The sequence below is a fragment of the Actinoplanes sp. CA-030573 genome (assembly GCF_050951115.1).
Classification (GTDB): domain Bacteria; phylum Actinomycetota; class Actinomycetes; order Mycobacteriales; family Micromonosporaceae; genus Actinoplanes.
In genome coordinates this window covers 714,602-937,546 of sequence record NZ_CP192038.1, presented here as the reverse complement: position 1 = coordinate 937,546, position 222,945 = coordinate 714,602, and the positions used below count along the sequence as shown (strand labels likewise).

224 protein-coding genes, 4 tRNA genes, 4 pseudogenes and 1 riboswitch (2 of these 233 only partly in view) are annotated in these 222,945 nt (G+C 70.9%); of the genes and pseudogenes, 60 read left to right on the top strand and 172 right to left on the bottom strand.

The genetic code is table 11. The features are described 5' to 3' along the window. The 4 genes in view from ACQP2F_RS04450 to ACQP2F_RS04435 are tightly spaced (each overlapping or abutting the next) and all read left to right on the top strand, a layout consistent with a single transcriptional unit that may run on beyond the window. Positions 1-789: the 3' portion of an ABC transporter ATP-binding protein gene (locus tag ACQP2F_RS04450; RefSeq protein WP_433300859.1), read on the top strand. It extends 126 nt beyond the left edge of the window; 789 of the gene's 915 nt are visible here — the last part of the coding sequence; the start codon falls outside the window, past its left edge; the stop codon is at positions 787-789. Beyond that, positions 782-1,645: an ABC transporter permease gene (locus ACQP2F_RS04445; protein WP_433300857.1), complete on the top strand. Its 864-nt coding sequence runs from the start codon at positions 782-784 to the stop codon at positions 1,643-1,645. Before ACQP2F_RS04450 ends, ACQP2F_RS04445 begins: the two co-directional genes overlap by 8 nt. Further along, on the top strand, positions 1,642-2,553 hold the full coding sequence (locus ACQP2F_RS04440; protein WP_433300856.1) for an ABC transporter ATP-binding protein: 912 nt from the start codon (positions 1,642-1,644) through the stop codon (positions 2,551-2,553). Before ACQP2F_RS04445 ends, ACQP2F_RS04440 begins: the two co-directional genes overlap by 4 nt. Then, positions 2,553-3,263 carry an ABC transporter permease gene (locus ACQP2F_RS04435; RefSeq protein WP_433300853.1) on the top strand — a complete coding sequence of 237 codons (711 nt, stop codon included), beginning with the start codon at positions 2,553-2,555 and terminating at the stop codon, positions 3,261-3,263. Before ACQP2F_RS04440 ends, ACQP2F_RS04435 begins: the two co-directional genes overlap by 1 nt. Positions 3,264-3,869: 606 nt before the next feature. On the opposite strand, the gene ACQP2F_RS04430 is transcribed toward ACQP2F_RS04435, so the two are convergent. Further along, positions 3,870-4,295, bottom strand: a complete 426-nt coding sequence (locus ACQP2F_RS04430; protein ID WP_433300851.1) for an NUDIX domain-containing protein — start codon at positions 4,293-4,295, stop codon at positions 3,870-3,872. A gap of 14 nt (positions 4,296-4,309) precedes the next feature. Further along, on the bottom strand, positions 4,310-5,626 hold the full coding sequence (locus ACQP2F_RS04425; protein WP_433300849.1) for a glycosyl hydrolase: 1,317 nt from the start codon (positions 5,624-5,626) through the stop codon (positions 4,310-4,312). Positions 5,627-5,771: 145 nt separating this feature from the next. On the opposite strand from ACQP2F_RS04425, the gene cysC reads away from it, so the two are divergent. The 8 genes from cysC (at position 5,772) to ACQP2F_RS04385 (ending at position 15,890) form a co-directional block, all read left to right on the top strand. Beyond that, positions 5,772-7,292, top strand: a complete 1,521-nt coding sequence (gene cysC / locus ACQP2F_RS04420; protein WP_433300847.1) for an adenylyl-sulfate kinase — start codon at positions 5,772-5,774, stop codon at positions 7,290-7,292. Positions 7,293-7,380: 88 nt separating this feature from the next. Next, entirely contained in the window at positions 7,381-9,180 is a 1,800-nt protein-coding gene (locus ACQP2F_RS04415) for a Wzz/FepE/Etk N-terminal domain-containing protein (protein WP_433300845.1), read from the top strand. Further along, on the top strand, positions 9,177-10,556 hold the full coding sequence (locus ACQP2F_RS04410) for a hypothetical protein (protein WP_433300843.1): 1,380 nt from the start codon (positions 9,177-9,179) through the stop codon (positions 10,554-10,556). Before ACQP2F_RS04415 ends, ACQP2F_RS04410 begins: the two co-directional genes overlap by 4 nt. Then, positions 10,553-11,782: a hypothetical protein gene (locus ACQP2F_RS04405; protein ID WP_433300841.1), complete on the top strand. Its 1,230-nt coding sequence runs from the start codon at positions 10,553-10,555 to the stop codon at positions 11,780-11,782. Before ACQP2F_RS04410 ends, ACQP2F_RS04405 begins: the two co-directional genes overlap by 4 nt. A gap of 5 nt (positions 11,783-11,787) precedes the next feature. Continuing rightward, a complete protein-coding gene (locus ACQP2F_RS04400; protein WP_433307344.1) occupies positions 11,788-12,666 on the top strand; it encodes a sulfotransferase in 879 nt (292 codons plus the stop codon). Next, complete coding sequence (locus ACQP2F_RS04395) at positions 12,663-14,174, top strand: lipopolysaccharide biosynthesis protein (protein WP_433300840.1); 1,512 nt, start codon at positions 12,663-12,665, stop codon at positions 14,172-14,174. The genes ACQP2F_RS04400 and ACQP2F_RS04395 overlap by 4 nt, the downstream gene beginning before the upstream one ends. Then, positions 14,171-14,905, top strand: coding sequence for a methyltransferase domain-containing protein (locus ACQP2F_RS04390; RefSeq protein ID WP_433300838.1), 735 nt, complete (start codon positions 14,171-14,173; stop codon positions 14,903-14,905). Before ACQP2F_RS04395 ends, ACQP2F_RS04390 begins: the two co-directional genes overlap by 4 nt. Then, positions 14,898-15,890 carry a glycoside hydrolase family 26 protein gene (locus ACQP2F_RS04385; RefSeq protein ID WP_433300836.1) on the top strand — a complete coding sequence of 331 codons (993 nt, stop codon included), beginning with the start codon at positions 14,898-14,900 and terminating at the stop codon, positions 15,888-15,890. Before ACQP2F_RS04390 ends, ACQP2F_RS04385 begins: the two co-directional genes overlap by 8 nt. Here ACQP2F_RS04385 and ACQP2F_RS04380 read toward each other — a convergent pair. Both ACQP2F_RS04380 and ACQP2F_RS04375 read right to left on the bottom strand, forming a co-directional pair. Beyond that, a complete protein-coding gene (locus tag ACQP2F_RS04380; RefSeq protein WP_433300834.1) occupies positions 15,880-16,248 on the bottom strand; it encodes a VOC family protein in 369 nt (122 codons plus the stop codon). The two genes, ACQP2F_RS04385 and ACQP2F_RS04380, sit on opposite strands and share 11 nt — an antisense overlap. A 23-nt stretch (positions 16,249-16,271) precedes the next feature. After that, on the bottom strand, positions 16,272-17,054 hold the full coding sequence (locus ACQP2F_RS04375) for a WecB/TagA/CpsF family glycosyltransferase (RefSeq protein WP_433300832.1): 783 nt from the start codon (positions 17,052-17,054) through the stop codon (positions 16,272-16,274). 59 nt (positions 17,055-17,113) lie between these two features. Between ACQP2F_RS04375 and ACQP2F_RS04370 the strand changes: the two genes are divergently transcribed. From ACQP2F_RS04370 to ACQP2F_RS04350, 5 genes are all read left to right on the top strand, one after another. Then, on the top strand, positions 17,114-18,046 hold the full coding sequence (locus tag ACQP2F_RS04370; protein ID WP_433300830.1) for a sulfotransferase family protein: 933 nt from the start codon (positions 17,114-17,116) through the stop codon (positions 18,044-18,046). Next, on the top strand, positions 18,043-18,957 hold the full coding sequence (locus tag ACQP2F_RS04365) for a glycosyltransferase family 2 protein (RefSeq protein WP_433300828.1): 915 nt from the start codon (positions 18,043-18,045) through the stop codon (positions 18,955-18,957). The genes ACQP2F_RS04370 and ACQP2F_RS04365 overlap by 4 nt, the downstream gene beginning before the upstream one ends. 81 nt (positions 18,958-19,038) lie before the next feature. Then, a complete protein-coding gene (locus ACQP2F_RS04360; RefSeq protein ID WP_433300826.1) occupies positions 19,039-19,815 on the top strand; it encodes a DeoR/GlpR family DNA-binding transcription regulator in 777 nt (258 codons plus the stop codon). Beyond that, positions 19,812-20,900: a galactose-1-phosphate uridylyltransferase gene (galT, locus tag ACQP2F_RS04355; RefSeq protein ID WP_433300824.1), complete on the top strand. Its 1,089-nt coding sequence runs from the start codon at positions 19,812-19,814 to the stop codon at positions 20,898-20,900. Before ACQP2F_RS04360 ends, galT begins: the two co-directional genes overlap by 4 nt. Positions 20,901-20,943: 43 nt before the next feature. Beyond that, complete coding sequence (locus tag ACQP2F_RS04350) at positions 20,944-21,477, top strand: DinB family protein (protein ID WP_433300822.1); 534 nt, start codon at positions 20,944-20,946, stop codon at positions 21,475-21,477. Between the two features lie 203 nt (positions 21,478-21,680). On the opposite strand, the gene ACQP2F_RS04345 is transcribed toward ACQP2F_RS04350, so the two are convergent. Genes ACQP2F_RS04345 through ACQP2F_RS04335 form a run of 3 tightly spaced genes read right to left on the bottom strand, consistent with a single transcriptional unit; the run spans position 21,681 to position 24,523 of the window. Next, positions 21,681-22,325 (bottom strand): DJ-1/PfpI family protein, encoded by a 645-nt coding sequence (locus ACQP2F_RS04345; RefSeq protein ID WP_433300820.1) that lies wholly within the window; start codon positions 22,323-22,325, stop codon positions 21,681-21,683. Between the two features lie 11 nt (positions 22,326-22,336). Next, on the bottom strand, positions 22,337-23,254 hold the full coding sequence (locus tag ACQP2F_RS04340; protein ID WP_433300818.1) for a GlxA family transcriptional regulator: 918 nt from the start codon (positions 23,252-23,254) through the stop codon (positions 22,337-22,339). A gap of 54 nt (positions 23,255-23,308) precedes the next feature. Continuing rightward, positions 23,309-24,523 (bottom strand): NADP-dependent isocitrate dehydrogenase, encoded by a 1,215-nt coding sequence (locus tag ACQP2F_RS04335; RefSeq protein ID WP_433300817.1) that lies wholly within the window; start codon positions 24,521-24,523, stop codon positions 23,309-23,311. Positions 24,524-24,663: 140 nt separating this feature from the next. On the opposite strand from ACQP2F_RS04335, the gene ACQP2F_RS04330 reads away from it, so the two are divergent. Beyond that, the gene (locus ACQP2F_RS04330) at positions 24,664-25,470 is read left to right on the top strand and encodes an MBL fold metallo-hydrolase (RefSeq protein ID WP_433300815.1); all 807 of its coding nucleotides are present in this window, start codon (positions 24,664-24,666) and stop codon (positions 25,468-25,470) included. Positions 25,471-25,510: 40 nt separating this feature from the next. Here ACQP2F_RS04330 and ACQP2F_RS04325 read toward each other — a convergent pair whose 3' ends face one another. The 10 genes from ACQP2F_RS04325 to ACQP2F_RS04280 all read right to left on the bottom strand — a co-directional run bounded on the left by ACQP2F_RS04325 (position 25,511) and on the right by ACQP2F_RS04280 (position 36,806). After that, positions 25,511-26,539 carry a hypothetical protein gene (locus ACQP2F_RS04325; RefSeq protein WP_433300812.1) on the bottom strand — a complete coding sequence of 343 codons (1,029 nt, stop codon included), beginning with the start codon at positions 26,537-26,539 and terminating at the stop codon, positions 25,511-25,513. Positions 26,540-26,597: 58 nt separating this feature from the next. Then, positions 26,598-27,548 carry a malate dehydrogenase gene (gene mdh, locus ACQP2F_RS04320; protein ID WP_433300810.1) on the bottom strand — a complete coding sequence of 317 codons (951 nt, stop codon included), beginning with the start codon at positions 27,546-27,548 and terminating at the stop codon, positions 26,598-26,600. A 76-nt stretch (positions 27,549-27,624) separates the two neighbouring features. Then, positions 27,625-28,494 carry a bifunctional methylenetetrahydrofolate dehydrogenase/methenyltetrahydrofolate cyclohydrolase gene (locus tag ACQP2F_RS04315; RefSeq protein WP_433300808.1) on the bottom strand — a complete coding sequence of 290 codons (870 nt, stop codon included), beginning with the start codon at positions 28,492-28,494 and terminating at the stop codon, positions 27,625-27,627. Positions 28,495-28,498: 4 nt separating this feature from the next. Further along, positions 28,499-29,083: a pentapeptide repeat-containing protein gene (locus tag ACQP2F_RS04310; protein ID WP_433300807.1), complete on the bottom strand. Its 585-nt coding sequence runs from the start codon at positions 29,081-29,083 to the stop codon at positions 28,499-28,501. 11 nt (positions 29,084-29,094) lie between these two features. Then, on the bottom strand, positions 29,095-30,654 hold the full coding sequence (purH, locus tag ACQP2F_RS04305) for a bifunctional phosphoribosylaminoimidazolecarboxamide formyltransferase/IMP cyclohydrolase (RefSeq protein WP_433300805.1): 1,560 nt from the start codon (positions 30,652-30,654) through the stop codon (positions 29,095-29,097). Beyond that, a complete protein-coding gene (gene purN, locus ACQP2F_RS04300) occupies positions 30,651-31,268 on the bottom strand; it encodes a phosphoribosylglycinamide formyltransferase (RefSeq protein WP_433300803.1) in 618 nt (205 codons plus the stop codon). Before purN ends, purH begins: the two co-directional genes overlap by 4 nt. A gap of 501 nt (positions 31,269-31,769) precedes the next feature. Continuing rightward, a complete protein-coding gene (locus ACQP2F_RS04295; RefSeq protein WP_433300802.1) occupies positions 31,770-33,221 on the bottom strand; it encodes a cell division protein PerM in 1,452 nt (483 codons plus the stop codon). Positions 33,222-33,334: 113 nt separating this feature from the next. Next, a complete protein-coding gene (sucD, locus tag ACQP2F_RS04290; protein WP_433300800.1) occupies positions 33,335-34,216 on the bottom strand; it encodes a succinate--CoA ligase subunit alpha in 882 nt (293 codons plus the stop codon). A gap of 4 nt (positions 34,217-34,220) precedes the next feature. Then, positions 34,221-35,399, bottom strand: a complete 1,179-nt coding sequence (sucC, locus tag ACQP2F_RS04285) for an ADP-forming succinate--CoA ligase subunit beta (protein WP_433300798.1) — start codon at positions 35,397-35,399, stop codon at positions 34,221-34,223. 1,002 nt (positions 35,400-36,401) lie between these two features. Further along, on the bottom strand, positions 36,402-36,806 hold the full coding sequence (locus tag ACQP2F_RS04280; RefSeq protein ID WP_433300796.1) for a cobalamin B12-binding domain-containing protein: 405 nt from the start codon (positions 36,804-36,806) through the stop codon (positions 36,402-36,404). Positions 36,807-37,200: 394 nt separating this feature from the next. Between ACQP2F_RS04280 and ACQP2F_RS04275 the strand changes: the two genes are divergently transcribed. Then, entirely contained in the window at positions 37,201-37,941 is a 741-nt protein-coding gene (locus ACQP2F_RS04275; protein ID WP_433300794.1) for a M23 family metallopeptidase, read from the top strand. Positions 37,942-38,036: 95 nt separating this feature from the next. Here the strand turns inward: ACQP2F_RS04275 and ACQP2F_RS04270 are convergent, their stop codons facing one another. After that, a complete protein-coding gene (locus ACQP2F_RS04270; protein WP_433300792.1) occupies positions 38,037-38,180 on the bottom strand; it encodes a hypothetical protein in 144 nt (47 codons plus the stop codon). 18 nt (positions 38,181-38,198) lie between these two features. On the opposite strand from ACQP2F_RS04270, the gene ACQP2F_RS04265 reads away from it, so the two are divergent. Further along, the gene (locus ACQP2F_RS04265; RefSeq protein WP_433300790.1) at positions 38,199-38,933 is read left to right on the top strand and encodes a M23 family metallopeptidase; all 735 of its coding nucleotides are present in this window, start codon (positions 38,199-38,201) and stop codon (positions 38,931-38,933) included. On the opposite strand, the gene pcrA is transcribed toward ACQP2F_RS04265, so the two are convergent. Next, the gene (gene pcrA / locus ACQP2F_RS04260; RefSeq protein ID WP_433307342.1) at positions 38,930-41,320 is read right to left on the bottom strand and encodes a DNA helicase PcrA; all 2,391 of its coding nucleotides are present in this window, start codon (positions 41,318-41,320) and stop codon (positions 38,930-38,932) included. The two genes, ACQP2F_RS04265 and pcrA, sit on opposite strands and share 4 nt — an antisense overlap. 163 nt (positions 41,321-41,483) lie before the next feature. On the opposite strand from pcrA, the gene ACQP2F_RS04255 reads away from it, so the two are divergent. After that, positions 41,484-42,665: a hypothetical protein gene (locus tag ACQP2F_RS04255; protein WP_433300788.1), complete on the top strand. Its 1,182-nt coding sequence runs from the start codon at positions 41,484-41,486 to the stop codon at positions 42,663-42,665. Positions 42,666-42,738: 73 nt separating this feature from the next. After that, positions 42,739-44,580 (top strand): bifunctional metallophosphatase/5'-nucleotidase, encoded by a 1,842-nt coding sequence (locus tag ACQP2F_RS04250; protein ID WP_433300786.1) that lies wholly within the window; start codon positions 42,739-42,741, stop codon positions 44,578-44,580. 9 nt (positions 44,581-44,589) lie between these two features. On the opposite strand, the gene ACQP2F_RS04245 is transcribed toward ACQP2F_RS04250, so the two are convergent. Beyond that, the gene (locus tag ACQP2F_RS04245) at positions 44,590-45,492 is read right to left on the bottom strand and encodes a TetR/AcrR family transcriptional regulator C-terminal domain-containing protein (protein WP_433300784.1); all 903 of its coding nucleotides are present in this window, start codon (positions 45,490-45,492) and stop codon (positions 44,590-44,592) included. A gap of 102 nt (positions 45,493-45,594) precedes the next feature. On the opposite strand from ACQP2F_RS04245, the gene ACQP2F_RS04240 reads away from it, so the two are divergent. From ACQP2F_RS04240 to ACQP2F_RS04230, 3 genes are all read left to right on the top strand, one after another. After that, positions 45,595-46,377, top strand: a complete 783-nt coding sequence (locus ACQP2F_RS04240) for an ABC transporter ATP-binding protein (protein ID WP_433300782.1) — start codon at positions 45,595-45,597, stop codon at positions 46,375-46,377. Further along, on the top strand, positions 46,374-47,807 hold the full coding sequence (locus ACQP2F_RS04235; RefSeq protein ID WP_433300780.1) for an FtsX-like permease family protein: 1,434 nt from the start codon (positions 46,374-46,376) through the stop codon (positions 47,805-47,807). Before ACQP2F_RS04240 ends, ACQP2F_RS04235 begins: the two co-directional genes overlap by 4 nt. Before the next feature lie 399 nt (positions 47,808-48,206). Continuing rightward, positions 48,207-48,497: a chorismate mutase gene (locus ACQP2F_RS04230; protein ID WP_433300778.1), complete on the top strand. Its 291-nt coding sequence runs from the start codon at positions 48,207-48,209 to the stop codon at positions 48,495-48,497. A 256-nt stretch (positions 48,498-48,753) separates the two neighbouring features. Here ACQP2F_RS04230 and ACQP2F_RS04225 read toward each other — a convergent pair whose 3' ends face one another. The 7 genes from ACQP2F_RS04225 to ACQP2F_RS04195 form a co-directional block, all read right to left on the bottom strand. After that, a complete protein-coding gene (locus ACQP2F_RS04225; RefSeq protein ID WP_433307340.1) occupies positions 48,754-49,761 on the bottom strand; it encodes an ABC transporter ATP-binding protein in 1,008 nt (335 codons plus the stop codon). Position 49,762: 1 nt separating this feature from the next. After that, on the bottom strand, positions 49,763-50,770 hold the full coding sequence (locus ACQP2F_RS04220; protein WP_433307338.1) for an ABC transporter ATP-binding protein: 1,008 nt from the start codon (positions 50,768-50,770) through the stop codon (positions 49,763-49,765). A 67-nt stretch (positions 50,771-50,837) separates the two neighbouring features. Continuing rightward, positions 50,838-51,764, bottom strand: coding sequence for an ABC transporter permease (locus tag ACQP2F_RS04215; protein ID WP_433300776.1), 927 nt, complete (start codon positions 51,762-51,764; stop codon positions 50,838-50,840). Continuing rightward, positions 51,757-52,683, bottom strand: a complete 927-nt coding sequence (locus tag ACQP2F_RS04210; protein WP_433300774.1) for an ABC transporter permease — start codon at positions 52,681-52,683, stop codon at positions 51,757-51,759. The genes ACQP2F_RS04215 and ACQP2F_RS04210 overlap by 8 nt, the downstream gene beginning before the upstream one ends. A gap of 83 nt (positions 52,684-52,766) precedes the next feature. Continuing rightward, a complete protein-coding gene (locus tag ACQP2F_RS04205) occupies positions 52,767-54,401 on the bottom strand; it encodes a peptide ABC transporter substrate-binding protein (protein WP_433300772.1) in 1,635 nt (544 codons plus the stop codon). A 182-nt stretch (positions 54,402-54,583) separates the two neighbouring features. Beyond that, entirely contained in the window at positions 54,584-55,240 is a 657-nt protein-coding gene (locus ACQP2F_RS04200) for a response regulator (RefSeq protein WP_433300771.1), read from the bottom strand. Further along, positions 55,237-56,523, bottom strand: a complete 1,287-nt coding sequence (locus ACQP2F_RS04195; protein WP_433307336.1) for a PspC domain-containing protein — start codon at positions 56,521-56,523, stop codon at positions 55,237-55,239. The genes ACQP2F_RS04200 and ACQP2F_RS04195 overlap by 4 nt, the downstream gene beginning before the upstream one ends. A gap of 126 nt (positions 56,524-56,649) precedes the next feature. Between ACQP2F_RS04195 and ACQP2F_RS04190 the strand changes: the two genes are divergently transcribed. Genes ACQP2F_RS04190 through ACQP2F_RS04180 form a run of 3 tightly spaced genes read left to right on the top strand, consistent with a single transcriptional unit; the run spans position 56,650 to position 59,710 of the window. Continuing rightward, on the top strand, positions 56,650-58,056 hold the full coding sequence (locus tag ACQP2F_RS04190; protein ID WP_433300769.1) for a PspC domain-containing protein: 1,407 nt from the start codon (positions 56,650-56,652) through the stop codon (positions 58,054-58,056). Beyond that, positions 58,053-58,415, top strand: a complete 363-nt coding sequence (locus ACQP2F_RS04185) for a hypothetical protein (protein WP_433300767.1) — start codon at positions 58,053-58,055, stop codon at positions 58,413-58,415. Before ACQP2F_RS04190 ends, ACQP2F_RS04185 begins: the two co-directional genes overlap by 4 nt. A 50-nt stretch (positions 58,416-58,465) precedes the next feature. Continuing rightward, entirely contained in the window at positions 58,466-59,710 is a 1,245-nt protein-coding gene (locus ACQP2F_RS04180) for a phosphatidylserine decarboxylase (RefSeq protein ID WP_433300765.1), read from the top strand. Positions 59,711-59,767: 57 nt separating this feature from the next. Here ACQP2F_RS04180 and ACQP2F_RS04175 read toward each other — a convergent pair whose 3' ends face one another. From ACQP2F_RS04175 to ACQP2F_RS04165, 3 genes are all read right to left on the bottom strand, one after another. Continuing rightward, entirely contained in the window at positions 59,768-60,679 is a 912-nt protein-coding gene (locus tag ACQP2F_RS04175) for a CDP-alcohol phosphatidyltransferase family protein (RefSeq protein WP_433300763.1), read from the bottom strand. A 266-nt stretch (positions 60,680-60,945) separates the two neighbouring features. Then, positions 60,946-61,794 carry an NUDIX domain-containing protein gene (locus ACQP2F_RS04170; RefSeq protein WP_433300762.1) on the bottom strand — a complete coding sequence of 283 codons (849 nt, stop codon included), beginning with the start codon at positions 61,792-61,794 and terminating at the stop codon, positions 60,946-60,948. 58 nt (positions 61,795-61,852) lie between these two features. Further along, positions 61,853-62,803 carry an NUDIX hydrolase gene (locus ACQP2F_RS04165; protein WP_433300760.1) on the bottom strand — a complete coding sequence of 317 codons (951 nt, stop codon included), beginning with the start codon at positions 62,801-62,803 and terminating at the stop codon, positions 61,853-61,855. Between the two features lie 228 nt (positions 62,804-63,031). Here ACQP2F_RS04165 and ACQP2F_RS04160 point away from each other — a divergent pair, with 228 nt between their 5' ends. Beyond that, positions 63,032-63,274, top strand: coding sequence for a PspC domain-containing protein (locus ACQP2F_RS04160; protein WP_433300759.1), 243 nt, complete (start codon positions 63,032-63,034; stop codon positions 63,272-63,274). 9 nt (positions 63,275-63,283) lie between these two features. Here the strand turns inward: ACQP2F_RS04160 and guaA are convergent, their stop codons facing one another. From guaA to ACQP2F_RS04145, 3 genes are all read right to left on the bottom strand, one after another. Continuing rightward, positions 63,284-64,831: a glutamine-hydrolyzing GMP synthase gene (gene guaA, locus ACQP2F_RS04155; RefSeq protein WP_433300758.1), complete on the bottom strand. Its 1,548-nt coding sequence runs from the start codon at positions 64,829-64,831 to the stop codon at positions 63,284-63,286. Between the two features lie 41 nt (positions 64,832-64,872). Next, positions 64,873-65,991 (bottom strand): S8 family serine peptidase, encoded by a 1,119-nt coding sequence (locus ACQP2F_RS04150; protein WP_433300756.1) that lies wholly within the window; start codon positions 65,989-65,991, stop codon positions 64,873-64,875. Positions 65,992-66,095: 104 nt separating this feature from the next. Then, on the bottom strand, positions 66,096-67,661 hold the full coding sequence (locus tag ACQP2F_RS04145; RefSeq protein WP_433300754.1) for a S8 family serine peptidase: 1,566 nt from the start codon (positions 67,659-67,661) through the stop codon (positions 66,096-66,098). A gap of 65 nt (positions 67,662-67,726) precedes the next feature. On the opposite strand from ACQP2F_RS04145, the gene ACQP2F_RS04140 reads away from it, so the two are divergent. Further along, positions 67,727-68,839 carry an LCP family protein gene (locus ACQP2F_RS04140; protein ID WP_433300752.1) on the top strand — a complete coding sequence of 371 codons (1,113 nt, stop codon included), beginning with the start codon at positions 67,727-67,729 and terminating at the stop codon, positions 68,837-68,839. On the opposite strand, the gene ACQP2F_RS04135 is transcribed toward ACQP2F_RS04140, so the two are convergent. From ACQP2F_RS04135 to guaB, 3 genes are read right to left on the bottom strand one after another with little or no spacing between them, the layout of a single operon-like run. Further along, complete coding sequence (locus tag ACQP2F_RS04135) at positions 68,840-70,246, bottom strand: M1 family metallopeptidase (RefSeq protein WP_433300750.1); 1,407 nt, start codon at positions 70,244-70,246, stop codon at positions 68,840-68,842. A gap of 12 nt (positions 70,247-70,258) precedes the next feature. Then, on the bottom strand, positions 70,259-71,377 hold the full coding sequence (locus tag ACQP2F_RS04130; protein ID WP_433300748.1) for a GuaB3 family IMP dehydrogenase-related protein: 1,119 nt from the start codon (positions 71,375-71,377) through the stop codon (positions 70,259-70,261). A gap of 20 nt (positions 71,378-71,397) precedes the next feature. After that, positions 71,398-72,930, bottom strand: a complete 1,533-nt coding sequence (gene guaB / locus ACQP2F_RS04125; RefSeq protein WP_433300746.1) for an IMP dehydrogenase — start codon at positions 72,928-72,930, stop codon at positions 71,398-71,400. A gap of 78 nt (positions 72,931-73,008) precedes the next feature. Between guaB and ACQP2F_RS04120 the strand changes: the two genes are divergently transcribed. After that, positions 73,009-73,404, top strand: coding sequence for a DUF5319 domain-containing protein (locus ACQP2F_RS04120; RefSeq protein ID WP_433300744.1), 396 nt, complete (start codon positions 73,009-73,011; stop codon positions 73,402-73,404). Between the two features lie 27 nt (positions 73,405-73,431). On the opposite strand, the gene ACQP2F_RS04115 is transcribed toward ACQP2F_RS04120, so the two are convergent. Further along, positions 73,432-74,280: a response regulator transcription factor gene (locus tag ACQP2F_RS04115; RefSeq protein WP_433300742.1), complete on the bottom strand. Its 849-nt coding sequence runs from the start codon at positions 74,278-74,280 to the stop codon at positions 73,432-73,434. 210 nt (positions 74,281-74,490) lie between these two features. Here ACQP2F_RS04115 and ACQP2F_RS04110 point away from each other — a divergent pair, with 210 nt between their 5' ends. Then, the gene (locus tag ACQP2F_RS04110) at positions 74,491-74,880 is read left to right on the top strand and encodes a WhiB family transcriptional regulator (RefSeq protein ID WP_433300740.1); all 390 of its coding nucleotides are present in this window, start codon (positions 74,491-74,493) and stop codon (positions 74,878-74,880) included. A 166-nt stretch (positions 74,881-75,046) separates the two neighbouring features. On the opposite strand, the gene ACQP2F_RS04105 is transcribed toward ACQP2F_RS04110, so the two are convergent. The 7 genes from ACQP2F_RS04105 to ACQP2F_RS04075 form a co-directional block, all read right to left on the bottom strand. Continuing rightward, positions 75,047-76,756: a molybdopterin-dependent oxidoreductase gene (locus tag ACQP2F_RS04105; protein WP_433300738.1), complete on the bottom strand. Its 1,710-nt coding sequence runs from the start codon at positions 76,754-76,756 to the stop codon at positions 75,047-75,049. Between the two features lie 94 nt (positions 76,757-76,850). Next, positions 76,851-78,026 (bottom strand): ROK family protein, encoded by a 1,176-nt coding sequence (locus tag ACQP2F_RS04100; RefSeq protein WP_433300736.1) that lies wholly within the window; start codon positions 78,024-78,026, stop codon positions 76,851-76,853. A gap of 31 nt (positions 78,027-78,057) precedes the next feature. Beyond that, positions 78,058-79,314 carry a sugar ABC transporter permease gene (locus tag ACQP2F_RS04095; protein WP_433300735.1) on the bottom strand — a complete coding sequence of 419 codons (1,257 nt, stop codon included), beginning with the start codon at positions 79,312-79,314 and terminating at the stop codon, positions 78,058-78,060. Next, positions 79,311-80,126, bottom strand: coding sequence for an ATP-binding cassette domain-containing protein (locus ACQP2F_RS04090; protein ID WP_433300733.1), 816 nt, complete (start codon positions 80,124-80,126; stop codon positions 79,311-79,313). Before ACQP2F_RS04090 ends, ACQP2F_RS04095 begins: the two co-directional genes overlap by 4 nt. Before the next feature lie 152 nt (positions 80,127-80,278). After that, positions 80,279-81,385 carry a sugar ABC transporter substrate-binding protein gene (locus tag ACQP2F_RS04085; RefSeq protein WP_433300731.1) on the bottom strand — a complete coding sequence of 369 codons (1,107 nt, stop codon included), beginning with the start codon at positions 81,383-81,385 and terminating at the stop codon, positions 80,279-80,281. 377 nt (positions 81,386-81,762) lie between these two features. Beyond that, positions 81,763-82,248, bottom strand: coding sequence for a Cys-tRNA(Pro) deacylase (gene ybaK / locus ACQP2F_RS04080; RefSeq protein WP_433300729.1), 486 nt, complete (start codon positions 82,246-82,248; stop codon positions 81,763-81,765). Between the two features lie 75 nt (positions 82,249-82,323). After that, positions 82,324-83,514, bottom strand: a complete 1,191-nt coding sequence (locus ACQP2F_RS04075) for a class I SAM-dependent methyltransferase (protein ID WP_433300727.1) — start codon at positions 83,512-83,514, stop codon at positions 82,324-82,326. 231 nt (positions 83,515-83,745) lie between these two features. Here ACQP2F_RS04075 and groES point away from each other — a divergent pair, with 231 nt between their 5' ends. The 3 genes from groES (at position 83,746) to ACQP2F_RS04060 (ending at position 86,254) form a co-directional block, all read left to right on the top strand. Continuing rightward, on the top strand, positions 83,746-84,060 hold the full coding sequence (gene groES / locus ACQP2F_RS04070) for a co-chaperone GroES (protein ID WP_018222648.1): 315 nt from the start codon (positions 83,746-83,748) through the stop codon (positions 84,058-84,060). A 71-nt stretch (positions 84,061-84,131) separates the two neighbouring features. Further along, entirely contained in the window at positions 84,132-85,787 is a 1,656-nt protein-coding gene (gene groL, locus ACQP2F_RS04065) for a chaperonin GroEL (protein WP_433300726.1), read from the top strand. 197 nt (positions 85,788-85,984) lie between these two features. Then, a complete protein-coding gene (locus ACQP2F_RS04060) occupies positions 85,985-86,254 on the top strand; it encodes a DUF1707 SHOCT-like domain-containing protein (protein ID WP_433300725.1) in 270 nt (89 codons plus the stop codon). Positions 86,255-86,291: 37 nt separating this feature from the next. Here ACQP2F_RS04060 and ACQP2F_RS04055 read toward each other — a convergent pair whose 3' ends face one another. The 12 genes from ACQP2F_RS04055 to ACQP2F_RS04000 all read right to left on the bottom strand — a co-directional run bounded on the left by ACQP2F_RS04055 (position 86,292) and on the right by ACQP2F_RS04000 (position 97,711). After that, positions 86,292-88,100, bottom strand: coding sequence for an ABC transporter ATP-binding protein (locus tag ACQP2F_RS04055; protein ID WP_433300724.1), 1,809 nt, complete (start codon positions 88,098-88,100; stop codon positions 86,292-86,294). Further along, positions 88,097-89,887 carry an ABC transporter ATP-binding protein gene (locus ACQP2F_RS04050; protein WP_433300722.1) on the bottom strand — a complete coding sequence of 597 codons (1,791 nt, stop codon included), beginning with the start codon at positions 89,885-89,887 and terminating at the stop codon, positions 88,097-88,099. Before ACQP2F_RS04050 ends, ACQP2F_RS04055 begins: the two co-directional genes overlap by 4 nt. 60 nt (positions 89,888-89,947) lie before the next feature. After that, positions 89,948-90,202 carry a hypothetical protein gene (locus ACQP2F_RS04045; protein ID WP_433300721.1) on the bottom strand — a complete coding sequence of 85 codons (255 nt, stop codon included), beginning with the start codon at positions 90,200-90,202 and terminating at the stop codon, positions 89,948-89,950. Between the two features lie 9 nt (positions 90,203-90,211). After that, a complete protein-coding gene (tsaD, locus tag ACQP2F_RS04040; RefSeq protein WP_433300719.1) occupies positions 90,212-91,264 on the bottom strand; it encodes a tRNA (adenosine(37)-N6)-threonylcarbamoyltransferase complex transferase subunit TsaD in 1,053 nt (350 codons plus the stop codon). Further along, entirely contained in the window at positions 91,257-91,691 is a 435-nt protein-coding gene (gene rimI, locus ACQP2F_RS04035; protein WP_433300717.1) for a ribosomal protein S18-alanine N-acetyltransferase, read from the bottom strand. The genes tsaD and rimI overlap by 8 nt, the downstream gene beginning before the upstream one ends. Further along, on the bottom strand, positions 91,691-92,347 hold the full coding sequence (gene tsaB / locus ACQP2F_RS04030; protein ID WP_433300715.1) for a tRNA (adenosine(37)-N6)-threonylcarbamoyltransferase complex dimerization subunit type 1 TsaB: 657 nt from the start codon (positions 92,345-92,347) through the stop codon (positions 91,691-91,693). The genes rimI and tsaB overlap by 1 nt, the downstream gene beginning before the upstream one ends. Before the next feature lie 9 nt (positions 92,348-92,356). Beyond that, the gene (locus ACQP2F_RS04025) at positions 92,357-93,067 is read right to left on the bottom strand and encodes a uracil-DNA glycosylase (RefSeq protein WP_433300713.1); all 711 of its coding nucleotides are present in this window, start codon (positions 93,065-93,067) and stop codon (positions 92,357-92,359) included. Continuing rightward, the gene (gene tsaE, locus ACQP2F_RS04020) at positions 93,064-93,522 is read right to left on the bottom strand and encodes a tRNA (adenosine(37)-N6)-threonylcarbamoyltransferase complex ATPase subunit type 1 TsaE (protein ID WP_433300712.1); all 459 of its coding nucleotides are present in this window, start codon (positions 93,520-93,522) and stop codon (positions 93,064-93,066) included. The genes ACQP2F_RS04025 and tsaE overlap by 4 nt, the downstream gene beginning before the upstream one ends. After that, positions 93,519-94,595, bottom strand: a complete 1,077-nt coding sequence (locus tag ACQP2F_RS04015; protein WP_433300710.1) for an alpha/beta fold hydrolase — start codon at positions 94,593-94,595, stop codon at positions 93,519-93,521. The genes tsaE and ACQP2F_RS04015 overlap by 4 nt, the downstream gene beginning before the upstream one ends. Continuing rightward, complete coding sequence (gene alr, locus ACQP2F_RS04010; protein WP_433300708.1) at positions 94,592-95,734, bottom strand: alanine racemase; 1,143 nt, start codon at positions 95,732-95,734, stop codon at positions 94,592-94,594. Before alr ends, ACQP2F_RS04015 begins: the two co-directional genes overlap by 4 nt. Before the next feature lie 34 nt (positions 95,735-95,768). Further along, positions 95,769-97,247, bottom strand: a complete 1,479-nt coding sequence (locus tag ACQP2F_RS04005) for an NAD(P)H-hydrate dehydratase (RefSeq protein WP_433300706.1) — start codon at positions 97,245-97,247, stop codon at positions 95,769-95,771. 95 nt (positions 97,248-97,342) lie between these two features. After that, positions 97,343-97,711 (bottom strand): holo-ACP synthase, encoded by a 369-nt coding sequence (locus ACQP2F_RS04000; RefSeq protein WP_433300704.1) that lies wholly within the window; start codon positions 97,709-97,711, stop codon positions 97,343-97,345. A gap of 176 nt (positions 97,712-97,887) precedes the next feature. On the opposite strand from ACQP2F_RS04000, the gene ACQP2F_RS03995 reads away from it, so the two are divergent. Next, positions 97,888-98,175: a hypothetical protein gene (locus tag ACQP2F_RS03995; RefSeq protein WP_433300702.1), complete on the top strand. Its 288-nt coding sequence runs from the start codon at positions 97,888-97,890 to the stop codon at positions 98,173-98,175. Positions 98,176-98,247: 72 nt separating this feature from the next. After that, positions 98,248-99,822, top strand: coding sequence for an alpha/beta hydrolase (locus ACQP2F_RS03990; protein ID WP_433300701.1), 1,575 nt, complete (start codon positions 98,248-98,250; stop codon positions 99,820-99,822). 886 nt (positions 99,823-100,708) lie between these two features. On the opposite strand, the gene glmS is transcribed toward ACQP2F_RS03990, so the two are convergent. Continuing rightward, positions 100,709-102,589 (bottom strand): glutamine--fructose-6-phosphate transaminase (isomerizing), encoded by a 1,881-nt coding sequence (glmS, locus tag ACQP2F_RS03985; protein WP_433300699.1) that lies wholly within the window; start codon positions 102,587-102,589, stop codon positions 100,709-100,711. A 187-nt stretch (positions 102,590-102,776) separates the two neighbouring features. On the opposite strand from glmS, the gene ACQP2F_RS03980 reads away from it, so the two are divergent. Next, positions 102,777-103,718 (top strand): MmpS family transport accessory protein, encoded by a 942-nt coding sequence (locus tag ACQP2F_RS03980; RefSeq protein WP_433300697.1) that lies wholly within the window; start codon positions 102,777-102,779, stop codon positions 103,716-103,718. Positions 103,719-103,767: 49 nt separating this feature from the next. Beyond that, entirely contained in the window at positions 103,768-104,928 is a 1,161-nt protein-coding gene (locus tag ACQP2F_RS03975) for a pyridoxal phosphate-dependent aminotransferase (RefSeq protein WP_433307334.1), read from the top strand. Between the two features lie 3 nt (positions 104,929-104,931). On the opposite strand, the gene glmM is transcribed toward ACQP2F_RS03975, so the two are convergent. The 3 genes from glmM to rplM all read right to left on the bottom strand — a co-directional run bounded on the left by glmM (position 104,932) and on the right by rplM (position 107,343). Continuing rightward, the gene (gene glmM / locus ACQP2F_RS03970) at positions 104,932-106,284 is read right to left on the bottom strand and encodes a phosphoglucosamine mutase (RefSeq protein ID WP_433300695.1); all 1,353 of its coding nucleotides are present in this window, start codon (positions 106,282-106,284) and stop codon (positions 104,932-104,934) included. Positions 106,285-106,381: 97 nt separating this feature from the next. Continuing rightward, positions 106,382-106,879: a 30S ribosomal protein S9 gene (gene rpsI, locus ACQP2F_RS03965; RefSeq protein ID WP_433300693.1), complete on the bottom strand. Its 498-nt coding sequence runs from the start codon at positions 106,877-106,879 to the stop codon at positions 106,382-106,384. 20 nt (positions 106,880-106,899) lie between these two features. Next, on the bottom strand, positions 106,900-107,343 hold the full coding sequence (rplM, locus tag ACQP2F_RS03960) for a 50S ribosomal protein L13 (RefSeq protein ID WP_433300691.1): 444 nt from the start codon (positions 107,341-107,343) through the stop codon (positions 106,900-106,902). A 618-nt stretch (positions 107,344-107,961) separates the two neighbouring features. Here rplM and ACQP2F_RS03955 point away from each other — a divergent pair. Then, entirely contained in the window at positions 107,962-109,107 is a 1,146-nt protein-coding gene (locus ACQP2F_RS03955; RefSeq protein WP_433300689.1) for a uroporphyrinogen-III synthase, read from the top strand. A 21-nt stretch (positions 109,108-109,128) separates the two neighbouring features. Here the strand turns inward: ACQP2F_RS03955 and ACQP2F_RS03950 are convergent, their stop codons facing one another. Genes ACQP2F_RS03950 through ACQP2F_RS03935 form a run of 4 tightly spaced genes read right to left on the bottom strand, consistent with a single transcriptional unit; the run spans position 109,129 to position 113,591 of the window. After that, the gene (locus ACQP2F_RS03950) at positions 109,129-109,749 is read right to left on the bottom strand and encodes a GTP-binding protein (RefSeq protein WP_433300688.1); all 621 of its coding nucleotides are present in this window, start codon (positions 109,747-109,749) and stop codon (positions 109,129-109,131) included. Beyond that, positions 109,730-110,092: a DUF742 domain-containing protein gene (locus ACQP2F_RS03945; RefSeq protein WP_433300686.1), complete on the bottom strand. Its 363-nt coding sequence runs from the start codon at positions 110,090-110,092 to the stop codon at positions 109,730-109,732. The genes ACQP2F_RS03950 and ACQP2F_RS03945 overlap by 20 nt, the downstream gene beginning before the upstream one ends. Positions 110,093-110,124: 32 nt before the next feature. Beyond that, complete coding sequence (locus ACQP2F_RS03940; protein ID WP_433300684.1) at positions 110,125-110,532, bottom strand: roadblock/LC7 domain-containing protein; 408 nt, start codon at positions 110,530-110,532, stop codon at positions 110,125-110,127. Then, a complete protein-coding gene (locus ACQP2F_RS03935) occupies positions 110,529-113,591 on the bottom strand; it encodes a sensor histidine kinase (protein ID WP_433300682.1) in 3,063 nt (1,020 codons plus the stop codon). Before ACQP2F_RS03935 ends, ACQP2F_RS03940 begins: the two co-directional genes overlap by 4 nt. A gap of 413 nt (positions 113,592-114,004) precedes the next feature. Here ACQP2F_RS03935 and ACQP2F_RS03930 point away from each other — a divergent pair, with 413 nt between their 5' ends. From ACQP2F_RS03930 to ACQP2F_RS03920, 3 genes are all read left to right on the top strand, one after another. Continuing rightward, complete coding sequence (locus tag ACQP2F_RS03930; RefSeq protein ID WP_433300681.1) at positions 114,005-115,171, top strand: ABC transporter substrate-binding protein; 1,167 nt, start codon at positions 114,005-114,007, stop codon at positions 115,169-115,171. Between the two features lie 98 nt (positions 115,172-115,269). Next, positions 115,270-116,475 (top strand): hypothetical protein, encoded by a 1,206-nt coding sequence (locus ACQP2F_RS03925; protein WP_433300680.1) that lies wholly within the window; start codon positions 115,270-115,272, stop codon positions 116,473-116,475. 67 nt (positions 116,476-116,542) lie between these two features. Beyond that, the gene (locus ACQP2F_RS03920; RefSeq protein WP_433300679.1) at positions 116,543-116,983 is read left to right on the top strand and encodes a ribonuclease domain-containing protein; all 441 of its coding nucleotides are present in this window, start codon (positions 116,543-116,545) and stop codon (positions 116,981-116,983) included. Here ACQP2F_RS03920 and thiC read toward each other — a convergent pair. From thiC to ACQP2F_RS03875, 9 genes and pseudogenes are all read right to left on the bottom strand, one after another. Then, positions 116,971-118,500 carry a phosphomethylpyrimidine synthase ThiC gene (thiC, locus tag ACQP2F_RS03915; RefSeq protein ID WP_433300678.1) on the bottom strand — a complete coding sequence of 510 codons (1,530 nt, stop codon included), beginning with the start codon at positions 118,498-118,500 and terminating at the stop codon, positions 116,971-116,973. The genes ACQP2F_RS03920 and thiC overlap by 13 nt on opposite strands. A gap of 75 nt (positions 118,501-118,575) precedes the next feature. Continuing rightward, positions 118,576-119,334, bottom strand: coding sequence for a bifunctional hydroxymethylpyrimidine kinase/phosphomethylpyrimidine kinase (thiD, locus tag ACQP2F_RS03910; RefSeq protein ID WP_433300676.1), 759 nt, complete (start codon positions 119,332-119,334; stop codon positions 118,576-118,578). After that, positions 119,331-120,074 (bottom strand): thiamine phosphate synthase, encoded by a 744-nt coding sequence (locus ACQP2F_RS03905; protein ID WP_433300674.1) that lies wholly within the window; start codon positions 120,072-120,074, stop codon positions 119,331-119,333. The genes thiD and ACQP2F_RS03905 overlap by 4 nt, the downstream gene beginning before the upstream one ends. After that, the gene (locus tag ACQP2F_RS03900; protein ID WP_433300672.1) at positions 120,068-120,811 is read right to left on the bottom strand and encodes a thiazole synthase; all 744 of its coding nucleotides are present in this window, start codon (positions 120,809-120,811) and stop codon (positions 120,068-120,070) included. The genes ACQP2F_RS03905 and ACQP2F_RS03900 overlap by 7 nt, the downstream gene beginning before the upstream one ends. A gap of 1 nt (position 120,812) precedes the next feature. Beyond that, positions 120,813-121,016, bottom strand: a complete 204-nt coding sequence (gene thiS / locus ACQP2F_RS03895; RefSeq protein WP_433300670.1) for a sulfur carrier protein ThiS — start codon at positions 121,014-121,016, stop codon at positions 120,813-120,815. Beyond that, positions 121,016-122,023 carry a glycine oxidase ThiO gene (gene thiO, locus ACQP2F_RS03890; RefSeq protein WP_433300668.1) on the bottom strand — a complete coding sequence of 336 codons (1,008 nt, stop codon included), beginning with the start codon at positions 122,021-122,023 and terminating at the stop codon, positions 121,016-121,018. The genes thiS and thiO overlap by 1 nt, the downstream gene beginning before the upstream one ends. 158 nt (positions 122,024-122,181) lie before the next feature. Beyond that, positions 122,182-122,751 (bottom strand): annotated as a pseudogene (locus ACQP2F_RS03885) (thiamine phosphate synthase); the annotation flags it as partial. Next, a riboswitch (TPP riboswitch) is annotated at positions 122,745-122,856 on the bottom strand. Its footprint overlaps the pseudogene before it by 7 nt. A 36-nt stretch (positions 122,857-122,892) precedes the next feature. Further along, positions 122,893-124,539, bottom strand: a complete 1,647-nt coding sequence (locus ACQP2F_RS03880; RefSeq protein WP_433300667.1) for an ABC-F family ATP-binding cassette domain-containing protein — start codon at positions 124,537-124,539, stop codon at positions 122,893-122,895. Between the two features lie 33 nt (positions 124,540-124,572). Then, positions 124,573-125,178 (bottom strand): class I SAM-dependent methyltransferase, encoded by a 606-nt coding sequence (locus ACQP2F_RS03875; protein WP_433300665.1) that lies wholly within the window; start codon positions 125,176-125,178, stop codon positions 124,573-124,575. A 97-nt stretch (positions 125,179-125,275) separates the two neighbouring features. Between ACQP2F_RS03875 and ACQP2F_RS03870 the strand changes: the two genes are divergently transcribed. Next, positions 125,276-126,088 (top strand): hypothetical protein, encoded by an 813-nt coding sequence (locus ACQP2F_RS03870; RefSeq protein WP_433300663.1) that lies wholly within the window; start codon positions 125,276-125,278, stop codon positions 126,086-126,088. Here ACQP2F_RS03870 and truA read toward each other — a convergent pair. The 57 genes from truA to ACQP2F_RS03585 all read right to left on the bottom strand — a co-directional run bounded on the left by truA (position 126,085) and on the right by ACQP2F_RS03585 (position 168,619). Next, positions 126,085-126,897, bottom strand: a complete 813-nt coding sequence (gene truA / locus ACQP2F_RS03865) for a tRNA pseudouridine(38-40) synthase TruA (RefSeq protein WP_433300662.1) — start codon at positions 126,895-126,897, stop codon at positions 126,085-126,087. The two genes, ACQP2F_RS03870 and truA, sit on opposite strands and share 4 nt — an antisense overlap. A gap of 65 nt (positions 126,898-126,962) precedes the next feature. After that, positions 126,963-127,544 (bottom strand): 50S ribosomal protein L17, encoded by a 582-nt coding sequence (gene rplQ / locus ACQP2F_RS03860; protein WP_433300660.1) that lies wholly within the window; start codon positions 127,542-127,544, stop codon positions 126,963-126,965. Positions 127,545-127,577: 33 nt separating this feature from the next. Next, on the bottom strand, positions 127,578-128,600 hold the full coding sequence (locus ACQP2F_RS03855; RefSeq protein WP_433300658.1) for a DNA-directed RNA polymerase subunit alpha: 1,023 nt from the start codon (positions 128,598-128,600) through the stop codon (positions 127,578-127,580). Between the two features lie 92 nt (positions 128,601-128,692). Further along, complete coding sequence (rpsD, locus tag ACQP2F_RS03850; protein ID WP_433300657.1) at positions 128,693-129,319, bottom strand: 30S ribosomal protein S4; 627 nt, start codon at positions 129,317-129,319, stop codon at positions 128,693-128,695. A 16-nt stretch (positions 129,320-129,335) separates the two neighbouring features. After that, positions 129,336-129,743, bottom strand: a complete 408-nt coding sequence (rpsK, locus tag ACQP2F_RS03845; protein ID WP_020513613.1) for a 30S ribosomal protein S11 — start codon at positions 129,741-129,743, stop codon at positions 129,336-129,338. Between the two features lie 17 nt (positions 129,744-129,760). After that, the gene (gene rpsM / locus ACQP2F_RS03840; RefSeq protein ID WP_433300655.1) at positions 129,761-130,141 is read right to left on the bottom strand and encodes a 30S ribosomal protein S13; all 381 of its coding nucleotides are present in this window, start codon (positions 130,139-130,141) and stop codon (positions 129,761-129,763) included. A 155-nt stretch (positions 130,142-130,296) separates the two neighbouring features. Next, positions 130,297-130,413 (bottom strand): 50S ribosomal protein L36, encoded by a 117-nt coding sequence (gene rpmJ, locus ACQP2F_RS03835; protein WP_015619018.1) that lies wholly within the window; start codon positions 130,411-130,413, stop codon positions 130,297-130,299. 44 nt (positions 130,414-130,457) lie between these two features. Then, on the bottom strand, positions 130,458-130,679 hold the full coding sequence (gene infA, locus ACQP2F_RS03830; protein WP_007073013.1) for a translation initiation factor IF-1: 222 nt from the start codon (positions 130,677-130,679) through the stop codon (positions 130,458-130,460). A gap of 226 nt (positions 130,680-130,905) precedes the next feature. Beyond that, positions 130,906-131,523 (bottom strand): DUF1707 SHOCT-like domain-containing protein, encoded by a 618-nt coding sequence (locus ACQP2F_RS03825; RefSeq protein WP_433307332.1) that lies wholly within the window; start codon positions 131,521-131,523, stop codon positions 130,906-130,908. A 51-nt stretch (positions 131,524-131,574) separates the two neighbouring features. Further along, complete coding sequence (locus ACQP2F_RS03820) at positions 131,575-132,030, bottom strand: DUF1707 SHOCT-like domain-containing protein (RefSeq protein ID WP_433300653.1); 456 nt, start codon at positions 132,028-132,030, stop codon at positions 131,575-131,577. 38 nt (positions 132,031-132,068) lie between these two features. Next, positions 132,069-132,902 carry a type I methionyl aminopeptidase gene (gene map, locus ACQP2F_RS03815; RefSeq protein WP_433300651.1) on the bottom strand — a complete coding sequence of 278 codons (834 nt, stop codon included), beginning with the start codon at positions 132,900-132,902 and terminating at the stop codon, positions 132,069-132,071. Between the two features lies 1 nt (position 132,903). Next, complete coding sequence (locus ACQP2F_RS03810; RefSeq protein WP_030436520.1) at positions 132,904-133,557, bottom strand: adenylate kinase; 654 nt, start codon at positions 133,555-133,557, stop codon at positions 132,904-132,906. 74 nt (positions 133,558-133,631) lie between these two features. Next, on the bottom strand, positions 133,632-134,978 hold the full coding sequence (gene secY, locus ACQP2F_RS03805) for a preprotein translocase subunit SecY (RefSeq protein ID WP_433300649.1): 1,347 nt from the start codon (positions 134,976-134,978) through the stop codon (positions 133,632-133,634). A gap of 242 nt (positions 134,979-135,220) precedes the next feature. Then, positions 135,221-135,670 (bottom strand): 50S ribosomal protein L15, encoded by a 450-nt coding sequence (gene rplO / locus ACQP2F_RS03800; RefSeq protein WP_433300647.1) that lies wholly within the window; start codon positions 135,668-135,670, stop codon positions 135,221-135,223. After that, entirely contained in the window at positions 135,670-135,852 is a 183-nt protein-coding gene (gene rpmD / locus ACQP2F_RS03795) for a 50S ribosomal protein L30 (RefSeq protein WP_026206137.1), read from the bottom strand. The genes rplO and rpmD overlap by 1 nt, the downstream gene beginning before the upstream one ends. Beyond that, positions 135,852-136,475, bottom strand: a complete 624-nt coding sequence (rpsE, locus tag ACQP2F_RS03790) for a 30S ribosomal protein S5 (protein ID WP_020513602.1) — start codon at positions 136,473-136,475, stop codon at positions 135,852-135,854. The genes rpmD and rpsE overlap by 1 nt, the downstream gene beginning before the upstream one ends. Positions 136,476-136,488: 13 nt before the next feature. Further along, positions 136,489-136,884, bottom strand: a complete 396-nt coding sequence (gene rplR, locus ACQP2F_RS03785) for a 50S ribosomal protein L18 (protein WP_433300645.1) — start codon at positions 136,882-136,884, stop codon at positions 136,489-136,491. Further along, a complete protein-coding gene (gene rplF / locus ACQP2F_RS03780; RefSeq protein ID WP_433300643.1) occupies positions 136,881-137,420 on the bottom strand; it encodes a 50S ribosomal protein L6 in 540 nt (179 codons plus the stop codon). The genes rplR and rplF overlap by 4 nt, the downstream gene beginning before the upstream one ends. Positions 137,421-137,434: 14 nt before the next feature. Continuing rightward, a complete protein-coding gene (gene rpsH, locus ACQP2F_RS03775) occupies positions 137,435-137,842 on the bottom strand; it encodes a 30S ribosomal protein S8 (RefSeq protein ID WP_433300642.1) in 408 nt (135 codons plus the stop codon). Between the two features lie 74 nt (positions 137,843-137,916). After that, positions 137,917-138,102 (bottom strand): type Z 30S ribosomal protein S14, encoded by a 186-nt coding sequence (locus tag ACQP2F_RS03770; RefSeq protein ID WP_106130632.1) that lies wholly within the window; start codon positions 138,100-138,102, stop codon positions 137,917-137,919. Positions 138,103-138,104: 2 nt separating this feature from the next. Further along, the gene (rplE, locus tag ACQP2F_RS03765; protein WP_433300640.1) at positions 138,105-138,689 is read right to left on the bottom strand and encodes a 50S ribosomal protein L5; all 585 of its coding nucleotides are present in this window, start codon (positions 138,687-138,689) and stop codon (positions 138,105-138,107) included. Continuing rightward, entirely contained in the window at positions 138,689-139,009 is a 321-nt protein-coding gene (gene rplX, locus ACQP2F_RS03760) for a 50S ribosomal protein L24 (protein WP_433307331.1), read from the bottom strand. The genes rplE and rplX overlap by 1 nt, the downstream gene beginning before the upstream one ends. Next, the gene (gene rplN / locus ACQP2F_RS03755) at positions 139,006-139,374 is read right to left on the bottom strand and encodes a 50S ribosomal protein L14 (protein ID WP_433300638.1); all 369 of its coding nucleotides are present in this window, start codon (positions 139,372-139,374) and stop codon (positions 139,006-139,008) included. Before rplN ends, rplX begins: the two co-directional genes overlap by 4 nt. A gap of 92 nt (positions 139,375-139,466) precedes the next feature. Next, positions 139,467-139,742, bottom strand: a complete 276-nt coding sequence (rpsQ, locus tag ACQP2F_RS03750; protein WP_433300635.1) for a 30S ribosomal protein S17 — start codon at positions 139,740-139,742, stop codon at positions 139,467-139,469. Next, a complete protein-coding gene (gene rpmC, locus ACQP2F_RS03745; protein WP_433300634.1) occupies positions 139,739-139,972 on the bottom strand; it encodes a 50S ribosomal protein L29 in 234 nt (77 codons plus the stop codon). The genes rpsQ and rpmC overlap by 4 nt, the downstream gene beginning before the upstream one ends. Further along, on the bottom strand, positions 139,972-140,397 hold the full coding sequence (rplP, locus tag ACQP2F_RS03740) for a 50S ribosomal protein L16 (RefSeq protein ID WP_020513593.1): 426 nt from the start codon (positions 140,395-140,397) through the stop codon (positions 139,972-139,974). Before rplP ends, rpmC begins: the two co-directional genes overlap by 1 nt. A 3-nt stretch (positions 140,398-140,400) precedes the next feature. After that, positions 140,401-141,258, bottom strand: a complete 858-nt coding sequence (gene rpsC, locus ACQP2F_RS03735; protein ID WP_433300631.1) for a 30S ribosomal protein S3 — start codon at positions 141,256-141,258, stop codon at positions 140,401-140,403. Beyond that, positions 141,258-141,722, bottom strand: a complete 465-nt coding sequence (gene rplV / locus ACQP2F_RS03730) for a 50S ribosomal protein L22 (protein WP_433300629.1) — start codon at positions 141,720-141,722, stop codon at positions 141,258-141,260. The genes rpsC and rplV overlap by 1 nt, the downstream gene beginning before the upstream one ends. 37 nt (positions 141,723-141,759) lie before the next feature. Beyond that, a complete protein-coding gene (rpsS, locus tag ACQP2F_RS03725) occupies positions 141,760-142,041 on the bottom strand; it encodes a 30S ribosomal protein S19 (RefSeq protein WP_020513590.1) in 282 nt (93 codons plus the stop codon). Between the two features lie 15 nt (positions 142,042-142,056). Beyond that, positions 142,057-142,896 (bottom strand): 50S ribosomal protein L2, encoded by an 840-nt coding sequence (rplB, locus tag ACQP2F_RS03720; RefSeq protein ID WP_433300627.1) that lies wholly within the window; start codon positions 142,894-142,896, stop codon positions 142,057-142,059. A gap of 14 nt (positions 142,897-142,910) precedes the next feature. Next, positions 142,911-143,213 carry a 50S ribosomal protein L23 gene (gene rplW, locus ACQP2F_RS03715; protein WP_433300626.1) on the bottom strand — a complete coding sequence of 101 codons (303 nt, stop codon included), beginning with the start codon at positions 143,211-143,213 and terminating at the stop codon, positions 142,911-142,913. Further along, positions 143,210-143,857 (bottom strand): 50S ribosomal protein L4, encoded by a 648-nt coding sequence (rplD, locus tag ACQP2F_RS03710; RefSeq protein ID WP_433300624.1) that lies wholly within the window; start codon positions 143,855-143,857, stop codon positions 143,210-143,212. The genes rplW and rplD overlap by 4 nt, the downstream gene beginning before the upstream one ends. After that, positions 143,854-144,504, bottom strand: coding sequence for a 50S ribosomal protein L3 (rplC, locus tag ACQP2F_RS03705; RefSeq protein ID WP_433300622.1), 651 nt, complete (start codon positions 144,502-144,504; stop codon positions 143,854-143,856). Before rplC ends, rplD begins: the two co-directional genes overlap by 4 nt. 13 nt (positions 144,505-144,517) lie before the next feature. Next, positions 144,518-144,826: a 30S ribosomal protein S10 gene (rpsJ, locus tag ACQP2F_RS03700; RefSeq protein ID WP_007073037.1), complete on the bottom strand. Its 309-nt coding sequence runs from the start codon at positions 144,824-144,826 to the stop codon at positions 144,518-144,520. 311 nt (positions 144,827-145,137) lie between these two features. After that, positions 145,138-146,331 carry an elongation factor Tu gene (gene tuf, locus ACQP2F_RS03695; RefSeq protein ID WP_433300621.1) on the bottom strand — a complete coding sequence of 398 codons (1,194 nt, stop codon included), beginning with the start codon at positions 146,329-146,331 and terminating at the stop codon, positions 145,138-145,140. Between the two features lie 129 nt (positions 146,332-146,460). Beyond that, the gene (gene fusA, locus ACQP2F_RS03690; protein WP_433300619.1) at positions 146,461-148,557 is read right to left on the bottom strand and encodes an elongation factor G; all 2,097 of its coding nucleotides are present in this window, start codon (positions 148,555-148,557) and stop codon (positions 146,461-146,463) included. A gap of 87 nt (positions 148,558-148,644) precedes the next feature. Continuing rightward, complete coding sequence (rpsG, locus tag ACQP2F_RS03685) at positions 148,645-149,115, bottom strand: 30S ribosomal protein S7 (protein ID WP_020513583.1); 471 nt, start codon at positions 149,113-149,115, stop codon at positions 148,645-148,647. A gap of 1 nt (position 149,116) precedes the next feature. Next, complete coding sequence (rpsL, locus tag ACQP2F_RS03680) at positions 149,117-149,491, bottom strand: 30S ribosomal protein S12 (RefSeq protein ID WP_014440718.1); 375 nt, start codon at positions 149,489-149,491, stop codon at positions 149,117-149,119. Positions 149,492-149,941: 450 nt separating this feature from the next. Further along, positions 149,942-150,397, bottom strand: a complete 456-nt coding sequence (locus ACQP2F_RS03675) for a hypothetical protein (protein WP_433300616.1) — start codon at positions 150,395-150,397, stop codon at positions 149,942-149,944. Positions 150,398-150,452: 55 nt separating this feature from the next. After that, positions 150,453-150,809: a hypothetical protein gene (locus ACQP2F_RS03670; RefSeq protein WP_433300615.1), complete on the bottom strand. Its 357-nt coding sequence runs from the start codon at positions 150,807-150,809 to the stop codon at positions 150,453-150,455. A gap of 62 nt (positions 150,810-150,871) precedes the next feature. Continuing rightward, the gene (locus ACQP2F_RS03665; RefSeq protein WP_433300613.1) at positions 150,872-154,762 is read right to left on the bottom strand and encodes a DNA-directed RNA polymerase subunit beta'; all 3,891 of its coding nucleotides are present in this window, start codon (positions 154,760-154,762) and stop codon (positions 150,872-150,874) included. A gap of 92 nt (positions 154,763-154,854) precedes the next feature. After that, positions 154,855-158,295, bottom strand: coding sequence for a DNA-directed RNA polymerase subunit beta (locus ACQP2F_RS03660; protein ID WP_433300611.1), 3,441 nt, complete (start codon positions 158,293-158,295; stop codon positions 154,855-154,857). A gap of 629 nt (positions 158,296-158,924) precedes the next feature. Then, entirely contained in the window at positions 158,925-159,314 is a 390-nt protein-coding gene (gene rplL, locus ACQP2F_RS03655; protein WP_433300609.1) for a 50S ribosomal protein L7/L12, read from the bottom strand. 55 nt (positions 159,315-159,369) lie between these two features. Further along, entirely contained in the window at positions 159,370-159,915 is a 546-nt protein-coding gene (gene rplJ, locus ACQP2F_RS03650) for a 50S ribosomal protein L10 (RefSeq protein WP_433300608.1), read from the bottom strand. A gap of 887 nt (positions 159,916-160,802) precedes the next feature. Next, positions 160,803-161,483, bottom strand: a complete 681-nt coding sequence (locus tag ACQP2F_RS03645) for a hypothetical protein (RefSeq protein WP_433300606.1) — start codon at positions 161,481-161,483, stop codon at positions 160,803-160,805. Beyond that, positions 161,480-162,196 (bottom strand): ATP-binding cassette domain-containing protein, encoded by a 717-nt coding sequence (locus tag ACQP2F_RS03640; protein ID WP_433300604.1) that lies wholly within the window; start codon positions 162,194-162,196, stop codon positions 161,480-161,482. Before ACQP2F_RS03640 ends, ACQP2F_RS03645 begins: the two co-directional genes overlap by 4 nt. A 66-nt stretch (positions 162,197-162,262) precedes the next feature. Continuing rightward, positions 162,263-162,970: a 50S ribosomal protein L1 gene (gene rplA / locus ACQP2F_RS03635; protein WP_433300602.1), complete on the bottom strand. Its 708-nt coding sequence runs from the start codon at positions 162,968-162,970 to the stop codon at positions 162,263-162,265. Positions 162,971-163,030: 60 nt separating this feature from the next. Further along, complete coding sequence (gene nusG, locus ACQP2F_RS03630; RefSeq protein ID WP_433300600.1) at positions 163,031-163,744, bottom strand: transcription termination/antitermination protein NusG; 714 nt, start codon at positions 163,742-163,744, stop codon at positions 163,031-163,033. 48 nt (positions 163,745-163,792) lie between these two features. Continuing rightward, entirely contained in the window at positions 163,793-164,173 is a 381-nt protein-coding gene (gene secE, locus ACQP2F_RS03625; protein WP_433300598.1) for a preprotein translocase subunit SecE, read from the bottom strand. Positions 164,174-164,281: 108 nt separating this feature from the next. Then, positions 164,282-164,354 (bottom strand) — tRNA-Trp (locus ACQP2F_RS03620). Between the two features lie 103 nt (positions 164,355-164,457). Further along, positions 164,458-164,853 (bottom strand): MaoC family dehydratase, encoded by a 396-nt coding sequence (locus ACQP2F_RS03615; protein WP_433300597.1) that lies wholly within the window; start codon positions 164,851-164,853, stop codon positions 164,458-164,460. A 2-nt stretch (positions 164,854-164,855) separates the two neighbouring features. After that, positions 164,856-165,305, bottom strand: a complete 450-nt coding sequence (locus ACQP2F_RS03610; RefSeq protein WP_433300595.1) for a MaoC family dehydratase N-terminal domain-containing protein — start codon at positions 165,303-165,305, stop codon at positions 164,856-164,858. A 64-nt stretch (positions 165,306-165,369) separates the two neighbouring features. Next, positions 165,370-165,537: a 50S ribosomal protein L33 gene (rpmG, locus tag ACQP2F_RS03605; protein WP_433300593.1), complete on the bottom strand. Its 168-nt coding sequence runs from the start codon at positions 165,535-165,537 to the stop codon at positions 165,370-165,372. Positions 165,538-165,619: 82 nt separating this feature from the next. Further along, positions 165,620-165,692 (bottom strand) — tRNA-Met (locus tag ACQP2F_RS03600). 46 nt (positions 165,693-165,738) lie between these two features. Then, positions 165,739-165,811: transfer RNA gene (locus ACQP2F_RS03595), tRNA-Thr, on the bottom strand. 70 nt (positions 165,812-165,881) lie between these two features. Beyond that, positions 165,882-168,416 carry a putative bifunctional diguanylate cyclase/phosphodiesterase gene (locus ACQP2F_RS03590; protein WP_433300591.1) on the bottom strand — a complete coding sequence of 845 codons (2,535 nt, stop codon included), beginning with the start codon at positions 168,414-168,416 and terminating at the stop codon, positions 165,882-165,884. A gap of 41 nt (positions 168,417-168,457) precedes the next feature. Next, on the bottom strand, positions 168,458-168,619 hold the full coding sequence (locus tag ACQP2F_RS03585) for a hypothetical protein (protein WP_433300589.1): 162 nt from the start codon (positions 168,617-168,619) through the stop codon (positions 168,458-168,460). A gap of 259 nt (positions 168,620-168,878) precedes the next feature. On the opposite strand from ACQP2F_RS03585, the gene ACQP2F_RS03580 reads away from it, so the two are divergent. Continuing rightward, positions 168,879-169,205 carry a hypothetical protein gene (locus tag ACQP2F_RS03580; RefSeq protein WP_433300588.1) on the top strand — a complete coding sequence of 109 codons (327 nt, stop codon included), beginning with the start codon at positions 168,879-168,881 and terminating at the stop codon, positions 169,203-169,205. Between the two features lie 3 nt (positions 169,206-169,208). Here the strand turns inward: ACQP2F_RS03580 and ACQP2F_RS03575 are convergent, their stop codons facing one another. From ACQP2F_RS03575 to ACQP2F_RS03560, 4 genes are all read right to left on the bottom strand, one after another. Further along, on the bottom strand, positions 169,209-170,006 hold the full coding sequence (locus ACQP2F_RS03575; protein ID WP_433300586.1) for a sulfurtransferase: 798 nt from the start codon (positions 170,004-170,006) through the stop codon (positions 169,209-169,211). 13 nt (positions 170,007-170,019) lie between these two features. Then, complete coding sequence (locus ACQP2F_RS03570) at positions 170,020-170,658, bottom strand: LysE family translocator (protein ID WP_433300584.1); 639 nt, start codon at positions 170,656-170,658, stop codon at positions 170,020-170,022. Between the two features lie 61 nt (positions 170,659-170,719). After that, positions 170,720-171,028 carry a hypothetical protein gene (locus ACQP2F_RS03565; RefSeq protein ID WP_433300582.1) on the bottom strand — a complete coding sequence of 103 codons (309 nt, stop codon included), beginning with the start codon at positions 171,026-171,028 and terminating at the stop codon, positions 170,720-170,722. Between the two features lie 31 nt (positions 171,029-171,059). Then, a complete protein-coding gene (locus tag ACQP2F_RS03560) occupies positions 171,060-171,554 on the bottom strand; it encodes a YajQ family cyclic di-GMP-binding protein (RefSeq protein ID WP_433300580.1) in 495 nt (164 codons plus the stop codon). Between the two features lie 149 nt (positions 171,555-171,703). Here ACQP2F_RS03560 and ACQP2F_RS03555 point away from each other — a divergent pair. Next, a tRNA-Tyr gene (locus ACQP2F_RS03555) sits at positions 171,704-171,784 on the top strand. Between the two features lie 81 nt (positions 171,785-171,865). Here ACQP2F_RS03555 and ACQP2F_RS03550 read toward each other — a convergent pair. The 4 genes from ACQP2F_RS03550 to ACQP2F_RS03535 are packed head-to-tail and all read right to left on the bottom strand — an operon-like array spanning position 171,866 to position 174,894. Then, the gene (locus ACQP2F_RS03550; protein ID WP_433300579.1) at positions 171,866-172,543 is read right to left on the bottom strand and encodes an MOSC domain-containing protein; all 678 of its coding nucleotides are present in this window, start codon (positions 172,541-172,543) and stop codon (positions 171,866-171,868) included. After that, positions 172,540-173,382, bottom strand: a complete 843-nt coding sequence (locus ACQP2F_RS03545; protein WP_433300578.1) for a GNAT family N-acetyltransferase — start codon at positions 173,380-173,382, stop codon at positions 172,540-172,542. Before ACQP2F_RS03545 ends, ACQP2F_RS03550 begins: the two co-directional genes overlap by 4 nt. Before the next feature lie 35 nt (positions 173,383-173,417). Further along, positions 173,418-174,428, bottom strand: a complete 1,011-nt coding sequence (locus ACQP2F_RS03540; protein ID WP_433300576.1) for an LLM class flavin-dependent oxidoreductase — start codon at positions 174,426-174,428, stop codon at positions 173,418-173,420. Between the two features lie 10 nt (positions 174,429-174,438). Beyond that, positions 174,439-174,894 carry a DUF1707 SHOCT-like domain-containing protein gene (locus tag ACQP2F_RS03535; RefSeq protein WP_433300575.1) on the bottom strand — a complete coding sequence of 152 codons (456 nt, stop codon included), beginning with the start codon at positions 174,892-174,894 and terminating at the stop codon, positions 174,439-174,441. 76 nt (positions 174,895-174,970) lie between these two features. Between ACQP2F_RS03535 and ACQP2F_RS03530 the strand changes: the two are divergent. Both ACQP2F_RS03530 and ACQP2F_RS03525 read left to right on the top strand, forming a co-directional pair. Further along, positions 174,971-175,216: pseudogene (locus ACQP2F_RS03530) on the top strand (hypothetical protein); the annotation flags it as partial. Between the two features lie 70 nt (positions 175,217-175,286). Continuing rightward, complete coding sequence (locus ACQP2F_RS03525; protein WP_433300573.1) at positions 175,287-175,511, top strand: hypothetical protein; 225 nt, start codon at positions 175,287-175,289, stop codon at positions 175,509-175,511. Here ACQP2F_RS03525 and ACQP2F_RS03520 read toward each other — a convergent pair. The 3 genes from ACQP2F_RS03520 to htpX form a co-directional block, all read right to left on the bottom strand. Beyond that, a complete protein-coding gene (locus ACQP2F_RS03520) occupies positions 175,508-175,963 on the bottom strand; it encodes a DUF4396 domain-containing protein (RefSeq protein ID WP_433300571.1) in 456 nt (151 codons plus the stop codon). The genes ACQP2F_RS03525 and ACQP2F_RS03520 overlap by 4 nt on opposite strands. Before the next feature lie 67 nt (positions 175,964-176,030). Continuing rightward, complete coding sequence (locus ACQP2F_RS03515) at positions 176,031-177,296, bottom strand: MFS transporter (RefSeq protein WP_433300570.1); 1,266 nt, start codon at positions 177,294-177,296, stop codon at positions 176,031-176,033. Positions 177,297-177,432: 136 nt separating this feature from the next. Further along, positions 177,433-178,302 (bottom strand): zinc metalloprotease HtpX, encoded by an 870-nt coding sequence (gene htpX / locus ACQP2F_RS03510; protein ID WP_433300568.1) that lies wholly within the window; start codon positions 178,300-178,302, stop codon positions 177,433-177,435. Positions 178,303-178,438: 136 nt separating this feature from the next. Between htpX and ACQP2F_RS03505 the strand changes: the two genes are divergently transcribed. Beyond that, complete coding sequence (locus ACQP2F_RS03505; RefSeq protein WP_433300566.1) at positions 178,439-178,915, top strand: GNAT family N-acetyltransferase; 477 nt, start codon at positions 178,439-178,441, stop codon at positions 178,913-178,915. Between the two features lie 115 nt (positions 178,916-179,030). On the opposite strand, the gene ACQP2F_RS03500 is transcribed toward ACQP2F_RS03505, so the two are convergent. The 13 genes and pseudogenes from ACQP2F_RS03500 to ACQP2F_RS03440 form a co-directional block, all read right to left on the bottom strand. Continuing rightward, complete coding sequence (locus ACQP2F_RS03500; RefSeq protein WP_433300564.1) at positions 179,031-179,828, bottom strand: HAD family hydrolase; 798 nt, start codon at positions 179,826-179,828, stop codon at positions 179,031-179,033. A gap of 121 nt (positions 179,829-179,949) precedes the next feature. Beyond that, positions 179,950-181,401 (bottom strand): NADH-quinone oxidoreductase subunit N, encoded by a 1,452-nt coding sequence (locus ACQP2F_RS03495; RefSeq protein WP_433300562.1) that lies wholly within the window; start codon positions 181,399-181,401, stop codon positions 179,950-179,952. Next, positions 181,398-182,990: a complex I subunit 4 family protein gene (locus ACQP2F_RS03490; protein WP_433300560.1), complete on the bottom strand. Its 1,593-nt coding sequence runs from the start codon at positions 182,988-182,990 to the stop codon at positions 181,398-181,400. The genes ACQP2F_RS03495 and ACQP2F_RS03490 overlap by 4 nt, the downstream gene beginning before the upstream one ends. Beyond that, positions 182,987-184,906: an NADH-quinone oxidoreductase subunit 5 family protein gene (locus ACQP2F_RS03485; RefSeq protein ID WP_433300559.1), complete on the bottom strand. Its 1,920-nt coding sequence runs from the start codon at positions 184,904-184,906 to the stop codon at positions 182,987-182,989. Before ACQP2F_RS03485 ends, ACQP2F_RS03490 begins: the two co-directional genes overlap by 4 nt. Next, positions 184,903-185,274 (bottom strand): NADH-quinone oxidoreductase subunit NuoK, encoded by a 372-nt coding sequence (nuoK, locus tag ACQP2F_RS03480; RefSeq protein ID WP_433300557.1) that lies wholly within the window; start codon positions 185,272-185,274, stop codon positions 184,903-184,905. The genes ACQP2F_RS03485 and nuoK overlap by 4 nt, the downstream gene beginning before the upstream one ends. Before the next feature lie 332 nt (positions 185,275-185,606). Continuing rightward, positions 185,607-186,170 (bottom strand): annotated as a pseudogene (locus tag ACQP2F_RS03475) (NADH-quinone oxidoreductase subunit J family protein); the annotation flags it as partial. Beyond that, on the bottom strand, positions 186,167-186,751 hold the full coding sequence (locus ACQP2F_RS03470) for a NuoI/complex I 23 kDa subunit family protein (protein ID WP_433300555.1): 585 nt from the start codon (positions 186,749-186,751) through the stop codon (positions 186,167-186,169). The pseudogene ACQP2F_RS03475 and the gene ACQP2F_RS03470, both read right to left, overlap by 4 nt. Positions 186,752-186,813: 62 nt before the next feature. Next, positions 186,814-187,773: a complex I subunit 1/NuoH family protein gene (locus tag ACQP2F_RS03465; protein ID WP_433300553.1), complete on the bottom strand. Its 960-nt coding sequence runs from the start codon at positions 187,771-187,773 to the stop codon at positions 186,814-186,816. After that, on the bottom strand, positions 187,773-188,390 hold the full coding sequence (locus ACQP2F_RS03460) for an NADH-quinone oxidoreductase subunit C (protein WP_433300551.1): 618 nt from the start codon (positions 188,388-188,390) through the stop codon (positions 187,773-187,775). Before ACQP2F_RS03460 ends, ACQP2F_RS03465 begins: the two co-directional genes overlap by 1 nt. Before the next feature lie 27 nt (positions 188,391-188,417). Further along, on the bottom strand, positions 188,418-189,719 hold the full coding sequence (locus ACQP2F_RS03455; RefSeq protein WP_433300550.1) for a DUF2252 domain-containing protein: 1,302 nt from the start codon (positions 189,717-189,719) through the stop codon (positions 188,418-188,420). Between the two features lie 270 nt (positions 189,720-189,989). Further along, positions 189,990-190,469: pseudogene (locus ACQP2F_RS03450) on the bottom strand (NADH-quinone oxidoreductase subunit B); the annotation flags it as partial. A gap of 18 nt (positions 190,470-190,487) precedes the next feature. After that, positions 190,488-192,050 carry a pyridoxal phosphate-dependent decarboxylase family protein gene (locus tag ACQP2F_RS03445; RefSeq protein WP_433300548.1) on the bottom strand — a complete coding sequence of 521 codons (1,563 nt, stop codon included), beginning with the start codon at positions 192,048-192,050 and terminating at the stop codon, positions 190,488-190,490. 71 nt (positions 192,051-192,121) lie between these two features. Continuing rightward, entirely contained in the window at positions 192,122-193,498 is a 1,377-nt protein-coding gene (locus ACQP2F_RS03440; RefSeq protein ID WP_433300546.1) for an MFS transporter, read from the bottom strand. A 49-nt stretch (positions 193,499-193,547) separates the two neighbouring features. On the opposite strand from ACQP2F_RS03440, the gene ACQP2F_RS03435 reads away from it, so the two are divergent. Then, positions 193,548-194,939 (top strand): gamma-glutamyltransferase, encoded by a 1,392-nt coding sequence (locus tag ACQP2F_RS03435; protein WP_433300544.1) that lies wholly within the window; start codon positions 193,548-193,550, stop codon positions 194,937-194,939. Between the two features lie 128 nt (positions 194,940-195,067). Here the strand turns inward: ACQP2F_RS03435 and ACQP2F_RS03430 are convergent, their stop codons facing one another. After that, positions 195,068-196,000: an NAD-dependent epimerase/dehydratase family protein gene (locus ACQP2F_RS03430; RefSeq protein ID WP_433300542.1), complete on the bottom strand. Its 933-nt coding sequence runs from the start codon at positions 195,998-196,000 to the stop codon at positions 195,068-195,070. 101 nt (positions 196,001-196,101) lie between these two features. On the opposite strand from ACQP2F_RS03430, the gene ACQP2F_RS03425 reads away from it, so the two are divergent. Beyond that, on the top strand, positions 196,102-196,788 hold the full coding sequence (locus ACQP2F_RS03425; protein ID WP_433300541.1) for a TetR/AcrR family transcriptional regulator: 687 nt from the start codon (positions 196,102-196,104) through the stop codon (positions 196,786-196,788). A gap of 9 nt (positions 196,789-196,797) precedes the next feature. Here ACQP2F_RS03425 and ACQP2F_RS03420 read toward each other — a convergent pair whose 3' ends face one another. Together ACQP2F_RS03420 and ACQP2F_RS03415 are read right to left on the bottom strand one after the other, a co-directional pair. Further along, positions 196,798-197,604 (bottom strand): class I SAM-dependent methyltransferase, encoded by an 807-nt coding sequence (locus ACQP2F_RS03420; RefSeq protein WP_433300539.1) that lies wholly within the window; start codon positions 197,602-197,604, stop codon positions 196,798-196,800. Between the two features lie 16 nt (positions 197,605-197,620). Continuing rightward, positions 197,621-197,923 (bottom strand): MGMT family protein, encoded by a 303-nt coding sequence (locus tag ACQP2F_RS03415; RefSeq protein WP_433300537.1) that lies wholly within the window; start codon positions 197,921-197,923, stop codon positions 197,621-197,623. A gap of 61 nt (positions 197,924-197,984) precedes the next feature. Between ACQP2F_RS03415 and proB the strand changes: the two genes are divergently transcribed. From proB to ACQP2F_RS03395, 4 genes are read left to right on the top strand one after another with little or no spacing between them, the layout of a single operon-like run. Then, positions 197,985-199,094, top strand: a complete 1,110-nt coding sequence (gene proB, locus ACQP2F_RS03410; protein ID WP_433300536.1) for a glutamate 5-kinase — start codon at positions 197,985-197,987, stop codon at positions 199,092-199,094. Between the two features lie 12 nt (positions 199,095-199,106). Continuing rightward, complete coding sequence (locus tag ACQP2F_RS03405) at positions 199,107-200,351, top strand: glutamate-5-semialdehyde dehydrogenase (protein ID WP_433300534.1); 1,245 nt, start codon at positions 199,107-199,109, stop codon at positions 200,349-200,351. Between the two features lie 43 nt (positions 200,352-200,394). Next, positions 200,395-200,883, top strand: coding sequence for a sigma-70 family RNA polymerase sigma factor (locus tag ACQP2F_RS03400; protein ID WP_433300532.1), 489 nt, complete (start codon positions 200,395-200,397; stop codon positions 200,881-200,883). After that, the gene (locus ACQP2F_RS03395; protein WP_433300530.1) at positions 200,876-201,580 is read left to right on the top strand and encodes a hypothetical protein; all 705 of its coding nucleotides are present in this window, start codon (positions 200,876-200,878) and stop codon (positions 201,578-201,580) included. Before ACQP2F_RS03400 ends, ACQP2F_RS03395 begins: the two co-directional genes overlap by 8 nt. Here the strand turns inward: ACQP2F_RS03395 and ACQP2F_RS03390 are convergent. From ACQP2F_RS03390 to ACQP2F_RS03365, 6 genes are all read right to left on the bottom strand, one after another. Beyond that, complete coding sequence (locus ACQP2F_RS03390) at positions 201,577-202,383, bottom strand: prenyltransferase/squalene oxidase repeat-containing protein (protein ID WP_433300528.1); 807 nt, start codon at positions 202,381-202,383, stop codon at positions 201,577-201,579. The genes ACQP2F_RS03395 and ACQP2F_RS03390 overlap by 4 nt on opposite strands. Before the next feature lie 61 nt (positions 202,384-202,444). Beyond that, entirely contained in the window at positions 202,445-203,626 is a 1,182-nt protein-coding gene (gene moeZ, locus ACQP2F_RS03385) for an adenylyltransferase/sulfurtransferase MoeZ (RefSeq protein WP_433300526.1), read from the bottom strand. A 120-nt stretch (positions 203,627-203,746) separates the two neighbouring features. Next, the gene (locus ACQP2F_RS03380) at positions 203,747-204,646 is read right to left on the bottom strand and encodes a DUF3152 domain-containing protein (RefSeq protein WP_433300524.1); all 900 of its coding nucleotides are present in this window, start codon (positions 204,644-204,646) and stop codon (positions 203,747-203,749) included. 49 nt (positions 204,647-204,695) lie between these two features. After that, a complete protein-coding gene (locus ACQP2F_RS03375; RefSeq protein WP_433300523.1) occupies positions 204,696-205,595 on the bottom strand; it encodes a DUF3152 domain-containing protein in 900 nt (299 codons plus the stop codon). 68 nt (positions 205,596-205,663) lie between these two features. Next, positions 205,664-206,626: an alpha/beta fold hydrolase gene (locus ACQP2F_RS03370; protein ID WP_433300521.1), complete on the bottom strand. Its 963-nt coding sequence runs from the start codon at positions 206,624-206,626 to the stop codon at positions 205,664-205,666. Beyond that, positions 206,623-209,430, bottom strand: coding sequence for a hypothetical protein (locus ACQP2F_RS03365; RefSeq protein WP_433300519.1), 2,808 nt, complete (start codon positions 209,428-209,430; stop codon positions 206,623-206,625). Before ACQP2F_RS03365 ends, ACQP2F_RS03370 begins: the two co-directional genes overlap by 4 nt. Before the next feature lie 217 nt (positions 209,431-209,647). Between ACQP2F_RS03365 and ACQP2F_RS03360 the strand changes: the two genes are divergently transcribed. The 3 genes from ACQP2F_RS03360 (at position 209,648) to ACQP2F_RS03350 (ending at position 212,695) form a co-directional block, all read left to right on the top strand. After that, positions 209,648-210,307, top strand: a complete 660-nt coding sequence (locus ACQP2F_RS03360; RefSeq protein ID WP_433300517.1) for a TetR/AcrR family transcriptional regulator — start codon at positions 209,648-209,650, stop codon at positions 210,305-210,307. Positions 210,308-210,345: 38 nt separating this feature from the next. Further along, positions 210,346-210,570: a DUF3107 domain-containing protein gene (locus ACQP2F_RS03355; protein WP_433300515.1), complete on the top strand. Its 225-nt coding sequence runs from the start codon at positions 210,346-210,348 to the stop codon at positions 210,568-210,570. 256 nt (positions 210,571-210,826) lie between these two features. Continuing rightward, complete coding sequence (locus tag ACQP2F_RS03350) at positions 210,827-212,695, top strand: DEAD/DEAH box helicase (RefSeq protein ID WP_433300513.1); 1,869 nt, start codon at positions 210,827-210,829, stop codon at positions 212,693-212,695. 110 nt (positions 212,696-212,805) lie between these two features. Here ACQP2F_RS03350 and ACQP2F_RS03345 read toward each other — a convergent pair whose 3' ends face one another. After that, positions 212,806-213,105, bottom strand: a complete 300-nt coding sequence (locus ACQP2F_RS03345; RefSeq protein WP_433300511.1) for a DUF2470 domain-containing protein — start codon at positions 213,103-213,105, stop codon at positions 212,806-212,808. A 7-nt stretch (positions 213,106-213,112) separates the two neighbouring features. After that, positions 213,113-213,769, bottom strand: a complete 657-nt coding sequence (locus ACQP2F_RS03340; RefSeq protein WP_433300509.1) for a heme oxygenase (biliverdin-producing) — start codon at positions 213,767-213,769, stop codon at positions 213,113-213,115. Between the two features lie 130 nt (positions 213,770-213,899). On the opposite strand from ACQP2F_RS03340, the gene ACQP2F_RS03335 reads away from it, so the two are divergent. Next, positions 213,900-215,036 (top strand): class I SAM-dependent methyltransferase, encoded by a 1,137-nt coding sequence (locus tag ACQP2F_RS03335; protein WP_433300507.1) that lies wholly within the window; start codon positions 213,900-213,902, stop codon positions 215,034-215,036. 6 nt (positions 215,037-215,042) lie between these two features. Here ACQP2F_RS03335 and ACQP2F_RS03330 read toward each other — a convergent pair whose 3' ends face one another. The 4 genes from ACQP2F_RS03330 to ACQP2F_RS03315 form a co-directional block, all read right to left on the bottom strand. Then, the gene (locus tag ACQP2F_RS03330) at positions 215,043-216,278 is read right to left on the bottom strand and encodes a hypothetical protein (protein ID WP_433300505.1); all 1,236 of its coding nucleotides are present in this window, start codon (positions 216,276-216,278) and stop codon (positions 215,043-215,045) included. Further along, positions 216,271-216,483, bottom strand: coding sequence for a heavy-metal-associated domain-containing protein (locus tag ACQP2F_RS03325; RefSeq protein WP_433300503.1), 213 nt, complete (start codon positions 216,481-216,483; stop codon positions 216,271-216,273). Before ACQP2F_RS03325 ends, ACQP2F_RS03330 begins: the two co-directional genes overlap by 8 nt. Before the next feature lie 24 nt (positions 216,484-216,507). Further along, positions 216,508-216,825 (bottom strand): metal-sensitive transcriptional regulator, encoded by a 318-nt coding sequence (locus ACQP2F_RS03320; protein ID WP_433300501.1) that lies wholly within the window; start codon positions 216,823-216,825, stop codon positions 216,508-216,510. Positions 216,826-216,914: 89 nt separating this feature from the next. Further along, the gene (locus ACQP2F_RS03315; protein WP_433307329.1) at positions 216,915-219,071 is read right to left on the bottom strand and encodes a DEAD/DEAH box helicase; all 2,157 of its coding nucleotides are present in this window, start codon (positions 219,069-219,071) and stop codon (positions 216,915-216,917) included. Positions 219,072-219,283: 212 nt separating this feature from the next. Between ACQP2F_RS03315 and ACQP2F_RS03310 the strand changes: the two genes are divergently transcribed. Next, the gene (locus tag ACQP2F_RS03310) at positions 219,284-219,685 is read left to right on the top strand and encodes a hypothetical protein (RefSeq protein ID WP_433300500.1); all 402 of its coding nucleotides are present in this window, start codon (positions 219,284-219,286) and stop codon (positions 219,683-219,685) included. A gap of 15 nt (positions 219,686-219,700) precedes the next feature. Here the strand turns inward: ACQP2F_RS03310 and ACQP2F_RS03305 are convergent, their stop codons facing one another. The 3 genes from ACQP2F_RS03305 to ACQP2F_RS03295 form a co-directional block, all read right to left on the bottom strand. After that, the gene (locus tag ACQP2F_RS03305) at positions 219,701-220,426 is read right to left on the bottom strand and encodes an SDR family NAD(P)-dependent oxidoreductase (protein WP_433300498.1); all 726 of its coding nucleotides are present in this window, start codon (positions 220,424-220,426) and stop codon (positions 219,701-219,703) included. A gap of 94 nt (positions 220,427-220,520) precedes the next feature. Beyond that, positions 220,521-222,338, bottom strand: coding sequence for a serine/threonine-protein kinase (locus ACQP2F_RS03300; RefSeq protein ID WP_433300496.1), 1,818 nt, complete (start codon positions 222,336-222,338; stop codon positions 220,521-220,523). A 97-nt stretch (positions 222,339-222,435) separates the two neighbouring features. Next, positions 222,436-222,945, bottom strand: the end of a protein-coding gene (locus tag ACQP2F_RS03295; protein WP_433307327.1) for a fused MFS/spermidine synthase. 996 nt of this gene lie beyond the right edge of the window; the window shows 510 of its 1,506 coding nt (coding positions 997-1,506); the start codon falls outside the window, past its right edge; its stop codon occupies positions 222,436-222,438.

Sequence of the window (222,945 nt, the reverse complement as noted above, 5' to 3'; positions counted from 1 at the left end):
AGCACCTTTATCAAGATCATGCTGGGGCTTCTGGCGCCCTCCTCCGGCTCGGTACGCGTCTTCGGGCTCGACCCGGTGACCGAGACCGACCAGGTGCGGTCGCGGGTCGGCTACATGCCGGAGAACGACAGCCTTCCGCCCGACGTGTCCGCGTCCGAGTTCGTGACCCATATGGGCCGGCTCAGCGGGCTGCCCAAGACCGCCGCCCGCGAGCGCGCCTCCGAGGCGTTGCGGCACGTCGGCCTCTACGAGGAGCGCTACCGGCAGATCGGCGGCTACTCGACCGGCATGAAGCAGCGGGTCAAGCTGGCCCAGGCCCTCGTGCACGACCCCGACCTGCTGCTGCTGGACGAGCCGACCAACGGCCTCGACCCGGCCGGCCGCGACGCGATGCTGACCCTGGTCCACCGGATCGGCAACGAGTTCGGCATCTCGGTGGTGGTCTGCTCGCACCTGCTCGGCGAGGTCGAGCGCATCTGCGACTCGCTCATCGCCATCGACGGTGGACGGCTGCTGCGCGCGGACCGCATCTCCGCCATGACCGCGGCCTCCGACGTGCTCGCGGTCGAGGTCAGCGAGGGCACCGACGAGCTCGCGGCGATGCTGCGCGACCTCGGGTTCGAGGTGACCCCGGAGGGCCGGCTGCTGCTGGTGCCGCTCGGGTCGGACAGCGCGTACGACCAGATCCTGCGGGCCGTGGCCGAGCTCGACCTTCCGCTGCACCGCCTCGACCAGCGACGTCACCGGGTGGCGGAGCTCTTCACCGCGAAGGAGACGGCCGATGTCTGAGGCCGGCGTCATCCATGACATCGGATACCAGCGGTACGAGGGGCCGCGGCTGGGCCGGGGCGCCGTGCTCGGCGCGCTCTACGTGCACGGGCTGCGGGCCGCGTTCGGCTTCGGCCGCTCGGCCAAATCCAAGATCTTCCCGTGGGGCGTGGCCGGCATCATCCTGCTCGTCGCGGTGATCAACGCGGGCGTCCGCTCGCAGACCGGCACCTGGTTGTTCGACTACTTCCAGATCGACAACAACATGAGCCTGCTGGTCATCTTCTTCGCCGCGATCGTGGCGCCCGAGCTGGTCTCCCGCGACCTGCGGGCCGGCGTGCTGCCGCTCTACTTCAGCCGTCCGCTGCGGGCGGCCGATTATGTGACGGCCAAGGTGGCGGCGCTGGTCACGGCGTTGTGGCTGCTTCTCGGCGTACCTCAATTCATCATGTTCTTGACCGGGGCTTTCACCTCCAAGACCGGGATGAAGGGCGTCTGGCACGAGCTCGGCCTGCTGATCCCCGGGTGGGGCTACTCGCTGCTGTGGGCGCTGGTCTTCGCGAGCATCAGCCTGCTGATCGCCTCGTTCACCGGAAAGCGCGCGTTCGCGGCCGGTGGCATCGTGGCCTTCGTCCTGATGACGGTGCCGGTGGTCGGCGTGCTCAGCCTGCTGCCGTCCCAGACCGCCCACCACCTGGCCGGCCTGGCCAGCCCGATCTCGCTGATCAACGGCATCGAGTTCTGGCTGCGCGACGTGCAGGACCCGGGGCTGGACATCGGCGACCTCGGCCCGATCTACGGCATCGAGGCGGTCTGTCTGATCGCCGTCTGCCTGCTGCTGTTGCTGGCCCGCTACCGGAAGGTGGCCTCGCTGTGAGCGACGTCGAACTGCAGAACGTCTCCCGCTGGTACGGCAACGTCGTCGCCGTCAACGACATCAGCATGACCCTGAAGCCCGGGGTGACCGGCCTGCTCGGTCCGAACGGCGCCGGCAAGACCACGGTGCTGCACATGATGGCCGGCTTCCTGTCGCCCTCGCGCGGCACGGTGACCATCGACGGCAAGCCGACCTGGCGCAACCCGTCGATCTACCGCGAGCTCGGCCTGGTCGCCGAGCGCGAGGCGGTGCACGGCTTCCTCACCGCCCGCCAGTTCGTCGAGGCCTGCGCCAAGATGCAGAAGCTGCCCGACCCGGCGGCGGCCGCGGCCCGGGCGCTCACGCTGGTCGAGATGACCGACGCCCAGGACCGCCGGATCGAGACCTTCTCCAAGGGCATGCGCCAGCGCACCCGGGTGGCGGCCGCGCTGGTGCACGAGCCGCGGGTGCTGCTGCTGGACGAGCCGTTCAACGGCATGGACCCGCGGCAGCGCATGCACATGATGGACCTGCTGCACTCGCTCGGCGACCGTGGGCACACCATCCTGTTCAGCTCGCACATCCTGGAAGAGGTCGAGCAGCTTTCCGGCCTGGTCCAGGTGATCGTGGCCGGGCGGCTCGCGGCCTCCGGCGACTACCGGCGCATCCGCCGGCTGATGACCAACCGGCCGCACGTCTTCGCCGTGCAGAGCTCCGACGACCGCAAGCTCGCGGTCGCCCTGATCGGCGAGAAGTCGGTGAGCGGCGTCGAGATCGAGGCGGGCGGCCTGACCGTGCGCGCCTCCGACTACGGCAGCTTCACCCGCGCGCTGCCGCGCATCGCCCTCGGCGAGGGCATCCGGCTGCGGCGCCTGCTGCCGTCCGACGAGTCGCTGGAGAGCGTCTTCTCCTACCTGCTGGAGGCATGATGTCCACGGTCGCCTACATCACCGCCCGCGGCCTCTTCGGCCGCCGCCGGGTGCTCCTGCTGCTGCCGCTGCCGGTGCTGCTGATCGGGCTCGCACTGCTGTGCCGGGCCAGCGACGTCGACCCCACCCAGTGGGGCCAGGCCGTCGTGGTCGGCCTCGGCCTGGCCGTGGTCCTGCCCGTGACCAGCCTGATCGTCGGCACCGGCGTGCTCGGCTCCGAGGTCGACGACGGCACGATCGTGCACATCCTGACCAAGCCGCTGGCCCGCCGCGACATCATCCTGGCCAAGTTCCTGGTGGCCGCCGGCGTCTCGGCGGTCGGCGCGGCCGTCCCGCTGTTCGTCGTCGGCGTCCTGGCCGCCGACGCGCGGTTCGGCCTGGCCCTGGCCGTGGCCGCGGTGATCGGTGCCCTCGCCTACACCGCGCTGTTCCTGCTGCTGAGCCTGGTGACCCGCCGCCCGGTGCTGCTGGGCCTGGTCTACATCCTGGTGTGGGAGGGCTTGCTGGGCCGCTTCGTGAGCGGCACGCGCGTGCTGTCCATCGAGCAGTACGTCATCACGATCGCCGACAAGATCACCCCGACGGACATGCTGCCGGGCAAGGTCTCCCTGCCGGTGGCCATCGTGATGAGCGCGATCTTCGCCGTCGGCGGCCTGGTCTACGCGATAAACCGCCTGGGTTCGTTCAGCGTGGCCGGCGAGACCAGCTGATTGCTCGCGCGGAGCTGGCCGGGGTGGGCGCTGATGGGGGTCGCGCCCGCCCCGGCTTTTTCTCGCCTCACGACCGCCCGGCCGTCAGACTCGCGGCCGGGCGACCATCGCACTGGCGACCGCCCGGCCATCACACTCGCGGCCGGGCGACCATCGCAATCCCGGCCAGGCAAACAGCCGTCGCGCTGCACAGCTCACCCACCGCCGCGACAGCACCCAACGCCGCGCGATTCATCCGGCGGCCGTGAGTGCTCGCCGCCGCCGGCTTGTTCAGCGCCGCTCCCCCGATCTTGTAGAGAATGTGCGCGCTGGGCGCCCGAAGTCTTCATTGCTGGAGCAGGGCGCTCGACATCGGCGGCCATACTGCCGGATTAAACGGATTTGTCCGGCGCGGGTTGCCGAATGCTGGACAGGGGGTCCGCCCACTGGAAGGTCAGCCACCCACTGAGATGGGCGACCACATGGCGGAAGGCGCGACCGCGGAGTGGGACGCACAGACGGCGCCGGCGCAAACGGCGGCGCTGGGCCAAACGGCGGCGCTGGGCCAAACGGCGACGGGAGCTTGCGGGCCGGCGGGCGCTGATTCGACGCGGTCTCGACCGAGGGCTACGGGTTACCGTTCTCCAGGTAGCGCGTCTCACCCGGGACCGCGGCCCGCAAGCGCTTGGAAAGGCGGGAGCTGGTGTAGTCCTCGAGGCGGTCGGGCTCGACGTACGCCCACTCCAGGATCTCCCCGTCGGCGAACCGGATCGCGGCCAGCTGGGCGGCGGTCAGGGCGCCGCCGTCGAAGACGAACAGGAGCTTGTCGCCCTGGGTCGGGTGCGGCGCCCAGTCGACGACCAGGGCCGGGCCCGGCGTGATGGTCAGGCCCAGCTCCTCGGCCACCTCGCGGGCGCACGCCTCGGACGGGGTCTCGCCCTCTTCTACCATCCCGCCGGGGATGTCCCACTCCGGCTTGTAGTGCGGGCGCACCAGCATGATGCGGTTGCCCTCGTCGCGGAAGAGGGCACCGGCGGCCACCAGCAACGGCATGCGCCCAGCCTAGGTCAGGGCGTCACGGCCACCTGGAAGATCGGCAACCGGCCGAGCTTTCGATAAGCCTGCAGCGCCGCGGGCGTACTGTCCACCGAGGAGTCCTGGCCCTTCTGGTTGTGCGGCGTCTCGAACTGCACCATGGCCCGGATCTTCGGGAACCGCCGGATCTCGGCGCCCAGGTCGCGGTAGAAGTCCACTTTGTACGCGGTGTTGCGCTTAGAGGTCCAGACGCCCCACTCGGCGATCATCAGCGGCTTGCCGGGGTGGCGGGTGCACGCCCAGGTGTAGAAGCCGGGCCAGCTGCGCTTGCCCTCGATGCGGCGGTTGAAGACCTCGGCGAAGTCGCCGTGGCCGTAGCCGGGGTCGCTGTACGCGTACGTGTCGAAGCCGATCCAGTCGACCACGTCGTCGCCCGGATACATGTCGTTGAACCAGCTCTGCGTGGCGTGCGGCACGTACGCCATGTGCACCAGCACCGTGACCATGTTGCCGACGCCGCGGGCCCGCAGCCGCTTGACCACGTGCCGGTACATCGCCGCGTAGTCGCGGGCCGTGTAGCCGGACCCGGCTTTCGGCCGCACGTCGTTCTCGCCCTCGTGGTGCACCGCGAAGAAGAACTGCTCCGGGAACGTCTTCTTGATGTGCACGGCCAGCCGGTCGAGGAACGCGTCGGTGCGCTTGTCGCCCTTGGCGATCGCGGCCCAGGACGCCGACTCCGGCTTCCAGTTGAGGAACAGGATGCGGTGCCGCCCGGGCTGGTGGGCGATCGCGATCTCCTGCTCGGTGGGGAACAGCTGCCGGATGCCCCCGTGGTACGCGTGGTAGATCGCCTGCGTACGCCCGGTCTTGCGCTCGAACTCGGCGAGCGCCGACGCGCCGCGGCTCTCGGTGTGCGCGCCCGGCGCCACGCCCCAGAGCACGTTGCAGGTCGGGATGAGCTTGCGCCCGGTGCGGCACGCGCCCCGGCGTGGCGCGGCGGCGGCAGCGGGAAGCGCGATAGCCGGGGAGATGTCGGTATAAGCGGCCGGGGCCGGGGCGAGAGCAGAGGAGGCGGGCCCGGCCGAGGAAGGAGCGGCGGAGGAGGAAGCGGCAGAGGAGGAGGAGGAGGGAGCGGCGGCGGGCGGCGGCTCGACCCAGCGCGGCCCGCCGAGGGCCGGATGGGAGGGCGAGCCGATCAGCGGCAGCGACACGGTCGGGTCACCGGGAAGACCGATCTCCTCGACCCCGCCGGTCCACGCCCAGGCGAGCGTGGTGACGACGGAGAGCACGAAGGCCGTGGGTACGGCCGCGAGGTGTACAAGCCGCAAGCGGCGCGGGCGTCGACTCACGAGGAGCCAGTATTGTGACGAAGATCCGTTTTGTCCATTACCTGACGCGGAAAAAGCCGACAAATCGGCGTTGCGGATACCCGTCTTCACCCGGATCGCCGGGGCTGACAAACTGTCCCCTAATCGGCCGCAGGGGGATGCAGAGGTGAATGGTTCGGTGCTTCCCGAGGACGTCTTGCGCGACGCGCCGTCGTACACGCCGCATCCGCACGAGCTCGCGGATCTCGAACTTCTGCTGTCCGGCGCCTATGCCCCGCTGACCGGGTTCCTCGGCCGCACCGATCTGAACGCGTTGCGCCGCCGGGGTCAGCTCGCCGACGGCACCCCGTGGCCGGTGCCGGTCACCCTCGAGGTGCCGGCCGAGCTGGCCAGTGACCTGATCCTCGAGGACCCGCTGCACCGCACGGTCATCCTCACCGACCCCGAGGGCGCGCCGGTCGCGGCGCTCGAGGTCACCGACACCTGGCCGACCGGCGAGCGCACGTACGGCGTGGGCGGCACCGTGCGGCGGATGGGCGACGGCGGGCACGGGCCGTTCCAGCGTCTGCGGCGCACCCCGGCCGAGGTCAAGGCCCTGCTTCCGCCCGGCCGCGTGCTCGGTGTGATCGCCGACCGCCCGCTGCACCGGCCGCAGCTCGCGCAGATCGCGCACGCGGCCCGCACGCTCGCCGCGCACCTGCTGATCCTCATCCCGGTCAGCGGGCCCGGCCCCGACGGCCTGCCGCCCGAGGCGCTGGTCCGGGCGGTCTTCTCGGCCCGCGACCGGATGCCCCCGGCCACCATCGTCGCCGTCCCGCTGCTCAACCGCGGCGACGAGATGCGGGATGCCATGCTGCGGGCGCGGGTGGCCACGGCGTACGGCGTCACGCATGTGCTCTCCACCGGCGAGATGCTCTCCGGCGGCGGCCTGCGGGTGCTGGTGCCGCGCGAGCTCGCCTACGACAACCGCGACGGCCAATGGCGCTGGCGCGACGACATCCCGCCGCGCAACCGCCGGCTCGCGATGACGTCGGCCGAGATCAACGACGTCCTCGACCGGGGTTTCCCGCTGCCCGAGTGGCACACCCCACCCGCGGTGGCGAAGGAGCTGGTCCGGGCCCGTCCGCCGCGCCGGCACCGGGGTCTGGTCGTGTTCTTCACCGGCTTCTCCGGCTCGGGCAAGTCGACGATCGCCCGCGGCCTGGCCGACTCCCTGCGCGAGTCCGGCGAGCGCACGATCACCCTGCTCGACGGCGATGTGGTGCGGCGCGAGCTCTCCGCGGGGCTGGGCTTCTCCAAGGCCGACCGCGACCGCAACGTACGCCGGATCGGCTGGGTGGCGGCCGAGGTGGGCCGGCATCGGGGCATGGCCGTGGCGTGCCCGATCGCGCCCTACGAGTCGGCCCGGGCCGCCGTGCGCGCGATGGCGCAGGACGCCGGGGCGGGCTTCGTGCTGGTCCACGTCAACACCCCGCTCGAGGTCTGTGAGCAGCGCGACCGCAAGGGCCTCTACGCCCGGGCGCGGGCCGGTCAGCTGCGCGGCATGACCGGCATCGACGACCCGTACGAGGAGCCGGCCGACGCCGAGCTGACGATCGACACCACCACCATCACGGTGCCGGAGGCGGTCGAGCTCGTGCTGGCGTACCTGGTGGAGAACGGCTGGGTGGAGCCGAAACTGACCTGACCCCATCACGTCGGCGGGAGTGAGACGTTTACCCCCTGGGGACAAAACGCCCGATCTCACTCCACCCCCGGAAGGGCCGCCGAAACCGATGGAAGCCTCTCGCCCCGCGGATGTCTCGCACTATCTCGGCATCTTCCGCCGCCACTGGTGGATCGCGCTGATCGCGACGGGCGCGGGTCTGGGTGCGGGCGCGGCGCTGACCAGCACGATGCCCAAGGTGTACGAGTCGTCGACCGCGGTCCTGGTGCAGGCTCTCGACCAGGACACGAACGCGCAGGGCGGCCGCACCAAGGGCACGGTGAACCTCGACACCGAGGCGCAGCTGGTCGGCTCCGGCGCGGTCGCGGCCAAGGCGGCCACCCTGCTGCGGACCCCGCGCTCCCCGATCGACCTCGCCAAGGACGTCTCGGTCGAGGTGCCGGCGAACACGACCGTCCTGGTCATCACGTTCCAGGGCGGCTCGCCGCAGGAGGCGCAGTCCGGTTCGCACGCGTTCGCCGAGGCGTACCTGCGCAATCGCGAGGAGACCGCGCAGAGCGGCCTGGACCAGCAGATCAAGACGCTGACCACCAAGATCAAGCAGCTCACCACGACGCTGACCGGGATCAACGCCCGGCTGGCCCGCGCGGTCAAGGGCAGCCCGGACGAGAGCAACCTGCAGAGCCTGCGCAACAACTCGCAGAACCAGCTCAACGGGCTCACCGGCCGGCTCAACGAGCTGACCACGACCACGGTCGGTGCCGGCAGCATCATCAGCGACGCGCGCCTGCCCGACACCCCGACCAGCCCCAACGCCATGATCAATGTGGCCACCGGCGGCATGATCGGCCTGCTCCTGGGTGTGGCGCTGGCCTTCGCCCGGGAACGGTTCGACCGGCGCCTGCGCTCGGCCGCCGACGTGCGCGACCGCGGGCGGATCAACGTGCTGGCGGCCCTCGACGAGCGCACCACGCCGCATTTCGATGACGTGCTTCAGCCGTACGGCGCGGGCGGTCGCGTCTTCAACCGGCTGCGCAACGAGATCCTCGCGACGCTCCGCCCCAGCGACCAGGTGATCGTGGTGACCGGCGCGAGCCGCGGTTCGGCCGCGACCCTGGTGGCCGCCAACCTGGCCGCCGCGCTCGCCCGCACCGGCAGCGACGTGGTGCTGATCGGCGCCCACCTGCCGGACAGCGTCATCGACGCCGCGCCGCTGGCCCGCATGCTCGGCGTGTCGGCCGTACCCGGCCTCTCCGACCTGCTGGCCGGGCGGGTCGGCCTGGCCCGCGCGCTGCAGCGCACCCCGCGCATCCCGTCGCTGCGGGTGATCACCACCGGCGGCGCCGCGACCGCGGCCGGCCTCATGCAGTCGCAGCGGCTCAAGGACACCCTCGAGGCGCTGCGCCGCCAGGGCGGCTACATCGTCATCGAGGCCCCGTCGACCAGCAGCAGCGCCGACGCGCAGAGCCTGGCCAGCCTGGCCGACGCCGCCCTGCTCGCGGTCGAGCTGCGCAAGTCGCGCCGCCCGGCCCTGCTCGACGCGGCCGAGCAGCTCCAGCGCGTCGGCACCCCGCTGCTCGGCGCCGTGGTGCTGCCGCGGCTCTCGCACCTGCGCGCGGCCGAGGCGGCCGGGCCCGCGGTCACGCTGTCGCCGGCCAAGGACCGGGCGCCGATCGCGGCGCTCGACGGGCCGGTCGTGGACAACGACATGACCCAGCCGATGCGCTTCCCGACCAACACCATGTCGGCGAGCGAGAAGGCGGCCAAGGCGAAGGCAGCCGCCACCGCCGCCGCGTCCGAGAAGACCTCCGAGAAGCCGCAGGTGCGACCCCGCAGCGCGGGCTCGGCCGACGAGATCACCGCCGTGATCGACATGTCCGGGCTGGCCAAGGACGGCGACGGGAAGTGACGCCGGCGGCTCCGGCCATCGCGGAGACCGGACGGACGGGCGGCCCGGCACACGGAGAGCGCAAGACCACGACCCTGCCGGCCTGGCCGGTGGCGAGCATCCTCGCGCTCTATCCGCTGTGGTGGGCGCTCGGTCTCGGCGTGCTGATCTTCGCGGTGATGGCCGTACCCATGCTGTTCCTGCTGCTGCGCCGGCGCGCGGCCGGCCGCGTGCTGCGGCTGCCGCCCGGCTTCGGCTGGTGGGCCCTCTTCCTGGTGGCGGTGGTGGTCAGCATCGGCGCGCTCGGCGCCGACCCGGCCGGCACGATCGCCGAGCACGGCACCGGCCGGCTTCCGGCGGTCACCTACAAGCTGGTCATGTACCTGGCGCTGACCGTGCTGATGCTCTACGCCGGCAACCTGACCGAGGCCGAGCTGCCGAAGAGGCGGCTGGTGAAGTACCTCGGCTGGCTGTTCGTGGTGACCGTGGCCGGCGGCGTGCTCGGCATGGTGGCCGGGAACTTCCAGTTCACCTCGCCGGTCGAGATGCTGCTGCCGCACTCGGTCCGGAACAAGGGCTTCGTGCAGTCGCTGGTGCACCCGTACGCCGCCCAGATCATGGACATCGTCGGCGGCGACAAGCCGCGCCCGGCCGCGCCCTGGGGCTACACGAACACCTGGGGCAACAACTTCTGCCTGCTGGCCGGCTGGCTCGTCGTGGCGGCCTGGCAGAGTCCGAAGCGATCGGTCCGGTTCTGGGCGGTCGTCTGCCTGCTGGTCTCGATCGCCCCGGCGGTGTTCTCGCTCAACCGCGGCCTGTGGATCGGCGCCGGCCTGCTCGTCGTCTACGTGGCCGCCCGGTACGTGCTGGCCGGCAAACTGTGGATCATCGGCGCGGTGACCGTGGTGGCGGCGCTGGTCGGCATCGCGCTGATCGCCACCCCGCTCGGCGGCGTGGTCAGCGCCCGGCTCGACAACGGCAAGTCCAACGGCGTGCGCTCGTTCCTGGTCGACCGCGCGCTCGAGGGGTTCGCCGGCTCGCCGGTCATCGGGTACGGCGGCACCCGCAACACCGCCGGCGGCCGCAATTCGATCACCGTGGGCGAGAGCGCCGGCTGCGAGCGCTGCGGCAACTTCACCGTCGGCGGCAACGGTCAGCTGTGGCAACTGCTCTACGCGCACGGCGCGGTGGGCACCGCGGGCTACCTCGGCTTCTTCGGGTACGCGCTGTGGCGGTTCCGCCGCGACCGAAGCGCGATCGGGGTGGCCGCCAGCGCGGCGATCGTCACCTCGTTCTCGGCGATGCTCTGGTACAACTCGCTGGTCACCCCTCTGGCCTTCATGGTTCTGGCCGTTGCGCTGCTCTGGCGCAACTCGTACGAGGGGAAAGAAACGTGAGTCCCGTGAAGACCGCGCCGGCCGAGCTGACCGCCGGCGACGCGGCGCTGCGCACGAAGTACCTGACCGAGGTGCTCGACCTCCTCTACCCGTGGCCGTGCCGCACCGACGGCTCGCCCGGCACCCCGATCGCCGAGTACCTGGTCGTCCCCGACGCCCGCCGGCCCCGCCTGCTGGTCCCGGCCGAGTCGCGCAAGGTGGCCGCGGCCGCCGTCCGCCGGTACGCCGAGCCGCAGTCCCGGGCGGCCAAGCTCAAACGGGGCGCCGTGGTGGCCGCCGTCCGCACCGGGGCGTCGGCCGTGCTGCTGCGCGACCGGGTGCGCGTCACCGGGCCGTACTCGTCGAGCATCGACGGCTACCTGAGCGAACGGCTCGGCCGGGAGCTGTCGGTGAGCGTGCACATCGGACCGGCCCGGGCCAACCGCAAGCCGGTGCTCCAGCTGATCGGGCCCGAGGGCGACACGTTCGGCTTCGGCAAGCTCGCCACCGGCCCGCTGACCCAGACCCTGGTGCGGGCCGAGACGGCGGCGCTGACCGCGCTGGCCAGCAGCGGGCTGACCAAGCTGACCGTGCCGCGGGTGCTGCACGCCGGCGAATGGCGCGGGCTGCCGGTGCTGATCCAGTCGGCGCTGCCGGTCTGGCTGCCCCGGGCCCCGTTGACCCCGCGCCGGCTGGTCGCGGCCATGCTCGACATCGCCGGCTGTTGCGGCTTCACGACCGCGGCGCTGGCGAGCAGCCCGTACTGGCACGAGCTGCGGGCCCGGATCGCCGCGGTGAGCGACCGGCCCGAGTGCGCCGGGCTCGGCCCGGCGGCCGAGCTGCTGGTCAAGCACGTCGGCGACGCCACCTTCCGGTTCGGGGCGTGGCACGGCGACTGGGCGCCCTGGAACATGGCGAACCTCGCCGACGCGCTGCTGGTCTGGGACTGGGAGCGATTCGCCACCGGCGTGCCGATCGGCTTCGACGCCGTGCACCACGAGCTGCAGCGCCGCATCCAGACGACCGGGGACGCCCGGGACGCGGTCGAGCAGACCGTGCGGCGCTCGGGCGAGCTGCTGGCGCCGTTCGGGGTGCCGCCGGCCGAGCGCGAGGCGACCGCGCTGCTCTACCTGGTGGACCTTGCCGTCCGCTACCTGACCGACCGTCAGGCCGAGGCCGGCGCCCGCCTCGGCGTGCTCGGCACCTGGCTGCTGCCGGTGCTCATCCGCCGCGTCGAGGAGCTGTGACGATGATGGACGTACGCAACCTGCCCCCGTCGATGAAGCGGGTGGTGCATCTGGGCTCCCGCTCGTACGGCCGCCTGACCGCGCCGGCCCGGATGACACCGGCCTTCCTGATCTGCGGCGGCCAGCGCTGCGGCACGACCTCGATGTACCGGGCCCTGGCCGCCCATCCGGTCGTGCTCAAGGCCGTGCTGCACAAGGGCGTGCACTACTTCGACACCCAGTACGACCGGGGACTCGCCTGGTACAAGGCGCACTTCCCGCTGACCCGCACCGCCGACAAGGTGACCGACCGCTACGGGGTGCCGGCGCAGACCTTCGAGTCGAGCCCGTACTACATGTACCACCCGCAGGCGGCGGCCCGGATCGCCCAGGACCTGCCCGGCACCCGCCTGCTGGTCCTCGTCCGCGACCCGGTCGAGCGGGCGTACTCGCAGCACCACCACGAGGTGGCCCGCGGCTTCGAGACCGAGCGGGACTTCGGGGCGGCGCTCGCGCTGGAGGCGGCCCGGCTGCACCGGCAGGAGGAGCGGCTGGCCGAGGACCCGTCGTTCTACAGCTTCGCCCATCAGCACCATGCCTACCGGGCCCGCGGCGAGTACGCGCGCTACCTGAGCGTGATGGCGCAGCACGTGGGCCGGGAGCGGATCCACGTGGTGGAGAGCGAGCGCTTCTTCACCGAGCCCGAGGACGTCTACGACGAGGTCTGCGAGTTCCTGGGCCTGCCGACCTATCTCGAGCGGCCGCCGTTCGAGCGGCACAACGCCCGCCCGCGTCAGTCCGACATGGACCCGGGCCTGCGCCAGGAGCTCACCAATTACTACCTGCCGCACGACGACGCGCTGGCCCGCTGGCTGGGCCGGATGCCGATCTGGCGCCGCACATGACCGATGTCCTGGAGAAGTCGGCCAACCAGGCGGTGGCCCGGGGCGGCCTCGCCAACATGGCCGGGTCGGCGCTGGCCGGCGGGGCCGGGGTGGCGGTCACCTGGATCGTCGCCCGCTCGCTCGGCACCGAGCAGGCCGGCGCGTTCTTCGCGGCCACCGCGGCGTTCGTGCTCGGCGGCGGCCTGGCCAAGCTCGGCACCCAGACCGGGCTGGTCTACTGGCCGGCCCGGCTGCGTGCCACCGGCCGGGCCGACCTGCTCGGCGCGTGCCTGCGGACCGGGCTGACCCCGGTGATCGTGGTGTCGCTGACCCTGGCCGCCGGCATGTGGCTGGCCGCGCCGGCGATCGCCCGGACCACCGCGCACGAGGCGTCCGGGGTCGTCGGCGCGCACACCGCCGGCCTGCGGGTGCTGGCCGTCTTCCTGCCGCTGCAGGCGCTCACCGACGCGCTGCTCACGGCGACCCGCGGTTACCGGGCGATGCGGCCGACCGTGCTCCTCGACCGGGTTCTCCGCAGCGCGCTGCAGTTGCTGCTGGTGGCCGCGGCCGGGGTCGCGACACTGTGGACGGCCGGGTCGTTGCCCCTGCTGGCCCTCGCGTGGGCCGCGCCTTATCTGCCGGTGACGGTGCTCGCGGCGTACGCGCTCCGGAAGGTCTATCGCGCGGCCAAACCGCCCGGGGTGACCACCCGCCGGGTCGAACGGCGCGGGATGCGCCGCGACTTCTGGCGGTTCACCGGGCCGCGCGCGCTGGCCAGCGTCGCCCAGCTCGCGCTGCAGCGGGTCGACGTGCTGCTGGTGGCCGCGCTCGGAGGTCTCGCGCCGGCCGCCATCTACGCGGTGGCCGGGCGATTCGTGGTGCTCATCCAGTTCGCCAACCAGGGGATCTCGCAGTCGGTGCAGCCGCGGCTGGCCGAGGCCCTCGCGACCGGCGACCGCGACCGCGCCAACGACCTCTACCAGACGGCTACCGGATGGCTGGTGCTGGTCACCTGGCCGATGACCCTGCTCGTGATGCAGCTGGCGCCGGTCTACCTGCGCCTCTTCGGCGACGGCTACGCCACCGGCGCGACCGTCGTCCGGGTGCTGGCCGCGGCGATGCTGGTGGCGACCGGCTGCGGCATGGTCGACATGGTGCTGGCGATGGCCGGCCGCACCTCGTGGAACCTGGTGAACGTGCTGATCGCGCTGGCCGTCACGATCGGCCTCGACGTGCTGCTGATCCCGCGGTTCGGCGCGCTCGGCGCCGCGATCGGGCTGGCCTGCGCGATGGTCGCCAACAACCTGCTTCCCCTGGTCCAGGTCGGCCGCGCGGTCGGCCTGCACCCGTTCGGCCGCGGCACCCGGGCCGCCGCGCTGCTGTCGCTCGCCTGCTTCGGCCTGCTCCCGGCCGTCATCCCCGGTCCCGCCGGGCTCGCCCTCGCCGTACCGGCCTTCCTGGCCGGGATCCGGCTGCTGCGGGCGCCGCTCGCGCTGAACGCGTTCACAAGCATGAGGAGGACCCCATGAGCACGGACTACACCAAGGTGTTCCAGGACGCCGCGGCGGTCGAGAAGTACGAGAACATCACGTACGCGCCGGACAGCTACGCGTCGCAGATCAACCAGCGGCAGCGCGACTATCTGCGCACGCTGGTCCGCCGCGAGTTCGGCCCCCGGGCGCCGGTGCAGCACGACTTCGCCTGCGGCACCGGCCGGGCCATCCGTACGCTGCACGGGCTGGTCCGCGAGGCGCACGGCTACGACACGTCGGCCGAGATGATGGCCAAGGCGGCCGAGGTCGGCTCGCACGCGACCTGGCACCAGGTGGCGCCGGACGGCCCGGTGCCGGAGCCGGTCGAGGCCGGCTTCCCGGCGATCGTGACGATGTTCCGGCTGCTGCTCAATGTCGACGAGGAGATCCGCGACCGGGCGCTGGCGTTCGCGGCCAAGGCGCTGCCCACGCCGGTCTCCGGCGTGCTGGTGGTGGAGAACCACGGCAACGCCGGCTCGCTGCGCCACCTGCGGGCGCGCCGGCACCGCGACGACCGCTGGTTCGCCGAGCTCTCTCACGAGCAGATCGAACGGATGCTGGCCAAGCACGGCTTCGAGGTGGTCGAGCGGCGCGGCTTCTCGATGATCACACCGTCGCTGCACGGGAGCGCGCTGGCCCGGGCGGCCGACGCGGCGATGCGGCGGCTGCCGGGAACGGATGGTTACGCCGTGAACGTCCTCTACACCGCGCGGCGGATCCATGCGTAGGGCGGCGCTCGCGGTTCTGGCCGCGGTTCTCCTGGTAGGCGCGTGTTCTTCGCCCGACGAAAAACCCGCGCCGCCGCCGAAGCCCGATCTGTCGGGTAAGCCGGCCGCGGTGGCGGTGAACGCCGGACCGTTCGCCAGCGGGCCGGTGCGGGCGCCGGAGAAGGGCGCGCTCGTCGGGGCGTGGATCAAGCCGGACGAGCTGACTCACGTGGGCCGGCTCGCGGCGGTCGACAGCCTGGAGAACGACCTCGGCCGGCGGCTCAGCATCATCAACACGTACCGCCGCTTCGAGCAGATGGTCGGCACCCAGTCGGACAAGGAGTTCCTGGCCCAGGGCGCGACCCTGATGGTCAGCTGGGCGACCGGCGACAACCGGTCCATCCTCGACGGCGAGCACGACGAGCTGATCCGCAAGCAGGCCGACGCGATCCGGAAGATCCACCAGCCGGTGCTGCTGCGGATGCGCTGGGAGATGGACCGGCCCAACCTGCGGGCCACCATGTGGTCGGGCGCCGACTACGTGGCGGCCTGGAAGTACGTGCGGGCGATCTTCCGGCAGGAGGGCGCCGACAATGTCTCCTGGGTGTGGTGCCCGACCGCCGAGGGGTTCGCGCGCGGCGACGCGCCCGCCTTCTACCCCGGTGACGACCAGGTCGACTGGACCTGCGTCGACGTCTACGCGGGCGAGACGTTCCGGCCGATCGGGCAGCTCATGGGCCCGTTCCTGCAGTGGGCCGCGGCGCATCCCAAGCCCATCGTGATCGGCGAGTTCGGGGTGGCCAAGGCGTGGGGCTCGGCCGGGCGCGCGGCGTGGCTCAAGGACGCTTCCCGCACGTTCAAGGCCAATCCGCAGATCAAGGCGGTGGCCTACTTCGAGAGCGATCCCGAGGGCAACGGGCCGACCAAGCAGTTCCAGCTCACCGGGGACAAGAAGGCCTTCGGCGCCTTCCACGCGATGGCGCGCGACCCGTACTTCAATCCTTGATCTTCTCGAGGAACTCGAGCCGGTTGCCGTGCGCGTCCGGCGCGTAGATCCGCCGGTGACCCGGGAAATGGGGATCCCACTCGACCGGGTGACCGGCGGACTCGAGCCGTTCCACCAACCGATCAAGATCATCCACGAGTACGCCGGGGTGCGCCTTCTTCTCGGCGGCGAAGTCCGGGACGGGGCTGATGTGGATCTCCCAGCCCCCGCCCCGGAACCAGCACCCGCCCCGGGCCGCCAGCACCGGCGGCTTCTCGAGCTCGGTCATGCCCAGCACGCCGGCGTAGAAGGCGCGGGCCGCCTCCTCCCCGCCGGGCGGGCACAGCAGTTGCACGTGATGTAGGTCCACGAAGGTCATGGGCTTACAGTACGCCCGTACTGTTAGCGCGCTCGCACCCGCTGGACCGGCGCCTGGGCGAGCAGCCGCAGCGCGTACGGCGCATCGTGCCGCAGATAGCGCCCGGCCAGCCGGCGCGGCTCGACGCCGAGCCGGTGCGCCCACTCCAGGCCGGTGCGCTGCATCCACCGCGGCGCCCGGGCCACGTCGCCGGCCACGAAGTTGACCGCCGCCCCGCACCCGATGAACCAGCTCCGGGCCAGCCCGGCCCGCAGCCGGGCGATCATCCGCTCCTGCTTGGGGAAGCCGAGACCGACGAACACGAGGTCGGGCGCGGCGTCGATCACCTTCGCGCAGACCTCCTCGTAGGTCGTGGGGTTCCGATCGAAGCCGAAGTCCGGGCACAGCGTGCCGGCGATCCGCAGCCCCGGGCACTCCCGCTCCAGCCGGTCCGCCGCCCGGGCCGCACCGTCGGTCGCGGGCGCGCCGCCGACGACGAAGATCGACCGGTGGTCTCGCGCCAGCCCGGCCGAGAGCGACCAGATCAGGCTGCTGCCGGCCACCCGCTCGGGCAGCGGCGTGCCGCCCAGCCGGCTCGCCCAGATCAGCGGCATGCCGTCGGCCACGATCAGGTCGGCGTCGGCGAGATGCGCGCGAGCCTCGGGGTCGGTCTGCGCGCGCCGCAGGATGTCGATGTTCGGGGTGATGATGCGCCCGCCCCGGCCGTGGTCGAGCGCGTCCCGGACCACGGCCACGACCTCGGCCTCGGTGATCCGGTCGATGCCGGTCCCGTCCAGGTCGACCCGGTCGAAAGCCTCGATGGACACCTCACGCCTCCTTGGTGGTTCGCTCGTTATAAGAGCGAAACGAGCGAAGGTGGGCCAAAGTGGCACGGGTGTTATTTCTGGGTGGATTAGGACGTAGCGGAACAACGCTCGTCGAACGTCTGCTCGGCGAGCTTCCCGGCGTGTGCGCGCTCGGCGAGGTCGTCCACCTCTGGCAGCGCGATCTGCGCGACGACGAGCGCTGCGGATGCGGCGCGCGGTTCTCGGCCTGCGGCTTCTGGCGGCGGGTCGGCGCGCTGGCCTTCGGCGGCTGGCACAACGTCGACGTCGACCGGGTGCACTACCTGCGCGACGCGGTCGAGCGCACCCGGCACATCCCGCGGCTGGCCACGGCGGTCGAGGCGCCCGAGGAGGTGCACGAGTACGCCGAGTTCTACTCCCGGGTCTACGCGGCGGCGGCCGAGGTGTCCGGCGCCCGGATCGTGGTCGACTCGTCCAAGCACTCGGCGCTGGCCCACGTGCTGCGCTGGTCGGGCGACCTGGACCTGCGGGTGGTGCACGTGGTGCGGGACGCGCGCGGGGTCGCGTACTCGTGGACGAAGTCGGTGGCCCGGCCCGAGACCGACGGCACCGAGCAGATGACCCGCTACTCCCCCGGCCGCTCGGCGATGCTGTGGAACGCGCACAACGCCGCGTTCTCGCTCCTGGCCCGGCGCGGGGTGGCGGTGCGCCGGATCCGGTACGAGGAGCTGGTCGCCGACCCCCGGGCGGCGCTGACCGACCTGGCCGCGTTCGCCGGCGTCGACCTCGAGCCGTCCGCACTGGACTTCCTGCAGCCCGGGCACGCCGATCTGAAGGTCGGGCACAGCGCGGCCGGCAACCCGATGCGCTTCACCGTCGGCCGGATCGCCCTGCGCCGGGACGACGCCTGGATCTCCGCCCTGCCGCCGCGGCAGCGCCGCCTGGTCGGGGCGGTGTGTGCGCCCATGTTGCGGGCCTACGGATATCCGCTTTCGCAGGAGGTTCCCTCATGAACTGGCCGTCGGTGGGCGTCGTCATCCCCACCCGCAACCGCCCGGAGCTCGTCCGCAAGGCGATCGCCTCGGTACGCGACCAGGCCTACCCGGGCGATCTGAAGATCCTGGTGGTGTACGACCAGACCGAGCCCGACTACCTGCTGGCGTCCACCGAGGGCGTGCCGGTACTGGTGCTGACCAACTGGCGCACATCGGGACTGGCCGGCGCCCGGAACACCGGCATCCTGGCCCTGGACACCGAGCTGGTGGCGTTCTGCGACGACGACGACCAGTGGCGGCCGGACAAGCTGCGCCGGCAGGTGGCCGCGCTGCTGGCCGAGCCCGACGCCGAGTTCGCGACGTGTGCGATCGAGGTCGAGTACGAGGGCAAATGCACGCCCCGGCTGGCCGGCCGGGCCCGGGTGACGGTCGACGAGCTGGCCCGCTCCCGGATGGCGATGCTGCACTCGTCGTCGTTCCTGATCCGCCGCCAGGCGCTGGCCGTCGACGCCATCGGCCTGGTCGCCGAGGACGCGCCGGGCAGCCAGAACGAGGACTGGGACCTGCTGCTGCGGGCGGCCCGCCGGGCGCCGATCGTGCACCTCGACGAGCCCCTGGTGCGGGTGCTCTGGGGGCGGAGCTCGCATTACGCGTACGAGTACGCCACGAAGATCTCATCGCTGCGCTGGATGATGCAACGCCATCCCGAGATCAGCGGCTGCCGGCCGGGCGCCGCCCGCGTCTACGGCCAGCTCGCCTGCTGGTCGGCGGCGACCGGGAACCGCAGCCAGGCCTGGCAGTTCAGCAAGGAGGCGGTGCGGGCCAACTGGAAGGAGCCGCGCACCGCGATCGCGCTGGCCGCCATGACCGGTGCGGTCAAGGTCGAGAATGTGCTCTCCGCTCTGCACAAGAGAGGGCGGGGTATCTAGCGTCACTGGTTATCCACTCTTTCGCGCATGCCCGATCGCACGGTAGTGTTCGGGCGTGTTCGAAATAGTGCGGATGCAGTCGTGCTAGCCCAGCAGCGCCAGGCCGCGATCCTCGACCGGGTCCGGGCCGCCGGCGGCGTCCGGGTCAGCGAGCTGGCTTCCGAATACGGCGTCTCCGACATGACGATCCGTCGCGACCTCGAGTCGCTGGCCGACCGCGGCCTCCTGGCGAAGGTACACGGGGGCGCGACCACCGTATCCCCGGGATCGGCCCACGAGCCAGGCTTCGCGGCCAAGTCCGTGCGCCAGCGCGACGAGAAGGCGGCCATCGCCATGCGGGCCGCCACGCTGGTCTCGCCCGGCGACGCGATCGCGCTCTCGGCCGGCACCACCACGGCCGGCCTCGCCCAGCGACTGGTGGACGTGCCCGACCTGACCGTGGTCACCAACTCGATCCCGGTGGCGGACGTGTTCTACCGGGCCGGACGCCCCGACCAGACGGTGATCTTGACGGGCGGCACGCGTACGCCCTCGGATGCCCTGGTCGGCTCCGTGGCGATCGCCGCGATCGGCTCGCTCCACCTCGACATGCTGTTCCTGGGCGTGCACGGGATGAGCGAGCGCGCCGGCTACACGACGCCCAACCTGGCCGAGGCCGACGTCAACCGGGCCCTGGTCGCCTCGGCCGAGAAGCTCGTGGTGCTCGCCGACCACACCAAGTGGGGCACGGTCGGCATCTCGTCGATCGTCAAGCTCGAGCGCGCCGACGTGCTGATCACCGACGAGGGGCTGGAGCCGCAAGCTCGCATCCTGCTGGAGGAGACCGTGCCCGAGCTCGTGGTGGTGAGCGGTCTGTGACGTTCCGGAGCCGCACGGCGATCCGCCTGTCCGACGGCCGCGAGCTGATCTACTTCAACGAGGAGGAGCACACCGACCGCGGCGGCTACCCGGACACCCGGCACCTGCCGACCCCGCCACCGGCCTCGCAGCTGCGATACGACCCGCTGGTCGACGAGTGGGTGGCGGTGGCCGCGCACCGGCAGACCCGCACGTTCCTGCCGCCCAGCGACGCGTGCCCGCTGTGCCCGTCGACGCCGTCGTTCGCCAGCGAGATCCCGGCGCCCGGCTACGACGTGGTGGTCTTCGAGAACCAGTTCCCGTCGTTCAGCGACCGCATCAAGCCGGACGAGGTCACCTCGCTGACCGACATGGTCCCGGTCCGCCCCGGCATCGGCCGCTGCGAGGTGGTGTGCTTCACCAGCGACCACAACAGCTCGTTCGGGTCGCTGTCGCCGTGCCGGGTGCGCACGGTGGTCGACGCGCTGGCCGACCGTACCGCCGAGATGTCCCGGATCACCGGCGTCGCCCAGGTCTTCCCGTTCGAGAACCGGGGCGTCGAGATCGGCGTGACCCTGCACCACCCGCACGGGCAGATCTACGCGTACCCGACCGTGCCGCCGCGCACCCAGCAGATGCTCCGGGCGTCGGCCGCGTACCTCGCGCGGACGGGCCGCGATCTCTATACGGACACGCTGGCGGCCGAGCGGGCGGCGGCGGTCCGGGTGGTCGCTTCCAACGAGCATTGGACGGCGTACGTGCCGGCGGCCGCCCGCTGGCCGTACGAGGTGCAGCTCGCCCCGCACCGCAAGGTGCCCGACATCCCCGCCCTGTCCGACCAGGAGCGCGACGCGTTCGGGCCGCTCTACCTCGACGTGCTGCGCCGTTTCGACGCCCTCTTCGGCAAGCCGATGCCCTACATCTCAGCCTGGCACCAGGCGGTCGTCGGCGAGGGGCGCGAGCTGGGCTACCTGCACCTGCAGCTGTTCAGCATCCGGCGGGCCGCCGACAAGCTGAAGTACCTGGCCGGCTCGGAGTCCGCGATGGGCGCCTTCGTCAACGACGTGGTCCCCGAGAACGCAGCCGAGACGTTGCGCGCTCTTTAAGATCACGTTGCGCTTCCCGGGTTCGGTAGTTGAAGGTCTCCCTATGGGATTCGCCTGGGAAAACATGTTCGTCGCGCCGCACGAGGACCCGCGCGCCGACGGCGGCTTCGTCGGTGAGCGCGAGACGCTGGTCGGGTACCTCCGCGACCAGCGGCTCACGCTCGAGCTCAAGTGCGACGGCCTGACGCCTTCGCAGTTGGCGCAGCGCTCGGTCGAGCCGTCGAAGCTGTCGCTGCTCGGCCTCGTGCGGCACATGGCCGGCGTCGAGCAGGGCTGGTTCCGGATGAACATGGCCGGCTTCCCCGGCCCGCGCCGCTACCGCGAGAACGGCAACCGCGACGAGGACTTCGACGGCGCGGTGGCCGACCCGGCGGTGGTCGAGGAGGCGTTCACCGCCTGGAAGACCGAGATCGCCTTCGCCGAGGACTACGTCGACTCGATCGAGGACCTCGGCTACGTCGGCGAGGGCGGCAACCCGCTGCGTGAGGTCCTGATCCACATGATCGAGGAGTACGCCCGGCACAACGGCCACGCCGACTTCCTGCGCGAGCGCATCGACGGCCGGATCGGTCAGTAACCCCAAATTAGGGGCGGGGGGCCCGGGACAAGGCCCCCCGCAGGGGAAGGGACTGGTCGCGGCGATCCCCGAGAGAACCGTGCAGGCGCCCGGGACAAGGCAGCCATACAGCGGCGGGCGAACCCTCGGCGTCCGCGACCGTCATCCGTTTCGCAGTGGAAAACGACGCCTGTAACCCCTGGTTACGGAAATAAACATGCGTTTTACGACATACCTGGGAGCTTCACGATCGTGTCCCGGTTCGCGCGCAGGTAGGCCACGATCTCGGCCGGGGCCGTGGCCGGCGAGCCGGCCTCGAACGGGGGCCGTGGGTCGTACTCGATGCCGAGCTGAACCGCCATCGCGGCCTCCGGCGCGGTCATCCGGGCCAGGAGCGTAAGGGCCATGTCGATGCCCGCGGAGACACCGGCCGCGGTCACGTACTTGCCGTCGAAGACGACGCGTTCCTCCGTCGCGAGGGCGCCGTAGTCCGCCAGCCGGTCGAGGGCGATCCAGTGCGAGGTGGCCCGGCGGCCCTCGAGGAGGCCGGCCGCGCCCAGGATCAGCGAGCCCACGCAGACCGACGTGGTCCAGGTCGAAGCGGCGTCGGCGGCGCGCAGCCACTCGTGGATCGGGCCGGGCGTGAGCGGCGGCGCATATCCGCCGGGTACCAGCACGACGTCGGCGGCCGGAGCGTCCGCCAGCGAGGCGTCGGCGACCAGCGAGAGATGGCCGGTGTCGGTACGGACCGGACCGGCCCGCTCGCCCACGAACAGCACGTCAGCGCCGGGTACGCGACTGAGCACCTCGTAGGGGCCGACCGCGTCGAGGGCGGTCATCCGGTCGTACAGGAGGATGTTGATCTGCATGCTCTTGCTCCTCAGAAGCGGCGTCGATACTCGGCCGGGGACACACCGAGGGCGTGCAGGAAGGCGCGGCGCATGGCCTCCGGAGTGCCGTAGCCGGCCGTGCGGGAGATCTCGGCGACCCCGGCGGCGGTGTCCTCGAGGAGGCGGCGAGCGGTTTCCAGGCGTACGCGATCGACGTAGCGGCCGGGCGACACACCGATCTCCGTGGTGAAGGCCCGGGTGAACTGCCGCGGCGACAGGTTCGCGGCGGCCGCGAGCCTGGGCACGGAGAGGTCGGCGTCGGGATGCTCGGCGATCAGCCGCTGCACCGCACGCAGCGGCTCGCGCTCGGCGACCTGGCCCGCGAGCTGGGCGCTGAACTGGCTCTGCCCGCCCGGCCGGCGCAGGAACATGACGAGCCCGCGGGCGATGGCGAGGGCGACGTCGCGGCCGCGGTCCTCCTCGACCAGGGCGAGCGCCAGGTCGATGCCGGTGGTGACGCCGGCCGAGGTCGAGATGCGGCCGTCGCGTACGAAGATCGGCTCGGGGTCGACGTCGATCTCGGGGTGGCGGGTGCGCAGGGACTCGCAGTATTGCCAGTGGGTGGTCGCCCTGCGGTCGTCGAGCAGGCCGGCCTCGGCCAGTAAGAAGGCGCCGGTGCAGACCGACATGACCCGCTTCGGCTTGTGGCCGTTTCGGCGGAGCCAGTCGATCACCTCGGGCGGGGGCTGCTTCGTACCCGCGCCGCCCGGCACGACCAGCGTGTCCGGCTTATCCGAAGTTTCGTGCCCTGGCGTGATTTTCAGACCACTGGAAGTGCGGATCGGGGCGCCGCCCACGCTCGCGGTCGTGACGCGGTAGCCGCCGGCGAGGGTGAAGACCTCGAGCGGACCGGTCACGTCGAGGCTCTGCACCCCGTCGAACAGGAGAATCTGCACGTGGTGGGCCATGAAGCCATCGTTGCGGCCGCCCGCGGACGACCGCAACGACGTACTTCCCACCTTTTAGGCCAGCTTGCGGGCCAGGTTCTCGTCGAGCGCGTTCATGAACTCGTCGGTGGTCAGCCAGGGGGCGTCGCGCGAGATCAGCAGCGCGAGGTCCTTGGTCATCTGGCCGCCCTCGACGGTCTCGACGCAGACCTTCTCCAGCGTCTCGGCGAACTCGCTGACCGCGGGGGTGTCGTCGAGCACGCCGCGGTGCTTGAGGCCACCGGTCCAGGCGAAGATCGAGGCGATCGGGTTGGTCGAGGTCTTCTCGCCCTTCTGCCACTGCCGGTAGTGCCGGGTGACGGTGCCGTGCGCGGCCTCGGCCTCGACCGTCTTGCCGTCCGGCGTCATCAGCACGCTGGTCATCAGGCCGAGCGAGCCGAAGCCCTGGGCCACGGTGTCCGACTGCACGTCACCGTCGTAGTTCTTGCAGGCCCAGACGTAGCCGCCCTCCCACTTCAGCGCGGCGGCGACCATGTCGTCGATCAGCCGGTGCTCGTAGGTCAGGCCCGCCGCCTTGAACTGGTCGGCGAACTCGGTCTCGAAGATCTCCGCGAAAAGATCCTTGAACCTTCCGTCGTACGCCTTGAGGATCGTGTTCTTGGTGGAGAGGTACACCGGGTAGTTGCGCGCCAGGCCGTACCGGAACGAGGCCCGCGCGAAGTCGCGGATCGACTCGTCGAAGTTGTACATGCCCATGCCGACGCCGCCGGCCGGGAAGTCGGCCACGTGGAACTCGATCGGCTCGGAGCCGTCCTCGGGCGTGAAGGTCATCGTGAACTTGCCGGCGCTCGGCGCGACGAAGTCGGTCGCCTTGTACTGGTCGCCGTGGGCGTGACGGCCGATGATGATCGGCTTGGTCCAGCCCGGCACCAGCCGCGGCACGTTCGACATGATGATCGGCTCGCGGAAGACGACGCCGCCGAGGATGTTGCGGATCGTCCCGTTCGGGGAGCGCCACATCTTCTTGAGGCCGAACTCCTCGACCCGCGCCTCGTCGGGCGTGATCGTGGCGCACTTCACGCCGACGCCGTGCCGCTTGATGGCGTTGGCCGCATCGATCGTCACCTGGTCGTCGGTCTCGTCGCGGTGCTGGATCGACAGGTCGTAGTACTCGAGGGGGACATCGAGGTAGGGCAGGATCAGCTGCTCCCGGATCTGCTTCCAGATGATCCGGGTCATCTCGTCGCCGTCGAGCTCCACGACCGGGTTTGTGACCTTGATTTTCGCCATCGGCCGGCGCTCCTCTCCCGAAAACCATGCTTTAGCAGTACGAGCGTACTGCCCGAGGGGTGAAGATCGTCGACCGACCCCGACCTGGAGTTATCCACAGGGCGCGCGGGATCTTCGTCCGCCCCGGCAGAATCCTCCCCATGCCGCTGACACACACGATCGGCCAGCTGACGATCACCGCGCTGGAGGATGCCGCCGGTCCGTTCTTCCTGCCCCGGGCCGAGGCGTTCCCCGAGGCGACGGCGTCCCAGTGGGCGGCGGCCGACGCGGCCGACCCGGCCGCGGTGACCGCCGAGGGCGAGTGGTGGCTGCGGTTCCGGAGCTACGCGATCCGCCGCGGCGACAGCGGGCCGGTCACGCTGGTCGACGCCGGCATCGGCCCGGCCGGCTCGCTGGCGTCCGACTGGGCGCCGGTCCCCGGCCACCTGCCCGGCGAGCTGGCGACGGCCGGCATCGATCCGGAGGAGGTCGCCGAGATCGTCCTGACCCACCTGCACAACGACCACATGGGCTGGGCCGTCCCGCGCGATTCACCCTTCACCCGGGCTCGCGTGGTGGTGCAGCAGGCAGATGTGGATGCCTACCGCGCCAACCGCGACCAGGCCGGCCAGTTCGACCTGCTGATCGAGCCGCTGCTGGCCCAGGGCCGCCTCCAGGTGATAGCCGGCGACGTCTCGCTGTCCCCCGGCGTCCGCATCGTGGCCACCCCCGGCCACACGCCGGGCCACCAGTCCGTCCTGGCGTCGGAGGGCGACGAGAGTGTCCTCATCTCCGGCGACCTGGTCGTCCACATGATCCAGCTGCTGCACCCGGAGGTGGCCTACGCCAGCGATATGGATCCGGAGGAGGCCCGCGCCACCCGCCGCCGCATCGTCCAGGAGGTGATCGATCAGGGTTCCACGGTGGCCGTCTCCCACCTGGGGGTGCCGTTCCGCAAGCTGCCCTGACCCCAGGTCCCGGCCCGGGCAGCTGATCGGCGGGGCTCGCTCAGAGGTGGAGGGTCTGCCAGGCGTGGCCGGCTCGCCAGTCGTCGCCGGCCCGGAAACGGTGGAGGAACCGCACGGCCTCGTCCCGGTCGGGGGTCTCGGCCCGGAGGTGGGCGTCGGAGTCGCGGTGCTCGAGGGCGTAGACGCCGGCGGCCGCGCCCGCCTTGGGGCCGAAGCCGACCTGGGCGTAGACGCCGTCGGAGCGCTCCAGCACGGCGAAGAAGCGCTCCTCGTCGAGCCGGTGCACCACCCGCGCGAGTTGCTCCGGACCGGGATCGACCACCGGCGGCAGCGACAGCGTCGTGCGCGCCTTGAGCCGATACGTTGCGGACGGCGTCGCCGAGCGGCCGGTTCGGCCGGCATCGGCTGAGGCGGACCGGCCGGGGCCAGGGCGGCGTTGCGGCCGGCCAAAGCGACCCACTCGGTCCGCAGGCCGGCCCGCCTGGGACTCGAGGCGCGCGAGGCCGGCCGCGTAAGCCTCCCGGTCCCGGACGCCGACGGGATAGGCGCTCTCGACCACCCGCAGCGCCTCCTCCGGGTCGTCCAGTACCAGCAGCCCGGCCGCCACCACCATCGGAAGTTGCCCGACCCAGCCGTTGTACGGCTCGACGCGGATCTCCGCGCGCTGGGCCGCCACCAGCGCGGCCACCGACATGCGCCGGTCCAGCCACGGCACCAGCGGGTCGAGCAGGTAACGCTCGACCTCGAGCCCGGCCAGCTCGTCGGCCGAGCCGAAGGACAGCCACGGCGGGTCGCCCGCCAGCGTGTCCAGGAGCGCCATGTCCACGATGTCGGACTTGGCGACGGGGGAATCGGTGAGCGCGGCGACTTCCCGGGCCACGGCCGGGAACGCGACCGAGGCGCGCAGCGACAACCGCAGGCCACCGTGGCGGATCAGAGCGGGATGAAGGCGCTGGCGACCGCCGGGGATCTTCCGGCTGTAGGTCACGCCGGTGCGGCGGAAACCGTGGGGGGCCAGCGCCGAGTCCCACCGGTCCGCGGCCACGTCGCGCACCCAACCCGTACTCACCGATGCACCTTAGACAGAAAAAGGCCGGGCGCACGCGCCCGGCCTTCCCCGTGAGAGCTCAGAGGTTCGCGACGTCCGCCTGCTTGGCGCGCACGGCCTCGGCCGCCTCCTTGAGACCGGCGATCTCGGAGTCGGTGAGCTTGTCCTCGACGACCTGCTGGATGCCGTCCCGGCCGATCTTGGCCTCGACACCCAGGTAGACGCCGGAGATGCCGTACTCGCCGTCGACCCAGGCGCAGACCGGCAGGGTCTCACCCGAGTCCTCGATGACCGCCTTGGCCATGCGGGCGGCGGCGGCCGACGGGGCGTAGTACGCCGAGCCGGTCTTGAGCAGGGCCACGACCTCGGCGCCGCCGTTGCGCGTACGGACGACGAGCTCCTCGATCTTCTCGGCCGGCAGCAGGTCGGACAGCGGCTTGCCGTCGACGGTGCAGCGCGACGGCACCGGCACCATGGTGTCGCCGTGCGAGCCGAGGGTGAGCGCCTTGACGCTCTTCACCGGCACCGCGAGGGTCTCGGCGATCGAGTTGGTGAAGCGGGCGGTGTCGAGCACGCCGGCCTGGCCGAAGACCCGGTTCTTGGGGAACTGGGTGGCGATCTGGGCCAGCGCGGTCATCTCGTCGACCGGGTTCGAGACCACGATGACGACGGCGTTCGGCGCGTACTTCGCGATGTTCTCCGCCACCTGGCGCACGATCTTGGCGTTGACCTCGAGCAGGTCCATGCGGCTCATGCCCGGCTTGCGCGGCAGGCCGGCGGTGACGACCACGACGTCCGAGCCCTCGATGGCCTCGTAGCCCTCGCCGTTGGGGCCGGTGGTGACGCCGACGACCTTGGTCTCGAAGCCCTCGATCGGCCGGGACTGGTTCAGGTCGAGGGCGAGACCGGCCGGCTTGCCGTCGATGATGTCGGTGAGCACGACGGTGTCGAAGATGTCGTACTCGGCCAGACGCTGTGCGGTCGTCGAGCCGTAGAAACCGGCACCTACGACGGTTACCTTCTTGCCCATAGCTCTTCCACTCCCAGTGGTGACGATTTTTCCGGACCGTATCAGTCGGTTAACGGGGCATTTCGCGCCGGTCGGGTTAACGCGAGCTAAGCCACTCCGCGCGCTCGACGACGTTGGTGAGCAACATGGCCCGGGTCATCGGGCCGATCCCGCCGGGCACCGGGACGACGGCGCCGGCCACCTCGCGTACGCCGGGATCGACGTCGCCGGTGTAGCGGCCCTTGCCGTCCTCGCCCACCACCCGGGTGATGCCGACGTCGACCACGGTGGCGCCGGGCCGCACCATGTCCGCCTTGATCAGCCCGGGCACGCCGACGGCGGCCACCACGATGTCGGCCCGCCGGGTGTGCGCGGCCAGGTCGAGGGTGCCGGTGTGGCACAGGGTCACGGTCGCGTTCTCGGTGCGGCGGGTGAGCAGCAGGCCGAGCGGGCGGCCCACGGTGGTGCCGCGGCCGACCACGACGACCTCGGCGCCCTTCAGCGGTACGTCGTTGAGCCGCAGCAGATGCACGATGCCGCGCGGGGTGCACGGCAGCGGCCCGTCGAAGCCGAGCACGAGCCGGCCGAGGTTGACCGGGTGCAGCCCGTCGGCGTCCTTGCCGGGGTCGATCAGCTCCAGGATGCGGCCGGTGTCCAGGTGCTTCGGCAGCGGCAGCTGGACGATGTAGCCGTGGCAGCCGTCGTCCTGGTTGAGCTCGGCCACCACCGCTTCGACGTGCTCCTGGGAGGCGTCGGCCGGCAGGTCACGGCGGATCGACGCGATCCCGACCTCGGCGCAGTCACGGTGCTTCCCCTCGACGTACGCCCGGGAGCCCGGATCGTCGCCGACCAGCACCGTGCCGAGCCCCGGCACGACACCGCGCTCGCCGAGCGCCTTCACCCGTGCCCGCAGGTCGTCCTTGACCGCCGCCGCGGCCGCCTTGCCGTCCAGAATCCGTGCCGTCACACTCTCACCCCGCAACGATGGCGCCGTACGCCCGGGCGAAGAGCCCGGCCTGAGTCAGATCGATCTTCGCGCCGGCCAGGTCGACGCCGCGCAGCTCCACCCCGTCGAGATCGGCGCCACGCAGGTCGGCGCCCTTGAAGACGGCGTCCTTGAGCCGGGCGTTGGACAGGTCGGCGTTGCGCAGGTCGGCCCGGGTCAGGTCGGCGCCCATCAGGTCCGCCTCCCGCAACCGCAGGCCGCTCAGCTTGGCCGCGGTCAGGTTCTGCCCGCGCAACGACACGAATCCCCAGTCGCCGCCGTCCACGGTCAGCGGCCGCAGCCCGCAGTCGACGAACTGGCTGCCGGTCAGCTTGCAGCCGGCGACGGTCGCGTCGAAGAAGTTGCACCGCTCGAGCGTCGACTGTATGATCGCGACCCGGTCGAGCGTGGCCGCGTTGAACCGTACGTTGCCGAAGGTGCAGTGGGTGAAGACGCAACCGGTGAGCTTGGCCTCCGACCAGTCGACGTCGTGGAAGGCGCAGTCCTCGTAGCGGACGCCGGTGACCTCCTCGAGCGCCCAGTCGGCGCCCGAGAAGGTCACGTCCTGCACGAGCGACTCCATCAGTGGTAGAAGTGCCGCGTACCGGTCAGATAGACGGTGAGGCCCGCCTTCTCGGCCGCCTCGATCACCAGGTTGTCCCGGATCGAGCCGCCCGGCTGCACCACCGCCGTGATGCCGGCCGCGATCAGCACCTCGAGCCCGTCCGGGAACGGGAAGAACGCGTCCGACGCGGCCACGCTGCCCTTGGCCCGCTCGGCGCCGGCCCGCTCGACCGCGAGGCGGGCCGAGTCGACCCGGTTGACCTGGCCCATGCCGACGCCGACGGTCGCGCCCTCGTGGGCCAGCAGGATCGCGTTGCTCTTCACGCTGCGGATCGCGCGCCAGGCGAAGGCCAGGTCGGCCAGCGCCTCGGCCGAGGCCGGCGCGCCGGTCGCCAGCTCCCAGTTGGCCGGGTCGTCGCCGGGAGCGTCGATCCGGTCCGACTGCTGGGCCAGCACGCCGCCCCCGATCTGCCGGAACTCGGCCGGCGGCGGGTTCCAGGCCGGGGCGACCAGCACCCGCAGGTTCTTCTTCTCGCGCAGCACGTCGAGGGCCTCGGGCGCGAACGACGGCGCGACGATCACCTCGGTGAAGATCTCGGCCACTTGCCGGGCGAGCTCGACGGTCACCTCGCGGTTGACCGCGATCACGCCGCCGAACGCGGAGACCGGGTCGCACTCGTGCGCCTTGCGGTGTGCCTCGGCCACGTCGGCGCCGATGGCGATGCCACACGGGTTGGCGTGCTTGATGATCGCCACGCACGGCTCGGTGAAGTCGTTGGCGCTGCGCCAGGCCGCGTCCGCGTCGACGTAGTTGTTGTAGGACATCTCTTTGCCCTGCAGCTGCTCGGCCTGCGCGAGACCGGCGTGCGCGTTCGGGTCCACATAGAGCGCCGCCTGCTGGTGCGGGTTCTCCCCGTACCGCAGCGTGCTCTGCCGCTTGAGCGCGAGCCCCGCGAACTCCGGCCAGTCGCTCGGGTCCAGCGTCGTCGCGCACCAGTTGGCCACCGCGACGTCGTACTCGGCGATGTCGGCGAAGGCCTTCGCCGCGAGATGCTTGCGCTGGGCGAGGGTGAAGCCGCCCTCAGCGATCGCCGCTGTGATCAGCGCATAAAGCTCGACCGATGTCACCACCGCGACCGAGGGGTGATTCTTGGCGGCCGCACGCACCATGGCCGGGCCGCCGATGTCGATCTGCTCGACGCACTCGTCGACGCTCGCCCCCGACGCCACGGTCTGGGTGAACGGGTAGAGGTTGCTGACCAGCAGGTCGAACGGCTCGATCTCGAGCTCGGCCAGCTGCTGCTCGTGAGCGGGCAGCCGGAGGTCGGCGAGCAGGCCGGCGTGCACCCGCGGGTGCAGCGTCTTGACCCGCCCGTCCAGGCACTCGGGGAAGCCGGTCAGCTCCTCGACCCGGGTCACCGGCACGCCGGCGCCCTCGATCGTGGACGCGGTCGAGCCGGTCGAGACGATCTGGACGCCCGAGCCGTGCAGCGCCTGCGCGAGCTCGACGAGGCCGGTCTTGTCGTACACGCTGATAAGCGCCCTTTTGATCGGACGCCGACCATCCTCGGTGCTCACGGAATTCGTACCTTCCTGTTCTCGATGGTCCAGCCCTCGCGCACCAGGCGGCCGACGTAGTCGACCAGCTGGGCGCGCTCGGCCACCTTGATGCGCTCGGTGAGCGTCTCCTCCGTGTCGTCGTCGAGCACGGGGACGGCCACCTGGGCGATGATCGGGCCGGTGTCGACGCCGGCGTCGACGAAGAAGAGGGTGGCGCCGGCGATCTTCACGCCGTACGCGAGCGCGTCCCGCGGGCCGTTAATGCCCGGGAAAGACGGCAGCAGCGCGTTGTGGGTATTGATGTAGCGGTCGCCGAACGCGGCGAGGAACGCAGGCCCGACCAGCTTGAGGAAGCCGGCCGAGACGACGAGGTCGGGCTTGTGCTCGGCAACGTGGGCGGCGAGGGCCGCGTCCCACTCGTCGCGGGTCTCATAGGCCTTGACCGAGTCGACGAAGGTGGGCACGCCGGCCGCGGCCGCCCGCTCGAGGCCGGCGATGCCGTCGCGATCAGCACCGACGGCGACGACCTGAGCGCCGTAGGCGGGGTCGGCGGCGGCGTCGAGAAGGGCCTGAAGGTTGCTGCCCGAACCGGAGACAAGCACGACCAGCCGGGCGGGCGCGGGGTCGGTCACTCCAGCACCCTATCGCCGAGCCAGCAGGTTCCCCATTTCGGGCCGGTCAGCGCGGGCTCAGCTCACACCCTCCGCCCCGGCCCGCCACTCACCCGCGCCGCACCGCCCCGGCCCGCCACTCACCCGCGCCGCCACCGTCGCGCCGCGACTCGCCTGCGTTGCCCTCGCCTCGCCCTGCCACCCGCTCACACCGCCACTCGCCGCGCATTGCGCCCGCACCGCCGCCCGCTCACACCGCTACTTGCCCGCACCGCCACTCGCGCTGCGTTGCCCGCCCGTGCCGCCGCTGCCCGCCGCTCGGCGCGCCGTTTGCCGCCCACCCGGCAGATCTTGATGACCTGCTGTCTCTCGATCGCTGGAAATCATCAGGCTGCCCAGCGCCCGCAAGCCCACTTCGCGGCCACCGCGCAACGCATCCCCACCCGGTCACTGGGTGGGGCGACGATACGGCCGACCTACGACACTTTCGGGGCGTCGTCCACAGGCTCAGGGCGGCGGCACTCAGGGCTTGGGCGTCGAACGGAACCCTCGCGGACCGAACGTGCGGCCCGCGAACGCGCCGATCGCCGCCGACACGGCGACCACGGCCGTGGCGACCAGGCCGACCTGCCACGGGTCCGGGCCGATCGTGGCCAGCCGGCCGTCGCCGAGCGGGCCGCCGGAGGCGCGCGCCAGCACCGCCAGCACCACTCCCGCGGCCGGGCCGGCCAGCAGCCCGCTGCCCAGCACCAACTGCCACGGCGGGTCGGCGTCGCTCGTCCGGTTGACCCGCAGCGTCATCAGCCAGCCCGCCGCGAGCCCGGCCGCCACCGGGATCGCCAGCAGCAGCGCGCCCTCGGCGCCCATCGGGCCGTTCGGCAGGGCGGCCAGCAGCGGCAGGGTCGGCAGCGGCCCGGCGGTCACCTCGGTGAGCCCGATGGCCGAGCCGGTGCCGAGCGCGAACCCGGGCCCGAGCAGGTAGGCCGCCGCCCAGATGGCGGCGTTCGCCCCGTACGCGAGGCTCAGCAGGGTGATGCCCGCCTGGCCGGCCACGCCGGTGCGATAGGCCGAGATGGTGTCCGCCGCCTGGCCGCCGCCGACCGCCACCGACAGTCCGGTGATCGCGGCGCCGGCCGCCAGGATGAAGAGCGCGGCCATCACGCCGGTGCGCAGGCCGTGTCGCAGCGCGCGCGGGGTGCGGCGGGCGAGGGCGCTGAGCGCGTCGGTGCCGCGGAGCGACCCGGCCAGCGCGCCGATCAGGCCCAGCACGAAGAAGTTGATCGCGGCTCGGCCGGGTGTGACCTCGGTGCCCTTGCCGTCGACCGCGAGCGCGGCCACCGACCCGAGGAGCGAATAGACGAGCGCGATGCCGAAACCCACGAGCAAGGCATCGCCCGTACGGCCGGAGCGCCGCGCGCCGATCGCGCGGGTGACGTGGAGTCCGGCCCGGTTGAGCCGCCAGATGACCAGGAAGGTGAGCAGCAGCGGAGGCAGGCCGAGTGGGCCGATCGAGGTGCCGATGGGCACGCCGTGACCGAGCAGCCAGCCGGCCAGACCCGCGTGCGCGGCGCCACCGAGACCACCCTGACCTTCGAGCGTGCGCGCGAGACCGATGACGGCGGCGACCGGGAGGTACGTGAGGACGGCCGCCCACAGCGTGGCGAAGGCGACCGCGATCGGCAACGGCGCGCGACGGCCGCGCGGTGGCGGGCGACGCTGGCCCGGGACCTTGACCGTGGGGCGCTCGCCCAGGACCTTGTCGTCGACCATGACGGTCGCCCGGTCCCCGTCGGTCCCCCGGTCGCGGCCGGCCGGCCGGTCGGTCGCCTCGGTCGGCCGGTCCACCGCCTCGGTCGGCCGGCCGATCGGTTCGGTGCGGCGATCGAGCGGAACCGTCTCCCGGGCATCCAGCGCCGCCTCGGCGACGGCGAACGGGTCGTCGGCGCTCTCGGGACGGTCGGGTGGGGTCGGCATCGTCGCCTACTTTTCCACGAGCAGGGGCCCGCGGCGACGCAGATACGACGGCGCGCCGCCATTCGGGTCGATCGGACCCGGGTGGCGGCGCGCCGCGGTCAGCCGTACCAAGCTCAGCTCATGACCTCGCGCATGAGCCGCGCGGTCTCGCTCGGCGTCTTGCCGACCTTGACGCCGACCGCCTCGAGGGCGGCCTTCTTGGCGTCGGCGGTGCCGGCCGAGCCCGAGATGATCGCGCCGGCGTGGCCCATGGTCTTGCCGGGCGGGGCGGTGAAGCCGGCGATGTAGCCGACCACCGGCTTGGTCACGTTGGCCTTGATGAACTCGGCCGCGCGCTCCTCGGCGTCGCCACCGATCTCACCGATCATGACGATCGCGTCGGTCTCCGGGTCGTCCTGGAAGGCCTTGAGCGCGTCGATGTGGGTGGTGCCGATGATCGGGTCGCCGCCGATGCCGACACAGGTCGAGAAACCGATGTCCCGCAGCTCGTACATCATCTGGTAGGTCAGCGTGCCGCTCTTGCTGACCAGGCCGATGCGGCCGGCCGGGGTGATGTCGGCCGGGATGATGCCGGCGTTCGACGCGCCCGGCGAGGCGATGCCCGGGCAGTTCGGCCCGATGATCCGGGTCTTCTGACCGCGGTCGACGTTGAGCGCCCAGAACGCGGCCGAGTCCTGCACCGGTACGCCCTCGGTGATCACCACGGCGAGCGGGATCTCGGCCTCGATCGCCTCGACCACGGCCGCCTTGGTGAACGCCGGCGGGACGAAGATGACCGACACGTCGGCGCCGGTCTCCTTGATCGCCTCGGAGACGGTGGCGAAGACCGGCAGCGAGGTGCCGTCGAAGTCGACGGTGGTGCCGGCCTTGCGCGGGTTGACGCCGCCGACCACGTTCGTGCCCGCGGCGAGCATCCGCTTGGTGTGCTTGGAGCCCTCGGAGCCGGTGATGCCCTGGACGATGACCTTGGAGTCCTTGGTGAGCCAGATAGCCATTACGTCACTTCCCCGCAGCCGCGAGCTCGGCGGCGCGCTCGGCCGCTCCGTCCATCGTGTCCACCCGCTCGACCAGCGGGTTGTTCGCGCCGTCGAGGATGGCGCGCCCCTCCTCGGCGTTGTTGCCGTCGAGGCGTACCACCAGCGGCTTGGTCACCGTCTCGCCGCGCTCGCCCAGCAGGGCCAGCGCCTGCACGATGCCGTTCGCCACCGCGTCGCAGGCGGTGATGCCGCCGAAGACGTTGACGAAGACCGACTTGACCGACGGGTCGCCGAGCACGATCTCGAGGCCGTTCGCCATGACCTGGGCGCTCGCGCCGCCGCCGATGTCGAGGAAGTTCGCCGGCTTGACGCCGCCGTGCCGCTCGCCCGCGTAGGCCACCACGTCGAGCGTGGACATGACCAGGCCGGCGCCGTTGCCGATGATGCCGACCTCGCCGTCCAGCTTCACGTAGTTGAGGTTCTTGGCCTTGGCCGCCTGCTCCAGCGGGTCCACCGCGGACTGGTCGACCAGCGCCTCGTGGTCGGGGTGCCGGAACGACGCGTTCTCGTCCAGCGTGACCTTGGCGTCCAGCGCCAGCACCCGGCCGTCGCCGACCTTGGCCAGCGGGTTGACCTCGACGAGCGTGGCGTCCTCGGCCACGAACGCCTGCCACAGCTTCACCGCGATGTCGGCGACCTGGTCGGCGACCTCGGCCGGGAACTGCGCGGCGGTCACGATCTCGCGGGCCTTGGCCTCGTCGACACCCTTGCTGGCGTCGATGGCAATCTTGGCGACCCGGTCGGGCTGCTCCTCGGCCACCTGCTCGATCTCCATGCCGCCGGCGACGCTGGCGATGCAGAGGAACGTACGGTTGGCGCGGTCCAGCAGGTAGGAGAAGTAGTACTCCTCCTTGATGTCGGCCGTCTCGGCCAGCATCACCTTGCCGACCGTGTGGCCCTTGATGTCCATGCCCAGGATGTCGGTCGCGCGGGCCTCGGCCTCGTCCGGCCCGTCGGCCAGCTTGACGCCGCCGGCCTTGCCCCGGCCGCCGACCTTGACCTGCGCCTTGACGACGACCTTGCCGCCCAACCGCTCCGCGATCGCGCGGGCTTCCTGCGGGGTCTCGGCGACACCGCCGCCCAGCACGGGCAGCCCGTGCCGTTCGAACAGGTCACGCCCCTGATACTCGAACAGGTCCACGTGTCTCCTTTCGCTCGCGACGCCAAGCGCCGGCAAGCCGCACCGTTGCGTCCCGACCTGTGTGCGCGGCGGCCTGTGGCGTCGCCGGCGTGAAGAGTGTCCGGCCCAAGGGGCCTTCAGTCGCAGACTAGCGACCTCCGGAAGCGCGCCGTAGCCGCGGGTGCGCCGTGTGCAAGACGGCACACCACCGCCCCCACCGGCACCGCATGCACGTCCTTACTCACCAGCTCTCCGCCTTCCGCGCATGCCTGCCCTCTACCGCGGCCCCAATGCCACCTTCCGCCCCTCGCCGGCCGCCCCTTCCGCTCCTCCGCCTCTCAATCCCTCTCCCGCCGCCCTTCCGCTCCTCACTCCCTCGCCCGCCGCTTTCCGCTCCTCACTCTCGCCCCGCCGCCCTCGGCCCGTCACGCCGTCGCTCCCCCTGCCGTGATCTTGATGAAACGCTGCTCCCCGTCCCATGCCGAGTCATCAAGATCGCGGAAGGAGATGCGAGGCGGGGCGCCGGGCAACGACGGGGTCGGAGCGAGATGCCGACGGCGCGGCGAGGCTGTCGGCGACGCCGAGCGCGATCAGTCACCGACGCGGAGCGAGGGTGTCGGCGGCGCGGAGAGCGGGTTGCCGAAGGCGCGGAGAGCGGGTTGCCGAAGGCGCGGAGCGCGGGGTGTGGGCGGCGCGGAGAGCGGGGCGCCGAAGGCGCGTAAGGCGGGGCGCCGACGGCGCGCAGGGCGGGTTGCCGAAGCGGCGGAGGGCGGGGTGCCGACGGCGCGGAATGCGAAGTGCCGGCGGCGCAGGCGGCGGCTCGGCGGGGGTCGGTGAAAAAGTCGGACGGACTCGCGTAACCGGCCCGGTAAGGCGTCGTTGAGAGTGATGTCGGAGCGCTGCGGCGAGCTGATGCGGAACGGCCGATGCCCTGTCGGTCGAGGGGTGGCGGCGGGGCATCGTGCATAGAGAGGCCGGACGTGTGAGGGGTGCGTCCGGCCTCTCCCCTTGCCCCTTACCGGCTCACGCGACGGGCGTCGTCACATTGGCGCGTACCCATTCGATGATGGATGCGGTAGTGGCGCCCGGTGTGAAAATTTTCGCAACGCCGAGCGTCTCCAATTCGGCAATGTCGTCAGCCGGAATGATGCCGCCGCCGAATACCACGATGTCGCCTGCGTCACGTTCCGCCAACAGCTCGATCACGCGGCGGAACAATGTCATGTGTGCACCGGACAAGACGGACAAACCGATAGCGTCGGCGTCCTCCTGAATGGCCGTCTCGACGATCTGCTCCGGCGTCTGATGCAGGCCGGTGTACACCACCTCCATACCCGCGTCACGCAGCGCGCGGGCCACCACCTTGGCACCGCGGTCGTGCCCATCCAGCCCCGGCTTGGCCACGACCACCCTGATGCGTGCCTGCATACCGACCCTCCGTGTCCGGCGAACCCCGTTGTCCTGAACGAACGGTAACCCGGCGCACCCGGGCCTGGTAGTGGGCTCCCGGTAACTGTGATCACCGCGCGTGACCGGAAATGCATTCAGAGTGACTTGACTTTGCGTTTCCGTGCCAATCACAGAGAGTGCGCAACGAACCCGCTCGGAAAAGGTAACGAATTCGGACATTAGCTCCGCAAAACGGACGCGGAACTGTCAGCGAATTGGCGCTTCGACTTGTGACCCGGACGCCGTTTCGTTACCGTGGCCCACGGCTGTCATCCGGTTAACCCCGATCCGGCAGCTCGGACCACCACCGTTCACCTCCTAATAAGAGGTCGCGGCGGGGTCGGAAAGTATTGCCATCGACGGAGGGTTGTTCGTGCGCCAGCGCTTGTCGTCTGAGCCCGACCGGTATCGCGGCCGACGCCGTGTACCCACCCCTCCTCGCAGCCGTTATGCGGTCGTCACCACCGCCGCTTTCCTGGGCGCGGGAGTCGTGGCCCTCGGCGCCGGCAGCAACTTCCCGGACCACAAGGCCGTCAGCCCCGACGTGCTGCAGGGCCTCCAGGCCGCGCACGGCGCCGACGAGGCACTCGCCGCTCGCGCCGACGACAGCAAGGCCTCCCGTGGCGAGGACCGCGGCGCGGTCAGCAAGACCAAGGTCAGCGCCGACGAAGAGGCGGCCGACGTCTGGCTGCTCCCGATGGACGAGTACTCGTTCACCTCGGCGTACGGGGTCCGCTGGGGCAAGCTGCACGCCGGCATCGATCTGGCCGCGCCCGAGGGCATGCCATACAAGGCGATCCACGGGGGCGTGGTGACCCAGGCCGGCTACAACGGCGGCTACGGCAACGCGATCACCATCAAGAACGCGGACGGCACCGAGGTCATCTACGCCCACTCCCGGCGCGTGCTGGTGAAGGTGGGTCAGCAGGTCAAGGCCGGCCAGACGATCGGCGAGGTCGGCAACACGGGCGCCTCCTACGGCACCCACCTGCACCTCGAGATCCACGTCAACGGCCGGCCCACCGACCCCATCCCGTTCCTCCGCGACCGCGGCGTCGACATCAAGCTGCAGGTCGAGTCGGTGTACGCGGGCATGGCCGCCGCCGCTTCCTGATCCTTCCGCCCGGGCCGGTTGCAGTTCGGGTGCATCTCCCCTGACGCTCAGCCACTCTCCGGGTCGCGCCGACGAGACAGATGTCGGTCCGATCATCAGCCGGAGGGATTCGCCGCGTGCCGCACCGTGCCCAGCGCCCCTCCGGCGGCCGCCACCGTCACGATCACCGCTCCCGCCTTCGCCCGGCGCCGCAGCATCGCGCCCCGCGCCCCGGCCTGCTCGCGGCCCTGCCCCTCCACGGCGAGCGAGGCCGCACGGTGTTCCTGTCCGCGACGATGGGCGCCGCCCTGATCACCGGAGTCGCGGGCGGAACCGCGGCCGCCGCGACCACGAAACGCACCGCAGCGTTGCCCGCCGAGGCGAGCTTCGGCGCGACAACTTCCGACATGACGGATAAATCCGGCGGGAGGAGCGGGCTACCCGGCGAGCTGCTTCCCGGGAACGTGCGCGACAACGCGAGCCGGCAGCTCACGGGCACGGACGACGACTGGGCGCCAACCGGCGGCGTTCAGGTCCGGGCCGGGCGCACCGCAAACGGGGTGCGGAAGAAGGAACGCCCGAAAGCGAAACCCCCGACCGCCGCCGCCTGGGTCAACCCCAACCCGAGCGCGCGCGTCACCTCCTGCTTTGGGCCGCGGTGGGGGCACGTCCACGAGGGCGTGGACCTGGCCGCCCCCGACGGGACGCCGATTGTGGCCGCCGGCGCCGGCGTCGTCGTGCGCGCGGGCGTGGCGGAAGGCTACGGCAACGCGGTGCTCATCGATCACGGCGACGGCTTCCTCACCCACTACGGCCACCTCGCGGTGATCACCGTCGTCGTCGGGCAGCACGTCGCCGCCGGGCAGCAGATCGGCAACGAAGGGTCGACCGGGCACTCCACCGGGCCCCACCTGCACTTCGAGGTGCACCAGGGCTTCTACCAGAACCCGATCGAGCCCACCCGCTGGATGCACGAGCACGGCGTCGACATTCCGGGGTGCGCGGTCGGCTAGATCTTCTCGATCGGGGCGTGCCGGAGGATCAGCCACATCACCTGGTCGCCGAAGTCGACCTGGGCCCGTGCACCCGGGCCCTGGCCCTCGACCGCGGTCACCCGGCCCAGTCCGTACCGCTGGTGGTTGACCCGGTCGCCGACCGCGACCTTGGGCGTCTGGCGCAGCTCGCTGGCGGTGGCGAGCTTGCTGGCATCGATGCCGAGCCGGCTCGCCAGCTGCTGTGCTTTCGGCGTACCACCGGAGAAGCCCCCGCCGCGTGCGCGATCTCCCCCGCCGCGACCACCCACTCCGCCGCCGGTCCCCGACCATGACGTGTAGTTTCCGGCCGTGCGCTCCCAGCGGATCAGCTCGGGCGGCAGCTCGTCGGTGAACCGGGACGGCGGGTTGTACTGCGGCTGGCCCCACGCGCCGCGCGTGACCGCCCGGGAGAGGTAGAGCCGCTGACGCGCGCGGGTGATGCCCACATACGCCAAGCGGCGCTCCTCCTCGAGCTCGGTGTTGTCGCCGAGCGCGCGCATGTGCGGGAAGACGCCGTCCTCGAGGCCGGTCAGGAACACCACCGGGAACTCCAGGCCCTTGGCGGTGTGCAACGTCATCAGCGTGACCACGCCCTGGTGGTCGGGATCGTCATCGGGCAGCTGATCGGCGTCGGCCACCAGCGCCACCTGCTCCAAGAAACCGGCCAAGGTGGCCGCCTGATCGGCATCCTCCTCGGCCTGGGCCTCGACCCGTTCCGTGTACTCCCGGGCGACGCTCACCAGCTCCTGCAGGTTTTCCACCCGGCCCTGGTCCTGCGGGTCGATGCTCTCCTCCAGCTCGCTGAGCAGCCCGGACCGCTGCAGCACGGCCTCCAGGACCTCCTCCGGCGGCGCGGTACGGGCGAGCTCGCGCAAGTCGTCGAGCAGCTGCACGAAGTCGGCGATCGCGTTGGCCGAGCGGGCGGCGATGCCGGGCGCGTCCTTGGCGTGGCGCAGCGCCTGGCCGAACGACATGCGGTCGCGCGACGCCAGCGCCTCGACGCAGGCCTCGGCCCGCTCGCCGATGCCGCGCTTGGGCGTGTTGAGCACCCGGCGGATGCTGACCGTGTCGTCGTCGTTGACTATCGCGCGCAGGTAGGCGAGCGCGTCACGCACCTCCTTGCGCTCGTAGAAGCGCACCCCGCCGACCACCTTGTAGGGCAGGCCGACCCGGATGAACACCTCCTCGAACACACGGGACTGGGCGTTGGTGCGGTAGAAGACGGCCACGTCGCCGGGGCGGATGCCCTCCCGGTCGTGCAGGCGGTCGATCTCGCGGGCCACCCAGTCGGCCTCGGCGTGCTCGGTGTCGGCCACGTAGCCGACGATCTGCTCGCCGGGGCCCTGGTCGCTCCACAGCCGCTTGGGCTTGCGCGACGGGTTCCGCTCGATCACCGCGTTGGCGGCGGAGAGGATCGTCTGGGTGGATCGGTAGTTCTGTTCCAAGAGGATCGTGCGCGCGTCGGGGTAGTCGCGCTCGAACTCGAGGATGTTGCGGATCGTGGCGCCGCGGAACGCGTAGATCGACTGGTCGGCGTCGCCCACCACGCACAGCTCGGCCGGCGGCACCTCGCCGTCGCCGTCGGTGCCCACCAGCTCCTTGACCAGCATGTACTGCGCGTGGTTGGTGTCCTGGTACTCGTCGACGAGCACGTGCCGGAACCGGCGGCGGTAGGCCTCGGCCACGTGCGGATGCGACTGGAACAGATGCACCGTGGCCATGATGATGTCGTCGAAGTCGAGGGCGTGCGCCTCCCGCAGGCGGCGCTGATACATCTCGTACGCCTCGGCCAGCGCTCTTTCGTTCGGCCCCTTGGCGTTGCCTTTGAAGTCCTCCGGCTCGATCAGCTCGTTCTTCAGGTTCGACACCTGGGCCGCCAGGCCGCGCGCGGTGTAGCGCTTCGGGTCGAGGTCGAGCTCGCGGATCACCAGCTGCATGAGCCGGCGCGAGTCGTCGGCGTCGTAGATCGAGAACGAGCTCTTGAGGCCCGCGTGGTCGTGCTCGGCCCGCAGGATGCGCACGCACGCCGAGTGGAACGTCGACACCCACATGAGCCGGGCGCGGTTGCCGACCAGCGCGGCGACCCGCTCCTTCATCTCGCCGGCGGCCTTGTTGGTGAACGTGATCGCGATGATCTGGCCGGGATGCACGTTGCGCTCGGCCAGCAGGTAGGCGATGCGGTGGGTCAGCACCCGGGTCTTGCCCGAGCCGGCGCCGGCCACGATCAGCAGCGGCGACCCGGCGTGGGTCACGGCGTCGCGCTGGGGGCCGTTCAGTCCGGTGAGCAGCGACTCCGGGTCGAGCCGTCGTTTCTTCGGCGCCTCCCGCACGGCGGAGGGCGCTTCGCCCTCGCGCACCGCGGGCATGGCGAAGGGCAGGCTGGGCTGGGGTTCAGAGGAAGCTCGCATCGCGGTGGCAAGTCTAGGCCCACCCCCCGACAAGAACTCCCGCTCGGGCGAGGGGGTGCGCCCGGGGCCGGCCGTTTGCTTCAATCAGCCGCACAGCTTCCATAAGGCTGCGGAGGCGCGGGTGCGGGGCTTCAGCGGGGCGCGGCACGTCGGTGGCGCCATCCTGGCCGTGGTCCTGGCCGTCTCGATCTCGATCGTGGTCGCCGATCCGGATGATCCGGCGCGGGTGGTGCCGGCGGGCGCAGCCACCGCGCCCCCGAAGCCGAAGGACCCCGTGCGGCAACTGCTGAGCGGGCAGGCGAAGGCGCTCGACCGGGGCGATCTCGCCGGGTGGCTCGCGCCGGTCGACCCCACCCTGCGCGAGAAATACCAAAACCTCTTCCGTACGCTGCGCGCGCTCCGGGCCACTGTGGACTTCCGGGTGACCAGGGGCCAGGTCGAGCTCGCCTACTGCTTCGACCGGCCGCGGTGCCCGGCGGACAGCCCGCGGATCGCCCAGCGCCCGACGGTCGAGCAACGCGGCCGGACCGCGGTCGTCACCGGCCTGACCCGGGTCGCCGGGTCGCCGCCGACGCCGTGGGAGCAGGGCGATCTCGTCTTCGCCCAGGGCCGGCGGGTCACCGTCGGCGCGCCCCGGGCCCTGCGCGGCCGGCTGAAGGAGGTCGTCGCGGTCGCCGATCAGGCCGCCGCCGTCGACGACCGGTTCGCCGCCTTCGCCGACAACCGGCAGCCGCGCTACCGGATCTTCCTCGCCACCAAGCAGACCTGGCGGATCTGGTACGGCGGGAAGGCCACCGAGTGGGCGGTCGGCTACATGCAGCCGCTCGGTCCGGCCGGGGCCGACGTGGTGATCAACCCGGCCCGCCTGACGACCCGGAGCGCGCTGCGCGAGGTCATCCAGCACGAGCTCGGTCACGTCGCCACGATCAGCGGCGTCACCACCCGGCACGAGGACATGTGGCTGGTCGAGGGGGTCGCCGAGTACATCGGGATGCAGCCGCGGACGGCGCCGGAGACGTACAGCCGGAACGCCCTGCGCCGGACCACCCGGATCGCCGCCGCGCCGTTGCCCGACGGCGCCGGCGAGAAGGACGTGGCCGCCTTCTACGCCGAGGGGCACTTCGCCGTATCGTGCCTGGTCAACCGCTATGGTGAGGCAAGAGCGATGGAGTTCGTACGCCTCCGGCTGCGCCGCGGGAACTCGCTGGAGAACGCCTCGAGGAGCGTCTTCGGACGGCCGTTCGCCGACGTCGACCGGTCCTGTGCCGGCTGGATCAGCAATCTAGTTGTCACCCGGAGGTAGTAGCGCTCACCAGCGTCGATAGACGAGGCTGTCGACGTTGATCGAACCAAACCCGATCGGGAGAACCATACCCATGGACATCCGTCGAGTGCTGCGACACCTGGCCGCACCCGCCCTTGCCCTGGCCGTCGTGACCACCCTTCCGTTGGCCCGGCAATCCACCACCGCGGCGGCGGCCCCGCCGGCCGAGTTCAAGCCGGTGAGCGTCTCCTTCGGAGGGGCACACAACGCCACCGTCGAAGGCCAGTTCCTCAGCTACAACGACTTCCACGGCGCCATCGACCCGCCCAGCGGCAGCGGCGCCGTCGTGAACGCCTCCGGCACGAGCACCCCGGCCGGCGGCGTCGAATACCTCGCGACCTACCTGAAGAGGCTGCGGGCCGAGGCCGAGGCCGAGGGCCGGTCGACGCTCACCGTCGGCGCCGGCGACCTGGTCGGCGCGACCCCGCTGGTCAGCGCGGCCTTCCACGACGAGCCGACGATCGAGCTGATGAACCAGGTCGGCCTGCAGGTCAGCTCCGTGGGCAACCACGAGTTCGACGAGGGCGTCGACGAGCTCATCCGGCTCCAGCGCGGCGGCTGCCACCCGGTCGACGGCTGCCAGGACGGCGACCCGTTCGGCGGTGCCAGGTTCACCTACCTGGCCGCCAACACGATCAACAACAAGACCGGCCTGCCGATCCTCCCGCCGATCTCGATCAAGCTGGTGGGCGGCGTCCCGGTCGGCTTCATCGGCATGACCCTCGAGGGCACGGCCGGCATCGTCAACCCGGCCGGCATCAAGAACGTGCACTTCACCGACGAGGTCGAGACCGCCAACAAGTGGAGCAACCTGCTCAAGCTGTTCGGCGTGAAGGCCCAGGTGCTGCTGGTGCACGAGGGCGGCGCCCAGGGCTCGGCCACGCCGCCGCCGGGCGTTTCCGACTGCACCAACTTCTCGGGACCGATCGTCGACATCGTCAAGGGCCTCAACCCCGAGATGGGGCTGGTCGTCTCCGGCCACACCCACCGCTTCTACACCTGCACGCTGCCCAACAAGGCCGGCACCTCGGTCGTCACCAGCGCCGGCACCAACGGTCAGCTCATCACCGACACCGACTACGCGCTGGACACGCGGACCGGCAGGTTCGCCGGGATCACCGCGAAGAACGTGATCGTGGAGAACGGCGTCCCGGACGGCGCCGGCGGCTGGAAGAAGGACGCGTCCGGTGTCTACCTGAAGAACCCGGAGACGGTCGACGCGGGCGCCAAGAAGATCGCCGACAAGTACCGGACGGCGGTCGCCCCGATCGCCAACAAGGTCGTCGGCAAGATCACGAAGGACATCACCCGTACGCCCACCCCGGCCGGCGAGTCGGCGCTGGGTGACGTGATCGCCGACGCCCAGCTCGCCCGCACCACCGGCGCCGGCGCCCAGCTCGCGCTGATGAACCCGGGCGGCATCCGCGCCGACTTCGACGCCGAGGCGTCGGCGGGCGGCGAGGCGGTCGGCGAGGTCACGTACGGCGAGGCGTTCACCGTCCAGCCGTTCAACAACCTGGTGGTCACCCAGACGCTGACCGGCGCTCAGATCAAGGACGCCCTGGAGCAGCAGTTCGCGGGCTACAAGGGACAGACGACGAACAAGATCCTGCAGGTCTCGGCCGGCCTCACCTACACGTGGAGCGCGTCGGCCCCGCTCGGTTCGAAGATCACCAACCTGGCCCTGAACGGCACGGCCATCGACCCGGCGGCCAACTACCAGGTCACGACCAACGACTTCCTCGCCAACGGCGGCGACGGCTTCTCGGTCCTGACCGGCGGCACGGGCCGCGTCACGGCTCCCGGCTTCGACGTCGACGCCCTGGTCGCGTACCTCGGCGCCGGCGCTCCGGTCGCGCCCGGCCCGGCCGACCGGATCAGCATCGTCGCCTGACGAGGTCGATCATCGAGGCCCGCCGGATCCTCCGGCGGGCCTCATCCGTTCCAGGCCGTCGAGCATCTGCCGCAGGCCGAACTCGAGCAGAATGTCCAGGTTGAACTCGTGCTGGCCGGCCACGAACCGCGCCATCATCGGCAGCTTCCCGCTCGCCAGCACCGTCGCGAACCGCTCCTGCTGGGAGGCGAACCAGTCCTGCTCGGTCATGCCGGTCTCCTGCACGGCCTGCGCCTCCGCCTCCAGGTTCACGGCGGTGCCGCGCACGTAGTTGGCGATCATCACGGCCGCCCGGAACTGCAGCGCCGGGTCGAAGCCGTGCTCGGCGAGCACCGCCATCGTCCACTCGGTGTGCGCCATCGCGTTCGGCGCGAGCAGCGGCCGGGTGAACGAGACCGCCTGCGCCAGCCACGTATGCCGCCGGTACATCGACCATTGCAGCCGGGCCAGCGCCTCGACGCAGGCCCGCCAGCCGTCCCGCGCCACCGTCATCCGGGGCGGCGGGTTCGTGCCCATCACCTCGTCCATCATCAGCAGGAGCAGCTCATCCTTGTCCGCGACGTAGCGGTAGACCGACATCGTCGGGATGCCGAGCGCCCCGGCCAGCCGCCGCATCGAGAGCCCGGTCAGCCCCTCGGCGTCGGCGATCGCGATCGCGGCGCGCACCACCCGGTCGCGGTCCGGCCCGATGCTGCCCACCGCCTGCGTGACCACGGTGCCGAGTCCGGGCCGGGCCTGCACCAGTCCCTGCTCGCGGAGCGTGTTGATGACCTTCGTGGCGGTCGCCATCGCCACGTCGTACCGCGCCATGATCTGCCGGGTCGACATCACCTTGGAGCCGGGCGGCAACTCACCCGAGGCGATCCGCGCGGCGATCTCGGCGGCAATCTTCCGGTACGCCGGAAGCTCCATCGTGGCCTCCTAGTGCACTAGTGCACCGGACCGTAGTGCACTACTCGGATAGGGGTGCTAGCACCATTTCTCGCATGCTAGTGCATCCGTACGGTGTACCACATGACCTCCGAAGCGGTGCGACTCGAATCGATCTACAAGACCTACGACAACGCGGTGACGGCCCTCGACGGGGTCACCGCCTCCTTCCCGGCCGGTAGCTTCACGGCGGTGATGGGACCGTCCGGCTCGGGCAAGAGCACGCTGCTGCAGTGCGCGGCCGGCCTCGACGCGCCGACCGCGGGCCAGGTGTTCATCGACGGCGAGGAGCTGAGCGCCGCCGACGACACGGCGATGACCAAGTTCCGCCGGCGGCGGGTCGGCTTCGTCTTCCAGGACTACAACCTGCTGCCGTCGCTGACCGTCGAGCAGAACGTGATGCTCCCCCTGCGGCTCGATGGCAGTCGGCTACCCAAGCCTGGACTATCAGTCGGCGGAGCTCGGCGGGCCGACCGCCGCCGCAGCCGGTCCGTCCTCGAGCGACTCGGCCTCGGCGACCGGCTCGGCGAGTTGCCCGAGCGGCTCTCCGGCGGCCAGCGCCAGCGGGTGGCGGTGGCCCGGGCGCTGGTCAGCGACCCGGCGGTGGTCTTCGCCGACGAGCCGACCGGCGCCCTCGACATGCGCAGCGCCCGCGAGGTGCTCGCGCTGCTGCGCACGGTGGTGCACGAGTACGGGCGCACGGTCGTCATGGTCACTCACGATCCGGTCGCCGCGGCGTACGCGGACTCGGTGCTTTTCCTGGCCGACGGCCGCTTGGCCGGCTCGCTCAGCGCACCCACCGCCGACGCGGTGGCCGACCGGCTCGCCCACCTGGGCGACGCCCGCGGGATCGGAGCGGCGGCATGATCTCCGTCGCGCTGCGCAACCTGCGGCACCGCCCCGGCGGCTTCGTAGCCACCTTCCTCACCGCATTCCTGGGCGCCGCCCTCCTGATGGCGTTCGCCTCCTTGCTCGACACCGCCAACGCCGCCTCCCTGCCCAGCGCCGCCTCCCTGCCCGGCAGCGCCTCCCTGCCCAGCGCCGCCTCCCTCCCCAGCGCCGCCTCCCTGCCCGACGCTGCGGCGTCCAGTGCGGATTCGCTGAGCACGACGGCGGCGGTCGGGGGTGGCTGGTGCCTGATCATCGTCGCCTTCGCGGTGACCTCGACGCTGAGCCTGGCCATCCGCCAGCGCGCCGACCAGGTGGCGCTGCTACGCCGCATCGGCGCCACCCGAGGCCAGCTCCGGCGCATGATCCTCGGCGAGGCGGCGGCGGTAGCGCTCCTCGCCGCGACCGCCGCGATCCCGCTCGGCCTGGCGCTCGGCCGCCTGCTGCTCTCCCTCCTGCGCGACACCGGCCAGGCCGCACCCTCGACCTCGTTCGTCTTCGGCCCGACCGCGTTCGGCGTGGGCTTCGGCGTAACCCTGCTCGGCTCCCTGATAGCCGGCGTCGCCACGGCCCGGCGCACGGTCTTCGCCTCGCCTTCCGCCTCCTCGCCTCCCGTGTCGTCGGGTGCTCGCTCGCGGCCTCTCTTCCGGCGGATCGCGGCCGCCTTCTTCCTCGCCGTCGGCGCGAACTGCGCGGTGCTGACCGCGACGCTCATGGACGGCAAGGGCATCGACGCGATGCAGACCGGCGGCCAGGCCGGGATCTGGGCCTCGGTCGGCCTCGCCCTGCTGGCCCCCGAGCTGTTGCGCCTGGTCACCCTCCTTCTCGGCGGCGTCGTGCGCCTCGTCGGGGGCGCCCCCGGCGAGTTGGCCGTGCTGGCGGTGCGGGGGCGGCAGCTCGGCAGCGCGGTCATGCCGGTGCTGTTCTTCACCGGCATCGCGACCGGCACGGTCTACATGCAGGGCATCGAGAACCGCGCCGCGATCGGCTCGGTGGAGCCGTCGTACGCGCAGGACGTCAAGACCTTGAACTACGTAGTGGTCGGCATGCTCACGCTGTTCGTGGCCATCATGCTGGTCAACACCCTGATCGCCGGCACCGTGCGCCGCCGCCGCGAGTTCGCCCAGCAGCGCCTGGCCGGCGCGACCCGGGGTCAGCTGCTCGCGATGGTGGGTCTCGAAGGTCTGCTCGTCACGATCACCGGGGTGCTGGGCGGCTCGATCGCGTCGCTGTTCACGATCCTGCCGTTCGCTTCGGCCCGCGCCGACCGCCTGTGGCCGGACGCGACGCCGCTGCCTTATCTGGCGATCGTGGCGGTCGCCGCCACGTTGACCGGCGCCGCGATGATCGGCGCGACCCGCCGCGTGGTCCGCGGTCCCGCCACCGCCGGCGTCGGGCTTCCGGCCTGACTCCGCGGCGCGGCCAAGGTCAGGCCAGGCGCGCCACCGTCGGGCCAGGCGGGCCAGGCGGGCCAGGCGGGCCAGGCGGGCCAGGCGGCCAGGCGGCCAGGCGGCCAGGCGGGCGAGGCGGCCAGGGGGACCGAGGTCGGGCCAAGCGCGCCACGGCGTGGCGGCCGGTCTCGGCGGCGTCCCACGGATCGGGCGGTTTCCTTGCGAGCTGGTTCGGCACGGGGGCATACTCGGCAGCGTGATTCAGCAGGCGCGATTTTTTTACTACGGTTCCGGGAGTCCGGCGACCGTAGGCCGCGTCTGAACGACAGACCTACATCAAGCCCCGGGCTTCCCAGCCCGGGGCTTGATGCTGCCCGGGCCGGGTCGACCGGGGCGCCAGCACCCGAGGAGCACGAAATGACGGCCGACGTGGCAGACCAGACGACCGGCGCGGGCGAGCCGCTCGCCGCCGACGAGATCCGCGCCATGCGGGAGCGCATCGACGAGATCGACCAGGCCATCATCGACCTATGGCTGGAGCGGGCCCGCCTCTCCCAGTCGGTGGGCAAGACCCGGATGGCCAGCGGCGGGACCCGCCTGGTCCTCTCCCGCGAGCGCGAGATCGTGGACCGCTTCCGCGCCGCCCTGGGCCCCGACGGCACCCAGATCGCCCTGATGATCCTCCGCGCCGGCCGCGGCCCCCTCTGACCGCTGCCGGGTGAGCGCGACAAAAGCGCTCGCCAGGCACCCATGCTGCATGGTCGCGCAAGTGCCGCCCGTCGAGGTGGGCGGGCACAATCCGGTTCGCGGCGCCGCAGCCGTGGGGGAAATTTCAGCATTTGCCGGTTCGGGAGGAGCGTCCAGCCCGATCTTGTGGAATTCGTGTTCTGAGCGCGCACGTTTTCATCAAGATCTGGGGCGGGAGGCGCGTCCAGCCCAGCGCGGCCGGCGCGGCGCGGGCCCCTCAGTAGCGGTGGATCACGTCACGGATCTCGGCGTAATGGCACGCGCTCGGGTGCGGCGACCGCTGCCGGATCTGCAGCAACGGCTCCTGGTCGGCGCAGTGCGGCTGGGCCTTCCAGCACCGCGTGCGGAAGCGGCACCCCGACGGCGGGTTCGCCGGCGACGGCACGTCGCCCTCCAGCACGATGTGGTCGCGGCGACCGCGCAGGCGCGGGTCGGGGACCGGTACGGCCGAGAGAAGGGCCTGCGTGTACGGGTGCGTCGGCTGCTCGTAGATCGCCATGTGGTAGCCGGTCTCGACGACCTTGCCCAGGTACATCACCGCGACCCGGTCGGAGATGTGGCGTACCACCGAAAGGTCGTGCGCGATGAAGACGTAGGACAGGCCCAGCTCACGTTGCAGGCGCTCGAGCAGGTTGATCACCTGGGCCTGGATCGAGACGTCGAGGGCCGACACCGGCTCGTCGCACACGATGATCTCGGGCCGCAGGGCCAGGGCCCGGGCGATGCCGATGCGCTGACGCTGGCCGCCGGAGAACTGGTGCGGGTAGCGGTTGATGTGGTCGGGGTTGAGGCCGACCAGGTCGAGCAGCTCCTGGACCGCGCGGGCCCGGCCGGCACGCGGGACGGCCTCGGGGTGGATCTCGAAGGGCTCGCCGATGATGTCGCCGACCGTCATGCGCGGGTTGAGCGACGTGTACGGGTCCTGGAGCACCATCTGGATGTTGCGACGCGCCCGCCGCAGCGCCTGGCCGGAGAGCCGCGCCATGTTGTCGCCGCGCACCACGACCTCGCCCGACGTCGGCTTCTCCAGGCCGACCAGCAGCTTGGCCAGCGTCGACTTGCCACAACCGGACTCGCCCACGATGCCGAGCGTCTCGCCCCGGCGCAGCTGGATGTCGACGCCGTCGACCGCCCGGACGGCGCCCACCTTCGACTTGAACACGATCCCCTGGGTGATCGGGAAGTGCTTGACCAGGTTGCGGGTCTCCAGCACCAGGTCGGACACGTCAGACACCGAGGACCTCCCGGATGAAGTGGCAGCGCGAGATGCGGTGCGGCGCGATCTGATACGGCGGCGGCTCCTCCTGGCGGCAGATCTGGCGCGCGTACCCGCACCGGGGATGGAACGCGCATCCCCGCGGGATGTCGGTGAGCGCCGGCGGCAGGCCGCGGATCACGTTGAGCTGCTGACCCTTGAGATCCAGGCGGGGAATCGATTCCAGGAGCGCTTTCGTGTACGGGTGGGCAGGTCGCGCATAGATGTCGTATACCGGTGCTTCCTCCACCACCTTTCCGGCGTACATGACCGAGATCCGGTCGGCGACGTCGGCCACCACGCCCATGTCGTGCGTGATCAGGATCAGTCCCATGTTGCGCTGGTGCTGCAGCTCGGCGAGCAGTCCCATGATCTGCGCCTGGACGGTGACGTCGAGGGCCGTGGTCGGCTCGTCGGCGATCAGCACCTCGGGGTCGAGGGCGAGCGCCATGGCGATCATGACGCGCTGCCGCATGCCGCCGGAGAACTGATGCGGGTAGTCGTTGATCCGATCGCGCGCGGCCGGGATGCGTACCTGGTCGAGCAGCTCGATCGCCCGCCGCTTGGCATCCGAGCGGGACATGCCGCGCTGCTTGCGGAAGAGCTCGCTCAGCTGGAAGCCGACGGTGTAGACCGGGTTCAGCGCCGACAGCGCGTCCTGGAAGATCATGGCGATCCGGTTGGCGCGGACCTTGCGGCGGTCGTTCTCGGACAGGCGCAGCAGGTCGACGCCGCGATACAAGACCTGACCCCGGGTGACGTACGCGGGCGGCGTGTCGAGGATGCCCATGATCGCCTGGGCCGTGACCGACTTGCCGCAGCCCGACTCGCCGAGCAGCGCCAGGGTCTCCCCGGCCGCCAGCCGGAAACCGGCGCCGTTGACCGCCTTGGCCACGCCGTCCCGGGTGCGGAACTCCACGTGCAGATCGTCGACGGCCAGCAGCGGCGCTCGCGGGTCGAGGCCGGGCAGCGCGTCCATCTGCGCCTTGATGTCGGTCACGAAGTCACGGCTCTTTCGCGCTCGAAGAAGATGTCAGTCACCGAGGTCACCGCAGCTTCGGGTCGAAGGCGTCGCGGACCGCGTCGCCGAGCATGATGAAGGCCAGCACCGTGGCGGCCAGGAACACGGACGGCCAGATCAGCGGGGCGGCGGCCACCCGGACGTACCCGGTCGCCTCGGCGATGGAGATTCCCCAGCTCACCGCGTCGCCCTTGAGGCCGATGCCGAGGAACGACAGCGTCGCCTCGCTCGCGATGTTGATGCCGAGCAGGATCGTCAGCACCACCACGTAGGACGCCATCGAGTTCGGCAGGATGTGCCGGAACAGCAGCCGGGACGGGCTCGCGCCGAGCATCCGGGCCGCGGCCACGTAGTCCTGGTTCTTCGAGGCGATCACCGCCGAGCGCATGACCCGGGCCGCCGTCGTCCAGCCGAGCACGCCGAGGGTGACCGTCACGGCCAGCACGCCGTTGCTCTGCGGGTCGTGCGACAGCCGCTTGGCCAGCACGATCGCGCCGAGCAGGAACGGGATGCCGAGCATGATGTCGACGAACCGGGACAGGACCGCGTCGAGCCAGCCGCCGAAGAAGCCGGCCGCCAGCCCGAAGGTCAGCCCGATCACGCCGGCGATCAGCGTCGAGAAGACCCCCACGACGATCGAGTAGCGCGCGCCGTGGACGGTCTTCGCGTACACGTCGCAGCCCTGGAAGTCGTATCCGAAGATCGCGGCGCCGCTCGGTCCCTTGTGCTGCCGGGAGAGCACGCACTCGTGCGGGTCGGCCGAGGTGAACAGCTGAGGGAACGCGGCCATCAGCAGGACCACCGCGATGATCACCAGCGCGATCCAGAAGATCTTGCGGCGGCGCAGGTCGTGCCAGGCGTCGGCGGCCAGGCTGCGGGACTTGCTGACGCCGTCGCCGGACGGGCCGGGCAGGACCGGCGACTCCGCGGTCAGGGCGTTCATGTCACTCATAGCGGATCCTCGGGTCGAGGGCGGCGTAGAGCAGGTCGACGATCAGGTTCACGATCAGGAAGACGATCACCAGAACGCTGACGAAGCCGACCACGAGCGGGCCGTCTTCCGTACGGATGCCGCGGAAGAGGTTGAAGCCGACGCCGGGGATGTTGAACACCTTCTCGGTGACGATCGCCCCCGACATCAGGCCGCCGATGTCGACCCCGATCAGGGTGATCACCGGGATGAGCGAGTTGCGCAGGACATGCACGCCGATCACCCGCTTCCGGGTGAGGCCCTTGGCCCGGGCGGTACGCACGTAGTCGGCGCGCAGGTTCTCGGCCACCGACGCCCGGGTCACCCGCAGCTCGGTGGCGACGACCAGGCTGGCGAGCACGGCCGCCGGTAACAGCAGCTCGTACAGCGACGCGTCCTTGCCGGCCGTCGCCGGGAACCAGCCGAGCTTGATGCCGAAGATCAGCTGGGCCAGCGGCGCCAGCACGACGATCGGCAGGGCCAGCACGATCAGCGTGACGAAGAGCGTCGCGTTGTCGAAGATGCTGCCGCGCCGGATGCCGGAGATCACGCCGGCCACGATCGCGATGGTGGCCGCGATGATGATCGCCATGATCGAGAGCTTCAGCGTCACCGGCCACGCGTCGGCGAGCATGTCGGCGACCCGGCGGTTGGTGAGCGACGTGCCGAAGTCCCCGGTGAGCAGGCCCTTCACGTAGTACCAGTACTGCGTGAAGAAGCTGTCGTCCAGGTGGTACTTGGCGGTGAGCGCGGTGCGCTGGCTGTCGGTGAGGGGGCGCTCGCCGACGAGCGCCTGCAACGGATCGTCCTGAACGGCGAACATCAGGGCGTAGACGATGAACGTCGCCCCGAAGAAGGTCAGGACCATCTGCAGCAGGCGCCGCACGATGTAGCGGAACATTCAGTTGCCTTCGGCGGTGAAGAAATGCGGTGGCGCCACGGTGTCAGACGGACCGTGACGCCACCAGGGTTCGAGCGGCGAAATTACTCGGCCACTTCGATCTTGTAGATGTCCACCTTCTGGAAGAGGTCCATGGTCACGTTGGTGACCTTCTCCGAGTGGCCGAAGACGTTCTGGCCGAAGCGCAGCGGAATCACCGGCATGTCCTGCGCGAGGATGTCCTCGGCGTCCTGCCACTTCTTCACGGCCGCGGCCGGGGTCGCCGCCTCCGAGCCCTCGCGGACCAGGCTGTCGAACGCCGTGTTGCTGTAGCCGTAGTAGTTCGACGAGCCGTCGGTCGAGTAGAGCGGACCGAGGTAGTCCTCCATCAGCGGGTAGTCCATGACCCAGCCGAGCCGGATCAGGCCCACCTGCTGGTGCCGCTCGACCTTCTTCAGCAGGTCGGCCAGCTTGGGCTCGCCCAGTCCGACGCAGTTGACGCCCAGCGCGGCCTTGATCTGGTTGCACATCGCGTCGATCCAGGCCTTGTGGCCGCCGTCCTGGTTGTACGAGATCTTGATCTCGGCCGGGCCGCCCGCCGCCGTGTACAGCTGCTTGGCCTTGGTCGGGTTGTACTCGCAGTTCTCGGCGCAGGTGTTGGCCCGGTAACCGGCGACGACCGGGGAGACGAACGCCTTCGCGGGAGTCTCCGAGCCCAGGAAGATCTGGGAGGTCAGCTCCTCGCGGTTGATCGCCATCGAGATCGCCCGGCGCACGTCCTTGTTCTGGTATTCCTTCTCGTAGATCGGGAACCCGAGGAACTGGAAGGCCGAGCTCGGCGTCTTCTGCAGGCGGTCGCCGAGGTCGCCGGAGGCCGACGCGAGGCTCTCGATCGGCACCTTGGTCTGGACGTCGAGGTTGCCCGCGACCAGGTCGGCGTACTGCGCGCCGAGGTCCTGGTAGATCTTCCAGGTGATGCCGTCGACCTTGGGAACCGTGCCCTTGAAGTCGGCGACCTTCTCGACCTGGATCTGGGAGTCGTGCTGCCACTTCCCCTTGATCTTGAAGGGGCCGTTGCCGATCGGGGCGTCGCCGAAGCCCTCGGCGAGCACGCCGTCGCGGGCGAAGGCGGCCTTGGGCAGCGGGTAGAACGAGTCGTAGCCCATCACCGACTCCCACCCCGCGAAGCCCTGGGTGAGCGTGACCCGGAAGGTCGTGTCGTTGATCTTCTTGAGGCCGGTCAGCTTGGTCGCCTTGGGGGCCGCCGCCTTCTCGGGGCCGGCGCCGTCGGGGTCGACCGACTGCATCTGCGCGTAGCCGTCGATCCGGCTGAAGTAGTACGAACCCAGCTGAGCGTTCGGCCCGTACGCGCCGTAGTTCCACGCGTTGATGTAGTTGTCGGCTGTGACCGGCTCGCCGTTGCTGAAGGTGAACCCGGGCCGGAGCTTGATGGTCCAGACCTTGTTGGCCTTGTCATGCGAGATCGACTCGGCCGCCACGGTGTAGGGCTCGCTCTTCTCGTCGAAGCGGACGAGCGGGTAGAAGAGCGACGACAGCACCTGCGAGCCGTTGTTTTCCGTGGTGTTGGACGGAATCAGGCTCTCCGGCTCGACGATGCCGATGCTGATGGTGTTCGGCAGGGTCTCGGTGTCGTCCGAGGAGCCGCTGGAGCAACCGGCCGCCAACAAGGCGATGGCGGCCGCTCCGGCCGCCACCTTCCATGGGCCATTCCCACGCATGTGGAGGATGCCTCCTTCAGGGCGCTCACGGGGGTCTGTGAGTCGCCAGCAACTGTGACACAGCGAAACCGGGGCCTGGAGCCCCGTTACCAAGCCGATACTAGCCACAGGCCGTTCGGGCAGCTTTGGACTGTGCCTTGAGCTGGGTTTATGCCCTTCAGTACACGCCCAGCGACGGAGCGTCAGACCAGTCGGCGGTCGGCCGCCCATCGTGACAATTCGTAACGGTTGCTCATTTGGAGCTTGCGCAGGACGTTGGACACGTGGGTCTCGACGGTCTTGATCGAGATGTACAACTCCTTGGCGATCTCCTTGTACGCGTACCCCCGCGCGAGCAGCCGCAGGACCTCGCGCTCGCGGTTGGTGAGCTGGTCGAGCTCGGGGTCGGCGACCGGCACGTCGGGGCGGGAGGCGAACGCGTCGAGCACGAAGCCGGCCAGTCGCGGGCTGAACACCGCGTCGCCGTCGGCCACCCGCTTGATCGCGGCGGCCAGCTCGTCGGGCGAGATGGTCTTCGTGACGTAGCCGCGGGCGCCGGCCCGGATCAGGCCGATCACGTCCTCGGCGGCGTCGGATACCGACAGCGCCAGGAACCGCACCTGCGGGTGGCTGCGGCGCATCGCGTCGAGAACCGCGCGGCCGCCACCGTCCGGCATGTGCACGTCGAGCAGCACCACGTCGGGCTCGGCCGCCGTGATCTTGCTGATCGCCTCGGGCACCGTGCTCGCCTCGCCGATCACGTCGACGTGGGCGCCCAGCTCGGCGCGCACCCCGGCGCGGAACATCGCGTGGTCGTCGACCAGGAACACTCGGAGCCGGCCGGCCTCGGTCTCGGTCATCGTGCGGACTCCTTCCCAGCCGTCATGCTCTCTCGGGTGACCGGCAACATGAGGCGGACCTCGGTGCCCTCGCCGGGCGCGCTGCGGATCTCGGCCTTGCCGCCGTGGCGTTTCATCCGCCCGATGATCGACCCTCGGACGCCGTGGCGCGACTCCTCCACGCCGGAGATCTCGAATCCGGCGCCCCGGTCGCGGACGAAGACGCTCAGCTCGTCCGCCTCGACCTCGGCGTAGAGCGAGACGGTCTGCACGCCGGCGTGCCGGGCGGCGTTGACCAGGGCCTCGCGCGCCGCCGCCACCAGCGCGGCGACCCGCTCGTCGCACTCGGTGTCGCCGACCACCACGGTCTCGACGGTGATCGCGTACGTGTCCTCGACCTCGGCGGCGGCCTGCTCGAGCGCCGCGGCGAACCGTTCGGTCGGCGACGCCGACGGCTTGTAGAGCCAGTTGCGCAGGCTGCGCTCCTGGCCGCGGGCCAGCCGCTGCACCTCTTTGATGTCGGCCGAGTTGCGCTGGATCAGGGCGAGCGTGTGCAGCACCTGGTCGTGGATCATGGCGGCGACCTCGGCGCGCTCCTGCTCGCGGATGCGGCCCTCGCGCTCGGCCCGCAGCTGGTTGAACATGCGCCAGAGCAGCGGCGCGGCGACCACGCCGACCCCGAGCAGGCCGACCAGCGCGAAGATCACGCCGTTGACGACCGAGGAGAGCGAGCCGGCCGGGGCGTAGACGGCGACCACGCCGATGATGCCGGTCGCGACCAGCACGCCGCCGCCGATGAAGCGGAACAGGAAGAACCGGCGGTCGCTCTCCGCGACCACCGCCGCCAGCCAGGGCGTCTGCGGCAGGTTGCCGCTCCAGTGGCCGCGGCGGGACGGGTCGGACTGGTGCCAGATGATGCCGGCGCCGACCGCGACGACCGCGATCAGCCAGCCGACCGTGCCGGCCACGCTGTTCTTGAAGACGAGCGCCTGCAGCAGCACGACACCGAGGCCGATCGCCGCGAACGGCAGAAGCATGGCCAGATCGCGTCGCGGCGGCGAGGCATCGGTGGGAACCTGTTGCGGCAGGACCGCCCAGAAGGCCGCATAGAGAAGAAGGCCGAGGCCGCTGAACCCGAGGAGAACGACCAGCGCGATGCGGACCGCCAGCAGCGGAAGACCCAGATGCTCGGCCAGACCGGCGGCGACCCCGGCGATGATCCGGTGGTCGCGCGGCCGGTACAGCCGGCGCGTGGGTGGGGTGACTGCGGTGGCGATGACTCCTCCTCGGTGTCGTCCTCCGATCGTCACACGTCCCGGCGTCCCGGGCCACGGGGAATGTCCCCCGGTATCGGGGCCCCCGGATCTCAGGGTGGCCTCAGGGTCGGCGCCGGAAGCATCTCAGGCCCGGCCTCGGACAGGATCGATGGCATGACCGACGAAGCCGACCACACCGCACCCCCACCGCCCGGCGCCACCACCACTTCGTCGGGCACCACTCCGCCGCCGCCGTTCCCGGGGCCGTCCTTCTCCCGGGAGCACCTGGTGCGGCCGAAGCAGGGCCGTTACGTCGCCGGCGTCTGCGCCGCGCTGGCCCGGGCCACCAACACCGACCCGGTGCTGTGGCGCGTGCTGATCGCCGTGCTCGGCATCCTCAGCGGCGTCGGCGTCCTGCTCTACCTGATCGGCTGGCTGATCATCCCGGCCGAGGGCGAGCCCGCGTCGCCGATCGAGTCGCTGCTCGGCAAGGGCCGCTCGGGCATGGCGCCGATCACCGTGGTGCTGCTCGGCGCCGCCGCGGTCGTCTCGTTCGGCTTCATCGTGCACGACGGGATGCGGGCGAGCCTGCTGGCCGCCGCCGTCATCGTCGGCGCGGTGCTGCTGATCAAGCGCGGCACCCCCGGCCCGGGCCCGGGTCCGGCGCCCGGCGCGACGTTTCCGCCGCCCGCCGATCCCGCGGCCGCGCCGCCGCCTCCGCCGTTCACCGCTCAGGGCTTCCCTCCGCCGTTCACCGCTCAGGGCTTCCCTCCGCCGGCTCCCGCCGCGCCCGCGCCCCCATCGGCCGAGGAGCCGGTGACCGAGCCGATCCCGGTTCCGCCGCCGTCGTTCCCGCCGCCGTCGTTCCCGCCGCCGGTCAGCGGCTACCGGCCGCCGTTCGCACCGCACGGCCCGTGGGGCGCGCAGCCGCCGCAGTACCAGGCGCCGCAGCCGCGCCCGCCGAAGCAGCCGAAGCCGCCCCGCGAGCGCTCCAAGCTCGGCCGCCTGACGTTCTTCGCGGTCGTCGTGGTGATCGGCCTGATGGCCGCGTTCGACATGGCCGGCGCCAGCATCGCGGTCTCCGCCTACTTCGCGGCCGCCCTGGTGACCATCGCGCTCGGCCTGATCGTCGGCGCCTGGTTCGGCCGGGCCCGCGGGCTCATCGCGCTGGCCCTGCTCGCCTCGCTCGGCCTCGGCATCTCCACCGGCGTCGAGCGCTGGGGCGGCCAGGTCGGCAACAGCGTCTACCGTCCGCAGACCGTCGCCGAGATCGCCGACCGCTACGACTTCACGGCCGGCAACGCCACGCTCGACCTGCGCGGCATCAACTTCACCGGCCAGCAGCAGGCGGTCACCCTGACCATGAAGGTCGGCCAGATGCGGGTGCTGCTGCCGGAGACGGTCGACACCACGGCCACCCTGTCGCTCGACAACGGCCGCGGCATGATCCTGGGCAAGGTCTACGACAACGGCAGCGTCTCCAACCAGTCGGTCACCGACCTCGGCACGGACGGTCCCGGTGGCGGCAGCCTCAAGCTCGACCTGCAGATGGACACCGGGAACGTGGAGGTCATCCGATGAAGCCGCACCGCACCGACGGCGTCTCGCTGAGCTTCGGAGTGATCTTCCTGCTGGTCGCGATCTGGTGGGCCGTCTCCCGGGTGGTCACCATCCACCTGCCGGCCGTGGGCTGGCTGGTGGCCGGCGCGCTGATCATGTTCGGCGTGATCGGGCTGCTCGGGGCGATCCGCTCCGGCCGACGCCCGGCGCCGCAGCCGGTGCCGGCGGTGGCCGAGCAGGCCGCCACCGAGCCGGAGATCCCCGGCGACCTGCCGCCCGAGATGCACGCGTCGATCGTGCGCGAGCTGCTCGAGGAGCCCACCGAGCGGTTCCGGAAGGAACATCCCGAAGCCGACACCGAACGGCCACAGCAAAGCTGACCACGCCGCCCGCGAGCCTCGCTCGCGGGCGGCGCAATATGCTCGGCGTCATGACCCCGTACCCCGCCGTGTCCAAGGCACCCATCGTCGGCATCGGCAGCACGGCCGCCCGCGCCCTCACCGCCGAGTTCGCCCGGCACAACGCGGCCACCTCGGCGCTGGTCGTCGGCGCCGATCACGCGTCGCTCGTGGTGGCGTCCGCCGTCGAGGCGCTCCTCCCGGGCGACACGCTGACCCTGGTGGCCGGCGAGCGCAGCACCGCCGACCTGCTCCGCGACCACATCGAGGGGCTGGGCAGCTGGATCGCCGACCGCGTCAAGGTGGTCGACGCCCTCGACGAGGCGCAGCCGGCCGACGTGGTGATCGTCGGCGAGCCGGTCACCGGCACCGCGCAGGAGGTCCGGGCGCTGCTCGACCGGCTCGGCAAATACCTGACCGACGGCGCGGTGGTCACGCTGGCCACCCCCGCGGTGCCGGGGCGCACCGGCGGGGCGGCGGCCGAGCTCTTCCGGCAGGGCGCACTCTTCGGAGTCGGTTCCGACCTGGTCGTACGCAACTCGCCGCCGCTGCGGGTGCACAAGCTCCGCTTCACGGCCGCCGACCCCAAGGTCGCGAGCACGCTCGCCCCGGCGTACCGGCCGTCGAGCGTGCCGGTCACCCGCGGCATGCACATCGACTCCAACGGGGTGGCCGCCGCCGGCATCGCCCTCGGCCTGGCCGCGCTGGCCCGCTCGGCCCGGCCCAAGAGCAAGCTGTGGCTGCTTCCGGCGCTGGCCGCCGCGCCGGTGGCCGCGTTCTTCCGCGACCCCGAGCGCGAGACGCCGACCGACCCGGCCGCGGTCGTGGCGTCGGCCGACGGACGCGTGCTCTCGGTCGAGCGGATGACCGACGCCCGCTTCGGCGAGGGCGAGTTCCTGCGGATCGCGGTCTTCTTGTCGGTGCTCGACGTGCACGTCAACCGGGTGCCGGTGGCTGGCCGGGTGGCCGACTACTTCGTCGAGGAGGGCGGCTACGCGAACGCGATGACGGCCGCGGCCGAGCACAACGTGGCGGCCTACACGGTGCTCGACACCGAGCGCGGCACGGTCGTGGTCGCCCAGCGCACCGGGCTGATCGCCCGCCGCATCGTGCAGCGCGTGCCGGTCGGCACGCTGGTCGCCCGCGGCGAGCGGATGGGCCTGATCCGCTTCGGCTCCCGCACCGACGTCTACCTGCCGGCCGACAAGGCGGAGCCCCTGGTGGCCGTCAACGAGAAGGTGATCGGCGGCGCCTCGGTGATCGCCCGCTGGCTCTGACGACGGACAGGGAAAGGGCCGCCCGGAGATCCGGGCGGCCCTTTCGCGTTGCTGAGATCAGGCGGTGCGCTTGGCGCGCGCCCACATGACCGGTCCGCTGACCAGGTAGGCCAGCACCGCGGCCGCGAAGGTGAGCCGCGGGTCGACCAGGGCGCCGACCGCCGGGAGCAGCCAGATCCACGGCGGCAGCTTCAGCAGGCGGGCGAGCTTCGCGTACGGGAAGCTCGAAACCATCGCGAAAGCCAGCACCGCGACGCCGCCGAGCAGTACCGGGCCGGGCAGCGGCAGGTCGATCAGCACGGTGACGGCCAGGACGGCGGCCGCCATCGTGGTCGGGACGCCGCAGAAGAACTTGCCGTCCTTCGGCGAGACGTTGAAGCGGGCCAGCCGGATCGCGGCGCAACCGGCCACCAGCACGCACGCGACGGCGGCCGCGGGCGTCGGCACCGAGTGGGCCAGCGAGGCGTAGACCACCACGGGGGCGGCCAGGCCGAACGAGCACATGTCGGCGAGCGAGTCCATCTGCGCGCCGAACGGGCTGGCGACGCCGAGCTTGCGGGCCAGCGCGCCGTCGAGGCCGTCGAAGGCCACGCAGGCGACCAGGCAGACCGCGGCGGTACGGACGTTGCCCTGCATCGCCATGAAGATCGCGAGGAGCCCGAGGCTCAGGCTCGCCAGCGTGCAGCCGTTGACCAGGGCGAAGCGCAGCCGGCGCGCGACGGTCTGCTCACCGGGCAGCAGTGGGACGGTCTTGGCGACCACCTGAGCCGGCTCGACCAGGGCGGGCTCGACCAGAGCCGGCTCGGTCAGAGCGGGAAGGGCCATCACTTCGAGAGCGGGGCGCTCGAGAACGGGACCGGTGTAGATCACCTCTGCCCGCGTGGCGGTGGCGGCACGCCCGGAGTCTCCGGGACGGCGGGCCACCCGCACCAGCAGGGCCTGCCGGGCGATGGTGCCGCCGCGGCGCAAACGGCCAGCCCAACGGCGGCCGGCGGGACGGGGACTATCCGTCGAACGACGCCGGCGCCAAGGGGTACTCGGCACGTGTTTCCTCCATGAATCGGTCTGCCCACCTGCATATTTGCGGTGGGTCGTGGCCCCGTAGCCCCTCGTGCACTGCTGTTCCGGGCGTTTGGGGGGTTACACCATTGCACAGCCGCACGACCTTGGCGAGAGATCGGACGACAGCCTTCGGTACGTGGGAGCGAGCGTTTCAGACGCGGCTTGTGAGGATTTTAACGCGCCCGTTCCGCAACGATTCGGTCTACAGCTTCGCGGGCCAGCTCCGTCAGCGGCATCTGATCGATCTCCTCCCGGGTGAACCAGCCCGCCTCGGCGGTGGATCCCCCGGCATCCTCGGTCACTACCGGTTCTGTCGGCGCCTCGACCAGAACCCTGAACAGGACACGGATGACGTGCCAGTCGATCGGCACCCCTTCCGGTCCAACGGCCGACGGGTCGTAACGATGCCCGACGCCGAGCAGACCGGTCACCCGCCCGTGTTGCGATGTTTCTTCCAACAACTCGCGGTGGAGTGCTTCTTCCGGGGTTTCACCATGATCTGTGCCACCGCCGGGAAGATGCCATAGTCCGGCGCCGGGGTAACCCTGGGCGATCTTGGCGAGCAGGATCCGGCCGTACGGGTCGGTGGCCGCCGCGTAGGCGCCGAAGCGCTGGACCCGCTGCGGCCGCGCGAGCTCCTCGCCCTCACCCGAAATAGCCGAAATGCCGGAATCATCGGGCTGCCCGAGGACCGCCGCCGTGAACGGCATGAGCGCCAGTGAAGACGGATCGGCGACCCACTCGACGAGATCGGTGGTGCCCTCGATCTCGGCCCGCAACGACCCGCCGACGACCGTCACGTCGTACACGATCCGGTCGGTGTGCTCGAGATCGCCGCTCGGCAGCCGCGCCAGATCGGCGGTGACCGTGCGCAGGCCGTCGAGGCGCACCTCGAAGCCGGTCTCCTCGCGAAACTCACGCACGGCCGCGTCGTCCGGATGCTCGCCCTGCTCGACGCCGCCGCCGGGCAGCGTCCAGAGGCCGGGGAACTCGCTGAGCTCCGAGTTCCGGGCGAGGAGCACCCGCCCGGACCCGTCGCGGCAGACGCCGTACGCGCCGACTCTCCTGATCTTCACCTGATCAGGTTAGCCGCGCCTTCCGCAGCGCCTCGGCGGTCACCTCGGTGAGCTGCTCCTCGCCGAGCTGAACGACCTCCTTGAGCGGCATCCAGCGAGCCTCGGAGGTCGAGCCGCCGACGTCCTTGACGATCACCTCGGTCGGGTCGTCGACGATCACCCGATAGAAGGCCCGCACGCCGTGCCAGTCGATCGGGTAGCCCTCGGGACCGAGCGAGGCCGCGTCGCGGTGGCTGGCCACGCCCATCAGCTCGACGATGCGCCCCTCCTGGCCGGTCTCCTCGACCAGCTCGCGGATCAGCGCCGGCCCCGGCTGCTCGCCGTAGTCGGTCCCGCCGCCGGGCAGGTGCCAGCGCCCCTCGCCCGGGTAGCCGGGGGCGATCCGGGTGAGCAGCAGGCGGGTGTCCTGGGCGTCGGTGGCGATCGCGTAGGCCGCGAAGCGCTGCGCCCGGTGCAGCCCGTCCGGCCCCGGGTAGGCGTAGAAGGACGGGAACGTGGGGGCGACGTCGGGCCGCAGGTCGCCGGAGGCGGCGCCGAGCCCGAGCGCCTCCGCCGCGAACGGCCGGAGTTTCAGCCGTTCCGCCTCCTCGAGGGTGTGCCACCGGGCGAGGTCGGTGGGGTGGCCGACCCGGTCGACGAGCGTGCCGCCCCGGATCGACACCGAGTAGATGAGGCGGTCGGTGTGGATGGTGACGCCACGGTGCGGCAGCGACCGCATGTCGGCCAGCACGTCGCGCAGCCCGGTCACGGCCACGGACAGGCCGGTCTCGGCCGCAGTCTCGCGGACGACGGTGTGGTTGGGATCTTCGCCATGATCGACTGCGCCGCCGGGGAGCGACCAGACGCCGGGGGTGCCGGAGCGGCTCGAGGCTCGGACGAGCAGCACACGACCGTCGTCGTCGGTGGCGACGGCGTACGCGGCGATTCGCCGAAGTGGTTCCAGTGCGGGGGTCACGGGCGGCAATTCTGCCCGGTTTATGTTACCTGCAGAAAACGTCTGTCAGATTCCTGACAGCGTGATGGCGAAGAGTAACCGCAGATCAGAGCGTTGACGCACACTCGACGCACCCGGTCGGTTACCGGTAGTGTCCGGAATTTCGGATCTTGTACGGCCCACATTTCAGGGTTCTTCTCGGGGCTGTCACCGAGGTTCTGGGGCCCGCCGCGCGGTCACCATGGGTGCATGACTGACGCACCTTACCGCCGCCTCCTCCGTCCCCAGGACGACCGCATCGTCGCCGGCGTCTGCAGCGGGATCGGACGATACTTCGGCGTCGACCCGGTGCTGATCCGGGTCGCCTTCGCTATCTTCGCCGTCGTCACCTGGGGCGTGGCGCTGATCGCCTACCCCGTGTGCTGGTTCCTCATCCCGGAAGAGCCGGCGCCGGTCGCCCCGGGCCCGGCGCCGCACGTCTGGCCGAGGTGAGAGCCGGGGTCACTCCCACTCGATGGTGCCCGGCGGCTTGCTCGTGACGTCGAGGACCACCCGGTTGATCTCGCGCACCTCGTTGGTGATGCGGGTCGAGATGCGGGCGATCAGGTCGTACGGCAGGCGGGACCAATCCGCCGTCATCGCGTCCTCGCTGGAGACGGGCCGCAGCACCACCGGGTGACCGTAGGTGCGGCCGTCGCCCTGGACGCCGACGCTGCGCACGTCGGCCAGCAGCACGACCGGGAACTGCCAGACGTCACGGTCCAGGCCCGACGCGGTCAGCTCCTCGCGGGCGATCAGGTCGGCCGCGCGCAGGATGTCGAGCCGGTCGCGGTCGACCGCGCCGATGATGCGGATGGCCAGGCCCGGGCCCGGGAACGGGTGCCGGTGGACCATCTCGTCGGGCAGGCCGAGCTCGGCGCCGAGCGCGCGCACCTCGTCCTTGAACAGCGTGCGCAGCGGCTCGATCAGCGAGAACTGCAGGTCGTCGGGGAGGCCGCCGACGTTGTGGTGGGACTTGATGTTCGCGGTGCCGGTGCCGCCACCGGACTCGACCACATCCGGGTAAAGCGTGCCCTGGACCAGGAACTCGATGTGCCGCTCGGCGTCCAGCTCGCGGGCCGCGGCCTCGAACGTACGGATGAACTCCCGCCCGATGATCTTCCGCTTCTGCTCGGGGTCGGTGACGCCGGCGAGATGGCCGAGGAAGACGTCGGACGCGTCGACGACCTTGAGCCGGATGCCGGTCGCGGCCACGTAGTCCTTCTCGACCTGCTCGGCCTCGCCCGCGCGCAGCAGGCCGTGGTCGACGAAGACGCAGGTGAGCTGGTCGCCGATGGCCTTGTGCACGAGGGCCGCCGCGACCGCCGAGTCGACGCCGCCGGAGAGGCCGCACAGCACCTGCTTGTCGCCGACCTGGGCGCGGATCGCGGCCACCTGGTCGTCGATGATGTTGCCGGCCGTCCAGGTCGGCTCGATGCCGGCGATGTCGTAGAGGAACCGCTTGAGCATCTCCTGGCCCTGGTCGGTGTGCGCCACCTCGGGGTGGAACTGCACGCCGGCCCGCTTGGCCGTGATGTTCTCGAAGGCGGCGACGGGCGCACCGGGCGTGGAGGCGGTGACCGCGAAGCCCTGGGGCGCGACGGCCACGCTGTCGCCGTGGCTCATCCACACCGGCAGATCGGCCGGCAGGTCCCGCAGCAGGGTGCCGCCCTGGGCGGTGAGCAGGGTCCGCCCGTACTCCCGGGAGCCGGTGTGCGCGACGTTGCCGCCGAGCGCCTGGGCCATCGCCTGGAAGCCGTAGCAGATGCCGAAGACCGGCACCGCGTTGTCGAACAGCGCCGGGTCGAGCGACGGCGCGCCCACCTCGTAGACGCTGGAGGGGCCGCCGGAGAGGATGATCGCGGCCGGGTTCTTCGCGAGCATCTCGGCGACCGGCATCGAGTGCGGCACGATCTCCGAATAGACCCGCGCCTCGCGGACGCGGCGGGCGATCAGCTGGGCGTATTGGGCGCCGAAGTCGACGACAAGCACGGGGCGCGGAGTACTCACCCGGCGAGTTTACCGACGAGCCCGGAAGCGGTCCCGAGCGGTCAGCGCCGGACGAGGGCGGTACGGAGGTTGCCGACCCGGTCGTAGGCGCGGATCACGACCGACTTGGCCCGGGCCGGGATCGGGAAGCCGTGCAGGTACCCGGCGTACCGGGAAGTGACCTTGCCGTTGACGACCAGCTCGAGGCGCGCGACGCCGGACGTGTCGGAGGCCCGGACCCGGATGAACCGCGCCTGGGGATAGATTTTCATGGTCGGAGCGGTGTGGTCGGCGTGGGGCAGCGCCGCCAGCGCCCGCAACGCGTCCACCCGCCCGCCGGTCAGCGCGGTACGGATGTCGGCGGCCGACGGCGCCGGATCGGTCGAGGCCAGCAGGCCCGCGATCCCGGCCACGAACGGCGTCGCCGAGGACGTGCCGCAGTACTCGCCGAGGGAGCCGTCGCGCTGCTGGGCCGGGTTGCAGCCGGGCGCGGTCACGTCGACCCAGCTCGGGCCGTAGTTGGACCACGAGTAGCGGGCGTCGTGCTCGTCCACGCCGCCGACCGAGAGCACCGACGGGATGGCCCCCGGGTAGTGCGGCTGCGGCGAGCCCTGGTTGCCGGCCGCGGCGACGACCAGCGCGCCCTTGGCGTCGGCGTAGGTCACGGCGTCGCGCAGCAGCGGGCTGTCGTCGTTGCCGCCGAGCGAGAGGCTGATGATCGCGGCGCCCTGGTCGGCCGCGTAGCGGATGCCGTCGGCGATGTCGGCGTAGTTGCCGCCGCCCTTCGCGTCCAGCACCTTGACCGGCAGGATCCGGCAGTACCAGCAGACGCCGGCGATGCCGATGCCGTTGTAGCCGGCGGCGGCCGCGACCCCGGCCGCCATCGTGCCGTGGCCGTTGTCGTCGCGGGGGTCGTCGTCGTCGTTGACGAAGTCGTGCCCGGGCCGCAGCCGGCCGGCCAGGTCGGGCAGCGGGCTCACGCCGGTGTCGACGATCGCGATCGTGACCCGGGATCGGCCCTTCGTCACCGACCAGGCCTCGTTGACCCGGGTACGCATGACGCCCCACTCGCGGGCGTAGCCGGGGTCGGTGGGCCGGAGCGCGGCCGCGGCCGGGGCGGCGACCGTCGCCGGAACCACCAGCGTGCCCGCCACCAGGAGACCCGCCAGGATCCGTCGCATGCCCACCCCCGAGACGAAGAGAGCCGGCCATGATCGGCCGGCTCCCTCACGTTCGGTTCGTGGTCTGACCGTTCCGGTCGATCCCGGGTGCGGTCGGGTTGCGCCTAGTTGTCGGCGATCACCGTCCGGGTCAGGGTCCGCAGGTTGCCGGCCTTGTCGTAGAGCTTCACGGTGAGCTTGACCGAACCCTTGCGGCCGGCCGAGTTCCACTTGACCGACCACGGCGCCGCGATGCCCTGCCCGACGTAGACCTCGTTGTCGACGAACAGGTAGGCGAGCCGGATGCCCGACATGTTGTCGGCGACGTTCAGCGGCGTGACCGTGACGGTGCCGCGCACCTTGGCGTTCTCCGCCGGCGAGATGCCGGTCGAGGTCGGCGGGGTGGTGTCGGTGCCGGCCCAGATCGCCTTGGCCGCGTTGACCTTGCCGAACTTCAGCCAGCCGCCGATCGGCGTGGCGGTCGACTCGATTGCGTGCTCCATCGACCAGCTCTGCCAGCTCGGGTGCACGGCCTTCACCAGGCCCGCGATGCCGGCGACGATCGGCGACGAGAACGACGTGCCGGCCTCGCCGGTGCTGTAGTTCCCGTTCGGGTCCATGCCCGCCACGATGCCGGGGGCGGCCACGTCGACCCACTCGCTGCTGCCGTTGGTGAACGGCGCCCGCGAGTTGGTGCCGGTCGTGCAGGTCGGGTCGGTGTCGAAGTTCGGGCAGCGGTTGGTGGCGCCGACCGCGAGCACGTCCGGCAGCGCGGCCGGGTACGACTTGGCCGAGGTGTTCTCGTTGCCGGCCGCCGCCACCACCAGCACGCCGTTGCGGTTGGCGAAGGCGATCGCGTCGGCGAGCACCTGGCCGTAGTCCGGGCCGCCGAGCGACAGGTTGATGATCCGCGCGCCGTTCTTGGCGGCCCAGGTGATGCCGTTGGCGATCGTGCTGTCGGTGCCGGAGCCGGTCCGGTCGAGCACCTTGACCGGCATGATCTTGCACTGCCAGCAGACGCCGGCCATGCCCTGACCGTTGTTGCCGCGGGCCGCGACCAGCGAGGCGACGGTCGTGCCGTGGCCGACGTCGTCGGTCGGGGTGGCGTCGTTGTGGACGAAGTCGTAGCCGGCCGTGACCGCGCCGGCCAGGTCGCCCACGGCGGTGACGCCGGTGTCGATGACCGCGACCGTGACGGCGGACGAGCCGGTGGTGGAGTGCCAGGTGGCCGGGAGGCCGACCTCCTTGAGCTCCGGCTGGAGGTTCGCGGCGAACATCGGGTCGTTCGGCAGCAGGTCGCCGTACGCCTTGCGCACGTGGTCGACCTCGACGTAGGCGACGCCGGGGTCGGCCTTGAGCGAAGCGATCATCGATTTGCTGCGCGCGGCCGGCACCTGCACCGTCGTCGCGTTCAGGTCGCCGAGATCGCGACGGCTCGCGCCGGCCGCGGACATGGTCCGGACCGCGGAGGTGGTCGCCGCGCCGTGCTTGTAACCGACGACCAGGTGGACCGGCGGCGTGTTCCGCGTGTCGGCGAAGGCGTTCGCTTGAGCGCCCGCCAGGCCGGCGGCGACGATGGCCGTGACCAGGCCGGTCACCGCGATACGTCGTGGAGTGAAGTGCATCGAAGGCCCCGCTTCTTCCCCGTGGATGGCCGCGACAGCGTACGGGTCGATACGGTGCCGTCCCATACCCGTTTCACCTTTCGGGATCTTGGGCCATTGAGCAGGTGGAAGGCGTCCTCTACTGTTCCGCTGTGCGGAATCGGAAGTTGCTGTGGTCGATCGTCGGCGCGGTCGTGGTCGTGCTGCTCGGCGGCGGCGGGATCGCCATCGCGGTCAGCCGCGGGTCGCATGCTTCGCCGGCCGCCGCTCCCTCGTCACCGCCGTCGCCTTCCGCGTCGCCGTCGCCGTCGCCCTCGCCGACGCCGTCCCCCACCGAGCAGCCCGGCTCGGACATCACCGGTCCGCTCGATCTCGTGCTGCTCGGCGTCGACACCCGGGTGACCATTCCGGACTGGGAGCCGCATTCCGACACGATCATGCTGCTGCACGTCGAGCCCGGGCTGAAGAAGGCCTATCTGTACTCGTTGCCGCGCGACCTGCGGGTCAAGATGCCGGCGTTCGCCAAGGCCGGGTTCGGCGGCGGGACGTACAAGCTGACCGAGGCGATGAGCCGGGGCTCGAAGCTGCCGGGCAGCAAGCAGCACAGCGTCGAGCAGGGGTACCAGCTGCTGCTGCGGACGCTCACCGCGTACACGGGAATCAAGGAGTTCCAGGCGGGCGCGATCCTCAACTTCGGTGGGCTGGAGGCGCTGGTCAACAAGCTGGGCGGCATCGACATGACGGTCGACGAGAAGGTGAAGTCGCACCACCGCCGGCCCGATGGGACATTCCGGACGCTGGTGCCGGGCGGTGGGGACTACTCCGGGCCGCAGGCCACCTATCTGCCGGGCAAGCGGCACTTCATCGGGTGGCAGGCGATCGACTACGCGCGGCAGCGGTACGGGCTGCCGAACGGCGACTACGATCGCACGCGTCACCAGCGGCAGCTCGTCCGGGCGATCCTCGGCAAGGCGATGGACCAGGGTCTCGCCGCCGATCCAGGCAAGCTCCGGGGCGTGATCACGGCGCTCGGCAAGTCACTGGTCTACGTCGGGGGACGAACACCATTGGAGTACGCGTACGCGTTGCGCAACCTCCAGCCGGCCGGCATCACGCTGGTCGGGCTGCCGGGCAGTGGCGTGGGCAGCGGAGGCGGCTACCTCGGCGAGAAGCTGACGGCCGAGGGCAAGGGCTTCCTGACCGCGGTCGCCAACCGGCAGGTCGGGCCGTACCTGGCCGCGCACCCGTCACTGGTGAACAAGTGATCAGGGCTTGGGCGGCGCCTTCGTCCCGTACAGCCAAGCCTGGAAGAACTCGTCGAGGTTCTGGCCGGAGACCTTCTCGGCGAGGCTGATCATGTCCGCGGTGGTGGCGTTGCCGTCCCGGTACTGACTGGTCCAGGTGGTGAGCAGCCGGTCGAAGGCGGCGTCGCCGATGGTCTTGCGCAGGGCGTAGACGGTCATGCCGCCGCGGTCGTAGACGGCGCTGCCGAACAGGTGGGCCACGCCCGGGTCGCCGGGCGCCTGGGACCAGTCGTAGCCGTTGTACATGCTGGTGAAACTGTCGGCGACCGAGGGGCCGCCGGCGTGCTCCTGCCACAGCCACTCGGCGTACGTGGCAAAGCCCTCGTTGAGCCAGATGTCCTGCCAGCGCTCGAGCGCCACGCTGTCGCCGAACCATTGGTGGGCGAGCTCGTGCGCCACCACCACCGGGTTCTCCTCGGCGAAGAACCCCTGGCCGTAGGTCGGCCGCGACTGGGTCTCGAGGGCGTAGCGGATCCGGTTGTCGTCGACCACGATGCCGCCGTACGCGTCGAACGGGTACGGCCCGAACTTGGTGGCCAGGAAGTCGGTGATCTCGCCGGTCCGCGCCACCGACTTGGCCGCGGGGCCGTTGGCCGGCAGCGACTCCGGCACCGCGGTGACCATCGGCTTGCCGTCGTGGGTGCCGGTCTCGACCCGGTACTTGCCGATGACCACGGTGGACAGATAGCTGGCCAGCGGGGAGCTCTCGGTCCACCGCCAGGTCGTCCAGCCGCCGGCGCTGGTCCTCTCCCCGGGCACGCCGATGCTCAGCGCGGTCAGGCCGTCCGGGACGGTCATCGCCAGCTTGAAGGTCGCCTTGTCGGAGGGGTGGTCGTTGACCGGGTACCAGGTGCTCGCCGACTCGGGTTGGCCGAGGGCGATCGCGCCGTCGGCCGTGCGCAGCCAGCCGCCTTCGCCGAGCGTCTTGTTGGCGAGCTGGCCCGGGGTGCCGCCGTAGTCGACGACGACGGTGAAGCCCTCGCCCTTCGGCAGGCCCTTGGCGGGAGTGATCACGAGCTCGTTGCCCGCCGCCTTCGAGGTCGCCGGTGTGCCGTTGACGGTGACCGCACTGGCCTTCAGGTGCGCGAGATCGAGGTCGAACTGCGACAAGTCCTGCGTGGCGGTCGCGGTGATCGTCGCCTTCCCGGTCAGGTCCCCTTTTTTCGGGTCATACCGGACGTCGAGGTCATACCCCGCGACGTCGTAGCCGCCATTGCCGTAGGTCGGGAAGTAGGGATCCCCGGCCCCGGGCGCGCCGGGGCGGAAGTCGTAGCTGCGCGCGGACTTGGCCGGCTTCGCTTCCGAATCCGCCGAGCACGCGCCGAGCGTCAACGCCACAGCCAGAACGGCCGCCGGCCCGATGCGCATGTCTTATTCGTCCTACTTGTCGAGGACGAGGGCGACCTTCTGGAACTCCTTGACGTCGCGGTAGCCGCACTTGGCCATCGCCCGCCGGAGCCCGCCGAAGAGGTTGAGCTGGCCGTCGGGCCGGTCGGCCGGGCCGAAGAGCAGCTCCTCCAGCGTGCCGTCGGGCTCGCCGGCGATGCAGAAGCCACCGCGCGGCAGCGACGGGTGGCTCGCCGCCGAGTGCCACCAGGCGCCGCCGGCCGGGGCGCCCTCGGCCAGCGACAGCGGCTCGCCGAGCATGACCGCGTCGGCGCCGCAGCCGATCGCCTTCGCTATGTCGCCCGACGTGCTGATGCCACCGTCGGCGATCAGGTGCACGTACCGGCCGCCGGTCTCGTCCAGGTAGTCGCGGCGGGCAGCGGCGGCGTCGGCGATCGCGGTCGCCATCGGCACCCGGATGCCGAGGACCGTGTCGGTGGTCGACCACTCGTCGGCCCCGACCCCCACGATCACGCCGGCCGCACCCGTACGCATCAGGTGCAGTGCGGTCTTGTAGTCGGTGCAGCCGCCGACGATGACCGGCAGGTCGAGGTCGGCGATGAACTCCTTGAGGTTCAGCGGCTCGTCGGTCGTCGAGACGTGCTCGGCGCTGACCAGCGTGCCCTGGATGACCAGCAGGTCGACGCCGGCGTCGAGCACGACCGGGGCCAGCGCGAGCGTGTGCTGCGGCGAGACCCGGACGGCCACGGTCACGCCGCCCTCCCGCATGGTCCGCACCCGCTCGGCGATCAGGTCGGGCCGGATCGGCTCCGAGTACACCTCCTGGAGGCGCTTGGTCGCGTCGGCGTCCTCGTCGAGCGACGCCAGCTCCTCCAGGATCTTGGTGGGGTCCTCGTACCGCGTCCAGAGGCCCTCGGCATTGAGCACGCCCAGGCCGCCGAGACGGCCCAGGGCGATCGCCGACTCCGGGCTCATGGTGGCGTCGGACGGGTGCGCGACGCACGGGATCTTGAACGGATACGCGTCGACGCGCCACTCGGTGGACACGTCGTCCACGTCGCGGGTGCGCCGGCTCGGGACGATGGCGATGTCGTCCAGGTGGTAACCGCGCTGAGCGGTCTTGCCGAGACCGATCTCCACGACGTCACGCATTTGTCTCAGTCCAGTCTTTGTCAGCGGGAGTGGTAGTTCGGAGCCTCGACGGTCATCTGGATGTTGTGCGGGTGGCTCTCCTTGAGACCGGCAGCGGTAATCCTGATGAGCTGCCCGCGCTCCTGCAAGTCGGTGATGGTCTCGGCGCCCGAGTACCCCATCGCCAGGCGCAGGCCGCCGACCAGCTGAGCGACCACACGCGACAGCGGGCCGCGGTAGGGCACCTGGCCCTCGACGCCCTCCGGCACCAGCTTCTCCTCGGGCACGTCGTGCTGGAAGTAGCGGTCCTTCGAGTACGACTTGGCCTGGCCCCGCGACTGCATGGCGCCGAGCGAGCCCATCCCCCGGTACGACTTGTACTGCTTGCCGTTCACGAAGATCAGGTCGCCCGGGCTCTCCTCCGAGCCGGCCAGCAGGCCGCCGAGCATCACGGTCTCGGCGCCGGCCACGATCGCCTTGGCGATGTCGCCGGAGTACTGGATGCCGCCGTCGGCGATCACCGGGACGCCGGCCGGGCGGCAGGCGCGGGCGGCCTCCATCACGGCGGTGATCTGCGGTACGCCGACGCCGGCCACGATCCGGGTCGTGCAGATGGCGCCCGGGCCTACGCCGACCTTCACCGCGTCGGCGCCGGCCTCGACCATCGCCTTGGCGCCGGCGAAGGTCGCCACGTTGCCACCGATGATGTCGGTGGCGGTGTCGCGCTTGAGTCGGGCGATCATGTCGAGCACCTGCCGCTGATGGCCGTGCGACGTGTCCACGATGATCGCGTCGACGCCGGCCTCGATCAGGCCACGGGCCCGCTTGTACGACTCGTCGCCGACGCCGATCGCGGCCGCCACCCGCAGCCGGCCCTGCTCGTCCTTGGTGGCCAGCGGGTACTGCTCGGACTTGGTGAAGTCCTTCACCGTGATCAGGCCGCGGAGCCGGCCGCCCTCGTCGACCAGCGGCAGCTTCTCGACCTTGTGCCGCTGCAGCAGGGTGAGCGCGTCGTCCTTGCTGACTCCGACCGGCGCCGTGATCAGCGGCGACTTGGTCATCACCTCGCGCACCTTGACGTTCTCGTCGGTGACGAACCGCATGTCGCGGTTGGTCACGATGCCGACCAGCGTGCCGTCGCCGTCCACGACCGGGACGCCGGAGATCCGGTAACGGGCGCACAGCGCGTCGACCTCGCGGAGCGTGTCGTCGGGGCTGCAGGTGACCGGGTTGGTGATCATGCCGGACTCGGACCGCTTGACCAGGTCGACCTGGGCCGCCTGGTCCTCGGCCGAGAGGTTGCGGTGCAGGACGCCGATGCCGCCCTCGCGGGCCATCGCGATCGCCATGCGGGCCTCGGTCACCGTGTCCATGGCGGCGGACAGCACCGGGATCGTCAGGCCGATGTTTCGCGTCAGGCGGCTGTTGGTATTGACCCGGCTCGGCACGATGTCCGATTCGACGGGTTGGAGCAGCACGTCATCGAAGGTCAGACCGAGCGGAACCGTACGGGCCGAGTCGCTTTCCACGGAGCATCCCTTACTGCCGGAAGACGGATGGTTCATCGTACCCATCCGGCCGGTGCGCTCTCGTGGGACGGACAGGACGTGCGGGCCGGCACACATCCGATGAGAGGTGAGTACGGTAAAGGGGTGCAGGATGAGCCCATCGACCCCTTCAACGGCGACCCGACCGACCCCGCGGCCGGGCTCGACGACCTCGCCGACGACGAGGAGACCGAGCCGCTGACCGAGGCCGAGCGGCAGGACGTCCTCGAGGACCTCTCCGACCTCGAGATCTACCAGGCGCTGTTGAGCCCCACCGGCATCCGTGGGCTGGTCATCGAGTGTGAGGACTGCCACGAGCCACACTACTTCGACTGGGACCTGCTCCGGGGCAACCTGCGCCATCTGCTGTCGAGCGGGCGTCCGCGCGTGCACGAGCCGGCCTACGACCCCGACCCCGACCACTACGTGACCTGGGAGTACGCGAGGGGCTACGCCGACGGCGTGCACGACACACTCACCGAAGGGACCGACGACGAGTAGCAGGAGTCGCCGGTCCCCCGGGCGTTCCTAGGCGACCAGTCCGGCCCGGAAGCCGGCCGCCACCGCGTGCGCGCGGTCGCGGGCGCCGAGCTTGCGGAAGAGCCGCCGGGCGTGGGTCTTCACGGTGTCCTCCGAGACGAAGAGCTCGCGGCCGATCTCCGCGTTGCTCTTGCCGTCGGCCATCCCCCGCAGCACCTGCAGCTCGCGCTCGGTGAGCGTGAGCCGCCGCCCGGCCGGCGCCGGGTCGGCCACCCCGACCTGGGTCTCGTTGCCCGGCCACGCCACCATCGGCCGGCCGGTGGCCGGATCGATCGGGGCGTCACCACGCTGGGCCGGCACCATCGGCGAGTTCGGCAGCATGGCCGGCACCGCCGCGGCGTTGGGCGCGCCCATGCCGATGCCGTTCTGATAGGCCGCGCGGGCGGCCGGCGAGTTGTTGTTCCGCGCACCGCCGGCGACCCCCGCCGGCTGTGCGTTCGTGCCGTTGATCGGCATGCCCTGCGGCCGGACCGGCAGCAGGAGCAGCAGCAACGCCTTGGCGACGACGCTGACCAGGTCGTGCTCGACGCCGCGGATGACGCCACGGGCGCCGGCCGCCACGGCCGCCGCGGCGACCCGCGGGTCTTCGGCGCCGAAGAGCACCAGCTGGGCCTGGGGCGCGCGGGCAAGGACGCGCCGGGTGAAACCGACGCTGTCGGGACGGGTCACGGCGGTGTCGGCGAGGACCACTTCGGCCGGCCGTTCAGCCAGCCGGATCATGGCCTCGGTCTCGCTGACCGCGGTCCGGACGACGCCGGTCATGCCGAGCCGGGCCGCGGTGGACGCGACGGTCTGGGCCGCCAGCGGGGTACGGACGCACACGAGGACGGTACGCACAGTGATCCTCCTTCTCTCTCAGAGGAGATCACGCGAGGGCCGCAGCATTACGCGCTTTAGATGGAAAAAATGGGAAAGATCGGTATCAGTTGCTTGGTCGATGTCATGCGGCTCGTGAAGACATCGAAGATGCGGGTGTGAGCCGGGGATCACCGGGGTAACACCGCGGCAGGCCTGAGCAAGGCCCCTCATGACCGAGGAGGGTGTTAGATGTCGAACGTTCGCAGACTGCCCGGGCCGATCGCCGACCTGTGGGACTGGCAGCGCCTCGGTCTGTGCCGCGGCCGGGACAGCGCGCAGTTCTTCCACCCCGACGGCGAGCGCGGTTCGTCCCGCAACCGGCGGGAGGCGAAGGCCAAGGCCATGTGCGGCGCGTGCCCGGTCCGGGCCGAGTGTGCCGCCCACGCCCTTGCGGTGCGCGAGCCGTACGGGGTCTGGGGAGGTTTCAGCGAAGCGGAGCGGCTGCGGCTGCTCGCGGTCGGCTGGGAGGACCTCGCCGATCGGCATCACGGACGTGTCGACCTTCCTCGGCTCGAAGCCCGCCTCGGCCGGCCCCACAAGTCGGCCGTGCCGGCGCAGCGACAGGCGCCGGCGGCCTGAGACCGCTTGGCCCGAGGCATCACCCCGACGACCCGGTCCCCGGATGGGGGCCGGGACGCGTTGTTCGACGGTTCTTCGACAACCGCATCGGTGGACATGCAAGCCACCGTATGAGCGACTTGCGCAAACGAGTCGGACCCTTTGTACGTCCTTCAACCAATGGCACTCAGCCCACGGTGACCTGCACGGAATGCCACCCCGAGGCGCCGTTCGGAGCGGGTGACGCCGGCGTGCTCGTCTGCGTCTGCCCGGAGCCGTCGGTTGCCCGTACGCGGATCGTGTGCTTACCCTCCGTCGCCTCCCAGCGGTAGCTCCACTGCCGCCAGGTGTCGCTCGTGACCATCGTGGCCAGCGTCGCCTCCGCCCACGGCGCGTCGTCCACCTGCACCTCGACCCGGCTGATCCCGCGATGCTGCGCCCACGCGACGCCGGCGATCACCACGGTCCCCGGATCCCGCTGCGCCCCGTCACGCGGCGTGTCGATCCGCGACTCGGTCTTGATCGGCGCCTGCTGCGACCACCCGCGCGGCACCCAGTAGGCGTCGAAGTCCTCGAACCGGGACAGCTCGATCTCGGTGATCCACTTGCAGGCGCTGACGTACCCGTACAGGCCGGGAACCACCATCCGCACCGGAAAGCCGTGCGCGACCGGCAACGGCTCGCCGTTCATCCCGATCGCCAGCAGTGCGTCCCGCCCGTCCCGCAGCGTCGCCGTCGGGCTGCCGCACGTCCACCCGTCCACCGACCGCTGCACCACCTGATCGGCCCCCGGCAGCGGGTCGGCCTCGTCGAGCAGCTCCTTGATCGGCGTACCGAGCCACCGGGCGTTCCCGATGAGATCCCCGCCCACCTCGTTCGAGACGCAGGTGAGCGTGACGTACCGCTCGATCATGGGCCGCTGCAGCAGCTCCGCCCAGGTGATCGTGATCGGGTTGCGCACCATCCCGTGGATCCGCAGCTGCCACGTCGCCGGGTCGACCTGCGGCGGGTAGAGCGAGGTGTCGATCCGGTAGAAGTCCTTGTTGGACGAGACGAAGGGCGTCGCACCCGGCGCCTGCACGCCACTCGGCAGCGGCGCCACGGTCTGCCGTGGCTCCGGGAGCACGACCGCCGCACGGGCCTTGGTGACCGCCTTGCGCGAGGTGAGCAGCCGTCCGCCGATCCCGGCGACCAGGGCGACGCCGGCCGTGATTCCCAACGCTCGCAGAAAGCGGCGCCGGCTTCCCGCGTTCATCATCCCGTACGCGTCGGGAGCCGGCCTGTGGATGTCGGTCCCGGAATTGTCGTACCCGGCCGCCAACCTGCCCCCACCCAGTTCCGGGGTGGGGTCGGTAGGGCCGGCGCTGTGGACAGCCGTTCCCGAAGTGTCGTATCCGCCCGCTAACGTCGCCCCACCCAGTGCCGGGGTGGGGGTGCGAAGGGCGGCCGGCTCACCCGTCACGGTGATCTCGGCGTCGGCCAGTTCCAGCAAATAGTGCAGGACGACGACCGCCACGCCCGCACCCACCAGCGACGGCAGCGCCGCGAGGGGGCCGGCGTCGTGCCGGGTCAGCGCCGCCGCCACCCCGATCGCCGCGAAGAGCGCGATCCCGATCAAGCCGAGCCGCCACCGCCGCACCGCCACCACGCCGAGCCCGAACGCATAGGCGGCGAGCAGGATCGCCGTCCCGGTGATCAGCGCCGTCTTGTCGTGCACGCCGAAGACCCGGACGCCGAAGTCCTTCACCGCCGGCGGCACGTTGTCGACCACCACACCGCCGACCGCCAGCAACGGCGCCGACAGCGGCCCGGTCCCGACCGCCACCAGCTCGGCGATGCCCACGGCCGCGCCGGCGGCCGCCACGCCGGAGAGCCCGGCGCGCACCGAAAGATTCACACCCTCATCGTGCTCCGCCGCCGGCCGGTTCGACGAGCGCCGGACCCGCTCGTCACCAATTCATAAGAACCGCCCCGCTGTGCACCGTCGGGGCTCAGCCGACCGGGTCCTCGAGGAGGTGTTCGAAGGCCAGCTCCGCCGCCCCGATCAGGGCCGCGTCGTAGCCGAGCTCCGGGGTGCGCAAGCGGATGTGCTCGCGGCAGGCCGGCAGCGCGATCGCGTTCAGGCGGCTGCGGATCTGCGCGGCCGCCACGAGGTACACGTCCCGGAGGGTGCCGCCGAAGATGACGGCCTCCGGGTTGAAGATGTTGACCAGATTGCCGACGCCGAAGCCGATCCACTCCCCGACCTGGCGCACGGCGAACTGGGCCTGACTGTCCCCGCGCATGGCCGCGTCGACCACGCCGAGCACCGCGTCGCGGCCCGTCTTGTCGGACCGGCCGGCGTGCTTGAGCAGCGCGTACTCGCCGATCTCGGTCTCCCAGCACCCGCGCGAGCCGCAACTGCACTCCCGGCCGTACGGGTTGACGACCATGTGCCCGACCTCGCCGCCGTAGCCACCGTGCCCGGCCACCCGCCGGCCGTCGGCGATGATGCCGGCGCCGACGCCCACGTCGCCGTACAGGTAGACAACGTTGTCGCAGCCGACCGCGGCGCCCCGTGCGTACTCCACCAGGGCCGACACGTCGGCGTGGTTGCCGACGGTCAGCTTGCCGGAGTCGCCCAGCTCGGCGCGCAGCGCGGCGCCCACCGGCTCCTCGACCCAGCCGATCGTCGGCGCGAGCCGGACCATGCCGTCGTCGCGCCGGACCATGCCGGCCACCGCGACGCCGGTGCCGACGTAGCGGGCGTCGTCGGGCACGTCGGCGCGCATCTCGCGTACGAAGTCCGCCAGTGGCTGCACCGCGTCGAGCACCTGCATCCCCCGCGGCCGGTCGGTCTCCCGCCGGTCCAGGATCTGGCCGCCGAGCCCGACCCGGGCCGCGCGCAGGCGGTCCACCTCGATGCTCAGCGCGTACGCGTAGACCTTGGACGACTCGGGCCGGACGACCAGCGAAGGTCGCCCGGCCCGGCCGGTCTCCCGCGGCGCCTCCTCGCTGACCAGTCCCGCGGTGGTCAGCTCGGCGGTCAGGGCCCCGATGGTGCTGCGGTTCAGTCCGAGCCGGCTGGTGAGCTCCGCCCGGGACGTCGCGCCGTGCACGTGCACGTAGCGCAACAGAGTCCCGAGATTGTGCCGGCGAACCTCCTCCTGGCTGGGGCCGGCCCGCATCAGCGTGCCGTCCCCGCGCCCAGGATCACCCTCATCGGTTGCCGGTCGATGCCGCTCTGCGCCGAGCCAATGCGTCGACGCTGGCGGCGACGAGCAGGATCAGACCGGTCACGACGTACTTCGTGCCGGCCGAGTAGCCCATGAGGCCCATGCCGTTGTCGATGACCGTGATCACCGCACCACCGATGACGGCGTTGATGGCCTTGCCCTTGCCGCCGAAGAGGCTGGTGCCGCCGATGACGGCCGCGCCGACCGAGTACAGCAGGATGTTGCTGCCGCCGGTGTTGGGGTCGACCGAGTTCGCCCGGCTGACGGCCAGGATGCCGCCGATCGAGGCCATGAACGAGCCGATCACGAAGACCGAGATGCGGATCCGGTCGACCGGGATACCGGCACGACGGGCCGCCTCGGTGTTGCCGCCGACCGCGTAGACGTGCCGGCCGTACGTGGTGCGCCCGAGCACGAAGGTCCAGATGACCAGGAAGACCGCGATGATCGGGGCGACGATCGGGACGCCCTTCACCGAGTTCAGCACCGGGTTGATGCTGCGCTCCTGGGTGAGGATCGCGGTGGCCACCAGCAGGATGATCGCGAGGCCGGCGATACGCATCAGGACGATGCCCATCGGGTCGGTGACCAGGTTACGGGCCGCGCGGCTGCGCACCCGGTTGAACTGCACCGCGGCGTAGCCGACGATCGCGAGGATGGTGAGGACCCAGCTCACGATCACCGACATGTTGCCGTTGGCCAGCTTCAGCACGAAGGTGTTGGTGATCGAGACGTTCTTGCCGCCGCCGAGCAGCTTCAGCAGGATGCCCTGGAACGCCAGGAACGCGGCCAGCGTGACGACGAAGGACGGGATGCCGAACTTCGACACCAGGAAGCCGAGGACGAAGCCGATCACGATGCCGGTGACCATGGCGGCGGGGATGGCGGTGTACCAGTCCCAGCCGTGGTTGGTCAGCAGGATCGCCATGATCGCGCCACAGACGCCGGAGGCGTAGCCCGCGGACAGGTCGATCTCGCCCAGCAGCAGGACGAAGACCAGGCCCATCGCGATGAAGATGTACTGCGCGCCCTGCGAGAACAGGTTCGCGAAGTTCAGGGCGCTGAAGAAGGTGTCCCGGGCCGCGCCGAAGATGATGCAGAGGATCAGCAGGCCGAGTACGGCCGGGAGGCTGCCGAGGTCGCCGCCGCGAACCCGGCCGATGTAGTCGTTGACGTGGCTCGCGACGGTCGGCTTGACGACCTTGACGCCGCCGGCCGTGGTGGTCGTGGTGGTGCTCACTGGTCGCCTCCCGGCGTGATGTCGACGACGTCGCCGCTGAAGTCGGAGGGCTTCTCGGGCGGCAGGCCGATGTTGCCGCTCCGGCCCGCGGTGATCAGCTCGACCACCTGGGAGTGAGTCACATCGGTGGTCTTGACCTGGGCGGCCATCCGGCCGAGGTAGAGCGCCGCGATCCGGTCGGAGACCGCGAAGACGTCGTTCATGTTGTGCGAGATCAGCACGACGCCGAGGCCGTTGTCCGCGAGGCGGCGCACCAGCTCCAGCACCTGGGCGGTCTGCGCGACACCGAGCGCGGCGGTCGGCTCGTCGAGGATCACGATGCGGCTGTTCCAGAGCACCGCCTTGGCGATGGCCACGGTCTGCCGCTGTCCACCGGAGAGGCTGGCCACGAGCTGGCGCAGCGACTTCACGGTGCGGACGGAGAGGCTGGCGAGGGTGTCGCCGGCCATCTGCTCCATGGTCGGCTCGTCGAGGACGACGCCCCGCTTCTTCTCCCGGCCGAGGAACATGTTCTGGACGATGTCCAGGTTGTCGCAGAGGGCGAGGTCCTGATACACGACCTCGATGCCCAGCGCGGAGGCGTCGCGCGGGCTGTGGATCGCCACCGGGTTGCCCTCGAAGGTGACCGTGCCCGAGTCGATGGTGTAGATGCCGCTGACGCACTTGACCAGGGTCGACTTACCGGCGCCGTTGTCGCCGACGAGGGCGGTGACCTCGCCCGGGTAGACGCTGAGGCCGACGTCGTGCAGCACCTGCACGGGACCGAAGCTCTTGTCGATCCCGCTGAGCTCCAAAAGGGGTGTCGCGGCCACGGTGGTTCTCCTTCGCTTGGTGACCGGGTTCGTCGTGGCTGCGCCACAGGCGAGAAGGGTGGGGGTGGACCCAACTCCGGCGCCGCCCACGCCCTGCAGGCGTGAGCGGCGCCGTTGTCAGCCGTTCGGGACTAGCCCGTCAACTTGATGTGTCAGCTGATGCCCGCGTCCGTGCAAGCCTTCGCGAACTCCGCGGTGCAGAGCTCTTCCTTGGTGACGAAGCCGTCGGCCACGACGTCCTTGACGTTCTCCTTGGTGATCGACTTCGGGGTCAGCAGCACCGAGGCGACGTCCTTCTTCGACTCCGGGTCGGTGACCTTGCCGGTCGCCGTGGTCGGCTTCTGGCCCTTGGCGATGTCGATGGCGAGCTTCGACGCCGCGTCGGCCTCCTGCTTGATCGCCTTGTAGACGGTCATGCACTGGTCACCGACGAGGATGTTCTGCAGGCCCTGGGTGGTCGCGTCCTGGCCGGTGACCGGGACCTGGCCGTTGAGCTTGTTCTTCTTCAGAACGGAGATGGCCGCGTTACCGAGACCGTCGTTCGCCGCCAGAACACCCTTGATGTTCTTGTTCGAGGTCAGCATCTGCTCGAAGATCGTGCCGGCCTGGGCGTTGTCCCAGTCCGGAACCGACTGGTCCGGGCCCTTGACGAAGTCGCCCGAGTCGTACTTCGGCTTGAGCACCGAGTCGTAGCCCTGCTTGAACAGGGTGGCGTTGTTGTCGGTCGGGGAGCCGTTCAGCTCGGCGACGACCGGCTTGACGGCCTTGTTCGCGGTGAGGCAGTCGACCAGGCCCTGGCCCTGCAGCTCGCCGACCTTCACGTTGTCGAACGACACGTAGTAGTCCGCGCCGCCGTTCAGCGTGAGGCGGTCGTAGTCGATCGTGGCGATGCCGGCGGCCTTGGCCTTGTCCAGCACGGCCTTGCCGGTGCCGGAGTCCAGGTTGACGATCATGAGGACCTTGACGCCGCTCGAGATCATGCCGTCGGCGATGGTCTGGAACTGGGTCTTGTCGCCCTGAGCGTTCTGGATGTCGGCCTGGACACCCGCGGCGTCGAACGCCTCCTTGAGGTACTTGACGTCGGCGGTCGCCCACCGCGCGGAGCTCTTGGTGTCGGGCAGGATGACGCCGACCTTGCCGGTGGCCGTGGTGCCGCTGCCGCTACCGCTGCCGCTGCCCTTGTCGTCCTTGCCACAGGCAGCCATGCTGCCGGTGGCCAGCAGGCCGACCGCGGCAAGAGCGAACAGTCCCTTACGCATTCCTTGTGTCCTTTCGGGTGATCCGGGCCTTCGATCGGATTCGATGGTGTGCGCTGCCGGGAGTGTCGCTCCCCGAGACGCCGAATGATCAGGAGCTAGTTTGTTGTGCCCGGCAACGTATTCCCGTTGCGGCCCGTCGCACAAGCGGTGCGCCCTGGGGATCTCGTAACCCGGCATAACAATCCGGCAACACGGCGGTGATACCGGGATTCCGGCCCTTCCCGCAGCCTGGGCCCGTTCCCGGGCAGTGGCTTCAGGTGGCTCACGTAGTGACGCTAAGTCACAGCCGTGCCCGATCTCTCCCATTCTCGGGAGAAAGATCCGTCCGGCCAGTAACGTTGTCGTAACGGACCAGCGTTTGACGAGCGAATAGTCGGTTATGTCCGAATGTCAGCGGTAACGGCGTCGGTCAACCGAATCAGATCATCCGGCGCGACGGCTACCTGCAGCCCGCGCCGGCCCGCCGAGATGAACATCCGGTCAAGAGCGAGCGCCGACGAGTCCACCACCGTGGGCAACTTCTTGCGCTGCCCGAGCGGACTGATGCCACCCCGCACGTAACCGCTGCTCCGCTCCGCCGCCGCCCGATCGGCCAGGGTGGCCCGCTTACCGCCGGCGGCCTGCGCCAGAGCCTTGAGATCGAGCTCGCCGGTGACCGGCACGACGGCCACCACCAGGGCGGAGTCGACCTCGGCGATCAGCGTCTTGAAGACCCGCTCCGGCTCGATGCCCAGCGCCTGCGCCACCAGCGCCCCGTAGTTCGGCGCGTCCGGCGAGACGTCGTAGGGGTGCAGCGTGTGGTCGACCCGCTGGTCGGCCAGCACGGCGGTGGCCGGGGTTCCGGCCGCGGGCTTTCTTGCCATGGCAACGAAATGTACTCGCACCGGTTCCCGGCCGACGAAGCGATTTTTGCCCTTTTGTGCAGCTGGACCTGCCCCTCAGGACGCCCGGCAGAGCAGTGCCATGGGCGCGCCACCGATCCGGGTCAGCACCAGCGACGCCGCGGCCGGCCCGCTGAGCCGCAGGTCGCGCCGCAGCTGATCGGGTTCGAGGGCCGAGCCGCGCTTACGGATCTCGAGCCGGCCGATCCCGCGCTCGCGCATCAGGGCCCGCAGACGCTTCAGCGAGAACGGCAGAACGTCAAGGACTTCCAACCGGCGCCCGTACGGGGTGAAGACCGCGCCGTCCGTGTAGACGTAGGCGATGTCGGGGTCGGCGAGGCGTCCCCCGATCGAGGCGGCGAACTCGGCGACCAGGTGCGAGCGGACCACGGCCGGGTCGGGGTCGTAGAGGAACGCACCCACCTCGCCAACCGGCGCCCGCTCCCGGCCCGTCCCCGTCAGTTCCGCGCCCGCCGGCAGCAGGGTGGCCCGGCGCGGGACCTCGGCCAGCGGGCCGCACCAGAACGCGGCCTCGACCAGGTCGCCGTCGACGCTCACCCACTCGCCCTCGGCGCCCGGCGGCAGCAGCTCGTGGTCGATGCCGGGGGCCAGCTTCAGCACCGTGCGCGGGACCCGGTCGGCGAGGCCGGCCACGAAGTCCCACGGCGGCGAGTACGACTTCGGGTCGAAGACGCGGCCACGACCCGCTCTCCGGCGGGCCGGATCGGCGAAGACCGCGTCGTAGTCCTCGACGCGCACCGTGGTGGCGTCCGCGCACTCGACCTTCACCAGGGCGTCCAGGCCGAGCGCGACGACGTTGGCCGCCGCGATTTCGGACGTCAACGGGTCGGCTTCCACCGCGTACACCCGGATGCCCGCCCGCGCCGCCGCCAGCGCGTCCGAGCCCAGCCCGCACCCCAGATCGGCCAGGGTCCGCACCCCGGCCGCCGCGAGGCGCGCCGCCCGCCGCTCCGCCACCACCGCCCGCGTCGCCTGTTCGAGCCCGGCCCGGGTGAAGAACATGTCCCGGGCCGCCGCACCGAACTTCGTCTCCGCGCGCCGCCGCAGCTCGACCTGCGTCAGCGCGGCCGCCGCCAGCTCGGGGTCGATGCCGCGGGAACGCAGCGACGATGCCGCGGCCAGCGGATCGCCCGCGCTCGCGGCGGTGGCGTCGGCCGCCTCGGCCAGCGCATTCAGCCCATCGGGGGTCCGCAACCGGGCTAACGTCTCGGGTGTCACGCCAGGCATTCTCCCCGGCGTGACGACACTGGCACTCTGGTTGACGGAGTGCTAGTTCCGGCATAACCTCGCGATTAGCACTCTCAACATGAGGGTGCCAACCGCTTCGGCCGGGCGCACGCCCGACGTGGTGGTTAGGCACCAGGCGGACCGGCACCCGCGACGACGGCCCCGCCCGGTGGCATGAGGCATCGACCGGCCTATATCCATGGGCCGGCGGAAACCTGTACCCAGGAGGGTATGCCCGTGACTACCGCGACCAAGGTTGCGATCAAGCCGCTCGAGGACCGCATCGTGGTCCAGGCGAACGAGGCCGAGACCACGACGGCGTCGGGCATCGTGATCCCCGATACCGCCAAGGAGAAGCCGCAGGAGGGCACCGTCCTCGCTGTCGGCCCGGGCCGGATCGACGACAAGGGCAACCGCGTTCCGATCGACGTCAAGGTCGGCGACACGGTCCTCTACTCGAAGTACGGCGGCACCGAGGTCAAGTACGCCGGCGAGGAGTACCTGGTGCTCTCCGCCCGCGACGTCCTCGCGGTCATCGAGAAGTGACCAACTGACAGTGCTTGCCGCCCTGGCCCACATCGTTGGGTCAGGGCGGTGGTGCGTGAAGGGACCTATACATGGCGAAGATTCTCAGCTTCTCTGACGACGCCCGGCACCTGCTGGAGCACGGCGTCAACACGCTCGCCGACACGGTCAAGGTCACCCTCGGCCCCCGCGGCCGCAACGTCGTCCTGGACAAGAAGTTCGGCGCGCCCACGATCACCAACGACGGCGTCACCATCGCCAAGGAGATCGAGCTCACCGACCCGTACCAGAACCTCGGAGCCCAGCTGGTCAAGGAGGTGGCGACGAAGACCAACGACGTCGCCGGCGACGGGACCACCACGGCGACCGTGCTCGCCCAGGCGCTGGTCCGCGAGGGCCTGCGCAACGTGACCGCGGGCGCCAACCCGCTCGGCCTCAAGCGCGGCATGGACCAGGCGGCCGAGGTCGTCTCCAAGGCGCTGCTGGCCAAGGCGGTCGACGTCGACGACCACAAGGCGATCGCCAACGTCGCCACCATCTCGGCCCAGGACGCCACCATCGGCGAGCTGATCGCCGAGGCGATGGACCGGGTCGGCCGCGACGGCGTCATCACCGTCGAGGAGGGCTCGGCGATGCTGACCGAGCTCGAGGTCACCGAGGGTCTGCAGTTCGACAAGGGCTTCATCTCGCCGAACTTCGTGACCGACGCCGAGTCGCAGGAGGCCGTCCTCGAGGACGCGTACCTCCTGATCACCACGCAGAAGATCTCGAGCATCGAGGAGCTCCTCCCGCTGCTGGAGAAGGTTCTGCAGTCCGGCAAGCCGCTGCTGATCATCGCGGAGGACGTCGAGGGCCAGGCCCTGTCCACCCTGGTGGTCAACTCGATCCGCAAGACCGTCAAGGTCGCCGCGGTGAAGGCACCGGGCTTCGGCGACCGGCGCAAGGCGATGCTGCAGGACATGGCGATCGCCACCGGCGGCGAGCTGATCGCGCCCGAGCTCGGCTACAAGCTCGACCAGGTCACCCTCGACATGCTGGGCACCGCCCGGCGCGTCGTGGTCGACAAGGAGAACACCACGATCGTCGACGGCGGCGGCAAGTCGTCCGAGGTCGCCGACCGGGTCGCCCAGATCCGCAAGGAGATCGAGGCGTCCGACTCCGACTGGGACCGCGAGAAGCTCTCCGAGCGCCTCGCGAAGCTCTCCGGCGGCATCGCGGTGATCAAGGTCGGCGCGGCCACCGAGGTCGAGATGAAGGAGCGCAAGCACCGCATCGAGGACGCCATCGCGGCGACCAAGGCGGCCGTCGAGGAGGGCACCGTCCCCGGCGGCGGCGCCGCTCTCGCGCAGATCGTGTCCGAGCTCGACAACAACCTCGGCCTGACCGGCGAGGAGGCGATCGGCGTCGGCATCGTCCGCAAGGCGCTGGTGGAGCCGCTGCGCTGGATCGCGCAGAACGCCGGCCACGACGGCTACGTCGTGGTGGGCAAGGTCGCCGAGCTGGGCTGGGGCCACGGCCTCGACGCGGCCACCGACGAGTACGTCGACCTCGCCGCGTCCGGCATCATCGACCCGGTCAAGGTGACCCGCAACGCGGTCTCCAACGCCGTCTCGATCGCCGGCCTGCTGCTCACCACGGAAAGCCTCGTGGTCGACAAGCCGGCCGACCCCGAGCCGGCCGCGGGCGGCGGTCACGGTCACAGCCACGGCCCCGGTGGTCACAGCCACCAGCACGGCCCCGGCTTCTGACCCGCCAGCCGCACGAGTTCCGCAACACCGGAAGGGCGCGCCACCCGGCGCGCCCTTCCGCGTTTCCGGCCCGCGCCCGCTTTCCCGCCCCGCGCCCGCCTCTTCGTGCCCGCGCCTCGCCTTCCCGGCCCGCGCCGGTCTCCTCCCTCCCGTCAGTGCGCCCTTCCGTTTTTGGGTGCCGGCGGTAGAGTGCGGCCGTGACCATCCGGGCTTCCGACGACGATCGGCAGCGGACCGTGACCGCCCTGGAGCGACACACCGGCGCCGGCCGTCTCACCTTGGACGAGTTCGCCGAGCGCGCCCAGCTGGCCCACGACGCTCGCACCCTGGACGACCTCAACGCCGTGGTGAGCGACCTCCCGGTCCTCCCCGACGCCGACGGCCCCCGCCGCGACCTCCTGGTCCTCTTCGCCGTAGCCGCCCTGACCCTGCTCATCCTCGGCGTCTTCATCGCCGTCACCCGCTGAGCCGCTCCCCGCGCTCGCGCCTCGTCCTCGATCGGCGTCAGCGTGCCGCGCCGGCTCTATCCCCGGCCAGCGACTCGCCCGGCTCGCCGGCGTCGTCCGGGGTGCGCTCGCCGTGCCAGGAACGCCACAGCGCCGCGTACGGACCGTTCGCCGCGACCAGCTCGTCGTGCGAACCCAGCTCGGTGATGCGCCCGTCCTCGACCACCGCCACCCGGTCGGCGTCGTGCGCCGAGAACAGCCGGTGCGCGATCGCCACCACCGTTCGCCCGCGCAGCACCGCCGCCAGCGAACGCTCCAGGTCACGCGCCGCCCGCGGGTCGAGCAGCGACGTCGCCTCGTCGAGCACCAGCGTGTGCGGGTCGGCCAGCACCAGCCGGGCGAGCGCGACCTGCTGGGCCTGCGCCGCCGTCAGCTGATGGCCACCCGAGCCGACCACCGTATCCAGCCCGCCGGGCAGCCCGAGCGCCCAGTCGAGCGCGTGCACCGCCTCCAGCGCCGACCGCACCTCCTCGTCGGTCGCCCCCGGCCGGACCATCGCGATGTTGTCGCGCACCGTGCCGATGAAGACGTGATGCTCCTGGCTGACCAGCGCCACCTCGGTGCGCAACCGGTCGAGCGGCAGCTCGCCGATCGTCACCCCGCCCACCGTGATCGTGCCGCCGGTCGGCTGGTGCACGCCGGCCAGCAGGCGCCCGAGCGTCGACTTGCCCGCCCCGGACGGCCCGACGATGGCCAGCCGCTCCCCCGGCTCGAGCGTGAGATCGATCCCGTGCAGCACCTCGCGTCCCGGCACGTAGGCGAAGCGCACGCCACGCACCTCGATCCGCGCGCCGACCGGGGTGGGTACCACGGCCGACTCCGGCTGCGGATCCCGCTCGGCCACGCCCAGCAGCCGGGCCAGCGACGCCATGCCGACCTGGAGCTCGTCCAGCCACCCGAGCAGCCGGTCGACCGGGTCGATCAGCATCTGCGCGTAGACGACCGCGGCCGTGAGCTGGCCGAGCGTCACCGTCCCCCGCAGATAGAGCAGACCGCCGACCAGCAGCGTCGCCACCACCGGCAGCACATAGCCGACCTCGACCGTCGGGAACCACACCGTTCGCAGGAACAGCGTGTACTTCTCCATCAGCCAGGTGCGGTGCAGGTCGTGGTCGGTGCGTTTGACCCGGTCCCGCCGGCGGCGCAGCGCATCCACGGTGCGCGCGCCGTCGACCGTCTCGGCCAGCCCGTCGGTGACGGCCGAATAGCGGTTGTTCTGCTCGAGATAGGCGGCCGGCGCCCGCTTCAGATACCACCGGGTGCCGACGACCAGGATCGGGACGGCGACCAGCAGCGGGAGCGCGAGCAGGGGCGTGACGACCGCCATCGCGCCGACCACCAGCACCACCGTGATCAGCGCGATCATCGTCTCCGGCACGGCGAGTCGCACACACCGCGAAAGAGCATCGACATCCCTGGTCGTACGGGTGAGAAGGTCGCCGCTGCTAGCACCTTCCACCGTGGAGAGCGGCAGGGCCAGCACCCGCTCGACGAACTCCTCGCGCAGCCGGGCCAGCACCCGCTCGCCGAGCCGGGCCGACGCCAGGTACGCGAAGCGGGTCAGCACCGCCTGCAGCACGACGAACCCGGCGATCAACGCGCCGAGCCGGTCGATCACGGCGGCGCCCCGGCCGTGCTGCAGGCTCTCGACGAGGTCGCCGAGCAGCCGCGGCCCGACCAGCCCGGCGATCGCGGCCAGCACGTGCAGCCCGACGGCACCCCAGAGTGCCCGCGGATAGCGCCGGAACAGGTCGCGCACATATCGCCGCACCTGCGCGGTGTCGGCGATCGGCAGACGCCCGCTCACGGCAGCACCCTCCCACCCTCGTCGCTGAGATCGCCCTCGTCGCCGGGATCGCCCCCGTCGGTGGGATCGCCCCCGTCGCCGGGATCGCCCCCGTCGCTGGGATCGTCCTCGCGCAGCACGACGCGGGCGTAGGCCGGCTCGCGATCGAGCAACCCGTGATGGGTGCCGGTCGCGACCACCCGGCCCTCGTCGACGAAGCAGACCCGGTCGGTGCGATCGAGCACGAGCGGGCTGGACGTGCAGATCACCGTGGTGCGGCCGGCCCGCGCGGTGATCAGGCGGTCGGCGATGCGGGCCTCGGTGTGCGCGTCGACGGCGCTCGTCGGCTCGACCAGGATCAGCGTGCCGGGGTCGGCGACCAGGGCCCGGACCAGGCGCAACCGCTGCTGCTGCCCGCCCGAGAACGACCGGCCCCGCTCGGCCACCTCGCTGTCGAGCCCCTCGGGCAGCGCCTCGACGATGTCGGTCGCCGCCGCCGTGTGCAGGGCGGCCGGCAACAGCCCGCTGCCGTGCGGGTCGAGATCGTCGCGGAGCGGCCCCGAGAACAGGTGCGCGTCGTTGTCCGCCACCAGGATCCGCTCGCGGACCGTGGCCAGCCCGAACTCGTCCAGCCTCCGGCCGCCGGCGGTGCCGCCCTCCGCGTACCGCCCGAGGCGGTCGGCGATGAGCGCGGCCTCGGCCGGCTGCGCCGAGACGATCGCGGTGATCTCGCCCGGATGCACGACCACCCCCGACTCCGGGTCGGCCAGCTCGCCGGCGAGGCTCTCGGGTGCGGCCGGCGCCGGCGGATCGGGCAGGTCGGTGGTGGCGGTCAGCATGGCCACCACCCGGCGCGCGGCGACGTGACCGCGGGTGAGCTTGTCGAGGGCCTCGGTGAGCTGGCGCAGCGGCGCGACGAGGAACGCCGCGTACGCGTAGAAGGACACCAGCTGCCCCACCGTGATCTGCCCACTCAGCGCGAAATGCGCGCCCAGCCAGGTGACCAGCACCAGGAAGATGCCCGGCAGCAGCACCTGGGCCGCCTCGAGCAGCGACTCGACGCCGGCCGTGCGCACGCCGGCCGCCCGCAGCTCCTGCGACTCGGTGCGGTAGCGCTCGGCCATCACCGCCTCACCGCCGATGCCGCGCAGCACCCGCAGACCACCGACCAGATCGGCGGCGCGGCCGGTGAGCAGGCCCTGCTGCTCGCGGGTGACCTGCTGCCGGTGGTGCAGCGGCCGGATCAGCAGGCTCACCACCGCCATCAGGATCGGCACGCCAAGCACCACGACCAGGCCGAGCGGCACCGAAGTCGTGAGCAGGATGACCGTCACCGTGATGACGGCGACCAGCGAACCGGTGCCGCGGGCGGTGATGTCGATGGCGGCGCCGATGGACCGGATGTCGGAGGTGCCGATCGCGACCACCTCGCCGGTGTCGAGCCGGCGGGGAAGAGCCGAGCCGAGCCGGCCCGCCTGCCGCACGGTGACCTGGACGGTCACGAACATGGCGCTCAAGAAGTTGACCACTGCGAACCGGTGGCGGGCCACGCCGGTGTAGGCCTGCCCGGCGCCGATCCCGGACAGCACGAGACACCAGACGATCAGGTCGTGGCGGTCGTGCCGGGTCGCGGCGTCGATCGCCCGGCCGATCACGGCGGGGACGAGGGCCTGGCAGAGCATCCACAGCACGGCCAGGGCGATGGCGGCGAAGACGGTCACGTGATAGCGCCGGACCAGCCAGCCCAGGTAATGGGTGGCGGACCGGTCGTCGGGGGCGCCGGGGTCGGCATCGGGCAGCTTTCGCATCAGGGCCCCGACGTTACGGGCGGGGTATGACAGTTTGCGATGCGTTTTCCCGGCCTCTGGTCAGCGGTCGACGGGGCTGAAATCCCAGACGTGCGGCGAGCGGGCGACCAGCTTGGCCGGCGGCGCGGGCAGGCTCTCCGGCGTGCCGCGCCACTTCGAGATGACCACGATGCGGTGGTCGGTCGACGAGAACACCTCGCTCGACACGTGCTGCGGCAGCACCTCGATCCGGGGCACCGCGACGTCGCAGACCCAGGTCAGCAGCTCGTCGAAGCCGCTCGCCTGGGCCCGCACCTCCCACATCCGTGCGATCATGCTGGCTTCCTATCCCGCCACGCTGACCGTGGTCAATGCCATTGAGGAGTCTGCGGGCAGATCGAGACGTGAGGGCGCGACGCCGGCCGCCACCAGGCGCGAGCCGAGGGCGGCGACCATCGCACCGTTGTCCGTGCACAACTGCGGACGCGGAACGCGTACGCGAATCTTGTGCTTTTGTGCTCTGAGCTCGGCCAATTGACGCAAGCGCGAGTTGGCCGCCACGCCGCCGCCGATCACCAGGGTCTCCACGCCGTGTGCCCGGCAGGCATCGATGGCCTTAGCGGTCAGCACGTCGCAGACCGCCTCCTGGAAGCTCGCCGACACGTCCGCCACCGGAACCGGCTCGCCGTCCCGTTCGCGCGCCTCCACCCAGCGCGCGACCGCGGTCTTGAGGCCCGAGAAGGAGAAGTCGAAACGGTGCGCGGCCAGGTCTTTCGGCGCGGTCAGTCCACGCGGGAACGCGATCGCCGCCGGATCGCCCTCGCCCGAGCGCCGATCGATGACCGGCCCGCCCGGAAAGCCCAGCCCGAGCAGGCGCGCCACCTTGTCGAACGCCTCGCCGGCCGCGTCGTCGATCGTGGCGCCGAGCGGGGTCACGCCGTTGGTCAGGTCGTCGACCAGCAGCAACGAGGAGTGGCCGCCGGAGACCAGCATCGCGATCGCGGGCTCGGGCAGCGGACCGTGCTCCAACGTGTCCACCGCGACGTGGGCGGCCAGATGGTTGACGCCGTAGATCGGCTTGCCGGCCGCCAGCGCGTACCCCTTGGCCGCCGCCACCCCCACCAGCAGCGCGCCCGCCAGTCCCGGACCGCTGGTCACCGCGATCGCGTCGATGTCGGCCAGGGTGACCTTCGCGTCGTCGAGCGCGCGTTGCATGGTCGGCACGATCGCCTCGAGATGCGCGCGGCTGGCCACCTCCGGCACCACCCCGCCGAACCGGGCATGCTGGTCCACACTGGACGCCAGCGCGTCGGCGAGCAGGGTGTGACCACGCACGATGCCGACACCGGTCTCGTCGCAGGAGGTCTCGATCCCGAGGACCAGGGGCTCGTCAGGCATTGCGCATCATCACCAGGGCGTCGGTGTTGCTGGGTTGGTAGTAGCCGCGCCGGATACCCACCGGCTCGAAGTCGTAGGTCGCGTAGAGACGTTGCGCGGGCATGTTGTCGATCGCGACCTCGAGCAGCGTCTGCTTGATGCCGCGCCGTTCCGCCTCGCCGAGCAGGGCCTCGAGCATCGCGCGCCCGACGCCGCGGCGCTGTCCCGTCCGGCGGACCGCGATGTTCTGCACCCACGCCTCGTCGTCGGTCGCGGACAACCCCGCGTAGCCGAGCAGATCGTCGCCCTCGGTCGCCACGATGTAGAAGTTGCGCTGCGCGAGCTCGTTCCAGAACATCGCGGACGACCACTTCTCGGCGCCGAAGAGGTCCTCCTCGATCGGCAGCACCTCGGCGATGTGCCACCAGCGGAATCGCTCGATCAGCATCAGGTCAGCACCGGCTTGCGACCAGCGGGCTCGACGGCGTCCGGGCGCCGGAGATAGAGCGGCGTGAGCGGCTCGCTCGGCGCGGCCTCGCGAATCCGCTCGGCCGCGAGGGCCACGAGGGCGGCGCCGGGTGGATAAAGGAGATGTTCCTCCACCGGTACGCCGAAGACGTCGCCGTATTTGAGCCCGCCCTCGCCCACGACCCGCTCGAAGTCGCCCTTGATCTCGGCCGGCTTGGCCACGTCGGGCTCGCCGGACCGCACCCCGTCCACATAGGTGGCGAAGTAGACCTCGCGGCGGCGCGCGTCGGTGGCGACCAGCACCCGCCCCGGACCGGCGGCCCGGCCGAGCCCGTCGAGCGAGCACACGCCGTAGGTGGGTACGGCCAGCGCCTGGGCCATGCTCGCGGCCGTGGCCAGCCCGACCCGTAGCCCGGTGAACGGTCCCGGCCCCAGGCCGGCGACGATCGCTTTCAGGTCCGATACTCGTACGCCGGCCTCGGTCAGCGTCGCCGCGATCTCGGGCGCCAGCTTCTCACCGTGCGCGCGGGGGTCGACGGTGCGCCGCTCGGCGATCCCGCGCAGACCGTCCGCGGTGACCTCGACCAGCGCCGCGGTGGAGGCCGGGGTCGAGGTGTCCAGAGCTAGTACGAGCACGTGCCGACCCTAGCGCGGGAGCCCGGAGAGCAGGTCGGGCTGCCCGCCGAGCTGGTTCCAGTCGATCAGCGGACGCCCGCCGTCGGCGAGGGCCTTGTTGGCGGCGCTGAACGGGCGGGCGCCCCGGAAGCCCTCGCGGTTGAGCGGGCTCGGGTGCCCGGCCTCGAGCACGACGTGCGCCGGGTTGGTGACCAGGGCCGCCTTCTTCCGGGCGTAGCCACCCCAGAGCAGGAAGACCACCCGCTCGTCGCGCGCGTTCAGCGCCCGGATGGTGGCGTCGGTGAAGGCCTCCCAGCCCTTGCCGCCGTGCGAGGCGGCCGCGCCGCCCCGGACGGTGAGCACCGCGTTGAGCAGCAGCACGCCCTGCCGCGCCCAGCCGGTGAGGTTTCCGGAGGCGGGCGGCGCGACGCCGACGTCCTCGGCGAGCTCCTTGAAGACGTTCCGCAGCGACGGCGGGATCTTCACGCCGTCCCGGACGCTGAAGCTGAGGCCATGCGCCTGCCCGGGGCCGTGGTACGGGTCCTGGCCGAGGATCAGCACCCGGGTCTCGGCCGGCGCGCAGAGGCGGTAGGCCGCGAACAGGTCTTCGATCGGGGGATAGATCGTGTGCTCGGCGTACTCGGCGGCCACGAAGGCGCCGAGCTTCGCGGTGGCGGCCGGGTCGAGGAAGGGTGCCAGCTCGTCCCGCCACTCGGCCGGCAACAGGTCAGGCAGGTTCACGAGGTCTCCAGTCCGTGGATCCGGGCCGGCCAGTCGCCGCCGTGCGGGACCAGCTCCACCACCCGGGTGTCGTCGTCCAGCCGGTCGATGCGGACCTGCAGATATTCGTCGTTGAGCCGCTCGACCAGCCCCGCGCCCCACTCGACGACGGTGACCGCGTCCTCGGCCGAGGCGTCCAGGTCGAGATCGTCGATCTCGGCCCGCGGATCGGGCCGGTCGCCGAGACGGTACGCGTCGGCGTGCACCAGCGGAACCGGCCCCCGATGTACGCGCGCGATCACGAAGGTCGGCGAGGTGATCGCCCCGGTCACGCCCAGTCCCGCCCCGATGCCCTGCACCAGCGCCGTCTTGCCGGCACCGAGCGGCCCGGAGAGCACCACCAGGTCGCCCGCGCGCAGGATGCCGGCCAGCCGCCGGCCGAACGCCTGGGTGTCCTCGACCGTCGCGAGCTTCACGAGATCTTCTCCACGAACGGCAGGATGGCGGCGTTGACCTCGTCGGCCCTCTCCAGCATGACGACGTGGCCGCTGTTCGGGATGGTCACCATCCGCGCATCCGGCAGCCGCTTGATGATCTCCTCGGAGTGGCTGACCGGGGTCAGGTAGTCCCTGTCGCCGACCACCACCAGCACCGGCACGCCCCGCAGCGCCGCCAGCGCCGGATACCGGTTGTGGTTGTAGAGCGTGTTCAGATATTTGGTCAGCGTCTCGACCGACGTCTTGGAGTTCATCCCCTCCACGAAGGAGACCAACGAGGGACTCGGCTTGGCGTCGCCGAAGCCGTACCGCCGGGTGAGCAGCCAGGCCAGGTCGGAAGAGGCGAAGCGCGCCCGGTCGATCGCGCCGCCGCCGAGGTGCGCGGCGGTGCCCCAGAGCGGGAAGAACGGCGCGCTGGCCCGGGCGACCAGCGACGGCAGGGCGAGCTTGGCCCGGTCGACCAGCCGGGCCGAGGTGGACATCAGCACCACCCCGGTGACCCGGTTGCCGAACCACTCCTGGTACTTCTCGGCGAACGCCATGATCGTCATGCCGCCCATCGAGTGGCCGACCAGGATGATGTGGCCGTCCGGCACGGTGGCGTCCAGCACCGCGGCCAGGGATTCGCCGAGGCCGGCGATGTCGTAGTTGCCGGACTTGAGCTTGCTGGACCGGCCGTGCCCGGGCTGGTCGTAGAAGACGAGCCGGTGGTCGCCGCGCTCGGTGAACATCTTCCGCTGGAAGTAGAAGGTGCCCATGTCGAGCGCGAACCCGTGCACGAAGACGATCGTCGGCTTGGTGGTGGGCGCCGTTGGCTCGACGATCTCGACGTGCAGGTGCGTGCCGTCGGCGGCGGTGACGGTCAGCTCGGAGTCGTACGGCGGGTCGGCGAACGGCTCCTCCACGTACGGGTCGCCGGGCGCGTTGACCGAGCGGCGCACCAGCGTGCGCTCGACCGCGAACGCCGTGGCCAGACCGGCCGCCACCAGGCCGACCGCGGCCCCGGCGATGCCGACCTGCTTCGCCCGCCGGCGCGGGATCTTCGGGGTCATGCGGGCACCCAGGCCGTGCCGTCGTAGACACGCGGGACGCGGGTGCTGCCGAACCGGGTCACGATCTCGTAGTTGATGGTGCCGACCACCTCGGCCCAGTCGTCGGCGGTCGGCCCGCCGTCGTCGCCCGGGCCGAACAGCGTCGCCACGTCGCCGGCCGCCACCTGATCGTCGCCGACGTCGAGCACGATCTGGTCCATGCAGACGCGGCCGGCCACCCGGTATCGCCTGCCGCCCAGCTGCACCGGCCCGGCGTTGGAGGCGGCCCGCGGCACGCCGTCGGCGTACCCGAGCGGGACCAGGGCCAACGTCGTCTCCCGCTGGGTGTAATAGGTGTGCCCGTACGAGACGCCCTGCCCGGCCGGCACCCGCTTGGTCTGCGCGACCCGGGCCCGGGCGGTCATGGCCGGCCGCAGCCCGAACGTCTCCCCCGCGATCGTCTCCTTGGCGATCGGCGACAGCCCGTAGACCGCGATGCCCGGCCGCACCAGGTCGTAGTGCGAGTCGGGCCGGGTCAGCGTGGCCGCCGAGTTGGCGATGTGCCGATAGCGCGGGCTGATGCCGAACCGCTCGGCCACGGCCAGCCCGTCGGCGAACGTCGCCAGCTGCTGATCGATCGTCTCGTGGCCGGGCGCATCCGCGTACACGAAATGGCTCCAGACGCCGACCACGTCGATGTCGCCGTCGGCCTGCGCCTTCGCCGCGGCCTCCAGAACCGCCGGCCATTCGGCCGGGGTGGCGCCCGCACGCGCCAGGCCGGTGTCGAGCTTCAGATGTACGCGCGCCGTCCGCTCCGCCCGGCGCGCGGCCTCGACGAGCTCCCCGACCAGCGAGACCGTGCTCGCCGAGAGGTCGATGCGGGCCGCCACGCCCTCGTGCAGCGGCATGCCCGGCGAGTGCAGCCAGGCCAGCACGGGCACGTCGATGCCGGCCCGCCGCAGGGCGAGCCCCTCGTCGAGGGTCGCCACGCCGAGCCAGCTCGCGCCGCCGGCCAGCGCCGCCCGGGCCGACGGCAGCATGCCGTGCCCGTAGCCGTCGCCCTTCACGACCGCCATCACCTCGGCGGTGGTGCCGGCGCGCATCAGCGCCACGTTGTCCCGGATGGCGTCCAGATCGATCCGGACCTCGGCCTGCCACATGTTTCCCAGCCTACTGATCGGTATGACGGTTCCGTTACGCCTGCTCCTGCGGGGTACCCACCGGTCTCAGCAGCGCGGCCAGGGTCGGGCGCAGCGCCGCCGCGACGTCGGGCGAGGTCACCGGACCCTCGGCGGCGGCCCGTCGCCCGGCCAGCCCGTGGACATAGGCCGCCGCGACCGCCGCCCGCTCCGGAGGCACGCCGCCGGCGACCAGCGAGCCGAGCAGCCCGGCCAGCACGTCGCCGCTGCCCGCGGTGGCCAGCGCCGCGCTGCCGGTCGGGTTGGCCCAGACGTCGCCGCCCGGGGTCGCCACGATCGTCCGGTCGCCCTTGAGCAGCACCACCGCGTTGATCCAGGCGGCCAGGCGGCACGCCGCCGCGGCCCGGTCCGCCCCCGGCGCCTCGCCGGCCAGCCGCTTGAACTCGCCGTCGTGCGGCGTGATCACCAGGGGCGCGTCGCGGCGCAGGTCATCGGCGTGCGAGCCGTCCACGAGCAGGGTCAGCGCGTCGGCGTCGAGCACCACGGGCAACGACGTCGCCAGGACGCTGCGCAACGTCGTACGGGCCGCCTCGTCCGTCCCGAGGCCGGACCCGCACACCCAGGCCTGCACCCGCCCGGCCGCGCCCACCTTGTCGACCGCGACCACCGACGGATGCGCCCGCACCACCTCGGCATTCGCGCTGCCGGCGTAGCGCACCATGCCGGCCGGGCCGGCCAGCGCGCCGCTCACCGACAGCAGCGCCGCGCCCGGATATTTGGCCGAGCCGGTCGCGATGCCGACCACGCCGCGGGTGTATTTGTCGGACTCCGGCCCCGGCGTGGGCCACCAGGCGACGATGTCCGTCGCGTCCGGCACGCGCACGGCCGGATCGGCCCGCAGCACCGGGCCCAGCCCGATGTCGACCAACTCCACCTGCCCGCACCGCACGGCGGCCGGCCCCAGCAGGTGAGCCGGCTTCAGACAGCCGAACGTCACCGTCACGTCGGCGGTCACCGCGTCGCCCGGCACGTCGCCGGTGTCGACGGCCACGCCGCTGGGCACGTCGACCGCCACCACCGGGGGCCGTGCGCCCGTGCGGGACCGCAGGTCGCCGAGGGTGGCCACGATGCCGGCCGCGGGCGGGCGCAGACCGCCGCTCGCGCCGATGCCGACGATGCCGTCGAGCACGAGGTCGGCCCGGGTCGGCAGGTCGCGCACGGTGAAGCCGCCGGCCGCCCGCAGCGCCGCCAGGCCGGCGAGATGCACCCGCTCCGGCCGCAGCAGCAGGGCACGCACCTGGGCCCCGCGCCGCGCCAGCAGCGCGCCCGCGTAGAGGGTATCGCCCCCGTTGTCACCGCTGCCGACCAGCAGGAACACCCGGGCGCCGTAGACACCGCCCTGCTCGTCGAGGAGCAGCGCGCAACGCCGGGCCAGGCCGGCCGCGGCGCGCTGCATGAGCGTGCCCTCCGGCAGCGTCGCCATCAGCGCCTTCTCGGCCGCCCGCACGTCGGCGACCCGCCATGCCTGTCGCATCTGCCCCTCCAAAGCCCTTCGGTGGTGCCGTCGGTTTTAGGCCCCGGGTACGACAGTTTCGCGTTCCTGCTGGTCAAGCCCCCATTCGAGGCTGATCAAGACTCCGCGACCACCATCGCCGAGGCGATGCCGCCGTCGTGCGAGAGCGACAGGTGCCATCGATTGACACCACGCTCCGCGGCGGCCGCGGCGACCGTACCGGAAACGGTCAACCACGGGCGCCCGTCCGGATCGGCGACCACCTCGCAGTCGTGCCACCGCATGCCGGCCGGCGCGCCGAGCGCCTTCGCCACCGCTTCCTTCGCCGCGAACCGGGCGGCCAGCGACTCCGCCGAACGAGGGTTGCCGGAGCTGGTCATCCGCTCACCCTCGGTGAACAGCCGGTCGCTCAGCTGCGGTGTCCGGTCCAGGGCGCGGGCGAAGCGGTCCACCAGGACGACATCGATACCGACAGCCACGATCACGGCCCAACCCTATCGGTCGGGAATCGGGCGCGCTGCGTGCTACCGCACTGCTGGGCGGGTGCGCAAGGCCTGTGGACAACGCGGCCGTACGCCCGGAGCCCGCTGTCCACAACCACCCCCGCCGACCGCCTCGACCCCCTACCGTCGGCGCATCCCTTTTCCGCTTGGAGGTTGCCGTGAATCCCGATCTCGAGGTCGACACCGACGAGCTGTGCCGCGCCGCCTCGGCGCTGGCCGAGACCGCCGCCGAGGTGGCGGCCGGCGTCTCGGGCACACCGCCCGCCGAGCTGGTCCCACGATGGCGCACCTCCGACGCGTCGGCGCTGGCCGCCGAGGCCGCGCGACAGCAGCTGGCCGTGCTCGGCGCCGATCTGCGCGAGACGGCACGCCAGGTCGCCGCCGCGGCCGAGGCCTATCGCGAGGCCGACGCCCGGGCCGCCACCCGGATGCGGTTGTCCCGATGACCGCCGCTGTCTACGCCCGGATGCGGTCGTCCCGATGACCGCCGCTGTCTACGCCCGGATGCGGTCGTCCCGATGACCGCCGCTGTCTACGCCCGGTTGCGCGTCGCAGACCCGGGCCGATGGCGCACGGTCGCCGCGGCCTGGCGGCGCTGGGCCACGCTGGCGGGCCGCCTCGCCGGCGCCCTCACCGCCGACATCGCCCGCCTGGGCGCCGCCTGGTCCGGGGCCGCCGCCACGGCCGCGGCGGCCCGGGTGACCGTGCTCCGCCGCGGCCTGGTGCTGTTCCAGGTGCTGTGCTCCCAGGCCGACCAGGCGGCCAGCGAGTTCGCCGAGTCCCTCGACCGCGCCCGGCGGCTGCTCGCCCGGGCCCTGGCCGCGGCCCGCCGCGCGGGCCTGACGATCGACGACGACGGCGCCGTCCGCGGCGGTCCGGCCCCGACGGTGACACCCGACCTCGAGGCCGCGATCGCCATCGCGGCCTCTGCCGACGATGCCGCGGCCACCCGGCTCGAGGCCGTCTCCCTCCTGCGGACGACCGGTCCGGGTGCCACCGGCCCCGCCGGCTCCGACGGCTCCGACGCCACCGACTCTGGCCGTCCCGACTGCACGGCGTCGCCGGCCGAGGTGCGGCGCTGGTGGGCGGGCCTGACCCCGGCCCAGCGCCAGTGGCTGCTCGCGACCGAAGCGGGGTGGCTGGCCCCGCTCGACGGCATCCCGGCCGCCGACCGCGACGTGGCCAACCGCCTGCTCCTGGACGAGCGCCGGGCCGAGGTTGATCGCGCGCTCGCCGCCGGTCCCGGGCCGGCCCGGCGCCGGCGGCTGCTGGGCCTGCGACACGGGCTCGACGCGCTGGCCGATCGGCTGGCCGACGACGCCGGCCCGCGGGCCTACCTGTTGCGGCTCGACCCGCGCGACGAGGGCCGCGTCGTGGTCGCGCTCGGCGACCCCGACCGGGCCGCCAACGTGGTCACCCACGTGCCGGGCATGACCGCCGGCCTGGCGTCGTTCGGCGGCGAGTTGAGCCGGGTGTCCCGGGTGGCGTCACGAGCCGGCGAGCTGGCGCCCACCACGGCGACCAGCGGGGTGTTGTGGCTCGACTACGACGCGCCCGACTTCGTCGACGAGGCCGCCAGCCCGCGCCGGGCCGAGGCCGGCGCCCCGGCGTTGCGCCGCTTCCAGGACGGCTTGCGCGCCACCCACGTGCTGCCGGCCGCCCGGCAGACGGTGGTCGGCCACAGCTACGGCTCGCTGCTGGTCGGGCGGGCCGCGGCCACCCCCGGCCTGCCCGTCGACGACGTGGTGTTCGTCGGCTCGCCGGGCGTGGGCGTCGCGGCGGCGCGCGACCTGGCCGTCCCGCCCGGCCACGTCTGGGCGACCACATCGAGGAGCGACATAATCCAGTACGCGACACCCGCCCCCGGCGCTTTCCTGCGCGACGTGGCGACGTCCGTGGCCCTGCCGCCCGCCGCCGTGGCGGCCTTCGGCACCCCCGAGCGCGACCTGTGGTTCGGCCGCAACCCGGCCGATCCGGCCTTCGGCGCCCACACGTTCCCGAGCGCCACCGGCGCCGGCCACCTCGGCTATTGGCAGAGCGGCAGCAGTTCCCTGGACGAGCTGGCCGCTATCACGCTGGGCACAGCCCGATGACCCGCCACCGCGTACGCCACGGCGACCCACCCCGCGTCGTGACCAGACGCCGGGGAACGAGGTGCCCAGGAATGCGCTGCGCCCCGTCGAGTTCGGCGGCCGGGCCCAGTTGCGCGGCGTGGCCGCCGGGCGACAGTCCCGCACCGTGCGACCCAGTGGGAGACGCTCCCGCAGGCGGCGTTCCCACCGCCGTAACACCGTCGCGAGACGGCCCAGCCCTCCCCGGCACAGCGCGAGAAGGTCCAGCCACAACCACCACGGCGCGAGAAGGTCAAGCGCCGACCGTCACGGCGCAAGACGGTTCAGCCGCCACCTTCACGACGCGGGAACGTCCAGCCGCCACCTTCACCGCGCCGGAGGAACCAGCCGCCACCTTCACGGCGCGAGACGGTTCAGCCGCGACTTTCGCAGCGCCAGTGAAACCAGCCGCGATCTTCACGGCGCGAGACGGTTCAGCCACGACCTTCGCAGCGCCGGACGGCCCGGACGCGAGCACCGCGGCGCAGCCTGCACCGGTGGGCGGGCACCGGACGGCGCGCGACGGACCCGATGCCCGCAGGCGGGAACGCGCCCACGCCATGAGGGCCGAGCGGCAGAGGCGCGCCCGGCCGCTGACTGCGCGGCCCCTGCAACTCGGGCGGCCCAACGGCTCCGGCGGTCTGCGGCGATGAAGCGGGCTCCCGCGCGCTGCGGCGATGAGACGGGCTCCCGCGGGCCGCGGCGATGAAACCTGCTCTCGCGGGCCGCGGCGACGAGACGGGAACAGCCCGGGCGGGCGGGGCGTGAAGCGGCCGGGGAGGGCCGCCCGCCCGGGCGGGTTCGGATGGGCCTGGAAGCTTGGGCCGGGAGGCGTGGGCCTGGAGGCTTGGGCTGGGCTGGGCTTGGGCTATTCGACGGTGACGGACTTCGCCAGGTTCCGGGGCTGGTCGACGTCCAGGCCGCGGGCGGCGGCGATCTCGCACGCGAGGATCTGCAGCGGCACCGTGGTCATCAGCGGGGCCAGCAGGGTCGGCGTGCTGGGCACCGGGATGAGGTGGTCGGCGTAGGCGCGGACGCCCTCGTCGCCCTCCTCGGCGATCACGATGGTGCGGGCGCCGCGGGCTCGGACCTCCTGGATGTTGGAGACGACCTTGTCGCGCATCACGCCTCGGCCGGCGGGGGACGGCACGACGCAGACGACCGGGGTGCCCTCGTCGATCAGGGCGATCGGGCCGTGCTTCAGCTCGCCGGCGGCGAAGCCCTCGGCGTGCATGTAGGCGAGCTCCTTGAGCTTCAGCGCACCCTCGAGCGCCACCGGGTAGCCGACGTGGCGGCCGATGAAGAGGACGGTGGAGGCCGACTTCAGGTCGCGGGCCAGGGCACGCACGTCTTCCATCTGGCCGAGCAGGCTGGTCAGGGCGTCGGGAGTGCGGCGCAGCTTCTCGACCACGGCGGCGACCTCGTCGGCGTACATGACGCCGCGGATCTGCGCGAGGTGGAGGCCGATCAGGTAGCAGGCGACCAACTGGGTGAGGAACGCCTTGGTCGAGGCCACCGCGATCTCGGGACCGCCGTGGGTGTAGAGGACCGCGTCCGACTCGCGGGGGATCGTCGAGCCGTTGGTGTTGCAGATGGCGAGCACTCGGGCCTTCTGCTCCTTGGCGTGCCGGAGCGCCATGAGGGTGTCCATCGACTCGCCGGACTGGCTGATCGCCACGACCAGGGTGGACCGGTCGAGGATCGGGTCGCGGTAGCGGAACTCGCTGGCCAGCTCGACCTCGCAGGGGATGCGGGTCCAGTGCTCGATGGCGTACTTGGCGACCATGCCGGCGTGGTAGGAGGTGCCGCAGGCGACGATGAAGACCTTGTCGACGTCGCGCAGGTCCTGGTCGGTGAGGCGGACCTCGTCGAGCACGATCTCGCCGCGGTCGGAGAGGCGGCCGAGCAGGGTGTCGGCGATCGCGCGCGGCTGCTCGGCGATCTCCTTGAGCATGAAGTAGTCGTAGCCGCCCTTCTCGGCGGCCGAGGAGTCCCAGTCGATGTGGAACTCGCGGCCGGTCGCGGGGGTGCCGTCGAAGCCGGTGATCTCGATGCCGTCGGGGGTGATCAGCACCACCTGGTCCTGGCCCAGCTCGATCGCCTCGCGGGTGTGCTCGATGAACGCCGAGACGTCGCTGGCCAGGAAGCTCTCGCCCTGGCCGCGACCGACCACGAGCGGCGAGTTGCGCCGGGCGGCGACCACCGCGCCGGGCACGTCGACGTCGACGGCCAGCAGGGTGAAGGCGCCCTCGAGCCGGCGGACGGTGCGGCGCATCGCCTCGGCCAGCAGCTGGGGGCCGAGCTCGCCGCCGGCCTCGCGCAACGCGCGCATCTCGGCGGCGATCAGGTGGGCCGCGCACTCGGTGTCGGTGTCGCTCGCGAACTCGACGCCGGTCGCCTCGAGCTCGCCGCGCAGGCGGGCGAAGTTCTCGATGATGCCGTTGTGGATGACCGCGACCCGGCCGTCGGCGGAGAGGTGCGGGTGGGCGTTGCGGTCGGTGGGACCGCCGTGCGTCGCCCACCGGGTGTGCCCGATCGCCGTGCTGCCCGACGAGATGCCGTCGGTGGCCCGCTCGGCGAGCGCCTTCTCCAGGTTGGCCAGCTTGCCGGCCTTCTTCTCGGTCAGAATCCCGCCGTCGACGACGGCGATGCCCGCGGAGTCGTACCCGCGATACTCCAGCCGACGGAGGCCGTCGAGAACGATGCTCAGTGCCGGCCGGCTGCCGACGTAACCCACGATCCCACACATGCGGGGCACACTAGCCGACGATCGCTCATCCGTCATGTTCGAGAGAGGTACTTTCAAGCATCCGAGTTGCTCGAAAGTGTGGTATCCGGTCGATGCACACCTCGTCCGCCCGGCCATCCGCCGGTGGCGGTATTGGCGTACCGTCGGCTTGCGCGCCGATGGGCCGCGCCCGCACCGGGAGAGACGCTTGACCAACCACCCCGACACCCCGCAGCCGGACCCGACGGCGCCGCCGCCTGAGTCACCGGGCGCGAGCACGACGCCAAGCGCACCGGTCTCCGGCCAACCGTGGTCGACACCGTCGGGCGATCCGCTCTCCCCGGAGCCTTACCAGCCGCCCGGGCCGGCGTCCTACGCGCCCGGCTATGCGGCGATACCGGAGCCCGAGCCCCACCACTACCCGCCGACGTCGCAGTTCCCGGCCCAGCAGCCGGTGAACTACGCGCCACCCGGGTACGCCGCCGACTACGGCCACGGCTACCAGCCCCCGCCGGGCTACCCACCGCCGCCCGCCGACGCGCTTCCGCCGGGCTACGCACCCGGCTACGCACCCCAGCCCGGCTACGCGCCGCCCGGCGACGCGCTTCCGCCCGGCTACGCGCCGCCGCCCGGCTATCTGCCTCCGCAGCCGCCGCCGAAGAGGAGCAACGCGCCGATCATCGCGGTGATCGTCGCGGTCACGCTGCTGCTCTGCGGCGGTCTCGCCACGGCCGGCGTGCTGATCGCGCAGAACGTGACGAACAAGGCGAAGGAAGCGGCCGAGCCGTACACGAACCTGCCCACCGAGGTGCCCGACGTCCCGGGCCTGCCCACCGATCTGCCGGACAACCCGCAGGACGGGCGGACGATCACGGTGACGTACGAGGTGACCGGCGACGGCCCGGCCTCGATCGCGTACGTCGACGCCCTCGACCAGGCCCCGGTGCGCAAGACCGACGTCCAGCTGCCGTGGAAGTTCACCACCACGATGGAGACCCCGGCCCTGCTCTCGGTGGTCGCCGTCCGGATCGGCACGAGCGAGGGCACGGTCACCTGCCGCGCCCTGGTCGACGGCGACGAGGTGAAGAAGAGCACCTCCAACCGAGGTACCGTCGCCACGGCCTCGTGCATCCACCTGGCGTTTCAGTAGAGGTAGAGGGAGCGACATCGAAGTGACGACCGACCCGCTGGTCGAGCGCATGCGGGCGTTCGGCACCACGATCTTCACCGAGATGTCGGCCCTGGCGGTACGCACCGGGTCGATCAACCTCGGCCAGGGCTTCCCGGACACCGACGGTCCCACCGAGATGCTCGACGCCGCCGCCCACGCCCTGCGCCACGGCGCCAACCAGTACCCGCCCCTGGCCGGCATCCCGGCCCTGCGCACGGCGATCACCGAGCACGAGCGGCGCTTCTGGGGCCTCGAGCGCGATCCCGACGGCGAGGTCGTGGTCACCGCCGGCGCGACCGAGGCGGTCGCCGCCGCGATCCTGGGCCTGTGCGAGACGGGCGACGAGGTGGTCACCTTCGAGCCCTACTACGACTCGTACGCGGCCTCGATCGTCCTGGCCGGCGCCGTCCGACGGCCCGTCACCCTTCGCCCGGGCCCCGACGGCCGTTACCGGTTCGACGAGGGTGAGCTGCGCGCCGCATTCGGCCCGCGCACCCGGATGGTGCTGCTCAACTCGCCGCACAACCCGACCGGCAAGGTCTTCACCTCCGCCGAGCTCACCCTGATCGCCGAGCTCTGCCAGGAGTACGACGTCTACGCCGTGACCGACGAGGTCTACGAGCACCTGGTCTTCACCGACGGGCCCGAGCCGCACACGCCGCTCGCGACCCTCCCCGGCATGCGCGACCGCACCCTGCGCATCTCCTCGGCCGGCAAGACGTTCTCCTGCACCGGCTGGAAGGTCGGCTGGGCCACCGGACCACGAGAGCTGGTCTCGACCGTGGCCCGCGTCAAGCAGTTCCTGACCTTCGTCAACGCCGGCCCGCTCCAGCCGGCCGTCGCGGTCGCCCTCGGGCTGCCCGACGCGTACTTCACCGGCTTCCGCGACGGGCTCCAGGCTCGCCGCGACCGCCTGGTGACCGGCCTGACCGAGGCCGGCTTCGCCGTTCTGCCGTCCGAGGGGACCTACTTCGTCACGGCCGACATCACGCCGCTGAGCGAGAGCGGGACGGACGGCGCCGACTTCTGCCGCGAGCTGCCCGGCCGCTGCGGCGTCGTCGCGGTGCCGACCCAGGTCTTCTACGACCACCAGGAGGCCGGCCGCCACCTCATCCGCTTCGCGTTCTGCAAGCGCGAGGAGGTCATCGACGAGGCGGCCCAGCGTCTGACGAAACTGGGCCGCCGCTGAGACCTAGCGGGCCGGGCTGGCCGCGGACACCTCGTCGGCGATCCGGGTGGCCACCGCGCGGGCCTGCTCCTCGGTAGCGGCCTCGACCATCACCCGTACGAGTGGCTCGGTGCCCGACGGACGCAGCAGCACCCGCCCGGTCTCCCCGAGCTCCGCCTCCGCTTGGGCGACGGCCGACAGCACGGGAGCCGCCGACGCTCCCAAGGCCCGGTCGCCGACCTTGACGTTGATCAGCACCTGGGGCAGCTTGTGCACGACCGCCGCCAGGTCGGCCAGCGACTTGCCGCTGGACGCGAGCTGGGCCATCAGGTGCAGGCCGGTCAGCACGCCGTCGCCGGTCGTCGCGTACGCCGGCATGACGATGTGGCCGCTCTGCTCGCCGCCGAGCGCGAGCCCCCCGGCGTTCAGCTCCTCGAGCACGTACCGGTCGCCGACCTTGGCCTCGATCAGCCGGATGCCGGACTGCTTCATCGCGATCCGCAGGCCGAGGTTGCTCATCACGGTCGCCACCAGGGTGTCCTCGGTGAGCGTGCCGGCGTCGCGCATGGCCAGGGCGAGGATCGCCATGATCTGGTCGCCGTCGACGATGTCACCCGAAGCGGTGACCGCGAGGCACCGGTCCGCGTCGCCGTCGTGGGCGATGCCCAGGTCGGCGCCCTCGGCCAGCACCCGCTCGCGCACCTTGTCCATGTGCGTCGAGCCGCAGTCGTCGTTGATGTTGAGGCCGTCCGGCTCGGCGTGGATCGCGATGACCTCGGCGCCGGCCTCCTCGTACGCGGTCGGCCCCACCTCGCTGGCCGCGCCGTTCGCGCAGTCGACCACGACCTTGATGCCGCTCAGCGAGTGCGGCGTTGAACCGACCAGGTGCTTGACGTAGTGCTCGGCGCCGTCCAGCAGGTCGTGCACGCGGCCGATCCCGGCGCCGGTGGGCCGGCCGATCAGGCCGTGCCCGTCCTCGATCGCCTGCTCGATGCGCTCCTCGAGCTCGTCCGGCAGCTTGGTGCCGCCGGCCGCGAACAGCTTGATCCCGTTGTCGGGCATCGGGTTGTGCGAGGCCGAGAGCATCACGCCGAGGTCGGCGTTGGTCTGGGCGACCAGGTACGCGACGGCCGGCGTCGGCAGCACACCGACCCGGACCACGTTGGCGCCGGCGCTGGTCAGCCCCGCGACCACGGCCGCCTCGAGCATCTCGCCGCTGGCCCGCGGGTCACGCCCGACGATCGCCAGCGGCTGGTGGCTGCTGTCGCTCTCGACCAGGACCCGGGCCGCCGCGACCGCGACGGAGAGGGCCAGTTCCGGGGTCAGGTCGCCGTTGGCGAGCCCGCGCACGCCGTCGGTACCGAACAGTCGCCCCATGGCGCTTCCTTTCGAACAACCGGGGAGGGAGAAATACAAAACGGCCGGGCCCGCCCCCGATGTGGAGAGGGGGCGAACCCGGCCGCCTGTTGAGCGATCAGCGCTTCGAGTACTGCGGAGCCTTACGGGCCTTCTTGAGGCCGTACTTCTTGCTCTCCTTGACCCGGGCGTCCCGGGTGAGGAAGCCGGCCTTCTTCAGGGCCGGGCGGTCGTCCGGGTCGCTCGTGATGAGCGCGCGGGCGATGCCGAGGCGCAGCGCGCCGGCCTGGCCGGTGATGCCGCCGCCACGCAGGTTCGCGATCACGTCGAACTGCTCGGCCTTCTCGGCGGTGACCAGCGGCTCGCGGATGAGCTGCTGGTGCACCTTGCTGGGGAAGTAAGCCTCGAGGTCACGGCCGTTGCAGACGATCTTGCCGCTGCCGGGCACGAGGCGCACCCGGACGATGGCCTCCTTGCGGCGGCCGACGGTCTGGATCGGACGGTCACCGGGACGCGGGGCGCGGACCGGGGCCGGCGCGGGCGTCTCGACCACGACGACCGTCTCAGCGGGCTCCTCGACGGTCTCGACGACCTCGGGCTCGATGATGTCGGACATGCTGCTGCCTTCTCCCGCGCTCACTGCGCGATCTGGGTGATTTCGAACGGCTGGGGCTGCTGAGCGGCGTGCGGGTGCTCGGCGCCCGGGTAGACCTTGAGCTTCTTGATGATCTGCCGCGCGAGCTTGTTGTGCGGGAGCATGCCCTTCACGGCCAGCTCGATCGCCTTCTCGGGGCGCTTGGTGAGCAGCTCCTCGTAGCCGACCTGCTTGAGGCCGCCCGGGTAACCCGAGTGGCGGTAGGCGATCTTGGTCTGCCGCTTGTTGCCCGTGAGGGCCACCTTGCCCGCGTTGATGATCACAACGAAGTCGCCGGTGTCGACGTGCGGCGCGAACGTCGGCTTGTGCTTGCCGCGCAGGAGGTTGGCGGTGTGGGTGGCCAGGCGGCCCAGAACGACGTCGGAAGCGTCGATAATGTGCCACTGACGCTCGATCTCACCCGGCTTCGGGCTGTACGTACGCACAGAATTACCTTGTCTTGTCGTCGGTCTGGGGTCGCGCGCTGACCACGCCAGGCTCGCATCTCGAAGAGCGCGAGGCCTCAGGCGCGAAGCAGCTGTCACACAACAGCAGGCAACAATACCCGGCCGCGCGGCGCGTGGTCAAAACGAGGCGATCTCGCCGGACCCCAAGCCCGCCGGACCCCCAAGGATATGCGCGTCAAGCATACTCCGCCGTCCGACGCACCCGACGGCGGGATCCGGGGCGCGGGGACCGCGGCTCTTAGCAGGCTCGAAACAAACGGGACGCCCGGGTGAAATCCCCCACCGGCACGCTTCGGTCATGGCCAATGGCGCGCAGCCCTCGATCACGTGGGACAGGCATGGCCCCCGCGTGTGCGGACGGCGCACTATTGATAGGCCACCGTCAGGGTTGAGGACGGACCTGACGGTGACCGCCGGGCCGGTTCGCCGGTTCGGCGAGGAGGAGTCGCGGTGTGCGCCGGACGGAGGTACGGCGGAGAACGCAAGCGTGACATGGGAGCGGGTCGACGCTGAGGACGGCGATCTCCGAGCGTGCCCTTCGGTGGACCGGACGGCCACACCGCGACTTCTCGATCCGAACGAAGAGATCAAAACCGGATGACCGACCGTACGGGCGGAGCACGCCGGACGGTCATCACGGCGGCCGCCTTGGCCCGGCCGGCCGCGTCCCTGTCCGGCTACACGGTCGGCGTCACCAGCGATCGCCGCCGGGACGAGCTCGCCGCCCTGCTCGAGAGCCGCGGCGCCCGGGTGGTGCTGGCCCCGGCCCTGCGCATCGTGCCGATCGCCGACGACGCCGAGCTGCGCGCCGCGACCCGGGCCTGCCTCGCCACCCCACCCGACATCGTGCTGGTCAGCACCGGCATCGGCATGCGCGGCTGGCTGGAGGCGGCCGAGGGCTGGGGCCTGGCCGAGCCGCTGCGGGCGGTGCTGGCCCGGGCGTACCTGATCGGCCGCGGCCCCAAGGCACGGGCCGCGATCCGCTCGGCCGGCCTGACCGACCGGTGGTCGCCCGAGGGCGAGAGCTACGACGAGGTCATCGACCACCTCCGGGCCCGGGGCGTCACCGGCCGCACCGTGGCGCTGCAGCTGCACGGGGACAGCCAGCCCGAGTACCGCGAGGCGCTCGCGGCGGCCGGGGCCCGGGTGATCGAGGTCCCGGTCTACCGCTGGGCGCCACCCATCGACTCGGCGCCGCTCGCCCGCCTGGTCGACCTGATCACCGGCCATCTCGTGGACGCTGTGACGTTCACCGCAGCGCCGGCCGTGCACGCCCTGCTGAGCGCGGCCGGGCCGGCCGCCGAGCCGCTGGTCGAGGCCTTGCGTACGCGCGTGCTGGTTGCCTGTGTGGGTCCGGTCACCGCGGCGCCGCTACGCCGTCACGACATCCCGATCGTCTCCCCCTCCCGCGCCCGGCTCGGCGCGCTGGTCCGCACGATCGTCGAGGAGCTGCCGAAGCGGGCGGTCTCGCTCGAGGTGGCCGGGCACGCCCTGACCCTGCGCGGCCACGCCGCGGTCGTCGACGGCGACCTCAAGCCGCTCGCACCGGCCCCGATGGCCGTGCTGCGGGCCCTGGCCGCCGCGCCCGGGCGCGTGCTCTCCCGCGCGGCGCTGCTGCACGCCCTGCCCCGCGGCGCCGACGAGCACGCGGTCGAGATGGCGGTGGCCCGGCTCCGCGCGGGCCTGGGCGCTCCGGGAGTGATCCAGACCGTGGTGAAGCGCGGTTACCGGCTCCCGAACTGAAGAGGCCCGCTCGGCGACAGATCAGCCGACGACGGCCGGATACCCGCCGCTCTGCTCGGCCACCAGCGTCGCCATCGCGTGCTCGACCACCTGCACGAGCACCCCCTTCACCGAGTCCCGGTGCCGGGCGTCGCAGAGCACCAGCGGCACGTGCGGCGGGATGGCCAGCGCCTCGCGTACCTCGTCCGGCTCGTAGCGCGGCGCGCCGTCGAAGCAGTTGAGCGCCACGATGTACGGGAGGTGACGGTTCTCGAAATAGTCGAGCGGCGCGAAGGCGTCGGCGATCCGACGGGTGTCGACCAGCACCGCGGCGCCCACGGCGCCCCGGATGAGCTCGTCCCACATGAACCAGAAGCGGGTCTGCCCGGGCGTGCCGAAGAGGTAGAGGATCAGGTCGTCGGCCATGGTGATACGGCCGAAGTCCATCGCCACCGTGGTGGTCTCCTTGCCGGGCACCTTGGACGCGTCGTCGACGCCCTGGCCGGCCGAGGTCATCAGCGCCTCGGTGGTCAGCGGCTCGATCTCGGAGACCGAACCGACGAGCGTCGTCTTGCCGACGCCGAAGCCGCCCGCCACGACAATCTTCGCGGAGGTGATCTCCCTGGGTTGCGCCCCCGCCCGCTCAGAGCTTGCGAAGTCCACTCAACACCCTTTCCAGCAGATCCATCCGCTCCGTGAAGCCCTTCTTGGGAGCGGCGCTGTGCAACGACAGCAGTCCGTCGGCGACCATGTCCGCGACCAGCACCCGGGTCACTCCCAGCGGAAGCCGGGTGAGGGCCGAGAGCTCGGCCAGGGACTGCGGCTTCGCCTCGCAGAGCACCGCGATGCGGTACTTGTCGTGCCCGGCGAACCGGGCTTCTTGCACGGCGGCCTGGCTGGCTACCAGGACCGCTTCGATCGGTATGTCACGGCGTGGCTCGGTGCGTCCGCGAGTGACCGCGTACGGGCGCACCAGGTTGCCTCGCGGGTCCTGTGGCTGCCCCATGTCGCGATCACCCCCCTCCGGCCGTCGCCCGGCTAATGGCTGACGGTCTCACGCGGCGCGGGCGTCAGCGCCGCGCCGACCCGCTCCACGAGCAGGGCCATCTCGTAGCCGACCTGACCGACGTCGCAGCTGCGGGCGGCGAGCACGGCCATCGACGAGCCGTCGCTGACGGACATCAGGAAGAGATATCCACTGTCCATCTCGATGATCGTCTGCTGGACGGCGCCGGCGTCGAACATCCGGGACGCGCCCTCGGTGAGGCTCACCACGCCGGAGGCGATGGCGGCGAGCTGGTCGGCACGGTCGGTCGGCAGGTCGCGGGACGACGCGAGCAACAGACCGTCGGCCGAGACCGCCACGACGTGGGCGATGCCGGCGACGCTGTTGGCGAAGTTGTTGAGCAGCCAGCCCATGTCATGCATGGTGGGGGGCCTGGTCACTGGTCCTTCTCCTTAGCCTGGACGGCGGCGGACTCGGCGGTGCCGTCCGTTCGCCCTCGTTGCACACCACGGTGGTACGCGGACAGCAGTCCACGAACCTCGTCGGGGCTGCGACGGTTCTGGGTTCGCGGCCCGGTCTGCACGCCGCCGGGCACGAGTTGCGCCTGCGGAACGCGCTTGGGCAGGCCCGACCGCGTGGTGCCGGCATCGACCGGTGCCGCCGCCGCCATGGCCCGCTTCCATCCGTCGTCGGCCGCCGTCTTCCACCGGTCGTCCGCGGCCGGCCGCGGCCGCGGAACCGACGATCCATTGTGCCCGGTCGCCGCGGACGACGACGAGGGTGGTGCCGCTGCGGCCGGCGGCGGCCCCGAGACCGGTGCGGGAGCGGCCGCCGGTGCGGGTGGCGAAGCAGGTGGAGGCGGCGGCGACGCGGGAGAGGAGGACGGCGCGGGAGAGGCGGCCGCGCTCGAGTTCGGCGGCGGGCGGTACCCGGCGGTCGGCATGCCCCACTCCTCGGTGGCCGCGCCGTCGTGGTTCCGGAACCAGCTCTGCTGCATCTGCACGAAGATCGGCGACTCGGACCGCTCCTCGGGCGCGGCCGGCGCCGGGGAGGCGGGCGGCGGCACCGGCGGCATCGCGGCCAGGGCGGCACCCCAGCCGCCGCTGTCCGGCTGCGGCGGCGCGGAGGCCGGCGTCATCGGGGCCGACGTCGGGGTCGGCTTCGCCGGGGCCGCGTTCGCCGGGGCCGGGTTCACCGGGGCCGAGTTCGCCGGGGCCGGCGTGAAGCCGTTCATCGTGGTGGTCTCGGCGCTGACCGGCTTGGCGACCCGGGTCGGCAGCGGCGGCCGGTTCGGCGTCGGCCCGGGATCGCTCGGAGCCGGGCGCTGCGACGGGAACTCGGGCAGCAGCGGGTGCGCGGGCCGGGGCGACTCGTTGTCCGGCCAGCGCCCGAAGGACGGCGCGGACGAGGACGGGGCGGACGAGGGCGAGGACGGGGCGGACGAGGGCGAGATGGCGGGCAGCGTCGCGGTGGCGGCCCGGCCGGCCATCGCGTCCCAGCCGCCGGCCGGGGCCGCGCCGAGCTCGGGCACCGGACCGGCGGGCAGCGCGCCGCCGCCGCGGGTCGGCAGCACCACGATGCTGGCCGGCAGGATGACCTGGGCGACGGTGCCGCCCTCGAGGTTGGCCCGCAGCTCGACCCGGATGCCGTAGCGGCTGGCGAGCCGGCTCACCACGGCCAGGCCCATCAGGCGGAACGCGGCGACGTCGACGTTCGGCGTCTCCGCGAGCCGGCGGTTGAGCGAGTCCATCTGCTCCTCGGACATGCCGAGGCCGCGGTCCTCCACCTGGATCACGACGTAGTCGCGGATGCGCCGGCCGTCGGCGACGACCGTGGTGGTGGGCGGGGAGAAGCGGGTGGCGTTGTCGAGCAGCTCGGCGACCAGGCGGACGACGTCGTTGACGGCGAGGGCCGCGATCGCGACGTCGGTGTCGACCGTGCCGAACTCGATGCGGTTGTAGAGCTCGACCTCGGACTGGCTGGCCCGCAGCGCGTCGACCAGCAGCGCGTCCTCCCGGCGCGGCGCGCTCGAGTCGGCGCCCGCCAGCACCAGCAGGTTCTCGTCGTTGCGGCGCATCCGGGTGGCCAGGTGGTCCAGCTCGAACAGCCGGGCCAGGCGCTTCGGGTCCTCCTCGGTGCGCTCGATGCTGTCCAGCTCGCCGATCATCCGGTCGACCAGGCTCTGCGAGCGGCGGGCCAGGTTGAGGAACATCGCCGAGACGCTGGTGCGCAGCGCGGCCTGCTCGGCCGCGATCCGGACCGCCTCGCGGTGCACCACGTTGAATGCCTGGGCGACCTGGCCGATCTCGTCGCGGTTGGAGAGCCGGATCGGGTCCCGGATCTGGCCGATGATGTCGTCGGCGCTGGTCTCGGCCATCGTCCGGGCGTCGCGCAGCCGGGCCACGGCGTCGGGCAGGTCCCGGTTGGCCACCGCGAGCGCGCCCTCCCGGAGCCGGCGCAGCGAGAGGTTGAGCGAGCGGGCCAGGATCACGGCCAGCGCGACGGCGACGATGAGCACGAGCAGGACGAGGGCGGCTTCGAGGGCCGCCTGGCGTACGACCGAGTCGCTCTCGTCCGACGCGAGAGCGACGTTCTCGGACTCCAGCTGCTGCTCGGCCCAGCGCATGAGGTCGACGACCGCGCCGAAGGCGTTCGTCGCCTCGCCGGGCGGCATCGCCAGGCCCCGGCCGAGCCGGATCGAGACCTGGTCGGCGAGGTTGACCGCGTCACCGGTGACCACGTCGTCCACAAGCGACTGCTGGGCCGGCGTGGCGAAGGCCGCGAACGTCAGCAGGCCCTCCTGCTGGCCGGTCTGGGCCGCGATGAACGCGCTGCGCTGCTCGGCGCTCAGGTCGCCGGAGACCAGCGCCGTGTACGCGATCGCGTCCAGCTCGGCCGCACCCGCCTTGGCCTTGCTGAACCCGCTGGTGGCCCGCAGGCTGTCGCCGACCTTGTCGGCACCCGCGTACTGGCTGACCGCGTCGTCGTAGCCGAGCAGGTCGCCCAGCACCACGCCGTAGCGCGACATCGCCTCGGCCACGCCCAGGCCGTCCCGCTTGCCCACCCGGTTGCGGGTGTCCTCCAGGGTGTTCAGGTTGTCGTCGATCTGCGCGAGGTTGCTCTGCACGGTGGGCGGCGGGTCGTCGAGCGCGCGCCGGCTGGTCCGGTACGCCTGGATCTCCGCATCCGTGGCCTTGACCGCGGCCGTGTACGCGTCCGGCTTGGACCCCGGCGTCGCGAGGTACTCGGCGGCCGCCATCCGCTCGGCGTGCAGCAGCTGGGTGAGGGCGGAGACGTCGGTGCCGAGCTCGGTCAGCTTCTCGACCTGACCGGCCGCCGTGGCCTGCTGGCTGACATCGACCAGGCGGGCGGTCGCGAGCACGATCACCGCGGCGAGCGGGACGAACAGGATCAGTCCCAGCTTCGCCCGGATCCGCGCGTCACGGAGCCGCGGGAAGATGCCACGGCCCGCCACCAGGGTCGAAGATCCGGTGCTCACGACTTCTCCTCTGTGATCATCCCCGTGTTTCTTCGCCCGCCAGAGGCTGCGGCCCGGCGATTTCATCAGAGACCGTTGCCGTTTGGGAAGTCTGGGCCCGTCCGGAAACAAACTTGTTGTCCGATGAGTAACCACCCTTTCGGTTCCACTTTCGACACCGTCATCGCGTTGACGTGCACGAATGTCTTAGTGGACACAAAGCGTGACTTACCGGTTACCCGGGGGCGTCAAGATTCCAACCATTATGTGGGACAGCCATCCCGAACCGGTGCTCAGCACCGGCTTGACCAGCCGCCATCACGTTGGCAAGGTTTGGCGCGATCAGACGGACGTGTTGTCCGTAGGGGCACGTCGGCGGGCGGTCACCGTTGCCGCCGGCGTACCGCGTAACCACCCTGCGAGGAGGCACCCCCGTGAGGCTCCCCCGCCTCGCCACGGCATCCGTCGTGGCCTCGGCTCTCCTGGTCGCCGGGCTCACCGGCTGCACATCGGACGACGGAGATCCGGGTGGTGACGACGGCACGATCGTGATCGGGGCCGACCTCAACAACTCGTCCACGGTGGACCTCGCGTACGGCCGCGCCCTGCAGTTGCGGATCGACCAGGTGAACGCCTCGGGCCGGCTGGGCAAGCGCAAGCTGGCGCTGCGCGCCCAGGACAACCGTTCGGATCCGACCACCTCGCTGCGCAACATCAGCACCTTCGCCGACGATCCCTCGGTCGGCGCGCTGGTCGGCGGCTCGTGCGACTCGTGCGTGGTGGGCGCGGCCAAGACGATCAACGACAAGAAGCTGCCGACCATCGCGCTGGCCGCCTCGGACGAGATCACCCAGCCGATCGCCGACCGGCAGTACCTCTTCAAGCTCGGGCCCAACTCGGCCGACAGCGCCACCGCGATGGTCGCCGAGCTCCGCCGCCTCAAGGTGCCGAACGCGGCGGTGCTCTACTCCGACGACCTCTACGGCAAAGGCGGCAAGGCCGCTCTGACCGGCGAGCTCGGCAAGGCGAAGATCGCGCTGAAGGGCGCGACCCCGGTGAAGCCGACCGCCACCGACGTCACCCAGGCGATCGAGACGCTGACCGCGGGCGAGCCGGCCGCGCTGATCGTGCTCGCCTCGCCGGACCAGGCCGCGCTCGCCGCCACCAGCGCCAAGCGCGCCGGGTACGCCGGCAAGATCTACTTCGACGCCGCCGCTGCCAGCGACATGTTCCTGCCGCTCGCCTCGGCCGCCGCCACCAACAACACGACCATGGTGTTCACCCAGATCCTGGCGATCGACGACGTGATCGCGACGACCCCGGCCAAGGCCGCCCGCAAGCAGTGGTTCCGCGACTACATCTCGCGGTACGGCAGCTACTCGGGCGTGGCGTCGTTCGCGGCCGACGCGGTCGACCTGATCGCGGCCGCGGTGGCCCGGGTCGGCGGCGACCGCGACCAGATCCGGGCGATCCTGGAGACCTCGCAGACCGACGGCATCTCCGGCCCGATCCGCCTCACCCCGGCCAACCACTCGGGCCTCATGCCGCAGGCGCTGACGCTTCTGGTCGCCCGCGCCGGCCGCTGGCGACTGGCGTCATAAGTGATCATGCCGGTTAACCAACAGTAATCACCAGAACGATTAATCAAGAAACGGTCCCGGAGTGGCGCGGCGGGGCACGGATCCGTAACCTGCCCCGCATGGCATTCCGGACCTCGGCCAAACTGTTGGGGGTCACGCTCGGCGTCGCCGCGCTGGCCGGCGCCAGCCAGCTGGGGCTGGCCTACGGCCTCGGCATCGTGGCGCCCAACCGCGCGCTGGATATCACCATGCGTGACCACTGGACGGCGGAGCTGGCCTGGGTCGCCTGGTTCGCGATGACCTCCGCGGTGGTGGGCGGCATGGCCGGCCGGCCGCACCTGCCGAAGGGCTCGGGCGCCGGGACCCGGCTCGTCACGGCGACCGCCGCCGGCCTCGGCGCCGCGGTGGTGGTTCCGCTGACCATGCAGCCGGCCCGGGGCGCGATCGTCGCCGGGGTGCAGCCGGTCCTGGTGATCGGCATCGGCGCCGCGCTGGGTGCGGCGGCCGGCATCTTCGCGGCGTACGCGGCGCTGAGCCGTCAGGTGGCGCGCTGGAGCCTCACCGCGGTGGGCGTCGCGATCTGGGCGCTCGCGGTGCTGTCGGTGGCGCCTTCGATGGCGCCGGGCAAGACCCTTCCCTGGGTACGCCTCGGCGTGCTCGACGCGGGATTCCTCTCCTCCTCGGTGACCCAGCGGACGGCCCTGTTCACGATGCCGGCCCTGGCCCTGGTCAGCGGGGTCGCCATCGGGTTCGCGGCACGCCGCCGGGGCATGTCCACGCTGACGATCGCCCTCGCCGGCCTCGCCGGTCCGGCCCTGCTCACCACGGCCTATCTGATCGCCGGCCCGGGCTCGGGCCCCGGCCGGTTCCAGGCGGTGCCCTACTGGGCGGCGATGACCGCGGCCGGCGCCGGCGTGCTCGGCTCGGTGCTGGCGGCCGTGCTGCGCACGGGCCCGTCGACCGGCCCGTCATCCGGCTCGTCTTCCGGCTCGTCGACCGGCCCGGGCAGCGCGCCCGGCGCCGAGCCGACCCCGCACCGGCCGCCGCTGCCCAAGCGCGACGCCCGGCCGGCCTCGGCCATCGCCCAGGCCGCGTCCGCCGCCGCCCAGCGGCCCGAGGAGCAGTTGCGCCCCTCCGACACCGGGGTCTTCTCGATGCCGGACGCACCCTCGTTCGACGGCTTCACGCCGCCCCAGCAGCAGCAACACCAGCCGACGGCGACCGCCACGGCCCAGGTTCCGGGGCAGCCCCAGCGCGGGCGCGGCCGGCGCGGCAACCAGGCCGACGAGGTCACCGAGTGGGTCAGCGGGCTGGGTAACGGATAGACGAATACCGATGGAATGACCGGTCGGGGATGTACCCAGCGGTCATAATTTCGCCGACGATCGTTCCATGAACGCCGACCGGAAACCCCGTACCCGCATCGGCCGGTTCCTCGCCGGCCTCGCCCTCACCCTCGGCCTGGCCGGCACCGGCCTGGTGGCGCCGGCCGTGGTGGCGCCCACCCACACCGCCGCCGCCCAGGCCACGGTCCACTCCTCCTGCACGATCTCGCGCTGCTCGGCCGCCCGCACCGCGCGCAGCGGCTGGAGCTCGCTCGGCTGGCCGCTGAGCTCGGGCTGGTACTCCTGGCCGTACGGCCAGTACAACTACACCGGCGGCACCTTCCAGAACCGGGAGGGCGAGCTGCCGTCGGGGGCCAGCTACAACGAGTACGACGTGTACCCGCGGGCGCGTGGCGCGGCCCGGGACGCGTACCGGATCGTGGTGAACCGGTCGACCAAGGAGACCTGGTTCACCCCCGACCACTACGTCACGTTCTACAAGCTCTGAGCCGGCGTCACCTCGACGTAGACCTTGCCGCCGGCGGCGCGGAACTCCTCCGACTTCTCGCGGAGACCCTGCTCGCGGAGCTGATGCGAGATCCGCATCGAGCAGAACTTCGGCCCGCACATCGAGCAGAAGTGCGCGGTCTTCGCGGGCGCCGCCGGCAACGTCTCGTCGTGGTACGCCCGAGCCGTCTCCGGATCGAGGGCCAGCTCGAACTGGTCCTCCCAGCGGAACTCGAACCGCGCCTTGGACAGGGCGTCGTCCCACTCCTGGGCGCCCCGATGACCCTTCGCCAGGTCGGCCGCGTGCGCCGCGATCTTGTACGCGATCATGCCGGCCTTGACGTCGTCGCGGTCCGGCAGGCCGAGGTGCTCCTTGGGCGTCACGTAACAGAGCATCGCCGTACCGAACATGCCGATCATCGCGGCCCCGATCGCCGAGGTGATGTGGTCGTAGGCGGGCGCGATGTCGGTGGTGAGCGGCCCGAGCGTGTAGAACGGCGCCCCGCCGCACAGCTCGACCTGCCGGTCGACGTTCTCCTTGATCTTGTGCATCGGCACGTGGCCGGGCCCCTCGACCATCACCTGCACATCGTGCTCCCAGGCCAGGTGGGTCAGCTCCCCCAGCGTCCGCAGCTCGGCGAACTGGGCCTCGTCGTTGGCGTCGGCGATCGACCCCGGCCGCAGGCCGTCGCCGAGCGAGAAGGTGATGTCGTACTCGGCGAAGATCCGGCAGAGCTCCTCGAAGTGCGTGTAGAGGAAGTTCTCCTCGTGATGCGCCAGGCACCAGGCCGCCATGATCGAGCCGCCGCGGGAGACGATCCCGGTGACCCGCTCGGCGGCCAGCGGCACGTACGGCAGCAGCACCCCGGCATGGATGGTCATGTAGTCGACCCCCTGCTCGGCCTGCTCGAGGATGGTGTCGCGGAGCAGTTCCCAGGAGAGCTTGAGCGGATCGCCGTTGACCTTCTCCAGCGCCTGGTAGATCGGCACGGTCCCGATCGGCACCGGCGCGTTCCGGATGATCGCCTCCCGGGTCTCGTGGATGCGCGGCCCGGTCGACAGGTCCATCACCGTGTCGGCGCCCCACCGGGTCGCCCAGGTCATCTTGTCCACCTCCTCGGCGATCGACGAGGTCACCGCCGAGGTGCCGATGTTGGCGTTGACCTTCACCAGGAACCGCGACCCGATCACCATCGGCTCGCTCTCCGGGTGGTTGCGGTTGGCCGGCAGCACGGCCCGGCCGGCCGCGATCTCGTCCCGCACGACCGCCGCGTCGACCCCTTCCCGGATCGCCACGAACTCCATCTCCGGGGTGATCGTCCCGGCCCGGGCGTGCGCGAGCTGGGTGCCGCGCGTGGTCCACCCCGAACGCAGCGGCGGCAGCCCGATCTCCGGGTCGCTCCCCGGCCCGGATGTGTCGTAGAGCCGAACGGGCGCGTTGCCGTCGCTCAGCTCGACCTCGTTGAAGGGGACGCGAACATCCGGCCGCGAGCCCTCGACGTACACCTTCCGCCTCATCTTTTCCTCCCCAAATCGGTGCATAATGGACGGTCGGAGGCAGCAAGAATCCCCGACACCGGGCCCGAACGACAATCAGGCGAAGTGGTTCAGCGGTCCGGGCCCGGCGCCCAGCCGCCATTCACGACCACCTCGCAGCGCGGCCGTCACGTATCTCTTGGCCGCGCTCACCGCCGTCGGCACGTCGTCGCCGAACGCCAGCCGCGTCGCGAGCGCCGACGAGAACGTGCATCCCGAACCGTGGTTGTTGCGCGTGGCGACCGCTTCGCCGCGCAGAATCGTGGTCTCGCCGCCGTGCCGCAGCACGTCGACGGCGAGCTCGCTGCCGGTCACCACCACCGCGCGGGGTCCGGCCTCGGCGAGCCGGACGGCCGCCGAGATCATTTCCTCGGCCGTCTCGACCGGGCTCCGGGTGAGGGCGGCGGCTTCCTGCCGGTTCGGCGTCAGGATGCAGCCGTACGCGAGGAGCGGCCCCACCTGCGCCGCATCCGCGAGCTTCGCCCCCGAGGTCGCCACCAGCACGGGATCGACCACCAGGTTCGGCAGCCGCTCCCCCAGTCCCAGGATCAGCTCGGCCACCTTCCGGTCGCCGATCATGCCCACCTTGACCGCCGCCACCGGGAAGTCGCCCAGCACCGCCTCGAGCTGCGCTTCCACCATCTCGATCGGAATGGGGTGGATACCGGTGACACCGAGCGTGTTCTGCGCGGTGATCGCCGTGACGACCGAGACGCCATATCCGCCCAGCGCCGCGATCGTCTTGAGATCCGCTTGAATCCCGGCGCCGCCGCCCGAGTCAGACCCGGCAATGGTCAGCACCACCGGCGGAGTCATCGCGGATCGTTCCATTCCGCAACGCCGGCGGCGACCGCGGCGGCCGTCGGTCGCCGGTCGCGTGCAGCCCTTGCCACCCGCGCGGCGCCGAACGCGGCGGCCAACTCGCGCGCGACCCGCTCCGGATCGTCGGCCCGCATCAGCGCTCCCATCACCGCGATGCCGTGGGCGCCGGCCGCCGCGCACGCCGCGGCCCGAGACGGCGAGTCGATGCCGCCGAGCGCGAGCCACGGCACCTCGCCCGCGAGCGCCGCGGCGTCGGGCAGTGGCAGGGCCGGGCCGTAGCCGGGCTTGCTGAGCGTCGGGAACACGGGCGACAGCGTCACGTAGTCCTCGACCCTCGGGTCCGCCGAAACCCCACCCCGTTCACTGGGTGGGGCGACCTTAGCGCCCGGGTACGACGAATTCCGCGCCGTCGTCCACAGGCCGATGGTCAGTCGGGGGGCGGCGTGGCAGGAACGGCCGATCAGCGCGACATCGGCCGCGGGCAGCGGATCCGCCTCGGCCAAGTGGACCGCGTCGGCGCCGAGCGGGTCGGGCCCGGCGACGATCAGGCGGCCCGGCGGCAGCAGGTCGCGCAGTCGCAGCGCCAGGGTGCGTCTCTCGGCGTACGGGAGATCGCGCTCCCGGAGGATGACCCACGCGACGCCGCCGCGGACCGCCCGCTCGACCACCCGGATGAGCGAGCCGGAGGCGAGCCGCCGATCGGTGAGCAGCACCAGACCGCTCGGCGTCACCACCGCGCGATCCCCTCGTCCGATGTGGAGGCCACCGCGTGGAAGCGACGCGGGATCCGGCCCGACGTGTACGCCAGCCGCCCCGCCACCACCGCATGCCGCATCGCCGCCGCCATCCCCGCCGGATCCTCGGCCCGGGTGATCGCGCTCGCGATGAGCACCGCGTCGCAGCCCAGCTCCATCGCCAGCGCCGCGTCCGACGCGGTACCGATGCCGGCGTCGAGCACCACCGGCACGTCGACCGACTGGCGGATCAGCCGGATGTGATGCGGGTTGGAGATGCCCAGGCCGGAGCCGATCGGCGAACCGGCCGGCATCACCGCCACGCAGCCCACGTCGGCCAGCCGGCGGGCCAGGATCGGATCGTCGCTGGTGTAGGGCAGCACCCGGAACCCGTCCGAGACCAGCGTCTCGGCCGCCCTCAGCAGCTCCACCCCGTCCGGCAGCAGGGTCCGCTCGTCGCCGATCACCTCGAGCTTGACCAGGTCGGTCTCGAAGGCGTCGCGAGCCAGGTGGGCCGTCTTGATCGCGTCGCCGGCGGTGTAGCAGCCGGCCGTGTTCGGCAGCACCTGCACGCCGAGCCGGTCGAGCATCGGCAGCAAACCCGGCCCGGCCGCATCGACTCGCCGCAGCGCCACCGTGACCAGCTCGGTTCCCGAGGCCGTGATCGCCTCCTCCAGCTCGGCCAGGCTGTTCGCGCCGCCGGTGCCGAGGATCAGGCGGGACTCCCCGAAGAGCATCTCAGCCTCCCTGTGCCGCGGTGAGCACCTCGACCGCGTCGCCGTCGGCCAGGACGCTCGTCGCCCAGGTCGATCGGGGCACGACCGTCCCGTTGACCGCCACCGCCACCCCGCGCCGGGCCTCGGTTAGCCGCTCGACCAGGGTCGCCACCGAGAGGGCGTCCCCGCTCTCGACGTGCTCCCGCCCGTTGACCGTCAGCCGCATCAGAACCTCCCCGGCGCGAAGTGGGCCAGCAGCGGATCCGGCTCGTCGCCCACCACCAGCCCGGCGATCAGATCGGCGGTGATCGGCGCCAGCAGCACCCCGTTCCGGAAGTGCCCGGCCGCCACGATCACCCGGTCGTCGCCGTCGAGCCGTCCGAGCAGCGGCGCGTTGTCCGGCGTACCCGGCCGATGGCCCACCGTCGTCTCGGCCAGCTCGAGCTCGGCCAGCGCCGGCACCAGGTCGATCGCGGCCCGCAGCAGGTCGTGCACGCCGCCGGCGGTGACCAGCGAGTCGGTCCGCTCCTCCTGGGTCGCGCCGACCACCACCTCACCGTCGGCCCGCGGTACGACGTAGACGTGCCGGCCGTCGACGGTCGCGTCGAGCACGTGCCGCAACAGGCCCGGCTCCCCGCGCAGCCGCAGCACCTGCCCCTTGACCGGCCGCACCGGCAGCCCGGTCAGTCCCGCCGTCCCGCAACCGGCCGCCACCACCACCGTCCCGGCGTCCACCTCGGACAGCGACTCGACCCGCTTGGCGACGATCCGCCCGGCCAGCCGGTCGCGCAGGACCGCCACCAGCCGGCGGGGATCGACCTGCCACTCGTTCGCCGAGTAGACGCCGGCCCGCACCCGCGGCGACAGGGCCGGCTCGCGTTCGCGCAGCTCGGAGGGGCGCAGCCGGGCGAGCCGGTGCCGGGTCCAGACGCGGTCGGCGGCGGCCAGGTCGTCGGCGGTCATCGCGAGGCTGAGCGTCCCGGTCACGTCGAAGCCGATCTCGACGCCGAGCTCGCGGGCAAACGCCGGCCAGCGCTCGCCGGCGGCCGCCATCAGCCGGGCGAGCGCCTCCTGCTCGTGGGCCGACTCCCCGCTCGGCGCCAGCATCCCGGCGGCGACGTGCCAGGCGCCGAGCCGGCCGTCGTCGAAAACGGTGACGTCCACGCCGCGCTCGAGAAGCCGCCACCCGACAGCGAGTCCGATGATCCCGCCACCGACGATCGCCACGCTCATCGCGCACCCCGTTCGCCCGCGCCCGTGCCGGCAGCACCCGAGACGCCCACGCCGGCCACGCCGGCCGCGGCGCCCACGCCGGCCGCGTCAGCCGCGCCGGCCGCGTCAGCGCCCGGCGCCGCGCCCGATTTATCCGGCAAATCCCGCGGGCGCTGATCGAGCGCGCGCAGGAACGCCGCCGTAGCGCCGGCCGGATCGGCGACGACGGCCGAGACCACCGCCACCCCGTGCCCCGGCAGCTCGGCCACCCGCGACGCCGTGATGCCGGCGATCGCGATCACCGGCGTCCCCGGCACCGCCTCGACCACCGCCCGCACCCCCGCCACCCCGATCGGCGGCGGCAGACCGTCCTTCGTGGACGTCGCGTAGGCCGGCCCGACCCCGAGATACGTAGCCCCATCGGCCACCGCGGCCCGCGCCTCGACCGGGTTCCGGCACGTGGCGCCGACCACCGCCGCCGGCCCCAGCACCCGCCGCACCGCCGCCACCGGCAGATCCTCGGCGCCCACGTGCACGCCGTCCGCCCCGGCCGCGAGCGCCACGCCCACGCGATCATCAACCAGGCACATCGCGCCGGCCTCGCGGCACAGCGAAAGGGCGGCCACCGTCAGCTCGTAGGCCAACCGGTCCGAGGACTTCACGCGTACCTGAATGGCGACCGGCCCGTGCCCGACGGCACCGCGCACGACATCGAGCGAGTCGGTGACGATATGCAAACGAGGAAACAACGAACGCTCCTCCCTGCGCCGGCATGATCCGGATCAGGTTCGACGGTCGGGGGCCGCGTCAGCCCCCCTCTCAGCCCGGTGCACCGGACTCCCGTGGGGTTGTGTCTTGCCTCGGACCATAACCGGCCCGAGGCAAGAAAACTAGCGAACGTCCCAGACCGGCTCCGGCGTCTCGATGACCTCGCCGTCGCCCTGGAACAGCACGAAGCGGTCGAAGGAGCGGGTGAACCACCGGTCGTGAGTGACCGCTATCACGGTCCCCTCGAACTGCTTCAGACCCTCCTCCAGCGCCTCGGCCGACGCCAGGTCCAGGTTGTCGGTCGGCTCGTCGAGCAGCAGCACGGTCGCACCCGACAGCTCCAGCATCAGCACCAGGAACCGGGCCTGCTGACCACCCGAGAGCGTGCCGAACTTCTGGTCGCCCTGACCGGCCAGCTCGTACCGGTTGAGCGCCTTCATCGCGCCGGCCCGGTCCATTCCCGACCGATGATCGTCGCCGCGCCAGAGGATCTCGACCAGGGTGCGGTCGAGCAGCTCGGGACGGTCGTGGGTCTGCGAGAAATGGCCGGGACGGACGCGAGCGCCGAGCCGGGCCACACCCTCATGGGCCACGTACGCCAGAGGCGCGCCGTCGACCGGCTTGTTCTCCGCCTCGGGGTCGGTGCCGCCGGCCGCCAGCAGCCGCAGGAAGTGCGACTTGCCGGTGCCGTTGGCCCCGAGGACGGCGACCCGGTCCCCGTACCAGATCTCGAGGTCGAAGGGGAACGTCAGGTTCTCCAGCTCGAGCTGCTCGCAGATCACCGCCCGCTTGCCGGTGCGTCCGCCGCGCAGGTTCATCCGCAGCGACTGCTCCTTGGGCGGCAGCGGCGGCGGCCCGGCCTCCTCGAACTTGCGGAGCCGGGTCTGCGCCGACTGATACCGAGAGGCCATGTCGGAGTTGTAGGCGGCTTTCTGCTTGTACATCAGCATCAGCTCGCGCAGCTTCTGGTGCTCCTCGTCCCAGCGCTTGCGGTTCTCCTCGAGCTTCTCGTGCCGGTGCTCGCGGGCCTCGTGCCAGGACGCGAAGCCGCCCGGATGGGTCCACGCGCTGCCGCCCTCGACCGCCACCACCCGGCCGGCGGTCTGCGCCAGCAGCTCGCGATCGTGCGAGACGTAGAGCACCGATTTCGGCGACTCGCGCAGCCGGGCCTCGAGCCAGCGCTTGCCCGGCACGTCCAGGAAGTTGTCCGGCTCGTCGAGCAGCAGTACCTCGTCGCGGCCGCGCAGCAGCAGGTCGAGCGCGAACCGCTTCTGCTGGCCACCGGAGAGCGTGCGCACCGGGCGGTGCCGGACCTCCTCCCACGGCTTGCCGAGGATGGCGACCGCGACGGTGTCGAAGAGGACCTCGGCGTCATAGCCGCCGACCTCACCCCAATGCGCGAGAGCGTTCGCGTACGCCAACTGGCTGCGCTCGGACTCGTCGAGGCTCGCGGTGGCCGTGGCCAGGCGCTCACCGGCGGCGCCGAGCGCGGGCTCGACGAGCGAAAGGGCGAGGTCCTCGAGCGTACGGTCATCGCCGATCATGCCGATGAACTGGCGCATGACCCCGAGGCCGCCGGACCGCGCGATGGTGCCGGCCTGCACCGGCAGATCGCCCGCGACCAGGCGCAGCAGCGTGGTCTTGCCGGCGCCGTTCGGCCCGACCAGCGCGACCTTGGCGCCCTCACCGACCCGGAACGACACGTCGGCGAACAGCTCCCGGCCGTCGGGCAGCACGAAACCGGCTCCGGCGACATCCACGTACCCCATGGGCCCGCATTCTTCCCGCTGCGGGCCGCGCGGTCAGCCGGTTTTCCGGCTGACCCGTAGCACCCGGAAGCCCTTCTGGCTGGCCACCCGGTCGACCTGCCAGCCGAGCCCGGTGAGCCACGCGTGCAGCGAGTCGCCACCGAGATGCCGGTTGATCACCAGCCAGGCCACGCCGCCGGTCGCCAGCCGCGGCAGCCAGCGCTCCATCAGCGCGTGCAGCTCGGCCTTGCCGACGTGGGTGGGCGGGTTGCTCCAGATCTCGTCGAAGACCACCTCGGACGGCACTTCGTCGGGCCCGGCCACCCGGACGTTGCCGAGCCCGGCCGTGTTCTCCGCGGCCAGCTCGCGGGCCCGGGAGTTGACGTCGACGGCCCAGACGGTCGCCTCCGGCGCCTCACTCGCCAGCACCGCGGCGATCGGCCCGTAACCGCACCCGAGGTCGAGGAAGACCCCGGTGGCGGCGGTGGTCGGCAGGTCACCCTTGCGCAGCAGCACGGCCGTGCCGGGGTCCAGCCGCCCGGCCGAGAACACGCCCGACGCCACGGCCATCCGGTAGCTCCGGCCGGCGGCGGTGAACTCGATTTCGCCGCGCTGGGCGGGCGTCGTGGGCTCGGCGCTGAAGTAATGCTCGGCGGTCACCCCGCCAGTCTGCCGCCGCCACGAACGACGATGCCCGGCGGGGGTGCCGCACAGTCTGTGCGCTCATCGATCACCGTGCGCTCCTAGCGTGAAATGCATGCTGTACGGGACCCCTCCCCGCCGCGAGCATCGCGCCGCACCCGACGGCGGCCTCGCCCTGTTCGTGCGCGGGTTCGCCCCGACCGGGCAGCACCGGTCCGCGTCCCGCCGGCGTGCGTACCGCGAGCCCCAGCGGACCGCCCAGATCCTGGTACGCGGGCTGGCCGGGGTCATCATGCTGGGCCTGATCGGCACCGTCGCGTTCTTCGTCGTGGCCGGCGAGCGGAGCGACGCGCCGGCCCGGGTCGAGACGAACGCCTTCGAGGCCGGCCCGCTCGCGTCCCGCGGCGCCGACCCCGAGCCACTCTCGGTCGAGGAGGTCTTTCCCGACCGGTCCGCGGTGCGACCGCCGGCCGCCGCGCCCTACCGGATCACGATCACCCACCTCGACACCGACTGCCGTACGGCGACGACCGGCGAGCTGGGCTCTCTGCTCGCCGCCCACGGGTGCGGCCAGGTCGTACGCGCCGGGATGGTCGCGCCGTACGGCGGCTACCAGGTGACCGCGGGCCTGTTCAACCTGGCCGACGCCGCCGGGGCCGCCGACGTGGAGGATCGGCTGCGCAACCTGGTGGAGACCGGCGACGGCGGCTTCGCGACCCTGCCCGCCGCCCGGACCGATCCGGACGCGCCGCCGGCCAACCAGGTCGGCTGGCGGGCCCGGGGCCACTACCTGCTCTACTGCGTGATCACCCGGCCCGACGGGGCGCTGGTCAGCAGCGACGACCCGATCGCCGAGCGGATAACCGGCGACCTGGTGGACACCTACCTGGGCACCACGGTGCTGGCCCGGCGCGAGACGGCTCCCTAGGCGCGCATCCGCCGGGTGGCTTCGGCGCGGGCGGCGTACATGGTCTCGTCCGGATAGCCGACGGCGACCAGGGTCAGGCCGTGAGCCGGGGCCACCGTCACCTCGCTCGAGCGCTCCCGTAAGGAGAGCAGCGTGCCCGGCCAGTTGATGTCGCGCCGCCCGTCGCCGACCGTGAGCATGGCCCCGACCAGGCTGCGCACCATCGACTGGCAGAACGCGTCGGCCTGCACGGTCGCCACGCACACGCCGTCGGGGTCCCGGCGCCAGTCCAGCCGGTCGATCGCCCGGACCGTGGTGGCGTGCTCCTTGCGCTTGCAGTAGGCGGCGTAGTCGTGCTCGCCCACCAGACCGGCGGCGGCCGCGTTGAGCCGGGCCAGGTCGAGCGGCCGCACCCAGCCGAGGGTGTCGTGGCGGCGCAGCGGCTCGGGGCCCCACGGCGTGTCCACGACCCGGTACTCGTAACGCCGGAAGGTGGCGGAGAAACGCGCGTCGAAGGTGGCGGGGACGGGCGTGATCGCGCGTACGCGTGCATCGGCCGGCATGAGCGCCGCCAGCCGGCGCAGGAGTGACCCCTCGAGCTCGGCCCACGCGTCGGCCGGAAGGTCGACGTGGCAGACCTGACCGGTCGCGTGCACCCCGGCGTCGGTGCGACCGGCCACCGTCAGTCCCAGGGCCGCCTCCGGCCCGACCAGACGCTCGAACGCGGCCACCAGCACGCCGGCCACCGTCCGCCGCCCCGGTTGCGCGGCCCAGCCCGAGAAGTCGGCGCCGTCGTACGACACGTCCAGTCGTAAGCGGATCGAGTCCATCGTGTCCCCTGCCGACAGAGAGATGGCCCGGCACCCTGAGGATGCCGGGCCATTCCGCGTAATCGCTACGCCTTGGTGTCTTCGCCCTCGGCCTGGTCGCCGGGACCCTCGGCGCCCTTGTCACCGGAAGCGTTCACCGGCGGCTCGGCGTCCTGGTCCTCGACCGTGTCCCCGGTCGTGGCGGCGGCCGGCGCCTCGTCCTCGCGGGCGAGAGCCTCCACCTTGTCCTGCTGCGCGGCGGCCTTCTTGGCCGCCTTCTTCGCCGGGGCCGCAGTGGTCGCCGCGACCTGCAGCTCCTCGACCAGCTCGATGACGGCCATCGGAGCGGCGTCACCCTTGCGCGGGCCGGTCTTGGTGATGCGGGTGTAGCCACCCGAACGGTTGCCGTACCGCGGAGCGATCTGCTCGAACAGGGCGTACACGACGTCCTTGTCCCGCACGACGGTCAGCACCCGGCGACGAGCGTGCAGGTCGCCGCGCTTGGCCTTCGTGATGAGCTGCTCAGCCAGCGGGCGCAGCCGCTTGGCCTTCGTCTCGGTGGTCTTGATCTTCCCGTGCCGGAAGAGCTCCGTGGCCAGGTTGGCCAGGATCAGCTTCTCGTGCGCCGGGCTGCCGCCGAGGCGGGGACCCTTGGTGGGCGTGGGCATTTCCAATGCTCCTTGGTTATACGGCGGCCGGGCTTAGAGCTGCTCGGTCTCGCGGTAGTCGTCGGTGTCGTAGTCCACGTCGCCGAACGAGTCCACGACGTGCGCGGGGTCGAAGGACGGCGCGCTGTCCTTGAGGCCCAGGCCCATTCCGGCGAGCTTCATCTTGACCTCGTCGATCGACTTCTGACCGAAATTCCTTATATCCAGAAGATCGGCTTCCGTACGCCCGATCAGCTCACCCACGCTGTTGATGCCCTCGCGCTTGAGGCAGTTGTACGACCGGACGGTGAGGTCCAGCTCCTCGATCGGCAGGGCCAGGTCGGCAGCGAGCTGCGCGTCCTGCGGCGACGGGCCGATGTCGATGCCCTCGGCGGTCTCGTCCAGCTCGCGGCAGAGGCCGAACAGCTCGACGAGGGTCGAGCCGGCCGACGCCAGCGCGGTGCGGGGCGAGATGGACGCCTTCGACTCGACGTCGATGATCAGGCGGTCGAAGTCGGTGCGCTGCTCGACACGGGTCGCCTCGACGCGGTAGGTCACCTTCATCACCGGCGAGTAGATCGAGTCGACCGGGATGCGGCCGATCTCGGCGCCGGTGCTCTTGTTCTGCGCCGCCGTGACGTAGCCACGGCCCCGCTCGACGGTGAGCTCCATGTCGAGCCGGCCCTTGCTGTTGAGCGTGGCCAGCTTCAGGTCGGGGTTGTGCACGGAGACGCCGGCCGGGGGCTGGATGTCACCGGCGGTGACGTCGCCCGGGCCCTGCTTGCGCAGGTACATGCTGACCGGCTCGTCGTGCTCGGAGCTGACCGTGAGCTCCTTGACGTTCATGACCAGCTCGACCACGTCCTCCTTGACACCGGGGATCGTGGTGAACTCGTGCAGGACGCCGTCGATCTTGATGCTGGTGACCGCCGCGCCCGGGATGGAGGACAGCAGGGTCCGGCGGAGCGAGTTGCCGAGGGTGTAGCCGAAGCCCGGCTCGAGGGGCTCGATGGTGAACCGGGAGCGGGTCTCGCTGAGCGACTCCTCCGAGAGGGTCGGCCGCTGGCTGATGAGCACGCGTTTCTTCTTTCTGTCAGGCCACCCGCTATTTGATGGCCGTCTGAATTCTTTTTGGGATGCCGGCCGCGACGGCCGGCATCCCAAGAGCCTTACTTGGAGTAAAGCTCGACGATCAGCTGCTCCTGGACCTGCGTGTCGATGACGGCGCGGGCCGGGAGCGAGTGCACGAGGATCTTCATCTCGCTCGGGATCGGCTCGAGCCACGCCGGCACCGGCCGGGAACCGGCCTGCGCCTGGGCGATGACGAACGGGGTCATCTCCTTCGACTTCTCCCGGGTCGTCACGATGTCGTGCTCCTTGACCCGGTACGAGGGGATGTCCACCTTCACGCCGTTGACCAGGAAGTGGCCGTGCTTGACCAGCTGCCGGGCCATGTCCCGGGACTGCGCGAGGCCGGCCCGGTAGACGACGTTGTCGAGACGGGACTCGAGGATCTGCAGCAGCACCTCACCGGTCTTGCCGGGCTTGGTGACAGCCTCCTCGTAGTAACCGCGGAACTGCTTCTCGAGCACGCCGTAGACGCGGCGGGCCTTCTGCTTCTCGCGGTGCTGGAGCAGGTACTCGGTCTCCTTGGTCCGGCCACGGCCGTGCTGGCCGGGCGGGAAGGGACGCGACTCGAACGGGCACTTCGGCCCATCGCACTTGCTGCCCTTGAGGAACAGCTTCATCTTCTCGCGGCGGCAGCGCTTGCAGTCCGCACCTGTGTAACGAGCCATTGTTCCTAGATCTCCCTCAGACCCGACGACGCTTCGGCGGACGGCAACCGTTGTGCGGCTGGGGCGTGACGTCGGCGATCTGGCCGACCTCGAGGCCCGCGGCCTGCAGCGAACGGATCGCGGTCTCCCGGCCGGAGCCGGGGCCCTTGACGAACACGTCGACCTTGCGCATGCCGTGCTCCATCGCCCGGCGAGCGGCGGCCTCGGCGGCCAGCTGCGCGGCGAACGGGGTCGACTTGCGGGAGCCCTTGAAGCCCACCTGGCCCGAGGAGGCCCAGGAAATGACCGCACCGGTCGGGTCGGTGATCGACACGATGGTGTTGTTGAAGGTGCTCTTGATGTGCGCCTGCCCGTGGGCGACGTTCTTGCGTTCCTTGCGCCGGACCTTCTTGACTGCGGCCCCAGCGCGTGCCTTCGGTGGCATAAGTCAGTGCGCTCCTATTACTTCCGACCGGGCTTCTTCTTACCGGCGACCGTGCGCTTCGGACCCTTGCGGGTACGAGCGTTGGTACGGGTCCGCTGGCCCCGCACGGGGAGGCCCCGGCGGTGGCGGATGCCGGCGTAGCAGCCGATCTCGACCTTGCGGCGGATGTCCGCGGCGACCTCGCGGCGAAGGTCACCCTCAACCTTGAAATTGGCCTCGATGTAGTCGCGGAGCTGGACCAGCTCCTCGTCCGTGAGGTCCTTGGCGCGCTTGTTCAGGTCAATCGTGGTAGCGGTCAGTGCCTCGACGGCACGGGTGCGACCGATCCCGTAGATGTAGGTGAGCGCGATCTCCATCCGCTTCTCGCGGGGAAGATCGACTCCAACGAGTCGAGCCATAAGTGGGCGTACTCCTCGATTTCATTCGGAGGTCTGTGCCCCTCCCAACCCCGTCTGCCCGGACGGGCCCCGGCCTCCGAGCCGGGGGTGTGGCCGCCTTGCGAGGCGACTGGGACGAGCTTGTTCGTGGTGCCGGATCTGGCAGCTTGCGGGACTCAGCCCTGGCGCTGCTTGTGACGCGCGTCGGTCTTGCAGATGACCATGACGCGGCCGTGCCGCCGGATGACCCGGCAGTTGTTGCAGATCCGCTTGACGCTCGGCTTGACCTTCACGGTTTGCCTTAACTCTCTCAACGGACGGGACTGCCCCGCCCCGGCTACTTGTAGCGGTAGACGATGCGTCCCCGGGTCAGGTCGTACGGCGAGAGCTCGACGACGACTCGGTCCTCGGGAAGGATGCGGATGTAGTGCTGCCGCATCTTGCCGGAGATGTGGGCGAGCACCTTGTGACCATTGGCGAGCTCCACGCGGAACATGGCGTTCGGCAGGGGCTCGATCACTCGGCCCTCGATCTCGATGGCTCCGTCTTTCTTAGGCATGTCCTCCGCTACCTGACACTGGGGTTCGGGGCTAGCATGCAACGTCATACCTTCGTCGTCGCCGACGAAGACCAGCCGCGGCACCCGCCGCCCTCGAAGCGCTGAGGACATGCGGGAGTGGACGCTGCGCGCCAGCTAGCCAGTGTACGCGCGCCGGTTCAGCCCGCCAAACCGAGGTCGCCCTGACCCGGGGTCGGGTGTGTCGACGGCCCTAAATCCGGACATATCATGCGTCCGCGGCCGGTTTGTGGGGCTTCGGCGGCAGATCACCCCGCGCCATCGCCCGCGCGATGAACGCCTTGCGCTCCTGCTTGCTCGGGTTGAGCGGCAGCTCGCCGGTCGCGATCGCCTGCCGGTAGAGCATCTTGCGCTCGTGCCGGTGCTCCCGCAGCCGGCGGCGGTGCTCAATCTCGGCCGCCCGCATCCGCGGCTCGCCCTTCACCAGCCCGGCCGCGGTGCGCATCGCCAGCAGCACGGCCCACGGCCCGATCACCCAGACCGGCCAGTAGTAGTCGGGCCGCCCCTCGGAGATCCAGCCGAGCGCCCAGATCAGGCTGAGGAAGCCGGCGACCGAGGCCCACGAGCCCCAGAGGTGCCGGATCCAGGCCTGGGTCTGTCCGTCGGCGGCGTCGATCCGCACCGGTGGCGGCGCGGGCGGCGGGGCGGGTACGACCGGTGCGGCGTTCGGCAGATCGGTCAGCAGGCGATCCAGATCACCGTACGTCTTCGCCGCGTACGCGTCCTTCAGGCGCTCGTCGTACTCGCTCAGGTCGAGCCGGCCCTCCTCGAGGGCCTCGCGCAGCTGCTCGGCGACCCGCTGACGGTCGGCGTCCGCGGCCCGCATCTGTTCCCGGCCCATGTCCTCCACCATCACCGTCCCCGTTCCGGTCGTCGGTCAGCGGCGCCTGCGGTCGCGGCGGCCGCCGTCGCCGAACCACTGCCCGAACACGCCGAAGATCAGCGGGATCAACATCCACACCGGCCAGAAGTACGTGAGATGGCCGGCGCTGGCGCTCGTGATGGCCCAGATGACCGTGCAGACGAGGATCACGCCGGCGTAGGGACCGACCCAGTGGGCGATCTGACGGCCGGCGGGGTGCCCGGGGTGGGCGGGTGCACCGGGCGGCGGCGCGGACGCGGCAGGCTGGATCTGAGAGTGCTGGACGGGCACGGTGCCCGGCAGGTCGTCGAGCAGGCCGTCGAGGTCGGCGTAGGTCTTGGCCGCGTACGTCCGCTGGATCCGCTCGTCGTACTCACTGAGGTCGAGGCGTCCCTCGTCCAGTGCGGTCTTCAGCTGTTCGGCGACCACCTTGCGATCACTGTCGCCGGCCCGCATGTCCTCCCGTCCCATGCGTCAAACTATGACGCACAAGCACCACGACCGGTAGGTCAGCCCTGGCGGGCAGTGACGAGATCCCCCAGCCGTCCCCGGCCCCCGTCCGGTGCGGTGGTGACCCAGACACCGTCCTCGAGCAGGCACATCGTGTGCTCGACGTGGGCGGCCCGGGAGCCGTCCCGGGTGACCACGGTCCAGCCGTCCTCGAGCTCGGCCGTGCGCGGCGAGCCCATCGTGATCATCGGCTCGATCGCGAGGCACATGCCCGGCACCAGGCGCGGGCCCTTGCCCGGCTTGCCGTGGTTGAGCACGTGCGGGTCCTGGTGCATCTCGGTGCCGATGCCGTGCCCGCCGTAACCGTCGACGATCCCGTACCGCCCGGCCTTGCGGACCGTCTTCTCGACGTTGAAGGAGATGTCGGTGAGCCGGCCCCGCCCGTTGGCCGCACCGCGAGCGGCCGCCGCGATACCGGCCCACATCGCGTCCTCGGCGACCTCGGCCATCTTCAGCAGCGCCGGGTCGGTGTCGCCGACGCCCACGGTGATCGCCGAGTCGCCGTGCCAGCCGTCGAGGATCGCGCCGCAGTCCAGCGACAGCAAGTCGCCCTCGACCAGCACCTGCTCGGCCCGCGGGATGCCGTGCACCACCTGCTCGTTCACCGACGCGCAGATCGACGCCGGGAAGCCGTGGTAGCCCTTGAACGACGGAATCGCGCCGGCGTCGCGGATGACCTTCTCGGCGATCGCGTCGAGGTCGGCGGTGGAGACGCCGGGCGCGACCGCGTCCCGCATCGCCTCCAGCGCGGCGGCGACCACGAGGCCGGCGCCGCGCATCAGCTCGATCTGCTCGGGGGTCTTCAGCTGGATGTCCAGCTGCGGGCGGCGCATGTCAGCCCCCGTACGACCGCAGGGCGTCGATGGCGCGCACGGTGACGTCCTCGACCGGGCCGGTCGCGTCGATGCCCACGAGCTTGCCCTGCGCGCCGTAGAAGTCGACCAGGGGCGCGGTCTTCTCGGCGTACTCGACCAGGCGGTTGGCGATGGTCTCGGCCTTGTCGTCGTCCCGCTGGAACAGCTCCGACCCGCAGCGGTCGCAGATGTTCTCCTTGCTGGTCGGGTCGAACTCGACGTGCCAGATCTTGCCGCAGCCACGGCAGGTCCGGCGGCCCGACAGCCGCCGGATGACCTCGTCGTCGTCGACCACGAGCTCCATCACCAGGTCCAGCGCGGTGCCCAGGTCGGCCAGCAGCTTGTCCAGGGCGGACGCCTGGGGCACCGTGCGCGGGAAGCCGTCGAGCAGGAAGCCGTCGCCGGCGTCCGGCTCGGCCAGCCGGTCCCGGACCATGTTGATGGTCACTTCGTCCGGGACCAGCTGCCCGGCGTCCATGTAGCGCTTCGCCTCCACGCCCAGGGGCGTTCCCTGGGACACGTTGGCCCGGAAGATGTCTCCGGTCGAGATCTTCGGTACGGCGAGATGGGCGGCGATGAACTCAGCCTGGGTCCCCTTGCCGGCCCCCGGAGGGCCCACCAGTACCAGCCGCACCTACATCGCCTCGCTTCGGTGAGAACGAGCCCCGCAAATCGCCGACGCGTGAGCCCCCCGGCTCCGCGTCCCCACTACCGGAGGAACCCTTCGTAGTTGCGCTGCATGAGCTGGCTCTCGATCTGCTTGACCGTCTCCAGACCCACACCCACCATGATCAGCACCGCGGTACCGCCGAACGGGAAGTTCTGGTACTGCTGCTGGTTCAGCCAGATGAAGAAGAAGTTCGGCAGAACCGAGATGATGCCGAGGTAGAGCGCGCCGGCCAAGGTGATCCGGCTGAGGATGAAGTCCAGGTAGTCGGCCGTCGGCTTGCCCGGACGGATGCCCGGGACGAAACCACCGTACTTCTTCATGTTGTCCGCGACCTCGGTCGGGTTGAACGTGATCGAGACGTAGAAGTACGTGAAGAAGATGATCAGGAGGAAGTAGACGCCGATGTAGAGCGAGCTCGTCGGGTCGGCGAGCCACTTCTGGATCCAGATCTGGTAGCCCTTGAGGTTGTTCTTGTCGAAGAACTGCAGGTACAGCTGCGGGAGGTAGAGCAGGGAGGACGCGAAGATCACCGGGACGACACCGGCCTGGTTGACCTTCAGCGGGATGTAGGTGGAGGTGCCGCCGTACATCCGCCGGCCGATCATGCGCTTGGCGTACTGCACGGGGATCCGGCGCTGCGCCTGCTCGATGAAGACGACCAGGCCGATGATGACCAGGACCAGGCCGATGACGAGCAGGAACTTGCCGACGCCGCTCGACTCCTTGATCGTCCAGCCCTCGCCGGGGAGGCGGGCCGCGATCGAGGTGAAGATGAGGACGGACATGCCGTTGCCGACGCCCCGGTCGGTGATGAGCTCGCCGAGCCACATCACGACGCCGGTGCCGGCGGTCATCGTCAGAACGAGCATGCTGAGCGTGAGCCACATGGGCAGCCCGGTGTTCTCCGGGATGATCTGCATCTTGGGGTCGCTCTGGTCGCAGGCGTTGCCGAACAGCTGACCGGTCCGCGCGAGCGCGACGAACGCCGAGGACTGGAGCACCGCCAGGCCGAGCGTCAGGTACCGGGTGTACTGCGTGATCTTCGCCTGGCCGGACTGGCCCTCCTTGCGGAGCTGCTCGAGGCGGGGGATCACGACGGTCAGCAGCTGCAGGATGATCGACGCGGTGATGTACGGCATGATGCCGAGCGCGAAGACCGACAGGTGCAGCAGCGCGCCGCCGGAGAACAGGTTCAGCAGGTTCAGCACGCCGCCACCGGCGTTGGCATCGTTCACAGCCTTGAGACACGTCTGCACGTTGGTGTACGAGACACCGGGACTGGGCATGGTGGCACCCAGCCGGTACAGCGCGATGATCGCGATTGTGAACAACAGTTTCTTGCGCAGGTCAGGCGTCCGGAACGCACTGGTAAAGGCGGAGAGCAACTTCTTCCTCCTGCGCGAGGTGCCGCCGTGTCCGGCGGGTGGGGGACGGCATCGGTCCGGACGACCGATATCCCTAGCTGGGAACGGACTCTAACAGTCTTGGAGCTGAGCGGTGAGTCACGGTACGGCTCACCGCGCGTAGGCGTCGGACAGCTCGGAGAATTGGCTGGTCAGACGCCACAAAGGGGATGCTGCCCGGGCGACGCGTTTTCTTCGGCGCCCGGGCGAGCACCCCCACAGCCTCACAGCTCGGTGGCGGAACCACCGGCGGCTGCGATCTTCTCCTTGGCCGACTCGCTGAAGGCGTGCGCCGAGATGGTCAGCGACACGCCGCCCAGCTCGCCGGAGCCGAGCACCTTGACCGGCTGGCCCTTGCGGACGGCGCCGGCATCCACCAGCTCCGCCGGGCCGACCTCGCCGCCGTTGGGGAACAGCTCGGCGAGCCGGTCCAGGTTGACGACCTGGAAGACGACCTTGTTGCGGGGCTTGTTCTTCAGCCCCTTGACCTTCGGCAGCCGCATGTGGATGGGCATCTGCCCACCCTCGAACGCCGCGCTGACGTTCTTGCGGGCGCCGGTGCCCTTGGTACCGCGACCGGCGGTCTTGCCCTTCGAGCCCTCACCGCGACCCACACGGGTCTTCGCGGTCTTGGCTCCGGGCGCCGGACGGAGGTGGTGGACCTTGATCGCCATTACTCGACCTCCTCAACGCTCACGAGGTGGTTCACGGCGAAGATCATGCCCCGGATCTCGGGACGGTCCTCCTTGACCACCACATCGTTGATCCGCTTCAGCCCGAGCGACCGCAGGGAGTCCCGCTGGTTCTGCTTGCGGCCGATCTCGGACCGGATCTGGGTGACCTTCAAGCGTGCCATCAGTGCACCGCCGCTTCCGCACGCGCCGCCAGCATGGCCGCCGGCGCCACGTCCTCGACCGGCAGGCCACGGCGAGCCGCGACCTTCTCCGGCGACTCGAGGCCCTTCAGCGCGGCCACCGTCGCGTGCACGATGTTGATCGGGTTCGACGAGCCGAGGCTCTTCGAGAGCACGTCGTGGATGCCGGCGCACTCGAGCACGGCACGCACCGGGCCACCGGCGATGACGCCGGTACCGGCGGACGCCGGCTTGAGGAGCACGACACCAGCCGCGGCCTCACCGGTGATCGGGTGCGGGATCGTGGCGCCGATCCGCGGCACCTTGAAGAAGTGCTTCTTGGCCTCCTCGACGCCCTTGGCGATGGCCGCGGGCACCTCCTTGGCCTTTCCGTAGCCGATGCCGACGGTGCCGTCGCCGTCGCCCACGATCACCAGAGCGGTGAAGCTGAAGCGACGACCGCCCTTGACGACCTTGGCGACACGGTTGATCGCGACGACCCGCTCGAGATGCGGGGTCTTCTCGACGGGCGCGTTGCCGCGGCCGCCCTCACGGCGGTTGTCCCGGCGGTTGCCACCCTCGGTGTTACCGCCGGACCCGCCGCCTCGGCGCTGCTGACCAGGCATTGGTCAATTCCTCCTAGAACTCGAGTCCGGCTTCGCGGGCGGCATCGGCCAGCGCGGCGATCCGCCCCGCGTACTTGTTGCCACCGCGGTCGAAGACGACCTTGGACACACCCGCGGCCTTGGCCCGCTCGGCGAGGAGCGCGCCGACCTTGCCGGCCAGGGCGCTCTTGTCGCCCTCGGTGCCACGCAGGGAGGCGTCGAGGGTCGAGGCCGACACCAGCGTGTGGCCCTTGAGGTCGTCGATGATCTGCGCGGAGATGTGCCGCGAAGAGCGGTTGACGACCAGGCGCGGACGCTCGGCGGTGCCGCGAAGGTTCTTGCGGACCCGGAAGTGCCGGCGCGCCTTCCCCACGGCCCGCTTGGCGGCGACGCCGCCGCCGTTGCGGCGCTTGAGCAGCGTGGCGGTCACTTCTTACCTGCCTTTCCAGCCTTGCGGCGGATGACCTCGCCCTGGTACTTGACGCCCTTGCCCTTGTAGGGCTCCGGCGGGCGGATCTTCCGGATGTTGGCGGCGACCTCGCCGACCAGCTGCTTGTCGATGCCGGCGACCGTGAACTGCGTCGGCCGCTCCACCGTGAAGGTGATGCCGGCCGGCGGAACCACGTTCACCGGGTGCGAGAAGCCCAGGGCGAACTCGAGGTCCTTGCCCTTCGCCGTCACGCGGTAACCGGTGCCGTTGATCTCGAGCGTCTTCTTGTAGCCCTCGGTGACGCCGACGATCATGTTGGCGACCAGGGTACGGGAGAGGCCGTGGAGTTCCTTGGCCTTGCGCTCGTCGTTGGGGCGGTTGACGTGCAGCTCGTCACCCTCGCGCTCGACCGTGATCGGCTCGGCGACGGTGTGCGAGAGCTCGCCCTTGGGGCCCTTGACCTTGACGGTCTGGCCCGAGATGGTGACGTCGACGCCGGCCGGGACCGGGATCGACTTACGTCCGATTCGCGACATGTCTGAGTCTCCAGTTACCAGACGAAGGCGAGGACTTCCCCGCCAACGCTCCGCTTGCGGGCCTGCTTGTCGGTCAGCAGCCCCTGGGACGTCGAAATGATCGCGACGCCCAGGCCGCCGAGCACCCGCGGGAGCTCGTCGGACTTGGCGTAAACCCGAAGGCCGGGCTTGGAAACGCGCTTGATGCCGGCGAGACTGCGCTCGCGGTTCTGGCCGTACTTGAGCTCAACGACCAGACGCCTGCCGACAGCGCCTTCCTCGGGCTCCTCGGCCGACCAGGAGGCGATGTAACCCTCGGCCTTGAGGACCTCGGCGATGTTCGCCTTGATCTTCGAGAAGGGCATGGTCACCTTGTCGTGGTACGCCTGGTTGGCGTTACGCAGACGCGTCAGCATGTCTGCGATCGGGTCCGTCATCGTCATGGGTATTCGTCAACCTTTCTCGCCGGGGTTCCCGGTCAGACCAGGCCTACGGCGAAGCGGTATTACAAGTCGGGTTACCAGGAAGCCTTCGACACGCCCGGGAGCTCACCGCGGTGAGCCATCTCCCGGATGCACACCCGGCAGAGGCCGAACTTGCGGTAGACCGAGTGCGGCCGGCCGCAACGCTGGCAACGGGTGTAGGCGCGCACAGCGAACTTCGGCTTCGCGGCAGCCTTGAGGATCAGCGCCTTCTTGGCCATGCTCAGTTCTCCTTGAACGGGAAGCCCAGGAGCTTGAGCAGCGCCCGGCCCTCGTCGTCGGTCTTGGCCGTGGTGACCACGGTGATGTCCATGCCCCGCGTGCGGTCGATCCGGTCCTGATCGATCTCGTGGAACACCGACTGCTCGGTGAGGCCGAACGTGTAGTTGCCGTGGCCGTCCAGCTTCCGGCCGTCCAGACCGCGGAAGTCGCGGATACGCGGCAGCGCGATGGACAGCAGCCGGTCCAGGAACTCCCACATCCGGTCGCCGCGGAGGGTGACCTTCGCGCCGATCGGCATGCCCTCACGGAGCTTGAACTGGGCGATGGACTTGGTGGCCCGGCGGACCAGCGGCTTCTGGCCGGTGATCGTGGTCAGGTCACGAACCGCGCCGTCGATCAGCTTGGCGTCGCGGGCAGCCTCGCCGACACCCATGTTCACGACGACCTTGACCAGGCCGGGGATCTGCATGGGGTTGGCGTAGTTGTACTGCTCCTTGAGGCCCTGCACGACCTCGGAGCGGTACTTCTGCTTGAGGCGCGGCAGCGACTTGGGCTGCGTCTCTGCACTCTGGGTTGCGGCAGTCATCAGAGTTCCTTACCGGTCGTACGTGCGATGCGGACCTTCTGGCCGTTCTCGTCGATCCGGTAGCCGATCCGGGTCGGCTTGCCCTGGTCATCCAAGATCTGCACGTTGGAGATGTGGATCGGCGCTTCCTGGGTCACGATGCCGCCGGTCTTCGACCCGCGCTGCGTCGTGCGGATGCGCTCGTGCTTCTTGACGCGGTTGACGCCCTCGACGAGGAGCTTGTCCTGCCGCGGGTAGGCCGCGATGACCTTGCCCTTGGCGCCCTTGTCCTTGCCGGCGATGACGACGACCGTGTCGCCCTTCTTGATCTTCACGGTCAGAGCACCTCCGGCGCCAGGCTGATGATCTTCATGAACCGCTTGTCGCGCAGCTCGCGGCCGACCGGGCCGAAGATGCGGGTACCGCGGGGGTCGCCACCGTCCTTGATGATGACGGCGGCGTTCTCGTCGAACCGGATGTACGAGCCGTCCGGGCGCCGCTTCTCCTTGGTGGTGCGGACGATGACCGCCTTGACGACGTCACCCTTCTTCACACCCGCGCCGGGAATGGCGTCCTTGACCGTGGCCACGATGACGTCGCCGATGCTCGCGTAGCGGCGGCCGGAGCCACCGAGCACGCGGATGCACAGGATCTCGCGTGCACCCGTGTTGTCGGCGACACGCAGTCGCGACTCCTGCTGGATCACTGGGGTCTCCTATGTCTGCCAGTTCTTCGGCTCGCACCGAAGCTTGGCGGAACGATGGTCTGCCGGGCCGGCCGGGGGCCGGCCCGACGGACTCACTTGGCCTTTTCGAGGATCTCGACGACCCGCCACCGCTTGGTGGCGGAGAGCGGACGGGTCTCCATCAGGAGGACCCGGTCGCCGATGCCGCACGCGTTCTGCTCGTCGTGCACCTTGAGCTTGCGGGTGCGTCGCAGAACCTTGCCGTAGAGGGCGTGCTTGACGCGGTCCTCGACCTCGACGACGACCGTCTTGTCCATCTTGTCGCTGACCACGAGACCCTCGCGAACCTTACGGGTCGCGCGCGCCGTGGTCGTGCTCTCGTCACTCATGCGGTCACCTCATCCGGCGCGGTCGAGAGCCCCAGCTCGCGCTCACGCATGATCGTGTAGATCTTCGCGATGTCCTTGCGGACGACCTGCAGTCGACGGTGATTGTCGAGCTGGCCGGTCGCGCCCTGCACGCGAAGGTTGAACAGCTCCGCCTTGGCCTCCCGCAGACGCGAGACAAGCTCCTCACCGGAGAGCTCGCGCAGCTCGGCTGCCTTAACGCCCGCTGCCATCAGCTTTCACCCACTTCGCGCGTAACGATGCGGCACTTCATCGGGAGCTTGTGGATCGCACGGCGCATCGCCTCGCGCGCGATCGTCTCGTTCGGGAACGACATCTCGAAGAGAATGCGGCCCGGCTTGACGTTCGCCACCCACCACTCGGGAGAACCCTTACCGGAACCCATGCGGGTTTCGGCCGGCTTCTTGGTCAGGGCCTGGTCCGGGAAGACCGAGATCCAGACCTTGCCGCCACGCTTGATGTGGCGGGTCATCGCGATACGAGCCGACTCGATCTGCCGGTTGGTCACGTACGCGGGCTCCAGCGCCTGAATACCGAACTCGCCGAAGACGACCCGGTTGCCGCCCTTGGACGCGCCGTGGCGGTCCGGGTGGTGCGGCTTGCGGAAGCCCTTCGGGGGCTTACGCGGCATCAGCATTGGTCAGCCCTCCTGCTGCGTTTCAGCGGTGGCCGGCGCCGCGGCGACAGCCGCGTCGTTGACCGACTCACCGGTCGGGGTGTCGCCGCTCCTGGCCTGCGCGGCAGCGCGGCCCGCCTCGGTGCCACCGGCGGTCGTGCCGGACGAGCCGGAACGGCCACGGCGCGGACGCTCGGGACGGTCGGCGCGGTCCCGGCGGGGACGCGCGGGCGCCTCCTGCACGGCTTCGCGACCGGGCACGGCGTCGCCCTTGTAGATCCAGACCTTCACGCCGATGCGGCCGAACGTCGTACGGGCCTCGAAGAAGCCGTACTCGATGTTGGCCCGCAGCGTGTGCAGCGGAACGCGACCCTCACGGTAGAACTCCGTGCGGCTCATCTCCGCGCCGCCGAGACGGCCGGAGACCTGCACCCGGATGCCCTTGCAGATCGGGTTCTTCATGGCCGACTGCATGGCCTTGCGCATCGCCCGGCGGAAGCTGACCCGGGAGGACAGCTGCTCGGCGACGCCCTGCGCGACCAGCTGAGCGTCCGACTCGGGGCTCTTCACCTCGAGGATGTTCAGCTGGACCTGCTTGCCGGTGAGCTTCTCGAGCTCGCCGCGGATCCGGTCCGCCTCCGCGCCCTTGCGGCCGATGACGATGCCCGGCCGGGCGGTGTGGATGTCGACGCGAACCCGGTCCCGGGTGCGCTCGATGTCCACCTTGGAGATGCCGGCCCGCTCGAGGCCCTTGGACATCATCCGGCGGATCTTGACGTCCTCGCCGATGTAGTCCTTGTAGAGCTTGTCGGCGAACCAACGGGACTTCCAGTCGGTGGAGATGCCGAGCCGGAATCCGGTGGGGTGAACTTTCTGGCCCATTACTCGGACTCCTCCGTCGTCTGGGACTCGGCTGCCGGCGCGGCCTTCTTGGCCGGCGCAGCCTTCTTCGCCGCGGCGGCCTTCTTGGCCGGACGCGCGACCTGGACCGCCTCGACGGCGACCGTGATGTGGCAGGTGCGCTTGCGGATCCGGTACGCCCGGCCCTGCGCGCGCGGACGGAAACGCTTGAGCGTCGGGCCCTCGTCGACGAACGCCTCACTCACGAGGAGCGCGTCGGGGTCCAGCCGCTCGTTGTTCTCCGCGTTGGCGATCGCGCTGGCGAGCACCTTGTAGACCTGCTCGCTGGCGGCCTGCGGCGCGAACTGCAGGACGGTGAGCGCCTCCTTCGCGGGCAGACCGCGGACGAGGTTGACCACCCGGCGCGCCTTGTTCGGCGAGATGCGCACGTGCCGCGCAACCGCCCGCGCGCCCGGAAGCACCGGAGCGTCGCCCTTGACTGGCATCGCTGTAGCTCCTAATTCCTCTGATCCGTGTGTCTGCTTAGCGGCGACGGCTCTTGCGGTCGTCCTTCTCGTGACCCTTGAACGTGCGGGTCAGAGCGAACTCACCGAGCTTGTGCCCGACCATGGCCTCGGTGATGAACACCGGGACGTGCTTGCGTCCGTCGTGCACGGCGATCGTGTGCCCGAGCATGTCGGGGATGATCGTCGAGCGCCGCGACCAGGTCTTGATGACGTTCTTCGAGTTCTTCTCGTTCTGGACTTCCACCTTCTTGAGCAGGTGGTCGTCGACGAACGGGCCCTTCTTCAGGCTACGAGGCATCTTCTTCTACTCCCGTTACCCGCGCTTGCGGGTGGCGTAGCGGCGGCGAACGATCAGCTTGTCGCTCTCCTGGCCCTTGCGGCGGGTACGGCCCTCCGGCTTACCAGCCGGGTTGACCGGGTGGCGACCACCGGAGGTCTTACCCTCACCACCACCGTGCGGGTGGTCGATCGGGTTCATGGCGACACCGCGGACGGTCGGGCGCTTGCCCTTCCAGCGCATGCGGCCGGCCTTGCCCCAGTTGATGTTCGACTGTTCGGCATTGCCGATCTCGCCGACCGTCGCGCGGCAACGGATGTCGACCCGCCGGATCTCGCCCGAGGGCATACGCAGCGTGGCGTACGCGCCCTCACGGCCGAGCAGCTGGATGCCGACACCGGCCGAGCGGGCCAGCTTGGCGCCACCGCCGGGACGAAGCTCCACGCCGTGGACCGTCGTACCGACCGGGATGTTGCGCAGGGGCAGGTTGTTCCCCGGCTTGATGTCCGCGCCCGGGCCGGACTCGACCCGGTCACCCTGCGACAGGTCCTTCGGCGCGAGGATGTAGCGCTTCTCGCCGTCGGCGTAGTGCAGCAGAGCGATGCGGGAGGTGCGGTTCGGGTCGTACTCGATGTGCGCGACCTTGGCCGGCACGCCGTCCTTGTCGACCCGCTTGAAGTCGATCAGCCGGTACTGCCGCTTGTGGCCGCCGCCCTGGTGCCGGGTGGTGATCCGGCCGTGGACGTTGCGGCCGCCCTTCTTGGGCAGCGGAACCAGCAGAGACTTCTCCGGGGTGGACCGGGTGATCTCGGCGAAGTCGGCGACGCTCGAGCCGCGACGGCCCGGCGTGGTCGGCTTGTACTTACGGATAGCCATTGTTTTACAACCCCTTAGCTGACCGGGCCGCCGAAGGCCTCGATACGGTCACCGTCAGCCAGCTTGACCATCGCGCGCTTGGTCGCCTTGCGCTGACCGAAGCCCGTCCGGGTGCGCTTGCGCTTGCCCTCGCGGTTCGCGGTGTTCACCGTCAGCACGCGCACGTTGAAGATCTGCTGGATCGCGATCTTGATCTGGGTCTTGTTCGCGTCCGGGTGGACGAGGAACGTGTACCAGTTCTGGTCGAGAACGCTGTAGCTCTTCTCGGAGACGACGGGCGCGACGATGACGTCGCGCGGGTCGGAGATCGTGGTCACTTGTCCCCCTCGGAGGCCTCGGCCGGCACGCCCAGGAACTCGTCGAGAGCGTCCTTGGTGAAGACCACCTCGTCGGCGACCAGCACGTCGTACGTGTTCAGCTGACCGGCCTCGATCAGGTGCACGGTGACCTCGTTGCGCAGCGACAGCCAGTTCAGCTCGTCGGTGCTGCTGAGGACGACCAGGACCTTCTTCGACTCGGTCGCCTTGCGCAGGGTCGCGATCGCGGCCTTGGTCGACGGCTTGTCGCCGCTCAAGAACGCCTCGACCACGTGCACGCGGCCTTCGCGGGCCCGGTCCGACAGGGCGCCACGCAGGGCGGCGGCCTTCATCTTCTTGGGGGTCCGCTGGGTGTAGTCGCGCGGCACCGGGCCGTGCACGACGCCACCACCGGTGAACTGCGGCGCGCGGATCGAGCCCTGACGGGCGCGACCGGTGCCCTTCTGCTTGTAGGGCTTCTTGCCGCCACCGGCGACCTCGCCCCGCGTCTTGGCCTTGGCCGTGCCCTGCCGGGCGGCCGCGAGCTGGGCCACGACGACCTGGTGCATCAGCGGGATGTTCGCCTGCACGTCGAAGATGTCGTCGGGCAGCTCGACCGAGCCGGCCTTGGCGCCCTCGGCGTTGATCAGGTCAACCGAGCTCACTTGGCACCGCCCTTCTTCGCCGCGCTGCGGACCAGGATCAGCGCACCCTTGGGACCGGGAACCGCGCCCTTGACCAGCAGCAGGTTGTTCTCGGTGTCCACCGCCTGCACCGTCAGGTTCTGCACGGTGAAGCGCTTGCTGCCCATCCGGCCGGCCATCCGCACGCCCTTGAAGACGCGACCCGGGGTCGCGCAGGCGCCGATCGAGCCCGGCGAGCGGTGCTTGCGCTCGACGCCGTGGCTGCTCTTGAGGCCGTGGAAGCCGTGGCGCTTCATGACGCCGGCGTAGCCCTTGCCCTTGGTCTTACCGGTGACGTCGATCGGCGAGCCGACCTCGAACGCCTCGACGGTGACCTCCTGGCCGAGCTCGTACGACCCGGCGTCGGTGGTGCGCAGCTCCACGACGTGGCGCCGCGGCGACACACCGGCCTTGGCGAAGTGCCCGCCCTCGGGCTTGTTCACCTTGCGCGGGTCGATAGCGCCGTACGCAAGCTGGACGGCGGCGTAGCCATCCTTCTCATCTGTGCGGACCTGGGTCACGACACAAGGGCCGGCCTGCACCACGGTCACCGGGACGACCTTGTTGTTGTCCCAGACCTGGGTCATGCCGAGCTTGGCGCCCAGGATCCCCTTTACTTGCCTGTCCATCAGTCGCAGATCCCTACAGCTTGATCTCGATGTCGACGCCAGCCGGCAGGTCGAGGCGCATGAGCGAGTCGACCGTCTTCGGAGTCGGGTCGATGATGTCGATCAGACGCTTGTGCGTGCGCATCTCGAAGTGCTCGCGCGAGTCCTTGTACTTGTGCGGCGAACGGATCACGCAGAAACGGTTGATCTCCGTGGGCAGCGGCACCGGGCCCGCAACCTGCGCCCCGGTACGCGTCACCGTCTCGACGATCTTCCGCGCCGAGGAGTCGACGACCTCGTGGTCATAGGCCTTGAGCCGGATGCGGATCTTCTGTCCCGCCATGGTGGCTTCTGTTTCCTTCTCTCGATGCCGCTACGTGCGGAAGCGGTGGCTTCCGCATGCCCCGCAGGACCGTCGATCCTGCAGTTGTCCGACCCCCGCGGTCGGGCGTGTCGCGCCTGCTGTCGCTATGCAGCCATATCAAACAACTCGATCACGGGGATCTGGAGCTGGAGTGCCGGGCGGGCTCAAAACACCCCCGGACACCCGGCGAGGGTGGCTGGCAACCCAGAGGCCACCAACCACCCCGCGCGGACGCAACCTGACTAGTATGCCGGATTGTCTCCGGCAACGCTAATCGGGGTACTAGGTCGTCAGACGTTGATCTTCGTGACCGTGCCGGCGCCGACGGTGCGGCCACCCTCACGGATCGCGAACTTCAGGCCCTGCTCCATGGCGATCGGCTGGATCAGCTTGACCGACATGGTGGTGGAGTCGCCCGGCATGACCATCTCGGTGCCCTCGGGCAGCGTGACGACGCCGGTGACGTCCGTGGTGCGGAAGTAGAACTGCGGGCGGTAGTTCTGGAAGAACGGGGTGTGCCGGCCGCCCTCCTCCTTGGAGAGGATGTAGACCTGGCCCTCGAACTCCGTGTGCGGGGTCGTGGTGCCCGGCTTGATGACGACCATGCCGCGCTCGACGTCCTCGCGCTTGATGCCACGCAGCAGCAGACCGACGTTCTCACCCGCGCGGGCCTCGTCGAGCAGCTTGCGGAACATCTCGATGCCGGTGCAAACGGTCTTGGTCGACTTCTCGCGGATGCCCACGATCTCGACCTCCTCGTTCGGCTTGAGGATGCCGCGCTCGGCGCGACCCGTCACGACCGTGCCACGGCCGGTGATGGTGAACACGTCCTCGATCGGCATGAGGAACGGCTTGTCGGTGTCGCGCTCCGGCTGCGGGATCGCGGTGTCGACAGCGTTCATCAGCTCGAGCAGACGCTCGGTCCACTCCTTGTCACCCTCGAGCGCCTTGAGGGCCGAGACGCGCACGACCGGCACGTCGTCGCCCGGGAACTCGTAGGTGCTGAGCAGCTCGCGGACCTCGAGCTCGACGAGCTCCAGGAGCTCCTCGTCCTCGACCATGTCCGACTTGTTCAGCGCCACGACGATGTACGGAACGCCGACCTGGCGGGCCAGGAGCACGTGCTCCTTGGTCTGCGGCATCGGGCCGTCGGTCGCGGCGACCACCAGGATCGCGCCGTCCATCTGGGCGGCACCGGTGATCATGTTCTTGATGTAGTCGGCGTGGCCGGGGCAGTCCACGTGCGCGTAGTGACGCGCCGCGGTCTGGTACTCGACGTGCGCGATCGAGATCGTGATGCCGCGGGCCTTCTCCTCCGGCGCCTTGTCGATCTCGTCGAACGGGGTGTACGGGTTGAGGTCCGGGTACTGGTCGTGCAGGACCTTCGTGATGGCCGCAGTCAGCGTCGTCTTACCGTGGTCGATGTGACCAATGGTGCCGATGTTGACGTGCGGCTTAGTCCGCTCGAACTTCGCCTTCGCCACTGGTGTCCTCCTGTGGACTGATCATTACTTTGCCCGGCACGCCCGATAAGGCGACTGGGACTCTGTCGACTGCTCGCGCGCGTGCGGTCCTCGACGGACCGCACGCGCCTCAACGCTTCAGTTGCGGACTCAGGCGCCCGTAGCCTTCGCGATGATCTCCTTCGCCACGTTCTGCGGAACCTCGGCGTAGGAGTCGAACTGCATGCTGTAGCTGGCCCGGCCGGCGGTCTTCGACCGGAGGTCGCCGACGTAGCCGAACATCTCGGACAGCGGGACCAGCGCCTTGACCACCCGGGCCCCGGAGCGCTCCTCCATCGACTGGATGATGCCACGGCGGGAGTTGAGGTCGCCGATCACGTCGCCCATGTTGTCCTCGGGGGTGGTGACCTCCACGGACATCATCGGCTCGAGGAGAGCGGGGTCGGCCTTGCGGGCCGCCTCCTTCATCACCATCGAACCGGCGATCTTGAACGCCATCTCGGACGAGTCGACCTCGTGGTACTGACCGTCGAGCAGCGTCAGCTTGACACCGACCAGCGGGTAGCCGGCGAGGATGCCGTACTGCATGGCGTCCTGCGCGCCCGCGTCCACCGACGGGATGAACTCCCGGGGGATGCGGCCACCGCTGACGGCGTTGACGAACTCGTAGGTCGGGCCGTCGGCCGACAGCGGCAGGGGCTCGAGGCCGACGATGACGCGGGCGTACTGACCCGAGCCACCGGTCTGCTTCTTGTGCGTGTACTCGACCTTCTCCACCGCGCGGCGGATGGTCTCGCGGTACGCGACCTGCGGCTTGCCGATGTTCGCCTCGACGTTGAACTCGCGACGCATGCGGTCGACGAGGATGTCGAGGTGAAGCTCGCCCATGCCGGCGATGATGGTCTGACCGGTCTCCTCGTCGTTGAAGACCCGGAACGTCGGGTCCTCCTCGGCGAGGCGCTGGATCGCGGTGCCCAGCTTCTCCTGGTCGGACTTGGTCTTCGGCTCGATGGCGACCTGGATGACCGGCTCCGGGAAGGTCATCGACTCCAGGATGACCGGGCTGGCCGGGTCGCTGAGCGTGTCACCGGTGGTGGTCTGCTTGAGACCCTGGACGGCGATGATGTCGCCGGCCTGCGCGGTGGCGCGCTCCTCACGCTTGTTCGCGTGCATCTGGTAGATCTTGCCGATCCGCTCCTTGCGGTCCTTGGTGGAGTTGACCACCTGGGAACCGGACTCGAGCGTGCCGGAGTAGACCCGCACGTACGTGAGCTTGCCGAGGTGCTTGTCGGTCTGGATCTTGAAGGCCAGCGCCGAGAACGGCTCCGAGTTCGACGGCTTGCGCTGGATCGGCGTCTCGCCGTCGGTCGCGGTGCCCTCGATGGCCGGGATGTCCAGCGGCGACGGCAGGTAGTCGATCACGGCGTCGAGCATGGGCTGAACGCCCTTGTTCTTGAACGCCGAGCCGCACAGCACCGGGTTGGCCTTGCTGGCGATCGTGGCGCGCCGGATGGCGGCCTTGATCTCCTCCTGCGAGAGCTCCTCGCCCTCGAGGTACTTCTCCATGACCGAGTCGTCGACGTCGGCCAGCGTCTCGATCAGCTTCTCGCGCCACTCGTTCGCGGAGTCGACCAGGTCGGCCGGGATCTCCTCGACGGCGTAGTCCTCGCCCTTCTGGGTCTCACCACGCCAGGTGAGCGCGCGCATGCCGATCAGGTCGACGACGCCGATGTGGTCGCCCTCGAGGCCGATCGGGATCTGCAGGACCAGCGGGGTCGCGTTGAGCCGGTCGATCATCATCTGCACGCAGCGGAAGAAGTCCGCACCGGTCCGGTCGAGCTTGTTGACGAAGCACATCCGGGGGACGTGGTACTTGTCCGCCTGCCGCCACACGTTCTCGGTCTGCGGCTCCACGCCGGCCACGCCGTCGTAGACCGCCACCGCGCCGTCCAGCACGCGCAACGACCGCTCCACCTCGACCGTGAAGTCGACGTGGCCGGGCGTGTCGATGATCTGGATCGTGTGGCCCTTCCACTCGCACTTGGTGGCGGCGGAAGTGATGGTGATACCGCGCTCCTGCTCCTGCTCCATCCAGTCCATGACGGCAGCGCCCTCGTGGACCTCACCGATCTTGTACGTGATACCGGTGTAGAACAGGATTCGCTCGGTGGTCGTGGTCTTACCAGCATCGATGTGCGCCATGATGCCGATGTTGCGTACGTTGGCGAGCGCGTCTGCGGCGGCCACTTCAATCCCTACTTTTCTTCGTCGTCGTCTCGTGGACCGGTACGACTTGCCGTATGGCCCGGCGGGTGCCGGGCCGGCGGCGGGGTCTTACCAGCGGTAGTGCGCGAAGGCCTTGTTGGACTCCGCCATCTTGTGGGTGTCCTCACGCCGCTTGACGGCGGCGCCGAGGCCGTTGCTGGCGTCGAGCAGCTCGTTCTGGAGACGCTCGATCATGGTCTTCTCACGGCGGGCCTTGGAGTACTGGACCAGCCAGCGGAGACCGAGGGTCGTCTGCCGCGGGGTGCGGACCTCGACCGGCACCTGGTAGGTCGCGCCACCGACACGGCGGCTGCGGACCTCGAGGGTCGGCTTGACGTTGTCCATCGCGCGCTTCAGCGTGACGACGGGGTCGGTGCCGCTCTTCTCCCGGCAGCCCTCGAGCGCGCCGTAGACGATGCGCTCGGCGAGCTGACGCTTGCCACCGATCAGGATCTTGTTGATCAGCTGCGTGACCAGCGGGGAGTTGTAAACCGGGTCCGCGACCACCGGGTGGCGCGGAGCGGGGCCCTTACGCGGCATGTCAGCTCTTCTCCTTCTTCGCGCCGTAACGGCTGCGGGCCTGCTTGCGGTTGCGGACACCCTGGGTGTCCAGCGAACCGCGGACGATCTTGTAGCGGACGCCCGGGAGGTCCTTCACACGGCCGCCACGCACGAGCACGATCGAGTGCTCCTGCAGGTTGTGGCCGACACCGGGGATGTACGCCGTTACCTCGATCTGGCTGCTGAGCTTCACACGAGCGACCTTGCGCAGCGCAGAGTTCGGCTTCTTGGGGGTAGTGGTGTACACGCGCGTGCACACGCCGCGCCGCTGGGGACTTCCCTTCAGCGCCGGCGTCTTGGTCTTGCTCGTCTTCGCCTGGCGGCCCTTGCGGACCAGCTGCTGGATCGTGGGCACCGGGTTTCTCCGCTCCCTTCGGCCGCTTCCTACTGCGGCCGCACCGTCTTGTATGCCTCTGTGCGCCGGTGACGCCCCACCTCGGTGAGGCCCCTCCGGCACCCGCGGTCGGGCGTGTCGTCCGGCTCACGGTCCCGCCACGCGTGGTCACGCGCAGCAGGTCTTGTCTGTGTCGCCACCCTGATCAGTCAGGGCGACGAATCTCGTCGCGCTCCTGCCCCGTCCCAACTTCGACTCGGGCGCACGCACGAGTTGCCCGGGCAAGCCCGGGCACGAGGGGAAAGAGTACCCACCATGAGCAGCCAGGTCAAAATCGACAGGGCTGAGTCCTATCAATCGTGTCCCGCCCTCACGACGGATATCTCCAAAACAAGTGTACCGGGTACCTCGAGACCACATCGCCGCGGTGTCGGGATACCGGATTTCGGGGGTGAGTCGAGTCCCGGTGGACTACAACTGCAACACCACTGACAACGCCAGGCCCCCCAGCGCAATTCCCGCTCCGGCCCCGCCGCACGAGATTCCCGCGATCGCGAGGCCGCCACCGGTGAACCGCACCTGCCCGGTGTGCCCGGAGCGACGGATCTGCCGGCGTGCGACGAGGCCCACAATGATCGCGCCGGCCCCGCCGAGCACGCTCAGCAGCGTGAACGCGCCCGCGACCACCGCGCCCCAGCCCGGTCCGGCGCCGGCCAGCCCGAAGCACAGCACCAGGAACGACACCAGGATCGCGGCGATGCCGGCCAGCAGAGAACCGATCGCGAGGCCCGAGGTGATCGGCTCGACCCGCAACTGGACCAGGCCGAACTCGGTACCGGGCACGGCCTCGACCCGCTCGGGCTGCCAACGGCCGGCGGGCGGTGGGGGCGGCACCTGCGGCGCGTACGGGTACGGCTGCTGGCTCATGAGACGAGCATGTCACCCGGATGAGGCCGGGCGCATCCCGCCCCTGCGGCCGGTCCTAGTCGGTGCCCGGAGCGAAGTCCGGACCGCCGGGCGACGTGGCCAGGTGGAGCAGGCCGGCGATCGTGGCCACGACCAGGGCGGTGATCGCCAGCACGATGCCGGTCCAGGCCAGCCGGCGGCCCCGGCGGATCCACACCGAGCCGGTCAGATAACCCTTCGCCGCGTACGCCTCGCGAGCCGCCTGACGCGCCAGCAGCAGCGCCACGGTGGCCGGGATCACACCGCCCACGAATGCGCCGGTCAGGAAGCCGACCAGGCCCAGCGCGAAGACCGCCCGGGCCTTCGACGAGGGCGCCGGGTCCGGATCCAGGGGGTGGCGCGTGGGCGGCGCGGCGGCGGGAAGGGTCACCACCCCATCTTAGAAATACGGAAGGGCGGCCGCGCAGTGCGCGACCGCCCTTCCTGACGTTCAGGTCAGCGGTACGACCCGAAGTCGAAGTCGTCCAGCGGCACAGCCTGCCCGCTGGCCGGCCCGAAGCCGTAGTCGGTCTCGGGGTACCCGGTCATCGAGTACACCTTGGCCTTGGCCTCCTCGGTCGGCTCGACCCGGATGTTGCGGTACTTGCTGATGCCCGTACCGGCCGGGATGAGCTTACCGATGATCACGTTCTCCTTGAGGCCGACGAGCGAGTCGCTGCGCGAGTTGATCGCCGCGTCGGTCAGCACCCGGGTGGTCTCCTGGAAGGAGGCCGCCGAGAGCCAGGAGTCGGTGGCCAGCGAAGCCTTGGTGATACCCATCAGCACCGGGCGACCGGCGGCGGGCTCGCCACCCTCGCCGACGAGCCGGCGGTTCTCCGACTCGAAGAGCGCCCGATCGACCAGCACGCCCGGCAGGAACTCCGCCGCGCCCGAGTCGATGACCGTCACCCGCTTGAGCATCTGGCGGATGATGATCTCGATGTGCTTGTCGTGGATGAGCACACCCTGCGAGCGGTAGACCTCCTGGACCTCCTGGGTCAGGTGGACCTGGACCGCCCGCGGACCCATGATCCGCAGAAGCTCGTGCGGGTCGATGGTGCCCTCGGTCAGCTTCTCGCCGACGCCGACGTGGTCGCCGTCGTGGGCCCGGAGCTTGACGCGCTTGGAGATCTTGTCGTACACGATCTCCTCGCTGCCGTCGTCCGGCACCACGATGATCTTCCGCGAACGCTCGCCGTCCTCGATGCGGATGCGTCCCGGGGTGTCGGCGATGGGCGCCTTGCCCTTGGGCACGCGGGCCTCGAAGATCTCCTGCACACGCGGCAGACCCTGGGTGATGTCCTCACCCGCGACACCACCGGTGTGGAAGGTACGCATCGTCAGCTGCGTGCCCGGCTCACCGATGGACTGGGCGGCGATGATGCCGACCGCCTCGCCGATGTCGACGCCCTTGCCGGTCGGCAGCGAGCGGCCGTAGCAGGCCGCGCACACGCCGAGCTTCGACTCACAGGTCAGCACGCTGCGCACCCGCACGTTCTCGATGCCGTTGGCGACGAGGATGTCGACCAGGATCGAGTTCAGGTCCGAGCCGCGCGGGACGACGACGTTGCCGTCGGGGTCCTTCGCGTCGTCGGCCAGCGTCCGGGCGTGCACGCCGGTCTCGGCGTGCGTGTGCACGACCAGCGTGCCGTCCGGCTCGCGGTCCGCCACCTGCATCGGGATCGCGCGGTCGGTACCGCAGTCCTCCTCGCGGATGATGACGTCCTGCGAGACGTCCACCAGACGCCGGGTCAGGTAACCCGAGTCGGCGGTACGCAGCGCGGTGTCGGCGAGGCCCTTCCGGGCGCCGTGCGTGGAGATGAAGTACTCCAGCACGGTGAGACCCTCGCGGTACGACGACGTGATCGGCCGCGGGATGATCTCGCCCTTGGGGTTGGCCACCAGACCACGGATCGCGGCGATCTGCCGCAGCTGCAGCAGGTTACCGCGGGCACCCGAGTTGATCATGACCCAGAGCGGGTTCTCCTGCGGGAGAGCCGTCGACATCTCGGCCGCGATCTCGTTGGTCGCCTTGGTCCAGATCTCGATGAGCTCGCCGCGACGCTCCTCGGCGGTCATCAGACCACGCTGGTACTGCTTGTCGATCCGGTCCGCCTCGACCTGGTAGCGCTGCAGGATCTCCGGCTTGCGCGGGGGGCCGATGACGTCGCCCATGCCGATCGTCACGCCGGACCAGGTGGCCCAGTGGAAGCCGGCCTCCTTGAGCGCGTCCAGGGTCGCGGCCAGGGCGACCTTGGGGAAGCGCTCGGCGAGGTCGTTGACGATCGCCGACAGCTGACCCTTGCGGATCTCGTAGTTCACGAACCGGTAGCCCGGCGGCAGGGTCTCGTTGAAGATGACCCGGCCCAGGGTGGTCTCGACCAGGACGGGCTCGCCCTCGGTCCAGTCCTCCGGCGCCTCCCACTTGGCACCCTTGGCGCCGTTGTCGACGCCGACCACGTCCCGCAGACGGATCTTGACGGGCGCCTGCAGGTGCAGCTCGCCGTTGTCGAAGGCCATCCGCGCCTCGGCGTCCGACGAGAACACCCGGCCCTCGCCCTTGGCACCGGGCGTGAGGTGGGTCAGGTGGTACAGACCGATGACCATGTCCTGGGTCGGCATGGTGACCGGCTTGCCGTCGGCCGGCTTGAGGATGTTGTTCGACGAGAGCATCAGGATCCGGGCCTCGGCCTGCGCCTCGGCCGACAGCGGCACGTGCACCGCCATCTGGTCGCCGTCGAAGTCGGCGTTGAACGCCGTGCAGACGAGCGGGTGGATCTGGATCGCCTTGCCCTCGACCAGCTGCGGCTCGAAGGCCTGGATGCCGAGGCGGTGCAGGGTCGGCGCGCGGTTCAGCAGCACCGGGTGCTCGCTGATGACCTCCTCCAGGACGTCCCACACGACCGGCCGCTGACGCTCGACCATCCGCTTGGCCGACTTGATGTTCTGCGCGTGGTTCAGGTCGACCAGGCGCTTCATCACGAACGGCTTGAACAGCTCCAGCGCCATCTGCTTCGGCAGGCCGCACTGGTGCAGCTTGAGCCGGGGGCCGACGACGATGACGGAACGGCCGGAGTAGTCGACGCGCTTGCCCAGCAGGTTCTGCCGGAAGCGACCCTGCTTGCCCTTGAGCATGTCGGAGAGCGACTTCAGCGGGCGGTTGCCCGGGCCGGTGACCGGCCGGCCGCGGCGGCCGTTGTCGAACAGCGCGTCGACGGCCTCCTGCAGCATGCGCTTCTCGTTGTTGACGATGATCTCGGGCGCGCCCAGGTCGATCAGGCGCTTGAGCCGGTTGTTCCGGTTGATGACCCGGCGGTACAGGTCGTTCAGGTCGCTGGTCGCGAAGCGGCCACCGTCGAGCTGCACCATCGGGCGCAGGTCCGGCGGGATGACCGGGACGCAGTCCAGCACCATGCCGAGCGGCGAGTTCCGGGTGTTCAGGAACGCGGCGACGACCTTGAGCCGCTTGAGCGCACGGATCTTCCGCTGGCCCTTGCCACTGCGGATGATCTCCCGCAGGTTCTCGGCCTCGGCGTCCAGGTCCATGTTCTCGAGCAGCGCCTTGATCGCCTCGGCGCCCATCCCGCCGGTGAAGTACTCACCGAAGCGGTCGCGCAGCTCGCGGTAGAGCAGCTCGTCGGTGACCAGCTGCTTGGAGTCGAGCTTGCGGAACGTGTCGAGCACCTCGTCGAGGCGGTCGATCTCGCGCTGCGCCTTGTCGCGGATCTGGCGCATCTCGCGCTCGCCGGCCTCCTTGACCTTGCGGCGCACGTCCGCCTTGGCCCCTTCGGCCTCGAGCTCGGCGAGGTCCTGCTCCAGCTTCCCGGCCCGCTTCTCGATCTCCGAGTCGCGGCTGTTCTCCGACTGGCGCTTCTCGGCGAAGATCTCGTTCTCGATCGTGCTCATGTCACGGTGACGCGCCTCGGCGTCAACGCTCGTGATCACGTACGAGGCGAAGTAAATGATCTTCTCGAGGTCCTTGGGAGCCAGGTCGAGCAGGTAACCGAGCCGGCTCGGCACACCCTTGAAGTACCAGATGTGCGTGACCGACGCGGCCAGCTCGATGTGGCCCATGCGCTCACGGCGGACCTTGGACCGGGTCACCTCGACGCCGCAGCGCTCACAGATGATGCCCTTGAAGCGGACCCGCTTGTACTTGCCGCAGTAGCACTCCCAGTCCCGCTGCGGACCGAAGATCTTCTCGCAGAAGAGTCCGTCCTTCTCGGGCTTGAGGGTGCGGTAGTTGATCGTCTCGGGCTTCTTGACCTCGCCGTGCGACCACTGCCGGATGTCGTCGGCGGTCGCCAGGCCGATACGCAACTCGTCGAAGAAGTTGACGTCGAGCACTTGGACTATCCCTCGTGTTTCGTTGCTCGGGTGAATTCAAGGCCGGCGGGTGCGGCCCCGGTTTTCGGTGAGATCACCGGGGCCGCCATCCGTCAGATCTCTTCGACGCTGCTGACGCCCTCGTTCGGGCGCCGGGACAGGTCGATACCGAGTTCCTCCGCGGCCCGGAAGACCTCGTCGTCCGTCTCGCGCATCTCCAGGGCCACGCCGTCGCTGGAGAGCACCTCGACGTTGAGGCACAGCGACTGCAGCTCCTTGAGAAGCACCTTGAAGGACTCGGGGATGCCCGGCTCCGGGATGTTCTCGCCCTTGACGATGGCCTCGTAGACCTTCACGCGGCCGAGTACGTCGTCGGACTTGATGGTGAGCAGCTCCTGCAGCGCGTAGGCCGCGCCGTAGGCCTGCATGGCCCAGCACTCCATCTCGCCGAACCGCTGGCCACCGAACTGCGCCTTACCACCCAGCGGCTGCTGCGTGATCATCGAGTACGGGCCGGTCGACCGCGCGTGGATCTTGTCGTCGACCAGGTGGTTCAGCTTCAGGATGTAGACGTAGCCGACCGAGATCGGGTCCGGCAGCGGCTCGCCCGAGCGGCCGTCGAACAGCTGCGCCTTGCCGTCGCCGTTGACCAGCCGCTTCCCGTCGCGGTTGACGAGCGTCGACTCGAGGAGGCCCTTGATCTCCTCCTCCTGCGCGCCGTCGAAGACCGGGGTCGCGACGTTCGAGTCCTTGGGGGACTCGTGCGCCTCGATGGCCTTCAGCTGGCGCTTCCAGTCGGCGTCCTCGCCCTCGACCGACCAGCCGGTCTTGGCGATCCACCCGAGGTGGGTCTCCAGGACCTGACCGATGTTCATACGCGAGGGCACACCGAGCGGGTTGAGCACGATGTCGACCGGCGTGCCGTCCTCGAGGAACGGCATGTCCTCGACCGGAAGGATCTTGGAGATGACGCCCTTGTTGCCGTGGCGGCCGGCGAGCTTGTCACCGTCCTGGATCTTCCGCTTCTGCGCGACGTAGACGCGGACCAGCTCGTTCACGCCCGGGGGAAGCTCGTCGCCGTCCTCGCGGGAGAAGGTGCGGACGCCGATGACCGTGCCGGTCTCGCCGTGCGGAACCTTCAGCGAGGTGTCACGGACCTCGCGCGCCTTCTCACCGAAGATCGCGCGGAGCAGCCGCTCCTCGGGGGTGAGCTCGGTCTCGCCCTTGGGCGTGACCTTGCCGACCAGGATGTCGCCGGGCACGACCTCGGCGCCGATCCGGATGATGCCCCGCTCGTCCAGGTCCGCCAGCATCTCCTCGCTGACGTTCGGGATGTCGCGGGTGATCTCCTCCGGGCCGAGCTTGGTGTCCCGGGCGTCGACCTCGTGCTCCTCGATGTGGATCGAGGTGAGCACGTCCTGCTGCACGAGGCGCTGCGACAGGATGATCGCGTCCTCGTAGTTGTGGCCCTCCCAGCACATGAACGCGACGAGGAGGTTGCGGCCCAGGGCCATCTCACCCTCGTCGGTGCACGGGCCGTCGGCGATGACCTGGCCGGCCTCGACCCGGTCACCCTCGAACACGACCGGCTTCTGGTTGACGCAGGAGCCGGCGTTCGAGCGGCGGAACTTGTGCAGCAGGTAGGTACGGCGGTGACCGTCGTCCTGGTGGACCGTCACGTAGTCGGCGCAGAGGTCCTCGACCACACCGCCGACCTCGGCCACGACCACGTCGCCGGCGTCGACCGCGGCACGGTACTCCATGCCGGTGCCGACCAGCGGCGCCTCGGCCTTGACCAGCGGGACGGCCTGACGCTGCATGTTCGCGCCCATGAGGGCACGGTTGGCGTCGTCGTGCTCGAGGAACGGGATCATGGCGGTCGCGACCGAGGTCATCTGCCGCGGCGAGACGTCCATGTAGTCGACCTGCGTGCCGGGCACGTAGTCGACCTCACCGCCCTTCCGGCGAACCAGGACCCGGTCGTCGGCGAACGTGCCGTCGCTGTTCAGCGTGGCGTTCGCCTGGGCCTTGATGTACCGGTCCTCCTCGTCGGCGGTCAGGTAGTGGACGTCGTCGGTGACCCGGCCGTCCTCGACCCGCCGGTACGGCGTCTCGATGAAGCCGAACGGGTTGACCCGCGCGAACGTCGAGAGCGCGCCGATCAGACCGATGTTCGGGCCCTCGGGCGTCTCGATCGGGCACATCCGGCCGTAGTGGGACGGGTGCACGTCACGGACCTCGAAGCCGGCACGCTCACGGGAAAGACCGCCCGGGCCGAGCGCGCTCAGCCGGCGCCGGTGGGTCAGGCCCGCCAGCGGGTTGGTCTGGTCCATGAACTGCGACAGCTGCGACGTACCGAAGAACTCCTTGATCGCCGCCACCACCGGGCGGATGTTGATCAGAGTCTGCGGCGTGATCGCCTCGACGTCCTGCGTCGTCATGCGCTCGCGGACGACGCGCTCCATCCGGGACAGGCCCACGCGGACCTGGTTCTGGATGAGCTCGCCGACGGTGCGCAGGCGACGGTTGCCGAAGTGGTCGATGTCGTCGGCCTCGTAGCCCTCCTCACCGGCGTGCAGCCGGCAGAGGTACTCGACCGTCTTGACGATGTCCTCCTCGGTGAGGACACCACGGTCGATCGGGACGTCGATCTCGAGCTTCTTGTTGAACTTGTACCGGCCGACCTTGGCGACGTCGTACCGCTTCGGGTTGAAGAAGAGGTTGTCGAGCAGGGTCTGCGCGTTCTCCCGGGTCGGGGGCTCACCCGGGCGGAGCTTGCGGTAGATGTCGAGCAGGGCCTCGTCCTGCCCGGCGATGTGGTCCTTCTCCAGGGTGGTCATGAGCAGCTCGGACCACCCGAACCGCTCCCGGATCTGGTCGGCCGACCAGCCGATCGCCTTGAGCAGGACGGTGACGGCCTGCCGGCGCTTGCGGTCGATCCGGACGCCCACGGTGTCGCGCTTGTCGATGTCGAACTCCAGCCAGGCACCCCGGCTCGGGATGACCTTGACGCTGGAGAGGTCGCGGTCGGAGGTCTTGTCCGGCTCCTTCGTGAAGTACACGCCCGGCGAGCGGACGAGCTGGCTCACCACGACGCGCTCGGTGCCGTTGATGACGAAGGTCCCCTTGGGGGTCATCATCGGGAAGTCACCCATGAACACCGTCTGGCTCTTGATCTCGCCAGTCGTGTTGTTGGTGAACTCCGCGGTCACGAACAGCGGCGCGCAGTAAGTCAGATCCTTCTCCTTGCACTCCTCGATCGAGGCCTTGACCTCGTCGAATCGGGGAGACGAGAAGGACAGCGACATAGTGCCGGAGAAGTCCTCAATGGGACTGATCTCTTCGAGGATCTCTGCGAGGCCCGAGTGGGCGTTCGTGTCGTCCGTCGACCGGGCCTGCCAAGCCTCATTACCGACCAGCCAGTCGAAGGACTCGGTCTGGAGGGCCAGGAGGTTGGGGACCTCAAGTTGCTCGGTGATCCTGCCGAAAGAGACACGGCGGGGTGCGTAAGCGCTCGACGTACGGCTGGTCTTCGCAGGGCGGGAAGCTGCCAAGATGCGTCCTTCCGAGGACCGGTGCTGCTGATGCGGCTGCAGCTGCGGTATGCAACTGTTTGCGCTGTCCCCTTAGCTGGCCCTTTGCGTGGGCACTCCAACGAGCCCCCAGGAAGTCATCCTGATGGATGTCCCGGCAGGGCTCAAGACAGAAGGCAGCGCAAACTAGCAGTGTAGCCGCTTGGCTAACCGCTGTCCAGCCCACACCAGAGGGTGGCCTGCGGAGCCTGACCCCACCGCCTCTGACCTGCGCCTCCATGGCCAGGGCGTCACGTAGGGCCGCTCGGAACGCGGCATATCTCCCTCGGGTGCCGTCGGCATGTGACCCGTTGACAGTCGGGTTACCCACCGGGCGGCCGTTGCAAGCGCGGAGAACTTGCTGATGTCAGCGTGCCTGTCAGCGGACACTCAGTCAAGGGCTCTGCCGCGGGTCGGACTCGCGCCGCCGCCGGCCGGACACGTCCTAGCGACCATACTCCATGCTTTGCCCGATTAAACCGTCTTTGCCGGTCGGGTGGCCGACAGCCGGGCACGACTCCGTTACCAGGGACAATGCCGCCTAAAACGGGATGGCGGAGACCCGGACATGGGTCTCCGCCATCCGCAAGAGAAAGCAGTGGAGCGTTAGATCACTTGAGGGTGACCTTGGCGCCCTCGCCCTCGAGCTTGGCCTTGGCGGCCTCGGCCTTCTCCTTGTTGACACCCTCGAGGATGGCCTTGGGGGCACCCTCGACGGCGTCCTTGGCCTCCTTGAGGCCCAGGCCGGTCAGCTCGCGCACGACCTTGATGACCTGGATCTTCTTGCCGCCGTCGCTCTCGAGAACGACGTCGAACGAGTCCTTCTCCTCCTCGGCCGGAGCGGCGGCCGCGCCACCGCCGGCGCCGGCGGCCGCGATGGCCACCGGAGCAGCCGCGGTGACCTCGAAGGTCTCCTCGAACTGCTTCACGAACTCGGACAGCTCGATCAGCGTCATCTCCTTGAACGCGTCGAGCAGCTCGTCGGTGCTGAGCTTCGCCATATCAGGCAACCTTTCCTAGCTTTTGTGGTGAATGTCGTGCGGGTCCTCGCGGGGCTCAGGCCTCCGCGGAACCGTCCTTCTCGCGCTTCTCCTGCAGGGCGGCCGCGAGGCGCGCCACCTGCGACAGCGGGGCCTGGAAGAGGCCGGCCGCCTTGGTCAGGTTGCCCTTCATGGCGCCGGCCAGCTTGGCCAGCAGAACCTCACGGGACTCGAGGTCAGCGATCTTGTTGACCTCGTCGGCCGTGATCGCGCGACCCTCGAAGACACCGCCCTTGATGATCAGGACGGGGTGGGCCTTGGCGAAGGCACGAAGGCCCTTGGCCGCCTCGACCGGGTCGCCGTTGATGAAGGCGAGCGCGGTAGGACCGGTGAACAGCGCGTCGAGACCGTCGATGCCCGCGTCGGTCGCCGCCCGCTTCGCGAGCGTGTTCTTCGACACGGAGTACTTGGTCTCCTTGCCGAGCGAACGCCGCAGCTCGGTGAGCTGCTTGACCGTGAGGCCGCGGTACTCGGTCAACACGGTGGCCGCCGAACCACGGAAGTTCTCGGTGAGCTCGGCAACGGCGCTGGCCTTGTCGGCCCGGACCGGCTTGTCCGCCATGTCCCTCCTCTCTCAGTGCTCAAGCCACTGGCCTGGGGAGAAGGAACCAGAAAATGAGAAACGCCCCGGGCGCAAAGGGCACGGGGCGGCAGAAGGCACGAAAGCCTGCGTAACGCGAACCGTTCTCCCCTGCGCGGGTCGCCCGCATCTGCGGGACCTTCGACCGCGACCTCCGCCTTGCGGGCGGTGGTTGCGGCGACCAGCGGTCTATGGGTGGAACTCCGAGAAGAAAGAGTACGCGGTCGACCGTCGCGCGCCAAATCGGCCGAGTTTCCGCGGTCTCGCCTCCCCCGACTCGTCGTCTCCGCCCCATGTCGTCCGCCGCCCCGCCTCGCCCCGCCTCGCCACGCCTCGCCTCGCCACGCCTTGCCGGCCTCGCCCCACCCGCCTCGTCGTGCGTGCGTCCTATTCCGCGCCCGTCTCGTCCCCCACCCCGTCTCGTCCCCCACCCCGTCTCGTCCCCCACCCCGTCACTGGGTGGGGGCGAGTAGAGCAGACGGGTATGACGAATCTCGGCCCCTATCCACAGCTCACGCCTAGATGAATGAACAGGCACGACCATCGACCACGCGGGCGCGGCACGCGCGGGCACAGTCAGACGCGGGGGCGGCGCGGGCGGATGCGGACGGGCGCGGCGGGCTCAGACAGGCTCGGCGGGCTCAGGTGCGGACGGTCGCGGCGAGCGCGGGCACGGCCGATGGCGGTGGGCGCAGGCACGACCGATTGCGGCGGGCGCCGGCACGACCGATCGCGGCGAGCGCCGGCACGACCGATCGCGGCGAGCGCGGGCACGGCCGATCGCGGCGAGCGCTGACGCGCTAAGGCGCCGGCACAGGATGCGGGCGCGGCGGGCTCAGGCGCGGGCACAGAATGCGGGCGCGGCGGGTTCAGGCGCGGGCGCGGCGCAGGCGGCCGTAACCGGCGTAGGCGACCAGCGACCACGCCACGGCCCATGCGGTCAAGCCGAGCATCGTGGCCGCGGACGGCAGGCCTTCTCGGTTGAGGGCCCGGGCCGTCGCCATCACCGGCGGGACCAGCCACGGGGCGTACGAGCCGCTCAGCCCCAGCACCACCACCAGCACCGCGGAGACCACCAGGACGGTGACGCCGAGGCGGACGCTTCCGGTCACGGCCCGGCTGGCCAGCGCGCCCACCGCGACCGCCGGCGGCACCGCCAGCAGGTGGGCCAGCGCGCCCAGGGCGACGCCGCCGGCCAAGGCCTTGGTGGTGTCGATGCCGTGGAAGAGCCATGGCGCGGCCATCGCCGCCGCGCACACCAGCAACGACAGGATCAGGGCGCCGGCGATGCCGGCCGCGCCCTCGTGGGCGGGGCCGACCGCGAGCCGGGCCAGGCGGCGCTGGGTGTCGGGCTCGGTGTCGAGCAGGAGCTTGGTCAGCCAGGCCAGGACCGGGAACAGGGCCGCCGCCGAGTAGCCGTACGCGACGGCGGCCGGCGACGCTCCCCCGCCGTAGATGATGCCGAGCTCGACCAGGACGGCGATCAACGGCGCCAGGATCCGGCCGCCGCGCACGAAGCCGGCCAGGCGCATCCGCACCAGCGCCGTCATCGGGAACGCACCCCGACGACCCGGAAGCCGGCGTCGCGCAGCCTGGCCACCGCCTGGTCGGCCTCGGTATCCCGCACCGCGACCTCCACGACCATCTCCCGCGCGGGAGCGTCCGTACGCGTCAGGGCGCCCTCCGCGATCGTCCAATGCGCCGCGCCCGGCAGCGCGTCGATCTCGCCCCGGTGGTCGCTGACCAGGACCGAGCCGCCGGCCGACGTAACCGACGCCACGATCTCGGGTATCAGCGTGCGGGCGACCGCGTCGAGGCCCTCCCACGGCTCGTCGAGCACCAGCAGGCCGGGCGGCACGAGCAGGGCCTGGGCGAGTCCGACCTTCTGTGCCGTGCCCTTGGAGAGGTCGGGCAGGCGGGTGCCGGCGTGCTCGGTCAGCAGCAGGCGCTCGATCCAATAGTCGACGGCCCGTGGATCGGAGACGCCCCGCACCGACGCCATCCGCCGCAGGTAGTCGCCCGCGGTGAACGGCTGGTCGGCGGGGAAGCGCTCGGGCACCCACCCCACCACCGCGGGGCGGCCGGTGACCCGGCCACGAGAAGGGCGCAGCACGCCCGCCGCCAGCTGGAGGAGCGTCGACTTGCCGGCGCCGTTGCGGCCCAGCACGACCACGGTGGCGCCGGGCTCGACCGAGGCGTCCAGCTCACGCAGCGTCCAGGCGGCTCTTCGCGCGTACCGGAACCACACCTGCTCGAAACGCACGGCCGCAAGCGTGCCACAAAGAAAGCCCCCGGGTTGTCCCCGGGGGCTCTCAGAGATAGCGAAGGATCAGGCCTCGGCCTTGACGCCCTTCACGACGTTCGGGTCGACCGGCACGCCGGGGCCCATGGTCGTGGTGACGGTGACCTTCTTGAGGTACTTGCCCTTGGCCGCGGACGGCTTGGCCCGCAGCACCTCGTCGAGCACGGCCACGTAGTTGTCGACCAGCTGGTCCTCGGAGAACGAGGCCTTGCCGATGATCAGGTGCAGGTTCGAGTGCTTGTCCACCCGGAACGTGATCTTGCCGCCCTTGATCTCGTTGACCGCCTTGGTCACGTCCATGGTGACCGTGCCGGTCTTCGGGTTCGGCATGAGGCCGCGGGGGCCGAGGATACGAGCGATCCGGCCGATCTTGGCCATCTGGTCCGGCGTCGCGATGGCGGCGTCGAACTCGAGCCAGCCGCCCTGGATGCGGGCGACGAGCTCGTCGGTGCCCACCTCGTCGGCGCCGGCCGCGACGGCCTCCTCGGCCTTCGCGCCCTGGGCGAAGACGATCACGCGGGCCGTCTTGCCCGTGCCGTGCGGCAGGTTGACCGTGCCGCGGACCATCTGGTCGGCCTTACGCGGGTCGACGCCGAGGCGCATCGCGACCTCGACGGTGGCGTCGAACTTGGTCGGGCTCGTCTCCTTGGCCAGCTTGATCGCGTCGGCCGGCTCGTAGAGCTTGCTGTGGTCGATGAGCTCGGCTGCCTTGCGGTAGCCCTTGCTGCGCTGCATGTTTCTTTACTCCTGTGGTAGATGGCGGAGCCCGGAAGGACCCCTCCCACTGACTAACTGTCAGATCTTGGTGACCTGGTTGAAGTTCAGCTCCACCGGCGTCTCACGGCCGAAGATGGAGACCAGGACCTTCAACTTCTGCTGGTCGGCATTTATTTCGCTGATCGAGGCGGGCAGCGAGGCGAACGCGCCGTCGGTGACCGTGACCGAGTCGCCGACCTCGAAGTCGAGGACCTTGATCTCGGGCTTGGCCTTCTTCTCCTCCTGCTCGACGGCCGGGGCGAGCCACTTGAGCACCTCGTCCAGCGAGAGCGGGGCCGGGCGGTCGACCCGGTCGGTCGCGCCCACGAAGCCGGTCACGCCGGGCGTGTTGCGGACGCAGGAGTACGACTCGGGGGTCAGATCCATCCGGACCAGGATGTAGCCCGGGAAGACCTTGTTGTTGACCTGCTGGCGCTTGCCGTTCTTGACCTCGACCTCTTCGCGGGTCGGCACCTCGACCTGGAAGATGAAGTCCTCCATGTCGAGGCTCGTGATCCGGGTCTCGAGGTTGGTCTTGACCTTGTTCTCGTAGCCGGCGTACGAGTGGACGACGTACCACTCGCCGGGGGCGTAGCGCAGCTTCTGCCGCAGCTCCTGGACGGGGTCGAAGTCCTCGTCATCCTCGATCGGGGGATCGGCGGGGGCGGCCTCGACCGACTCGTCGGTGTCCGCCGTGGCCACCGACGAGAGCTCGTCGGCAGACTGCGCGGTCTCGTCGTCGTACTCAGGCACGCTCGCTCACTTCCAGATATGTCTTCGAAGATCTCCGGCGGCGACGGCTCAGCCGCCGAACGCCCAGAGGACGCCCTTGCCGAACGCGTAGTCCAGGACGCCCACGATGGCGGTCATGACCGTCACGAAGGCGATCACGATCGTGGTGTAGGTCAGCAGTTCCTTGCGCGTCGGCCAGATGACCTTACGCAGCTCGCTGACGACCTCACGGAAGAAACCACCGATGCGGCCGAAGAAGCCCGTGCGGCGGGTCTCCTTCTTCGCCTTCGGGGCGTCGCCCTTGGTGCGCTCGGCGACGGCGGTGCCGCCCCGGCTTACCGGCTCGGCCTCCAGGTCGTCATCGGACTCCGCGTCATCGGCGACGGCGTCGTCAAACACCTCGTCGTCGGCCGGGTCGCCGGCGTCACCGGGTCGATTCCTCTCGGCCATGGCGCCCTACTTCCGTCATCGGTGGGTGGTGGGCCCCCATCGGCGCCCGATCCGGCGCGGGGGTCGTGCGGACCGCTGTCCCGGGCGGGCACGTCTGGGAGAGTTGCGCAGGGGTGACAGGACTTGAACCTGCAGCCTGCGGTTTTGGAGACCGCTGCTCTGCCAATTGAGCTACACCCCTGTGCGAGGCCGATCACTCCCGTCCCCGCGCAGGCGAGTTCAGGGGGTCACTTGCCCCACGGCGGACCAGTGTACGGGTAGACCGGGGCTTCGCCCAACCCGCCCTACCGTTTCCGCACAACCGCCTGTGCCAGGGACAGAACTTTCTCGCCACGGCAGGTCGCGGTGAGCGCCAGCTTGGTGTGGCCCTCGTCGGTCTCGCCCTTGCTCACGGCGGAGACGACGACCTCGGTGCCCTCGTCGGTGTCGGGGACCGGGACCGGCCGGGCGAAGCGGACGCTGAACTCGGCCACCGCGTCGGGGGCGCCGGCCCAGGCGGTCACGGCCCGCCCCACGAGGGCCATCGTGAACATGCCGTGGGCGATCACACCGGGCAGCCCCACGCCGGTGGCGAAGCGCTCGCTCCAGTGGATCGGGTTGAAGTCGCCGGACGCGCCGGCGTAGCGGACCAGGTCGGCCCGGGTGACCCGGAAGGTCTGCGGCTCGAATCCCTCGGACATCCCTACTCCTCCCCGCGCTGCACGAGCTTGGCCCAGACGGTCACGACCGGCTCGCCGGCCTCGGTGGTGACCTCGCTGCGGGTGGTCATGAAGTCGTGCCCGCCCCGGGAGGTGATCTCCTCGACCGTGTTCACACAGACCAGGGCGTCGCCGGCCACGATCGGGCGGGCGTAGGCGAACTTCTGGTCGCCGTGCACCACCCGGCTGTAGTCGATGCCCAGCTCCGGGTCCTCCACGATCTGCGCGTGGCTCGAGGCCATCGTCATGACGATCGGGAAGGTGGGCGGCGCGATCACGTCGGAGTAGCCGATCGCGCGGGCCGCCTCGGGGTCGTGGTACTCCCGCTCGGTGGCGCCGATCGCGCGGGCGAACTCGCGGATCTTCTCGCGGCCGACGAGGTAGGGCTCGGTGGGCGGATACGAACGTCCGACGAAGGATTGGTCCAGGGGCATGCCCACAAACTACTCTGCGCCGCCCGGATCGAATCCGGGCGGCGCAGGCATCACAAACTTGAGATCAGCGCGTCTCGCGGTGCAGGGTGTGCCGGCCGTCCCGCGGGCAGAACTTCTTGAGCTCGATGCGGTCGGGGTCGTTACGCCGGTTCTTCTTGGTGATGTAGTTCCGCTCCTTGCACTCCGTACACGCCAGGGTGATCTTCGGACGGACGTCGGTCGCCTTGGCCACGGCAAGGTGCCTTCCTGCTCACGGGATTACTTGACGGCATACCAGCGTAGACGACGCGAATGCCGAACTGCAAAAGTACCAGTAGCGGTGGCCGGACTTGAACCGGCGACACAGCGATTATGAGCCGCTTGCTCTGCCAACTGAGCTACACCGCCGAGCCAGGCTCAAGTCCAGCCGCTTGGCGGGGAACGAACCCGGTAGAGCCCCCTTACGGAATCGAACCGTAGACCTTCTCCTTACCATGGAGACGCTCTGCCGACTGAGCTAAGGGGGCTTGCGCAAGCGATCACTCGCTTGCGGCACGGGTAAGACTACACGGCCCGGAGCCGGGGGTGAAATCGGGGTCAGATGACGGCCCGGAGGCGCCGAACCTCTCCCGTCGGGGTCGATTCGGGCTCGGTCTGCGCGCTGAACCAGGCCTCCAGCCGCTCGTACGGCAGCGGGCGGGAGAACAGGTAGCCCTGGCCGATCTCGCAGCCCATCTCCTCGAGCAGGTCGAGGGTCAGCTCGCTCTCGACGCCCTCGGCCACCACGGTGAGGCCGAACTCACGGGACAGGCTGATGACGGCCCGCACGATCGCGAGGTCACCGGAGTCGGTCGCCATGCCCTGCACGAAGCTGTCGTCGATCTTCACCTCGTGCACCGGCCACTGACGCAGGTACGACAACGAGGACGCGCCCGTGCCGAAGTCGTCGACGCTGAGCCGGACCCCGAGGTCGCGCAGCCGGTAGAGGGTGGGCAGCACCCGCTCGATGTCGCCGAGCATCCCCGGCTCGGAGATCTCGAACGTCACCTGGGCCGGCGCCACCGCGTACCGGTCGAGGAGCTGCTCGACCTGATCGGGGAAGCGCGAGTCGAGCAGCGTGCGCACCGACAGGTTGACGGCGATGGAGAGCGGCCGGTCGGCCTCGGCCCATTCCCGGCAGCGCCGCAGGCCCTCGCTGAGCACCCGCTCGGTGAGCCGGGAGAGCTGGCCGGTGTGCTCGGCGACCGCCACGAAGTCTTCCGGCGCGACCTCGCCGTGCGCCGCGTGTGTCCAGCGGGCCAGGCACTCGACGCCGACCAGGTGGCGGTCGGCCAGCGTGACCTTGGGCTGGAAGTAGACGTCGAGCTCGTCGTCGTCGAGCGCCTTGCGCAGATCGGCGGCGATCCCGAGGCGACGGACCGCCCGGGATTCCAGCGCGGGGTGGAACAGCTGCACGCCGTACGGCAGCACCTTGGCCGCGTTGGCCGCCAGCTCCGCTCGTTGAATGAGCATCTCGGGGTCGCTGCCGTGATCGGGATAGACCGCCACCCCGACCGCCGTGTCCACGTCGAGCGTGAGCGTCCCGACCGTCATCGGCCCGCGCAGCTGCTCGCGCATCTCGGTCGCCAGCCGGACCGTCGCATCGGTGCTCTCGGCCCGCAGCGTGACCACGAACTCGTCGCCGCCGATCCGGCCGACCAGGGCGCCCGGACCGGCGATGCCCCGCAGCCGCTCCGCCACCTCGGCCAGCAGCTTGTCGCCGGCCGCGTGGCCCATCGACTCGTTCACGTCGCGCTGGCCGTCAACATCGAAGAGCAGCACGCCGACCACGTCGTCCTCGGCGCGCACCTTCACCGACTCGGCCAGCGCGTCGGTGATCCGCCGCCGGTTGGGCAGCGCGGTGAGCCGGTCGTGGTAGGCGTCGTAGCGCAGCCGCTCGACCAGTCGCGAGTTCTCCACCGCGACGGCGGCGTGCGTGGCGATGGTCTCCAGCACCTGGACGTCGGCGTCGCGGAAGCTGCGCGGATCGCCGAGCCGGTTGAGCACCTCGAGGCTGCCGATGGTGGTCTGTCCCGACCGCAGCGGCACGACGACGGCGTCCTTGATCCGCGCCTCCCGCAGCGCGGTGCGCAGGTCGGCGGTCTGGGAGAAGGCCGGGCCGACCGCGACCGTACGCCCGCCGGTGATCGCCCGTTCGCGAACCGCGGCCGGCGTCGGTGAGAGATCGAGCAGTCCCTTGTTCTCCACCCGCGCGGTCAGCAGGACCTCGGGGTGCCGGCCCTGCGGCGCGAGCCAGAGCGTCGCGTACTCCGAGCGCATCAGCGTGCGAACCCGGTCGAGCAGCACATCGGGCAGGGACGAGTCGTCGCTGCCCTGCTCGCGGACGGCCTTGGTGAGCTCGTAGACGTCGGCCAGCGTGCGGTGCTGACGGAAGAACTCGGAGAACGAGCGCAGCATCAGGATCAGCGCCGCGACCAGGACGCTGAGCAGGACCGCCGACCAGCTTGTGGCGACCAGCGCGACCAGGAAGACCAGGCCGATCACGATGTTGATGGCCGAGGTCGCCAGCGGCGCGACGGCGTTCCGGAACGTGTCCTGCGCGGCGCGGAGGCCCTGCACCGAGGCCATCACGCCGGCGAAGCAGACCAGCTCGACGCCGAACTCGACCAGCATCGCGGTCGCGAGGATGCCCCAGGTGCCGGGGCCGGCGCCGTGAATCTCGGGCAGCGCGGCGATGACGAGCACCGCGGCCGCGAAGCCGGCCGCGGACTTGGCCACGTTGAACCACATCTTGGTCGGCACGATCACGGCCGACCGGATCACGGTCGTCAGCGCCACCGCCGCGGCCGAGACCAGGATGACCATGGTCGGCGGCAGGTAGTAGAGCGCCAGCAGGAACGGCACCTCGGCCACGACGATGCCGAACGTGGTGCGCCGGACCACGACGCTGAAGACGCCGACGTACGCGCTACAGACACCGACCAGGGCGAGCAGACCCCACGGCCAATACGTGTACCACTTCGGATCTTCGACCCAGAAGTAGGCGGCCGTGACCGTGGCGAAGACCGCCAGCGGCCCCGTGATGAGCCATGCGTACTGCGCTGAACGCGATGCTCTTGGACCCCTGGCCATCGCGCTCCTCGTCATTCAGCGCTGTTTCTGGAGGAGAGCCCTTACTCCCACTCGATGAGCAGAGTCTGGGCTTGGACGGCAGCGGTCGGGCTGGCCGACGCGTCGTCGGTGCTCGCCTGGGCGGCAGCCTGGCTGCCCAGGACAAGGGCAACGGCCAACGCGAAAACCACACCGGCGAACCGGCCCAGCTTTCTTGCAGACATCATCGACTCCTGCCACGCATTACACACTTCGGTGGGGGGTCACATGATGGTGCCACACCCGGTGTGCGACAGGCAGTGTCCGACGGCGGGTCGAAGCCACACATACCGAAATCCTGACCGAACGGCTGAGGTACGCCCTCATCCTCACCCCGCAATATTGATGGCTTTGCACCCGATTTAACCGGAGAAATGAGGACGTTTCGCTTCGCCTCGTCAAGATCACTTGACGTCAGGAAGGCCTGACGCAAAACTGGCCGGCATGGCCGTTTCACCCGTGTCACCGGACGAACTGGAGCGTCAGCACACGCTGTCCACGGCTACAACGAGGTATGACGAGCTGCGGATGCGGGACGCGCTCGCCTCGATGGCCGGCGACGCGCCTCCCCTGAGCCGGACCGAGGCGCTGGAGATGCTGGCGCTGAGCGAGGTGGTCATCCGCAAGGCGGGCTACGGCCGGCAGGCGATGGTGCGGACGGCGCGGGCCGCGGGGGCGTCCTGGACCCAGATCGGCGCGGCGCTGGGCAGCACGAAGCAGGCGGCGTGGGAGGCACACAACCGCTGGATCGAGGAGCAGGGCGAGTCCTAGTCGTCAGTCGCCGGTGGCGGCCGGCCGATCGGTGGCGCTGTACTGCGACCACGAGCCCGGGTAGAGGCGTCCCGGCGCGAAGCCGGCCCGCTCGAGCGCCAGCAGATTGTGGCAGGCGGTCACGCCCGAGCCGCAGTAGGAGATGACCTCGGCGCCGTCGGTGACGCCGGCCGAGACGAACCGCTCGCGCAGCGCTTCCGGGGACAGGAACCGGCCGGTCTCGTCCACATTCTCCCGGCACGGAAGGCTGCGGGCGCCCGGGATGTGCCCGGCCCGCGGGTCGATCGGCTCGGTCTCGCCCCGGAACCGCTCCGGCTGCCGGGCGTCGATCACGACTTTTCCGCCGGCCGCTTCGTCGATATCGGCCAGGCGGTCGCTCGGCCACGGCCTCGCGGTGAAGACCTGCGGCTCACGCTGGGTGATTCCGGTTTCGAGCTTTCCCCCGTACGCGTTGAGCCCGCCATCGAGCAACGCCGCCTCGCGCCCGATGGCCCGCAGCATCCAGACGAGCCGGGCGGCCATCACGCCCCCGGCGTCGTCGTAGGCGATCACCGTGTCGTCGTCGCCCACGCCCAGCTCCCCCATCCGGGCCGCGAACGCCTCGGGCGCCGGCAGCGGGTGCCGCCCCTCCCCCGGGCCCGCATGCGTCGCGAGGACGGTGTCCATGTCGACGAAGATCGCGCCCGGCAGGTGCCCGGCCTGGTAAGCCGCCCGCCCCGACCGCCCGTCCAGGTAGTAGCGGACGTCGGCCAGCACCGCATGGGTCGGCAGTTGGTCCAGCTCGATCACCGGATCGATCACGACGTACTCCCCTTCAGTTGCTGCTCAGCCCGAGCTTGACGCCGAAGCCGAGGAGGACCGCGCCGGTACCGCCGTCGATCGCGCGCCGCACCTGCCGCCGCTTGAGATAGCCTCGCAGCGCCCCGGCTCCCGCGATGATCGCGCTGAACCACAGGATGCCCTCCAGGTCGTGCACGAGCGCCAGCAGCACCCCGACGCCCAGCGGCGACGCGCCGTGCGGAATGAACTGCGGAAGCACCGCCACGTAGAAGGCGCCGACCTTGGGGTTGAGCAGGTTGGTGAACAGGCCGCGCCCAAAGGTGTTCCAGAAGGTCGGCACGGCCGGCGCGGTCTCCACTGCGTCGTCACCCGTTCCGGGGCGGCGCAGCGCTCCCGCGACCATCCGCACACCCAGATAGATCATGTACGCCGCGCCGGCCGCCCGCAGGATCGTGTAGGCCACCTCGGATGCAGTCAGCAGGGCCGACACCCCGACCGCGGCGGCCGCTCCCCAGGTGAGGGCGCCCGCGCCGACCCCCAGTGCGGTGGCGAAGGCCGGGCCGCGGCCCATGGTCACGGCCGCCCGCAACACGAGCGCCGTGTCCAGCCCCGGCGTGATCGTCAGGAGGGCGCCCAGGACCGCGAACGAGAGAACGGCGTGCGTCAGGTCCACACGCCGTTCTTACCATCTCGCCTTGTTCGTGGCCGACCGTGTTATCGGTCGTCGGCAGTGCTTATTTGTGGCCGACCGTGCGTCCCCGGTGGCCTCGCGGGCGGAAGCGCACCACCGCGATGCCGACCAGCACGACCGCGGCCACGGCGGTGACCAGCGCCACCACACCCTGCCGGAGGGCGACGCCGAGCACGACCAGCGCGAGGCCGAGCCCGAAGAGCAGGTGGTAGTAGCCGGCCTCGCGGACGCTGCGGAAGGCCCGGCTCGTCGCGTCCGGCGCGCGTCCCGTGACCAGCATCCCGGCGCCGAACACCACCAGGGCCACCCCGGCCAGCCCGCCGACGACCACGGTCCACGTACTGGTGCTCATGGACCCCAGTGTGCCGCCGGCGGGTTGCCGGTCAGCGGTAATTGGTGAACTGGAGCGCGACCCCGAAGTCCTCGGCCTTGAGCAGCGCGATGACGGCCTGCAGGTCGTCCCGCTTCTTGCCGGTGACCCGCAGCTGGTCGCCCTGGATCTGGGCCTGCACGCCCTTCGGGCCCTCGTCGCGGATCTTCTTGCTGATCGCCTTGGCCTTGTCGGTCTCGATCCCCTCGATGACCTTGCAGTCGATCTTGTAGGTCTTGCCCGACTGGCGCGGCTCCCCCGCGTCCAGCGACTTCAGCGAGATGTTGCGCTTGACCAGCTTCTCCTTGAAGACGTCGAGCGCGGCGAGCGCGCGCTCCTCGGTCTCGGACGTGATGGTGAAGCCGTTCTCACCCGATTTGGCGACCCCGGTGCCCGTGCCCCGGAAGTCGAACCGGGTGCCGAGCTCCTTCTCCGCCTGATGGAACGCGTTGTCGACCTCCTGCGAGTCGACCTTGCTCACGATGTCGAAGGACGGGCTGGCTGCCATGATCAGACTCCTGCGGGCGTGCGTACGTCGATGTATGCGGAGGGCCACGAGGCGGCCCCCGACATGCCGACCGTACCCGGTTGCGAAGCCGCCCGGCGGAACGGCTATCCTGTTGTCCGCTGCTGCGGGAGACCGCAGGAGTGTGCCCAGGCGGGTTGCCCGAGCGGCCAATGGGAGCGGACTGTAAATCCGTCGCGAAAGCTACGAAGGTTCGAATCCTTCACCCGCCACACGGCAGAACCGAGGCCCCTGACCAACGGAAACGTTGCTCAGGGGCCTCGGTCGTTCAAGACTGGTGTCGACCCGCTGCTTCAGCCCTTCGGGGCGACCCGGGTGAGGCGGTAGGTGACCTCCTCGCGGAGCTCCTCCGGCAACGCCTCGGCGTCCAGCAGGCGGCCCAGCGACGCCGGGTCGGACATGTAGACGCCGAACGCCTCGGCGATGCTCACGCTCTTGGCCGGACGGTGCACGACCGTGATCTCGTCGCCCGCGCGGACGTGGCCGGGGGTGATGACGCGGAAGTACGCGCCGGTGCGGTTGACCTTGGTGAAGCGCTTCAGCCAGCGCGGCTCCTCCATGCGGGCCTGGAACGTCGCGCACGGGATGCGGCCGAACGTCGTCTGTAACTCCAGCTCGTCGCCGATGCGCCAGATCTCGCCGATCAGGGCGCCGCACACGTCGATGCCCAGGGTGGTCAGGTTCTCGCCGAAGGCGCCGCCGGCCAGGTTGCGGCCGAGCTCCTCCTGCCACCAGTCGTAGTCCTCGCGGGCGTACGCGTAGACGGCCTGATCGTCGCCCCCGTGGTTCTTGACGTCGCCGATCGGGTCGCCGACCAGGCCGCTGTGCAGGCCGGTGGTCTTCGGGCCGGGCGCCCGCACGTAGACGGGATGGTCGACCGGCCGCTTGTCGATGCCGGTCATCGCCAGCTTCTTCGCCGGGTTGGAACGGGGCACGCCGACGTTCACGGTCAGCACCTTGCCGTCGGTCATGTCGCGAACTCCATCACCACTCGATCCTCGACCGGACGATAGCCGAGCCGCTGGTACAGCGCGTTGCTCGTGGGGTTGGCCAGGTCGGTGAAGAGCACCACCGACGTCGCGCCGAGGTCGAGCGCCTGCCGGCTGACGGTCGTGGTCACCGCGCCCGCGTATCCCCGGCCGCGGAGGGCCGCCGGCGTGTAGACCATCTGCACCCGGACCATCCCCGCTTCCAGGCGCGACCGGGCGGCCATCGACACCGGCTCCCCATCGACTTCCCAGAGCGTGATTCCCCCGTACGAGAGACGTTCGTCGACATCCGCGCCGGCATCCCCATGCGGCCCGTCGTCGATCGCCTCGTGGAACTCCTTATGCCAGCGCAGCAGCAGAGGCCGGTCGGCGGACGTCGCCACCCGAGCCTCTCCGGGCGACAAATCGGATTTATCCAAATCGCCAAGCAAGTACAACCGAACCCGGAGACGGGTCGCAGAAGTGGTCCCGGTCGATCGTTCCCACAACGGGACGAACGAAGCGGCCTGTTCCACGATCATGTTGACGCCGGGGACGGAACGACCGGAAAGCGCCGGAACCGCGGCCGGGACGGCGTCCGCGGGCAGCGAGCTGAACAGCACCGGATGCGGCGGCGTCTGCAACAGAACGCCCGTGACCGGCCCCGAATCCTCGCGCCACCAGCCGAAGATCGGGGCTTCCGACCCGTACGCCCGCAATCCCCGCCGGCGCAAGTTGCCGACCAGGGTGAGAAGGACGGTGTGCTCGACCGGCTTGCTCCGCAGGAAGTCGCCCGCGGTGGCGGCGAAGGCTTCGACGTCCTCGGTCAGCTCCCAGCGCATCGCACCATCCTGGCCAACAACGCCCGCCTGCGCATCTAAATAAGGCCCCACACCTTCGCGATCCGGGCCAGCGAATCCTGCCGGGTGGCCGGGTCGTAGACCGTCCCGGCCAGGATCAGCTCGTCCGCCCCGGTCCGGGTGACCAGCTCGTCCAGCCCCTCGGCCACCTCCTCGGCGGTACCCGCGAACTGGGTGCCGGGCAGCGAGTCGAGCGTCGCCCCAACGAGATCCGACAGCTCGACCGCCGCCGCGTCGGACGGCGAGACGATCGGCCCGAGCCGGCCGGTGCGCAGGCTCAACGCCATGATCCGGCTGGGGCCGGCGAGGAACTGGGCCTCGTCCGCCGTCTCGGCGGCGATCACCGACGCGCTGACCATCACGTGCGGCGTCGGGTAGCGCGGCGACGGCTTGAACCCCGACCGGTAGAGGTGCAGCGCCGCGTCGACGTCGGAGCTGACGGCGAAGTGGTACGCGTAGCAGAAGGGCAACCCGAGAGCCGCCGCCACCTGCGCCCCGTACGTCGAGGAGCCCAGCATCCACACCTCGGGGTGACTCGCGGCCGCCGGCGTGGCCTGCAACCGCGCCGCGCTCCCGGGATCGATCCGGTCGTCCCCGAGCAGCGCCAGCAACGTCTGCAGATGCTCCGGGAACTGCTCGACCGTCAGGTACGGCGAGACGCCGCGCAGGGCCGCCGCCGTCGCCTGGTCGGTGCCCGGCGCCCGCCCGATGCCGAGATCGATGCGCCCCGGATAGAGGGCCTCGAGAATCGCGAACTGCTCGGCCACCACGAACGGCATGTGGTTGGGCAGCATCACCCCGCCCGAGCCGACGTGGATGCGCTCGGTGTTGGCCGCGATCGCCGCGATCAGCACCGGCGGCGACGTCGACGCCACGGCCGGCATGTTGTGGTGCTCGGCCACCCAGAACCGGGCGTAGCCCAGCTCGTCGGCCGTCTTGGCGATCTCGATGGTGCCGCGCAACGCGTCGGCGCTGGTGTGCCCCTCGCGAACGGTGGCCAGATCCAGCACGGAGAGTGGGACGCGCATACCGGAAACTTTAACGTCGCTGCTGATGCCGGATCGCCTGCACGCCCACCGTCACCGCGGCCAGCGCCGCGCCGGGCACGATCATCCAGACCGGCCAGGGGTAGAGCTCGGTCTCGACCGTCGCCGCGAGCAGGCCGAACACGACCAGGTTGACCACCGTGAGCGCGGCCCAGATGGTCCAGAGCACGAGCAGCGCGGTCGGCAGCTTACGGGCCTCGCGACGGGCCTGGGCCTGCCGCTTGGCCGCGACCTCGGCCGCGCTGAGTCCGGGCTTCGGCAGGTCGGTCAGCAGGACCAGCAGCTCCTGGTAGGTCTTCGACGCGTACGCCTCGCGCACCCGGTCGTCGTACTCCTGCAGCGAGAGCCGCCCCTCGTCGAGCGCGGCCTTGAGCTGCTCGGCCACCTTTTCCCGATCGGAGTCGGCCGCCCGGAGCCGCTCGACCTCGGTCCGGCCCTCGTTCCCCATCGGACACTCCTTTACCCGCCCGCCGATTCGGGCCAGGCTAACCGAGGCGAACCGTCGATCGGCAGGGGGGAAAACCATGAAATCGCGGCTCACCGAGGCCGGCGAGGTGGGTTACGAGCAACTCCTCGAGCGGCATCGCGCGGCGTACGGGACGGCCGCCGCGGCGAGGCGAGACCGGATGGCCAAACCCGGCTGGAAGATCGACGAGCGGGCCGCCTTCCTCGACCGGTTGCGTGCGGCCGGCGCGACGACCCTGCTGGAGATCGGGTCGGGCTCGGGGCAGGACAGCGAGTGGTTCCGCGAGCAGGGGTTGGACGTCACGGCGGTCGACCTCTCGCCGGCGATGGTCGAGCTGACCCGGGCCAAGGGCGTGCCGGCCCGCGTGCGGCACGGTGCTGTCCCCGGGCGGGCTGTTCTTCCTCGGCGTCTACGGCGGCGAAGGCGTCGAAGGCCTGGCCGCCACCGACCGGCACGACCCGCCGCGGTTCTTCTCCTTCCGAACCGATCAGGACCTTCTCGCGTACGCCTCGAAGCAGTTCGAAGTTCTCGATTTTCACGTGGTCGGGGCCGCCGGCGAGTGGCGCTTCCAGTCTTTGACGCTGGTGCGCCGCCTTTAGTGGTGCTGGTGGTGGTACTGGTGGGCGACCGCGTGGCCCTTGCCCCGGGCGATCATCCACCGGTTGACCGGCACCGTCACCACGAAGGCGATGGCCAGCGACGCGACCAGGCTGCCCCAGAAGAGCAGGTCGCCGAGGCCGGCGTCGATGGCGCCGGGGATGACCAGCAGCGCGGCGTTGTCGACCAGCTCCATGACGGCGATCGAGACGGTGTCGGCGGCCAGGGCCACGCCGATCGCCTGGCGGAAGGGGACGCCGGCGGCGAGCACCGGACGGATCGCCAGCGTGTAGCCGAAGAAGAAGGCGAGTCCGATCGACAGGGCGATGTTGCCCGCGTTGTGCCAGCCCAGGGCCGTGCTGATCACCATGCCGAGAACCTCGCCGATGGCGCAGCCGGTGAGGCAGTGCAGGGTCGCCGAGATCGCGGCGTTCGTCAGTTCGCGCGGTGTCATGCCGTGAACATACCCCTGGGGGGTATACGAGCGCCAGAGGAAAGGGCCCTCTTGTGAGGGCCCTCATCTATGCCTGCGCCGCCATCGCTTCCCGCAGCCGATCTTCGGCCCGCCGGTCGGCCCGCGCGATCGAGCCCCGCGGCACCGCGGCCACCAGCGCCCCCACCGCGAGCACACCACCGGCGAAGACGAACGACCAGGGCAGGCCGCCGGGCTGGTCCACGATCGCGCCCGCCACCGCGCCGCCGGCCGCGCTGCCGGCGACCGAGACGGTCACCATCCAGGTGTACGCCTCATTGAGCATCGCCGCCGGAGCCAGGCGCCCGACCAGCGTGTTCTCCACGGTCAACGCCGGGGCGATGGTCGCGCCACCGAGCACCAGCGCCATGCCCAGCCAGAGCGGGCTCGGCATCACGGTCAGCACCAGGAAGCTGGCCGCCACCGCGCCGAGCAGCCAGGCGAACTGCTTGGAGAGCGCCATCGCCGGCTTGCGGGTGCCGAACCAGATGCCGCCGATCGCGCTGCCCACGCCCCAGACGCCGAGCAGCACCCCGCCGAGGCCGTCGCCGCCGCCGTGCCGGCTCGCGTAGGCCGGCACGATCACGCCGGCCGCGCCGAACGCCACGCCCAGCGCGATCACGCAGACCAGCAGTGCCGGGAAGCCGCCCGACCGGAGCGGGCCGAGGCCCCGGGCCGCGTGCTCGGGAGCGTGCGCGTGCCGCTGCCGCATGACCGGCAACCGGGAGATCCACGCCGTTCCGGCAAAGGTCGCGATCGCGGCTCCGACGAGCGCCGTGGCCGGCCGATGGGTGATCACGACCAGGGCCGACACCAGCATCGGGCCGAGCACGAAGACCAGCTCGAACAGCGACGTCTCGGCCGCGAGGGCGGCGCCGCGCAGGTGGTGGTGGCCGCCGCCGACCACGGTCATGTCGTTCCAGCCGCGCCGGATGGCCGCGGTCAGCGGCGGGTAGGTGCCGCCGGCGACGGCCGAGGCGACGAAGATCCAGGGCAGCGCGGGCTCACCGCCGCGGCTGATCAGCACCAGGCCGACGAGCGCGAGCGGATGCACGACGGCGGTGCCGAGCAGGATCGGCGCCGGGCCGATCCGATCGGCGAGCCGGCCCGCGATCGGGCTCACCGCCGCGCCGGCCAGCGCGTAGAGGCCACCGGCCAGGCCGGCCGACGAGTAGCGGCCGGTCGCCTGCTCGACCAGCAACAGCAGGGCGAGCGGGGTCATGCCGATGCCGAGCCGGGCCAGGACGCCCACGCTGAGCAGGGTCCGGCCGCCGGGGAGCCGCCATACGCCAAGGTACTGACGCAACGCGGTCACTTCTTCGCCTCCTCGTGGTAACGGCCAGATCCGGGTACCGACCCTAACGCCGCCGATGTCGTGAGCCGACCGATTTGTTGTCGAGCACACGTCGAGGCCGCCCGGCCTTTCGCCGGGCGGCCTCGTCGGTCGGGGGTCAGCGGACCTGGACGGCACCGGCCATCTGGCGCAGGCGGGCGATCCGCTGCTCCATCGGCGGGTGGGTGGAGAAGAGCCCGGCGAGGCCGCCGCCCCGGAACGGGTTGGCGATCATCAGGTGGGCGGCGCTGGTGAGCTGCCCGTCGGCCGGCAGCGGCATCCGCTGCGCGCCGTACTGGATCTTCTCGAGGGCACTGGCCAGGGCCAGCGGGTCCCGGGTGAGCTCGGCGCCGGAGGCGTCGGCCTGGTACTCCCGGTTCCGGCTGATCGCGAGCTGGATGATCGACGCGGCCAGCGGGCCGAGGATCAGCATCAGCAGCAGGGACGCCGGGTTGGGGCCGTCATCGTCGTCCGACCCGCCGAGCGGCAGGAAGATGGCCAGCTGCGCGAACATCGTCACGATCCCGGCCAGCGCCGCGGCGACGCTGGAGATCAGGATGTCGCGGTTGTAGACGTGCGACAGCTCGTGCCCGATGACCGCCCGCAGCTCACGCCGGTCGAGCAGCTGGGTGATGCCGACCGTCACGGCCACGGCCGCGTGCTGCGGGTTGCGCCCGGTCGCGAAGGCGTTGGGCTGCTGGGCCGGTGACACGTACAGCCGGGGCATGGGCTGCCCCGCGGCGCCGGAGAGCTCCCGCACCATCTGGTAGAGCACCGGGAACTCGGCCTCGCTGACCGGCCGCGCCCGCATCGCCCGCAGCGCGAGCTTGTCGGAGTAGAAGTAACTGAAAGCATTCATCCCGAGCGAGATGATCACAGCGATCACCAGCCCGGCGCTGCCTCCGAGCCAGTAGCCCACCGCGAGGATCAGAGCGGTGAGCAGACCCAGGAGGGCGGCGGTCTTGAGGCCGTTGTGGTGGCTGGACAACTACGACTCCTTACGCATGCGGCCCAGGCGGGCGCGCACCCTCTTCAACGCGCCCGGGCTGCCCTTTCATCCGCTGATGGCTGTGAGTTCGCTTCGGGGGGCTGTGAGTTCGCTGAACAGCGACTAGCCTCCGCCCATGGCCGTGATCGCCCTGCGCCCCCTGGTCGACGATGACGCGGACGCGCTGTTCCGCATGATGCAGGACCCGGAGTCGGTCAAGATGGCCGCCTTCACCAGCGAGGACCCCACCGACCGCGCTCGCTTCGACGCCCACCTGGCCCGCCTGCGCACCGACCCCGAGATCACGTACCGAGTGATCACCTACGACGGCGTCATCGCCGGCAGCATCTCGAGCTTCGTGATCGACGGCGAGACCGAGCTGTCCTACTGGATCGACCGCCACCTGTGGGGCCAGGGAGTCGCCAGCCGCGCCGTCGAGCTCTTCCTCGCCGCGATGCGCGAGCGCCCGCTGCACGCCCGCGCGGCGAGCGACAACGCCGGCTCGCTGCATGTGTTGCGGAAGGCGGGCTTCAAGACCCAAAGAACAGAGGTGTCGTACGCCCGAGGCCGTGACAGCGACATCGAGGAGACAATCCTCCGCCTCGACGACTGACAGGCCCACGCCGCAGCCCCTCGACGCCCGGTCGCCGTCACTCGGCTCGACGCCCGGTCGCAGTCACTCGGCTCGACGCCCGGTCGCAGTCACTCGGCTCGGCGCCCGGTCGCAGTCACTCGGCTCGGCGACCGGGCGCTCGCGAGGCGACGGTGAGCTGGCCCATCGAGGTCACCACGGCGTCCGCGCCCGCCAGGGCGCGCAATTTCGCCGGCCGGTTGGCATAGCCGACCACGCGGACGCCGGCCGCCCGAGCCGCCTTGACATCGGTCACGCTGTCCCCGACGAAGGTGCAGGCGTCCGGTGACGCGTCGAGCGCGCGCGCCGCCTCCAGAATCGGCCGAGGATCCGGCTTCATCCTCGCCGGGTTCGCATAGGGCCGCCCGACCACGACGGCGATGTGGGTAGCGAGGCCATGGGCGGCAAGGTAAGCGCGGATCGCCGGCGCCGAGTTGTTGCTGACGACCGCCACCGGCAGCCCGCACGCCGCGGCGGTCAGGATCAGGTCGTGCCCGTGAGGCGTCGGTTCGGCCGTGACGACCGCCCGAAGTTCGGCCGCAGAGAGCGCCTCCTCAACGGCGATGAGGGTATCGCGGGCGCAGTTCTTGCCGGCCCATCGCAGCACGGCGAGAGGGTCGCGCTCCGCCATGGGCAACTCACTCGGGTGGCGGGCGGCCGCATTCCGCTGGTCCGGCGGGCCGCTATCTTCCCGCCCGCCGAGCCGGCCACCGCTCTTGCTCGGCGGGTGGTCGAGCGCACTCCCTCGCCCGCCGCTCTTCCGCGCGATCGTTTCGATCAGGTCCGCCGCGATCCGCTCGGCCGGGTAGCCGGCGAACACCGCGCAGACCGGGCCGTCGAAGTCCAGCAGCAGCGGACCGTCGAGAACACGCAGCGGTGGACCGCCGGCAGTCAACTGAGGCCGCCGGAATGAGGGCCGCCCGCGGTCACCTGCGGCCGCCGGAATGAAGGCCGCCCGCGGTCACCTGCGGCCGCCGGAATGAAGGCCGCCGGCAGTCAACTGCGGCCGCCGGCGATCAACTGAGCGCGTCGAACAGCAGCTGCGGGGCGAAGCCCAGCACCACCGCGGCGGCCGCGGCCACGATCAGGGCGGCCGCCACCGGGCGGGCCACCGGCAGGCGGGGGTGGGTGGCGGCCTCGAGCAGGTCGGGGTCGACGAACTGGATGCCGGGCTTCGGCGGGGTGGCGTAGAGGATCGCAGTCGCCCGGACGTAGTAGGCCAGGCCGATGACCGCGTTGATCGCCACCAGGGCGGCCAGCCAGCCCCAGTCCTGGTCGATCAGGACGTCGACCACGGTGACCTTGGCGAACAGGCCGGCCAGGCCGGGAGGCAGGCCGGCCAGGCCGGCGAAGGCGAGCACCAGCGCGGCGCCCAGCCACGGGGAACGGCGGCCGGCGCCGCGGTAGGACTGGATGTCGCCGCCGTCGGCCGCCACCGGGCGCAGCGCGACCACGGCGGCGAAGGCGACGAACTCCAGGACCATGAACAGGACGGCGTAGACGATCGCGGCCTGGATGCCGGCCGCGCCCAGCACCAGGGCGGCCAATATGTAGCCGGCCTGGGCGATCGACGACCATGCCAGCAGGCGCACCATGCGGGTCTGCCGCAGGGCGACCAGGTTGCCGACCGTCATCGTCAGGACAGCCAGGGCCGCGGTGATGGGTGCGGCGTCGAGGCGGGCGACGATCGCGGCCAGGGCGAGCACGCCGCCGAGCTTCGAGGCCGTCGACAGGTAGGCGGCGATCGGCAACGGCGAGCCCTCGTAGGTGGGCGGCGCCCACGCGTGCAGCGGCACCGCGGCGACCTTGAAGGCAAAGCCGACCACCAGCAGCGCCACGCCGACCTGCGCCAGCACCGTGAGCGGGCCGAAGCCGGCGACCAGCAGGTCGAGGTGGATGACGCCGGTGGCGGCGTAGTTGAGGGCGGCGCCGAGCAGGGCGATCGCGGTGGAGACGACGCTGATCAGGAAGAACGTGATCGAGGCCGAGGCGCCGGCGCTGGAGACCGGCTCGCGCGGGGCGTAGCGCCGCAGGCCGACCAGGATGTAGAGCGGCAGCGTCAGCGTCTCGAGGCCGACGATCAGGGTGATCAGGTCGCCGGAGTAGCCGATCACGACGCCGCCGGTCATCGAGGCGGCCAGCAGGAAGCAGAACTCGCCGACCGGCGCGGTGCCGAGCCGCAGCGACGGGATGGAGAGCGCGAGCACGCCGACGGTCAGGGCCGCGAACAGCACCGCGGTGACCACGGCCGTCGGGCTCGGGATCCACGAGCAGTTGCCGGCCGCGCAGAACGTGGGCGGTCGCGAGTCGCCGGCGACGATCGCGCCGACGGCCGTGGCCAGGCCGCCCAGCAACAGAGCGCCGAGGACCGCCGGGCGGCGGGCGATCAGCAGGTCGGCGAGCAGGACCAGGATCGCCGTGCCGGACGCCGCGTAGAGCGGCAGCAGCGTCACGTGGTCGATCGTCATCGGACGACTCCCGTCAGGGCCGCCACCGGGCCGGAGGTGGCGGCCAGCACCAGGGCCGGCACCAGGCCGACGGCCAGCGTGAGCAGGACCAGCGGCGCCCAGGCGAACCACTCGGCGCCGGCGATGGCGGGCGGTACCGGCGCGGCGGCCGGGCCGTGGGTCACCTTGCGCAACAACCGCAGGAAGTACGCCGCCGTGAGCGCCCCGCCGACCGCGGCCAGCACCGCGAGCGTCACCCACAGTCCACCGCCGCGCTCGACCGCCGCCACCACCGCGAACGCCTCGCCCCAGAAGCCGGCCAGCCCGGGCAGCCCCAGCGACGCGATCGCCGCGAAGCCGAGCACACCGGCCAGGCGCGGCGCGGTCTCCCGCAGGCCGCCGAGATCGGCCAGGTCACCGGTGTGGGCGCGGTCCTTGATCGCACCGGCCAGGAAGAACAGCAGCCCGGTGATGAGCCCGTGCGCGACGTTGCCGATCAGCGCGGCCTCGATGCCGGTCGCGGTCAGCGTGGCGATGCCGAGCAGCACGAAGCCCATGTGGCCGACGCTGGAGTACGCGATCAGCCGCTTGAGCTCGGTCTGCCGCAGACAGATCAGCGCACCGGCCAGGATCGCGGCCGCGGCCAGGATGCCGAGCACCGGGGACGCCCACTGCGCGCCGAGCGGCGCCACGCCGACGCCGACCCGGATCAGGCCGTAGGTGCCCATCTTCAGCAGCACGCCGGCCAGGATCACCGAGCCGACCGTGGGCGCCTGGGTGTGCGCGTCGGGCAGCCAGGTGTGCAGCGGCCAGAGCGGCGCCTTGACCGCGAACGCGACGGCGAACAGGCCGAACGCCCAATACTGCGTGCTCTTCGACAGCCCGCCGCCACTCGAGAGCGCGACCAGGTCGCCGGTGCCCGCCTTGGTCGCCACGGTGATGACGCCCAACAGCAGCAGCACCGAGCCGAACAGCGTGTACAGCACGAACTTGCGCGCCGCTCGCCGCCGGTCGTCGCCACCCCAGCCGGCGATCACCGCGTACATGGGAAGCAGCACGACCTCGAAGAACAGGAAGAACAACACCAGGTCGAGCGCGAGGAAGGTGCCGAGGATGCCGGCTTCCAAAATCAAAAGCAGACCGAGGAGGGTACGCCCGGAGCCAGCAGTGCCATTTCCGGCGCCTGGTGCTTCGGACGGCGCGGAGAACCCGGGCGAGGGGGAAGGAACCTTCCACATCGTGTACGCGCAGCAGAGCAGCGTGAGCAGGCCGGTGAGCGCCACCAGCGGGTAGGAGACGCCGTCGACGCCGAGGTGGAAGTCGAGGTGCAGGGCCGGGACCCAGGACACGTCGATCTCGGCCCACGGTTGCACCGGTGGCGTCGCCGAACCGGCAGTCGGCACGGTGGTCAGGGCGTTGACCCGACCAATCCACACGCCCCGGCCGGGCGCGAACGGCAGCACCACGATCGGGATCAGGGTGGCGGCGGCGAACGCGGTGGCGGTCAGCCGGGCCGTGCGGTCGAGCCGGGCCGGGAACAGGGCGAGCACGCCCGCACCCACGGCCGGCAGCGCGAGCGCGGCGACCAGCATCACCTGGTAGAGGATCATGGGGCGGCTCCGAACCAGAGGACCAGCACCAGGGCGCCGCCGAGGACCAGGGCCGCGGCCCAGGGCAGAGCGATGCGGTGCGCGGCGGCGAGCAGGTTGCCGAGCCGGGTCGCGGTCGTGCCGGCGCCCTCGACGGTCGCGTCGACCACCCGCACGTCGGCGGTGGTGACCAGGCCGGCGAGCGCTCGCACCGGACGGACCACGAGGCGCTGCTGCACGTCGTCGAGGCGGAAGCCGGCGGCCAGGAACGGTCGGGCCGGGCCGAGCGCGGCCGCCGGGTCGACGCCGGGGGCCGCGCGCCACAGCCACCAGGCGGTCCCGGCGCCGAGGACGAGCAGCACCATCGGCAGCACGATCGCGACGGTCAGGTGCGGCTCGTCGAGGTCGAGCGCCGTGCGGAACCCGGGGGCGTACGCGGCCAGGCCGAGCAGCGCCGCCGGGATGGCCAGCAGGATGATCGGCCAGCGCATCAGCGCGGGCGGGTCGTGCGGCGTCCGCGGGGGCGTGTAGCGGGCGTCGTCGAAGCCGATCTCCCAATCCGGCCCGTCCGCGCCGTGCTCGCGGGAGACGCCGAAGAACGCGCGGAGCAGCAGGCGCATCGAGTACCACGCGGTGATCGCGACCGCGAACAGGGCGGCCAGCCAGACCACCCAGCCGACCCAGACCGGGGCCGGGCCGCCGCCGTCGGTGGCGTGCGCGGCCGCGGTCAGGATGTTCTCCTTCGACCAGAAGCCGGACAGCGGCGGCACGCCGGCCAGCGCGCCGAGACCGATCACGAAGGACCAGAAGGTGACCGGCATGTGCGCGCGCAGCCCGCCCATCCGGGACAGGTAGTTGGTGCCGACCGCGTGGATCACCGCGCCGGCCGCGAGGAACAGCAGAGCCTTGAACGCGGCGTGGGTGAGCAGGTGGAAGAGGGCGGCGGCGGGCGAGCCGACGGCCAGCGCGCCGGTCATGTAGCCGATCTGCGAGACGGTCGACCAGGCCAGCACGCGCTTCAAGTCGTCCTGCGCGGTGGCCGTGAGCGCGCCGAGCAGGATCGTGATCGAGGCGGCCACGCCCAGCACCGCGAGCGCGGCCGGGGACTGCTCGTACAGCGGGTACATCCGGAAGACCACGTAGACACCGGCGGCGACCATCGTGGCGGCGTGGATCAGCGCCGAGATCGGGGTCGGGCCGGCCATCGCGTCGGGGAGCCAGGTGTGCAGCGGGAACTGCGCGCTCTTGCCGGCCACCCCGGCCAGCATCAGCAGCAGGGCCGCGGTGAGCGTGCCGGTCGAGTAGTCGTGCGCGAGCACCACGCTGATCCGGGACGTGCCGGCCTCGACGACCAGCAGCGCGATGCCGAGCAGGAAGCCGACGTCGCCGACGCGGGTGACCAGGAACGCCTTGACCGCCGCGGCCGGCGCCTCGGGCAGCCGGCGGTCGTGGCCGATCAACAGGTACGAGCAGGCGCCCATCACCTCCCAGCCGAGCAGCATGCCGATCAGGTCGCCGGAGGTGACCACCAGCAGCATCGCGCCGGTGAAGAGGCTGACCTGGGCCGCGTACGGCGGGTAGCGCGGATCGTCGTGCAGGTAGGCCACCGAGTAGATCTGCACGAACAACGCGACCACGCACACGGCGAGCGCGATGTAGAGGGCCGCGGCCCCGGCCGAGAAGCCGATCGTGACGTCGATCGGGCCGAACCTCACCCAGCTCCTGCTGGACTCGATCGGCTCGGTCGCGGCGTCACCGAAGATCAGCAGCGCGAGGCTGACGACGAGCGAGACGGCGGCGCCGACGATGCCCAGGGCGGCGGCGACCCGGCGCGGGGTGTGGTGGCCCTCGTCGTCGCCGGGGCGCAACAGCAGGCCGCCGAGGCCGAGCGCCAGCGGCACACCTGGGACGAGGAAGCCGAAGCCGGCGGCGGTCACCCGGCCACCCGCTCGTGGTCGTGCTCGTGCAGCGCCACCTCGTCGAGGACGACGGCACGACGAAGGCGGTAGTACTGCAAGATGATCGCGAGACCCACCCCGACCTCGGCGGCGGCCAGCACGATCACGAAGAGCGCGAAGATCGCCCCGGCGCGCGGCTCGGGCACCGGATGGGCCCAGGCCTCCGGCTGCACGCCGGTGAGCGTGGCCTTCACCGTGGAGTCGGCGGCCACCAGGATCAGGTTGACCGCGTTGAGCATGAGCTCGACCGCCATCAGCACCAGGATCGCGTTTCGCCGGCGGAGGACGCCGTAGACGCCGAGGCCGAAGAGCAGGGCGGCGATGACGTACGGGATGACCGCGTGCATCACTCCTCCTCGCGCCGGGGCAGGGCCTTACGGGCCGGCGGGAGCATCTTGCCCTCGTCGACCACGAAGCTTTCCCCCTCTATGACACCGGCGTCGTCGTCGCGGTTGGCCTCCGGCGCAAGATTTTCGCCGACCTTCGGGCGGGCCTCGTGGGCGCCGAAGATGATGTCGCGCGCCCGGTCCCGCAGCGGGTCGGACTCGGCCGCGGGCTCGGCCTCGATCGTCGCGGCGGCGGCTTTGCCCTCGGCCGCGACCTGGTCGGCGTGCGCCTGCCGGACCCGGGCCTGCGCGGCCGCCTGACGCGCGGCGATGCGCTCGAGACGGGCCACCACCTCGGCCGACTCGTCGGCCGGATCGGGCGGCGGCCCGGCCGGTACGCCGGCCGCGTCGGGGTCGGGGCGGGCGCCGAGGTCGGGGCGGGACAGCACGATCGCGCCGACCAGGGCGGCCAGCAGCAGGATCGAGAGCACCTCGAACGGCAGCACCCAGGCGCCGAAGACCTGCTCGCCGACCCGCTGGGCGGTGCCGGGCGCGGGCAGCTCGTAGCGCGTCCAGTGGAACGCGTCGGCCAGCAGTGCGGTCAGTCCGAAGCCGACACCGGCGCCGATGAGCGCGGCGGGGAGGGCCGGACGGTCGAGGTCACGGGAGGGGCCGATCGGCGCGCGGGTCAGCATCACGGCGAACAGCAGGAGCACCACGACCGCGCCGACGTAGACCAGCACCTGCACCCAGGCCACCAGCTCGGCGCCGAGCACCAGGTAGAGCCCGGCCACCGCGCCCAGGCTCACGACCAGGTAGAAGCCGGCGCGGACGAGATGAGTGCTGGTGACCACGAGCGCGCCGGATCCGACCGCGACCACGCCGAGTGCCAGCATGAGCGCGTCCGCCACGGTCACTTCGGTTGCTCCGGAGGCGTACGGCGTACGTTGGTCTTGGCCGCGGTTGCCGCCCCCGGACCCGCAGCTTTCCGCGCGGCCGTCGCCTCCTCCTTCGAAGGCTCGCCGAGCACGTCGTGCGCCGGCGGCGGAGGCACCGTGCGCATCCAGTCACCCAGCCGGTTCTTGTCGTGCAGCAGGTCGAGCACGTCGGTCTCGGCGTATTCGAACTCGGGCGTCCAGTGGAGCGCGTCGAACGGGCAGACCTCGATGCAGATGCCGCAGTACATGCAGAGCGAGAAGTCGATGTCGAAGCGGTCGAGCACGTTGCGCTGACGGGCCCGCGCGGCCCCGGGGACGATGACCTCTTCCTTGTGCGAGTCGATGTAGATGCACCAGTCGGGGCACTCGCGCGCGCAGAGCATGCAGACCGTGCAGTTCTCCTCGAGCAGCGCGATCACGCCGCGGCTACGCGGGGGAAGCTCGGGCTCGACATCCGGATATTGCCGGGTCGTCGACCGTTTGGTCATCGTCTTGAGCGTGACGGCAAGCCCTTGCACCAGCCCCTTGCCCGGCGTGCCCCGCTCCCCGTCGTCACTCACAAACGCATATCCTGCCCCGTCGGTGCCGGCGGCGCGAGCACACCCCCCGGGTTTGGATCGGGTTATATCGCCAGCTTGACCGCGGCGGTGAGGATCAGCTGCGCGAGAGCCAGCGGCACCAGGACCAGCCAGCACAGACGCTGGAGCTGATCCTCGCGCAGCCGGGGGTAGGCGACCCGGAACCAGATGATCACGAACGACAGCGCGAAGATCTTCACGAGCGTCCACAGCCAGCCGAGCTGATCCGCGAACGGCCCGTGCCAGCCGCCCAGGAACAGGACGGTGGTGAGCGCGGCGATCACGACGATGCCGACGTACTCGGCGAGCAGGAAGAACGCGAACCGCAGGCCGGTGTACTCGGTCATGTAGCCGAAGACGAGCTCGGAGTCGGCGATCGGCATGTCGAACGGCGGGCGGCGGATCTCGGCCAGGCCGGCCACGAAGAAGATGATCGCGGCGGGCGCCTGCCAGGCCAGCCACCAGGGCTTCCACGCCTCGACGATGCCGGGGAGGCTCAGCGTTCCGGCGGCCATCGCGACGCTTGCGGCCGCCAGCACCAGCGGGAGCTCGTAGCCGAGCAGCTGGGCGGCGCCCCGCAGGCCACCGAGCAGGCTGTATTTGTTGGCGCTGGCCCAGGCGGACATGAGCACGGCCAGCACGCCCACGCCGAGAACGGCGAGGACGAAGAACAACCCGATGTCCAAGGGCTGGGCGACGAGGCTTCCGGGTCCGAGCGGGATGGCCAGGAGCACCAGGAGGTACGGGAAAAGCGCGACCAGTGGTGCCAGCCGGAACACGCCCCGATCGGCGTCCCTCGGGGTGATGTCCTCCTTCTGCACGAACTTCACGCCATCGGCGACCAACTGGGCCCAGCCGTGGTAGGCGCCCGCGTACATCGGGCCGAGCCGGCCCTGCATGTGCGCCATGACCTTGTGTTCGGCCTGGCCGACGAGGAGCGGGAGGACGAGGAAGCCGACGACGACCGCGACGACGCGGATGATCAGCTCGAGCCAGAGCGGCATCAATCGTCCTCGCTTCGCCGCGTCGCGTTCGGGCCCCACTCGGCCGGGTCCGGGACGCCGGGCGGCCGCATCGGGGCCCGCTTGGCGGTGCCGTGCTCGGACTCGCCGGGCTCCTTGGCGCCGGGCCACGCCTTGGCCACGCGGGCGGCGAGCACGAACTCCTTGCGCAGCGGATGACCCTCGAAGCCGGGCGGGAGGAGCAGGGGCTTGAGGTCGGGATGCCGCGCGAAGGTGATGCCGAACATCTCGTACGTCTCCCGCTCGTGCCAGGCGGCGCCCGGGAAGAGCTCCACCACCGACTCGACCACCGGCTCGTCGCGCGGAACCCGGGTGCGGATCAGCAGCGAGTGCTTCCGGCGGCTGGAGAAGAGGTGGCAGACCACCGAGAAGCCCTCGTCGAGCTCGTCGACGGCCGAGAGCCAGTCGAAGAAGTCGCAGCCGAGGGCGCCGTTGTGCTTGGCGGTGCCGATCGCCTCCCACCAGCGGGCGACCGGCACGTCGACGACGGCGCGCTCATGGCCGGGTCCGCCGCCGGACACGCTCGCGACGACCGTGGCGTCCTCCGCCTCGGTCTCCATGAGAGCCACCATGCGCTCGCCGACTTCTTCGGGAGTCATGGCAGCATCCTATGGTCTTGGCCTCCCCTACAGCCCGGGGAGCCTGCCGTTGCGGAAGAGGTCGACGAAGTCCTGGTGGTCCTCGCGCGCCTGGTCGCCGTAGCGGTGCGCGAAGTCGACCAGGTGCTGCACGAATCCGGCCTCGTCCTTGTCGACGGCGGCGACGATGGCTTCCTCGGTCGAGAAGTCGACCAGGTCGTGGCTCGACTCGTCGTCGGCGACCGAGTGCATGCGGGCGACCGCGCGGCCGAGGTCGGTGATGACGCCGTTCAGCTCCTCGGGCTCGTTGACGTCGGACCAGTCGAGGTCGGCGGCATACGGCGACACCTCGGCGACGAGCTGACCGACCCCGTTGAGCGTCGTGTACCCCAGCCACGGGTCGGCGTGCGCCTGCAGAGCCCGCTGCGACTCGGCCGTACGGTGCCCCTGGTGAAGGAAGTAGGACCGCACCCGCTCGTCCTCGATCCACCGCGCGACCGCCGGCACCTGAGCCTGCTTCATGTAGATGATGACGTCGTTCTCGAGCGCCTGGGTATGGCCCTCGAGCAGCAGGTTGTACGACGGAAGACCGGCCGAGCCGATGCCGACGCCCTTGCGCAGCTTGATGTCCTTGATGTTGCTGGCCACCGGCCGCGTCGCCTCGGGCAGCGTCCCAAGATATTGCTCGAACGCCGTCCGCACACTCCCCGCCGTCGCATCGTCGACCTCGTAGACCCCGTCGACCAGCGAGAACCGGCGCTCGTAGTCGTCGATCGTGGTCTGCTCGCCGAGCAGGTCGACCCGCGTGTTGAGCCGCGCCTCCTGCAGCACGCGCCGCAGCACCCCGTCCGCGTTCTCCAGCGTGATCGACCCGATGGCGTCGTCCCCGCCGGCGGCGATGGCCCGCAGCTCGGTCAGATAGGAGCGCGCGAAGGCGGTCACCAGCGCCGAGATGTTGTCGTCGGAGAGCGCCTTCTGATACCCGATGAGCGCGACACTCGCGGCAAAGCGCTTGAGATCCCAGGAGAAGGGCCCCACGTACGCCTCATCGAAATCATTGACGTTGAAGACCAGCACGCCCGACGAGTTCATGTAGGTGCCGAAGTTCTCGGCGTGCAGGTCACCGTGGATCCACACCCGGCTGGTCCGCTCGTCGAGAAAGCTGTCGTCCCGATAGGCGCCGGTCTGATCGGCATAGAACAGCGAGGCGCTACCCCGATAGAACGCGAACGGCGACGCCGCCATCTTGCGGAACTTCCGCCGGAAGGCAGCCGGATCGAGCGCCATCAGCTCGCCGAATTCCCTGGTCAGAACGTCAATGATGAAATCCGCGCGAGGCTGCTCACTCATAACGCGAGGTTAGTCGCCGGTCGCCAGGGGTGGGGTGACCATCGGGGCAGTCAAGGAGGAAGCGTCCCGCTGGAAGGTCACACCGGTCGCGCTCGCTCGCGTGAACCGGACTTCCGCCTCGTCTCCGCTCGCTGCGTCCGCTCTCGCGCCGGTCGCTGCGTCCGCTCTCGCGCCGGTCGCTGCGTCCGCTCCCGCGCCGGTCGCTGCGTCCGCTCCCGCGCCGCGCGCGCCCGCGCTCGGTCCGTTTTCCCCGCCCGCGCCGTTGACGGTCAGCGGGTCGGGGCGGTGGACGCCGCCCGGCCCGGCCTGCTCGGCGGCGATCTTCTCCTGGAGCCGCAGAATGCCGTGCAGCAGCGCCTCGGGCCGCGGCGGGCACCCCGGCACGTACACGTCCACCGGGATCAGCTGGTCGACGCCCTTGGTGACCGAGTAGGAGTCCCAGTAAGGGCCGCCGCAGTTGGAGCACGAGCCGAACGAGATCACGTACTTCGGCTCAGGCATCTGGTCGTAGAGCCGCTTGATCGCCGGCGCCATCTTGTCGGTGACCGTGCCGGAGACCACCATCAGGTCGGCCTGGCGCGGCCCATGCGCGAACGGGATCACTCCGAGCCGCATGAAGTCGTGCCGGCTCATGCTCGACGCGATGAACTCGATCGCGCAGCACGCCAGACCGAAGTTGAAAACCCAGAGCGAATAGCGCCTCCCCCAGTTCAGAACGAACCGGATGGGCTCCCCGAGCACTCCTGGCAGACCGGCCACGTCGTCAACCTACTCCGTGACCGGCGCCGCACCCGGGGCGGGCGCGTGCGCCACCCCCACGGGCCGCTGCAACAGACTGAGAAACCCGGTCAGCAACGCTTCCCGCAACCCCGCCGGCGCGATGTTGAGCAGCGAGTTGACCATGGCCATCTTCGTGAAATCGCCCCCGCCGAGCCCCAGCCCCTCGGCCAGCCCGGCCACCAGCTCAGGCGTGACCATCTCGGGGGTCAGGGCTCCCGCCGCCGCCACCAGTTCCTCGGGCAGCCGGACCGGCCCGTGTGCCCGCGCGGTCGCGACCGCCTCCGCGAGATCACCTGCGAACTCATCGGCGGTCGCTCCGACGGCGGCGGTCACCGTGAGATGGATGGACGCCGGCATGCCCTCGAACGCCATCTGCGGCTGCGTGTGCCACCCGCGCGCGGCAAGCTCGTCGGCCAGCACGAACAGATCAACGGCCTGCTCCCCCGCACCGGCCGCCGGGTCATCGGCCGCCGGGTCATCGGCCGCCGGGGCATCGGCCGCCGGGGCATCGGCCGCCGGGGCATCGGCCGCCAGGCAGACGACGGTCGTCTCGGGCGGGGCGAACAGGCGCACGCCCTCGGTGGCGGTCACCGCAGCGGCCAGAACTGCCACGGCGTCGCGCGTGCGCTCGGCCAGCTCGACGTAGCCGGCATCGCCGATCGAGCGCAGGGTGGCCACCGCGGCGGCGATCGGGCCGCCCGAGCGGGTGGACGAGATGACCGGGTTGATCATGGTGTAGCCCGGCCAGCCGGCGTAGGCGAAGTACTGCGGGAGGCGCAGCGTCTCGTCGCGGTGCAGCAGGACCGAGACGCCCTTCGGCGTATAGGCGTACTTGTGGAGGTCGACCGAGAGGCTGGTGACCCCCGGGACGCTGAGGTCGAAATCCGGCAGCACCGCACCGAGCCGACGCAGATACGGCAGCACCCAGCCGCCGAAGCAGGCGTCCACGTGAAAGCGCACGCCGCGCTCGGCCGCAATGGCGGCCAGCTCGGGGATGGGGTCGACGACGCCATGGGCATAGGAGGGCGCGGACGCGGCGACGAGCACGGTCTCGGGCGTGATGGCCGCAGCCGTGGCAGCCGGATCGGCCCGCAGGTCGGCGCCGACGGGCACGACATCGAGCGCGACCCGCAGATAGTGCGCGGCCTTGGCGAACGCCGCGTGCCCGGTGGACGGGATCACCAACCGCGGGGTGGTCAGATGGGGCCGGCTGTCGCGGGCCGCCTTGACCGCCAGGATCAGCGACTCGGTGCCGCCGCTGGTGACGCTGCCGACCGTCTCTGGACCGCCACCCAGGAGCTTGGCCGCGGCGCCGACCAGCGCATTCTCCATCGCCAGCAGGGACGGGAAGGCGGTCGGGTCGAGGCCGTTGACGTGGGCGGAGACGGCGTGGGCGGCCCGGGCCAGGTCGTCGAGCCCCTCGAGCGCGGGGTCGTAGACGTACGCGAAAAGGCGCCCGCCATGTGTGGGCAGGTCGGCCCGGCGGAGCTCACGGAGCTCGTCGAGGACCTGCTCACCGGGGACGCCCTTGTCGGGCAGCGCTTCGAACATGCGACGACGTTATCGGAGGGCGCCGGAGGCCGGCAGCCGTCGAAGGTCGATGAACCATCGACCAAAGTCGGCTACCGCCGCTCGTCGCCGGAGGTGTCTGATGGCCCGGCAACGCCACCGGCATCCCGAACGTCACGGTAGGCGCCAAGGAGAAGGACGGCGGCGCCGACCAGGACGGCCGGCACCACCGTGAAGCCGAGCAGCACGCCGAGGCGGGCGGTGTCGTCCTGCGTCGCCGCCTCGCCGGTCGACGACGAGACATATCCGAAGACTTGGAGGATCAATGCGTAGATGCCAGGGCCGAGGGCCAGACCGAGGGTCTCCCCCGCTGTCCAGACCCCCGTGAAGACGCCGGCCTGGCGCCGGCCGGTCCGCTCGGTGTCGTAGGCGATGCAGTCCGGCAGCATCGACATCGCGAACACCTGCTGGCCGGCGTAGCCGCAGCCGATGAGCGCCACCACGAGATAGATGGTGGCCGGCGGCAGGGCCGGGGCGGCGAGCAGCGCCAGCGCGCCGGCCGCGAAGAGCAGGGAGGCGGCGGTCAGCGAGCGCGGCTTGCCGAAACGGGTGCCCACGCGGCTCCAGAGCGGCATGACGAGCAGGGCCGGGCCGACGAAGGCGGCGAAGAGAAAGGTGGAGCCGGAGGCGGCGCGGACGACGTGGTCGGCAAAGTACTGGACACCGGCGAGCATCGTGCCGGTGCCGACGGCCTGGATCACCCAGCACAGGAGGAGGGCACGGAAGGGACGGTTCGCGGCGGCGACACGCAGTTGGGTGCGCAGGTCCGGCTCGGACTCGCCCGCGGAGTGGGTTTCCGCTTTCCGGGTACCGAAGTAGACACCGAGCGTGCCCACGGCGATCAGCACGCCGACGAAGACTCCGGACCATCGGTGACCGGCGATACCCCCGCCCGTCTGCTCGACGACGAGCGGGGCCAGGGCGCCGGAGATGAGGATGGCCAGGGCCAGCACCGCGACCCGCCAGGTCATCAGGCGGGTGCGCTCGTCGTATCCGTCCGTCAGCTCGGCCGGCATCGCGACGTACGGGACTTGGAAGAAGGCGTACGCGGTGGCGGCCGTCAGAAAGGCGATCGCCACGTAGGCGCCGGCCCCGGCGCCGCTCCGGAACGGGCCCGCGAAGATCGCGGCGAAGAGGACAGCGAGGAGGAGACCAGCGACGAGCAGGAACGGACGGCGGTCGCCGCGCCGGTCGGAGACCCGTCCGGCGAGGGGATTGACCAGGACGTCCCAGGCCTTAGGCAGCAAGACCAGCAATCCGGCCACACCTGCCGCAACACCTAACGTATCGGTCAGATAAGGCAGCAGAAGCAAACCGGGCACGGTGCCGAAGGCGCCGGTGACCAGCGAACCCAGCGAGTATCCGGCCAGGACTCGACGTGGCAACACGCCGGCCTGGCGTACTTCCGGAGAGGGACCGGCGGTCGTCATGGACGCGCATGCTAACCACGATCATGCCCCTACGCCTACGCTTCGCCGCATGAAAAGCGTTGCGGCCGGGGTCGCCGCCAGCCATCCGGCCACCGCGCAGGCCGGCCTGCAGGTGCTGCGGGAAGGTGGCACGGCGGCCGACGCGGCGGTGGCCGCGGTACTCGCCTGCTGCGTCGCCGAGACGATCTTCACGGGACTGGGCGGGGGCGGGTTCGCCACGTATTTCGAGGCGGCCACCGGCAAGGTCACGTGTCTTGACTTCTTCGTGGCGGTGCCGGGGCTCGACGGCGACCGAGAGCCGGGTCCGATGATCTCGGTGGACGTGTTCTTCGGCGGGCTGCCGCAGGTGTATTCGATCGGTGGGGCCAGCGTGGCGGTTCCGGGCGTGCCGGCCGGCTGTGGCGAGGTGCATCGGCGCTGGGGTCGGCTGCCCTGGGCCGACGTCGTGGCGCCGGCGGCCGAGATGGCCAAGTCTGGAGTGCCGATTCCCGACGCGCACGCCCGCACGCTGGACGCCTGTGCGCCGGCGCTGGCGTGGGGGGAGGGCGCCACCGTCTACACGCCGCACGGGCGGCGGCTGGTGGACGGCGACATCCTGTTCCATCCGGGGCTGGCGACGGCCTTCGACGCGCTGGCCGTGGTCGGGCCGTCGATCTTCTACACCGGTGACTTCGCCCCGATTCTGGTCGGCGCCGTGCGGGACGCCGGCGGGGCGCTGGGTCCGCGGGATCTGGCGGAGTACGCGGTGGTGGAGACGCACGTCGACCGGGCCACGCTCGGCGGGTACGAGGTGCGGGCGCGACACGACCTGAATCGGGTGGTCGACACGATCGGGCGGCTGCCCGCCGACCTGTCCCGCCCCGGGCGCGCGGTCGGGGTGGCGGATGCGCTGCACGACCGGGGACGGCAGAAGATCGGTGACACGACGAACGTGTCGGTGGTGGACGGCGAGGGCAATGCCTGCGTGATCACCACGACGCTGGGGCTCGGCTCCGGGGTGTGGCTGCCGGGGCTGGGCATCAACCTCAACTCGATGCTCGGCGAGGGAGAGCTGATCACGGACGATCTCGCGCCCGGTAAGCGGATGTCCTCGAACATGTGCCCGCTCGTGGTGATCGATCCGGACGGCCGGCTCGCGGTGGCGGCGGGCTCGGCGGGGGCGTCGCGGATTCGCACGGCGCTGATCGACACTCTGCTCGGGGTGCTGGTCGATGGCGTCGACATGGAGACGGCGATCGCTCGGCCGCGGTTCCACGTCGTCGACGACACGGTGCACGTCGAGCCCGGCTACCCGAGAGACGAGCTGGCGGCGTTGGCCAACGCGGGCTGGCGGATCAACCAGTGGTCGGGGCTCAACCATTACTTCGGTGGCGCTAACGCTGTCGGCCAGGCCGGCGCGGCCGGAGACCCACGCCGGGCGGGGGTGGGCCTTCTGCTCTGAGGACTCGAAAGACGCGGGCGGCGCCCACGACCGCGGAGCGCGAACGGCGGCGTCCATGAGCGCGAAGCGCGACCGCCGGCGGCCCCACGATCACGGGGCACCGGCGGCGGCCGACGAGCGCTGGGTGGTCAGTTCATCCGGCGGGCCATCGTGGACTGCGCCTCGGTGGCGGTCTCGCGCAGCGGGATCTCGAGCGGGGTGGGCTCCAGGCCGAACGTGTCCTCGGTCAGGCGGCTGTCGAGGTGGAACGGGGCGTAGAACTGGTAGTCCATCTCGGCCATCTCGCGGGCCATGGGGACGGCCAGGCCGGCGGTTCGCATGACGAAGCGCGGCAGCGGGCGGATCTTCACGGGTGGCTGGCCGGTGAGGTCCGTGTAGCGGTTGGCCAGCTCGCGGATGGTGATCGCGGGCGGGGTGGGGGCGTGCCAGGCCTTGCCGTAGGCGCGGTCCTCGCGGGCCAGCTTGACCATCGTGCGGGCCATGTCGCCGGTGTAGGTGAAGCTGTGCGGGAGGTCGGGGTTGCCGGGAGCCCAGGCGGTACGGCCCTTGGCGATCGCGGGCAGCAGCACCGAGGAGAAGACGCCGACCGCGCCGGCGCCGATGTAGTCCGAGCCTCGGACCTCCACCGTGCGAACGCCGCTGTTCAGGGCGTCCTGCCACATCTTGATGCGGACCTTGCCCTTGCGCCCGACGGCGGCCATGGGGGTGTTCTCGTTCATGCGGCCGCCGGGCTGGGGGCCGTAGACGTACAGGTTGCCGGTGATCACGTAGACCGCGTCGGCGGCTCGGGCGGCGGCGATCATCGCGTCGTTCATGGGATACCAGAGCTTCTCCCACTCGGTGTACTTCGGGTTCGCGCAGTTGAAGACGGTCTCGGCGCCGGCTGCGATCTCGGTCAGGCGGGCCGCGTCGGAGGCGTCGGCGGCGATGCGCTCGATCTGCGGGTGCGCAGGGCCGCGCCCGCTGCGGGTGACCATGCGGACGGTGGAGCCCTGGTCGGCCAGCAACCGCGCGACCGCGCTGCCGATGGGGCCGGAACCGATGACTACGTGGGTCGACATTGCGTTCTCCTTTGCGAGCACCGCTCTCTGTTGAGAACAACAGTTACACGAGTCGACCGCAAAAGCAAGAGCACTGCTCTCGCTGTGGCACACTGGTCCCCATGAAGGCCTCAGGAGTGCGCGCCCGGGTGCGGGCCGAGATGACGGAAGAGATCAAGGCGGTGGCCCGCCGCCACCTCGCGACGGACGGCGCCAACCTGTCGCTGCGGGCGGTCGCGCGGGACATGGGCATGGCGTCGTCGGCCGTCTACCGGTATTTCGCGAGCCGGGATGAGCTGCTCACGGCCCTGATCATCGAGGCTTACGACTCCTTGGGCGAGGCCGCCGAGCGCGCGAACGCGGCGGCCGCAGACCGGGGTTACGCGGATCGATTGGTTGCGGTCGGTCATGCCGTACGGGAATGGGCCCTCGCCGAGCCGCACCAATGGGCCCTGATCTACGGCAGTCCCGTTCCGGGTTATCAGGCGCCGCCGGACACGATCACGTCCGCGATTCGGGTGATCATGCAGATTGCCGGGATCATCCGCGATGCCTACGCCGCCGGCCGGATCGGGCCCCAGCCGGAGATCAGCGGGCGTTACGTCGAGGAGCTGGCCGCCGTCGCCGAGCAGTTCGGTCCCGAAATCCCGCCCCGGCTGATCGGCGCCGGGATGGCCGCGTTCGTGCAGCTCATGGGGGCCGTGAGTGCCGAGCTCTTCGGCCAGCTCAACAACTCGGTGGACGACGATCGCCGCGGTTTCCTCGAGTTCCAGATGCGGGGCGCCGCCGCCTTCATCGGCCTGACCTGAGGGCCGGGGCTAAGCCCGCACGGCCCGCAGGATGTGGCCACCCGGCGTGTGGGGCGGAACGTCATGGCGATCGAAGAAACGAGCCGCGAGCTGCGCCGGACCCAGATCCTCGATCTCGCCGAAGCCCCGCTCGACCAGGAGCCCGGCGATCTCCTCGGGCTCGAAGTAGGTGAGCCACGGCTCCCCGATCCGCGCCACCCGGGCGGCGCGCTCTTCCAGGGCTGCGCGACGCGCATCCGGCATGGATGCGGGCGCCTGCGCGTAATCGAAAACGACCTCATTTCCTGAAATCTCGGAAATGGCGGTGAGGGTGGCCAGGAAGCCCTCGAGCGTCAGGTACGGCACGACGCCGAGCCAGATGAAGAAGGACGGCCCGGTCAGGGACAGCCGGTCGGCGAGCGACTCCTTCTCGAAATCGACCCCAAGGTAGGACACGGACGAGGGAATCTCGATCCCGGCGGCCCGCAGTCGCTCCCTTTTCCAGGCCTGCGTGTCCGGGTGGTCGACCTCGATGACCCGCACGTCGTCGAACGGATTGCGGTAGCCGAAGGTGTCCAGCCCGGCCCCCAGCACCACGACCTGCCGCACGCCGCGCCGGACGGCCGTGGCCAGCGCGTCCTCGGCGAAGCGGTGCCGGGCGGCGATGAACAGGCGCATCCCGCGCCGAGGGGCGTCGGCGAGCAGCTCGGATGATTCGGTGCCGGATATCCGTACGGCGAACGGGTCTTGGAAGATCGCGCCATGCTCCAGGAGCTGGTGCGCCGCCCGGTATCGCGCCGCGCTGTAAGCGGTCCGGCTCGGCTGTCCGGTTTCCATCAGGCCAAATCCTCTGCTAGCCGAGCCAGTGGGCTCGGGTCATGTCTACATGATCACCCCGCAGCGGGACGCCCTCGCTCAGCAACCGCTGACGGGCCTCCTGCTCGTGACCGGGTGGCATGCGGCCGGCGCTGGTCACGACGCGATGCCAGGGAACGCCGCCGCCGTGCCGCGCCATGATCGTGCCGACCTGGCGGGCCGAGTTGCGGCCGGAGACGTCGGCCAGGGCATCGGCGATCGCGCCGTACGACATGACCTTGCCCTCCGGTATGCGCTCGACGAGCGCCAGCACCTCTTCGACGTACTCCTGGGGTGTCACCCGGGCCACGATATGGGATCTCGACGCTGCCCGGGGCACCCACCCGAGCACAATGGGTCAGGTGCGCGAAGTGGTGACCGATGCGCGCCGCATCGTGGTCAAGGTGGGTTCGTCCTCGTTGACCACGGCGGCCGGCGGCATCGATGAGCAGCGCGTCGACGCTCTGGTCGACGTGCTCGGCGGGCTGGCCACGAGCGGGCGCGAGGTGGTGCTGGTCTCGAGCGGCGCGATCGCCGCCGGCCTCGCGCCGCTGCGGCTGCGCCGGCGACCGCGCGACCTGGCGACCCAGCAGGCGGCGGCCTCGGTGGGGCAGGGGCTTCTCATCGGCCGGTACGCGACGGGCTTCGCGCGCCACGGCCTCACCGTCGGCCAGGTGCTGCTGACCGTCGACGACGTGACGCGCCGGGCGCACTATCGCAACGCCTACCGGACGCTGCGGAAACTCCTCGATCTCGGCGCGTTCCCGATCGTGAACGAGAACGACACCGTCGCCACCGAGGAGATCCGCTTCGGCGACAACGACCGCTTGGCCGCCCTGGTGGCCGCCCTGGTCGACGCCGATCTGCTGGTGCTGTTGTCCGACGTGGACGCGCTCTACACCGGCAGCCCCAGCCACCCGGAGTCTCGCCGGATCGGGCGGGTGTCGATTCCGGAGGACCTGGACGGGATCAGCGTCGAGAAGCCCGGCAAGTCGGGCGTCGGCACCGGCGGCATGGTCACCAAGGTCGAGGCCGCCAAGATCGCGACCGGGTTCGGCATCCCGGTCGTGCTGACCTCCGCGCCGCTGGCGGCGAAGGCCCTCGCCGGCGACGAGATCGGCACCCTGTTCGAGGCGGCCAAGAAACGCCCGGCCGCCCGCCTGTTCTGGCTGGCCCACGCCACCGCCCCCCGCGGCCGGCTCCACCTCGACCCCGGCGCCGTCGCCGCCGTCGTGGCCCGGCGCAAGTCCCTGCTCCCGGCCGGCATCACCGCGGTCGACGGCTCGTTCGCCGCCGGCGACCCGGTCGACCTCGTCGACCACGACGGCGCGCCGGTCGCCCGCGGCCTGGTCAACTACGACGCCGTCGAGCTTCCCGCCCTTCTCGGCCGGTCGACCCCCGAGTTGGCCGCCGAGTTGGGCCCAGGATATGAACGAGAGGTCGTTCATCGGGACGACCTGGTTCTTCTGTAGAGAGGGCACACGATGACGACCGTGCTGCAGCAAGCCTCCGACGCGCGCGCGGCCTCGATCGACCTGGCCGCCGCCACCCGCGGGGAGAAGGACCAGGCCCTGCTTCTGATGGCCGACCGGCTGGTCGAGCGCACCGAGGACATCGTCGCCGCCAACGCGGTGGACGTGAACAACGCCCGCGACGCCGGCCAGTCCGAGGCGATGATCGACCGGCTCACGCTGACCCCGACCCGGATCGAGGCGATGGCCGACGGCCTGCGCCAGCTCGCCGCGCTGCCCGACCCGGTCGGCGACGTGGTGCGCGGTTCGACCCTGGCCAACGGCCTCCAGCTCCAGCAGGTCCGGGTGCCGTTCGGCGTGGTGGGCATCATCTACGAGGGCCGGCCCAACGTGACCGCCGACGCCGCCGGCATCTGCCTGAAGTCGGGCAACGCGGCGGTGCTGCGCGGCTCCGGCTCGGCGTTCAGCTCGAACGCGGCGATCGTCTCGGTGCTGCGCAAGGCGGTCGCCGACGCCGGCCTGCCGGCCGACTCGATCCAGCTGCTCGACGCCACGACGCGCGACTCGGTCAAGGAGCTGATGCGCGCCCGCGGCCTGGTCGACGTGCTGATCCCGCGTGGCGGCGCGAGCCTGATCAAGACGGTCGTCGAGGAGTCCACGGTCCCGGTGATCGAGACCGGCGTCGGCAACTGTCATGTCTACGTGGATCAGGCCGCCGACCTGGAGAAGGCGCTGGCGGTCACGATCAACTCGAAGACCCAGCGGCTGTCCACCTGCAACACGGCCGAGTCGCTGCTCGTACACATCGACATCGCCGACTCGTTCCTGCCACTGGCGATCGAGGAGCTGGTCTCGGCCGGCGTGACCGTCCACGGCGATCCCCGCGTCGCGGCCTACAGCGACGACGTGGTGCCGGCCATCTCGGAGGACTGGGCCAAGGAGTACCTGTCGGCCGACATCGCGGTGGCGATAGTCGACTCGATGGACGACGCGCTCGACCACATCCGCCGCTACGGGACCGGGCACACCGAGGCCATCGTGAGCGAGTCGATCACCGCGACCCGCCGGTTCGCGGCCCGGGTCGACGCGGCCGCCATCATGGTCAACGCTTCGACCCGGTTCACCGACGGCGGCGAGTTCGGCTTCGGCGCCGAGATCGGCATCAGCACGCAGAAGCTGCACGCCCGCGGCCCGATGGGCCTGCCCGAGCTGACCTCGACCAAGTACATCGTGACCGGCAACGGCCACACCCGCTGACGATCGTCTGCAACCGGCCCGGCGCGCCGAGCGTGTAAGGAACGTGTCGGGCTTCGAATTCGAGGATTTCTACGCGGCCTACTTCCGGCCGCTGACGATCCAGATGTACGCCTACACCGGCGACCTGGGTGCGGCCCAGGACGTGGTGCAGGAGGCGTTCTGCCGCGCCTTCGCCCAGTGGCGCCACGTCTCTGATCTCGAAGAGCCGGGCGCGTGGGTGCGCCGCGTCGCCTGGAATCTCGCCACGAGCCAGTGGCGCCGGGCCCGGCTCGCGGCCCGGTTCGCCGCCCTCCACCGCGCGGAACCGGCGGTGGCCGAGCCCAGCCCCGATCGGGTGGCGCTGGCCGCGGCGCTGGCGAAGTTACCGGCCCAGCACCGCCGCGCGGTCATCCTGCACTACCTCGCCGACCTGCCGATCAGCGAGATCGCGGCCCAGGAGGGCGCGGCCGAAGGGACGGTCAAGTCCTGGCTGCACCGCGGTCGCGTCGCGCTCGCCGCCCAGCTCACCGAGAAGGGGGCTCGCCATGGCTGACACCGACCCGTTGACCACGATCTTCGCCGACTTCGCGGACGAGGTGGCGCCGCGCGTGCGGCCGGCCGGGGCGGCGCGGGTCCTCCAGACCGTGCGGCATCGCCGGCGGCGACAGGGCATGGTCGCGATCGCGGCGCTGGTGGTCGCGATCCCGGCGGTCGCCTACGCGATCGTCGGCAACGATCACCGGAAGGCGGCGCCGGCGTCGCCCGGGTCGAGCGAGCTCGGCAACGCGGCGGTCAAGCTGCCGGACTGGGCGCGGGACGCCGTCGTCGACAACTGCCCGTCCGGCTGGATCCAGTTCCGCAACGGGGCCATCGTGCTCGACGCCACCAAGTCGATCCGCCTCGAGCAGACGATCGAGGCGGACGTCGACGGCGACGGGACGGCCGAGATCGTGGCCCGATATGCCTGCGTCGACGCTTCCAGCACGTACCAGATCGTCGCTCTTGATCGTGATGCGAACGGCGAGATGGTCACGCTCGGTCAGGTGGTCGCGCAGACCGGGCCGATCAAGGCGCTCTGCGACATGCGCGCCGAGCCGACCGGCGCGATCTCGGTCGAGGTCGGCGACCAGCCCGCGACGCCGCGCTGCGGGACCGGCCGGCAAGCGCCGGTCATGAAGACCCAATGGCGGACGTACGCGTGGACCGGCGCCGCTTTCGCGCAGAGTGCCGGGCCGACTGAGTTCCGCTAGCGACAGGCACGCAGGACGGTGAGGGTCGTGTTCACGTCGAAGATCGGGCCCTCGGCGCTGTCCCAGCCGCCGTCGGTGCGCTGGGTCGCGGCCAACCGCTTGCGCGCCTCCTGCAGCAGCCAGTCGTCGCCGAGATGGACCCGGCGAAGGGCCGCGGCCATCGACGCGATGTCGGCCGGCGACATGTCGGGCAGACGGTCGCCGAGCACCAGCTGCACCCGGGCCGACTCGTAGAAGAACTGCTGGGCGTGCAGCAGCCCGGCCGCGTGCCAGCCGGTCGCCAGGAACGACGGCCAGGTGCCGTCCGGACGCACCTGGGAGACGACGAAGCCGGCCGCGGCGGCGAGCGTGTTGGCGTACCGCGGCACGTAGTCGAGGTGCGGGTGCAGCTCGACCTCGGCCACCGTGAACCAGAAACCGGCCACCGCGGTCAGGTAGAGGGTGGCCTCGGGGTCGCCCGGCATCGCCCAGGCCGGCGCCTCGGCGGCGAGCGACTCGTTCTCCTGCCAGGTGCCGTCCGGCCGCTGGACCGAGGCCAGCCAGCCCAGCGCGCGGTCGACGACGTCGCCGTGCAGGCCGCCCAGATCGTCGAGCTCGTTGAGCCGGAAACAAGTGGCGTCGATCGATGGAATCACCCCATCGGTGGACGCCGGCCAGCCGCCGGCCGCGGTCTGCCCGTCGGCGATCCGCTCGACGATCTGCGGGGGCGGCGGCTGGCCCGTCCGCAGGTAGGAGAGCCGCGCGCGCTCCACCGGATCGCCGTGCGCAACGACGTAACCGATAGCAGCGTCTATGTCGACCACGAGGTGACGCTACATCCTGTGGGACCCGCTGGGGAGTTGGAGAGCTCCCCAGCGGGATCGATCAGTACGACGGGAGCGACGGGTCGACCGTGTTCACCCAGGAGACGATGCCGCCCTGGACGTGCACGGCGTCCTTGAAGCCGGCCGCCTTGATCGCCGCGAGGGCCTCGGCCGAGCGCACGCCCGACTTGCAGTGCAGCACGATCTGGCGGTCCTGCGGGAAGCGGGACAATGCCTCGCCGGACAGGATGTCGCCCTTGGGGATCAGCACGGCGCCGGGGATGCGGTTGATCTCCCACTCGGCGGGCTCGCGCACGTCGACCAGGAAGACGTCCTTGCCGGCGTCCTGCCACTCCTTCAGCTCACGGGCGGTGATCGTCGCGTCGACGGTCGCCTCCTCGGCCTCCGCGGAGATCGCGCCGCAGAAGTCGTCGTAGTCCTCCATGAGCTCGGTCAGCGTCGGGTTCTCGCCGCAGAGCACGCAATTCGGGTCCTTGCGGACCTTGATCTTGCGGTACTCCATCTCGAGGGCGTCGTAGACCATGAGCTTGCCGACGAGCGGCTCGCCGATGCCGGTGATCAGCTTGATCGCCTCGTTGACCTGGATCGAGCCGATCGACGCGCACAGCACGCCGAGCACGCCGCCCTCGGCGCAGCTCGGAACCATGCCGGGCGGCGGGGGCTCGGGGTAGAGGCAGCGGTAGCAGGGACCGTGCTCCTCCCAGAACACCGACGCCTGGCCGTCGAAGCGGTAGATCGAGCCCCACACGTACGGCTTGCCGAGCAGCACGGCCGCGTCGTTGACCATGTAGCGGGTCGCGAAGTTGTCGGTGCCGTCGACGATCAGGTCGTACTGGCTGAAGATCTCCATGACGTTGTCGCGGTCCAGCGCGGTGTTGTGGATGACCACGTTCACCAGCGGGTTGATCTCCCGGATGCTGTCCGCCGCGGACTCGGCCTTGGGCCGGCCGACGTCAGAGACGCCGTGGATGACCTGGCGCTGGAGGTTGGACTCGTCGACCGTGTCGAAGTCGATGATGCCGAGCGTGCCCACCCCGGCGGCAGCCAGGTAGAGCAGCGCCGGAGAGCCCAGGCCACCCGCGCCGACGGCGAGCACCTTGGCGTTCTTCAACCGCTTCTGCCCATCCATCCCGACGTCCGGGATGATCAGATGACGCGAGTAGCGGCGGATCTCGTCGATGGACAGCTCGGCGGCCGGCTCGACGAGCGGGGGCAATGCCACGGTTCACTCCCCGGGTTGGTAGTAAGGATCGCCTGCCATTGTTGCTCGTTCGTGGTCGTCGTAGCCATGACGTTGCCCACCGGCCCGACATGCGGGATGCGGGAATTTTCTTCCCGCCCGTCAGTACCGCTTCCCGTTCCGGTAGGGCCAGGAGTTGGCCACGCATCCCTTGAGCCCCAAGGTCTGCTGCATCATCACCGGCGCCGGCTTCCCCCGGCCCGGACAGGTCTCGTGCCCGTGACCGAGCTGGTGCCCGACCTCGTGGTTGATCGCGTAGGCGCGGTAGGTGGCGAGCGGGGCGCCGTAGCCACGGATCGAGCTCTCCCAGCGGTCGTCGTTGAGGATCACCTTTCCCGGCACCCGGCACGAGGTGTAGCCGTCGGTCTCCAGGCCGCCGGTGCGGCACATCTTCTCGGAGGTACGAGCGGAAGCCAGGTAGATGGTGAAGTCGGCGCTCGCGGCCGGGGGGACGCGCTGGAGGCGGAGGGAACCGGCGATCCAGCTGCGGTGATCGCCGAGCGTGCGGTCGACCTCCTCGGCGAAGAGGGCCGGCTGCCCCGGTCCGGCCGGCTTCTCGACCGCGACGTGGAAGCGGTGGAGGCGGCCCGCACGGCCCAGGATCGGGCCGGTTCCGGGTGCGTAGACGAACTGTCCGCTCGTACCGGCCGCCGGTCTCGGTTTCTCGGGTCTTTGGGTCTTCTCGGCCTTCACCGGCTGGGTGGCCGGGGGCGGGGGGACCACGAGGGGGTCGCTCCCGCCGCCGCGGACCAGGCGGCCGACGAACAGGATCGAGGCGGCCAGAACGACGTAGACCAGGGCGAGCAGGACCCGGCGGCGCCGTCGGCGGGCCGGGCGCGGGGAGATGTCGTCGGCGAGGTCCGGCTCCGGGGGCGCCTGGCGGGCGAGCGGGGTGCGGCTCATCGCCGGCGGGTTCCGGGTGGGATTCCAGACGGGCGTACGCGGCTCGGCCGGGCCGCTGTGCAGAGCGGTCCCGGCGGCTTGATGCCGGCCGCCCGTCACTTTGCCGAGACTGCCACGACCGTACGCGTGATATCTGCCGTTTCCGCAGCTAAAGAGCGGGACCGGTCAGGAAGCGGCCGTCCCGGCGCGGCCACGCGTACGGCACGCAGCCGCGCGTGGTGAGGGTCTGCTGCACCATCACCGGCGCCGGGCCGCCCTGCTTCGGGCATCCCTCGTGGTGGTGTCCGAGCTCGTGGCCGACCTCGTGGTTGATCACGTATTGGCGGTAGACGGACAACGGGACCTTGGCGTTCACGTACGGCTTCGAGGAGAGCCGCCACCGGTCGAGGTTGATGATCGCTTTGCCGGTCGTGCGGCAGGAGGTGTACGGGACGCCGTTGATCCGGATGTTCGTGCCACCACGCCGGCAGAGGTCCCCGGCCGTGACCCGGGTGGCGAGGTAGACGGTGAAGTCCGCTTTGTCGGCGCCCGGTACCAGCTGGAGACGGAGCTGACCGCCCCCGACCCAGCTGCGCTGATCGCCGAGAGTCGCCTGGACGGCGTCGGCGAAGGCGTTGATGTCCTCGTTGCTGCCCTGTTCGACGGCCACATGGAAGCGCTTCAGGGTGCCGTTGGTGCCGAGGACGGGGCCACGCTTGATCGCGTACAGGAAGGCGCCGGTGCCCTTCGCCGGAGGCGGTCCCGGCACCGGGTTCTCCACCGCCGGTCTCTCCACCGCCGGGCTCTGCACCGCCGGGCTCTGCACCGCCGGGCTCTCCACCGCCGGCGGTAATGTCGCGTTCTCGAGGATCGGCGCTTCTTGCGACGGCGGCGGCGACGGCGACTGGGACCCCGAGGGCGCGGCCGCCGGGACCTGAGCGGCGTCCGAGCTGAGCGTGTGCCCCACCAGCAACCCGGTCGCGACGACGATCGTCAACGCCAGCAGCGTCAGCCACCACCGCCGCCAGTGATCGGGCGGGGCGACACGAGGGGCGGCTTCGTCGATCATCGGAGGACAGCGTTCCATACGCGAGGATCGCTGTCTCCCCGACCTGATCTTGTGTAAGCGGCGTCGCCCTAATCGGCGACCGTCGCCGGCGCCTCGTTCAGCATCCCCACGATGGCGCGGGCCACCAGCCGCGGCACCTCCATCTGCGCCACGTGGCCGACGCCGGGCAGCATCAGCAGGCGGCTGTCCGGGATCGCGCGGGCCACCTGGGCCGGCACCCGCGGGTCGACCAGCCGGTCGTTCAGGCCGCCGATGACGAGCGTCGGCGCCGTGATCTCGGTGGCCAGCCGCCACTGCGAGTTGCGCCCCGGCAGGTAGGCGCGCAGGAAGTTGGCGACCAGGCCACGCAGCGTGCGCAGGTAGGCGGCCGGGTAATGCTCGACCGTGTAGCGCAGCCGGATCTCCTCGAGCGCCTCGGCCCGGCGCTGCGGGGTGGCCTTGCGGGTGTCGCCGAAGCAGGCCGCGAGCACCTGGTCGGCCATCTCCTCGACGGTCAGCCGGGCCATCCCCCAGGCGAAGATCCGGTCGGCCCGCGGCAGCGCGAGCACCGGGAGGTAGGGCCCGTGCTCGGTGCGCCGGGGATCGAGGAAGGGCATGGCCGGGGAGATCAGCGTGAGGGTGCGGACCAGGTCGGGGCGCAGTGCCGCCACCCGTACGGCGATGGAGCCGCCCAGCGAGTTGCCGACCAGATGGACCGGTCCCCGGTCGGCGTGCTCGAGATAGCCGATCAGGGTGGCCGCGAAAGACGGGATCGAGTAGCGCGGGCTCGGATCGCTGTAGCCGAAGCCGGGCAGGTCGACCGCCTGCCCGTCGAAGCGGTCGGCGAGCAGGCCGGCCACATCGGTGAAGTTCTGCGAGGAGCCGCCGAGGCCGTGCACGTAGACGGCGGGCTCGGCGCCGGGCGTCGTGCCCGGGGTGTCGCGGACATGCAACATCGCCCCGCCGATCTCGACCCGGCGTGCGGGCCACGGGGGTGGTGCGTCGCCGTCCGGCAGCAGAACGCCGTCGTCGGCCAGTTGAGCGCCTCTCATCGAGACAAGAGTGCCTCAAGTCTCCGGTTGACCGCCGCCAGAGTCGCCCGGACCATCGCATGCCGGTCATCGCCGGTCACCACGGCCGACCCGGCGAGCTGCTCGACCCAGCCGTTGCACGACAGCAGCAGCACCACGACGGCGACCTGCGAGTTCCCGAACGGCACCGCGGCCGCGTGCTCGACGAAGCAGCGGGCCGGCCCGTCCGGATGCTCGGAGGTGGCAAGCAGCTCGTCGACCGCCCCGGCCGTCGCCGTCGCACACAGCCGCAGCAGGTAGCCGTCGACGGCCGGCCCGCTGGCCGTGCCCGAGGTGGAGTGCCCGCCCATGCCGAGGCGGACCTCGACCGTGGCGTCGGTGCCGAACGTGTTGACGTGCACGTTCTCGATGACGATGCGGGGGCCCGGGGTGGCGGCGGGGTAGAGCGGGCGAGGCGGGCGCGCCTGGTCGGCCGGAACCACATCCGCCGCGGGGTGGGACGCGGCGCTTCCCGCGCTCGTCTCGGCCCGTGGCTGTTCCGCTCGCGAGGTTTCGCTCCTCGGCGACTCCCCGCGCGAAGACTCTGTCTGGATCTCCGCGCGCGAGGATTCCGGCTCGCTTCTTGCCGGCTCCGTTAGCAGCGACTCCGCTCGCGCGGCGTCGGCTCGCGCGGCATCGGCTCGCGCGGCATCGGCTCGCGCGGCATCGGCTCGGGCAGCGTCGGCTCGCGCGGCATCGGCTCGGGCAGCGTCGGCTCGCGCGGCACCGGCTCGCGCGGCATCGGCTCGGGCAGCGTCGGCTCGCGCGGCACCGGCTCCGAGCGGATTCTCCCGCAGACGGTCGTCGCTCAGCGGGTTCTCTCGGAACCGGTCGCCCGCCGGCGGCTCCCCCGGCAACGGGTCGCGCCGCAGCGGGTCATCCGGCCGCCGCTCGACCGGTGACGGCGCCGCCGAAGTCGCGGACCCCCCGAAGGAAGCAGAGGACGTGGGCGCCGCGGAAGCCCCCGGATAAGCCGGCGGCGCGGACACCGCCCGGCTCGAGGGTGCCGCCGGCGAGGCGGGCGCCGCGGGTGACGGCACCGCCGACGCCGCAGTTGATGGCGCCGTGTGCGCTGCCGGCTCGGATTGGGACGCCGGGACGTCCGAGACCGAGCCCGGCTGAGACGTCGACGTGCCATGAGTTGCCGGCAGGTCCGACGCCGCGCCCGGATAAGGAGCCGGAGCGGCATGACTCGGGCCCGGAGCGGCATGGCCGGCCGGCGGCCCCGAGACCGCCCGAGGCTGAGGCACCCCGTAGGTAACCGGTGACGCGGATGCGGACGCCCCGTAGCCCGCCGGCGACCCGGATGCCGGCGAGCCGGATGCCGGCGATCCATAGCCCGCCCGCGACTCCGATGCCGGCGACCCATAGCCCGCCCCCGACGCGGATGCCGGCGACCCATAGCCCGCCCCCGACGCGGATGCCGGCGACCCATAGCCCGCCGGCGGCGTGGATGCGGGCGACACCGCGGGAGCCGGCGGCGTGGATGCGGGCGACGCTGCCGGAGCCGGCGGCGCGGATGCGGGCGCCGGCGACGTGGCGGTGTGCGCCGGGGGCCCGCTACGCGGCCGGCCCGACGGCGAGACCGGCGCCGGAGCCAGCGGCCCCTCACCCTTCATCGCCGCGTCCAGGCCCATCCGGTCCTGCAGCAGGCGGGCGACGCGGCGGCTCACCTCGGCCGGGTCGGCGCCCTCGGCCAGGTCGAGCCGCAGGCTGTGTGCTCCGGTCTCGGTCGAGCGCAGCGACGCGTCCCGCACGCCGTCCACACCGCGGACCGCCGCCAGGATCGCCTGCACGTCGAAACCCTCCTGCCGCTCGCGCGGCTGCACGTCGCCGCGACGCAGGTGCGTCGCGATCCGGGCCAGCGCCGGCGTCTCGGCCGTGGGCTCCGCCAACGGAGGCTCCGGAACTCTCGGCACGTCCGGCTGGGCCGGCACGCGCTGCGGCAGTTCATGCGGCCCGGGGTCGGCCTGGCCACTCGTCCCGCTCCCGGCCGGTGGCCGGTTACCGAAGGCCGCGTAGGCGCCGGGCGGGGTGTATCCGGCGGGCTCGGCGGCCGGCGCGGGGTCGTAGGAGATCCGGCGCGGGAAGCTGGACGGATCGTACGACGGACGGACCGCTCTCTGCTCGTCGGCGGGCGCCGCCTGTGGATAACCGGGCGCATCCGGCTCGGGGCGCCGCGCGGCCGGGGCCGCCGGGCGCACCAGCGGAACGGCGGCACGCTGCTGGATCGCCGGGGCCGGCCGGGAGTCCTCGAGGTCGCCCTCGTAGGGGTAGGGCGGTGCGCTGTTCGGGGCGGGCAGATCGTAGGGTGGCAGGCTCGTGGGCCGCGACGTCATACCGGCCTCGTGCGCGATGGACCCGGTCGTCTCCCCCAGGTCACGACCGGCGTCGCTGGGTCGCTGGTCCATGCGGGGCGCGGGCGGGCGAGCCTGCTCGGCGCCGGGCGGCGTCAGGTGGGCGAGCAGGTCGGAGTAGCGCGGACGGGTGTCGGCCCAGCGATCGGCGGCCGGCCTCACCACGTACGGGGGATTTTCCGCGGGCTGTTTCGCCTCGCCGAAGCCGGCCTGGTCGGCGTCCACGAAACCGGGCGGCGTGGGGACGGGAGCGGGCACACCGGAGGCGGGCTCGGGGGACAGGGGCGCGGGCGGGACCTGGCCGTACGACCGCTCGACCGGGGGAAATGCCTGATTACGCGGAAATGGTGTGGGCCGGCGCCACGCCGGGACGTCGTTTTCCGCCTCGAACGAGGCACTCGGGCTGGACCACGGACTATCCTGCGTCACCCAGCCGTTCACCCGAGAGCGCTCACGCGAATCGGCACTGTTACCGCCCTCCGCGGCCCCAGTGTCTCCGGAATGCCCTGATTCATCCACCGCGTGCTCCTCGCTCGCCCGTGCTGAGGCTACCGTGTGGGTGCAGTGGCGATAAGTTGCAGCGTCGCGACAATTGACTGAGCGGCTGCGAAAGCGCGGGGACCGACCCCCTGGAGGGTAGAGAGAGATGACCGCTGCGTCCGGCGGGGCCCAGACCACCCGGCCCACCCGCCTGCCCCGCTCCGCGCGCCGCAAGCAACTCCTGGCGGCCGCCCAGCAGATCTTCGTGGCCCACGGCTACCACGCCGCCGCGATGGACGACATCGCCGAGCGGGCCGGCGTCTCCAAGCCGGTGCTCTATCAGCACTTCCCCGGCAAGCTCGAGCTCTACCTGGCGCTGCTGGACACGCACTGCGACGCGATAATCGCCAAGGTTCGTGACGCGATGCTCGCCACCCATGACAACAAGGAGCGGGTCAAGGGCGCGGTCCGGGCGTATTTCGACTTCGTCGACCACGAGAGCGAGGCGTTCCGTCTCGTCTTCGAGTCCGATCTCCGCAACGACCCGCAGGTCCGCCAGCGCGTGGAGCGGGTCGAGCAGGGCTGCATCGCGGCGGTCACCGACACGATCATCTCGGACACGGCGCTCGCCGGGGACCGCGCCGAGTTGCTCGCCTCCGGCCTTGTCGGGGCGGCCGGACAGTCGGCCCAGTTCTGGCTGGCGAACGGGCGGCGTACGCCTAAAGCTGAAGCCGAATCGCTCGTAGCTGCGCTGATCTGGCGCGGGATCGCCAGCTTCCCCCTCCAGGACGGCGCAACCAGCGGTTCGACGACCGAAATCGGATAACCTTTCGAGCGGTAACACCCGCACAGAGGGAGGGCCCCGTGGAGGTCAAGATCGGCGTGCAGCACACGCCGCGCGAGCTGGTGCTCGAGAGCGCTCAGAGCCCGGCGGAGGTCGAGCAGGCCGTGACCGAGGCGATGGCCAAGGACAGCGTGCTGACGCTCACGGACGAGAAGGGCCGCAAGGTGATCATCCCGATCGCCAAGGTGGCGTACGTGGAGATCGCCGAGTCGACCAACCGGCCGTTCGGCTTCACCACCCGCTGAGGTTCTGACGGGCACCCCTGATCCCAGGGGTGCCCTCTCGTAACTCTGCTCTGAGGTGCACGATCTCCCGGTCGGGTAGACTTGGGATGTCGCCCGTCGACGTCGATCCGGTTTTCTCGCGTTTCACCCCGCGAGTCCGTTTCGCCGCGGGCGACCCGCGCGCGTGCGGCCCGCTTTCGAGCGTGTGGCCCGCGCCCTACCCATAGCGCGCCCCAGCATCCGACGGGCGCACCACGAGAGGCACCCGTAAAACTTCATGACAGACATCGAAAACTCTGAACCCGCACTTGTACCAGTGGTCAACCGCGCACCCGTCCGTCCGGACAGCCCCACCTTTGCCGAGCTGGGTGTCCGCGCCGAGACGGTGGAGGCGCTGGCGAAGGCCGGCATCACTCGCGCCTTCGCGATCCAGGAGTACGCGCTGCCCATCGCGCTGCGCGGCACGGATCTGATCGGCCAGGCGCCGACCGGCACCGGCAAGACCCTCGGCTTCGGGCTCCCGCTGCTCGAGCGCGTCGTCTCGCCGGCCGAGGGCGCCGACGGCAAGCCCCAGGCGCTCGTCGTCGTCCCCACCCGTGAGCTGGGCCTTCAGGTCGCGCGCGACCTCGCCGCGGCGGGCAGCACCCGGGGTGTCCGGGTCCTCCCGATCTACGGCGGAGTCGCGTACGAGCCGCAGGTCGATGCTCTGAAAAAGGGTGTCGAGATCTTGGTCGGCACGCCTGGGCGCCTGCTCGACCTGGCCAAGCAGAAGCAGCTCAAGCTCACCTCGATCGGCGCGCTCGTGCTCGACGAGGCCGACCGCATGCTCGACCTCGGCTTCCTGGACGACGTCGAGAAGATCTTGGCGATGCTCCCGGAGAAGCGGCAGACCATGCTGTTCTCGGCGACCATGCCCGACCCGATCGTGGCGCTCTCCCGGCGGTTCCTCAGCCACCCGGTCACGATCCACGCCGGCCACACCGCCGACAGCGGCCCGTCGCCGCTGACCAAGCAGGTCGTCTACCGCACCCACCCGATGAACAAGCTCGAGATGGTGGCCCGCATCCTGCAGGCGCGCGGCCGCGGACTCACGATGATCTTCTGCCGTACCAAGCGGGCCGCCGACCGGGTCGCTGAAGACCTCGACTTCCGCGGGTTCGCGGTCGCGGCCGTGCACGGCGACCTGGGCCAGGGCGCGCGCGAGCGGGCGCTGCGGGCGTTCCGCACCGGCAAGATCGACGTGCTGGTGGCCACCGACGTCGCGGCCCGCGGCCTGGACGTCTCCGGCGTCACTCACGTGATCAACTACGACTGCCCCGAAGACCCGGACACGTACACGCACCGCATCGGCCGCACCGGCCGGGCGGGCGCCACCGGTGTCGCGGTGACCTTCGTCGACTGGGAGGACATGCCGCGCTGGGTCCTGATCGACAAGTCGATGGGCCTGAGCATGCCGCAGCCGCCGGAGACCTATCACACGAGCCCGGCGCTCTACGCCGACCTCGACATCCCGACCGACATCTCGGGGACGCTGCCGACGGCCGAGCGCAATCGGGCCGGCCTGGCCGCCGAGGTCGAGGAGGACCTGGGTGGCGGCCGCCGTCGTCGCGAGCCGGCCGGTGGTCGCGGACGTGGCCGGCGCTCGCGCGGTGGATCTTCGGAGCCTTCGCCTTCGCCGGCGTCCGATTCCGCCGCATCGGCGGAGGATGCCGAGCGTCCCAAGCGCCAGCGTCGCCGCCGCCGGGTCGAGGATTCCCCGATTGCCGGTACGCCGGAAAGCAGCCCCGTGGCCGAGCCGGCGGTCGAGTCCTCGGCCGTCGCGTCGCCCACGGCGGATGACGCACCGTCCGAGGCCGCGCCCAAGCGCACCCGCACTCGCCGCCGGGCCCCCGCCACGACGCTGCACTTCTCGGCCGACACCGACACCGCCGGCAGCGACTTGGCTGTTTCCGATGCCGCTGGATCGGAGACCTCTGCGCCGACCGCCTCGACTGCCGCCGATGAGGGCGACGGCGAGGCGCCCAAGCGCCGCCGTCGTCGCGGGACTCGCGGCGCACGTGGTTCCGGCAGCTCCTCCGAGTCGGGGGCGGAAGCTTCGCCGGAGATGTCCGGCGGCTCCGAGGCCGGCGTCGGCACTACCGCCTGATCGTCTTTCCCAGAACGGCCCGGCCACCATGGCCGGGCCGTTCTGCTGCGCCCGGTTGTCTTCGTAGCGCCCTGGTCGTCTTTGCCTTACTTCGCCGCGTTGACGCAGCGTTAGTGGCTCGGGGTCACGCCAAGTGCGGCGCACGCCTCGCGATACATGCGGACCGCCTCGCTCCGCACCTGGCCACGATCGGTGAGACGCTCCGAGAACGGAACCCGGACCGGCACCTCGATGCCGTCCACGACGGCCGCGAACTCCATGGCGTCGCGATCCAGGCCGGACATCCGCGCCGCGGTCGCGGACGGAATGCCGCCCAGCCCCCGCACGATCAGCACATTGTCGTCGGCGTGGTCGTCGTTCATGTGACGCGCTACTTGCGCCACCACCTCGGGCGGGAAGGGATCGGTCATCTCTGCCTCACGTCCAGCGCCGGCGGAGCTCGTCGAGCACCGCGATGTTGAGCCGATAGGCCTCGACCACCTCGGCCACGAATTCGTCCTGCTCCTCGCGACTCCAGGGAAGCGCGTCGAGCAGGCGCCGATAGTAGATTTTGAACGCCTCGGCGTCGATACCGTCGAAGATGAAGAAGCGGTTTCCGTCGCCGTTCAGCCCATAGACGCGGGCGACTGCCTCCCCCAGGTACTGCCCGCCGGAGAGGTCGCCCAGATAGCGCGTGTAATGGTGCGCGATGAAGCCGACCGGGTGCGAGTTCGCGGCGTAGCGCAACCGGGCGCAGTATGTCGTCGTCGCAGGTAGGGCGGCGATTCGCTGCTGCCACCGCGGGCCGTGCAGGAACCGCAGGTCGGCCTCGATCGACGGCAGCCGGGTGAGCTCGGGAAAGACGAAGGCGCAGGCGATCGGGTCGTCGGACATCGTGCGGGTGGCGAGCTCGAGCGACTCGTACAGGAACCAATGCTGAGCGGCCAGATCGGCGTACGCGACCCAGGACAGCCGGCCGGCCACCAGCGCGTCGAGAAAGGGGCTGTTCTGCGCGGCGTCGTGCGAGGCGCGGGTGTCCCGGCGCAAACGGGCGGAGAGCCGGTCGGCCCCCGGTGGGTCGGCCATCAAGGACATCGGCGGCTACCTCGCTTCTCGCGCGCACAGCGTAGCTATAGATCCACTTCCCGGGACAGCAATTCGTGGGCGTGTGTCCGGGCTCGCAGCGCCGGGCGGCTCCGGGTCCGGGCCCGGCACAATGGATGACATGCCACAACCACTCGCGGACGCGCTCGACGAGGTTCGCACGCTCCTGCTCGGCCCCGGGCTGACCCGGGCCGTCGCCGCCGGCCGCCGCCGGGGCCGCACACCCTCGGTGACCAGGGCGCAGCTACGACCGGTGGCGCTCAAGGCCGGCCCTCATCTACAGATCGTGACCGACGACGGCTCGCGGCCGTTCACCCGTAACGTCGCGCCCGGCGCCGATGCCGAGGCCGCGGTCGATGCGCTGCTCGCCGAGCCGTTCGGCAACTGGCACGTCGAGACGGCGTCGGCGACCGTGCAGGTGCGGATCACCAAGAAGGGTGACGCGCAGGTGCACAGGTCAGCCGCGTTGGGCGCCGTGTCCGCGCCGGGCGCTCATGACCGGGAGAAGCAGTGGCTGCTGGACCCGGGTGACCCGCTGTTCCAGGTGGTCGGCGGCACGGCGGCGAAGCGGCGGCAGGTCGATGCGTTTCTGCGAGCGCTGGACGCGACGCTGCCTTCGTCGCTGCCCCCGTTGCTGCGGGTGGTCGACCTGGGCTGCGGGAACGCCTACCTGACCTTCGCCGCCTATCGCTATCTGACCTCGCGCGGCGCGAAGGTCGAGGTGGTCGGCGTGGACGTCCGCGAGGATCAACGCGTACGCAACACCGCCGTCGCCGCCTCGCTCGGCTGCTCCGACGATGTCAGTTTCGTGGCCGGCACCATCTCGGAGGCCGAGTTGCCGTTCGCGCCCGACTTGGTGCTGGCGCTGCACGCGTGCGACACCGCGACCGACGAGGCGCTGGCCCGCGCGGTGCATTGGTCGGCGCGCTGGGTGCTCGCCGCACCCTGCTGCCACCACGACATCGCCGCCCAGCTCAAGGGCAATCCGGCGCCCACGCCGTTCACCGAGCTCACCCGCCACGCGATCATGCGGGAGCGCTTCGCCGACGTGCTCACCGACTCGCTGCGGGCGTCGCTGCTGCGGCTGAACGGCTACAAGGTCGAGGTGGTCGAGTTCATCGACTCCGCACACACCCCGCGCAACCTGCTGCTCCGGGCCCGGCGCACCGACGCGGTCCCCACCGCCGACCAGCGCGCCGAGTACGACTCGCTGACCGCACAGTGGTCGGTGACACCGGCCCTGGAAAAGCTCCTCTAGCCGCGCCTACTCGACGGTCACGGTCCATGCCGCGGTGTGGACCGCCCCCGCCACCTGGAAATCGAAGAACATCCGATACGTCCCGGCACTCGGCGCGGCCAGCCAGAACTTGACCTTGCCGTCGACGAGGTCGGCCTCCGGGTGAACATGCACGTAGGCCAGATCCCCTGCGCGAAGCACCACAAGATGTCCGTACGCGCCGAGATAGGGCTCGAGCACGGCCGGCCGGCGATCCGGCCCCGCCACGCTGACCAGGATCGGCTGCGTGGACCGGGTGCTGGGCGAGCCTTCGTAGCCGACCGCGAACCCGTCGGCAGCCACCGCATGCGCCGGCGCCGGCAACGCGCGCGGCGCATAGTCGCCCGCCACCGTGAGATCGGTCCCGAGCGTGGCCGGGACGGGCTGCCCACCGACCAGCGCCGTGAAGTCCGCCACCATCCGATAGATCCCCGGCGCGCCGAGGGTGAGATCGATCCCCCACGTGCCGTCGGCGGCCATCGAGGGGTGCACGTGCTGGAACCCGCTCAGGTCCCGCCGCACGACCACCAGATGCAGCAGCTTGTCGTGCACGACCTGATAGGTGGTGACCGCGGCCCCGCCGGGCCCGGCAATCCGGAACGCGAGCCGCTGCTTCTTCCCGGCCGCAAACGTCGTCGTGACCGGCTCGAGGGTGAGGCCGGCCTGGCTCAGCGACAGCCCACCCAGAGAGGCGGCCGCGGTATTCGCGCCGGGCGTGGCCGTCGCGCCGTCGTGCGAGTGCGGCTGGCTCTCATCCATAGCCATGCCCGGCATCGCGCCGCCGTTCTGCCCTTGCTCCCCGCCGCCGTTCTGCCCTTGCTCCCCGCCGCCGTTCTGCCCGTGCGCCGAGCCGTCGTTCTGCCCGTGCGCCGCGCCGCCGTTCTGGCCGGTCATCGCGCCGCCATTCTGGCCCTGCATTGCGCCGGCATTCTGGCCTGCGGTTGTCGGGGCCTCGGCCGACGCCGTGCCGTTGTTGAGACGGCCGAGCCCATAGCCCGCGAAGAGCACGACAACCAGCAAAGCCCCGAACGCAGCGAGCCGAAACCCGGTTCGCTCCCCCGGAGTCGTCGTCTCCTTCCGCTCGCCACCCACCTCGTCGCCATCCATTTGCTCGCGGCCGACCCGCTTTCCGGTCACCCGCTCGTCGGCCACGCCCTCGTCGGCCACGCGCTCGCCTGTGTCGTCGGTCGCCGTGAGGTCCAGTCCCGGTGAGCCGTCAGACATGCGCAAGCTCGTAGCCGGCTTCGTCGACGGCCGCCCGCACATCGTCGTCGGCAAGCGGCGCCGCGCTGGTCACCGTGACCGCGCCGGACTCGAGATCGACCCGCACGTCGGCCACGCCCGGCAGGGCGGACAGCTCGCCGGTGACGGCCTGGACGCAGTGCGAGCAGGTCATGCCGGTAACGGTGTAGGTGCTGGTCACAGCCATGGAGATTGCCTTTCGGAACAGTCGTCAGGACTTGACGAGCCGAGCGATCGCGTCGGAAGCCTCTTTGACCTTGGCCGTCGGATCCCCCGCACGAGCCGCGTCGACGACGCAGTGCGCCAGGTGATCCTCGAGCAGCCCCACGGCCACCGCCTGCAGCGCGCTCTTGGCCGCCGAGATCTGCGTCAGAACGTCGATGCAGTAGGTGTCCTCGTCGACCATCCGCTGCAATCCGCGGATCTGCCCCTCGATCCGGCGCAGGCGCCCGAGCAGGGCGGCCTTGTCCCCGGAATACCCGTGCGGACCATGCGAACCGTGCTGCTGCTCTGTCGACTCTTCAGCCATGCCAGCCAGCATACCCCCCTCCCGTATGTCGTACCGCTCCACCCCGCCGGCTCCACCCCTGCGCGCCTGGGTTCCAGCCGTCGTCACCGTCAGGCCGACACCGCCAACGCCAACGGCATCACCCCCTGCGCTCCCGCCTGGCGAAGTGCCCGCCCGGCCATCGCCATCGTCCACCCCGAGTCGACAAGGTCGTCGACCAGCAGGACCGGACCGCCCAGGCCCGGCAGCGCATCGGCCACCTCCGGCGGCACCACGAACGCATCGAACAGAACCCGAACCCGCTGAGCGCTGTTGCCGCGGCTCTCCGTTGCCGTGGGCCGTGCCGTCGTCACCGCACCCAGCAGCGGAAGCCGACCCACCCGGGCGATGTGCTCGGCCAGCGAGTGGATGAGCACGGGATGTCGTTGGGAGCCGACCTCGACGACGGCCGCCGGGCGTTCAGGCCAGGCGCTCTCGCCGTGCGCCCAGGCCTTGAGGATCTCGACGACCGCGGCCGCCAGCTCCTCGCCTATCGGAGCGTCGGGCGCATCCGGCGAGACCGCGGCCCGCAACCGTCCGCCCCACCCCAGGTCGGAGAGCCGCCCGACGACCCGGCCCGGGTCGATCTGCTCGGCCGGGCCGATCTTGCCCTTGAGCGGGACGCCGACCGCGGCCATGCCGGTGGGCCACATCTTCTTGGGCGCGATCTCCACGCCCGGCCGCCCGAGGAATGCGGTCGCCGCCGCCAGCGACGCCGGCGACACCTCGTCGTCGAACAGCGGCTCCGCACAGTTGTCGCAGCGGCCGCAGGGTGCGGCCTCCGGGTCGTCCAGGCAACGTCGCAGGAACTCCATGCGGCAGGAGCTGGTTTCCGCGTACTCGATCATGGTCTTCTGCTCTGCCGACCGCGCCTCGGCGACGCGACGCAACCGCGCGGTGTCGTAGATCCACTCCTCGCCGGTGGCGAGCCAGCCGCCACGCGACCGCCGCACCGCGCCGTCCACATCGAGGACCTTGAGCATCAATTCGAGGCGGGTGCGGCGCAGGTCGACCAGCGGCTCGAGGGCCGGCGTCGATATCGGACGGTCGGTCGACAGATTGGCCAGCACCAGCCGGACCTGTTCCTCGGGCGGGAAGGCCAGCGAGGCGAAATAGCGCCAGATCGCCGCATCTTCCCGCCCCGGCAGCAACACCACCTCGGCATGCTCGACGGCGCGGCCGGCCCGGCCGACCTGCTGGTAGTAGGCGATCGGCGACGGCGGCGCGCCCAGATGGACGACAAAGCCGAGGTCAGGCTTGTCGAAACCCATACCGAGCGCCGAGGTCGCGACCAACGCCTTGATCTTGTTGTCGAGCAGGGCCTGCTCGGCGGCGCGGCGATCGGCATCCTCCACCTGGCCCGTGTAGGAGGCGACGCCGAACCCGCGTGACCGCAGGAAATCGGCCGTCTCGGTGGCGCCCGCGACGGTGAGCGTATAGATGATGCCGGAGCCGGGCAGGCGTTCCAGGTGGTCGGCGAGCCAGGCCAGCCGGTGTGCCGGGTCGGGCAGGTCGAGCACGGCCAACCGCAGCGAGTCGCGGTCGAGCGGCCCGCGCAGGACCAGCGCGTCACCGAGCTGGTCGGCCACGTCGGCGGTCACCCTGGCGTTGGCGGTTGCGGTGGTGGCAAGCACGGGCGTACGCGTGGGAAGGCCGGCCAGAAACGTCCGCAGGCGCCGATAGTCGGGCCGGAAGTCGTGGCCCCAGTCGGAGACGCAATGCGCCTCGTCGACCACCAGCAGGCCCGTGCTCGCGGCCAGACCGGGCAGCACGTTCTCCCGGAAGTCGGGGTTGTTGAGCCGCTCGGGACTGATCAGCAGGACGTCGACCGCGCCGCCACGGATCTCGGACTCAATCTCGGACCACTCGTCGAGGTTGGCCGAATTGATCGTGCGCGCGGTGATGCCGGCGCGCGCGGCCGCCTCGACCTGGTTGCGCATGAGCGCGAGCAGGGGCGACACGATGACGGTCGGCCCGGTCGGCCCGGTCGGCCGATCGCCCAGCTGGGCCGTGACGCCATCGCGCAGCAGAGCGGTCGCCACGAAGTAGACGGCCGACTTGCCCCACCCGGTACGTTGCACGCAGAGCACCCGCCGCCGGTCGACGGTGAGCGCCTCGATGGCACGCCACTGGTCCTCACGGAGGACGGCATGCTCACCGGCCAGCCGGCGCAGCACCTCCTCGGCCCGCTCACGGACGGCGGCCCGCTCGGCCTCGTTGGCTTTGATCCGCGTTGTCTCGGTCACCCGGCATTCCTATCAGCCCGCACCGACAAAACCCGCGGTTATCCACAGGCCCTCGCGCTGTCCACAGGCAAGAAAAAAGTTGCCCACGACCGAGCTCCCGGGTGCAGAATCGGGCCCCTCGGAAGCACCGATCCCCTCCAGCGGTGTTTCCGAAGTTCCTTGACAACTTTATTTGTCGGTGCCAGGCTCGGGATATGTCCAAGACGATCGCCGAGAAGCTCCTGATCAAGCCCAACACGACGGTGTGGCTCTCCGACCCGACCCGGCTGCCCCTGCTCACGCCCATGCCGGACGGGGTGCGCGAGGTGGAGACGCTCTCCACGGCCAGCACCGCCCTGTTGTTCGTCGACGATGCGGCGAGCGCGCGCAAGTTGCTGGAGGAGCACAGTGCCGACCTGACGAAGCCCGGCGTGTTCTGGGTGGCCTATCCCAAGGGCAACAAGGCCGACATCAACCGGGACACCCTCTGGCCGATCGTCGCCGACTTCGACATGCGCCCATGCGGTCAGGTCGCGATCGACGACCGGTGGTCGGGCCTGCGGTTCCGCGCGAACCGCGAGGGCGAGGGCCGCTTTACCGGCGGCGCCGCGAAATAGAGCGCCGCGAAAGTATCAGCGGCCGAGGACGGAGCCGCCGTTCACATTGATGATCTGCCCGGTCACGTAGCCGCCGCCCGGGCCGGTCAGCCACCGCACCGCCTCGGCTATGTCCTGGGGTTCGCCGGGGTGCTTGACCAGGGTCGCGTCGACCCTCTTCTGGTGGCCTTCCGGGGTCATGCGCCCCAGGAAGAACTCGCTGTCGACGATGTAGCCGGGCGAGATGACATTGGCCGTGATGCCTTCCGCCCCCAGCTCCACGGCCAGATCCAGGACGTAGCCGTGCAGGGCCGCCTTCGCCGCGGAATAAGGGCCGCCGCCACCCCGCTGGGCGGCGATCGAGCTGGTCAGGATGATCCGGCCGCCGGGCCGGCGCAGCGACGGGAGCAGGGCCGTCGTCATGAGTACCGCGGTGAGCACATTGGAGTCGAGGTTGGCGTGCCAGTGCTGGGCCACCTCGTCGAGCGTGGAGTCGGCGCCGGGCACGAAGGCGCCGGCGTTGTTGATCAGGACGTCGAGGGGACGGTCGCCCACGGCCTCGACCACGGCGGGGACCTGGGTGGGGTCGGAGACGTCGGCGGTCACGGCGGTGGCCTGGGGGCCGATCCACTTCACCGCTTCGGCCAGCACGTCCGCGCGGCGGCCGACGATGATGACGTCGTAGCCTTCCCCCGCCAGCATGCCGGCCGTGGACCGGCCGATGCCGGTTCCGCCACCTGTCACCACCGCAAGCCTCGACATGACTCGACCCTATCGACGGCCTCCGGCGCCCGCAGCCCGAAACGGCCGTGGCGGTGGGCTCACCCGGCCGCTGTCCGCGGCTCCCCGAGGGCCGTTACCAGGCCAGGGAAAGGCCGTTGCCCTTGCGAGCCGTGGGTGGCGGCGACAGAGGGGGCATGGCCGGTGGCGGCGTCACCTGGTGGGAGTGATGGTTGCGCTTGCGTGGGGAGCTGCTCTTGCGCGGCGGGCGGGTTCTTTTGGGCAGGTCACCACCGGCGTTGCGGGGGTTGTCGGCGCCGGCGGCCTCACTGACCGGCTCGCCCTCGGTGCGGGTGGCCGTGCTGGCCACGACCTCGGCACGGCACCGGCGACCGTCCAGGCTGAAGGCCAGAGGCAGCGGGTTGTAACCGCGGTAAGCGCCGCGCAGAGTGAACGTCTTCAGTGTCCCGTGTCCCTTGGCCGTCACCTTTCGGCCGGTCTGGGTGACCGCCTTCGGGGCGCCGGTAAGGCGCTGGGAGCCGGGATAGGCGAAGACCACCCGCCACGAGGAACGGCCCACCTCGTCGGTGGTCACGACGGTCAGCAACGCCTCGTAATGGCGACCCGAGTCCGTCTTGAGCTGGTAGCGGACGGCACAGGGGCTGGTCATCGGACCGGCGGCCGCAGGCCCGGCGCCGGCGGCCTGGGCCTGTTCGACGTCGCGAGACTCGCGAGTCGCCGCCCACCCGACGCCGGCCGTCATCAGCAAGCCGGCCGTGAGCAGGGCGGCCTGGAGGCGGTGACGGCCGCTCGGCCCGGCCACGCCGAGATCCGCGGCGCCTCGGGCCGGGGCAAGCACACGGATCAGACCTCCGCCGGCGAAGAGACCCCCGCCGAGGGGCCGGGCATCGCCGAGCCGGAGCCAGCCACCCACCTTGAGGCCGGCCCGGAGCCGAAGCCCGGCCAGCGTGTTCGGCCTCGGCCGCGGAGCAACGGCGGCGTGGGCCTCGTTCGAGACGGCCGAGGTGTCGCTAGCGGTCGCGGCGCCCCGGACCGGTAGGGGCGCGCCTTCGGGGCGGGCGCGGAGTGCGGGCAGCAGCGGCTGTACGCCCACGGTGGCGGCCAGGGAACGGGCGGCGGTCGCTGCGGCGGGGCGGTCCAGCGGATTCTTGGCCAGGCAGGACAGGCACAGGGCGGCGATCTCGTCGGGCAGGCCGGGCTCGGTGGGGAGCGGGGCCGGGTCGGCATAGAGGTGAGCGCGGAGCGCCTCGGCCGTCGTCTCGGCGGGCCATGGCAGGCGGCCGGTCAACGCCCGGTAGAGCAGCAGGCCCAGTGCGTAGATGTCGGTGGCCGCCGAGACTTGGGCACCGGCCAGGCGTTCCGGGGCCAAGTAGGCGGGAGTGCCCAGGAGACTGCCGTCGGGGGCGGCGTCGCGCTCGCCGACGATCGCCGAGATGCCGAAGTCGACCACCTTGGCGCCGGCCGCGGTGAGCATCACGTTGGCGGGGGTGACGTCCCGGTGGACCACGCCGCGGGCATGGGCGGTGGCCAGGGCCGATGCCACCTCGGCGGCCATCGTCACGGCCTCGCGCCACGGCAAGGGGCCCTGGCGGGTGACGCGGGCCGAGACGGATTCGCCGTCGTTGAGCTCCATCACCACGTACGGGACGGTCAGGTTTTTGTTCAGTGGGGATTCGCCGAAGTCGAAGATGCCGGTGATGTGCGGGTGGGAGAGGCGGGCGGCGGCGAGTGCCTCCTGGCGCAACCGGTCGCGGAAAGCTCGGTCGTCGGCCAGCCGCGGGGAGAGCACCTTGACCGCCACCGAGCGGCCCAGGGTCTCGTCGTAGCCGCGCCAGACCACGGACATGCCGCCGGTGCCGAGCTTCTCGACGAGTCGGTAGCGGTCGGCTATGCGAAGCGAAGCATCCTGACCGTTTTGCTCCGTCCGCCCCATGTGCCGATTGTGACCCGAGGGGCGGTCCGCACGGCGCCGCACGGGAAAACCCACAGGAAGGTATCGGCGCCGCCGTCCCGTTTCCCCGCAAATGGGCTCAGCGGGCCAGGAGCTGGTCCACCGGGGCGTAGTCGTCGGTCAGGATCCGGGAGTGGCCGGCGAAACCGGCGCCGTCCTGCAGCACCGCCGGCTCGGGCAGGGCGGCCAGCCTCGGCCGGATCGCGGCGAGCGGCAGCGGGCGGTGCGAGGCGACGATCACGAAGTTCGACCCGACCTCGTGGGCCAGGGCGGCGGGCGGGGCGATCAGGGCGACGTACGGGAAGACGGCCGCGACCGTCGCCAGCTCGGCCTTGATGAATCGGTCCGGCGGGTAGTCGATCACGTTCTGCACGTAGATGCCGTCGGGGCGGAGCACGCGCGCGATGTCGGCGGCCATTTCCTTGGTGGCGAGGTGCCACGGGACGACCAGGTAGCCGAACGCGTCGCCGACCACGAAGTCGTAGGCCCGGGACGGCTGTGCGGCCAGTCCGACGCGCGCGTCGCCGACACGGACCCGCAGGTCGGGACCGGTTTTCAGGCCCAGCTTCTCCTTGTCCAGCGCGACCAG

Bases quoted from the DNA above. Each gene is read 5' to 3' on its own strand.
- ACQP2F_RS04385 (WP_433300836.1), top strand. From the start codon at position 14,898: ATGCGTAGGGCGGCGCTCGCGGTTCTGGCCGCGGTTCTCCTGGTAGGC.
- ACQP2F_RS03675 (WP_433300616.1), bottom strand. From the start codon at position 150,397: ATGAGCCAGCAGCCGTACCCGTACGCGCCGCAGGTGCCGCCCCCACCG.
- ACQP2F_RS03425 (WP_433300541.1), top strand. From the start codon at position 196,102: ATGAAGGCCTCAGGAGTGCGCGCCCGGGTGCGGGCCGAGATGACGGAA.
- thiS (WP_433300670.1), bottom strand. From the start codon at position 121,016: ATGCGGCTGACGGTCAACGGGCGGGAGCACGTCGAGAGCGGGGACGCC.
- ACQP2F_RS03900 (WP_433300672.1), bottom strand. From the start codon at position 120,811: ATGCTCTTCGGGGAGTCCCGCCTGATCCTCGGCACCGGCGGCGCGAAC.
- rplJ (WP_433300608.1), bottom strand. From the start codon at position 159,915: ATGGCGGACAAGCCGGTCCGGGCCGACAAGGCCAGCGCCGTTGCCGAG.
- ACQP2F_RS03550 (WP_433300579.1), bottom strand. From the start codon at position 172,543: ATGACCGACGGCAAGGTGCTGACCGTGAACGTCGGCGTGCCCCGTTCC.
- ACQP2F_RS03495 (WP_433300562.1), bottom strand. From the start codon at position 181,401: ATGACGATCGACCACGTGACGCTGCTGCCGCTCTACGCGGCGTCCGGC.
- ACQP2F_RS03540 (WP_433300576.1), bottom strand. From the start codon at position 174,428: ATGCGCGTCCCACTCTCCGTGCTGGATCTGGCCACCGTTCGCGAGGGG.
- ACQP2F_RS04210 (WP_433300774.1), bottom strand. From the start codon at position 52,683: ATGTTCCGCTACATCGTGCGGCGCCTGCTGCAGATGGTCCTGACCTTC.
- ACQP2F_RS04395 (WP_433300840.1), top strand. From the start codon at position 12,663: ATGACCGATGTCCTGGAGAAGTCGGCCAACCAGGCGGTGGCCCGGGGC.
- ACQP2F_RS04190 (WP_433300769.1), top strand. From the start codon at position 56,650: ATGACCGACGAAGCCGACCACACCGCACCCCCACCGCCCGGCGCCACC.
- ACQP2F_RS04335 (WP_433300817.1), bottom strand. From the start codon at position 24,523: ATGGCGAAAATCAAGGTCACAAACCCGGTCGTGGAGCTCGACGGCGAC.
- ACQP2F_RS04160 (WP_433300759.1), top strand. From the start codon at position 63,032: ATGACTGACGCACCTTACCGCCGCCTCCTCCGTCCCCAGGACGACCGC.
- groES (WP_018222648.1), top strand. From the start codon at position 83,746: ATGCCCGTGACTACCGCGACCAAGGTTGCGATCAAGCCGCTCGAGGAC.
- ACQP2F_RS04400 (WP_433307344.1), top strand. From the start codon at position 11,788: ATGGACGTACGCAACCTGCCCCCGTCGATGAAGCGGGTGGTGCATCTG.
- ACQP2F_RS03395 (WP_433300530.1), top strand. From the start codon at position 200,876: ATGGCTGACACCGACCCGTTGACCACGATCTTCGCCGACTTCGCGGAC.
- glmM (WP_433300695.1), bottom strand. From the start codon at position 106,284: ATGGGGCGACTGTTCGGTACCGACGGCGTGCGCGGGCTCGCCAACGGC.
- rplF (WP_433300643.1), bottom strand. From the start codon at position 137,420: ATGTCGCGAATCGGACGTAAGTCGATCCCGGTCCCGGCCGGCGTCGAC.
- truA (WP_433300662.1), bottom strand. From the start codon at position 126,897: ATGGACTCGATCCGCTTACGACTGGACGTGTCGTACGACGGCGCCGAC.
- ACQP2F_RS04435 (WP_433300853.1), top strand. From the start codon at position 2,553: ATGTCCACGGTCGCCTACATCACCGCCCGCGGCCTCTTCGGCCGCCGC.
- rpsD (WP_433300657.1), bottom strand. From the start codon at position 129,319: ATGGCTCGTTACACAGGTGCGGACTGCAAGCGCTGCCGCCGCGAGAAG.
- ACQP2F_RS04050 (WP_433300722.1), bottom strand. From the start codon at position 89,887: ATGCGAAAGCTGCCCGATGCCGACCCCGGCGCCCCCGACGACCGGTCC.
- rpsS (WP_020513590.1), bottom strand. From the start codon at position 142,041: ATGCCTCGTAGCCTGAAGAAGGGCCCGTTCGTCGACGACCACCTGCTC.
- rplC (WP_433300622.1), bottom strand. From the start codon at position 144,504: ATGGACAGGCAAGTAAAGGGGATCCTGGGCGCCAAGCTCGGCATGACC.
- ACQP2F_RS03405 (WP_433300534.1), top strand. From the start codon at position 199,107: ATGACGACCGTGCTGCAGCAAGCCTCCGACGCGCGCGCGGCCTCGATC.
- mdh (WP_433300810.1), bottom strand. From the start codon at position 27,548: ATGGGCAAGAAGGTAACCGTCGTAGGTGCCGGTTTCTACGGCTCGACG.
- rplQ (WP_433300660.1), bottom strand. From the start codon at position 127,544: ATGCCCACGCCCACCAAGGGTCCCCGCCTCGGCGGCAGCCCGGCGCAC.
- rplV (WP_433300629.1), bottom strand. From the start codon at position 141,722: ATGCCAGTCAAGGGCGACGCTCCGGTGCTTCCGGGCGCGCGGGCGGTT.
- groL (WP_433300726.1), top strand. From the start codon at position 84,132: ATGGCGAAGATTCTCAGCTTCTCTGACGACGCCCGGCACCTGCTGGAG.
- ACQP2F_RS03460 (WP_433300551.1), bottom strand. From the start codon at position 188,390: ATGACTCCCGAAGAAGTCGGCGAGCGCATGGTGGCTCTCATGGAGACC.
- ACQP2F_RS04200 (WP_433300771.1), bottom strand. From the start codon at position 55,240: ATGACCGAGACCGAGGCCGGCCGGCTCCGAGTGTTCCTGGTCGACGAC.
- ACQP2F_RS03440 (WP_433300546.1), bottom strand. From the start codon at position 193,498: ATGACGACCGCCGGTCCCTCTCCGGAAGTACGCCAGGCCGGCGTGTTG.
- ACQP2F_RS03465 (WP_433300553.1), bottom strand. From the start codon at position 187,773: ATGCCGCTCTGGCTCGAGCTGATCATCCGCGTCGTCGCGGTCGTCGTC.
- ACQP2F_RS04235 (WP_433300780.1), top strand. From the start codon at position 46,374: ATGATCTCCGTCGCGCTGCGCAACCTGCGGCACCGCCCCGGCGGCTTC.
- ACQP2F_RS04045 (WP_433300721.1), bottom strand. From the start codon at position 90,202: ATGATCGCACGGATGTGGGAGGTGCGGGCCCAGGCGAGCGGCTTCGAC.
- rplP (WP_020513593.1), bottom strand. From the start codon at position 140,397: ATGCTGATGCCGCGTAAGCCCCCGAAGGGCTTCCGCAAGCCGCACCAC.
- alr (WP_433300708.1), bottom strand. From the start codon at position 95,734: ATGTGGCAGGCCGAGGTCCGGATCGATCTGGACGCCATCCGGGACAAC.
- ACQP2F_RS04245 (WP_433300784.1), bottom strand. From the start codon at position 45,492: ATGGAGCTTCCGGCGTACCGGAAGATTGCCGCCGAGATCGCCGCGCGG.
- nuoK (WP_433300557.1), bottom strand. From the start codon at position 185,274: ATGCACGCGGTCATCCCGTACGTCATCGCCGCCCTGCTCTTCGGCCTC.
- ACQP2F_RS03945 (WP_433300686.1), bottom strand. From the start codon at position 110,092: ATGGGGCAGCCACAGGACCCGCGAGGCAACCTGGTGCGCCCGTACGCG.
- ACQP2F_RS03990 (WP_433300701.1), top strand. From the start codon at position 98,248: ATGACCGCCGCTGTCTACGCCCGGTTGCGCGTCGCAGACCCGGGCCGA.
- ACQP2F_RS04430 (WP_433300851.1), bottom strand. From the start codon at position 4,295: ATGCCGTTGCTGGTGGCCGCCGGTGCCCTCTTCCGCGACGAGGGCAAC.
- ACQP2F_RS03330 (WP_433300505.1), bottom strand. From the start codon at position 216,278: ATGTCTGACGGCTCACCGGGACTGGACCTCACGGCGACCGACGACACA.
- ACQP2F_RS04230 (WP_433300778.1), top strand. From the start codon at position 48,207: ATGACGGCCGACGTGGCAGACCAGACGACCGGCGCGGGCGAGCCGCTC.
- ACQP2F_RS03580 (WP_433300588.1), top strand. From the start codon at position 168,879: ATGGCCGTTTCACCCGTGTCACCGGACGAACTGGAGCGTCAGCACACG.
- ACQP2F_RS03310 (WP_433300500.1), top strand. From the start codon at position 219,284: ATGTCCAAGACGATCGCCGAGAAGCTCCTGATCAAGCCCAACACGACG.
- rplB (WP_433300627.1), bottom strand. From the start codon at position 142,896: ATGGCTATCCGTAAGTACAAGCCGACCACGCCGGGCCGTCGCGGCTCG.
- ACQP2F_RS03320 (WP_433300501.1), bottom strand. From the start codon at position 216,825: ATGGCTGAAGAGTCGACAGAGCAGCAGCACGGTTCGCATGGTCCGCAC.
- rplO (WP_433300647.1), bottom strand. From the start codon at position 135,670: ATGGCGATCAAGGTCCACCACCTCCGTCCGGCGCCCGGAGCCAAGACC.
- ACQP2F_RS03880 (WP_433300667.1), bottom strand. From the start codon at position 124,539: ATGGGGTACGTGGATGTCGCCGGAGCCGGTTTCGTGCTGCCCGACGGC.
- ACQP2F_RS03340 (WP_433300509.1), bottom strand. From the start codon at position 213,769: ATGTCCTTGATGGCCGACCCACCGGGGGCCGACCGGCTCTCCGCCCGT.
- sucD (WP_433300800.1), bottom strand. From the start codon at position 34,216: ATGGCTATCTGGCTCACCAAGGACTCCAAGGTCATCGTCCAGGGCATC.
- ACQP2F_RS04180 (WP_433300765.1), top strand. From the start codon at position 58,466: ATGACCCCGTACCCCGCCGTGTCCAAGGCACCCATCGTCGGCATCGGC.
- ACQP2F_RS04380 (WP_433300834.1), bottom strand. From the start codon at position 16,248: ATGACCTTCGTGGACCTACATCACGTGCAACTGCTGTGCCCGCCCGGC.
- ACQP2F_RS03545 (WP_433300578.1), bottom strand. From the start codon at position 173,382: ATGCGCTGGGAGCTGACCGAGGACGTCGAAGCCTTCGCCGCCACCGCG.
- ACQP2F_RS04005 (WP_433300706.1), bottom strand. From the start codon at position 97,247: ATGCGACAGGCATGGCGGGTCGCCGACGTGCGGGCGGCCGAGAAGGCG.
- ACQP2F_RS04220 (WP_433307338.1), bottom strand. From the start codon at position 50,770: ATGGACGCGCTGCCCGGCCTCGACCCGCGAGCGCCGCTGCTGGCCGTC.
- ACQP2F_RS03445 (WP_433300548.1), bottom strand. From the start codon at position 192,050: ATGTTCGAAGCGCTGCCCGACAAGGGCGTCCCCGGTGAGCAGGTCCTC.
- ACQP2F_RS04330 (WP_433300815.1), top strand. From the start codon at position 24,664: ATGCCGCTGACACACACGATCGGCCAGCTGACGATCACCGCGCTGGAG.
- map (WP_433300651.1), bottom strand. From the start codon at position 132,902: ATGCGCCGCCCGCAGCTGGACATCCAGCTGAAGACCCCCGAGCAGATC.
- ACQP2F_RS03975 (WP_433307334.1), top strand. From the start codon at position 103,768: ATGCGGGCGTTCGGCACCACGATCTTCACCGAGATGTCGGCCCTGGCG.
- pcrA (WP_433307342.1), bottom strand. From the start codon at position 41,320: ATGCCCGCGGTGCGCGAGGGCGAAGCGCCCTCCGCCGTGCGGGAGGCG.
- rpsH (WP_433300642.1), bottom strand. From the start codon at position 137,842: ATGACGATGACGGACCCGATCGCAGACATGCTGACGCGTCTGCGTAAC.
- thiC (WP_433300678.1), bottom strand. From the start codon at position 118,500: ATGAGGCGGAAGGTGTACGTCGAGGGCTCGCGGCCGGATGTTCGCGTC.
- ACQP2F_RS03505 (WP_433300566.1), top strand. From the start codon at position 178,439: ATGGCCGTGATCGCCCTGCGCCCCCTGGTCGACGATGACGCGGACGCG.
- rpsK (WP_020513613.1), bottom strand. From the start codon at position 129,743: ATGCCACCGAAGGCACGCGCTGGGGCCGCAGTCAAGAAGGTCCGGCGC.
- secE (WP_433300598.1), bottom strand. From the start codon at position 164,173: ATGGCCGAGAGGAATCGACCCGGTGACGCCGGCGACCCGGCCGACGAC.
- rplL (WP_433300609.1), bottom strand. From the start codon at position 159,314: ATGGCGAAGCTCAGCACCGACGAGCTGCTCGACGCGTTCAAGGAGATG.
- tsaD (WP_433300719.1), bottom strand. From the start codon at position 91,264: ATGCCTGACGAGCCCCTGGTCCTCGGGATCGAGACCTCCTGCGACGAG.
- ACQP2F_RS04240 (WP_433300782.1), top strand. From the start codon at position 45,595: ATGACCTCCGAAGCGGTGCGACTCGAATCGATCTACAAGACCTACGAC.
- ACQP2F_RS03435 (WP_433300544.1), top strand. From the start codon at position 193,548: ATGAAAAGCGTTGCGGCCGGGGTCGCCGCCAGCCATCCGGCCACCGCG.
- thiD (WP_433300676.1), bottom strand. From the start codon at position 119,334: ATGACTCCGCCGGTGGTGCTGACCATTGCCGGGTCTGACTCGGGCGGC.
- rplA (WP_433300602.1), bottom strand. From the start codon at position 162,970: ATGCAGCGCAGCAAGGGCTACCGCAAGGCAGCCGAGCTCATCGACCAC.
- rimI (WP_433300717.1), bottom strand. From the start codon at position 91,691: ATGCTGATCGAGCGATTCCGCTGGTGGCACATCGCCGAGGTGCTGCCG.
- ACQP2F_RS03590 (WP_433300591.1), bottom strand. From the start codon at position 168,416: ATGGCCAGGGGTCCAAGAGCATCGCGTTCAGCGCAGTACGCATGGCTC.
- ACQP2F_RS03535 (WP_433300575.1), bottom strand. From the start codon at position 174,894: ATGGGGAACGAGGGCCGGACCGAGGTCGAGCGGCTCCGGGCGGCCGAC.
- ACQP2F_RS03610 (WP_433300595.1), bottom strand. From the start codon at position 165,305: ATGCCCCTGGACCAATCCTTCGTCGGACGTTCGTATCCGCCCACCGAG.
- ACQP2F_RS04085 (WP_433300731.1), bottom strand. From the start codon at position 81,385: ATGCGTAAGGGACTGTTCGCTCTTGCCGCGGTCGGCCTGCTGGCCACC.
- ACQP2F_RS04445 (WP_433300857.1), top strand. From the start codon at position 782: ATGTCTGAGGCCGGCGTCATCCATGACATCGGATACCAGCGGTACGAG.
- ACQP2F_RS04340 (WP_433300818.1), bottom strand. From the start codon at position 23,254: ATGGCCCACCACGTGCAGATTCTCCTGTTCGACGGGGTGCAGAGCCTC.
- ACQP2F_RS03585 (WP_433300589.1), bottom strand. From the start codon at position 168,619: ATGTCTGCAAGAAAGCTGGGCCGGTTCGCCGGTGTGGTTTTCGCGTTG.
- ACQP2F_RS04185 (WP_433300767.1), top strand. From the start codon at position 58,053: ATGAAGCCGCACCGCACCGACGGCGTCTCGCTGAGCTTCGGAGTGATC.
- ACQP2F_RS04215 (WP_433300776.1), bottom strand. From the start codon at position 51,764: ATGAGTGACATGAACGCCCTGACCGCGGAGTCGCCGGTCCTGCCCGGC.
- ACQP2F_RS03820 (WP_433300653.1), bottom strand. From the start codon at position 132,030: ATGGGACGGGAGGACATGCGGGCCGGCGACAGTGATCGCAAGGTGGTC.
- rpmD (WP_026206137.1), bottom strand. From the start codon at position 135,852: ATGGCACGCTTGAAGGTCACCCAGATCCGGTCCGAGATCGGCCGCAAG.
- rpsM (WP_433300655.1), bottom strand. From the start codon at position 130,141: ATGGCTCGACTCGTTGGAGTCGATCTTCCCCGCGAGAAGCGGATGGAG.
- ACQP2F_RS03920 (WP_433300679.1), top strand. From the start codon at position 116,543: ATGAACGCCGACCGGAAACCCCGTACCCGCATCGGCCGGTTCCTCGCC.
- ACQP2F_RS04130 (WP_433300748.1), bottom strand. From the start codon at position 71,377: ATGCGTGACGTCGTGGAGATCGGTCTCGGCAAGACCGCTCAGCGCGGT.
- ACQP2F_RS04350 (WP_433300822.1), top strand. From the start codon at position 20,944: ATGGGATTCGCCTGGGAAAACATGTTCGTCGCGCCGCACGAGGACCCG.
- ACQP2F_RS03325 (WP_433300503.1), bottom strand. From the start codon at position 216,483: ATGGCTGTGACCAGCACCTACACCGTTACCGGCATGACCTGCTCGCAC.
- ACQP2F_RS04100 (WP_433300736.1), bottom strand. From the start codon at position 78,026: ATGCGGGCCGGCCCCAGCCAGGAGGAGGTTCGCCGGCACAATCTCGGG.
- ACQP2F_RS03300 (WP_433300496.1), bottom strand. From the start codon at position 222,338: ATGGGGCGGACGGAGCAAAACGGTCAGGATGCTTCGCTTCGCATAGCC.
- thiO (WP_433300668.1), bottom strand. From the start codon at position 122,023: ATGAGCGTGGCGATCGTCGGTGGCGGGATCATCGGACTCGCTGTCGGG.
- ACQP2F_RS04015 (WP_433300710.1), bottom strand. From the start codon at position 94,595: ATGACCCCGAAGATCCCGCGCCGGCGGGCGAAGCAGGTCGGCATCGCC.
- ACQP2F_RS04110 (WP_433300740.1), top strand. From the start codon at position 74,491: ATGTCGAACGTTCGCAGACTGCCCGGGCCGATCGCCGACCTGTGGGAC.
- ACQP2F_RS03455 (WP_433300550.1), bottom strand. From the start codon at position 189,719: ATGAGTGAGCAGCCTCGCGCGGATTTCATCATTGACGTTCTGACCAGG.
- ACQP2F_RS03305 (WP_433300498.1), bottom strand. From the start codon at position 220,426: ATGTCGAGGCTTGCGGTGGTGACAGGTGGCGGAACCGGCATCGGCCGG.
- ACQP2F_RS03420 (WP_433300539.1), bottom strand. From the start codon at position 197,604: ATGGAAACCGGACAGCCGAGCCGGACCGCTTACAGCGCGGCGCGATAC.
- ACQP2F_RS03350 (WP_433300513.1), top strand. From the start codon at position 210,827: ATGACAGACATCGAAAACTCTGAACCCGCACTTGTACCAGTGGTCAAC.
- ACQP2F_RS04150 (WP_433300756.1), bottom strand. From the start codon at position 65,991: ATGCGACGGATCCTGGCGGGTCTCCTGGTGGCGGGCACGCTGGTGGTT.
- ACQP2F_RS03345 (WP_433300511.1), bottom strand. From the start codon at position 213,105: ATGACCGATCCCTTCCCGCCCGAGGTGGTGGCGCAAGTAGCGCGTCAC.
- rpsQ (WP_433300635.1), bottom strand. From the start codon at position 139,742: ATGAGTGACGAGAGCACGACCACGGCGCGCGCGACCCGTAAGGTTCGC.
- ACQP2F_RS04135 (WP_433300750.1), bottom strand. From the start codon at position 70,246: ATGCGCATCGGGCCGGCGGCCGTTCTGGCTGTGGCGTTGACGCTCGGC.
- ACQP2F_RS04390 (WP_433300838.1), top strand. From the start codon at position 14,171: ATGAGCACGGACTACACCAAGGTGTTCCAGGACGCCGCGGCGGTCGAG.
- ACQP2F_RS03955 (WP_433300689.1), top strand. From the start codon at position 107,962: ATGACCGACCGTACGGGCGGAGCACGCCGGACGGTCATCACGGCGGCC.
- ACQP2F_RS03925 (WP_433300680.1), top strand. From the start codon at position 115,270: ATGGCATTCCGGACCTCGGCCAAACTGTTGGGGGTCACGCTCGGCGTC.
- ACQP2F_RS03430 (WP_433300542.1), bottom strand. From the start codon at position 196,000: ATGTCGACCCACGTAGTCATCGGTTCCGGCCCCATCGGCAGCGCGGTC.
- ACQP2F_RS04295 (WP_433300802.1), bottom strand. From the start codon at position 33,221: ATGCCGACCCCACCCGACCGTCCCGAGAGCGCCGACGACCCGTTCGCC.
- ACQP2F_RS03370 (WP_433300521.1), bottom strand. From the start codon at position 206,626: ATGAGAGGCGCTCAACTGGCCGACGACGGCGTTCTGCTGCCGGACGGC.
- ACQP2F_RS04205 (WP_433300772.1), bottom strand. From the start codon at position 54,401: ATGCGTGGGAATGGCCCATGGAAGGTGGCGGCCGGAGCGGCCGCCATC.
- ACQP2F_RS04365 (WP_433300828.1), top strand. From the start codon at position 18,043: ATGAACTGGCCGTCGGTGGGCGTCGTCATCCCCACCCGCAACCGCCCG.
- ACQP2F_RS03770 (WP_106130632.1), bottom strand. From the start codon at position 138,102: ATGGCCAAGAAGGCGCTGATCCTCAAGGCTGCCGCGAAGCCGAAGTTC.
- rpsG (WP_020513583.1), bottom strand. From the start codon at position 149,115: ATGCCGCGTAAGGGCCCCGCTCCGCGCCACCCGGTGGTCGCGGACCCG.
- ybaK (WP_433300729.1), bottom strand. From the start codon at position 82,248: ATGGCAAGAAAGCCCGCGGCCGGAACCCCGGCCACCGCCGTGCTGGCC.
- ACQP2F_RS03335 (WP_433300507.1), top strand. From the start codon at position 213,900: ATGCCACAACCACTCGCGGACGCGCTCGACGAGGTTCGCACGCTCCTG.
- rpsI (WP_433300693.1), bottom strand. From the start codon at position 106,879: ATGTCCGACATCATCGAGCCCGAGGTCGTCGAGACCGTCGAGGAGCCC.
- ACQP2F_RS03520 (WP_433300571.1), bottom strand. From the start codon at position 175,963: ATGACACCGCGCGAACTGACGAACGCCGCGATCTCGGCGACCCTGCAC.
- ACQP2F_RS04075 (WP_433300727.1), bottom strand. From the start codon at position 83,514: ATGCCTGGCGTGACACCCGAGACGTTAGCCCGGTTGCGGACCCCCGAT.
- ACQP2F_RS04250 (WP_433300786.1), top strand. From the start codon at position 42,739: ATGGACATCCGTCGAGTGCTGCGACACCTGGCCGCACCCGCCCTTGCC.
- rpmC (WP_433300634.1), bottom strand. From the start codon at position 139,972: ATGGCAGCGGGCGTTAAGGCAGCCGAGCTGCGCGAGCTCTCCGGTGAG.
- rpsJ (WP_007073037.1), bottom strand. From the start codon at position 144,826: ATGGCGGGACAGAAGATCCGCATCCGGCTCAAGGCCTATGACCACGAG.
- ACQP2F_RS03490 (WP_433300560.1), bottom strand. From the start codon at position 182,990: ATGATCCTCTACCAGGTGATGCTGGTCGCCGCGCTCGCGCTGCCGGCC.
- infA (WP_007073013.1), bottom strand. From the start codon at position 130,679: ATGCCTAAGAAAGACGGAGCCATCGAGATCGAGGGCCGAGTGATCGAG.
- ACQP2F_RS03645 (WP_433300606.1), bottom strand. From the start codon at position 161,483: ATGACGGCGCTGGTGCGGATGCGCCTGGCCGGCTTCGTGCGCGGCGGC.
- ACQP2F_RS03375 (WP_433300523.1), bottom strand. From the start codon at position 205,595: ATGATCGACGAAGCCGCCCCTCGTGTCGCCCCGCCCGATCACTGGCGG.
- ACQP2F_RS04345 (WP_433300820.1), bottom strand. From the start codon at position 22,325: ATGCAGATCAACATCCTCCTGTACGACCGGATGACCGCCCTCGACGCG.
- ACQP2F_RS03615 (WP_433300597.1), bottom strand. From the start codon at position 164,853: ATGTCCGAGGGATTCGAGCCGCAGACCTTCCGGGTCACCCGGGCCGAC.
- rplE (WP_433300640.1), bottom strand. From the start codon at position 138,689: ATGACTGCCGCAACCCAGAGTGCAGAGACGCAGCCCAAGTCGCTGCCG.
- ACQP2F_RS04280 (WP_433300796.1), bottom strand. From the start codon at position 36,806: ATGCAGGCACGCATCAGGGTGGTCGTGGCCAAGCCGGGGCTGGATGGG.
- guaB (WP_433300746.1), bottom strand. From the start codon at position 72,930: ATGGGTACGATGAACCATCCGTCTTCCGGCAGTAAGGGATGCTCCGTG.
- rpsC (WP_433300631.1), bottom strand. From the start codon at position 141,258: ATGGGCCAGAAAGTTCACCCCACCGGATTCCGGCTCGGCATCTCCACC.
- ACQP2F_RS03825 (WP_433307332.1), bottom strand. From the start codon at position 131,523: ATGCGGGCCGCGGACGCCGACCGTCAGCGGGTCGCCGAGCAGCTGCGC.
- ACQP2F_RS04415 (WP_433300845.1), top strand. From the start codon at position 7,381: ATGGAAGCCTCTCGCCCCGCGGATGTCTCGCACTATCTCGGCATCTTC.
- ACQP2F_RS03560 (WP_433300580.1), bottom strand. From the start codon at position 171,554: ATGGCAGCCAGCCCGTCCTTCGACATCGTGAGCAAGGTCGACTCGCAG.
- ACQP2F_RS03565 (WP_433300582.1), bottom strand. From the start codon at position 171,028: ATGAGCACCAGTACGTGGACCGTGGTCGTCGGCGGGCTGGCCGGGGTG.
- glmS (WP_433300699.1), bottom strand. From the start codon at position 102,589: ATGTGTGGGATCGTGGGTTACGTCGGCAGCCGGCCGGCACTGAGCATC.
- rpsE (WP_020513602.1), bottom strand. From the start codon at position 136,475: ATGCCTGGTCAGCAGCGCCGAGGCGGCGGGTCCGGCGGTAACACCGAG.
- ACQP2F_RS03360 (WP_433300517.1), top strand. From the start codon at position 209,648: ATGACCGCTGCGTCCGGCGGGGCCCAGACCACCCGGCCCACCCGCCTG.
- ACQP2F_RS03870 (WP_433300663.1), top strand. From the start codon at position 125,276: ATGCTGTACGGGACCCCTCCCCGCCGCGAGCATCGCGCCGCACCCGAC.
- ACQP2F_RS04145 (WP_433300754.1), bottom strand. From the start codon at position 67,661: ATGGGACGGCACCGTATCGACCCGTACGCTGTCGCGGCCATCCACGGG.